General features: G+C 61.5%; 207 protein-coding genes, 1 tRNA gene, 1 other RNA gene and 5 pseudogenes (2 of these 214 only partly in view). 119 read left to right on the forward strand and 95 right to left on the reverse strand.

Annotated elements, in window-relative coordinates:
• The 5 genes from algK to yaaA all read right to left on the reverse strand — a co-directional run.
• Positions 1–890 carry the 5' portion of an alginate biosynthesis TPR repeat lipoprotein AlgK gene (gene algK / locus ACVI9W_RS16715; protein WP_461530574.1) on the reverse strand. It extends 520 nt beyond the left edge of the window, so 890 of the gene's 1410 nt are visible here — the first part of the coding sequence; the start codon lies at positions 888–890; the stop codon falls past the left edge of the window.
• Between the two features lie 12 nt (positions 891–902).
• Positions 903–2069, reverse strand: coding sequence for an alginate biosynthesis protein Alg44 (locus tag ACVI9W_RS16720; protein ID WP_461530575.1), 1167 nt, complete (start codon positions 2067–2069; stop codon positions 903–905).
• 37 nt (positions 2070–2106) lie between these two features.
• Positions 2107–3597 carry a mannuronan synthase gene (gene alg8 / locus ACVI9W_RS16725; RefSeq protein ID WP_191831060.1) on the reverse strand — a complete coding sequence of 497 codons (1491 nt, stop codon included), beginning with the start codon at positions 3595–3597 and terminating at the stop codon, positions 2107–2109.
• A gap of 63 nt (positions 3598–3660) precedes the next feature.
• Complete coding sequence (algD, locus tag ACVI9W_RS16730; protein WP_461530576.1) at positions 3661–4977, reverse strand: GDP-mannose 6-dehydrogenase; 1317 nt, start codon at positions 4975–4977, stop codon at positions 3661–3663.
• 763 nt (positions 4978–5740) lie between these two features.
• On the reverse strand, positions 5741–6520 hold the full coding sequence (yaaA, locus tag ACVI9W_RS16735; RefSeq protein WP_461530577.1) for a peroxide stress protein YaaA: 780 nt from the start codon (positions 6518–6520) through the stop codon (positions 5741–5743).
• A gap of 134 nt (positions 6521–6654) precedes the next feature.
• On the opposite strand from yaaA, the pseudogene ACVI9W_RS16740 reads away from it, so the two are divergent.
• From ACVI9W_RS16740 to ACVI9W_RS16765, 6 genes and pseudogenes are all read left to right on the forward strand, one after another.
• A pseudogene (locus ACVI9W_RS16740) lies at positions 6655–7783 on the forward strand (polysaccharide deacetylase family protein).
• Positions 7784–8126: 343 nt separating this feature from the next.
• Positions 8127–9521 carry a PhoH family protein gene (locus ACVI9W_RS16745; RefSeq protein ID WP_038607114.1) on the forward strand — a complete coding sequence of 465 codons (1395 nt, stop codon included), beginning with the start codon at positions 8127–8129 and terminating at the stop codon, positions 9519–9521.
• Between the two features lie 96 nt (positions 9522–9617).
• A complete protein-coding gene (gene moaC / locus ACVI9W_RS16750) occupies positions 9618–10094 on the forward strand; it encodes a cyclic pyranopterin monophosphate synthase MoaC (protein WP_038607116.1) in 477 nt (158 codons plus the stop codon).
• The gene (moaD, locus tag ACVI9W_RS16755; RefSeq protein WP_461530578.1) at positions 10091–10336 is read left to right on the forward strand and encodes a molybdopterin converting factor subunit 1; all 246 of its coding nucleotides are present in this window, start codon (positions 10091–10093) and stop codon (positions 10334–10336) included. The genes moaC and moaD overlap by 4 nt, the downstream gene beginning before the upstream one ends.
• A gap of 1 nt (position 10337) precedes the next feature.
• Positions 10338–10784 carry a molybdopterin synthase catalytic subunit MoaE gene (gene moaE / locus ACVI9W_RS16760; RefSeq protein WP_461530579.1) on the forward strand — a complete coding sequence of 149 codons (447 nt, stop codon included), beginning with the start codon at positions 10338–10340 and terminating at the stop codon, positions 10782–10784.
• A 275-nt stretch (positions 10785–11059) separates the two neighbouring features.
• Positions 11060–11833, forward strand: coding sequence for an ABC transporter substrate-binding protein (locus ACVI9W_RS16765; RefSeq protein ID WP_157191211.1), 774 nt, complete (start codon positions 11060–11062; stop codon positions 11831–11833).
• 25 nt (positions 11834–11858) lie between these two features.
• Here the strand turns inward: ACVI9W_RS16765 and ACVI9W_RS16770 are convergent, their stop codons facing one another.
• The 5 genes from ACVI9W_RS16770 to ACVI9W_RS16790 all read right to left on the reverse strand — a co-directional run bounded on the left by ACVI9W_RS16770 (position 11859) and on the right by ACVI9W_RS16790 (position 16957).
• Positions 11859–12485, reverse strand: coding sequence for a helix-turn-helix transcriptional regulator (locus ACVI9W_RS16770; RefSeq protein ID WP_038607127.1), 627 nt, complete (start codon positions 12483–12485; stop codon positions 11859–11861).
• A 74-nt stretch (positions 12486–12559) separates the two neighbouring features.
• Complete coding sequence (locus ACVI9W_RS16775) at positions 12560–13690, reverse strand: NAD(P)/FAD-dependent oxidoreductase (protein WP_461530580.1); 1131 nt, start codon at positions 13688–13690, stop codon at positions 12560–12562.
• A 10-nt stretch (positions 13691–13700) separates the two neighbouring features.
• Entirely contained in the window at positions 13701–14651 is a 951-nt protein-coding gene (locus tag ACVI9W_RS16780; protein ID WP_461530581.1) for an ornithine cyclodeaminase family protein, read from the reverse strand.
• 112 nt (positions 14652–14763) lie between these two features.
• A complete protein-coding gene (gene rhlB / locus ACVI9W_RS16785) occupies positions 14764–16197 on the reverse strand; it encodes an ATP-dependent RNA helicase RhlB (protein WP_461530582.1) in 1434 nt (477 codons plus the stop codon).
• Positions 16198–16300: 103 nt separating this feature from the next.
• The gene (locus ACVI9W_RS16790) at positions 16301–16957 is read right to left on the reverse strand and encodes an alpha/beta hydrolase (protein ID WP_461530583.1); all 657 of its coding nucleotides are present in this window, start codon (positions 16955–16957) and stop codon (positions 16301–16303) included.
• 336 nt (positions 16958–17293) lie between these two features.
• Here ACVI9W_RS16790 and ACVI9W_RS16795 point away from each other — a divergent pair, with 336 nt between their 5' ends.
• From ACVI9W_RS16795 to ACVI9W_RS16810, 4 genes are all read left to right on the forward strand, one after another.
• A complete protein-coding gene (locus ACVI9W_RS16795; protein ID WP_038607138.1) occupies positions 17294–18322 on the forward strand; it encodes an amino acid ABC transporter substrate-binding protein in 1029 nt (342 codons plus the stop codon).
• A 66-nt stretch (positions 18323–18388) separates the two neighbouring features.
• Complete coding sequence (locus ACVI9W_RS16800) at positions 18389–19567, forward strand: amino acid ABC transporter permease (protein WP_038607142.1); 1179 nt, start codon at positions 18389–18391, stop codon at positions 19565–19567.
• Positions 19568–19577: 10 nt separating this feature from the next.
• Positions 19578–20675, forward strand: coding sequence for an amino acid ABC transporter permease (locus tag ACVI9W_RS16805; RefSeq protein WP_461530584.1), 1098 nt, complete (start codon positions 19578–19580; stop codon positions 20673–20675).
• A gap of 10 nt (positions 20676–20685) precedes the next feature.
• Positions 20686–21450: an amino acid ABC transporter ATP-binding protein gene (locus ACVI9W_RS16810; RefSeq protein ID WP_038607148.1), complete on the forward strand. Its 765-nt coding sequence runs from the start codon at positions 20686–20688 to the stop codon at positions 21448–21450.
• Positions 21451–21532: 82 nt separating this feature from the next.
• Here ACVI9W_RS16810 and algW read toward each other — a convergent pair whose 3' ends face one another.
• Entirely contained in the window at positions 21533–22690 is a 1158-nt protein-coding gene (gene algW / locus ACVI9W_RS16815; protein ID WP_038607151.1) for a Do family serine endopeptidase AlgW, read from the reverse strand.
• A gap of 235 nt (positions 22691–22925) precedes the next feature.
• Here algW and ACVI9W_RS16820 point away from each other — a divergent pair, with 235 nt between their 5' ends.
• From ACVI9W_RS16820 to cysN, 3 genes are all read left to right on the forward strand, one after another.
• Positions 22926–23684: a Nif3-like dinuclear metal center hexameric protein gene (locus ACVI9W_RS16820; protein ID WP_038607153.1), complete on the forward strand. Its 759-nt coding sequence runs from the start codon at positions 22926–22928 to the stop codon at positions 23682–23684.
• A 136-nt stretch (positions 23685–23820) separates the two neighbouring features.
• Complete coding sequence (gene cysD, locus ACVI9W_RS16825) at positions 23821–24738, forward strand: sulfate adenylyltransferase subunit CysD (RefSeq protein WP_191831053.1); 918 nt, start codon at positions 23821–23823, stop codon at positions 24736–24738.
• Positions 24739–24752: 14 nt separating this feature from the next.
• Positions 24753–26654 (forward strand): sulfate adenylyltransferase subunit CysN, encoded by a 1902-nt coding sequence (gene cysN, locus ACVI9W_RS16830; RefSeq protein ID WP_461530585.1) that lies wholly within the window; start codon positions 24753–24755, stop codon positions 26652–26654.
• 434 nt (positions 26655–27088) lie between these two features.
• Here the strand turns inward: cysN and ACVI9W_RS16835 are convergent, their stop codons facing one another.
• Positions 27089–27568, reverse strand: coding sequence for an Lrp/AsnC family transcriptional regulator (locus tag ACVI9W_RS16835; protein ID WP_157191219.1), 480 nt, complete (start codon positions 27566–27568; stop codon positions 27089–27091).
• A 127-nt stretch (positions 27569–27695) separates the two neighbouring features.
• Here ACVI9W_RS16835 and ACVI9W_RS16840 point away from each other — a divergent pair, with 127 nt between their 5' ends.
• On the forward strand, positions 27696–28892 hold the full coding sequence (locus ACVI9W_RS16840) for a methionine gamma-lyase (protein ID WP_461530586.1): 1197 nt from the start codon (positions 27696–27698) through the stop codon (positions 28890–28892).
• A 37-nt stretch (positions 28893–28929) separates the two neighbouring features.
• Positions 28930–31629, forward strand: coding sequence for an alpha-ketoglutarate dehydrogenase (gene mdeB / locus ACVI9W_RS16845; RefSeq protein WP_461530587.1), 2700 nt, complete (start codon positions 28930–28932; stop codon positions 31627–31629).
• 48 nt (positions 31630–31677) lie between these two features.
• Here mdeB and ACVI9W_RS16850 read toward each other — a convergent pair whose 3' ends face one another.
• Entirely contained in the window at positions 31678–32115 is a 438-nt protein-coding gene (locus tag ACVI9W_RS16850) for a Z-ring associated ZapG family protein (RefSeq protein ID WP_038607167.1), read from the reverse strand.
• A 138-nt stretch (positions 32116–32253) separates the two neighbouring features.
• Here ACVI9W_RS16850 and ACVI9W_RS16855 point away from each other — a divergent pair, with 138 nt between their 5' ends.
• The 3 genes from ACVI9W_RS16855 to zapE all read left to right on the forward strand — a co-directional run bounded on the left by ACVI9W_RS16855 (position 32254) and on the right by zapE (position 35440).
• A complete protein-coding gene (locus tag ACVI9W_RS16855) occupies positions 32254–32889 on the forward strand; it encodes an alpha/beta hydrolase (RefSeq protein ID WP_461530588.1) in 636 nt (211 codons plus the stop codon).
• 24 nt (positions 32890–32913) lie between these two features.
• Positions 32914–34263 (forward strand): tryptophan--tRNA ligase, encoded by a 1350-nt coding sequence (locus ACVI9W_RS16860; RefSeq protein ID WP_461530589.1) that lies wholly within the window; start codon positions 32914–32916, stop codon positions 34261–34263.
• An 82-nt stretch (positions 34264–34345) separates the two neighbouring features.
• Positions 34346–35440, forward strand: coding sequence for a cell division protein ZapE (gene zapE, locus ACVI9W_RS16865; RefSeq protein WP_461530590.1), 1095 nt, complete (start codon positions 34346–34348; stop codon positions 35438–35440).
• Positions 35441–35506: 66 nt separating this feature from the next.
• Here zapE and ACVI9W_RS16870 read toward each other — a convergent pair whose 3' ends face one another.
• Entirely contained in the window at positions 35507–36403 is an 897-nt protein-coding gene (locus tag ACVI9W_RS16870) for a GlxA family transcriptional regulator (RefSeq protein WP_167335136.1), read from the reverse strand.
• A 274-nt stretch (positions 36404–36677) separates the two neighbouring features.
• Positions 36678–37718, reverse strand: coding sequence for an NADP(H)-dependent aldo-keto reductase (locus ACVI9W_RS16875; RefSeq protein WP_461530591.1), 1041 nt, complete (start codon positions 37716–37718; stop codon positions 36678–36680).
• Positions 37719–37966: 248 nt separating this feature from the next.
• Here ACVI9W_RS16875 and rplM point away from each other — a divergent pair, with 248 nt between their 5' ends.
• The 7 genes from rplM (at position 37967) to ACVI9W_RS16910 (ending at position 42854) form a co-directional block, all read left to right on the forward strand.
• On the forward strand, positions 37967–38395 hold the full coding sequence (rplM, locus tag ACVI9W_RS16880) for a 50S ribosomal protein L13 (protein WP_203479503.1): 429 nt from the start codon (positions 37967–37969) through the stop codon (positions 38393–38395).
• A gap of 14 nt (positions 38396–38409) precedes the next feature.
• The gene (rpsI, locus tag ACVI9W_RS16885; protein WP_038607185.1) at positions 38410–38802 is read left to right on the forward strand and encodes a 30S ribosomal protein S9; all 393 of its coding nucleotides are present in this window, start codon (positions 38410–38412) and stop codon (positions 38800–38802) included.
• 284 nt (positions 38803–39086) lie between these two features.
• A complete protein-coding gene (gene petA, locus ACVI9W_RS16890) occupies positions 39087–39680 on the forward strand; it encodes a ubiquinol-cytochrome c reductase iron-sulfur subunit (protein WP_028943272.1) in 594 nt (197 codons plus the stop codon).
• Positions 39680–40891 (forward strand): cytochrome b, encoded by a 1212-nt coding sequence (locus ACVI9W_RS16895; protein WP_274295886.1) that lies wholly within the window; start codon positions 39680–39682, stop codon positions 40889–40891. Before petA ends, ACVI9W_RS16895 begins: the two co-directional genes overlap by 1 nt.
• Positions 40891–41670 (forward strand): cytochrome c1, encoded by a 780-nt coding sequence (locus ACVI9W_RS16900; protein WP_461530592.1) that lies wholly within the window; start codon positions 40891–40893, stop codon positions 41668–41670. The genes ACVI9W_RS16895 and ACVI9W_RS16900 overlap by 1 nt, the downstream gene beginning before the upstream one ends.
• A 117-nt stretch (positions 41671–41787) precedes the next feature.
• Positions 41788–42405 (forward strand): glutathione S-transferase N-terminal domain-containing protein, encoded by a 618-nt coding sequence (locus ACVI9W_RS16905; protein WP_038607195.1) that lies wholly within the window; start codon positions 41788–41790, stop codon positions 42403–42405.
• Between the two features lie 17 nt (positions 42406–42422).
• Positions 42423–42854: a ClpXP protease specificity-enhancing factor gene (locus ACVI9W_RS16910; RefSeq protein WP_038607198.1), complete on the forward strand. Its 432-nt coding sequence runs from the start codon at positions 42423–42425 to the stop codon at positions 42852–42854.
• 49 nt (positions 42855–42903) lie between these two features.
• Here ACVI9W_RS16910 and ACVI9W_RS16915 read toward each other — a convergent pair whose 3' ends face one another.
• The 5 genes and pseudogenes from ACVI9W_RS16915 to ACVI9W_RS16935 form a co-directional block, all read right to left on the reverse strand.
• Complete coding sequence (locus ACVI9W_RS16915; RefSeq protein WP_461530593.1) at positions 42904–43122, reverse strand: YgdI/YgdR family lipoprotein; 219 nt, start codon at positions 43120–43122, stop codon at positions 42904–42906.
• Positions 43123–43199: 77 nt separating this feature from the next.
• Positions 43200–43778, reverse strand: coding sequence for a BON domain-containing protein (locus ACVI9W_RS16920; protein WP_038607203.1), 579 nt, complete (start codon positions 43776–43778; stop codon positions 43200–43202).
• Positions 43775–44368 (reverse strand): phosphoheptose isomerase, encoded by a 594-nt coding sequence (locus tag ACVI9W_RS16925; protein WP_461530594.1) that lies wholly within the window; start codon positions 44366–44368, stop codon positions 43775–43777. Before ACVI9W_RS16925 ends, ACVI9W_RS16920 begins: the two co-directional genes overlap by 4 nt.
• Positions 44369–44502: 134 nt before the next feature.
• On the reverse strand, positions 44503–44874 hold the full coding sequence (locus ACVI9W_RS16930; protein ID WP_157191229.1) for a YraN family protein: 372 nt from the start codon (positions 44872–44874) through the stop codon (positions 44503–44505).
• Positions 44874–46695, reverse strand: a pseudogene (locus tag ACVI9W_RS16935) (penicillin-binding protein activator). Before ACVI9W_RS16935 ends, ACVI9W_RS16930 begins: the two are co-directional and overlap by 1 nt.
• Positions 46696–46881: 186 nt before the next feature.
• Here ACVI9W_RS16935 and rsmI point away from each other — a divergent pair.
• The 18 genes and pseudogenes from rsmI to lpxC all read left to right on the forward strand — a co-directional run bounded on the left by rsmI (position 46882) and on the right by lpxC (position 66279).
• Entirely contained in the window at positions 46882–47757 is an 876-nt protein-coding gene (gene rsmI / locus ACVI9W_RS16940; protein WP_038607214.1) for a 16S rRNA (cytidine(1402)-2'-O)-methyltransferase, read from the forward strand.
• A gap of 67 nt (positions 47758–47824) precedes the next feature.
• Positions 47825–48184: RNase P RNA component class A (rnpB, locus tag ACVI9W_RS16945), an RNA gene on the forward strand.
• 310 nt (positions 48185–48494) lie between these two features.
• A complete protein-coding gene (gene mraZ, locus ACVI9W_RS16950) occupies positions 48495–48950 on the forward strand; it encodes a division/cell wall cluster transcriptional repressor MraZ (RefSeq protein WP_010220775.1) in 456 nt (151 codons plus the stop codon).
• Positions 48947–49894 (forward strand): 16S rRNA (cytosine(1402)-N(4))-methyltransferase RsmH, encoded by a 948-nt coding sequence (gene rsmH, locus ACVI9W_RS16955; RefSeq protein ID WP_461530595.1) that lies wholly within the window; start codon positions 48947–48949, stop codon positions 49892–49894. Before mraZ ends, rsmH begins: the two co-directional genes overlap by 4 nt.
• A complete protein-coding gene (gene ftsL, locus ACVI9W_RS16960; RefSeq protein ID WP_028943284.1) occupies positions 49891–50184 on the forward strand; it encodes a cell division protein FtsL in 294 nt (97 codons plus the stop codon). The genes rsmH and ftsL overlap by 4 nt, the downstream gene beginning before the upstream one ends.
• Positions 50184–51918: pseudogene (locus tag ACVI9W_RS16965) on the forward strand (peptidoglycan D,D-transpeptidase FtsI family protein). The gene ftsL and the pseudogene ACVI9W_RS16965 overlap by 1 nt, the downstream one beginning before the upstream one ends.
• Positions 51918–53381 (forward strand): UDP-N-acetylmuramoyl-L-alanyl-D-glutamate--2,6-diaminopimelate ligase, encoded by a 1464-nt coding sequence (locus ACVI9W_RS16970; protein WP_461530596.1) that lies wholly within the window; start codon positions 51918–51920, stop codon positions 53379–53381. The pseudogene ACVI9W_RS16965 and the gene ACVI9W_RS16970 overlap by 1 nt, the downstream one beginning before the upstream one ends.
• Positions 53374–54741 (forward strand): UDP-N-acetylmuramoyl-tripeptide--D-alanyl-D-alanine ligase, encoded by a 1368-nt coding sequence (locus tag ACVI9W_RS16975; RefSeq protein ID WP_191831039.1) that lies wholly within the window; start codon positions 53374–53376, stop codon positions 54739–54741. Before ACVI9W_RS16970 ends, ACVI9W_RS16975 begins: the two co-directional genes overlap by 8 nt.
• Complete coding sequence (mraY, locus tag ACVI9W_RS16980) at positions 54741–55823, forward strand: phospho-N-acetylmuramoyl-pentapeptide-transferase (RefSeq protein WP_157191235.1); 1083 nt, start codon at positions 54741–54743, stop codon at positions 55821–55823. Before ACVI9W_RS16975 ends, mraY begins: the two co-directional genes overlap by 1 nt.
• A gap of 6 nt (positions 55824–55829) precedes the next feature.
• A complete protein-coding gene (murD, locus tag ACVI9W_RS16985; protein ID WP_461530597.1) occupies positions 55830–57176 on the forward strand; it encodes a UDP-N-acetylmuramoyl-L-alanine--D-glutamate ligase in 1347 nt (448 codons plus the stop codon).
• Positions 57173–58387, forward strand: a complete 1215-nt coding sequence (gene ftsW / locus ACVI9W_RS16990; RefSeq protein ID WP_038607232.1) for a putative lipid II flippase FtsW — start codon at positions 57173–57175, stop codon at positions 58385–58387. The genes murD and ftsW overlap by 4 nt, the downstream gene beginning before the upstream one ends.
• Positions 58377–59456: an undecaprenyldiphospho-muramoylpentapeptide beta-N-acetylglucosaminyltransferase gene (gene murG / locus ACVI9W_RS16995; protein ID WP_461530598.1), complete on the forward strand. Its 1080-nt coding sequence runs from the start codon at positions 58377–58379 to the stop codon at positions 59454–59456. The genes ftsW and murG overlap by 11 nt, the downstream gene beginning before the upstream one ends.
• A complete protein-coding gene (murC, locus tag ACVI9W_RS17000; RefSeq protein ID WP_038607236.1) occupies positions 59449–60903 on the forward strand; it encodes a UDP-N-acetylmuramate--L-alanine ligase in 1455 nt (484 codons plus the stop codon). Before murG ends, murC begins: the two co-directional genes overlap by 8 nt.
• Positions 60900–61859: a D-alanine--D-alanine ligase gene (locus ACVI9W_RS17005; RefSeq protein WP_038607240.1), complete on the forward strand. Its 960-nt coding sequence runs from the start codon at positions 60900–60902 to the stop codon at positions 61857–61859. The genes murC and ACVI9W_RS17005 overlap by 4 nt, the downstream gene beginning before the upstream one ends.
• 4 nt (positions 61860–61863) lie before the next feature.
• Positions 61864–62733, forward strand: a complete 870-nt coding sequence (locus ACVI9W_RS17010; RefSeq protein WP_038607243.1) for a cell division protein FtsQ/DivIB — start codon at positions 61864–61866, stop codon at positions 62731–62733.
• Between the two features lie 14 nt (positions 62734–62747).
• Positions 62748–64001: a cell division protein FtsA gene (gene ftsA / locus ACVI9W_RS17015; RefSeq protein WP_038607245.1), complete on the forward strand. Its 1254-nt coding sequence runs from the start codon at positions 62748–62750 to the stop codon at positions 63999–64001.
• A gap of 57 nt (positions 64002–64058) precedes the next feature.
• The gene (gene ftsZ / locus ACVI9W_RS17020) at positions 64059–65255 is read left to right on the forward strand and encodes a cell division protein FtsZ (protein WP_038607246.1); all 1197 of its coding nucleotides are present in this window, start codon (positions 64059–64061) and stop codon (positions 65253–65255) included.
• 112 nt (positions 65256–65367) lie between these two features.
• Positions 65368–66279: a UDP-3-O-acyl-N-acetylglucosamine deacetylase gene (lpxC, locus tag ACVI9W_RS17025; RefSeq protein WP_010220795.1), complete on the forward strand. Its 912-nt coding sequence runs from the start codon at positions 65368–65370 to the stop codon at positions 66277–66279.
• 162 nt (positions 66280–66441) lie between these two features.
• Here the strand turns inward: lpxC and ACVI9W_RS17030 are convergent, their stop codons facing one another.
• Positions 66442–66909, reverse strand: coding sequence for a DUF721 domain-containing protein (locus ACVI9W_RS17030; RefSeq protein ID WP_461530599.1), 468 nt, complete (start codon positions 66907–66909; stop codon positions 66442–66444).
• 284 nt (positions 66910–67193) lie between these two features.
• On the opposite strand from ACVI9W_RS17030, the gene secA reads away from it, so the two are divergent.
• The 4 genes from secA (at position 67194) to ACVI9W_RS17050 (ending at position 72956) form a co-directional block, all read left to right on the forward strand.
• Positions 67194–69929, forward strand: a complete 2736-nt coding sequence (gene secA / locus ACVI9W_RS17035) for a preprotein translocase subunit SecA (RefSeq protein WP_461530600.1) — start codon at positions 67194–67196, stop codon at positions 69927–69929.
• A gap of 126 nt (positions 69930–70055) precedes the next feature.
• Complete coding sequence (gene argJ, locus ACVI9W_RS17040) at positions 70056–71273, forward strand: bifunctional glutamate N-acetyltransferase/amino-acid acetyltransferase ArgJ (protein ID WP_191831035.1); 1218 nt, start codon at positions 70056–70058, stop codon at positions 71271–71273.
• Between the two features lie 109 nt (positions 71274–71382).
• Positions 71383–72015, forward strand: a complete 633-nt coding sequence (locus ACVI9W_RS17045) for a glutathione S-transferase (RefSeq protein WP_461530601.1) — start codon at positions 71383–71385, stop codon at positions 72013–72015.
• Positions 72012–72956: a Nudix family hydrolase gene (locus tag ACVI9W_RS17050; RefSeq protein WP_461530602.1), complete on the forward strand. Its 945-nt coding sequence runs from the start codon at positions 72012–72014 to the stop codon at positions 72954–72956. The genes ACVI9W_RS17045 and ACVI9W_RS17050 overlap by 4 nt, the downstream gene beginning before the upstream one ends.
• Positions 72957–73024: 68 nt before the next feature.
• Here ACVI9W_RS17050 and ACVI9W_RS17055 read toward each other — a convergent pair whose 3' ends face one another.
• From ACVI9W_RS17055 to ACVI9W_RS17065, 3 genes are read right to left on the reverse strand one after another with little or no spacing between them, the layout of a single operon-like run.
• Entirely contained in the window at positions 73025–73585 is a 561-nt protein-coding gene (locus tag ACVI9W_RS17055; RefSeq protein ID WP_461530603.1) for a cob(I)yrinic acid a,c-diamide adenosyltransferase, read from the reverse strand.
• A gap of 2 nt (positions 73586–73587) precedes the next feature.
• On the reverse strand, positions 73588–75624 hold the full coding sequence (locus ACVI9W_RS17060; protein WP_461530604.1) for a sensor histidine kinase: 2037 nt from the start codon (positions 75622–75624) through the stop codon (positions 73588–73590).
• A gap of 50 nt (positions 75625–75674) precedes the next feature.
• Positions 75675–76592, reverse strand: coding sequence for a putative 2-dehydropantoate 2-reductase (locus ACVI9W_RS17065; RefSeq protein ID WP_461530605.1), 918 nt, complete (start codon positions 76590–76592; stop codon positions 75675–75677).
• A gap of 113 nt (positions 76593–76705) precedes the next feature.
• On the opposite strand from ACVI9W_RS17065, the gene ACVI9W_RS17070 reads away from it, so the two are divergent.
• The 3 genes from ACVI9W_RS17070 (at position 76706) to ACVI9W_RS17080 (ending at position 79595) form a co-directional block, all read left to right on the forward strand.
• Complete coding sequence (locus ACVI9W_RS17070; protein ID WP_157191247.1) at positions 76706–77191, forward strand: YajQ family cyclic di-GMP-binding protein; 486 nt, start codon at positions 76706–76708, stop codon at positions 77189–77191.
• A gap of 111 nt (positions 77192–77302) precedes the next feature.
• The gene (locus tag ACVI9W_RS17075; RefSeq protein ID WP_157191248.1) at positions 77303–78145 is read left to right on the forward strand and encodes a mechanosensitive ion channel family protein; all 843 of its coding nucleotides are present in this window, start codon (positions 77303–77305) and stop codon (positions 78143–78145) included.
• A gap of 199 nt (positions 78146–78344) precedes the next feature.
• On the forward strand, positions 78345–79595 hold the full coding sequence (locus ACVI9W_RS17080) for an MFS transporter (protein ID WP_461530606.1): 1251 nt from the start codon (positions 78345–78347) through the stop codon (positions 79593–79595).
• Between the two features lie 24 nt (positions 79596–79619).
• On the opposite strand, the gene ACVI9W_RS17085 is transcribed toward ACVI9W_RS17080, so the two are convergent.
• Positions 79620–81173, reverse strand: a complete 1554-nt coding sequence (locus ACVI9W_RS17085; RefSeq protein ID WP_461530607.1) for an AmpG family muropeptide MFS transporter — start codon at positions 81171–81173, stop codon at positions 79620–79622.
• A gap of 43 nt (positions 81174–81216) precedes the next feature.
• Positions 81217–81570 carry an MGMT family protein gene (locus ACVI9W_RS17090; protein ID WP_038607282.1) on the reverse strand — a complete coding sequence of 118 codons (354 nt, stop codon included), beginning with the start codon at positions 81568–81570 and terminating at the stop codon, positions 81217–81219.
• 151 nt (positions 81571–81721) lie between these two features.
• Between ACVI9W_RS17090 and ACVI9W_RS17095 the strand changes: the two genes are divergently transcribed.
• The 5 genes from ACVI9W_RS17095 to groL all read left to right on the forward strand — a co-directional run bounded on the left by ACVI9W_RS17095 (position 81722) and on the right by groL (position 86376).
• Positions 81722–82729: a DUF481 domain-containing protein gene (locus ACVI9W_RS17095; protein ID WP_461530608.1), complete on the forward strand. Its 1008-nt coding sequence runs from the start codon at positions 81722–81724 to the stop codon at positions 82727–82729.
• A gap of 106 nt (positions 82730–82835) precedes the next feature.
• Entirely contained in the window at positions 82836–83567 is a 732-nt protein-coding gene (locus ACVI9W_RS17100; RefSeq protein WP_461530609.1) for a HugZ family pyridoxamine 5'-phosphate oxidase, read from the forward strand.
• Between the two features lie 64 nt (positions 83568–83631).
• Entirely contained in the window at positions 83632–84129 is a 498-nt protein-coding gene (locus ACVI9W_RS17105; protein WP_038607289.1) for an FxsA family protein, read from the forward strand.
• A 256-nt stretch (positions 84130–84385) separates the two neighbouring features.
• On the forward strand, positions 84386–84679 hold the full coding sequence (locus ACVI9W_RS17110; protein WP_422418644.1) for a co-chaperone GroES: 294 nt from the start codon (positions 84386–84388) through the stop codon (positions 84677–84679).
• A gap of 47 nt (positions 84680–84726) precedes the next feature.
• Entirely contained in the window at positions 84727–86376 is a 1650-nt protein-coding gene (gene groL / locus ACVI9W_RS17115; protein ID WP_038607294.1) for a chaperonin GroEL, read from the forward strand.
• Positions 86377–86479: 103 nt separating this feature from the next.
• On the opposite strand, the gene ACVI9W_RS17120 is transcribed toward groL, so the two are convergent.
• Complete coding sequence (locus tag ACVI9W_RS17120; protein WP_461530610.1) at positions 86480–87223, reverse strand: phosphatase PAP2 family protein; 744 nt, start codon at positions 87221–87223, stop codon at positions 86480–86482.
• Between the two features lie 188 nt (positions 87224–87411).
• On the opposite strand from ACVI9W_RS17120, the gene colR reads away from it, so the two are divergent.
• From colR to ACVI9W_RS17145, 5 genes are all read left to right on the forward strand, one after another.
• Positions 87412–88095 carry a two-component system response regulator ColR gene (gene colR, locus ACVI9W_RS17125; protein ID WP_038607297.1) on the forward strand — a complete coding sequence of 228 codons (684 nt, stop codon included), beginning with the start codon at positions 87412–87414 and terminating at the stop codon, positions 88093–88095.
• The gene (locus ACVI9W_RS17130; protein WP_038607299.1) at positions 88085–89377 is read left to right on the forward strand and encodes a sensor histidine kinase; all 1293 of its coding nucleotides are present in this window, start codon (positions 88085–88087) and stop codon (positions 89375–89377) included. The genes colR and ACVI9W_RS17130 overlap by 11 nt, the downstream gene beginning before the upstream one ends.
• 115 nt (positions 89378–89492) lie before the next feature.
• Positions 89493–90173 carry a class I SAM-dependent methyltransferase gene (locus ACVI9W_RS17135; RefSeq protein WP_038607302.1) on the forward strand — a complete coding sequence of 227 codons (681 nt, stop codon included), beginning with the start codon at positions 89493–89495 and terminating at the stop codon, positions 90171–90173.
• Between the two features lie 6 nt (positions 90174–90179).
• On the forward strand, positions 90180–90893 hold the full coding sequence (locus ACVI9W_RS17140; RefSeq protein ID WP_461530611.1) for a lipopolysaccharide kinase InaA family protein: 714 nt from the start codon (positions 90180–90182) through the stop codon (positions 90891–90893).
• The gene (locus ACVI9W_RS17145; RefSeq protein ID WP_461530612.1) at positions 90890–91117 is read left to right on the forward strand and encodes a hypothetical protein; all 228 of its coding nucleotides are present in this window, start codon (positions 90890–90892) and stop codon (positions 91115–91117) included. Before ACVI9W_RS17140 ends, ACVI9W_RS17145 begins: the two co-directional genes overlap by 4 nt.
• Positions 91118–91179: 62 nt before the next feature.
• On the opposite strand, the gene ACVI9W_RS17150 is transcribed toward ACVI9W_RS17145, so the two are convergent.
• The 11 genes and pseudogenes from ACVI9W_RS17150 to ACVI9W_RS17200 all read right to left on the reverse strand — a co-directional run bounded on the left by ACVI9W_RS17150 (position 91180) and on the right by ACVI9W_RS17200 (position 105466).
• Positions 91180–94227, reverse strand: a complete 3048-nt coding sequence (locus tag ACVI9W_RS17150) for a multidrug efflux RND transporter permease subunit (protein ID WP_461530613.1) — start codon at positions 94225–94227, stop codon at positions 91180–91182.
• A 13-nt stretch (positions 94228–94240) separates the two neighbouring features.
• Complete coding sequence (locus ACVI9W_RS17155) at positions 94241–95395, reverse strand: efflux RND transporter periplasmic adaptor subunit (protein ID WP_461530614.1); 1155 nt, start codon at positions 95393–95395, stop codon at positions 94241–94243.
• A gap of 139 nt (positions 95396–95534) precedes the next feature.
• Positions 95535–96632 carry a DUF1513 domain-containing protein gene (locus tag ACVI9W_RS17160; RefSeq protein ID WP_038607316.1) on the reverse strand — a complete coding sequence of 366 codons (1098 nt, stop codon included), beginning with the start codon at positions 96630–96632 and terminating at the stop codon, positions 95535–95537.
• Positions 96633–96634: 2 nt separating this feature from the next.
• Positions 96635–97699, reverse strand: coding sequence for an imelysin family protein (locus tag ACVI9W_RS17165; RefSeq protein ID WP_461530615.1), 1065 nt, complete (start codon positions 97697–97699; stop codon positions 96635–96637).
• Positions 97700–97715: 16 nt separating this feature from the next.
• Positions 97716–99143 (reverse strand): di-heme oxidoreductase family protein, encoded by a 1428-nt coding sequence (locus tag ACVI9W_RS17170; RefSeq protein ID WP_461530616.1) that lies wholly within the window; start codon positions 99141–99143, stop codon positions 97716–97718.
• A gap of 112 nt (positions 99144–99255) precedes the next feature.
• Positions 99256–99642 carry a hypothetical protein gene (locus ACVI9W_RS17175; protein ID WP_461530617.1) on the reverse strand — a complete coding sequence of 129 codons (387 nt, stop codon included), beginning with the start codon at positions 99640–99642 and terminating at the stop codon, positions 99256–99258.
• A 5-nt stretch (positions 99643–99647) separates the two neighbouring features.
• Positions 99648–100139, reverse strand: a complete 492-nt coding sequence (locus ACVI9W_RS17180) for a hypothetical protein (protein ID WP_461530618.1) — start codon at positions 100137–100139, stop codon at positions 99648–99650.
• A gap of 138 nt (positions 100140–100277) precedes the next feature.
• A pseudogene (locus ACVI9W_RS17185) lies at positions 100278–101613 on the reverse strand (imelysin family protein).
• Between the two features lie 149 nt (positions 101614–101762).
• Positions 101763–103814, reverse strand: coding sequence for a putative bifunctional diguanylate cyclase/phosphodiesterase (locus tag ACVI9W_RS17190; RefSeq protein WP_038607324.1), 2052 nt, complete (start codon positions 103812–103814; stop codon positions 101763–101765).
• Between the two features lie 267 nt (positions 103815–104081).
• On the reverse strand, positions 104082–104678 hold the full coding sequence (locus tag ACVI9W_RS17195; protein WP_038607326.1) for a superoxide dismutase: 597 nt from the start codon (positions 104676–104678) through the stop codon (positions 104082–104084).
• A gap of 188 nt (positions 104679–104866) precedes the next feature.
• Complete coding sequence (locus ACVI9W_RS17200; protein WP_038607328.1) at positions 104867–105466, reverse strand: LysE/ArgO family amino acid transporter; 600 nt, start codon at positions 105464–105466, stop codon at positions 104867–104869.
• Positions 105467–105589: 123 nt separating this feature from the next.
• On the opposite strand from ACVI9W_RS17200, the gene ACVI9W_RS17205 reads away from it, so the two are divergent.
• The 3 genes from ACVI9W_RS17205 to ACVI9W_RS17215 all read left to right on the forward strand — a co-directional run bounded on the left by ACVI9W_RS17205 (position 105590) and on the right by ACVI9W_RS17215 (position 108456).
• Positions 105590–106480 carry a LysR family transcriptional regulator ArgP gene (locus tag ACVI9W_RS17205; RefSeq protein WP_157191264.1) on the forward strand — a complete coding sequence of 297 codons (891 nt, stop codon included), beginning with the start codon at positions 105590–105592 and terminating at the stop codon, positions 106478–106480.
• A 49-nt stretch (positions 106481–106529) separates the two neighbouring features.
• A complete protein-coding gene (locus ACVI9W_RS17210) occupies positions 106530–107525 on the forward strand; it encodes an NAD-dependent epimerase/dehydratase family protein (RefSeq protein ID WP_157191265.1) in 996 nt (331 codons plus the stop codon).
• 88 nt (positions 107526–107613) lie between these two features.
• The gene (locus ACVI9W_RS17215) at positions 107614–108456 is read left to right on the forward strand and encodes an ATPase (RefSeq protein ID WP_461530619.1); all 843 of its coding nucleotides are present in this window, start codon (positions 107614–107616) and stop codon (positions 108454–108456) included.
• Positions 108457–108569: 113 nt separating this feature from the next.
• Here the strand turns inward: ACVI9W_RS17215 and ACVI9W_RS17220 are convergent, their stop codons facing one another.
• The 3 genes from ACVI9W_RS17220 to ACVI9W_RS17230 are packed head-to-tail and all read right to left on the reverse strand — an operon-like array spanning position 108570 to position 111122.
• Positions 108570–109619 carry an alkene reductase gene (locus ACVI9W_RS17220; protein WP_461530620.1) on the reverse strand — a complete coding sequence of 350 codons (1050 nt, stop codon included), beginning with the start codon at positions 109617–109619 and terminating at the stop codon, positions 108570–108572.
• 17 nt (positions 109620–109636) lie between these two features.
• On the reverse strand, positions 109637–110806 hold the full coding sequence (locus ACVI9W_RS17225; RefSeq protein ID WP_157191268.1) for an MFS transporter: 1170 nt from the start codon (positions 110804–110806) through the stop codon (positions 109637–109639).
• Between the two features lie 13 nt (positions 110807–110819).
• The gene (locus tag ACVI9W_RS17230) at positions 110820–111122 is read right to left on the reverse strand and encodes an ArsR/SmtB family transcription factor (RefSeq protein WP_038607345.1); all 303 of its coding nucleotides are present in this window, start codon (positions 111120–111122) and stop codon (positions 110820–110822) included.
• A 153-nt stretch (positions 111123–111275) separates the two neighbouring features.
• On the opposite strand from ACVI9W_RS17230, the gene ACVI9W_RS17235 reads away from it, so the two are divergent.
• Positions 111276–111857: an acyl carrier protein phosphodiesterase gene (locus tag ACVI9W_RS17235; protein WP_461530621.1), complete on the forward strand. Its 582-nt coding sequence runs from the start codon at positions 111276–111278 to the stop codon at positions 111855–111857.
• On the opposite strand, the gene ACVI9W_RS17240 is transcribed toward ACVI9W_RS17235, so the two are convergent.
• Both ACVI9W_RS17240 and olsB read right to left on the reverse strand, forming a co-directional pair.
• Positions 111854–112642 (reverse strand): lysophospholipid acyltransferase family protein, encoded by a 789-nt coding sequence (locus ACVI9W_RS17240; RefSeq protein WP_461530622.1) that lies wholly within the window; start codon positions 112640–112642, stop codon positions 111854–111856. The two genes, ACVI9W_RS17235 and ACVI9W_RS17240, sit on opposite strands and share 4 nt — an antisense overlap.
• The gene (gene olsB, locus ACVI9W_RS17245) at positions 112642–113397 is read right to left on the reverse strand and encodes an L-ornithine N(alpha)-acyltransferase (protein WP_038607354.1); all 756 of its coding nucleotides are present in this window, start codon (positions 113395–113397) and stop codon (positions 112642–112644) included. The genes ACVI9W_RS17240 and olsB overlap by 1 nt, the downstream gene beginning before the upstream one ends.
• A 133-nt stretch (positions 113398–113530) precedes the next feature.
• On the opposite strand from olsB, the gene ACVI9W_RS17250 reads away from it, so the two are divergent.
• The 5 genes from ACVI9W_RS17250 to ACVI9W_RS17270 are packed head-to-tail and all read left to right on the forward strand — an operon-like array spanning position 113531 to position 117641.
• On the forward strand, positions 113531–114418 hold the full coding sequence (locus ACVI9W_RS17250; protein WP_461530623.1) for an acyl-CoA dehydrogenase middle domain-containing protein: 888 nt from the start codon (positions 113531–113533) through the stop codon (positions 114416–114418).
• 43 nt (positions 114419–114461) lie between these two features.
• On the forward strand, positions 114462–115562 hold the full coding sequence (locus tag ACVI9W_RS17255) for a serine hydrolase domain-containing protein (protein ID WP_461530624.1): 1101 nt from the start codon (positions 114462–114464) through the stop codon (positions 115560–115562).
• The gene (locus ACVI9W_RS17260) at positions 115559–115855 is read left to right on the forward strand and encodes an amidase (protein ID WP_461530625.1); all 297 of its coding nucleotides are present in this window, start codon (positions 115559–115561) and stop codon (positions 115853–115855) included. The genes ACVI9W_RS17255 and ACVI9W_RS17260 overlap by 4 nt, the downstream gene beginning before the upstream one ends.
• 45 nt (positions 115856–115900) lie before the next feature.
• Entirely contained in the window at positions 115901–116482 is a 582-nt protein-coding gene (locus ACVI9W_RS17265; RefSeq protein WP_038607365.1) for a YceI family protein, read from the forward strand.
• Position 116483: 1 nt separating this feature from the next.
• Positions 116484–117641 (forward strand): phospholipase D-like domain-containing protein, encoded by a 1158-nt coding sequence (locus ACVI9W_RS17270; protein ID WP_038607367.1) that lies wholly within the window; start codon positions 116484–116486, stop codon positions 117639–117641.
• 114 nt (positions 117642–117755) lie between these two features.
• Here the strand turns inward: ACVI9W_RS17270 and ACVI9W_RS17275 are convergent, their stop codons facing one another.
• Positions 117756–119279 (reverse strand): fumarate hydratase, encoded by a 1524-nt coding sequence (locus tag ACVI9W_RS17275; protein ID WP_422417728.1) that lies wholly within the window; start codon positions 119277–119279, stop codon positions 117756–117758.
• A gap of 251 nt (positions 119280–119530) precedes the next feature.
• Here ACVI9W_RS17275 and ACVI9W_RS17280 point away from each other — a divergent pair, with 251 nt between their 5' ends.
• The gene (locus tag ACVI9W_RS17280; protein WP_461530626.1) at positions 119531–120475 is read left to right on the forward strand and encodes an iron-sulfur-binding ferredoxin reductase; all 945 of its coding nucleotides are present in this window, start codon (positions 119531–119533) and stop codon (positions 120473–120475) included.
• A 44-nt stretch (positions 120476–120519) separates the two neighbouring features.
• Here ACVI9W_RS17280 and pyk read toward each other — a convergent pair whose 3' ends face one another.
• Positions 120520–121971, reverse strand: coding sequence for a pyruvate kinase (gene pyk, locus ACVI9W_RS17285; RefSeq protein ID WP_461530627.1), 1452 nt, complete (start codon positions 121969–121971; stop codon positions 120520–120522).
• A gap of 171 nt (positions 121972–122142) precedes the next feature.
• Between pyk and ACVI9W_RS17290 the strand changes: the two genes are divergently transcribed.
• From ACVI9W_RS17290 to sbcB, 3 genes are all read left to right on the forward strand, one after another.
• Positions 122143–122529: a tetratricopeptide repeat protein gene (locus ACVI9W_RS17290; RefSeq protein WP_157191280.1), complete on the forward strand. Its 387-nt coding sequence runs from the start codon at positions 122143–122145 to the stop codon at positions 122527–122529.
• Between the two features lie 125 nt (positions 122530–122654).
• Positions 122655–123014, forward strand: a complete 360-nt coding sequence (locus ACVI9W_RS17295) for a PilZ domain-containing protein (protein WP_038607377.1) — start codon at positions 122655–122657, stop codon at positions 123012–123014.
• Positions 123015–123075: 61 nt separating this feature from the next.
• The gene (sbcB, locus tag ACVI9W_RS17300; protein WP_038607380.1) at positions 123076–124506 is read left to right on the forward strand and encodes an exodeoxyribonuclease I; all 1431 of its coding nucleotides are present in this window, start codon (positions 123076–123078) and stop codon (positions 124504–124506) included.
• A gap of 86 nt (positions 124507–124592) precedes the next feature.
• Here sbcB and mvaT read toward each other — a convergent pair whose 3' ends face one another.
• Complete coding sequence (gene mvaT / locus ACVI9W_RS17305; RefSeq protein ID WP_038607383.1) at positions 124593–124970, reverse strand: histone-like nucleoid-structuring protein MvaT; 378 nt, start codon at positions 124968–124970, stop codon at positions 124593–124595.
• A 312-nt stretch (positions 124971–125282) separates the two neighbouring features.
• On the opposite strand from mvaT, the gene purU reads away from it, so the two are divergent.
• Positions 125283–126134, forward strand: a complete 852-nt coding sequence (gene purU, locus ACVI9W_RS17310; protein WP_157191284.1) for a formyltetrahydrofolate deformylase — start codon at positions 125283–125285, stop codon at positions 126132–126134.
• A gap of 26 nt (positions 126135–126160) precedes the next feature.
• On the forward strand, positions 126161–126334 hold the full coding sequence (locus tag ACVI9W_RS17315; protein ID WP_167335109.1) for a hypothetical protein: 174 nt from the start codon (positions 126161–126163) through the stop codon (positions 126332–126334).
• Here ACVI9W_RS17315 and ACVI9W_RS17320 read toward each other — a convergent pair.
• From ACVI9W_RS17320 to ACVI9W_RS17340, 5 genes and pseudogenes are all read right to left on the reverse strand, one after another.
• Positions 126309–127307: a lysylphosphatidylglycerol synthase transmembrane domain-containing protein gene (locus ACVI9W_RS17320; RefSeq protein ID WP_461530628.1), complete on the reverse strand. Its 999-nt coding sequence runs from the start codon at positions 127305–127307 to the stop codon at positions 126309–126311. The two genes, ACVI9W_RS17315 and ACVI9W_RS17320, sit on opposite strands and share 26 nt — an antisense overlap.
• The gene (locus ACVI9W_RS17325) at positions 127304–128077 is read right to left on the reverse strand and encodes a DUF2334 domain-containing protein (RefSeq protein WP_461530629.1); all 774 of its coding nucleotides are present in this window, start codon (positions 128075–128077) and stop codon (positions 127304–127306) included. Before ACVI9W_RS17325 ends, ACVI9W_RS17320 begins: the two co-directional genes overlap by 4 nt.
• The gene (locus ACVI9W_RS17330) at positions 128070–129191 is read right to left on the reverse strand and encodes a glycosyltransferase family 4 protein (RefSeq protein WP_461531842.1); all 1122 of its coding nucleotides are present in this window, start codon (positions 129189–129191) and stop codon (positions 128070–128072) included. Before ACVI9W_RS17330 ends, ACVI9W_RS17325 begins: the two co-directional genes overlap by 8 nt.
• Positions 129192–129335: 144 nt before the next feature.
• Positions 129336–130100 (reverse strand): methyl-accepting chemotaxis protein, encoded by a 765-nt coding sequence (locus ACVI9W_RS17335; protein WP_371919649.1) that lies wholly within the window; start codon positions 130098–130100, stop codon positions 129336–129338.
• Between the two features lie 93 nt (positions 130101–130193).
• Positions 130194–131450, reverse strand: a pseudogene (locus ACVI9W_RS17340) (HAMP domain-containing protein); the annotation flags it as partial.
• Here ACVI9W_RS17340 and ACVI9W_RS17345 point away from each other — a divergent pair.
• A complete protein-coding gene (locus tag ACVI9W_RS17345; protein ID WP_461530630.1) occupies positions 131386–132864 on the forward strand; it encodes a helicase HerA-like domain-containing protein in 1479 nt (492 codons plus the stop codon). The pseudogene ACVI9W_RS17340 and the gene ACVI9W_RS17345 overlap by 65 nt on opposite strands.
• A gap of 55 nt (positions 132865–132919) precedes the next feature.
• On the opposite strand, the gene ACVI9W_RS17350 is transcribed toward ACVI9W_RS17345, so the two are convergent.
• Together ACVI9W_RS17350 and ACVI9W_RS17355 are read right to left on the reverse strand one after the other, a co-directional pair.
• Positions 132920–134392 carry an inorganic phosphate transporter gene (locus tag ACVI9W_RS17350; protein WP_157191290.1) on the reverse strand — a complete coding sequence of 491 codons (1473 nt, stop codon included), beginning with the start codon at positions 134390–134392 and terminating at the stop codon, positions 132920–132922.
• A gap of 332 nt (positions 134393–134724) precedes the next feature.
• Positions 134725–134925 (reverse strand): hypothetical protein, encoded by a 201-nt coding sequence (locus ACVI9W_RS17355; RefSeq protein WP_038607407.1) that lies wholly within the window; start codon positions 134923–134925, stop codon positions 134725–134727.
• Between the two features lie 608 nt (positions 134926–135533).
• Here ACVI9W_RS17355 and pcaR point away from each other — a divergent pair.
• The 9 genes from pcaR (at position 135534) to pcaC (ending at position 144976) form a co-directional block, all read left to right on the forward strand.
• Entirely contained in the window at positions 135534–136409 is an 876-nt protein-coding gene (gene pcaR / locus ACVI9W_RS17360; protein ID WP_274294894.1) for a pca regulon transcriptional regulator PcaR, read from the forward strand.
• A gap of 160 nt (positions 136410–136569) precedes the next feature.
• Complete coding sequence (locus ACVI9W_RS17365; protein WP_461530631.1) at positions 136570–137916, forward strand: aromatic acid/H+ symport family MFS transporter; 1347 nt, start codon at positions 136570–136572, stop codon at positions 137914–137916.
• Between the two features lie 222 nt (positions 137917–138138).
• Positions 138139–138999 (forward strand): CoA transferase subunit A, encoded by an 861-nt coding sequence (locus ACVI9W_RS17370; RefSeq protein ID WP_038607417.1) that lies wholly within the window; start codon positions 138139–138141, stop codon positions 138997–138999.
• Complete coding sequence (locus tag ACVI9W_RS17375) at positions 138996–139775, forward strand: CoA-transferase subunit beta (protein WP_157191292.1); 780 nt, start codon at positions 138996–138998, stop codon at positions 139773–139775. Before ACVI9W_RS17370 ends, ACVI9W_RS17375 begins: the two co-directional genes overlap by 4 nt.
• On the forward strand, positions 139772–140977 hold the full coding sequence (pcaF, locus tag ACVI9W_RS17380) for a 3-oxoadipyl-CoA thiolase (RefSeq protein ID WP_342625595.1): 1206 nt from the start codon (positions 139772–139774) through the stop codon (positions 140975–140977). The genes ACVI9W_RS17375 and pcaF overlap by 4 nt, the downstream gene beginning before the upstream one ends.
• Positions 140978–141096: 119 nt before the next feature.
• Positions 141097–142386: an MFS family transporter gene (locus tag ACVI9W_RS17385; protein ID WP_038607426.1), complete on the forward strand. Its 1290-nt coding sequence runs from the start codon at positions 141097–141099 to the stop codon at positions 142384–142386.
• Between the two features lie 19 nt (positions 142387–142405).
• Positions 142406–143770 (forward strand): 3-carboxy-cis,cis-muconate cycloisomerase, encoded by a 1365-nt coding sequence (locus ACVI9W_RS17390; protein WP_461530632.1) that lies wholly within the window; start codon positions 142406–142408, stop codon positions 143768–143770.
• An 11-nt stretch (positions 143771–143781) separates the two neighbouring features.
• A complete protein-coding gene (pcaD, locus tag ACVI9W_RS17395) occupies positions 143782–144573 on the forward strand; it encodes a 3-oxoadipate enol-lactonase (protein WP_461530633.1) in 792 nt (263 codons plus the stop codon).
• 10 nt (positions 144574–144583) lie between these two features.
• Positions 144584–144976, forward strand: coding sequence for a 4-carboxymuconolactone decarboxylase (pcaC, locus tag ACVI9W_RS17400; RefSeq protein WP_461530634.1), 393 nt, complete (start codon positions 144584–144586; stop codon positions 144974–144976).
• A 79-nt stretch (positions 144977–145055) separates the two neighbouring features.
• Here the strand turns inward: pcaC and ACVI9W_RS17405 are convergent, their stop codons facing one another.
• The gene (locus tag ACVI9W_RS17405; RefSeq protein WP_461530635.1) at positions 145056–145562 is read right to left on the reverse strand and encodes an Mpo1 family 2-hydroxy fatty acid dioxygenase; all 507 of its coding nucleotides are present in this window, start codon (positions 145560–145562) and stop codon (positions 145056–145058) included.
• A 90-nt stretch (positions 145563–145652) separates the two neighbouring features.
• On the opposite strand from ACVI9W_RS17405, the gene ACVI9W_RS17410 reads away from it, so the two are divergent.
• Positions 145653–146360, forward strand: coding sequence for a Crp/Fnr family transcriptional regulator (locus ACVI9W_RS17410; protein ID WP_461530636.1), 708 nt, complete (start codon positions 145653–145655; stop codon positions 146358–146360).
• Here the strand turns inward: ACVI9W_RS17410 and ACVI9W_RS17415 are convergent.
• Genes ACVI9W_RS17415 through ACVI9W_RS17425 form a run of 3 tightly spaced genes read right to left on the reverse strand, consistent with a single transcriptional unit; the run spans position 146332 to position 150359 of the window.
• Positions 146332–147933, reverse strand: a complete 1602-nt coding sequence (locus ACVI9W_RS17415; RefSeq protein ID WP_461530637.1) for an arylsulfatase — start codon at positions 147931–147933, stop codon at positions 146332–146334. The genes ACVI9W_RS17410 and ACVI9W_RS17415 overlap by 29 nt on opposite strands.
• Before the next feature lie 9 nt (positions 147934–147942).
• Positions 147943–148767, reverse strand: a complete 825-nt coding sequence (locus ACVI9W_RS17420; protein WP_038607455.1) for an ABC transporter ATP-binding protein — start codon at positions 148765–148767, stop codon at positions 147943–147945.
• Positions 148764–150359 (reverse strand): ABC transporter permease, encoded by a 1596-nt coding sequence (locus ACVI9W_RS17425; protein ID WP_461530638.1) that lies wholly within the window; start codon positions 150357–150359, stop codon positions 148764–148766. The genes ACVI9W_RS17420 and ACVI9W_RS17425 overlap by 4 nt, the downstream gene beginning before the upstream one ends.
• 279 nt (positions 150360–150638) lie before the next feature.
• Between ACVI9W_RS17425 and ACVI9W_RS17430 the strand changes: the two genes are divergently transcribed.
• A complete protein-coding gene (locus ACVI9W_RS17430) occupies positions 150639–151685 on the forward strand; it encodes an ABC transporter substrate-binding protein (RefSeq protein ID WP_461530639.1) in 1047 nt (348 codons plus the stop codon).
• Here ACVI9W_RS17430 and ACVI9W_RS17435 read toward each other — a convergent pair.
• Positions 151642–152568: a LysR family transcriptional regulator gene (locus ACVI9W_RS17435; RefSeq protein WP_461530640.1), complete on the reverse strand. Its 927-nt coding sequence runs from the start codon at positions 152566–152568 to the stop codon at positions 151642–151644. The two genes, ACVI9W_RS17430 and ACVI9W_RS17435, sit on opposite strands and share 44 nt — an antisense overlap.
• Before the next feature lie 182 nt (positions 152569–152750).
• On the opposite strand from ACVI9W_RS17435, the gene ACVI9W_RS17440 reads away from it, so the two are divergent.
• Entirely contained in the window at positions 152751–153650 is a 900-nt protein-coding gene (locus ACVI9W_RS17440) for a TauD/TfdA dioxygenase family protein (protein ID WP_461530641.1), read from the forward strand.
• Between the two features lie 89 nt (positions 153651–153739).
• Here the strand turns inward: ACVI9W_RS17440 and ACVI9W_RS17445 are convergent, their stop codons facing one another.
• The 4 genes from ACVI9W_RS17445 to ACVI9W_RS17460 all read right to left on the reverse strand — a co-directional run bounded on the left by ACVI9W_RS17445 (position 153740) and on the right by ACVI9W_RS17460 (position 161032).
• On the reverse strand, positions 153740–154993 hold the full coding sequence (locus ACVI9W_RS17445; RefSeq protein WP_038607468.1) for an OprD family porin: 1254 nt from the start codon (positions 154991–154993) through the stop codon (positions 153740–153742).
• 277 nt (positions 154994–155270) lie between these two features.
• Positions 155271–156725: an AdeC/AdeK/OprM family multidrug efflux complex outer membrane factor gene (locus ACVI9W_RS17450; protein ID WP_461530642.1), complete on the reverse strand. Its 1455-nt coding sequence runs from the start codon at positions 156723–156725 to the stop codon at positions 155271–155273.
• Positions 156722–159877 (reverse strand): efflux RND transporter permease subunit, encoded by a 3156-nt coding sequence (locus ACVI9W_RS17455; protein ID WP_461530643.1) that lies wholly within the window; start codon positions 159875–159877, stop codon positions 156722–156724. The genes ACVI9W_RS17450 and ACVI9W_RS17455 overlap by 4 nt, the downstream gene beginning before the upstream one ends.
• 3 nt (positions 159878–159880) lie before the next feature.
• Positions 159881–161032 (reverse strand): efflux RND transporter periplasmic adaptor subunit, encoded by a 1152-nt coding sequence (locus tag ACVI9W_RS17460; RefSeq protein ID WP_461530644.1) that lies wholly within the window; start codon positions 161030–161032, stop codon positions 159881–159883.
• Between the two features lie 261 nt (positions 161033–161293).
• On the opposite strand from ACVI9W_RS17460, the gene ACVI9W_RS17465 reads away from it, so the two are divergent.
• Entirely contained in the window at positions 161294–161926 is a 633-nt protein-coding gene (locus ACVI9W_RS17465) for a TetR family transcriptional regulator (protein WP_038607479.1), read from the forward strand.
• Between the two features lie 50 nt (positions 161927–161976).
• Here the strand turns inward: ACVI9W_RS17465 and ACVI9W_RS17470 are convergent, their stop codons facing one another.
• The 3 genes from ACVI9W_RS17470 to ACVI9W_RS17480 all read right to left on the reverse strand — a co-directional run bounded on the left by ACVI9W_RS17470 (position 161977) and on the right by ACVI9W_RS17480 (position 164720).
• Positions 161977–163389 (reverse strand): MDR family MFS transporter, encoded by a 1413-nt coding sequence (locus ACVI9W_RS17470; RefSeq protein ID WP_461531843.1) that lies wholly within the window; start codon positions 163387–163389, stop codon positions 161977–161979.
• 176 nt (positions 163390–163565) lie between these two features.
• Complete coding sequence (locus tag ACVI9W_RS17475; protein WP_167335110.1) at positions 163566–163739, reverse strand: hypothetical protein; 174 nt, start codon at positions 163737–163739, stop codon at positions 163566–163568.
• Positions 163740–163811: 72 nt separating this feature from the next.
• Positions 163812–164720 carry a LysR family transcriptional regulator gene (locus tag ACVI9W_RS17480; RefSeq protein ID WP_461530645.1) on the reverse strand — a complete coding sequence of 303 codons (909 nt, stop codon included), beginning with the start codon at positions 164718–164720 and terminating at the stop codon, positions 163812–163814.
• Positions 164721–164825: 105 nt separating this feature from the next.
• On the opposite strand from ACVI9W_RS17480, the gene ACVI9W_RS17485 reads away from it, so the two are divergent.
• Positions 164826–165710, forward strand: coding sequence for an MBL fold metallo-hydrolase (locus ACVI9W_RS17485; RefSeq protein ID WP_461530646.1), 885 nt, complete (start codon positions 164826–164828; stop codon positions 165708–165710).
• Positions 165711–165740: 30 nt separating this feature from the next.
• Positions 165741–166355 (forward strand): NAD(P)-dependent oxidoreductase, encoded by a 615-nt coding sequence (locus ACVI9W_RS17490; protein WP_461530647.1) that lies wholly within the window; start codon positions 165741–165743, stop codon positions 166353–166355.
• A 36-nt stretch (positions 166356–166391) separates the two neighbouring features.
• On the opposite strand, the gene ACVI9W_RS17495 is transcribed toward ACVI9W_RS17490, so the two are convergent.
• Positions 166392–167282: a LysR substrate-binding domain-containing protein gene (locus ACVI9W_RS17495; RefSeq protein WP_461530648.1), complete on the reverse strand. Its 891-nt coding sequence runs from the start codon at positions 167280–167282 to the stop codon at positions 166392–166394.
• A 114-nt stretch (positions 167283–167396) separates the two neighbouring features.
• Between ACVI9W_RS17495 and ACVI9W_RS17500 the strand changes: the two genes are divergently transcribed.
• Together ACVI9W_RS17500 and ACVI9W_RS17505 are read left to right on the forward strand one after the other, a co-directional pair.
• Positions 167397–169034, forward strand: a complete 1638-nt coding sequence (locus ACVI9W_RS17500; protein ID WP_461530649.1) for a 5-guanidino-2-oxopentanoate decarboxylase — start codon at positions 167397–167399, stop codon at positions 169032–169034.
• Positions 169031–170470, forward strand: coding sequence for an aldehyde dehydrogenase family protein (locus tag ACVI9W_RS17505; RefSeq protein ID WP_461530650.1), 1440 nt, complete (start codon positions 169031–169033; stop codon positions 170468–170470). Before ACVI9W_RS17500 ends, ACVI9W_RS17505 begins: the two co-directional genes overlap by 4 nt.
• A gap of 80 nt (positions 170471–170550) precedes the next feature.
• Here the strand turns inward: ACVI9W_RS17505 and ACVI9W_RS17510 are convergent, their stop codons facing one another.
• Positions 170551–171459, reverse strand: a complete 909-nt coding sequence (locus ACVI9W_RS17510; protein ID WP_461530651.1) for an AraC family transcriptional regulator — start codon at positions 171457–171459, stop codon at positions 170551–170553.
• A gap of 202 nt (positions 171460–171661) precedes the next feature.
• On the opposite strand from ACVI9W_RS17510, the gene ACVI9W_RS17515 reads away from it, so the two are divergent.
• A complete protein-coding gene (locus ACVI9W_RS17515) occupies positions 171662–171970 on the forward strand; it encodes an antibiotic biosynthesis monooxygenase family protein (protein ID WP_461530652.1) in 309 nt (102 codons plus the stop codon).
• A 38-nt stretch (positions 171971–172008) separates the two neighbouring features.
• Complete coding sequence (locus tag ACVI9W_RS17520) at positions 172009–172239, forward strand: hypothetical protein (RefSeq protein WP_461530653.1); 231 nt, start codon at positions 172009–172011, stop codon at positions 172237–172239.
• 1 nt (position 172240) lies between these two features.
• Here ACVI9W_RS17520 and ACVI9W_RS17525 read toward each other — a convergent pair whose 3' ends face one another.
• The 6 genes from ACVI9W_RS17525 to bglX form a co-directional block, all read right to left on the reverse strand.
• The gene (locus ACVI9W_RS17525; RefSeq protein ID WP_461530654.1) at positions 172241–172852 is read right to left on the reverse strand and encodes a flavin reductase family protein; all 612 of its coding nucleotides are present in this window, start codon (positions 172850–172852) and stop codon (positions 172241–172243) included.
• 113 nt (positions 172853–172965) lie between these two features.
• Complete coding sequence (locus tag ACVI9W_RS17530) at positions 172966–173292, reverse strand: hypothetical protein (protein ID WP_191830963.1); 327 nt, start codon at positions 173290–173292, stop codon at positions 172966–172968.
• Between the two features lie 330 nt (positions 173293–173622).
• Positions 173623–174942: an MFS transporter gene (locus ACVI9W_RS17535; protein WP_400174090.1), complete on the reverse strand. Its 1320-nt coding sequence runs from the start codon at positions 174940–174942 to the stop codon at positions 173623–173625.
• Positions 174943–175106: 164 nt separating this feature from the next.
• Positions 175107–176450, reverse strand: coding sequence for a sigma-54-dependent transcriptional regulator (locus ACVI9W_RS17540; protein ID WP_461530655.1), 1344 nt, complete (start codon positions 176448–176450; stop codon positions 175107–175109).
• Complete coding sequence (locus ACVI9W_RS17545) at positions 176450–178201, reverse strand: ATP-binding protein (RefSeq protein ID WP_461530656.1); 1752 nt, start codon at positions 178199–178201, stop codon at positions 176450–176452. Before ACVI9W_RS17545 ends, ACVI9W_RS17540 begins: the two co-directional genes overlap by 1 nt.
• A gap of 60 nt (positions 178202–178261) precedes the next feature.
• Positions 178262–180553 carry a beta-glucosidase BglX gene (gene bglX / locus ACVI9W_RS17550; RefSeq protein WP_461530657.1) on the reverse strand — a complete coding sequence of 764 codons (2292 nt, stop codon included), beginning with the start codon at positions 180551–180553 and terminating at the stop codon, positions 178262–178264.
• A gap of 183 nt (positions 180554–180736) precedes the next feature.
• On the opposite strand from bglX, the gene ACVI9W_RS17555 reads away from it, so the two are divergent.
• From ACVI9W_RS17555 to ACVI9W_RS17570, 4 genes are all read left to right on the forward strand, one after another.
• A complete protein-coding gene (locus ACVI9W_RS17555; RefSeq protein WP_461530658.1) occupies positions 180737–181339 on the forward strand; it encodes a LemA family protein in 603 nt (200 codons plus the stop codon).
• Complete coding sequence (locus ACVI9W_RS17560; RefSeq protein WP_461530659.1) at positions 181339–182079, forward strand: TPM domain-containing protein; 741 nt, start codon at positions 181339–181341, stop codon at positions 182077–182079. Before ACVI9W_RS17555 ends, ACVI9W_RS17560 begins: the two co-directional genes overlap by 1 nt.
• A 27-nt stretch (positions 182080–182106) precedes the next feature.
• Complete coding sequence (locus ACVI9W_RS17565) at positions 182107–182724, forward strand: TPM domain-containing protein (protein WP_038607539.1); 618 nt, start codon at positions 182107–182109, stop codon at positions 182722–182724.
• 106 nt (positions 182725–182830) lie between these two features.
• Positions 182831–184048, forward strand: a complete 1218-nt coding sequence (locus tag ACVI9W_RS17570) for a class I SAM-dependent methyltransferase (protein WP_461530660.1) — start codon at positions 182831–182833, stop codon at positions 184046–184048.
• 99 nt (positions 184049–184147) lie between these two features.
• Here ACVI9W_RS17570 and ACVI9W_RS17575 read toward each other — a convergent pair whose 3' ends face one another.
• The 5 genes from ACVI9W_RS17575 to ACVI9W_RS17595 form a co-directional block, all read right to left on the reverse strand.
• Positions 184148–185035, reverse strand: coding sequence for a DMT family transporter (locus ACVI9W_RS17575; RefSeq protein ID WP_157191324.1), 888 nt, complete (start codon positions 185033–185035; stop codon positions 184148–184150).
• A gap of 102 nt (positions 185036–185137) precedes the next feature.
• On the reverse strand, positions 185138–187690 hold the full coding sequence (locus ACVI9W_RS17580; RefSeq protein WP_461530661.1) for a TonB-dependent receptor: 2553 nt from the start codon (positions 187688–187690) through the stop codon (positions 185138–185140).
• A 116-nt stretch (positions 187691–187806) separates the two neighbouring features.
• The gene (locus ACVI9W_RS17585; RefSeq protein ID WP_461530662.1) at positions 187807–188757 is read right to left on the reverse strand and encodes a FecR family protein; all 951 of its coding nucleotides are present in this window, start codon (positions 188755–188757) and stop codon (positions 187807–187809) included.
• Positions 188754–189293, reverse strand: a complete 540-nt coding sequence (locus ACVI9W_RS17590) for an RNA polymerase sigma factor (RefSeq protein WP_461530663.1) — start codon at positions 189291–189293, stop codon at positions 188754–188756. The genes ACVI9W_RS17585 and ACVI9W_RS17590 overlap by 4 nt, the downstream gene beginning before the upstream one ends.
• An 86-nt stretch (positions 189294–189379) precedes the next feature.
• Positions 189380–190402: a DUF4917 family protein gene (locus tag ACVI9W_RS17595; protein WP_461530664.1), complete on the reverse strand. Its 1023-nt coding sequence runs from the start codon at positions 190400–190402 to the stop codon at positions 189380–189382.
• Between the two features lie 111 nt (positions 190403–190513).
• On the opposite strand from ACVI9W_RS17595, the gene ACVI9W_RS17600 reads away from it, so the two are divergent.
• A complete protein-coding gene (locus ACVI9W_RS17600) occupies positions 190514–191587 on the forward strand; it encodes a glycerophosphodiester phosphodiesterase (protein WP_461530665.1) in 1074 nt (357 codons plus the stop codon).
• Between the two features lie 70 nt (positions 191588–191657).
• Positions 191658–192293, forward strand: coding sequence for a LysE family translocator (locus ACVI9W_RS17605; protein ID WP_038607552.1), 636 nt, complete (start codon positions 191658–191660; stop codon positions 192291–192293).
• 28 nt (positions 192294–192321) lie between these two features.
• On the opposite strand, the gene ACVI9W_RS17610 is transcribed toward ACVI9W_RS17605, so the two are convergent.
• A complete protein-coding gene (locus tag ACVI9W_RS17610) occupies positions 192322–194022 on the reverse strand; it encodes a SulP family inorganic anion transporter (RefSeq protein WP_461530666.1) in 1701 nt (566 codons plus the stop codon).
• A gap of 93 nt (positions 194023–194115) precedes the next feature.
• On the reverse strand, positions 194116–195021 hold the full coding sequence (locus ACVI9W_RS17615; protein ID WP_461530667.1) for a LysR substrate-binding domain-containing protein: 906 nt from the start codon (positions 195019–195021) through the stop codon (positions 194116–194118).
• A 136-nt stretch (positions 195022–195157) separates the two neighbouring features.
• Between ACVI9W_RS17615 and ACVI9W_RS17620 the strand changes: the two genes are divergently transcribed.
• Both ACVI9W_RS17620 and ACVI9W_RS17625 read left to right on the forward strand, forming a co-directional pair.
• A complete protein-coding gene (locus tag ACVI9W_RS17620; RefSeq protein WP_461530668.1) occupies positions 195158–196459 on the forward strand; it encodes an NAD(P)/FAD-dependent oxidoreductase in 1302 nt (433 codons plus the stop codon).
• Between the two features lie 44 nt (positions 196460–196503).
• The gene (locus tag ACVI9W_RS17625) at positions 196504–197592 is read left to right on the forward strand and encodes a polyamine ABC transporter substrate-binding protein (protein WP_461530669.1); all 1089 of its coding nucleotides are present in this window, start codon (positions 196504–196506) and stop codon (positions 197590–197592) included.
• On the opposite strand, the gene ACVI9W_RS17630 is transcribed toward ACVI9W_RS17625, so the two are convergent.
• The 6 genes from ACVI9W_RS17630 to ACVI9W_RS17655 all read right to left on the reverse strand — a co-directional run bounded on the left by ACVI9W_RS17630 (position 197579) and on the right by ACVI9W_RS17655 (position 202360).
• Positions 197579–198220 (reverse strand): CatB-related O-acetyltransferase, encoded by a 642-nt coding sequence (locus ACVI9W_RS17630; protein ID WP_461531844.1) that lies wholly within the window; start codon positions 198218–198220, stop codon positions 197579–197581. The genes ACVI9W_RS17625 and ACVI9W_RS17630 overlap by 14 nt on opposite strands.
• Before the next feature lie 282 nt (positions 198221–198502).
• Positions 198503–198576 (reverse strand) — tRNA-Gly (locus tag ACVI9W_RS17635).
• 155 nt (positions 198577–198731) lie between these two features.
• Positions 198732–199616, reverse strand: coding sequence for an alpha/beta fold hydrolase (locus ACVI9W_RS17640; protein ID WP_461530670.1), 885 nt, complete (start codon positions 199614–199616; stop codon positions 198732–198734).
• A 319-nt stretch (positions 199617–199935) separates the two neighbouring features.
• Positions 199936–200628: a pseudouridine synthase gene (locus tag ACVI9W_RS17645; protein WP_342624383.1), complete on the reverse strand. Its 693-nt coding sequence runs from the start codon at positions 200626–200628 to the stop codon at positions 199936–199938.
• A gap of 27 nt (positions 200629–200655) precedes the next feature.
• Positions 200656–200877, reverse strand: a complete 222-nt coding sequence (locus tag ACVI9W_RS17650) for a cysteine-rich CWC family protein (protein ID WP_461530671.1) — start codon at positions 200875–200877, stop codon at positions 200656–200658.
• The gene (locus ACVI9W_RS17655; RefSeq protein ID WP_461530672.1) at positions 200870–202360 is read right to left on the reverse strand and encodes a sensor domain-containing diguanylate cyclase; all 1491 of its coding nucleotides are present in this window, start codon (positions 202358–202360) and stop codon (positions 200870–200872) included. The genes ACVI9W_RS17650 and ACVI9W_RS17655 overlap by 8 nt, the downstream gene beginning before the upstream one ends.
• Positions 202361–202576: 216 nt before the next feature.
• On the opposite strand from ACVI9W_RS17655, the gene ACVI9W_RS17660 reads away from it, so the two are divergent.
• Positions 202577–202975, forward strand: coding sequence for a hypothetical protein (locus tag ACVI9W_RS17660; protein WP_461530673.1), 399 nt, complete (start codon positions 202577–202579; stop codon positions 202973–202975).
• A gap of 5 nt (positions 202976–202980) precedes the next feature.
• Here the strand turns inward: ACVI9W_RS17660 and ACVI9W_RS17665 are convergent, their stop codons facing one another.
• Positions 202981–204090: an enoyl-CoA hydratase/isomerase family protein gene (locus ACVI9W_RS17665; protein WP_461530674.1), complete on the reverse strand. Its 1110-nt coding sequence runs from the start codon at positions 204088–204090 to the stop codon at positions 202981–202983.
• A gap of 127 nt (positions 204091–204217) precedes the next feature.
• Here ACVI9W_RS17665 and ung point away from each other — a divergent pair, with 127 nt between their 5' ends.
• The gene (gene ung, locus ACVI9W_RS17670; RefSeq protein WP_461530675.1) at positions 204218–204910 is read left to right on the forward strand and encodes a uracil-DNA glycosylase; all 693 of its coding nucleotides are present in this window, start codon (positions 204218–204220) and stop codon (positions 204908–204910) included.
• Positions 204911–204928: 18 nt separating this feature from the next.
• Here ung and ACVI9W_RS17675 read toward each other — a convergent pair whose 3' ends face one another.
• The 5 genes from ACVI9W_RS17675 to ACVI9W_RS17695 form a co-directional block, all read right to left on the reverse strand.
• Positions 204929–205990, reverse strand: a complete 1062-nt coding sequence (locus ACVI9W_RS17675; protein ID WP_461530676.1) for an AbrB family transcriptional regulator — start codon at positions 205988–205990, stop codon at positions 204929–204931.
• Complete coding sequence (locus tag ACVI9W_RS17680; protein ID WP_038607585.1) at positions 205983–207497, reverse strand: tripartite tricarboxylate transporter permease; 1515 nt, start codon at positions 207495–207497, stop codon at positions 205983–205985. Before ACVI9W_RS17680 ends, ACVI9W_RS17675 begins: the two co-directional genes overlap by 8 nt.
• 1 nt (position 207498) lies before the next feature.
• Positions 207499–207957 carry a tripartite tricarboxylate transporter TctB family protein gene (locus tag ACVI9W_RS17685; RefSeq protein ID WP_461530677.1) on the reverse strand — a complete coding sequence of 153 codons (459 nt, stop codon included), beginning with the start codon at positions 207955–207957 and terminating at the stop codon, positions 207499–207501.
• Positions 207958–208052: 95 nt separating this feature from the next.
• Positions 208053–209033 carry a Bug family tripartite tricarboxylate transporter substrate binding protein gene (locus ACVI9W_RS17690; protein ID WP_038607590.1) on the reverse strand — a complete coding sequence of 327 codons (981 nt, stop codon included), beginning with the start codon at positions 209031–209033 and terminating at the stop codon, positions 208053–208055.
• A gap of 34 nt (positions 209034–209067) precedes the next feature.
• Positions 209068–210357 carry an OprD family porin gene (locus ACVI9W_RS17695; protein ID WP_461530678.1) on the reverse strand — a complete coding sequence of 430 codons (1290 nt, stop codon included), beginning with the start codon at positions 210355–210357 and terminating at the stop codon, positions 209068–209070.
• Positions 210358–210560: 203 nt separating this feature from the next.
• Between ACVI9W_RS17695 and ACVI9W_RS17700 the strand changes: the two genes are divergently transcribed.
• A complete protein-coding gene (locus ACVI9W_RS17700) occupies positions 210561–211232 on the forward strand; it encodes a response regulator (RefSeq protein ID WP_038607596.1) in 672 nt (223 codons plus the stop codon).
• Positions 211225–212604, forward strand: a complete 1380-nt coding sequence (locus ACVI9W_RS17705) for a sensor histidine kinase (RefSeq protein ID WP_038607600.1) — start codon at positions 211225–211227, stop codon at positions 212602–212604. Before ACVI9W_RS17700 ends, ACVI9W_RS17705 begins: the two co-directional genes overlap by 8 nt.
• Here ACVI9W_RS17705 and ACVI9W_RS17710 read toward each other — a convergent pair.
• Entirely contained in the window at positions 212601–213410 is an 810-nt protein-coding gene (locus tag ACVI9W_RS17710; protein WP_038607602.1) for an HDOD domain-containing protein, read from the reverse strand. The two genes, ACVI9W_RS17705 and ACVI9W_RS17710, sit on opposite strands and share 4 nt — an antisense overlap.
• Before the next feature lie 61 nt (positions 213411–213471).
• Positions 213472–214413 carry a CAF17-like 4Fe-4S cluster assembly/insertion protein YgfZ gene (gene ygfZ / locus ACVI9W_RS17715; protein WP_461530679.1) on the reverse strand — a complete coding sequence of 314 codons (942 nt, stop codon included), beginning with the start codon at positions 214411–214413 and terminating at the stop codon, positions 213472–213474.
• 165 nt (positions 214414–214578) lie between these two features.
• Here ygfZ and ACVI9W_RS17720 point away from each other — a divergent pair, with 165 nt between their 5' ends.
• Both ACVI9W_RS17720 and ACVI9W_RS17725 read left to right on the forward strand, forming a co-directional pair.
• On the forward strand, positions 214579–214833 hold the full coding sequence (locus tag ACVI9W_RS17720) for an FAD assembly factor SdhE (protein ID WP_038607607.1): 255 nt from the start codon (positions 214579–214581) through the stop codon (positions 214831–214833).
• Positions 214817–215269: a protein YgfX gene (locus tag ACVI9W_RS17725; RefSeq protein ID WP_461530680.1), complete on the forward strand. Its 453-nt coding sequence runs from the start codon at positions 214817–214819 to the stop codon at positions 215267–215269. The genes ACVI9W_RS17720 and ACVI9W_RS17725 overlap by 17 nt, the downstream gene beginning before the upstream one ends.
• On the opposite strand, the gene nadB is transcribed toward ACVI9W_RS17725, so the two are convergent.
• Complete coding sequence (gene nadB, locus ACVI9W_RS17730) at positions 215238–216854, reverse strand: L-aspartate oxidase (protein WP_461530681.1); 1617 nt, start codon at positions 216852–216854, stop codon at positions 215238–215240. The two genes, ACVI9W_RS17725 and nadB, sit on opposite strands and share 32 nt — an antisense overlap.
• 433 nt (positions 216855–217287) lie before the next feature.
• Here nadB and rpoE point away from each other — a divergent pair, with 433 nt between their 5' ends.
• From rpoE to pdxJ, 10 genes are all read left to right on the forward strand, one after another.
• Positions 217288–217869 (forward strand): RNA polymerase sigma factor RpoE, encoded by a 582-nt coding sequence (gene rpoE, locus ACVI9W_RS17735; protein WP_010220971.1) that lies wholly within the window; start codon positions 217288–217290, stop codon positions 217867–217869.
• 31 nt (positions 217870–217900) lie between these two features.
• Positions 217901–218491, forward strand: coding sequence for a sigma-E factor negative regulatory protein (locus ACVI9W_RS17740; RefSeq protein WP_157191354.1), 591 nt, complete (start codon positions 217901–217903; stop codon positions 218489–218491).
• A 12-nt stretch (positions 218492–218503) separates the two neighbouring features.
• Positions 218504–219469: a MucB/RseB C-terminal domain-containing protein gene (locus tag ACVI9W_RS17745; protein WP_038607634.1), complete on the forward strand. Its 966-nt coding sequence runs from the start codon at positions 218504–218506 to the stop codon at positions 219467–219469.
• Between the two features lie 221 nt (positions 219470–219690).
• The gene (locus ACVI9W_RS17750) at positions 219691–221073 is read left to right on the forward strand and encodes a DegQ family serine endoprotease (protein WP_371261990.1); all 1383 of its coding nucleotides are present in this window, start codon (positions 219691–219693) and stop codon (positions 221071–221073) included.
• A 214-nt stretch (positions 221074–221287) separates the two neighbouring features.
• Complete coding sequence (lepA, locus tag ACVI9W_RS17755) at positions 221288–223084, forward strand: translation elongation factor 4 (protein WP_038607640.1); 1797 nt, start codon at positions 221288–221290, stop codon at positions 223082–223084.
• Positions 223085–223093: 9 nt separating this feature from the next.
• Positions 223094–223948 (forward strand): signal peptidase I, encoded by an 855-nt coding sequence (lepB, locus tag ACVI9W_RS17760; protein ID WP_461530682.1) that lies wholly within the window; start codon positions 223094–223096, stop codon positions 223946–223948.
• A gap of 179 nt (positions 223949–224127) precedes the next feature.
• Positions 224128–224817: a ribonuclease III gene (gene rnc, locus ACVI9W_RS17765; RefSeq protein WP_028943430.1), complete on the forward strand. Its 690-nt coding sequence runs from the start codon at positions 224128–224130 to the stop codon at positions 224815–224817.
• On the forward strand, positions 224810–225712 hold the full coding sequence (gene era, locus ACVI9W_RS17770) for a GTPase Era (protein WP_038607646.1): 903 nt from the start codon (positions 224810–224812) through the stop codon (positions 225710–225712). The genes rnc and era overlap by 8 nt, the downstream gene beginning before the upstream one ends.
• 57 nt (positions 225713–225769) lie before the next feature.
• Positions 225770–226453 (forward strand): DNA repair protein RecO, encoded by a 684-nt coding sequence (gene recO / locus ACVI9W_RS17775; protein ID WP_038607648.1) that lies wholly within the window; start codon positions 225770–225772, stop codon positions 226451–226453.
• A 62-nt stretch (positions 226454–226515) separates the two neighbouring features.
• Positions 226516–227083 carry the 5' portion of a pyridoxine 5'-phosphate synthase gene (gene pdxJ / locus ACVI9W_RS17780; protein WP_422417467.1) on the forward strand. The gene runs 158 nt beyond the window's last position, so the window shows 568 of its 726 coding nt (coding positions 1–568); the start codon lies at positions 226516–226518; its stop codon lies beyond the right edge, outside the window.

Raw genomic sequence — 227083 nt, forward strand, 5'->3', positions numbered from 1 at the left:
TTGTCGATGTATTCCATCAACTTGTCGGTGTCGCCAAGCTCAGGGAAGTCGTAGAGCAGTTGCGCCAGGCTGACCCAGGAACCGGAATTGACCGGCGCGACCTGTTCGAGCAGGGCCTGTGCGGTTTTCTCGTCGGTCTGGCCGAGGCTGCGGTCGGCCAGTACGCGGGCAACGCTGTCGACCCGGGTGGCCGGAATCGCGCCGCGCTGGTAGGCGCTTTTAACCTGCTCGATCAACGCCGCCTGTTGCTCGGGCTGAGCGCGCTTCTGGTACACGGTGGCCAGCTCGACGTAGCAGATGTCGGTGGTCGTCAGCGCGGCTTTGCAGATTCGCTCGACCTCGGCCAGGTGCTGGTCATAGGTGTTCTGAGTGCGGTACAGCAGAATCTGGGCCAGGCCCGCTTCCGGGTAACCAGCGGCGCGCCACTGATCGATCTGCTGTTGCGCATGGGTGCCGGGGAAACTCTGCGGGTATTGCAGGTAGAGCATCGCCAGCGGGATCAGGGTGTTGCCCTCACCATTGGCGAAGGCCTTCTTGAGCAGGGTTTCGGCCTCCTGGCGTTCGGCTTCGGTGGCGTCCGGCTTGGCCGCCAGCAGGCGACCGAGGCGAGCCTGGGCTCGCGGCGAGATATCGGCGGCGGCGCGGTAGGTCGCTTCGGCTTGCTTGAGCTTGGCCGGGTCGCGGGTTTCCACCTGGATATCGGCCAGGCCTACCTGGGCCTCGCTGTAACCGAGGTCGGCCAGTTGCCGATAGTTCTGTTCGGCCAGGGCGGTGTCGCCACGCTTGAGCGCTTCGTTGGCCAGGCGCTGGTCGGGCAGGCCGGCGCAACCAGCCAGGTTGATGGCCAGGGCCAGGCCTAGAGCTCCCACAGGGTGGATGGTGAGATTCATGGGCAGATCCTCTTACAGCCCACGGGCCATGGCTTTGTCGATCAGCCAGTCCAGCGACGGGCCACGGTTGCTGTCCACCGCCACCGGGCGGCCAGCCAGTTCGCTGGGCAGTGCGCCTTCGGGTTTGATCTGCACGCGAATGTCCGAAGACAGGTCTTCGCTGTTCAGGCTGGTGCTGCTGACGATCTGGCCCGTACGCCATTGGTCTTCGCCAGCGATCTGGAAGTTGACCCGGGTGCCCGGCTGGACGTCGTCAAACTGGCGATAGCTGAAGCGCGCCTCGATGCTCGGATTAACCGTGCGCGGGATCAGTTGGAAGATCACCTGGCCCTTGCTCGCGTACTGGCCGTTGTCCACCAGTTGGCGGGCGACTACGCAATCGCAAGGGCTGGTCAGGGTGCCGCTCATCTGTTTGCCGAACAGCTCTTCGACCTTGCTCGGTTCAAGCTGCTGGTCGTCCAGGTGGCCCTTGAGCATGTCCAGCATGCTGGTGCTGAACGACGCCAGCGGCGCGCCCTTGACGATCTGCCCACCACTCTCGACCAGGCCTTGCACGGTACCGTCGCGAGGCATGGTGACGTTGGTGGTTGGCACGCTGACCACAGCGGCCTGGGCGTGGCTGACGAAGTACAGGCCGTACACCGACTTGGCGATGAAGCCGAACGCCGCCACGCCAACCACGAACACGCCGAGGCTGAAGGTCACTGCGCGCAGGCGGCCGAAGGCGCTCATGCCACCGCTGGCGTCTTTCTGTTTACGCGCCTTGGTGAAGTTGTCGCGTTGCAAGGTGCTCAGCACATCGCCAACGGTGATCAGCTCGCCCGACAAGTGCGAAGTGATGATGTGGCGCAGGGTGGCGATGTCGCGCGGCTCAAGGTTCTGGAACTGCACGCCGGTACGGCCGCTGGACGGGTCGAAGGAGCGCACCTGGAACTCGATGTCCATGGCCAGACCGAGCTTGTCGACGGTGAACTGCAAGCGCCCGCGTGACACCTCGCCGACTTTCAGCGGCTGCTTGGCATGGAAGCTCAGGCCCCCGGCAGACAGGTCGTCGACCTTCACTTCCAGGGTTTCGCGGCTGCTTCCCAGGTAGCGCAGCTTGGCCGGGATGCGCACCCGGGCGTGCTGGCGCTGGGCTTCGGACTCATGCACGACATTGACGTTCACGGCGGTATTCATGGCAATTTGTTCCTGTTTAATCCAATCGGTTTCCGGCTCACACGACCATGAACAGCACAGCAATGAAGATGCTGGCCGCCGAGAAGGTCATGGTCCGGGAGGACCAGGTGTTGAACCATTGTTGAAAGCTCGCGAGGTCGCGTTTGAGGGCAGTCGGCTGGCGCGTCCAGGACTGCTTGTCGAGGCGGAAGAACACGTAGATCTTCATGATCGCGCCGACGATCTGGTTGTAATAAAGGATCAGCGGGTAGGCCGGACCGATGTTGTGGCCCGAGCACAGCAGCATGAACGTCAGGATCAGGCGGGTGATGCCGATCCACAGCAGGTACACCAGGAGGAACGCCGGGCCGAACTTCAGGCTGGCAATCAGCGCAACGGTCAGGCCGAGCAAACTGGTCCACATCGACACGCGCTGGTCGAACAGCACCACGCTGGTGAACAGGCCCAGGCGACGGATCCCCAGGCCCAGGGCCCGCGAGTTCTGGCGCAGGTTGTTGCCGTACCAGCGGTACATCAGCTTGCGGCTGGCCTTGATGAAACTCTTTTCCGGCGGGTGCTCGACCGTGTTGATCGCGGCGTCTGGCACGTAGAAGGTGTCGTAGCCCAGGCGCATGAGGCTGAACCAGCTGGACTTGTCGTCACCGGTGAGGAATTTGAAGCGGCCAAGACGCCAGTGCTGCAGCGAGTCGTTCTCGACGTCGGCGATGAATTCGGGGTTGGTCACTACCGCGGCGCGGAACACCGACATACGCCCGGTCATGGTCAGCACGCGCTTGGACAGGGCCATCGAACACATGTTGATGTGGCGCTGGGCGAAGCGCAGTTTGTGCCACTCGCTCATGATGTAGCCACCGCGCACTTCGCAGAATTCGTTGGTGGTCAGGCCGCCGACATTGCCGAACAACTTGAACCACGGCACGGTCTTGCGCACCACGCCTTCACCGAGCACGGTATCGCCGTCGATCACCGCGACCACGGCATTCTCGTCCGGCAAGTGGCGAGAGATGGCACGAAAACCATAGGCCAGGCCGTCACGTTTACCGGTCCCGGCGATACGCACGAAGTCCAGGGTGACACGGTCAGGCGGATTGAATTTTTCCCAGAGGCTTTTCACCAGCAGCTCGTCGGACATTTCCACCAGCGAGCAGACCACCGTGGTCGGGTAGCCGCAGTCGATCGCCTCGCGGATCACCGAGCTGTAGACCTGGGCGGTGGTCAGCGCGTCGATGCGAAAGCTGGTGACCATCAGGTAGACATGCGATGGATCAGCGGCGCTGCCCAGCTTGCGCACCTTGCGCCGCAGCAGCGGATAGACCACATAGAGAAACAGCATGCCGCGCACAAAGTGCGTGGCACCCATGGAGTAGCGCCAGATACCGACGGCACCGACGAGGAAAATGAAGTCCTTCGAGTCAGGGTCGAAAATGGAGTTGGGCAAGGCCAGGGCGATCAACATGAGCAGGCTCACGTAGAACAGCCAACCGGCGACCTGTAGCAGGCCGTGCTTGAGCCTTTGCATGTTCTGCATCCGTATCCAGAGAGGGGAATAGGGTGGTGCGCAGGGCCCGCAGGCCCTGCGCAGCCTGCCGGGTTACCAGCAGATACCTTCGGTGCGGGTGGCTGGCGAGCTGGCCTTGTTCATGAACCCGACCAGGTCGATGACCTGTTTGCCTTCCGGCGCTTGTTGGGCGAGGGCGCGGAACTTCTCGTCGCGGTTGCCCAGGACGATCACGTCGGCATGCTTGATGACCTGGTCGAAGTCGGCGTTGAGCAAGGAGGAAACGTGCGGGATCTTCGACTCGATATAGTCCTTGTTCGCCCCGTGGACGCGGGCGTACTCGACATTGCTGTCGTAGATGTTCAGCTCGTAGCCCTTGCCGATCAGGCGCTCGGCCAGTTCCACCAGCGGACTTTCGCGCAGGTCGTCGGTGCCGGCCTTGAAGCTCAGGCCGAGCAGGGCGACCTTGCGCTTGTCGTGGCTTTCGATGATGTCGAAGGCGTTCTGCACCTGGGACTCGTTGCTGGTCATCAGCGAGTTGAGCAGCGGCGCCTTCACATCCAGGCTGTTGGCCCGGTAGGTCAGGGCGCGCACGTCTTTAGGCAGGCACGAGCCGCCAAAGGCAAAGCCCGGGCGCATGTAGTACTGCGACAGGTTCAGGGTCTTGTCCTGGCAGACCACGTCCATCACTTCGCGGCCATCGACACCGACCGCTTTGGCGATGTTGCCGATCTCGTTGGCGAAGGTCACTTTCGCGGCGTGCCAGACGTTGCAGGTGTACTTGATCATCTCGGCTACTTCGATGTCCTTGCGGATGATCGGTGCGTCGAGCTCTTCATACAGCGACTGCAGGACGTCGCCACTGGCCTTGTCCAGTTCGCCGATGACCGTCATCGGTGGCTGGTCGTAATCCTTGATCGCGGTGCTTTCACGCAGGAACTCAGGGTTGACTGCCACGCCGAAATCGACGCCGGCTTTTTTCCCGGAGCAGTCTTCAAGAATCGGGATCACCACGTTCTTCACCGTGCCCGGCAGCACGGTGCTGCGTACCACGATGGTGTGGCGGCTGGCTTTTTCGCGCAGCACGAAACCGATTTCGCGGCACACCGACTCGATGTATTCCAGGCCCAGATCGCCGTTCTTCTTGCTCGGCGTACCGACGCAGATCATCGACAGGTCGCTGTCGCGGATCGCCGCGGCAAAGTCGGTGGTGCCACGCAGGCGGCCGGTGTCGATGCCCTGTTGCAAGAGTGCTTCAAGCCCGGGTTCGACAATTGGCGATTTGCCCTGGTTGATCAGGTCGATCTTGGTCTTGGAAACATCCACGCCAATCACTTCATGACCCCGTGCGGACAGGCAGCCAGCACAGACTGCACCCACATAACCCAAACCAAAGATACTGATACGCATCGCTATCACCTCATGTGTTTATCATGCCGGCTCAACTTTCGGAGCCAGACCGGGTTGATTAACCAGCAATGTCCGGGCGAACGGAGTTGTGGCAAAAAGATGTCACTTCACCGTGCGCAGGCATATAAATGTGGAGTGCAAAATAATCTGCACTCAAAGTTGGCAGCCAATGGCCAATAATTATGGACGTGCCCTTACATGCAGCCGTCTTTATTGCAGTTCCGTGTCCGGATACTGCAGTGCTTGCTCTTTCAAGCGGATAAAATCCTTTGAAATCAACCACTGGGACGATTTTTGTCGGGCGCGGATCTCCTGGGTTCGCTGTAGGTCATCTCTTACACGATGCTCGAGAATCGTTACCGGTGCTATGAGCGATGGGTGAGGGGATAAGTTCCGAGGGCAGTTCGGTGAACGTGAAGGATTTTTAAATAATTATTGAAGTGCCATTACTTTCAATTTGATAGCACTGGGCAGTTTCGTCCCTGTATATAAAGGGCGAACTCGGGGAGGGATGTTTTATTGCCAGTATCGGGAATTATTTTTTGAATTTCGTCAAAAAAATACGAATGGGCTTGATGGCAGTTTGAAATAAAACTGGGAGGCTGGTTTTTTTGCGCAAAACTCATGTCGATCGTGGAGTGAAGAACTGTAGGAGCGGATTTATCCGCGAAGGGCCGCAACGCGGCCCAAAAAATCGGGACTGCTCTGCAGTCTATCGCGGCGGTCCGGCGTCCCGGTAAATCCGCTCCTACATCGGTTCGACTCACTCGTCCGGATGATCGCGCAGGAACACCAGGTTGTCCGGCTTCGACTGCTCGGCACTGTAGTAGTAACCCTGCACATCGAACTGCTTGAGCTGCTCGGGATCGTTGATGCGTTCCTGGATCACGAAGCGGCTCATCATCCCGCGGGCTTTCTTGGCGTAGAAGCTGATGATCTTGTACTGGCCGTTCTTGAAGTCGCGGAACTCGGTGTTGATGATCCGGGCCTTGAGCGCATTGCGTTTGACCGCGCTGAAGTACTCGTTGCTGGCAAGGTTGAGCAGCAGGTCGTCGCCTTGCTCGGCCAGGGCCTGGTTCAGCCATTCGCTGATGCGCGTGCCCCAGAAGGCATACAGGTCCTTGCCGCGGGCGTTGGCCAGCTTGGTGCCCATTTCCAGGCGGTAAGGTTGCATCAGGTCCAGCGGCCGCAGCAGCCCGTACAGCCCCGAGAGCATGCGCAGGTGATCCTGGGCGTAGCTGAAGTCGTCTTCGCTCAGGCTTTCGGCGTCCAGCCCGGTGTACACGTCACCCTTGAAGGCCAGCAGCGCCTGCTTGGCGTTTTCCGGGGTGAAGGCCGGGGTCCAGCTGCCGAAGCGCGCGGAATTGAGGCCTGCGAGCTTGTCGGAGAGGTGCATCAGCTCGCTGATCTGCGCCGGCGACAGCTCGCGCAGCTGCACGATCAGCTCCTGGGAATCATCCAGGTACTGCGGCTGGGTGTAGCGCTGGGTCACCGGCGGGGTGTCGTAGTCGAGGGTCTTGGCGGGGGAAATCACCGTCAGCATCGGTCGGGCTCCTGAAATCGTGGCGCCGATTCTACGGGGCGGGGGCGCTGATCTCCAGCTATGACGTTGATAGCCACAGACCATCCCGACGCTTGACGCTATAGTGCGCGGCGAGGAAATCGGGGAGCTCGATCGTGCGCATTGCTTTTCTACTACTGACCGGACTGTTGAGTGCTGCGGTGCAAGCCGCGCCTGTGCCGCCGACAACCTTCGACCGCAGCTACTGGCCAGAGCAACTCGACAGCCCGGCGCTGTTCGATGTCGCCTCGCGGGCCGAGATTCTTGGTTTTTCCCAGGCCCTTGCGGCCAGCGAAGCGCTCGACGAACCGGCGCTGGCAGCACGCCTGGGCCTCAAGCAGATCAATCTGCTGTCGATCAACCAGGTGCGCGCGCGTCTGTGGCAGCAATTGTGGCGCAACTATGACCTGGCCCAGCAAAGTTGCGAACAGGATGCCTCGTTCTGTTATGCCATCGACGGGCAGGCCGAGCTGCGCCAGCAAGCGGCGAAGTTCGCAGTGGCCAGCGATTCCTTCTATGCCGGCTGGGCTGAACCGAGCCGCGAGTTCCATCAGCGCTACCTCGACGAGCTGTTGCGCAAAGCCGCGTTGTTTCCGCAGAACGCCAGCGAAATCGAGCGTTATTCGGACCTTGAGCGTAACGGCGATGAACTCAATGACCGCTTGTTCATGCTGACCTTCGACTCAGGCCCCAGCCCCCTCGGCGGTGGCACCGACAGCCTGACCGAGTACCTGCGCCGGCAGAAACTCGGCGCAACCTTCTTTGTGCTCGGCAACAGCCTGAAAAATACGCCGCGACAAGACCTCGCTGACCGACCTGCGCGCCCTCTACAAAGGCCAGTGTGTGGGGATTCAAGGCTGGCAGTACCGCTCCCACGGGCAATGGCAGGACTGGCAGCAATCGGTGCTGCGCAGTCAGGCCCGGGTGCAGGCGGACCTGCCCGATCAGTATGTACCGCTGTTCAGGCCACCCTATGGCCAGCGCCGGGCCGACAGCCAGGACTTCTTCGCCAGCCAGGGGTTACAGGTGGTGTTGTGGAATATCGATGCCCAGGACCAGAGCACCTTGAGCGGCGAACAATCGGCGCAACGGGTGCTGACCCTGATGCTGCTCTGGCGCCACGGACTGATCCAGTTTCACGACGCCCAACCCAAAGCGCAGGAGGCCGTGGCCTGGCTGCTCAAGCAGACGGCACAAAGCGGTATTGGTTGGGAAGATTGCCGGCATTTTGCCGGAAAAAGCTGAAATCAGGATGAGAACTGTGCGTCCAGCAAGAAAATGTTACGCGCAATTTACTGGGCCTGATTTATGACTGTAGCGGTGCTTTGACCCCGCGCCAAGGGCTAAGTGTCATCACGAAAAATAAACTTCAAAAATACGTAAAAATGCTTTTTCCGGTCATGGGTTTTGCGGTATCAAGAAGACAGACCGCCGAACCCTGCATCACAGGTGGCGTCATTGGGCACCATTTTCTGTGAGGGCAGCTTCCCACCCGTAACGACGCGGACCAGGGGAGAACCGGCGGCCACTTCACGGCGCAGCACCGTTCAGGTATTGCGTTGTATGGCTTCCACAAAGGTGACCGAGTATGGATGATCAAGGACGCACCACTTCCTCCAACCAGCCAATCCTTTATGTGCTCGATACCAATGTACTGATCCACGATCCAAACGCATTGCTCAATTTCGAGGAGCACCACGTCGCCATACCGATGACGGTGCTGGAGGAGCTCGACAAACTCAAGACCGGAAAGCACACCATCGCCGCTGAATGTCGCCAGGCCATCCGCCTGATCGACCAGACCCTGGGCGATGCCACGCCAGCTGACGTTGAACAGGGCGTGCCGATCCAGCGTGGCAAGAGCGGGCCCAAGGGCTTTCTTTCCATCCTGATGAGCCCGCGCAACGAGCCCAATCGCCTGCTGCCGGAAACCCTCAACGACAACATCATCATCAACCAGTTGCTTGAGCTGCGTAGCCGGCGCAAGGACATGGATGTGGTGCTGGTGACCAAAGACATCAACATGCGCCTCAAGGCCCGCGCCTGTGGGATCGCGGCCGAGGACTACAGCACCGACCAGCTGGTTGACGACGTTTCCCTGTTGTCCAAGGGCTATCACAGTGTCACCGGGTCGTTCTGGGACCGGGTCAGCAAGGTCGAGACCCGCCAGGAGCGTGGCCGCACCTGGCACCGGGTGCAAATGATCGACAACCTGCCGGCGGTGCACATCAACGAGTTCATCATTGACGAGCAGGGTTTCGTTGGCTGGATCAAGGGCATCAAGGACGACGAGCTGCTGTTGCTCGACCTGCACCAGGAGCCTCTGTTGCACCAGGAAGCCTGGGGCCTGAAACCGCGTGACATCCATCAGAGCCTGGCCTTGTTCGCGCTGCTTGATCCGGACATTCACCTGGTCAACCTGACCGGCGCCGCCGGTTCCGGTAAAACCATCCTCGCCCTGGCCGCCGCCATCGAGCAGACCATGGTCAGCAAGCGGTACCGGCGCATCATCGCTACCCGTAGCGTACAGGGGCTGGACCAGGAGATCGGCTTTTTGCCGGGCACCGAAGCCGAGAAAATGGAGCCCTGGCTCGGGGCGATCACCGACAACCTCGAAGCGCTGCACATGGATGATGAAAACACCCATGGCAGTGTCGACTACATCCTTGAACGGGTGCCGCTGCAGTTCAAATCGCTGAACTACATTCGTGGCCGCAGCTTCCAGCAGAGCCTGATCCTGATTGACGAATGCCAGAACCTTACCCCGCACCAGATGAAAACCATCATCACCCGTGCCGGTACCGGTTCGAAGGTGATCTGCCTGGGTAACCTGGCGCAGATCGACACCCCTTACCTGTCCGCTACCAGCTCGGGCCTGACCTACCTGACCGAGCGTTTCAAAGACTTCCCCAACGGCGTGCACATCACCCTGCAGGGCGTACCGCGTTCGATTCTGGCCGAATACGCCGAAACGCACCTGTAACCGGCAACCACCGGGCGGCCTTGTCGCCCGGTTTTTTTCGCTGCGATATCCACACCCTTGGGTTTACACTCTTTACTCCTGAACAGGAGGAAGGCTGTGCTGACTCATCTCGATTCCCAAGGTCGGGCCACTATGGTCGACGTTACCGATAAAGCCGTGACCTCGCGTGAGGCTGTGGCCGAAGCGCGGGTACGCATGCTCCCGCAAACCCTGCAGATGATTGTCGATGGCGAGCACCCCAAGGGTGATGTCTTCGCCGTGGCCCGCATTGCCGGTATCCAGGCGGCGAAGAAGACCAGCGACCTGATCCCGTTGTGCCATCCGCTGATGCTGACCAGCGTCAAGGTCGAGCTCAGCGCCGAAGGCAACGACACTGTCTATATCGTCGCGCGCTGCAAACTGGCCGGGCAGACCGGCGTGGAAATGGAAGCCCTGACCGCCGCCAGCGTCGCCGCGCTGACCATCTACGATATGTGCAAAGCGGTTGACCGCGGCATGATCATCGACGGTGTGCGGGTGCTGGAAAAGCTCGGTGGCAAGAGCGGCCATTACCAGGCGGATGACGTGAAATGAGCATCAAGGTGATGTATTTCGCTCGTTACCGCGAAGCGCTTGGCGTCGATAGCGAGAAGCTCGAAGGCGCGTTCGCTACCCTGAACGACGTGCGCAAGGCGTTGGTCGCCAAGGGTGGCAAGCATGAAGTTCTGGGCGAACAGAACCTGATGTGCGCGCGTAACGAAGAGCTCTGCAAGCTCGATGAGCCTGTGGAAGACGGCGACGAAGTGGCGTTCTTCCCCCCCGTGACCGGAGGCTGAGATGAGCATTCGTGTCCAGACCGCAGCCTTTGATCCGGGCGTCGAAGTCAACGCCATGCATGCCGCCAATGTTGGTGTTGGCGCGGTGGTCGGCTTTGTTGGTTACGTACGTGACTTCAATGACGGCCAGGAAGTGGCGGGCATGTTCCTGGAGCACTATCCGGGCATGACCGAAAAGGCCTTGGCCAAGATCGTCGTTGAGGCCGAACAGCGCTGGCCGCTGCTCAAGGTCGAGGTTCTGCACCGTATCGGCGCGCTCGAGCCGGGCGAACCGATCGTCTTCGTTGGCGTGGCCAGTGCTCATCGTCAGGCTGCGTTTGATGCGTGCAATTTCATCATGGACTACCTCAAGACCCGTGCACCGTTCTGGAAGAAAGAACAGACCGGTGACGGCCCGCGTTGGGTCGAGGGCAAGCAGAGTGATGAAGACGCGGCGGGGCGTTGGTAGCCTGCGGCATTGCAGGTCTTGGTGGAGTCTCTGTGGGAGCTGGCGTAGCCTGCGATCGAGCGCGAAGCGGTCGCAGAACCTGCTTACCGTTTGTTGTTGGTAGTACTGGCCCCTCGCCGGCATTGCCGGCTCCCACATGCTTTTTGTCTGTTGAATTTTTATACAATAAAGTCCAGTATGGAATTATAAGTACAAAATAATTCCAGGCCGTCGCGTGCCTGCCCATTTCCCTCTGTCTTGCAACACACCTCCAATAACGAGCGAGAGAGACCCGCATGAAGAACTTCACCCTGATCAGTGGTCTGGCCCTGAGCCTGATGGCCGGCAGCCTGTTCGCCGCCGAAGACACCTTGCGCATCGGCATCGAAGCCGCTTACCCACCCTTTGCCTCGAAGAACGACAAAGGCGAGATCGTCGGCTTTGACTACGACATCGGCAATGCCTTGTGCGCGCAGATGCAGGTCAAATGCGTGTGGAACGAGGTGGAGTTCGACGGCCTGATTCCTTCGCTGAAAGTGAAGAAGATCGACGCCGCGCTGTCTTCGATGACCATCACCGACGAGCGCAAGAAGTCGGTCGACTTTACCCACAAGTACTACTTCACCTCATCGCGGCTGGTGATGAAGAAGGGGGCAACGGTCGATGACCAGTACGCCAGCCTCAAGGGCAAGACCGTGGGTGTGCAGCGCGCCACCACCACCGATCGCTACGCCACCGAAGTGCTGGAGCCTAAGGGCATCATCATCAAGCGCTACAGCAACAACGAAGAGATCTACATGGACCTGGCATCCGGGCGTGTCGATGCGATTTTCGCCGACACCATCCCTCTGGATGATTTCCTGTCGATGCCGCGCGGTGCTGACTATGCCTTCGTCGGTCCAGAGCTGAAGGACCCGAAATACGTCGGTGAAGGTGCCGGGATCGCGGTGCGCAAGGGTAACGAGGCGCTGGTGAGCAAACTCAACAAAGCCATCGACGACATCCGCGCCAACGGCGAGTACCAGAAAATCCAGTCGAAGTACTTCAAGACCGACATCTACGGCGATTGATCGCCGCGCTCAGGGCCTGAAGCTTTCAGGCCTTGAGTTCCTTCAGGTGCTTGTACACCGTCGCCCGTCCCATCCCCAGCACATTGGCCACGTAGTTGGCTGCACTCTTGCCCTTGAACGCGCCTTCGGCGTGCAGGGCCAGGACCAGCTCGCGTTTATGCTCGCGGGTCAGTACGTTCAGGCTCAACTGGCGCTGGCGTAGCCAGCTGTTGAGGAAGGTATTGATACGCTCCTGCCAGTCGTCGCGAAACAGCGCATCGGGCTGGGGAATCAGCTTGCTTGGCGACAGGAACAGGTCCAGCGCGGCCCTGGCATTTTCGAACAGGGAAATGTTCAGGTTGATGCACAGCACCGCCAGCGGTGTGCCCGCCTCATTGCGCAACACGGTGCTCAACGAGCGGATCTTCTGCCCGTCCCAGTTGAGCTTCTCGTAGGGACCGATATTGGTTTCATCGGTGCCGGTCTCGAGCAGGTCTTCCAGCGCGGCATCATCACCGATCTCGCGTTTCGACAGGTTGTTGGCGATGTAGTCGATTTTCTGGTTGCGCAGGTCGTGCAGCACCACCTCGGCGTGGGGGAAAAACAGCGTAGCAATGGCATCGGCGATGGCCCGGTAGTTGTCCAGGACAGGGTCGGGGCGAGGGGTCGACATTCAGGCAGGCTCCAGGCGGTGTCAGCGCCCTTGGCACAAGGGCGCTGCGAGTGTGCCGCAATCGCGGCGGCGCGTCATCCCTGCAGGCGGCGCGGGGAAAGCATCGCGGCGTTCAGGCCAAAGCCCTTGAGGGCCTCGGGCAGGTCTTCGCCACGCACCAGGGCGGCGCTGGCCTGGCCCATGGCGGGCGAGGTCTGGATGCCATAACCACCTTGTGCCGCTACCCAGAACAGGCCGGGCACCTGTGGGTCGAAACCGGCCACCAGATCACCGTCGGTAACGAAGCTGCGCAGGCCGGCCCAGGTGCGGGTGGGCCGGCGAATGCTCAGAGTGGTGGCTTCTTCGATCTGGTAGATGCCCATGGCAATGTCCAGCTCTTCGGCCTGCACGTCATGGGGTTCGACCGGGTCGGCATTGGCGGGCGAGCCGAGCAGCATGCCGGCGTCGGGCTTCATGTAGAACGATTCGTCGAGACTGACCAGCATCGGCCAGGCGTGGCTGTCGATGCCCTCGGGGCCGGCGAAGATGAAGGCCGCGCGACGTTTGGGCTGCAGGCCAAGCGCTTGCGCACCGGCCAGTACAGCGATGTGGTCGGCCCAGGCGCCAGCGGCGTTGATCAGCACCGGTGCGCTGAAGGTGCCACGGCTGGTCTGCACCTGCCAGAGCCCCTTGTCATCGCGGCTCAGTTGCTGGACCTCGCAATCGCTGTGCACTTCACCCTGCTGACGGCGGATACCGCGCAGGTAGCCCTGGTGCAGGGCATCGGTGTCGATGTCGCTGGCGCTCGGGTCGTACAGGGCGCCATGGACTTTGTCGCGGCGCAGCACCGGCAGACGGGCGCAGGCCTGGTCGGCGCTGAGCAGTTCGACTTCCGGCACACAGGCCTTGGCACTTTGATACTGACGCTGCAGTTCTTCAGGATCGCCAGTGAGGTCGACGGTCATTTCCCCGCGCGGACTGAGCAGCGGATGCTCGGCAAAGCCTGCCGGCGGATGATCGAAAAACTCCCGGCTGGCGAGGGTCAGGGCACGCACCTGCGGCGTTCCATAAGCAGCGGTATACAGCGCGGCCGAACGCCCGGTGGAGTGATAGCCCGGCTGCGACTCGCGTTCGAGCAGCAACACCCGGCCGTGAGCGGCCAGCCAGTAGCCGGTGGAAGCGCCCGCGATACCGGCGCCAATGATGATGTAGTCAGCCTGTTGCATGGATATCTCCTCAGTCGGCGCGCTGCAGGCGGTACAGGGCGTTGGCCAGGGCGATGTCTTCCAGGCCCAGACCGATGGAACGGAAGAACGCGTGGCGCTGGTAAGTCGGGGCAGGGGCCTGGTTGCTCAACAACTGCGCCAGATCACCGACGATGGCTTCCGGTTGCCAACCATGTTGCTCCGCCGCGATACGCATTTCGCCAGCGCTGCCCGGGGTGGTTACCCGGTAGTCGCAATACACATCCATGGCGCCGAGGCTGGCGGGCGGTACTTCATGGGCGCGCACGGCATTGGTGCTGATCGAGGTGATCAGGGCCGGTTTGCTCAAGCTGCCCGGGTCGATAACCGGGCTGGCCGAGGAGGTGCACAGCATGATCACATCGGCATCCTCCAGCGCCTGGTCGAGGCTGTCGCTGAGCGTCAGGCGTGGATCGAGGTCAAGCAGCGCCTGGCGCTGTTCGGCGCTTTGCCCGGCCAGGCTGGGCGAGAACAGGCGAATGTCCTGCCACTCGCGCAGGCCGCGAACATAGTGCAGGTGGGCGCGGGCGATCGGGCCGCTGCCGATCACTGTCAGGCGCCGGGCACTGGCGGCGGCCAGGGCATCGACCGCGACAGCGGTGGTGGCGGCGGTACGCGCGGTGGTCAGTTCGCCAGCATCACACAGCAGCAGCGGCTGGCCGCTGTCCATGGACATCAGCAGGGTCCAGGCGGTGACCAGCGGACCTTGCTCGCGAACGATGTAGGGCGAGGTTTTCACACCGTAGACACGTTCCTGCGCCAGTACCCCGCCGTAGTTGATGAAGTCACCCTGGCCGGCAGGGAACTCCACCAGCTGTTGCGGCGGCTGCACGGCTTGCCCGGCCGCCAGGTCACGGAACAGGCTGCGCAGGATCTGCGGGACATCCACCTGGGTCAGCAGTTGGCGAGCGAGCTGTTGATCGATGACGAGAGGCGTGGACATACGAGTCTCCAATTAAACTATTTTGTCCATTATGGACTCTTTGTTTATTTGGACAATATCAGCGGCATAAAAAAACGCAGCCAGGGCTGCGTTTTCAGACGACTGTCAGTACTCAGTGATGCTTGCGCGGCACTGGCTTGAGCAGTTCGGTCGGCGGCATCTCGCAGCTGATCTTGCGACCCAGCAGCTCTTCGATGGCCGGCAACTGGTAGGAGTCATCCTCGCCGGCGAAGCTGATCGACACACCGCTGGTGCCAGCACGACCGGTACGGCCGATACGGTGTACGTAATCGTCCGGATCTTCCGGCAAGGTGAAGTTGATCACATGGCTGATGCCGTCGATGTGGATACCGCGACCGGCGACGTCGGTCGCGACCAGCACGGTAATGCGGCCTTCACGGAAGTTTTCCAGGGTCTTGATGCGCTTGTGCTGGGGCACGTCACCCGACAACTGGGCAGCGTTGACGCCATCGCGTACCAGGCGTTCTTCGATGCGCCGCACTTCATCCTTGCGGTTGGCGAAGACCATCACCCGTTCCCACTTGTTCTCGGTCACCAGGTTGTACAGCAGCTTGTACTTGTCGCTGCCGGCAACGGCATAAACGTGCTGTTCGACGGTTTCGCTGGCAACGTTCTCCGGCTCGATCTCGACGATGGATGGATCGGTGGTCCACTGCTTGGCCAGGTTCATCACGTCTTCGGTGAAGGTCGCGGAGAACAGCAGGGTCTGACGTTCGCTCTTCGGCGGAGTCTGGCGGATGATCTGCCGTACCTGCGGGATGAAGCCCATGTCGAGCATGCGGTCGGCTTCGTCCAGTACCAGCACTTCGACCATGTCCAGGTGGGCTTCACCGCGTTGGTTGAAGTCCAGCAGACGGCCGGGAGTAGCCACGAGAATGTCGCAGTGGCGCGCTTCGAGGGCCTTGAGCTGCTTGTCGAAGTCCATGCCGCCAACGAAAGTCATCACGTTCAGGCCGGTGTACTTGGTCAGCGCCGCGGCGTCCTTGGCGATCTGCACCACCAGTTCACGGGTCGGGGCGATGATCAGTGCCCGTGGCTCGCCCATGTAGCGCTCTTTCGGCGGCGGGGTCTGCTGCAGCTGGGAAATGATCGAGATCAGGAAGGCTGCAGTCTTGCCGGTGCCGGTCTGGGCGCGGCCAATGGCATCCTTGCCGCGCAGGGTATGACCCAGCACTTGTGCCTGGATCGGCGTGCAATAAGGAAAGCCCAGGTCGTGGATCGCATGCATCAGCTCGGGCGAGAGCTTGAAATCATGGAACCGGGTCTTGCCTTCTTGCGGCTCGACCACGAAATCTTCCAGCTTCCAGGTGGAGGCTGCAGGTTTTGGCTTGCGCTCACGGCGCGGTTTGGGCTCGGCCGGCTTTTCGGCGCGTGCCGGTTGGGCAGCCTCGGCTTCGGTCTTGAGCGGGGCGGCCGGGGCAGGGGGCTTGGGTGCTGCGGGCGGCTGCATCACGGGGGCAGCGCTTTCGGGGGCGAGTTGCTCAACCTCGCTCTTGCCGAACATCTTCTTGAGTGCTTTGAGCACGGTCATCTCATCAATTGGTTAAGGAATGTACGCCGGCCAGTGTAATGCAAGAATCGGGCGCGGCGTAGTGGATTGCACTGACAACTACAGGGAAGTGTTCTTTTTAGCGCAGGCGCTTGATCAGCCATTCGCCGATATCGCGAATCTCCTCGGGCAGCACTTCGTGCTCCATGGGGTATTCCTTCCACTCAACGTTGATGCCCCAGTGCTTGAGGTGCTCATAAGCGCTGCGGCCCATGGCCGGTAGCACCACCGGGTCGTAGATACCGTGCAGGCACAGGGCCGGGGTGCGTTGCTGGCAAGCGCTCAGTTCACGCTCCTGGGCAAAGGTCGGCGCATAGGTCGACAGGGCGATCACACCGCCCAGGGCTTCTTGCCACTTTATATAAGCAGTGTGCAGCACCACCGCGCCGCCCTGGGAGAAACCGGCAAGAACGATACGGGCCAGGTCGATGCCTTTGGCCTGTTCGGCCTTGATCAGCTCGATCACCTGCTCGGCCGAAGCCTTCAGTTGATCTTCATCGATCGCCCGCGCCGGGGTCATGGCCTTGATGTCGTACCAGCTGGGCATTTCATAGCCACCGTTGATGGTCACCGGACGGGTGGGCGCCTGGGGCATGACGAAGCGGGTGGTCAGCAGAACTTCCTGCAAGGCTTCGGCCACCGGCATGAAGTCGTAACGATCGGCCCCCAGGCCGTGCAACCAGATCACACAGGCGTCTGCGGTTTTTTGTGGTTCGAGAATCAACGGGTGGCTCATGACTGCTCCGAAAGTGTGCGCGCGCTCTTGTTTGCGTGCATGAAATGAAGGCGCGTCGGGTAAATCCGGGAAAAACCTGTCGCAACGTTGCAAGTTTTCCTATTGACGTTAACTGAAACGCTTTAGCCGCTCAGTGTGGTACGCGCTTTGCTATGAAACTCCTGATGCGAGGTTACACGTTTTGGACGGTAACACCCGTTAGCGGTCCCCAAGGCTGTCACAGAACAGCGCATTGCGCCAATTGACCCAAAAACAAGCCAACACGGGTCGGATGCGCCTCATAAGGGTGCGGTGCAATCCCGGCTCAACACAATAAGAGCAAAACTGGAGGTTTGAATGAAGATGTTGAAATCCACCCTGGCAGTGGTTACCGCTGCTACCGTGCTCGGTATCAGTGGTATCGCACAGGCAGGTGCGACCCTGGACGCCGTGCAGAAGAAGGGCTTCGTTCAGTGTGGTGTCAGTGACGGCTTGCCGGGCTTCTCGGTTCCGGATGCCAAGGGCAACATCGTCGGTATCGACGCAGACGTCTGCCGCGCAGTGGCCGCAGCGGTGTTCGGCGATGCCAAGAAGGTCAAGTTCAGCCAGCTCAACGCCAAGGAGCGCTTCACCGCGCTGCAGTCCGGCGAAGTCGACGTGCTGTCGCGTAACACCACCTGGACCAGCTCGCGTGACGCCGGCATGGGCCTGGTGTTCGCCGGTGTTACCTATTACGACGGCATCGGTTTCCTGGTCAACAAGAAGCTCGGCGTTTCCAGCGCCAAGGAACTGGACGGTGCAACCATCTGCATCCAGGCCGGTACCACCACCGAACTCAACGTCTCCGACTACTTCCGCGCCAATGGCCTGAAGTACACCCCGATCACCTTCGACACCTCCGACGAAAGCGCCAAATCGCTGGAATCCGGCCGTTGCGACGTGCTGACCTCGGACAAGTCGCAGCTCTACGCACAGCGCTCCAAGCTGGCCGCCCCGGCCGATTACGTAGTACTGCCGGAAACCATTTCCAAGGAACCGCTGGGCCCGGTGGTACGTAAAGGCGATGAAGAGTGGTTCAGCATCGTCAAGTGGACCCTGTTCGCCATGCTCAATGCCGAAGAAATGGGCATCAACTCGAAGAACGTCGAAGCTGAAGCCAAAGCCACCAAGAACCCTGACGTGGCCCGTATGCTCGGCGCCGACGGCGAATACGGCAAGGACCTGAAACTGCCGAAGGACTGGGTGGTGCAGATCGTCAAACAGGTCGGCAACTACGGTGAAGTGTTCGAGAAGAACCTGGGCAAGGAAACCCCACTGCAAATCGACCGCGGCCTGAACGCCCTGTGGAACAACGGCGGCATCCAGTACGCGCCACCAGTGCGCTGACGGTTGCGGCCTGCGGCGGCCCATGCCGCCGCAGGCTGTTCGCATCCCTTCCTTGCGGGGCATTACATGCAAAATCAAATCGGCGCACCTAAGGGGCTATCCCTTAACGATCCACGTGTGCGTGCGTGGCTGTTCCAGATCATCACCGTGGTCGCGGTGCTGGCTCTGGGCTGGTACCTGTTTCACAACACCCAGACCAACCTGCAACATCGCGGGATCACTTCGGGCTTTGACTTTCTCGAGCGCAGTGCCGGTTTCGGCATCGCCCAGCACCTGATTCCCTACACCGAGCAGGACAGTTATGCCCGGGTTTTCGTCATCGGCTTGCTCAATACGCTGCTGGTGACTTTTATCGGCATCATTCTGGCAACCCTGCTGGGGTTCATCATCGGTGTGGCGCGGTTGTCACCGAACTGGATGATCAACAAGCTGGCCACCGTGTATGTCGAGACTTTCCGTAACATCCCACCGCTGTTGCAGATCCTGTTCTGGTACTTCGCGGTGTTTCTGACCCTGCCGGGACCGCGGGGCAGTATCAACATCAACGACGCCTTCTTTATCAGCAACCGGGGCCTGAACATGCCCGGTGCTTCTGTGGCCGAAGGATTCTGGCCATTCGTCGTCAGCCTGGTGCTGGCCATTGTTGCCATTGTGGTGATGGTGCGCCTGGCCAACCGGCGCTTCGAAGCCACCGGCGAGCCGTTTCACAAGTTCTGGGTCGGTCTGTTCCTGTTCTTCGGCATTCCGGCGCTCAGCGTGTTGCTGGCGGGCAGCCCGCTGCACTGGGAAATGCCGCAGCTCAAGGGCTTCAACTTCGTCGGCGGCTGGGTGCTGATCCCCGAACTGCTGGCCCTGACCCTGGCATTGACCATCTACACCGCGGCGTTCATCGCCGAAATCGTGCGTTCGGGTATTCGCTCGGTCAGCTACGGCCAGACCGAAGCAGCCCGCTCCCTGGGGCTGCGCGAAGGCCCGACCCTGCGCAAGGTGATCATTCCCCAGGCGTTGCGGGTGATCATTCCACCGCTGACCAGCCAGTACCTGAACCTGGCGAAGAACTCTTCGCTGGCGGCCGGTATCGGCTATCCGGAAATGGTCTCGTTGTTCGCCGGCACCGTGCTCAACCAGACCGGCCAGGCCATCGAGGTGATCGCCATCACCATGAGCGTCTATCTGGCCATCAGCATCAGCATTTCCCTGCTGATGAACTGGTACAACAAGCGCATTGCGCTGATCGAGCGGTGAGGATACGCGCATGACTACCCATGTTTTCAAACCTGATATGCCGCCGCCGGTGAAAACCGTCGGCGTGCTGGCCTGGATGCGCGCCAACCTGTTCTCCAGCTGGCTCAACACCCTGCTTACGCTGTTTGCCCTGTACCTGGTGTGGCTGATCGTGCCGCCGCTGCTGCAGTGGTCGATCTTCGACGCCAACTGGGTTGGCACCACACGCGCCGACTGCACCAAGGATGGCGCCTGCTGGGTGTTCATCCAGCAGCGTTTTGGCCAGTTCATGTACGGCTACTACCCGACCGAACTGCGTTGGCGCGTTGACCTGACCGTCTGGCTGGCGGTGATCGGCGCGGCGCCGCTGTTTATTGCGCGCTTCCCGCGCAAAGCGATCTACGGCCTGAGCTTTTTGGTGCTGTACCCGCTTGTTGCCTTCACCTTGTTGCACGGCGGCTACCTGGGCCTTAGCACAGTACCGACCAACCAATGGGGCGGGCTGATGCTGACCTTGGTAATCGCCACTGTCGGCATCGTCGGCGCCTTGCCGCTGGGCATCCTGCTGGCGCTGGGACGGCGCTCCAACATGCCGGCGGTGAAGGTGGTCTGCGTGACCTTCATCGAGTTCTGGCGCGGCGTGCCGTTGATCACCGTGCTGTTCATGTCGTCGGTGATGCTGCCGCTGTTCCTGCCCGAGGGCATGAGCTTCGACAAGCTGCTGCGGGCGATGATCGGGGTCATCCTGTTCCAGTCGGCGTATATCGCCGAAGTGGTGCGCGGCGGTTTGCAGGCCATTCCCAAAGGCCAGTACGAAGCCGCCGCGGCGATGGGCCTGGGTTACTGGCGCGCAATGGGCCTGGTGATCCTGCCGCAAGCCCTGAAGCTGGTGATTCCCGGCATCGTCAATACCTTCATTGCCCTGTTCAAGGACACCAGCCTGGTGATCATCATCGGCCTGTTCGACCTGCTCAACAGCGTCAAGCAGGCCGCTGCCGACCCGACCTGGCTGGGCATGGCGACCGAGGGCTATGTGTTCGCCGCCCTGGTTTTCTGGATTTTCTGTTTCGGTATGTCCCGCTACTCCATGCATCTGGAGCGCAAGCTGGATACAGGCCACAAGCGTTAGGAGTGTTCCCATGAGTGAAGCGATCAAACAGCCTGTGAGCCCTGAAGGCATTATTCAGATGCAGGGCGTGAACAAGTGGTACGGCCAGTTCCACGTGCTCAAGGACATCAACCTGAATGTGCGCCAGGGCGAGCGTATCGTCCTGTGCGGGCCGTCGGGCTCGGGCAAGTCGACCACCATCCGCTGCCTCAACCGTCTGGAAGAGCACCAGCAGGGCCGCATCGTGGTCGATGGCGTGGAACTGACCAACGACCTCAAGCAGATCGAAGCGATCCGCCGTGAAGTCGGCATGGTGTTCCAGCATTTCAACCTGTTCCCGCACCTGACCATCCTGCAGAACTGCACCCTGGCGCCGATGTGGGTGCGCAAGCTGCCCAAGCGCAAGGCCGAGGAAATCGCCATGCACTACCTGGAGCGGGTGCGGATTCCGGAGCAGGCCAACAAGTATCCGGGGCAATTGTCCGGTGGTCAGCAGCAGCGGGTGGCGATTGCCCGTGCGCTGTGCATGAAGCCGAAGATCATGCTGTTCGACGAACCGACCTCGGCGCTCGATCCGGAGATGGTCAAGGAAGTGCTCGACACCATGGTCAGCCTGGCGGAAGACGGCATGACCATGCTCTGCGTGACCCACGAGATGGGCTTTGCCCGGACGGTGGCGAACCGGGTGATCTTCATGGACAAGGGGGAGATTGTCGAGCAGGCGGCGCCGGACGACTTCTTCGACCGGCCGCAGAATGAGCGGACAAAGCTGTTCCTGAGTCAGATTCTGCACTGACCCCATCGCGGGGCAAGCCCGCTCCCACAGGTAAACCACAAAACCTGTGGGAGCGGGCTTGCCCCGCGATGCTGTTAGCCCATCAGTTTTCTTCTTTGGCTGCCGGTGCCGGCGGTGGACGCAGGCCGATTTCGGCAGTCAGCTTCAATTCCTTGCCGTTACGCATCACCTGGATCGCCACCTTGTCGTTGGGCTTGATCCGCGCCACCTGGTTCATCGAGCGACGACCGTCACCCGCTGGCTCGCCATTGATGCTGAGAATCACGTCACCCAGTTGCAGGCCGGCCTTTTGCGCCGGACCGTCGCGGAAGATCCCTGCCACCACGATCCCCGGACGCCCCTGCATGCCGAACGACTCTGCCAGCTCCTGACTCAGCGGCTGCACTTCGATACCCAGCCAGCCACGAATCACCTGACCGTGCTCGATGATCGCCTTCATCACCTCCAGCGCCAGCTTGGTCGGGATAGCGAAGCCGATGCCTTGGGAACCACCGGATTTGGAGAAGATCGCCGTGTTGATGCCGGTCAGGTTGCCGTTGGCGTCGACCAGGGCGCCACCGGAGTTGCCCGGGTTGATCGCCGCGTCAGTCTGGATGAAGTCTTCGTAGTTGTTCAGGCCCAGCTGGTTGCGGCCGGTGGCACTGATGATACCCATGGTGACGGTCTGGCCGACGCCGAAGGGGTTGCCGATGGCCAGGGCGACGTCGCCGATGTGAATGCTGTCGGAGCGGCCGATGGTGATCGACGGCAGGTTCTTCAGGTCGATCTTGAGCACCGCCAGATCGGTTTCCGGGTCGCTGCCGATGACCCGCGCCAGGGTTTCGCGGCCGTCCTTGAGGGCCACCACGATCTGGTCGGCACCGGAGGTCACGTGGTTGTTGGTCAGCAGGTAGCCTTCCGGGCTCATGATCACCGCCGAGCCCAGGCTCGACTCCCAACGCCGCTGCTTGGGCAGGTTGTCGCCGAAGAAACGGCGGAACTGCGGGTCTTCAAACAGCGGGTGCGCGGTCTTGTTGACCACTTTTGTGGTGTACAGGTTGGCCACCGCCGGTGCGGCAATGCTCACGGCGTCGGCGTAGGACACCGGCCCCTGCATGATCCGCGTGGTTTGCGGGGCCTGCTGCAGGTTGACGTCCTGGCTGGGCAGACCGACCCATTGTGGAAAGCGCTGGATGATCAGCAGGGCGATCAGCACGCCGACCAGCAGCGGCCAGGCAAAGTAACGCAAAGCCTTGAACATTGAACGAATCCTGGGAGTGGGCAGAGGGCCGCTTAACTGCGTGGGAGCGAGCGCGCGCGATCATACTGCCACCGAAGCGGTGCAGGAACTGTTAAATCGCAGCCGAGCCGTGGATACAGCGTGCAGGCCCCCAGGCAACCGCCGTCGGTTTCCCCAAACCCGGCGACGGCCCATAATGGCGGTCATTATACGGGGCCTTGCGCCGCGCTGAACTGCTGAATTGAGGAGTCTTTTCATGGCTGTTGCCCTGAGTACCCTGGTCGAGGAAGCCGAACGCTACCTTGGCAGCGCAAAAATCCAGGATTACTGCCCCAACGGCCTGCAGGTTGAAGGGCGTCCGCAGGTGACCCGCATCGTCAGCGGCGTCACCGCCAGCCAGGCGTTGCTGGACGCGGCAGTCGAGGCCGAAGCCGATCTGGTGCTGGTGCACCACGGTTATTTCTGGAAAGGCGAGAACCCGTGCATCACCGGGATGAAGCAGCGCCGGCTGAAAACCTTGCTGAAGAATGACCTGAGCTTGCTCGCCTACCATCTGCCACTGGACCTGCATCCTGAAGTCGGCAACAACGTGCAGTTGGCCCGTCAGCTCGACATTACCGTCGAAGGTCCGCTGGACCCGGACAACCCGCGGGTGGTCGGCCTGGTCGGTTCGCTGGCCGAGCCCATGTCGGCGCGCGACTTTGCCCGCAAGGTGCAGGAGGTCATGGGCCGCGAGCCACTGGTGATCGAGGGTGAGCAGATCATTCGCCGGGTCGGCTGGTGTACCGGCGGTGGCCAGGGTTACATCGACCAGGCGATTGCCGCAGGTGTCGACCTGTTCCTCAGTGGTGAGGCGTCTGAGCAGACCTTCCACAGCGCCCGCGAGAACGGCATCAGTTTCATCGCCGCCGGCCACCATGCCACCGAGCGTTACGGCGTGCAGGCGCTGGGTGATTACCTGGCGCGGCGCTTCGCCCTGGAGCACCTGTTCATCGACTGTCCGAACCCGATCTGAGACTAAAACGGCAGGGCATATTCTTATACTGTTTCGATCTAGTCGGGCGCCTAAATAGAATCGAGTGCTGTGATAAAGTGGCCCGCTCGAACACGGCCCGCTGGCCGTCCATAAGATCGTATTTCCGTGAGTAGCCATGGTCGACAAACTGACGCATTTGAAACAGTTGGAGGCGGAAAGCATCCACATCATTCGTGAGGTGGCCGCCGAGTTCGATAACCCGGTGATGCTGTACTCGATCGGCAAGGATTCGGCCGTGATGCTGCATCTGGCGCGCAAAGCCTTCTTCCCGGGCAAATTGCCGTTCCCGGTGATGCATGTCGACACCCAGTGGAAATTCCAGGAGATGTACAGCTTCCGCGACAAGATGGTCGAGGAAATGGGCCTGGAGCTGATCACTCACGTGAACCCGGACGGCGTCGCCCAGGGCATCAACCCGTTCACCCACGGCAGTGCCAAGCACACCGACATCATGAAGACCGAGGGCCTAAAACAGGCGCTCGACAAGCATGGCTTCGATGCCGCCTTCGGTGGCGCACGCCGCGACGAAGAGAAGTCGCGGGCCAAGGAACGTGTCTACTCGTTCCGTGACAGCAAGCACCGCTGGGACCCGAAGAACCAGCGTCCGGAGCTGTGGAACGTCTATAACGGCAAGGTCAACAAAGGCGAATCGATTCGCGTGTTCCCGCTGTCGAACTGGACCGAGCTGGACATCTGGCAGTACATCTATCTTGAAGGCATCCCGATCGTGCCGCTGTACTTCGCTGCCGAGCGCGATGTGATCGAGAAGAACGGCACCCTGATCATGATCGATGACGAGCGCATCCTCGAGCACCTCTCGGATGAAGAAAAGGCTCGCATCGTCAAAAAGAAAGTACGTTTCCGTACCCTTGGCTGCTACCCGCTGACGGGCGCTGTCGAGTCTGAGGCCGAAACCCTGACCGACATCATTCAGGAAATGCTCCTGACGCGCACTTCCGAGCGCCAGGGCCGCGTCATCGACCACGATGGTGCAGGCTCGATGGAAGACAAGAAACGTCAAGGCTATTTCTAAGTTAGGGTCAGACCATGTCGCACCAATCCGAATTGATCAGCGAGGACATCCTCGCTTACCTGGCCCAGCACGAACGTAAAGAACTGCTGCGCTTTTTGACCTGCGGTAACGTCGATGACGGCAAGAGCACCCTGATCGGGCGCCTGCTGCACGACTCGAAGATGATCTACGAAGACCATCTGGAAGCCATCACCCGCGATTCGAAGAAAGTCGGCACCACTGGCGACGACATCGACCTGGCGTTGCTGGTCGACGGCCTGCAGGCCGAGCGCGAGCAGGGCATCACCATCGATGTCGCCTACCGCTACTTCTCCACCGCCAAGCGCAAGTTCATCATCGCCGACACCCCGGGCCACGAGCAGTACACCCGCAACATGGCCACCGGTGCGTCCACCTGCGACCTGGCGATCATCCTCGTCGATGCCCGTTACGGCGTGCAGACCCAGACCCGTCGCCACAGCTACATCGCGTCCCTGTTGGGCATCAAGCACATCGTCGTCGCCGTGAACAAGATGGACCTCAAAGGCTTCGATGAGGACGTGTTCGAGAGCATCAAGGCCGACTACCTGCAGTTTGCCGAAGCCATCAACATGGCCCCGAGCAGCCTGCACTTCGTGCCGATGTCGGCGCTCAAGGGCGACAACGTGGTCAACCGCAGCGAGCGTTCGCCGTGGTACACCGGCCCTGCGCTGATGGAAATCCTTGAAACCGTGGAAGTGGCGGCCGACCGCAACTTCACCGACCTGCGCTTCCCGGTGCAGTACGTCAACCGGCCGAACCTGAACTTCCGTGGCTTTGCCGGTACCCTGGCCAGCGGCGTGGTGCACAAGGGCGATGAAATCGTCGTGCTGCCGTCGGGCAAGAGCAGCCGGGTCAAGTCCATCGTCACCTTCGAAGGTGAGCTGGAGAACGCCGGCCCGGGCCAGGCTGTGACCCTGACCATGGAAGACGAGATCGACATCTCCCGTGGCGACCTGCTGGTGCATGCCGACAACGTCCCGCCGGTGACCGACCAGTTCGACGCCATGCTCGTGTGGATGGCCGAAGAGCCAATGCTGCCGGGCAAGAAATACGACATCAAGCGCGCCACCAGCTACGTGCCGGGCTCGATTGCCAGCATCGCCCACAAGGTCGATGTCAACACCCTCGAGCAGGGCGCCGCGAGTGCCTTGCAGCTCAATGAAATCGGCAAGGTCAAGGTCAGCCTCGACGCGCCGATCGCCCTCGACGGCTATGACAGCAACCGCACCACCGGTGCATTTATCGTCATCGACCGCCTGACCAACGGCACTGTTGGTGCCGGCATGATCATCGCGCCGCCGGTCGTGCCGCACGGCACCATCGGTCAGCATGGGAAACTGGCTCACGTCGACACTGCAGAGCGTGCCCTGCGTTTCGGCCAGCAGCCGGCCACCGTGTTGTTCAGCGGCCTGTCGGGCGCGGGCAAGAGCACGCTGGCCTACGCCGTGGAGCGCAAGCTGTTCGACATGGGCCGTGCGGTTTATGTGCTCGATGGCCAGAACCTGCGTCATGACCTGAACAAAGGTCTGCCGCAAGACCGCGCCGGACGTACCGAGAACTGGCGTCGTGCCGCGCACGTGGCGCGTCAGTTCAACGAAGCCGGCCTGCTGACCCTGGCTGCATTCGTTGCTCCGGACGCTGAAGGCCGTGAACAGGCCAAGGCGTTGATCGGCAAGGAGCGTCTGATCACCGTTTACGTTCAGGCCTCGCCAATGGCTTGCCGCGAGCGCGACCCGCAAGGCCTGTACGCTGCCGCTGGCGACAACATCCCGGGCGAAAGCTTCCCGTATGACGTACCGCTGGATGCCGACCTGGTGGTCGATACCCAGAACGTCAGTCTGGAAGAGGGCGTCAAGCAGGTGCTGGAGCTGCTGCGCAAGCGTGGTGCGATCTAAGCGTTGCGGATAAAAAAGAAACCCCACCTCGGTGGGGTTTTTTGTTGTCCGCAAAACAGCATCGCGGGGCAAGCCCGCTCCCACCGGGATCTTCGGTGGGAGCGGGCTTGCCCCGCGAAAAAATTCAGGCGTACATATTTTTCTAAGTTTTAGTTGGCCCCTCTGTTGCACATTTGCATATTAGGATCCATGTCGCATTTGAACTGTCGTTCATAAAGTGGCTTCGTTAGCGTGAACTTTCCATTGGTGCATGCGGATAACGTCACTGCGCAAAGGACTAATATGAATTTCATGGGACGCCACTACCTCGTGTCGGAATGAGCCAATAATCTCCTCTCACGGGTAGTGAGAACATACCAACGCTTCCCATTGTCCAGTAGGCCAAAAACTGTTCGGCGGTAGGGTTTCGGTCTCCATGTGAGTAGGAATACTATTCAAATATGCTTCTCCGAAACCGGAATCACCCGCTTCTCCTTCACCGCCTTGAAGGAAAAACTCGAGTAAATCTCCTTCACCCCCGGCAATCGTTGCAGCACCTCTCGGGCGAACTCGCCGAACGACTCCAGGTCCCGCGCCAGAATCTCCAGCAGGAAGTCATAGCGCCCGGAGATGTTGTGACAGGCAACGATCTCGGGGATCTCCATCAAGCGTTGCTCAAAAGCCCGGGCCATTTCCTTGGAGTGCGAGTCCATCATGATGCTGACAAAAGCAGTCACGCCAAAGCCCAGGGCCTTGGGGGAAAGGATGGCCTGGTAGCCGGTGATGTAGCCGTTCTCTTCGAGCAGTTTGACCCGCCGCCAGCATGGCGAGGTGGTCAGGGCGACGTTGTCGGCCAGTTCGGAAATGGTCAGTCGCGCGTTGTCCTGCAGGGCGGCCAGCAGGGCGCGGTCGGTACGGTCGATGGCGGTAGGCATGATTTGCCCTCCGTGGCCTGAATTCATTGTTTTTTTGTTAATAACCACAGTGAACAGTGGTCATATTTGGAAAAAAATCAGCACCTCAGTGGCATAAGCTTATAACAAACCACAAGAGGCTGTTGTCATGAGCGGCTCTACCAAGGATTCAGGTTTCGCTACCCGTGCCATCCACCACGGCTACGACCCATTGGCCCACCAGGGTTCTCTGGTTCCACCGGTCTACCAGACCGCCACGTTTGCGTTTCCGACGGTTGAGTACGGCGCAGCCTGCTTTGCCGGGGAAGAGGGCGGCCATTTCTATACGCGCATTTCCAATCCCACCCTGGCCCTGCTGGAAGAGCGCATGGCCTCGCTTGAAGGCGGTGAGGCCGGGTTGGCCCTGGCCTCGGGAATGGGTGCAATCACTGCGACCTTGTGGACCCTGCTGCGGCCAGGTGATGAGGTGTTGGTAGGGCGTACTTTGTACGGCTGCACCTTTGCCTTTCTGCACCACGGCATCGGTGAGTTCGGGGTCAAGGTGCGTCATGTCGACATGACTGACCTGCAGGCGCTTGAAGCGGCGATCAGCGGGCAAACCAAGGTGATCTACTTCGAAACACCGGCCAACCCGAACATGCAGATGGCCGATATCGCTGCCGTGGCAACGCTTGCGCACAAGCACGCAATCACCGTGGTGGTCGATAACACCTACTGCACACCGTACCTGCAACGACCGCTGGAGCTGGGGGCGGACCTGGTGGTGCATTCGGCGACCAAGTACCTGAGCGGCCATGGCGATATCACTGCCGGCCTGGTGGTCGGGCGCAAGGCACTGGTGAGCCGGGTTCGGCTTGAAGGCCTCAAGGACATGACCGGTGCGGTAATGTCGCCCCAGGATGCCGCCTTACTGATGCGCGGTATGAAGACCCTGAACCTGCGCATGGAGCGCCATTGCAGCAGTGCCCAGACCATCGCCGAGTACCTGCAGCAGCATCCGGCCGTGGAGTTGATCAACTATCCCGGTCTGCCTGGGTTCCCACAATACCAACTGGCCCTGCAGCAGATGCGCTTGCCCGGCGGCATGATCGCCTTTGAACTCAAGGGCGGGATCAGTGCCGGACGTCGCTTCATGAATGCCCTGCAACTGTTCAGTCGCGCCGTCAGTCTGGGGGATGCCGAATCCCTGGCCCAGCACCCGGCAAGCATGACCCATTCCAGCTATACCCCTGAGGAGCGTGCCCGGTACGGCATCTCGGAAGGGTTGGTGCGGCTGTCGGTCGGTCTTGAAGATATCGACGACTTGCTCGCCGATATCGAACAGGCACTGAAGGCCTGCGCCTGAAACCATCAAGGATGAGGCCAATGCAATGGTGGCAATGATGAGCCTTGTGCCCGGTGAAGGTGTGCCGCGTCGCCTGGGTGATGATCCGCAAGCCGACAGCGATCCGGGTGAAACCGCCGAGTGGCTCGACGCGCTGGATTCGACCCTGCAGCACTGTGGTCCGCAGCGTGCGCGATTTCTCCTTGAGCAACTGCAGGCGCATGCCCGTGAGCTGGGCCTGGAGCAAGGCGTCCAGGCCTTCTCGGCCTACCGCAATACCTTGTCGGTAGAGCAGCAGGGGACCTATCCGGGGGATCTGGAGCTGGAAGAGCGAATTACCAGTCTCCTGCGCTGGAACGCGCTGGCCATGGTGGTGCGGGCCAATCATGCCTATGGCGACCTGGGCGGGCATATCGCCAGTTACGCCTCGGCAGCGGAAATCTTCGAAGTCGGTTTCCAGCACTTCTTTCGTGGCGAGTCCGGCGCTGAGCAACGCAGCGCCGACCTGGTGTTTTTCCAGCCGCATTCAGCGCCTGGCATCTATGCCCGGGCGTTTCTCGAAGGGCGACTGAGTGAGGAGCAACTGGCCAGCTACCGCCAGGAAGTCGCTGGCAATGGTCTGTGCTCCTATCCACACCCCTGGCTGATGCCCGACTTCTGGCAGTTCCCCACCGGTTCCATGGGCATCGGCCCGCTCAATGCGATCTACCAGGCCCGGTTCATGCGCTACCTGCACAACCGTCAGCTGCTCGACACCAGCGCCCGGCATGTCTGGGGTGTGTTCGGCGATGGCGAGATGGACGAGCCGGAATCCATCGCCGGTCTGACCCTGGCCGCGCGCGAGCAACTGGATAACCTCACCTTTGTAGTCAACTGCAACCTGCAGCGCCTGGACGGGCCGGTACGTGGTAATGGCCAGATCATCCAGGAGCTGGAAGCGCTGTTTCGTGGTGCCGGCTGGAACGTGATCAAGGTGCTCTGGGGCTCGGAGTGGGACGCGCTGTTTGCGCGGGACAGCGAGCACGTTCTGCTGCGTCAGCTGGCGGCTACCCCGGATGGTCAGTTCCAGAACCTGGGGGCCAAAGACGGCACCTACAACCTTGAGCACTTCTTCAACCAGCAACCGGCCCTGCAGAAACTGGTCGAGCACATGAGCTCCGAGGAGATCAACGCGCTCAAGCGTGGCGGCCACGATTTTCGTAAGTTGTACGCTGCCTTTGCCGCGGCCAGGGCCTGCAAAGGGCGGCCGAGCGTGATCCTGGCCAAAACCAAGAAAGGCTACGGGATGAGTGCAGCGGGTGAGTCACGCATGACTGCGCATCAAGCGAAGAAGCTCGATGTCCAGGCCTTGCTGGCTTTCCGCGATCGCTTTCACCTGCCGCTCAGCGACAGTCAGGTCGAGCAGTTGCAGTTCTATCGCCCGGCAGAGGACAGCGCCGAGCTGCGCTACCTGCGTGAGCGCCGCGCCGCGCTCGGCGGACCATTACCCGCACGGCGTAGTGACGTGCGCCCGATAACGGTGCCCGCGCTGGAAGCCATGGGTGGTTTTGCCTTGCAGGCCGACGGCAAGGAAATGTCTACCACCATGGCGGCAGTACGCATGCTCAGTGCCTGGCTCAAAGCCCCCGAGCTGGGGCCACGTGTGGTGCCGATCGTCGCCGATGAGGCGCGTACCTTCGGCATGGCCAGCCTGTTCCGCCAGATCGGCATCTATTCACCCCAGGGGCAGTGCTACGAGCCCGAGGATGCCGGCTCATTGCTGTCCTACAAGGAAGCCCGTGACGGTCAGTTGCTGGAGGAGGGGATCACCGAAGCGGGGGCGATTTCCTCCTGGGTGGCGGCGGCAACGTCTTATGCGGTGCATGGCGAGCCGATGCTGCCGGTGTACATCTACTACTCGATGTTCGGTTTCCAGCGTGTCGGTGATCTGATCTGGGCTGCCGCCGACCAGCGTGCCCGTGGTCTGTTGCTGGGAGCTACTGCCGGTCGCACGACCCTGGGAGGAGAAGGTTTGCAGCACCAGGACGGTTCGAGTCTGGTGATGGCCTCGATGGTGCCCAACTGCCGGGCCTGGGAGCCGTGCTTTGCCGGTGAACTGGCGGTGATTCTCGAGTATGCGGCGCGGCGCATGCTCAGCGAACAACGCGACGAGTTCCATTACGTGGCGGTGATGAACGAAAACTATCCACAACCTTCGCTGCCAGCGCAGGTGCATGAAGAGGTTTTGCGCGGCATGTACCGCTATGTCGAACAGCGCGTAGCCGCGGCGCAGGGGCGCGTGCGCCTGCTGGGTTCCGGGGCGATCCTGCGTGAGGTCATTGCTGCCAGCGAACTGTTGGCCCGCGATTGGCAGATTGCGAGCGAGGTGTTCAGCGTCACCAGCTTCAGCGAGCTGGCACGCGAGGCGCGGGATATGGATCGCGCCAGTCGCCTGGGGCAGGACGGTGCGGGTGTCAGTCACCTGCAGCGTTGCCTGCAAGGCAGTGAGCCGGTGATCGCTGCCAGCGATTATGTGCGTGCCTGGCCGCAGCTGATTGCCGAGTATGTGCAGGCACCCTACGTGACCTTGGGCACTGATGGCTTTGGCCGCAGCGACACACGGCAGCAGCTAAGGCGGTTTTTCGAAGTTGATCGCTTCAGTATCGTGCTGGCCAGTCTGCACAGTCTGGTGCGCCAGGGCAGTATCGAGCGGCAGGTGCTGGACCAGGCACTGGAACGCTATGGGCACGGCTCGGAGACTGCGCCCTGGTACTGCTGAAAAACAGGCAGGACGAAAAAAAGCCCCGCCAATCGGCGGGGCTTTTTGTCAGTTACGCTTGAGCCCGTAATGCTCATCGAGCATGCCCGGTGCGTTCGGCGCTTTCGGCGCGTAGTCACGCGGTACTTCGGTATCCTTTGGTGGTGTCAGGCGATCACGCGGGGCCTGTACGGCTTCCGAGTGCAGGGAGGCCAGCAGGCGCTGGCGGGTCAGTTCGTCCAGGGCCAGGCGGTTGGCGCCATCGGCCAGGTGGTCCTGAACTTCCTGGTAACTTTGGGTCAGTTTCTTGACCAGCGCAGCCGTACTGTTGAAGTGAGTAACCACCTCGTTCTGGTAGCTGTCGAAACGTTCCTGGATATCATCCAGCTGGCGCTGAGTGCTGCTCGGGGCGGCATTGGGCAGCAGGCGGGCGACCAGGAAACCAACGACAACGCCCACGACGAGGGCCAGGGTCGGCAACAACCAAACTAAGAGCGAGAGTTCCACGAGTCCTTCCTCTATAAACGGCTTTGCTTTACGTTAACGGCTCGGACCTGCGCTGTATACCGCGAACGATCGCAAATATCTCAGACAGAATCATTCAGCTAGACGAGTCGACCCTTTCCGAGGTCACGGAGTTTATCCTTGCTTATCCGCGAAACCCCCGTATTCATCGATGGCCCGGTCGGCCAACTGGAAGCCTTGTACCTTGATGTTGCCGACGCCCGTGGCGTGGTGTTGCTGTGTCACCCTAACCCGGTGCAGGGCGGGACCATGACCAACAAGGTGGTGTCGATGCTGCAACGTACCGCCCGCGATGCCGGTTACATTACCTTGCGTTTCAACTACCGTGGCGTCGGCGCCAGCGCTGGCAGCCATGACATGGGCAGCGGTGAAGTGGACGATGCCCAGGCGGCAGCGACCTGGCTGCTGGAAAAACATCCACAGCTGCCCCTGACCCTGATGGGTTTTTCATTCGGCGGCTTCGTTGCGGCCAGTCTCGGCGGGCGTCTGGAAGCACAGGGCATCAAGCTCAAGCACCTGTTCATGGTTGCGCCAGCGGTCATGCGCTTGCAGGGGCACGACACCTTGCCACAAGCCTGCGCGCTGAGCGTGATCCAGCCGGAAACCGACGAAGTGATCGATCCGCAGCTGGTCTACGACTGGTCCGACGCACTCACACGCCCCCATGAGCTGCTGAAAGTGGCAGAATGCGGACACTTTTTCCATGGCAAGCTCACCGACCTCAAGGAACTGGTGCTGCCGCGCCTTTCGAATTGATACAAGCCTGATAAGCGATTACCCATGACTACGCGCATCCTTACCGGTATCACCACCACGGGCACGCCTCACCTGGGCAACTATGCCGGTGCCATCCGCCCGGCGATCCTCGCCAGCCGTGAGCCAGGTGTCGACTCGTTCTACTTCCTCGCCGACTACCACGCCCTGATCAAGTGCGATGACCCGCAGCGCATCCAGCGCTCGCGTCTGGAAATCGCCGCGACCTGGCTGGCCGGTGGCCTGGACCCGGAACGCGTGACCTTCTACCGCCAGTCCGACATCCCGGAAATCCCCGAGCTGACCTGGCTGCTGACCTGCGTGGCGGCCAAGGGCCTGCTCAACCGTGCGCACGCCTACAAGGCCTCGGTGGACAAAAACGTCGAGAGCGGTGAAGACCCGGATGCCGGCATCAGCATGGGCCTGTACAGCTACCCGGTATTGATGGCCGCCGACATCCTGATGTTCAACGCCAACAAGGTGCCGGTCGGCCGCGACCAGATCCAGCACGTGGAAATGGCCCGTGATATCGGCCAGCGTTTCAACCACCTGTTCGGTCAGGGCAAGGAATTCTTTGCCATGCCCGAAGCGCTGATCGAAGAAAGCGTGGCGACTTTGCCGGGCCTGGATGGCCGCAAGATGTCCAAGAGCTATGACAACACCATTCCGTTGTTCACCAGCGCCAAGGACATGAAGGACGCGATCTCGCGCATCGTCACCGACTCCCGCGCTCCGGGCGAAGCCAAGGATCCGGACAATTCGCACCTGTTCACCCTGTTCCAGGCTTTCGCCACCCCGGCACAAGCCGACGAGTTCCGCAGCGAGCTGCTGCAGGGGCTGGGTTGGGGCGAAGCCAAGCAGCGTCTGTTCCAGCTGCTCGATGGCCAGCTGAGCGAGCCGCGCGAGCGCTATCACCAGCTGATCAGCCGCCCGGCAGACCTGGAAGACATCCTCCTGGCCGGTGCCCAGAAAGCCCGCAAAGTGGCCACTCCGTTCCTCGAGCAACTGCGTGAAGCGGTTGGCCTGCGCTCGTTCCGCAGCATCGAGCAGGGCACTGCCCAGGTCAAAAAGAAGGCCGCCAAGGCCGCACGCTTTGTCAGCTTCCGTGAAGACGACGGCAGCTTCCGCTTCCGCCTGCTCGCGGCCGACGGTGAGCAACTGCTGCTGTCGCGCAACTTCGCTGACGGCAAGACCGCAGGTGCGGTAAGCAAGCAACTGCAGCAAGGCGGCGAGCTGGACGTACGCCCTGAAGGCCTGGGCTTCAGCCTGTGGCTGGAAGGCGAGTGCGTTGCCGACGGGCCACAGCTGGCCGACGAAGCGGCGCGCGATGCCGCGATCGAGAGCCTGCGCGCTGCCTTGCAACCACAGCAGGACTGAACGGTCTGACGCAAGTCTGATTGCCATTATCCAGGGCCGTCGCTACAGTGACGGCCCGTTTTTGTTACCTTGCTAACGAATTATGACGCCCCTAGAACGATATCAAGCAGATCTGAAACGTCCCGAATTCTTCCATGATGCGGCGCAGGAAACTGCGGTGCGTCATCTGCAGCGCCTGTACGACGATCTGATCGCGGCGCAGAACAGCAAGCCGGGTGTGTTCGGCAAGCTGTTCGGCAAGAAGGAGCAGGCACCGGTCAAGGGCTTGTACTTCTGGGGTGGGGTAGGGCGCGGCAAGACCTACCTGGTCGATACGTTCTTCGAAGCACTGCCGTTCAAGCAGAAGGTGCGTACGCACTTTCACCGCTTCATGAAGCGCGTGCACGAAGAAATGAAAACCCTCAAGGGTGAGAAGAACCCGCTGACCATCATCGCCAAGCGTTTTTCCGAAGAAGCGCGGGTGATCTGCTTCGACGAGTTCTTCGTTTCCGATATTACCGACGCGATGATTCTTGGCACCCTGATGGAGGAACTGTTCAAGAACGGTGTGACCCTGGTGGCCACCTCCAACATCGTCCCGGATGGTCTGTACAAGGACGGCCTGCAGCGTGCGCGTTTCCTGCCGGCCATCGCCCTGATCAAGCAGAACACCGAGATCGTCAACGTCGACAGCGGCGTCGACTATCGCTTGCGTCATCTGGAGCAAGCCGAGCTGTTCCACTTCCCGCTGGACGAAGCGGCTCACGAAAGTCTACGCAAGAGCTTCCGCGCGCTGACGCCGGAGTGCACCCAGGCGGTGGAAAACGATGTGCTGGTCGTCGAGAACCGCGAGATTCGTGCCTTGCGCACCTGTGACGACGTGGCCTGGTTTGACTTCCGTGAACTGTGCGACGGCCCACGCAGCCAGAACGATTACATCGAACTGGGCAAGATTTTCCATGCCGTGCTGCTCAGCGACGTCGAGCAGATGAGTGTGGCTACTGACGACATCGCCCGGCGCTTCATCAACATGGTCGACGAGTTCTATGACCGCAACGTCAAGCTGATCATCTCGGCCGAGGTTGAGCTCAAGGACCTGTACACCGGTGGTCGTCTGACCTTCGAGTTCCAGCGCACCCTCAGCCGTTTGCTGGAAATGCAGTCCCACGAATTCCTGGCGCGCGCGCACAAGCCTTGATCGATCGCGGGGCAAGCCCGCTCCTACCTATTCCGGTGGGAGCGGGCTTGCCCCGCGATAAGGCCCTCAAGCCTCCTGCATGAACTGCTGCCGATACTGGTTCGGCGACAACTCCGTGTGCTGCCTGAACAGCCGCGCAAAGAAACTCGCATCGTCATAGCCGACCTCATAACTGATGGTCTTGATGCTCTTGCGCGTGCCCGACAACAAGCCTTTGGCCGTCTCGATCCGTAGCCGTTGCAGATAGTGCAGCGGCTTGTCGCCGGTCGCCGTCTGAAAGCGGCGCATGAAGTTGCGGATGCTCATGCCATGGTTGCGTGCCACGTCTTCGAAGCGGAACTTGTCGGCAAAGTGCTCTTCGAGCCACTGCTGGATCTGCAGGATGATCAGGTCCTGGTGCAGCTTCTGTCCGCCAAAGCCCATGCGCCCCGGGGTGTAGTTGCGCTGCACCTCGTAAAGGATGTCGCGGGCGACCGCCTGGGCGACGTTGGCGCCGCAGAAACGTTCGATCAGATAGATGTACAGGTCGCAGGCTGAGGTAGTGCCGCCGGCGCAGTAGAGGTTGTCGGCGTCGGTCAGGTGCTTGTCCTGATTCAGGCTGACCTTGGGGAAGCGTTCGGCGAACTGGTTGAAGAAGCGCCAGTAAGTGGTCGCCTCCTTGCCATCGAGCAAGCCGGACTCGGCCAGCCAGAACACGCCACTGGCCTCGCCACAGAGCACGGCGCCGCGCGCATGCTGTTCACGCAGCCAGGGCAGGACCTGGGGGTAGCGCTGGCAGAGGGCGTCGAAATCGTCCCAGAAGGCCGGCAGGATGATCACATCGGCCTGTTCCAGGCCACTGTCCACCGGTAGCAGGACATCGCTGAACGTGCGCACAGGCTGCCCGTCAGGGCTGACCAGGCGGGTCTCGAACATCGGTTGCAAGCCCAGGCCCAGTTGCTTGCCATAGCGCAGGCTGGCCAGGTGGAAGAAGTCTTTGGCCTGCATCACTGTCGAAGCAAAGACGTTATCGATGGCCAGGATACTGACGCGCCGCAAGGACGCGGTGGGTTGGGTAAACATCATTTTCGTTATTCTTATAGGGTAGAGTGGTCAATCACCGGCTGGATCGTCTTATTTTTTGGCCGTTGTGTCTACCCTCGGTTCTTGTGGGAGCCGGCATTGCCGGCGATGCGGCGCATAGCGCCCCTGGCCCGGCTATGCCGGGCATCGCCAGCAAGGCTGGCTCCCACAAGGCTTATGGCGCCGGGTTGGGCTGGTCCTGGTGGATGGCTTCGATAGCTGCCAGCAGTTCGTCAGAGAGCTTGAGGTCGAGGCTGGCGAGGTTGCTGTCGAGTTGCTCCAGAGTGGTTGCGCCGATGATGTTGCTGGTCACGAATGGCTGGCGGGTGACAAACGCCAGGGCCATCTGTGCCGGGTCCAGGCCGTGCTCGCGGGCCAACTGCACGTAGCGGCTGCAGGCGGCGACGGTCTGCGGGTTGGAGTAGCGCGAGAAGCGGCTGAACAGGGTCAGGCGACCTTTGGCGGGGCGCGCACCGTTCTCGTACTTGCCCGAGAGCATACCGAAGGCCAGCGGCGAGTAGGCCAGCAAGCCGCACTGCTCGCGAATGGCAATTTCCGCCAGGCCCACTTCGAAACTGCGATTGAGCAGGTTGTAAGGGTTCTGGATCGACACGGCGCGGCTCCAGCCCCGGCTTTCGGCGAGCTGCAGGAACTTCATGGTGCCCCAGGGCGTTTCGTTGGACAGGCCGATATGACGGATCTTGCCGGCCTTGACCTGCTCGTCGAGCACTTCCAGGGTTTCTTCCAGCGGCGTGAAGTGATCCTGGGGCAGGTGCTGGTAACCCAGCTTGCCGAAGAAGTTGGTGCTGCGTTCGGGCCAGTGCAACTGGTAGAGGTCGATCCAGTCGGTCTGCAGGCGCTTGAGGCTGGCGTCCAGGGCGGCGACGATGTGCTGGCGGTTGTGCTTGAGCTGGCCGTCGCGAATGTGGCTGATGCCATTGCCCGGGCCGGCCACCTTGCTGGCCAGGATCCACTCGGCACGATCACCGCGGGCCTTGAACCAGTTGCCGATGATGCGCTCGGTGGCGGCATAGGTTTCCGGGCGCGGCGGCACCGGATACATCTCGGCGGTATCGATGCAATTGATCCCGGCAGCCTTGGCGCGTTCGATCTGGGTGAACGCCTCGGCCTGGTCATTCTGCTCGCCCCAGGTCATGGTGCCCAGGCATAAGGTGCTGACGTTGAGGTCGGTGCGGCCCAGCTGGCGGTAGTCCATCGGCGTCTCCCTGGCAAAAGAAGCATAAAAGCAGGTTGAATTTTTTTTCGCAATCTGGATAATTCAGCCCCTCTCTGCGTGAGGGAGTGATGCCCCGCTCACAGAAGAACCCTGCCGAATATTGGACGCGCTGACCCGAGCCCCCGATAGCGTCCGTGTGCGGCTGTGTCCTTGACTTGTCAAGGTACGCACTATCCAGTAAGATCTGCCGTCTTATTTTCGCTGGGCGGCCCCTGAGGCTATAAAGAATGAAAACTTTTACTGCTAAACCGGAAACAGTAAAGCGCGACTGGTTCGTAGTTGACGCCGCTGGTCAGACCCTGGGTCGTCTGGCTACCGAAATCGCTAGCCGTCTGCGTGGCAAGCACAAGCCAGAGTACACTCCTCACGTTGACACCGGTGACTACATCGTCGTCATCAACGCCGAGCAGATCCGTGTGACTGGTGCCAAAGCTTCGGACAAAATGTACTACTCCCACTCCGGCTTCCCGGGCGGTATCAAGGAAATCAACTTCGAGAAGTTGATCGCCAAGGCCCCAGAGCGCGTGATCGAGACCGCGGTTAAAGGCATGCTGCCGAAAAACCCGCTGGGTCGCGACATGTACCGTAAGCTGAAAGTCTATGCGGGCGCTGCTCACCCTCATACTGCTCAGCAGCCCCAAGAACTGAAGATTTAACGGAATAGTTCATTATGTCGGCGACTCAAAATTACGGCACTGGCCGTCGCAAGACCGCAACCGCTCGCGTTTTCCTGCGTCCAGGTACCGGTAACATCTCCATCAACAACCGTTCTCTGGACGTGTTCTTCGGTCGTGAAACCGCGCGCATGGTAGTACGCCAGCCGCTGGAACTGACCGAGACCACCGAGAAGTTCGACATCTACGTCACCGTTATCGGTGGTGGTGTCAGCGGCCAGGCCGGTGCAATCCGTCACGGTATCACCCGTGCACTGATGGACTACGACGAAACCCTGCGTAGCGCTCTGCGCAAAGCTGGCTTCGTTACCCGCGACGCTCGTGAAGTTGAGCGTAAGAAAGTGGGTCTGCGTAAAGCACGTAAGCGTCCTCAGTACTCCAAGCGTTAATTTCGCTTCGGCGTTCAAAAAAAGCCCGGTTCCTGGTGGAACCGGGCTTTTTTTATGTCTTGAATAACTATGCTGTTCTTTACTGTGACAACTTGCCGCATAGACGCAGGTCAAGAGGTACAAGGGATTGCGCGGTGGCAGAAGGCTAATCACCTTGTCAGAGAAGGGTCTTTTCATTACCATGCGGCAAATTTTTAGCAGTTCAGCAAATATTTTTAGCAGGTCAGAAATTACATAGTAGATGCCTGTTGTAACAGGCCATAAAGCTGATGGGAGAGGACTGAATGAGCAATGACGGCGTCAATGCAGGCCGGCGTCGCTTCCTCGTAGCAGCCACATCTGTTGTGGGTGCTGCAGGAGCGGTGGGGGCTGCGGTCCCGTTTGTGGGGTCATGGTTCCCCAGTGCCAAGGCGAAAGCCGCAGGTGCACCGGTGAAGGTCAATATCGCCAAGGTAGAGCCAGGTCAGCAGATGATTGCTGAGTGGCGTGGCCAGCCGGTCTTCATCGTCCGCCGCACCGAGGAGATCCTTGGTAACCTCAAGAAGATCACCGGCGACCTCTCCGACCCTGAGTCCAAGGCATCGGTTCAACCCACCTACGTCAACCCGGAAAACCGTGCGATCAAGCCGGAGATCCTGGTGCTGGTCGGTCTGTGCACCCACTTGGGCTGCTCGCCAACCTTCCGTCCTGAAGTCGCCCCGGTCGACCTGGGTCCCAAGTGGGTCGGCGGTTATTTCTGCCCGTGCCACGGTTCCCACTACGACCTGGCTGGCCGCGTCTACAAGTCCCAGCCGGCGCCGCTCAATCTGCCAGTGCCGCCGCACTCTTATGAGTCGGACGACATCATTGTCGTCGGCGTCGATCAGGAGAACGCGTGATGAGTAAGTTCATGGATTGGGTTGACGCCCGCTTCCCAGCGACCAAGATGTGGGAAGACCATCTCAGCAAGTATTACGCACCGAAGAACTTCAACTTCTTCTACTTTTTCGGCTCCCTGGCACTGCTGGTGCTGGTCAACCAGATCGTCACTGGCGTCTGGCTGACCATGAGCTTCACGCCGTCGGCCGAAGAGGCATTCGCCTCGGTCGAGTACATCATGCGTGACGTCGAGTACGGCTGGATCCTGCGTTATCTGCACTCCACCGGCGCTTCGGCGTTCTTCATCGTCGTCTACCTGCACATGTTCCGCGGTCTGCTGTACGGCTCGTACCAGAAGCCACGTGAGCTGGTCTGGGTGTTCGGCATGCTGATCTACCTGGCGCTGATGGCCGAAGCCTTCATGGGCTACCTGCTGCCATGGGGCCAGATGTCGTACTGGGGTGCCCAGGTGATCATCTCGCTGTTCGGTGCCATTCCGGTGATCGGCGATGACCTGACCCAATGGATCCGTGGTGACTACCTGATCTCCGGCATCACCCTGAACCGCTTCTTCGCCCTGCACGTTGTGGCCCTGCCGATCGTGATTCTCGGTCTGGTGGTGCTGCACATCCTGGCGCTGCACGAAGTGGGTTCGAACAACCCGGATGGCGTCGATATCAAGAAGCACAAGGACGAGAACGGTGTGCCGCTCGATGGCATCGCCTTCCACCCTTACTACACCGTCAAGGATATCGTCGGCGTCGTCGTGTTCCTCTTCGTGTTCTGTGCAGTGGTGTTCTTCTTCCCGGAAATGGGCGGTTACTTCCTGGAAAAACCGAACTTCGAGCAGGCTAACGCCTTCAAGACCCCTGAGCACATTGCCCCGGTCTGGTACTTCACTCCGTTCTACGCGATCCTGCGGGCGGTTCCGGACAAGCTCCTCGGCGTTATCGCCATGGGCGCCGCGATTGCCGTGCTGTTCGTCCTGCCGTGGCTCGACCGCAGTCCGGTCAAGTCCATGCGCTACAAGGGCTGGATGAGCAAGATCTGGCTGCTGGTGTTCTGCATCTCGTTCGTGATCCTCGGTGTGCTCGGCGTACTGGCTCCGACCCCGGGCCGCACGCTGCTGTCGCAGGTATGCACCTTCCTGTATTTCGCCTACTTCCTTCTGATGCCGTTCTACACCCGGCTCGAGAAGACCAAACCGGTTCCGGAAAGGGTGACTGGCTGATGAAAAAGCTATTTGCAGTATTGATTCTGGCAGTGATGCCCTCGTTGACCTTCGCGGCCGAAACCGGCGTGGTGCTGGACAAGGTTGATATCGATCTGACCGACAAGGCCGCCATGCAGGACGGCGCGCGCACCTTTGCCAACTATTGCATGGGTTGCCACAGCGCCAAGTTCCAGCGTTATGAGCGGGTGGCTGACGACCTGGGTATCCCTCACGAGCTGATGCTCGAGAAGCTGGTGTTCACCGGTGCCAAGATTGGTGACCACATGAAGATCGGCATGAAGCCTGAAGACGCCAAGACCTGGTTTGGCGCCGCGCCGCCTGACCTGACCCTGGTTGCCCGGGTGCGTGGCACCGACTGGCTGTACAGCTACCTGCGCAGCTTCTACGAAGACAAGTCGCGTCCGTACGGGGTGAACAACAAGATTTTCCCGAACGTCGGCATGCCTAACGTGCTGGTCGGCCTGCAAGGCAACCAGGTCATTGGCTGCAAACAGGTGCAGACTGTCGTCGACGGCAAGAAGCAATTCGACCCGCTGACAGGGTCGCCATTGACCCATGAAGCATGTGACCAGCTGACCGTGGAGCCGAAATCCGGTACCCTGACCGCAGAGCAGTTCGACGAGAAGGTCAAGAACCTGGTGACCTTCCTGGCCTATTCGGCCAACCCGGTCAAACTGGAAAGTCAGCGCATCGGTACTTACGTGCTGCTGTACCTGGCCTTCTTCTTCATATTCGCTTATCTGCTCAAGCGCGAATACTGGAAGGACGTGCACTGATCACGCAGTAGTTTCTGGTAGTTGAACGCGCCCTGGGGGGCCTCTGGATAACGGAGGTTCCCGCAGGGCGCGTTTGCATTTGCAGCTTCTATAATTTCATCTGCGAGGAGGACCACTATGGGCGTGACCAACCGGTTAGCCTGCTACTCCGACCCCGCTGACCATTATTCTCATCGGGTGCGCATCGTTCTCGCCGAGAAGGGTGTCAGCGTCGAGATCATCAATGTCGATCCCGGACGCTTGCCGCCCAAGCTGGTCGAAGTGAACCCCTATGGCGGCGTGCCGACCCTGGTCGATCGTGACCTGGCGCTGTACGAGTCGACGGTGGTGATGGAATACCTCGACGAACGTTACCCGCACCCGCCGTTGTTGCCGGTTTATCCGGTGGCCCGGGCCAACAGCCGGCTGTTGATTCATCGTATCCAGCGCGACTGGTGTGCGCTGGTTGACCTGATCCTCGATCCGCGCAGCAAGGAAGCCGCTCGCGTCCAGGCCCGTAAAGAATTGCGTGAAAGCCTGACCGGCGTGTCGCCATTGTTTGCCGACAAGCCGTGTTTCCTCAGTGAGGAGCAAAGTCTGGTTGATTGTTGTCTACTGCCCATACTCTGGCGCTTGCCAGTGTTGGGTATTGAACTGCCGCGGCCGGCCAAGCCGTTGCTCGATTACATGGAGCGACAGTTTGCCCGCGAAGCTTTCCAGGCAAGCCTGTCCGCTGCTGAACGTGAAATGCGCTAGGTTTTAAGGAGCTGTCGATGAACTCCAGTCGCCCCTATTTGGTACGTGCACTCTATGAGTGGATCGTGGATAACGACTGCACCCCGCACATGCTGGTCAACGCCGAGTACCCAAAGGTGCAGGTGCCCCAGGGCTTCGCCAGTGATGGTCAGATCGTCCTGAACATCTCACCCAGTGCCGTACGTCACCTGCACATGGATAACGACGCTGTGAGCTTCGAGGGGCGCTTTGGTGGCGTTGCCCATACCCTGTTCGTGCCTGCGGGTGCGATTCTCGGTATTTATGCCCGGGAAAATGGTCAGGGCATGGTCTTCGAGCTTGAACCGCCGGTGTTTGACGACGAAGAAGAGGAAGACGACGACATCGTTGAGCCGGATGACGATGGCCCGCCTACTGGCGGCCAGCCGCCACGGCCAAGCGGGCGTCCGAGCCTGAAGGTGGTGAAGTAACAAAAAAGGCGATCCTGGTGGATCGCCTTTTTTGTATGCGTAATTCGCGTTACAGCTCGGTGATGGTGCGAACCTGGTCCTTGTTGACGCGGGTTACTTTGCCATCCAGCTGTTCGAACTCGTAGAAGCCGGAGCTGCGTTCAAAGCGAGGAGCATCGACTGCCTGGAACTCGCGGCCGTCGTTGAGGGTGATCAGGCTAGGGCTGGAGCAGCCGGCCAGGGTGGCGAAGGCGCCGATCAGAAGGGTCGACAGCAGGCCGTTTTTCATGGGGATTTCCTTGGGAGTTATCGCGGGGCAAGCCCGCTCCCACTGTAGGAGCGGGCTTGCCCCGCGATGGATTTAAATCAGTCGATGTACTCGAACAGCTTGACGATCTTCTGCACGCCCGACACGCCCTGCACCAGATTGGTGGCGCGGGTGGCTTCCTGTTGGGTCAGCAGGCCGAGCATGTAAACAATGCCGTTCTCGGTGATCACCTTGATGCGCGAACCGGGAATGCTGCTGTCGGTGAGCATCTGCGCCTTGATCTTGGTGGTCAGCCAGGCGTCGTTGTTGCGCGCCAGGATCGAGGAGGGCGGCAGTACCTGCAGTTCGTTATGCACCTTTTTCACCCGCTGGACCTGGCCTGCGGCCTGTTCGGCCATGCTCTTGAGGTCGGCGCGCGGGGTTTGCCCGGCGAGCAGGACGATACCGTTGAAGCTGCTGACAACGATGTGCGAGTTCTTGTCCAGATCAGGACTTGCCTTGGCAACGTTGACCGCTACCTTGGTCTCGATCAGCGAGTCATCGATCTTGCTGCCGAAGGTGCGGGTGCCGCGGTCATCTTCGATCGGCTTGTCGCGGGTGGCGGTGAGAACCGAGCTGCAGCCGCTAAGGCTCAGGCACAGGGTCAGGGCCATCAGGCCGATGCGTTTAGGGGTCATTCTTCACTCCCGAACAATTGGCTGTCGATCAGATCGCAGAGGCAGTGGATCGCCAGCAGGTGGACTTCCTGGATACGTGCGGTGACGTTGGCCGGAACGCGAATCTCGACGTCTTCAGGCAGCAACAGCGAGGCCATGCCGCCGCCGTCGCGTCCGGTCAGAGCTACGACAATCATTTCGCGATCATGTGCGGCCTGGATCGCCTGAATTATGTTTGCCGAGTTACCGCTGGTCGAAATTGCCAGCAGAACGTCACCGGGTTGACCCAGGGCGCGGATCTGCTTGGAGAAAATTTCGTTGTAGCTGTAGTCGTTGGCAATCGAGGTGATGGTCGAGGTGTCAGTGGTCAGGGCGATGGCTGGCAGGCTCGGGCGTTCACGCTCGAAGCGGTTGAGCAGTTCGGAGGAGAAGTGCTGGGCATCGCCGGCCGAGCCGCCGTTGCCGCAAGCGAGCATCTTGCCCTCGTTGAGCAGCGCGTTGACCATGACCTGACTGGCTTGCTCGATGTGCGGTGCAAGGACTTCCATCGCCTGTTGCTTGGTGTTGATGCTGGCCTGGAAAAGCTGGCGAATTCGGGATTGCATGTCCATCAGTGAGACCTTAAGTAGGGCGGCTGGCCGGGCGTGTCGGGAGTGTACAGAAAAGGTCCCGGCACATGACTGTGCAGCCCGCGAAGCAAAGAGCAAAAAAGTTGTAAGGGTAAACGTGCAGGGGCAGGGCGGGCTCAGCATCCAAAGGCGTTTTTCAGCCATTGCAGCGCTTGGCCCGAGTGGCCTCTGCCTTGCACAGCGATCACATCGAAACGGCAGGGATGGTTGGCCCAGCGTGTTTCCTTGTGCAGAAAAGACTCGGCGGCTAGCACCAGTTTGTCCTGCTTGCGCCCGTCGATACTGCCGAGCGCGCCGCCAAAGTCCGCATGCAACCGATAGCGAACTTCGACGAATACTACTGTATCGCTGTCGAGCATGACCAGATCAAGCTCGCCACGTTTGCATCTCCAGTTCTGCGCCAACAGGCGCAGGCCTTGCCCTTGAAGGTACTCAAGGGCGTGCCGCTCGGCGGCCTGGCCTGCGTGTTGGCGTGAACTGTCGGGCATCAGCGTGGGGTATCAGGCAGGCGTACGATCTGTCCGCCAGAGAACTCGGCCCACGGCAGCTGACGCTCGATGCGCTGGTTCGGGTTCATGCTCAGGCTGCCGGAGAAGCCTTCGATACGGTTGTCCGGCAGAGCCTTGAGCTGGCCCAGGCGTGGCGCCAGGCTGTAGGCGTCGATACCCATGGCGTACAGGCGGCCGAGGCTGCCGTTGGCTTGTGGCCACTGGCTGACGACCTGCTGGCGCAGGGCGTTGTTGGTGTCGAGCAGCCACGGGGTTTCGCAGAAGCGGATGCCGTTCATGTCGTTGTACTGGTTGACGTCACCGCTGGCGCTGTACAAGTGCGAAGTGGCATAGACCGGCACGTCACCCGCGTACTGGAAGTTCAGGGTCGGCTTGATCTGCTGGCCTTGCTGCGGAGTGGCGGCGAGGAAGATGAAGTCGATGTCCTGACGACGCGACGGCTGCGCCGAGACGTTGCCGCCGACGGTGTTCTGCAGACTCTTGGCGCGGCCTTCGCTCTGGCGCAGTTGGAACAGATCGGCGATCTGCTGGGCCAGTGCTACCGGTTGGTCTACGTGTTCGGCGGCAAGCAGGGTGCCGCCCTTGGCTTCCCAGTCCTGGCGGAATGCCTTGAGGACGCGATCGCCCCATTCGCCGCGAGGGACCAGGGCTACGGCGCGAACCATGCCGTCGGCGTGGGCGCGGCGCGAGACTTCGCGGGCTTCGTCTTCGGCAGCCAGGCCGAACTGGAACAGTTGCGCCGGGCCGCTCTGGCCGGCATCGCTGTAATTCAGGGCCAGGGTGGTGATTGGCAGTTGCGGGCGTGCGGCCAGTTGCTTGACCAGTGGTTTTTCCAGCGGGCCAACAACCAGTTGCACGCCGGCGGCCTGGGCCTGGCGGTAGAAATCATCCAGTGAGGTTATGCGCGAGCTGTCGAATACTTCGACGCGCAGGTGGCTTCTGTCCGGCTTGCTGGGCCTGGAAGTGCGCAGCCATGAAGCCGTCGCGCAAGGCGCGGGCAACACCGGCCAGCTGACCTTCTTGTGGCAGCAGCAGGGCGATTTTGGTCAGTGGCTGGCTGGCCATTTCCTTGAGCTTGACCAGCGCCAGTGGCAATTGCAGGGCGGCCGGGTGCTCAGGGTGCTGGCTGCGCCAGGTCTCGATGGCGGCCTGTTGCTGTTCCAGGGTGCCGGCGCTTTTTACTGCCAGGGCCAGGCTGGCCCAGCCGGCGAGGGTGCTATCGCCAGTGCTGGCGCTTTGCAGTTGATCGCTGGGCAGCGCTGCAACCAGGTTCCAGATGGCATTCTGGTTGTCGCTGGCGGCGTTGCCGCTGAGCAGCGGCGCCAGGTCGACACGGGCTTGCGCCGCGGCCAGGCTCTGGCCATTGGCTTCCAGCACCTTGGCCTGAACGCTGCGAGTGCGGCGCTGCTGTTCGTCCGGCAGTTCACCCAGACGTGCCAGGCTTGGATGGCTCAGGGCGGTCAGCGCGGCTTTGGGCTGGTTGCGGCTCATGGCCAGTTCCGCGCTCAGTGTGCTGGCGAAGATCTGTTGGGCTGGTTTGAGTTGCTCGACCGGTACCTGCTCGAGAATGCGTGCGGCGCGCACGTTGTCTTTTTGCTGGTAAGCCAGGTTGGCCGCGCTCAGGCGTAGCAGGGCGGCCTCTTCTGGTGTCTTGCTGGTGGTGGCCTGTTCAAGCAGTTGCTCGATGCTGGCGTCCGGGGTGCGCGGCAGTTCGCCGAGGCTCGACGAAGGCGAGCTGGCGCAGGCTGCCAGCAGGGCGGCGAGGCAAAGGGCTGTGAACAGCCGCAGGCAAGCGATCATGTAAGGGTCCTGTTACTCGATCAAATTAACTGGCAATTGTACCCAAGCACTGGCCGGGGCGCGATGTTGCTGGCGTTAATCCTTCAATATAGGTGCTGGAACGTGCCTTGCAGGCTGCGCAGGTTACGCATTGTTGCCGTCAGTCGGGCTACAATGGCGCTTTGTTCAACACGACAGGTGTGTGCTGTGACTGATGTTCCAGGGGCTTCCCATTCCACTGCTGGCACGCTTTACGTGGTGGCCACGCCCATCGGCAACCTGGATGACATGAGCGCGCGGGCGCTGAAAGTACTCAGTGATGTGGCCCTGATCGCCGCGGAAGACACGCGTCATTCCATTCGTTTGTTGCAACACTTCGGTATCAATACCCCCTTGGCGGCCTGTCACGAGCACAACGAGCGGGAGGAGGGCAGTCGCTTTCTTACGCGCCTGCTGGCTGGCGATAACGTCGCGCTGATCTCCGATGCCGGTACGCCGTTGATCTCGGACCCTGGTTACCACCTGGTGCGCCAGGCGCGCGCCGCTGGGGTCGCAGTAGTACCGGTGCCCGGTGCCTGTGCCTTGATTGCAGCCCTGTCGGCTGCGGGTCTGCCGTCTGACCGCTTCATCTTTGAAGGCTTTCTGCCGGCCAAGGCGGTCGGACGCAAGGCGCGCCTGAGTCAGGTCAAGGAAGAGCCGCGTACCCTGATCTTCTACGAGGCGCCGCACCGGATTCTCGAATGCCTGCAGGATATGGAGGCAGTGTTTGGTGCCGAGCGTCCTGCATTGCTTGCGCGCGAACTGACCAAGACCTTTGAAACCCTCAAAGGGTTGCCGCTGGGCGAGCTGCGTGCTTTTGTCGAGGCTGACAGTAATCAGCAGCGCGGTGAATGTGTGGTGCTGGTGGCCGGCTGGACTGCGCCGGAAGATGAGCAGGCCGTGAGCAGCGAGGCCATGCGCGTGCTCGACCTGCTGCTGGCAGAGATGCCGCTCAAGCGGGCCGCAGCCCTGGCGGCGGAAATTACCGGCGTGCGCAAGAATGTGTTGTATCAGGCGGCTCTGGAAAAACAGAAAGACAAATAGTGGCTTGGTGCTACGATTTGTTTTATCGCTTGTTCTTGAGCGTCTCTGCCGTTAACCTTTGCGGCGGAGAGTCGATCGGACAGTCGCTGCCTTCTTTTGTTCCGCAAAAGAGGGGGGAGGAAAGTCCGGGCTCCATAGGGCAGAGTGCCAGGTAACGCCTGGGAGGCGCGAGCCTACGGAAAGTGCCACAGAAAACAACCGCCTAAGCACTTCGGTGCCGGTAAGGGTGAAAAGGTGCGGTAAGAGCGCACCGCACGACTGGCAACAGTTCGTGGCTAGGTAAACCCCACTCGGAGCAAGACCAAATAGGGTTCCATATGGCGCGGCCCGCGTTGGAACCGGGTAGGTTGCTAGAGGCGTCCAGTGATGGCCGTCGTAGAGGAATGACTGTCCTCGACAAAACCCGGCTTACAGATCGACTCTCCACCTCTTCCCCCTCCTGCTTGAATCGATAGCAGATGTGTCTTGGTAATACCAAAAAAATCTTACTCTTAATAAATCACTTTAACTTCGGGCTCTATTTGCCTGAGTGAGTTTGATTTTTTTTGTCAAAAACCTCTCCGATTTGTCCTTTCATCTTCCTTCCATGCGCTAAATCTCCGATCTGTAAGGGATTTCCTTATAAGCGTGCCTTGACGGTGTGGTAGGCGGATTCCTATAGTGTGCGCAAGTGGCAGAAAGTGGCATGAAGTGGGTTTTCTGATCACAAAAAAGCTAACAAGTGGGGAATCGCAGCCGTGTTCCGCGGAGCCAACGCTATCAACCTCGACGCAAAGGGCCGTCTCGCAATGCCGAGCCGGTACCGTGACGAGCTCGATTCGCGTAGTTCCGGGCAGTTGATCGTGACTATCGATGCAGTAGACCCCTGCTTGTGTGTATACCCGCTCGATGAGTGGGAACTGATTGAAGCCAAGTTACGCGCCTTGCCGTCATTGCGTGAAGAGAACCGTCGCCTCCAGCGTTTGCTGATCGGCAATGCGGTGGATCTGGAGCTTGATGGCAGTGGTCGTTTCCTGGTGCCTCCACGTTTGCGCGAATACGCCAAGCTCGACAAGAAGGCGATGCTGGTGGGGCAACTGAACAAATTTCAGCTGTGGGACGAGGACGCCTGGAACGCAGTTTCGGCAGCCGACCTTGCAGCTATCCAACAACCGGGCGCCATGCCTGATGAACTGCGTGATTTGATCCTGTGACTATAGATAGCGGCTTTAACCACATCACCGTACTGCTTGACGAAGCCGTCGAGGCTCTCGCCGTACGCGCCGATGGCTGCTATCTGGATGGCACTTTCGGGCGCGGCGGGCACAGCCGCTTGATACTCAGCAAGCTCGGGCCGCAAGGACGGTTGCTGGGTTTTGACAAAGATCCTCAAGCGATTGCCACCGGGCAAGCGCTGGCGGCCGAAGACGGCCGCTTTGTCATTGTGCAGCGCAGTTTTGCCGAGCTGGGTGATGAAGTCGCGCAGCGTGGGCTGGCCGGTAAAGTCAGCGGCATTTTGATGGATCTCGGCGTTTCTTCGCCACAGCTCGATGACCCGGAGCGCGGTTTCAGCTTTCTCAACGACGGTCCGCTGGATATGCGCATGGACCCGTCGCGCGGCATCAGCGCTGCCGAGTTTATCGCCACCGCCCCGGCCGAAGAGATCGCCCGGGTGTTCAAGGAATATGGCGAAGAGCGTTTTGCCAAGCGCATGGCCAATGCTGTCGTCGCGCGCCGCGAAATCCAGCCTTTTGAACGCACTGCCGACCTGGCTGAAGTGCTCAAGGTTGCCAACCCTGCCTGGGAAAAGGGCAAGAACCCGGCAACCCGTGCCTTCCAGGGGCTGCGCATTCACGTCAATAACGAACTGGGTGACCTGGAAGCCGGTCTGGAAGCCGCGCTCGAGGCCCTGGACGTCGGCGGCCGTCTGGTGGTGATCAGCTTCCACTCCCTGGAAGACCGCATCGTCAAACTGTTCATGCGCAAGCTGGTCAAGGGTGAAGCCGACAACCTGCCACGCAACCTGCCTGTGCAGCACAAGCATTTCGAGCCGAAGATCAAGCTGATCGGCAAGGCGCAATTCGCCTCCGAAGCCGAGCTCAAGGCCAACCCACGTTCGCGCAGTGCCGTTATGCGCGTTGCCGAGAAACTGCGGTGAGCCGCTTGTTCGCCAAGCCTTTGCCAGGCGGAAGCTTCCTGATGCTTCTGCTGTTCATTGCCGTGCTCGTTTCTTCGGTGGCGGTGTCGTACAGCGCGCACTGGAACCGTCAGTTGCTCAACACCCTTTACGGTGAACTCAGCGAGCGTGACAAGGCCCAGGCCGAGTGGGGCCGGTTGATCCTTGAGCAAAGCACCTGGACCGCGCACAGTCGTATCGAGAACCTGGCCAGCGAACAACTGAAGATGCGCATTCCGGCCGCCGACGAAGTACGGATGGTGGCGCCATGATGAAACTCGAAGGCGCACTCTACCCGTGGCGGTTTCGCGTGGTCATCGCCTTGCTGGCCGTCATGGTCGGTGCGATTGCATGGCGCATCATCGACCTGCAGGTGGTTGACCGTGACTTCCTTAAAGGTCAAGGCGATGCCCGCAGCTTGCGCCATATCCCGATTCCTGCACACCGCGGGCTCATTACCGACCGCAACGGTGAACCGCTGGCGGTCAGTACCCCGGTCACCACCCTGTGGGCCAACCCCAAGGAAATGCAGGCTTACAAGGAACGCTGGCCGGCCCTGGCCGTTGCGCTCAAGCAAAATCCACAGCAGCTGACCCAGCGTCTGGAACAACAGGCCAACAAAGAATTCATTTATCTGGTCCGCGGCCTGACCCCGGAACAGGGGCAGGTGGTACTTGATCTGAAGGTTCCTGGTGTCTACGGCATCGAGGAATTTCGTCGTTTCTACCCGGCCGGCGATGTCGCCGCGCACATGGTCGGCTTTACCGATCTCGATGACCACGGTCGCGAAGGGGTGGAGCTGGCCTACGATGAGTGGCTGGCCGGCGTGCCCGGCAAGCGCCAGGTCATCAAGGACCGGCGTGGCCGGCTGATCAAAGACATCCAGGTAACCAAAAACGCCAAGGCCGGAAAAGACCTTGGCGTTGTCCATCGACCTGCGCCTGCAATATCTGGCGACCCGTGAGCTGCGCAACGCGATTGCCGAGCAGGAAGCCAAGGCCGGTAGCCTGGTGATTCTCGATGTGAAAACCGGTGAAGTGCTGGCCATGGTCAACCAGCCCACCTACAACCCCAACAACCGCCGCAGTATGTTCCCGGCCGCCATGCGTAACCGCGCGATCATCGACGTGTTCGAGCCAGGTTCCACGGTCAAGCCGCTGTCGATGAGTGCTGCGCTGCAGAGCGGGCGCTGGAAGCCGACCGACAAGGTCGAGGTTTATCCAGGCACCTTGCAGCTGGGGCGTTACACCATTCGTGACGTGTCCAAGAGCGAAGGCCCGATCCTCGACCTGACCGGCATTCTGATCAACTCCAGTAACGTCGGCATGAGCAAGATCGCCTTCGATATCGGCGGCGAATCCATTTACCGGGTGATGTCCCAGCTCGGTCTGGGCCAGTACACCGGCCTGGGCTTCCCAGGTGAGCGGGTCGGTAACCTGCCGAACCATCGTGAGTGGCGCAAGGCGGAAACCGCGACCCTGTCCTACGGCTACGGCCTGTCGGTGACCGCGCTGCAGCTGGTGCATGCCTACGCTGCGCTGGCCAACGACGGCAAGATGGTGCCGTTGAGCATCCTCAAGGTCGACAAAACCCCGGAATCCACCCAGGTGGTGCCGGTAGAAGTCGCCAAGACCATCCAGGGCATGGTCCAGCAGGTTATTGAAGCGCCGCGCGGCGTGTTCCGTGCCCAGGTGCCGTTCTATCACGTCGGTGGCAAAAGTGGTACGGCGCGTAAAGCCACGATCGGCTCCAAGGGTTACACCGAGAATTCCTACCGCTCACTGTTTGCCGGTTTCGGTCCGATGAGCGACCCGCGTTATGCCGTGGTGGTGGTCATCGACGAGCCGAGCAAAGGCGGCTACTTCGGTGGTCTGGTTTCGGCGCCGGTATTCAGCAAGGTCATGTCCGGCACGTTGCGCCTGATGAACATTCCGCCGGATAACCTTCCGCCGCCGGTTCCACAGCAGCAGGTTGATGCTGCGACCGCCAAAGGAGGGCGCGGTTGATGACAATGCCATTGAGTAAGCTTTTCGCCCAGGCCAGCCGCGATCCGTTGATCCGCGAGCTGACTCTGGACAGCCGTAAAGTCCGTCCGGGTGACCTGTTCCTGGCGGTGCCCGGTGCGCAGGTCGATGGTCGCGATCACATTGCCGATGCGCTCAAGCGCGGGGCGGCAGCTGTGGCCTATGAGGCGCAAGGCGCGACCGTGTTGCCGATTACCGAAGTGCCGCTGATTCCGGTCAAGGGCCTGATTGCCCAGCTGTCGGATATTGCCGGGCGCTTTTATGGCGAGCCGAGCCGTCAACTGGATCTGGTCGGTGTCACCGGTACCAACGGCAAGACCAGCGTCACTCAGCTGGTGGCCCAGGCCCTGGACAAACTCGGCCAGCGCTGTGGCCTGATCGGCACTCTGGGCACGGGTTTCTATGGCGAGCTGCAAAGCGGTCGCCTGACCACGCCGGATCCGATTGCCGTGCAGGCGACCTTGAATGATCTGAAGAAGGGCGGGGCGAAAGCCGTCGCCATGGAAGTTTCTTCCCACGCCCTGGATCAGGGCCGGGTTGCAGCGCTGGAATTCGACATCGCGGTAATGACCAACCTGTCGCGCGATCACCTGGACTATCACGGCAGCATGCAGGCCTACGAAGACGCCAAGGCACGTCTGTTCGCTTGGCCGAACCTGTGTTGCCGGGTGGTCAATCTGGATGATGACTTCGGTCGTCGGCTGGCGGCCGAGAAGGGCGAGTCGCGACTGATTAGCTACAGCCTCAAGGACAGCGCCGCTTCGCTGTACTGCCGCGAAGCGCATTTTGACGATGATGGTGTGCGTGCAGTGATCGTCACTGCCCAAGGCGAGCATTCCTTGCGCAGCCGCCTGCTTGGCCGCTTCAACCTGAGCAACATGCTGGCGGCGGTCGGTACCCTGATGGCGCTGGACTATGCGCTGGATGAAATTCTCGCCGTCACCCCTGCGCTGGAGGGCCCGATCGGCCGTATGCAGCGCCTGGGCGGTGGCAGCAAACCGCTGGTGGTGGTCGATTACGCCCACACTCCTGATGCCCTGGAGCAAGTGCTGCAGGCCTTGCGCCCGCACGCCAAAGGACAGCTCCTGTGCCTGTTCGGCTGCGGTGGCGATCGTGATCGTGGCAAGCGTCCGTTGATGGCCGAAGTGGCCGAGCGCCTTGCCGACCGTGTGCTGGTCACCGACGACAACCCACGTAGCGAAGACCCGCAGCAGATCTTTGCTGATATCCGTCCAGGTTTCGCCAAGGCCGATGCGGTCGAGTTCGTCGCCGGGCGTGGTACTGCCATTGCCCAGTTGATTGCCAGCGCCGGTGTTGATGATGTCATCGTCCTGGCTGGCAAAGGCCACGAGGACTATCAGGAAATCAACGGTCAGCGTCACGACTTTTCCGACCTGGTTGAAGCCGAGAAAGCACTCGCAGTCTGGGAGGCCCCTCATGCTTAAACCATTGACCCTCAGCCAGTTGACCGCGCCGCTGCAAGGCCGTCTGCTGGGAGCTGATGCCAGCTTCAGTGGCGTCAGCATCGACAGTCGCGCAATCGTTGCCGGGCAACTGTTTGTCGCCTTGGCCGGTCCGCGCTTTGACGGTCACGACTACCTCAATGAAGTACAGGCCAAGGGCGCTGTTGCTGCCTTGGTCGAACGAGAAGTGCCTGGTACCAGCCTGCCGCAGTTGCTGGTTGCCGATTGCCGCCAGGCTTTGGGCCAGCTGGGTGCGCTGAACCGTGCCGCGTTCGACAAGCCTGTCGCCGCCATCACCGGCTCCAGCGGCAAGACCACGGTCAAGGAAATGCTCGCCAGCATCCTGCGCACCCGCGGTCCGGTCCTGGCCACGCGTGGCAACCTGAACAACGACCTCGGCGCTCCGCTGACGCTGCTCGAAATTGCCCCGGAACACACCGCGGCGGTCATCGAGCTGGGTGCCTCGCGCATTGGCGAGATTGCCTACACCGTTGCTCTGACCAAGCCACAAGTGGCGTTGATCAACAATGCCGGCACTGCGCATGTCGGCGAGTTCGGCGGCCCGGAGAAGATTGTCGAAGCCAAGGGCGAGATCCTCGAAGGTTTGGGTCAGGATGGCGTGGCAGTATTGAACCTTGATGACAAGGCCTTCGGCATCTGGAAACAGCGCGCCGGTAATCGCCAAGTGCTGACTTTCGCGTTGAACAACGCTGGCGCAGATTTCCATGCCGCTGATCTCGCTCAGGATGAGCGCGGTTGCCCGTCTTTCGACCTGCACAGTCCATTGGGTGTGGCGCGGGTCCAGCTCAATCTGCTCGGTACCCATAACGTCAGCAACGCGCTGGCCGCCGCTGCTGCCGCACATGCCTTTGGTCTGACGCTGGACGGAATCGTCCAGGGCTTGAATACCGTGCAACCGGTCAAGGGCCGCACTGTCGTACAGATGGCGCCGAACGGCGTACGGGTGATTGACGACACTTACAATGCAAACCCCACCTCCATGTGCGCTGCCGTTGATATACTCGCCGGCTTTTCCGGACGCACCGTCCTGGTGCTCGGGGATATCGGCGAATTGGGCCAGTGGGCTGAGGAAGGGCATCGGCAGGTAGGCGACTACGCCAAAGATAAAGTATCGGCGCTGTATGCGGTGGGGCCGAACATGGCTCACGCAGTGGCAGCGTTTGGCGCCAATGCCCGACATTTCGCTAATCAAGCTGACCTGATCGACGCCGTTCGCGGCGAGCAGGCCACCAACACCACTATTTTGATCAAGGGTTCGCGCAGCGCTGCGATGGAAAACGTCGTGGCGGCTTTGTGCGGTTCCAGCGGGGAGAAACATTAATGCTGCTGCTGCTGGCTGAGTATCTGCAACAGTTCTACAAAGGCTTCGCGGTCTTTCAGTACCTGTCCCTGCGCGGGATTCTGGGTGTACTGACCGCGTTGTCGCTGGCCCTGTGGTTGGGCCCCTGGATGATTCGTACCCTGCAGATTCGCCAGATCGGTCAAGCGGTTCGTAACGACGGCCCGCAATCGCACCTGTCCAAATCCGGCACCCCGACCATGGGCGGCGCCCTGATTCTTTCGGCTATCGGTATCAGCACCTTGCTGTGGGCCGACCTGAGCAACCGTTATGTCTGGGTAGTGCTGATCGTTACCTTGCTGTTCGGCGCCATCGGCTGGGTCGATGACTACCGCAAGGTGATCGAGAAGAACTCGCGTGGCCTGCCAAGCCGCTGGAAGTATTTCTGGCAGTCGGTGTTCGGCCTGGGCGCGGCGATCTTCCTGTACATGACTGCTCCGAGCAGCGTCGAGACCACGCTGATCGTGCCGATGCTCAAGGATGTCACCATTCCGCTGGGTATCGGCTTTGTGGTGCTGACCTACTTCGTCATCGTCGGTTCGAGCAACGCGGTGAACCTGACCGACGGCCTCGATGGTCTGGCAATCATGCCAACGGTCATGGTCGGCGGCGCCCTGGGTATCTTCTGCTACCTGTCGGGCAACGTGAAATTCGCCGAATACCTGCTGATTCCTTACGTGCCGGGCGCCGGTGAGCTGATCGTATTCTGCGGCGCGCTGATCGGCGCCGGACTGGGCTTCCTCTGGTTCAACACCTATCCGGCCCAGGTGTTCATGGGCGACGTCGGTGCCCTGGCACTGGGTGCGGCGCTGGGCACCATCGCGGTCATCGTGCGTCAGGAAATCGTCCTGTTCATCATGGGCGGCGTGTTCGTCATGGAGACCCTGTCGGTGGTGATCCAGGTGGCTTCGTTCAAGCTGACCGGCAAGCGTGTGTTCCGCATGGCCCCGATCCACCACCACTTTGAACTCAAGGGTTGGCCCGAGCCGCGGGTGATCGTCCGTTTCTGGATTATCACCGTGATTCTGGTGCTGATCGGCCTTGCCACCCTGAAACTGAGGTAGAAACGCGTGTCACTGATCGCTTCTGACCACTTCCGCATCGTTGTCGGCCTCGGCAAGAGCGGCATGTCCCTGGTTCGCTTCCTGGCGAGCCGGGGCGTTGCCTTTGCGGTCGCCGACACCCGTGAACAACCACCGGAACTGGAAACCCTGCGCCGCGATTACCCGCAGGTGGAAGTGCGCTGTGGCGAGCTGGATGTAGAGTTTCTCTGCCGCGCCGACGAACTGTATGTCAGCCCTGGCCTGGCCCTGGCCACACCGGCGCTGCAGCAGGCCGCTGCTCGTGGCGTGAAGCTGTCCGGTGATATCGAGCTGTTTGCCCGTAATGCCAAGGCGCCGATCATCGCCATCAGCGGTTCCAACGCGAAAAGCACGGTGACCACGCTGGTCGGCGAAATGGCGGCAGCGGCCGGTAAGCGCGTGGCTGTCGGCGGCAACCTCGGTACCCCGGCGCTGGATCTGCTCAGTGACGACGTTGAGCTGTATGTGATGGAGCTGTCGAGTTTCCAGCTGGAAACCACCGACCAGCTCAATGCTGAAGTCGCCACCGTGCTCAATGTCAGCGAAGACCATATGGACCGCTACAGCGGCCTGCCGGCCTATCACCTGGCCAAGCACCGGATCTTCCGTGGCGCGCGGCAAGTGGTGGTCAACCGTCAGGACGCCCTGAGCCGCCCGTTGCTGGCCGAGAACCAGCCGGTGTGGACCTTCGGTCTGAACACGCCTGACTTCAAGGCCTTTGGCCTGCGCGAAGAGAATGGCGAAAAGTACCTGGCGTTCGAGTTCCAGAACCTGATGCCAGTGCGCGAGCTGAAAATCCGTGGTTCGCACAACCAGTCCAACGCCTTGGCGGCATTGGCCCTGGGGCATGCGGTCGGCTTGCCGATGGATGCCATGCTGTCCAGCCTGCGCACCTTCGCCGGTCTGGCGCACCGTTGCCAGTGGCTTCGTGAACGCGACGGCGTGAACTGGTACGACGACTCCAAGGCCACCAACGTCGGTGCCGCTCTAGCCGCCATTGAAGGCCTGGGCGCCGATATCGACGGCAAGCTGGTACTGGTTGCTGGCGGCGATGGCAAAGGTGCGGATTTCAGCGCTCTGCGTGCGCCGGTAGCGGCGCACTGCCGCGCTGTCGTGCTGCTGGGTCGCGATGCCGAGCGCCTGGCCGAAGCGCTGGGTGACAGCGTACCGCTGGTCCGGGTGAAAACCCTTGAAGAAGCTGTGCAGCAATGTGCCGAACTGGCCCAGCCTGGCGATGCCGTGCTGCTGTCGCCGGCCTGCGCCAGTCTCGACATGTTCAAGAACTTTGAAGAGCGTGGGCGCCTGTTCGCCCAGGCCGTAGGAGGGCTGGCATGATCTTCGGCATCATCAAGCCCTATCCGTCGCCGCTGATCAGCGGTCGCGGCATCGACCTCGATTTCGCCATGCTCGCCGGTTGTCTGGCGTTGCTCGGCCTTGGCCTGGTGATGATCACCTCGGCGTCCTCGGAAGTGGCCGCTGCGCAGTCGGGCAATCCGCTGTATCACATGTTCCGTCATCTGGTGTACGTGGCCATTGGTGTGTTCGCCTGCATTGTCACCATGATGGTGCCGATCGCCACCTGGCAGAAAATGGGCTTCACCATGCTGGTCGGCGCCTTTGGCTTGCTGGTGCTGGTACTGGTGCCGGGCATCGGCCGCGAAGTGAACGGTTCGATGCGCTGGATCGGTTTCAGCTTCTTCAACGTCCAGCCTTCGGAAATCGCCAAGGTCTTCGTGGTCATTTACCTGGCCGGCTACCTGGTGCGTCGCCAGAAGGAAGTACGCGAAAGCTGGATGGGTTTCTTCAAGCCGTTCATCGTGCTGTTGCCTATGGCCGGCCTATTGCTGATGGAGCCTGACTTCGGTGCCACCGTGGTCATGATGGGCGCGGCGGCGGCGATGCTTTTCCTCGGTGGGGTGGGGTTGTTTCGTTTCAGCCTGATGGTGCTGCTGGCGGTGGGCGCGGTGTTCGTCCTGGTCCAGGCCCAGCCCTACCGGATGGCGCGGCTTGTTACCTTTACCGACCCCTGGTCCGACCAGTTCGGCTCCGGCTACCAGCTGACCCAGGCACTGATCGCCTTCGGGCGCGGCGAGTGGCTGGGTGTCGGCCTTGGCAACAGCGTGCAAAAGCAGTTTTACCTGCCTGAAGCGCACACCGACTTCGTATTTTCGGTGCTGGCCGAAGAGTTGGGTGTAGTTGGTTCGCTGCTTACCGTGGCGCTGTTCGTATTTGTCACCGTACGCGCCTTGTACATCGGTTTGTGGGCCGAGAAAGCCAAGCAGTTCTTTGCCGCCTATGTGGCCTTTGGCCTGGCGTTCCTGTGGATTGGCCAGTTCCTGATCAACATCGGCGTGAACGTCGGTCTGCTGCCAACCAAGGGTCTGACCTTGCCGTTCCTCAGCTACGGCGGTAGCTCGCTGGTGATCTGCTGCGCCTGTGTCGGGCTGTTGCTGCGGATCGAGTGGGAGAGTCGCACCCATCTGGGTAGCGAAGAGCACGAATTCAATGAAAGCGATTTTGCCGAGGAGCCGAATCATGGCCGCTGACGGCAAGAATGTACTGATCATGGCAGGCGGTACCGGGGGCCACGTGTTCCCGGCACTGGCCTGTGCCCGTGAGTTCCAGGCGCGTGGTTACACCGTGCACTGGTTGGGCACTCCGCGTGGCATCGAGAACGAACTGGTACCTCAGGCGGGCCTGCAGCTGCACCTGATTCAAGTCACCGGTCTGCGCGGCAAGGGCAAGCTGTCGCTGCTCAAGGCGCCATTTACCCTGGTCAAGGCGGTACTGCAGGCGCGGCGCATCATTCGCCAGCTCAAGCCGGTCTGCGTGATCGGTTTCGGTGGTTACGTGACCGGCCCGGGAGGCGTTGCCGCCCGGCTCTGTGGTGTACCTGTAGTGGTCCACGAGCAGAATGCCCGCGCCGGAACCGCCAATCGGCTGCTGGTGCCGTTGGCCGGCCGAGTCTGCGAAGCTTTCCCCGGGACCTTCACGGCTTCCGAGAAGTTGCGCACCACCGGCAATCCGGTGCGCAGTGAGCTGTTCCTGGACACCCCGCGCGAGCCCCTGGGCGCGCGTCGGACACGCTTGCTGGTGCTGGGCGGAAGCCTGGGCGCCGAACCGTTGAACAAATTGCTGCCCCAAGCCCTGGCCCAGGTGCCTGCGGACATTCGTCCCGAGGTATTCCACCAGGCGGGTAAACAGCACGACCAGATTACCGCCGAGCGCTATCGCGAGGCTGGAGTCGAGGCTCAGGTAGAGCCCTTTATCAAGGACATGGCCAAGGCATACGCCTGGGCCGATCTGGTGGTCTGCCGCGCAGGCGCGCTGACCGTCAGTGAGCTGGCTGCGGCCGGCTTGCCATCGATGCTGGTGCCGTTGCCCCATGCCATCGACGATCACCAGACCCACAACGCCCATTATCTGGCCCGCGAAGGCGCTGCCTTCCTGATGCCACAAGCGACAACTGGCGCAGCGCAACTCGCTGAACGCCTGAACGAGGTGCTGATGCAACCGGAAAAACTCTCCGCCATGGCCGCCACTGCCCGGCGCCTGGCTAAACCTGCGGCCACCCGCACCGTGGTCGATATCTGCCTGGAGGTGGCCCATGGTTGAAAGCAAGAAAGCCATGCCACAGCCAGAAATGCGCCGTATCCGCCGCATCCACTTCGTCGGTATAGGCGGCGTGGGCATGTGCGGAATCGCCGAAGTGCTGCTGAACCTGGGTTACCAGGTATCGGGCTCGGACCTCAAGACTTCGGCGGTTACCCAGCGCCTGGAGTCCTTCGGGGCGCAGATCTTCATCGGTCACCGTGCCGAGAACGCTGCCAGCGCCGATGTGCTGGTGGTTTCCAGCGCCATCAACCCGGCCAACCCGGAAGTCGCCACCGCCCTTGAACGGCGTATTCCGGTAGTGCCGCGCGCCGAAATGCTCGCCGAACTGATGCGCTACCGCCACGGCATCGCCGTCGCCGGTACCCATGGCAAGACCACCACCACCAGCCTGCTGGCCTCGGTGTTTGCCGCGGGTGGCCTGGACCCGACCTTCGTCATCGGTGGCCGTCTGAATGCAGCGGGTACCAATGCCCAGCTCGGCACCAGCCGCTACCTGATCGCCGAAGCCGACGAAAGCGACGCCAGCTTCCTGCACCTGCAGCCGCTGGTGGCCGTGGTCACCAATATCGACGCCGACCACATGGCGACCTACGAAGGCGACTTCAACAAGCTGAAGAAAACCTTCGTCGAGTTCCTGCACAACCTGCCGTTCTACGGCCTGGCCGTGATGTGCCTGGATGACCCGGTGGTGCGCGAGATCCTGCCGCAGGTCAAGCGCCCGGCGGTCACCTACGGCTTCAGCGAAGAAGCCGACGTGCGTGCGATCAATGTTCGTCAGTCGGGCATGCAGACCCACTTCACCGTGCTGCGCCGCGACCGCGAGCCGCTGGACGTGTCGGTCAACATGCCGGGCAATCACAATGTGCTCAATGCCCTGGCAACCATCGCCATCGCTACCGACGAAGGCATCAGCGACGAAGCCATCGTCCAGGGCCTGTCGGGGTTCCAGGGGGTAGGGCGCCGCTTCCAGGTCTACGGCGAACTGCCGGTAGACGGTGGCAGCGTCATGCTGGTCGACGACTACGGTCACCACCCGACCGAAGTGGCTGCGGTCATCAAGGCCGTGCGCGGTGGCTGGCCGGAGCGCCGTCTGGTGATGGTCTACCAGCCGCACCGTTACAGCCGCACCCGTGACCTGTACGACGATTTCGTCCAGGTCCTGGCTGACGCCAACGTCCTGCTGCTGATGGAGGTCTACCCGGCCGGCGAAGAGCCGATCCCTGGTGCCGACAGCCGTCAGCTGTGCCACAGCATTCGTCAGCGCGGCCAGCTTGATCCGATCTACATCGAGCGCGGCATCGAACTGGCGCCGCTGGTCAAGCCGTTGCTGCGCGCCGGCGACATTCTGCTGTGCCAGGGTGCCGGTGATATCGGTGGCCTGGCCCCGCAATTACTCAAGAGTCCGTTGTTCGCTGGTGCTGTTGCCAGTCAGGGGAAGTCGAAATGACTGATAACGCTTACGCCACATTGCACTCGACCATTGCTGCGAAAGACTTCGGCCGCGTCGCCGTGCTTTACGGCGGCAAGAGCGCCGAACGCGAAGTTTCGCTGAAGTCCGGGGCAGCAGTCATCGAAGCGCTGACCAGCGCCGGTGTCGACGTGGTCGCCATCGATGTGGGCGATGACCTGCTCGATCGCCTGCAAAGCGAGAAGATCGACCGTGCCTTCATCATCCTTCACGGCCGTGGCGGTGAAGACGGCAGCATGCAGGGCCTGCTGGAGTGTCTGGGCATCCCTTACACCGGCAGTGGCATCCTCGCTTCGGCGCTGGCCATGGACAAGCTGCGGACCAAACAGGTCTGGCACAGCCTGGGTATTCCGACCCCGCGTCATGCCGTGCTGACCAGCGAAGCCGACTGTATTTCTGCAGGTGCGGAACTGGGCTTCCCTTTGATCGTCAAACCGGCCCATGAAGGCTCCAGTATCGGTATGGCGAAAGTGAACGGTGTCGACGAATTGATCGCCGCCTGGAAGGACGCCGCTACCTACGATTCGCAAGTGTTGGTCGAGCAATGGATTCACGGTCCGGAGTTCACCGTCGCGACCCTGCGTGGCCAGGTATTGCCACCGATCGCGCTGGGCACGCCGCACACTTTCTACGACTACGACGCCAAGTACCTGGCTTCCGATACCCAGTACCGGATCCCGTGTGGCTTGAGCGCGGAGAAGGAAAACGAACTGATCGACCTGACCGCCCGTGCCTGCGACGCCATCGGCATCGCTGGCTGGGGGCGGCTGGACGTCATGCAGGACGAGCAGGGGCGTTTCTGGCTGCTCGAAGTCAACACCGCACCAGGCATGACGGATCACAGCCTGGTCCCTATGGCGGCACGCGCGGCCGGTCTGGACTTCCAGCAATTGGTGCTGGCAATCCTGGCGGCCAGCGTCGAGGCGCGAGGTTAAGCCCATGCAAGGCGCGATGTTACGTCATCAGCAACCCGCCACCGGCCGCAACAAGCCGGTGCCGCGTGGTGCCAGCCGGATGGTGGCCAAGGAGCCACTGTCGGCGCGCCTGCCCAAGGCCAATTTCAGCGTTTTCAAGCGCCTGCTCTGGCCGGTGCTGCTGGTCGCCGCAGGTTTCGCTGCCTATGAAGGTGCGCAACGGCTGATGCCGTACGCTGACCGGCCGATCACCAAGATCGCCGTGCAGGGCGACCTCAGCTACATCAGCCAGCAAGCGGTGCAGCAGCGGATCGCCCCTTATGTGGCGGCCAGCTTCTTCACCGTTGACCTGGCGAGCATGCGCGCCGAGCTTGAGCAGATGCCCTGGATCGCCCATGCCGAAGTACGCCGGGTGTGGCCGGACGAAGTGGTGATCCGCCTGGAAGAACAGTTGCCGGTGGCGCGTTGGGGCGAAGAGGCCTTGCTCAATAACCAGGGCCAGGCCTTCACCCCGCGCGAACTGGCCAACTACGAGCACCTGCCGCAGCTGTTCGGGCCGCAGCGGGCGCAGCAACAAGTGATGCAGCAATATCAGGTACTGAGCCAGATGTTGCGGCCAATGGGCTTTTCGATTGCCCGGCTGGAAGTGCGCGAGCGCGGCAGCTGGTTCCTGACCACTGGCGCCGGCAGCGCCGGGCCAGGTGTTGAACTGCTGCTGGGGCGCGACCATCTGGTGGAAAAAATGCGCCGTTTCATTGCCATTTACGACAAGACACTCAAAGAACAGATCACGAACATCGCCCGCATCGATCTGCGTTATGCCAATGGCCTGGCCGTTGGCTGGCGGGAACCGATTGCACCGACGACGGCCCAACCCGCCGTTGCGAAGAATTAGAGAGAGGCAGGACCATGGCAAATGCGCATAGCGGCAAAATGATCGTCGGGCTCGATATCGGCACCTCCAAGGTAGTAGCGCTGGTAGGCGAAGTCGCGGCCGACGGTACCCTGGAAATCGTCGGTATCGGCACCCATCCTTCGCGCGGGTTGAAGAAGGGCGTGGTGGTCAATATCGAATCGACCGTGCAGTCGATCCAGCGTGCGGTGGAAGAAGCCCAGCTGATGGCCGGCTGCCGGATCCACTCGGCGTTCGTTGGCGTCGCCGGCAATCACATCCGCAGCCTGAACTCCCACGGCATCGTCGCGATCCGCGACCGTGAAGTCAGTGCGGCTGACCTCGAGCGCGTCCTCGACGCCGCTCAAGCAGTTGCCATTCCGGCTGACCAGCGGGTCCTGCACACCCTGCCGCAGGATTACGTGATCGACAACCAGGAAGGCGTGCGCGAGCCGCTGGGCATGTCCGGTGTGCGTCTGGAAGCCAAGGTCCACGTGGTCACCTGCGCCGTCAATGCCGCACAGAATATCGAGAAGTGCGTGCGCCGCTGTGGCCTGGAAATCGACGACATCATCCTCGAGCAACTGGCTTCGGCCTACTCGGTGCTGACCGATGACGAGAAAGAGCTGGGCGTGTGCCTGGTGGACATCGGTGGCGGTACCACTGACATCGCCATCTTCACCGAAGGCGCGATTCGTCACACCGCGGTGATCCCGATTGCCGGCGATCAGGTGACCAACGACATCGCCATGGCCCTGCGCACCCCGACCCAGTACGCCGAAGAGATCAAGATCCGTTACGCCTGCGCCCTGGCCAAGCTGGCCGGTGCCGGCGAAACCATCAAGGTGCCGAGCGTCGGTGATCGTCCGCCGCGCGAGCTGTCGCGCCAGGCCCTGGCCGAAGTGGTCGAGCCGCGTTACGACGAGCTGTTCACCCTGATCCAGGCCGAGCTGCGCCGCAGCGGCTACGAGGACCTGGTGCCAGCAGGCATCGTCCTGACCGGCGGCACCGCGAAGATGGAAGGTGCGGTAGAGCTGGCCGAAGAGATTTTCCACATGCCGGTACGCCTGGGCGTGCCGCATAGCGTTCGGGGCCTGAGCGACGTGGTGCGCAACCCGATTTATTCCACCGGTGTGGGCTTGCTGACCTACGGTCTGCAAAAACAGTCCGACGGCGTCAGCCTCACCGGTACCAGCAGCAACAACTATGGCGATGAACCCAAAGCACCGGCGTTCGAGCGTTTCACACGCTGGGTCAAAGGCAACTTTTAAAAGTTTCAAAGCAGTAGTAGTAGGCGCAAAAACTAGAGAACTGTAAGGAGAGGGAAAATGTTCGAGCTCGTAGACAACGTCCCGCAAAGTCCGGTCATCAAAGTGATCGGCGTCGGTGGCGGCGGTGGCAACGCCGTCAATCACATGGTCAAGAGCAACATCGAGGGCGTTGAGTTCATCTGCGCCAACACTGATGCTCAAGCGCTGAAAAACATCGGCGCGCGTACCATTCTGCAACTGGGTACTGGTGTCACCAAGGGACTGGGTGCCGGTGCCAATCCGGAAGTCGGCCGTCAGGCCGCGCTGGAAGACCGTGAGCGCATCGCCGAAGTACTGCAGGGCACCAACATGGTGTTCATCACCACCGGCATGGGCGGCGGTACCGGTACCGGTGCTGCGCCGATCATCGCCGAAGTGGCCAAGGAGCTGGGTATCCTCACCGTTGCGGTGGTGACCCGTCCGTTCCCGTTCGAAGGCCGCAAGCGCATGCAGATCGCCGATGAAGGCATCCGTGCACTGGCAGACAGCGTCGACTCGCTGATCACCATCCCGAACGAAAAACTGCTGACCATCCTCGGTAAAGACGCCAGCCTGCTGTCCGCCTTCGCCAAGGCTGACGACGTTCTGGCCGGTGCCGTTCGCGGTATTTCCGACATCATCAAGCGTCCAGGCATGATCAACGTCGACTTTGCCGACGTACGGACCGTGATGAGCGAAATGGGCATGGCGATGATGGGCACTGGCTGCGCCAGCGGTCCGAACCGTGCGCGTGAAGCGACTGAAGCAGCAATCCGCAACCCGCTGCTCGAAGACGTCAACCTGCAGGGCGCTCGCGGCATCCTGGTCAACATCACCGCAGGTCCTGACCTGTCGCTGGGTGAGTACTCGGACGTTGGTAGCATCATCGAAGCCTTCGCTTCCGATCACGCCATGGTCAAGGTCGGTACCGTTATCGATCCGGACATGCGTGACGAGCTGCACGTGACCGTAGTTGCCACGGGCCTGGGCGCGAAGATCGAGAAGCCGGTCAAGGTCATCGACAACACCCTGCAGAGCGCTTCGATGCAGCAGCAGACGCCGGCTCCGGCCCCTGTGCGCAACGAACAGTCGTCGGTGAACTACCGTGATCTGGAGCGTCCGACCGTAATGCGCAATCAGGCGCATGCCGGTGCAGCCGCTGCTGCCAAGCTCAATCCGCAAGACGATCTGGACTACCTGGACATCCCGGCTTTCCTGCGTCGTCAGGCCGATTGATGAAATTTATCAGGGGTATAAGGGTGATTGGTGTTCAGCAAAGGCCGGGTCTGGTATTATCCTCAGCCTTTGTTGATACCAGTTCGCAATTTGCGCTGAAGCGGCCAATGCCATGATTAAACAACGCACCCTGAAGAATATTATCCGTGCCACAGGTGTCGGCCTGCACTCCGGGGAAAAGGTTTACCTGACCCTCAAACCTGCACCTGTGGATACCGGCATCGTATTTCGCCGTGCCGACCTCGACCCCGTGGTGGAAATTCCCGCCCGCGCGGCAAATGTCGGCGAGACCACCATGTCGACGACACTGGTCAATGGCGATACCAAGGTAGACACGGTTGAGCACTTGCTCTCGGCCATGGCTGGCCTGGGCATCGATAACGCCTACGTCGAGCTCTCCGCGTCCGAAGTGCCGATCATGGACGGTAGCGCAGGACCCTTCGTATTCCTGATTCAATCTGCCGGCCTGGAAGAACAGGACGCAGCCAAGAAATTCATCCGCATCCTGCGCGAAGTGACAGTGGAAGACGGCGACAAGCGCGCCACTTTCCTGCCGTTCGACGGATTCAAGGTGAGTTTCGAGATCGATTTCGATCACCCGGTGTTCCGTAACCGGACCCAAAGTGCCAGCGTGGACTTTTCCAGCACCTCGTTCGTGAAGGAAGTCAGCCGCGCCCGGACCTTCGGGTTCATGAGCGATATCGAGTACCTGCGCAAGCACAACCTCGCGCTCGGCGGCAGCGTGGAAAACGCCATCGTGGTCGACAAGGACGGCGTGCTCAATGAAGACGGCCTTCGTTACGAAGACGAATTCGTCAAGCACAAGATCCTCGACGCCATCGGCGACCTCTACCTGCTGGGCAACAGCCTGATCGGCGAGTTCAAGGGCTACAAGTCCGGACACGCGCTGAACAACCAGCTGCTGCGCAAGCTGATCGAGGAAAAAGATGCCTGGGAAGTGGTGACTTTCGAAGATGCCAGTACGGCACCGATCTCTTACATGCGTCCAGTTGCGGCAGTGTAAGTTCGAACACTCTCTCTAGTGATTAAGGCCACCTTCGGGTGGCCTTTTTTATGCGTGTAGGAGCGGATTTACCGGGACGCCGGACCGCCGCGATGGGCTGCGTAGCAGCCCCATTTTTGGGGCCGCGTTGCGCCCCATCGCGGATGAATCCGCTCCTACAATCTAGCTCTCAGGGGTTTCCTTGTCCCGTGCATGGCTGGCCAGGCGCTCCAGCGCCGCACGCAGTTTCGGATCGCTGATGCCGTCGGCGGTCGCCTGAATGCTCTCGGCGGCACGCGTGGACAGATCGGCAGTATGCGGGGCCGCCCGGCTCTGGGTGGTGGGGGGTTGCACCTTGAAGAGTATCCGGGTCAGGCTGGCAAAGGCTTCCAGGGTCTGCAGCTGGCGTTGCAGGCGCTTTTGCTGGTAGCGCAGGCGGGTCGCCCAGTGGCCATCGGTGACGATCAGCAGCAGGGTACCTTCGCGCCAGGAGGCAATATGGCAATGTTCACGTGCAGCTGGCTGCAGCTGGCTGTCGAGCAGTTTTTGCAGTTGTGCCAGGCGCTGGGCCTGGCTGAACAGGGCTTTGAGCGGCCGGGCTTCGCGCAACAGTACAGCGGGCGCGCGGGCTGGCAAGGGGCGAAAAGCCATGAGGGGACACCTGAAGTTACAGTAGCGGCATCTTAGCAGATCCCCCGACGCGCGCCTTGTCCGGGTGTCTTTGGAAAAACTTCATGTTGCCAATGGGTTGAAGTTGTGAAAAAAGCCCTTATTGTAAAAAAGCCCCGTTTAAGCGCTGTGCCAGCATCGTGGACATCCGCCACTTTCCTCACCGTCGTTTCCGGGTAGAATGCTCGTTCGCATGCGGCCATAAGGGCTGCACGGGCGACTCACGGGGCCGCCCTCCATCCCTATGTGTGGAAGATCCTGTCGATATGTTTGCGCCTTTGTTAAAAAAACTTTTTGGAAGCAAGAACGAGCGTGAGGTAAAACGCCTGCTCAAGGCGGTGCAGTCCGTCAATGCCTTCGAAGAGAAGATGGTGGCCCTCTCGGACGAACAGCTGCGTGCCAAGACCGCAGAGTTCAAAGAGCGCCTGGCCAAAGGCGAGACCCTCGACCAGCTGCTGCCGGAGGCCTTCGCCGTCGCGCGTGAGGCCGGCAAGCGGGTCATGGGCATGCGCCACTTCGATGTCCAGCTGATCGGCGGCATGGCCTTGCACGAAGGCACTATCGCAGAAATGCGCACCGGTGAAGGCAAGACCTTGGTCGCAACCCTGGGCGTGTACCTCAATGCACTGTCCGGCAAGGGCGTGCACGTGGTCACGGTCAACGACTACCTGGCCCGCCGTGACGCCAACTGGATGCGTCCGCTGTACGAGTTCCTCGGTCTGAGCGTCGGCGTCGTCACGCCGTTCCAGCCGCCGGAAGAAAAGCGCGCTGCCTATGCTGCCGACATCACCTACGGCACCAACAACGAATTCGGTTTCGACTACCTGCGCGACAACATGGCGTTCAGCATGGACGAGAAATTCCAGCGCGAGCTGAATTTCGCCGTGATCGACGAAGTCGACTCCATCCTGATCGACGAAGCGCGGACCCCGCTGATCATCTCCGGCCAGGCCGAAGACAGCTCCAAGCTGTACATCGAGATCAACAAGCTGATCCCGCGCCTCAAGCAGCACATCGAGGAAGTCGAAGGCGAAGTCACCCAGGAAGGTCACTTCAAGATCGACGAGAAGAGCCGCCAGGTCGAGCTCAACGAAGCCGGTCACCAGTTCATCGAAGAGATGCTTGCCCAGGTCGGCTTGCTGGCCGAGGGCGAGAGCCTCTATTCGGCGCATAACCTGGGCCTGCTGACCCACGTCTATGCTGGCCTGCGCGCGCACAAACTGTTCCATCGCAACGTCGAGTACATCGTCCAGGATGGTCAGATCCTGCTGATCGACGAGCACACCGGCCGTACCATGCCGGGCCGCCGTCTGTCCGAAGGCCTGCACCAGGCCATCGAAGCGAAGGAAAACCTGAATATCCAGGCCGAAAGCCAGACCCTGGCATCGACCACCTTCCAGAACTACTTCCGCCTGTACAACAAGCTGTCCGGCATGACCGGTACCGCTGACACCGAAGCGTTCGAGTTCCAGTCGATCTACGGGCTCAACGTGATGGTGATCCCGCCGAACAAGCCGTTGGCCCGTAAGGACTTCAACGACCTGGTGTACTTGACTGCCGAAGAGAAGTACCAGGCGATCATCGCCGACATCAAGGAAAGCATGACCCAGGGCCGCCCCGTCCTGGTGGGTACGGCGACCATCGAAACCTCCGAGCACATGTCCAACCTGCTGCAGAAGGAAGGCATCGATCACAAGGTTCTGAACGCCAAGTACCACGAGAAAGAAGCCGAAATCATTGCTCAGGCCGGTCGTCCGGGTGCGCTGACCATTGCTACCAACATGGCTGGTCGCGGTACCGATATCCTGCTTGGCGGTAACTGGGAAGTCGAAGTGGCTTCCATGGAAAACCCGACCCCCGAGCAGATCGCCCAGATCAAGGCCGACTGGCAGAAGCGTCACCAGCAGGTGATCGAGTCCGGTGGCCTGCATGTGATCGCCTCCGAGCGCCATGAATCCCGCCGTATCGACAACCAGCTGCGCGGCCGTGCCGGTCGTCAGGGTGACCCGGGTTCCAGCCGTTTCTACCTGTCGCTGGAAGACAGCCTGATGCGCATCTTCGCCTCCGATCGGGTGAAGAACTTCATGAAGGCGCTGGGCATGCAGTCCGGCGAGGCCATCGAGCACCGCATGGTCACCAACGCCATCGAGAAAGCCCAGCGCAAGGTCGAAGGTCGCAACTTCGACATCCGCAAACAGCTGCTCGAATTCGACGACGTGGCCAACGAACAGCGTAAAGTCATCTACCACATGCGTAACAGCCTGCTGGCAGCCGACAACATTGGCGACACCATCGCCGACTTCCGTGAGGAAGTGCTCGACGCCACCGTAGCCCAGCACATCCCGCCGCAATCGCTGCCTGAGCAGTGGGACGTGGCAGGCCTGGAAGCGGCACTGGCCAGCGATTTCGGCGTGAAACTGCCAATCCAGCAGTGGCTCGACGAAGACGATCACCTGTACGAAGAAACCCTGCGCGAGAAGCTCATGACCGAGCTGATGGCGGCCTACAACGAGAAGGAAGAGCAGGCCAGCGCCGAAGCCCTGCGTACCTTTGAGAAGCAGATTCTGCTGCGTGTACTGGACGACCTGTGGAAAGACCACCTGTCGACCATGGACCACCTGCGTCACGGTATTCACCTGCGTGGCTACGCCCAGAAAAACCCGAAGCAGGAGTACAAGCGCGAGTCGTTCAGCCTGTTCCAGGAACTGCTCGACTCGATCAAACGCGACACCATCCGTGTGCTCTCGCACGTACAGGTTCGCCGCGAAGATCCTGCCGAAGAAGAAGCTCGCCTGCGCCGCGAGGCAGAGGAACTGGCTGCTCGCATGCAGTTCCAACATGCCGAGGCCCCCGGTCTGGAAGCCGTTCAGGCACAGGAAGAGGGCGCTGACGTTGCCGTCGCCACCGCGCCGGTACGCAACGAGCAGAAGCTGGGCCGCAACGAGCCATGCTGGTGCGGTTCGGGCAAGAAGTTCAAGCAGTGCCACGGCAAGATCGACTGATCAAACCGTTGATGCACCCCGCTGAAATCTGAACACCGCGCCGCGACTGGTTTCCACCGTCGCGGCGTTGTTCCATCTCAAGCACCGGCCTATTCGACACGGTGTATTTTTTCTAGGAGCGCTTACATGGCTGTTGGTCTTGGTCCTTTGCCAACGTTGCACCCGGTTCCAGGTTTTGAACTCGGCATCGCCTCTGCGGGTATCAAGCGCCCGGGGCGCAAGGACGTGGTCGTCATGCGCTGCGCCGAAGGCTCCAGCGTCGCCGGAGTGTTCACCCTCAATGCCTTTTGCGCAGCACCGGTGATCCTTGCCAAACAGCGCGTACAGGGCACTGTGCGCTACCTGCTGACCAACACCGGCAATGCCAACGCCGGTACCGGCGCTCCGGGCCTGGCTGCCGCTGAGCGCACCTGCGCCAGGCTGGCCGAGCTGACCGGCGTCGATGCCAGTGCCGTACTGCCATTCTCCACCGGTGTCATCGGCGAGCCGCTGCCCGTCGAGAAGATCGAAGGTGCACTGCAGGCTGCGCTGGACGATCTGTCGGAAAACAACTGGGCTGCCGCCGCTACCGGCATCATGACCACCGACACCCTGCCAAAAGGCGCCAGCCGTCAGTTCCAGCATGACGGCGTGACCATCACCGTCACCGGTATCAGCAAGGGCGCCGGGATGATCCGGCCGAACATGGCGACCATGCTCGGTTACATCGCCACCGACGCCAAGGTTGCACCAGCAGTCCTCAAGGACCTGATGCTCGATGGCGCCAACAAGTCGTTCAACCGCATCACCATCGATGGCGATACCTCGACCAACGATTGCTGCATGCTGATCGCCACCGGCAAAGCGGATGTCGCGGAAGTTACCGAGGCCAGCGGTCCACTGTTCGAAGCACTGAAAAAAGCGGTGTTCGAGGTGTGCATGGAAGTGGCTCAGGCCATCGTTCGTGACGGTGAAGGCGCGACCAAATTCGTTACCGTTGAAGTCAATGGTGGCGGCAACCACCAGGAATGCCTGGACGTCGGTTACGCCGTGGCTCACTCGCCATTGATCAAGACCGCGCTGTTCGCTTCCGACCCGAACTGGGGCCGCATCCTGGCGGCTGTTGGCCGTGCCGGCGTGCCTGAGCTGGACGTCAGCCTGATCGACGTTTACCTGGGTGATGTCTGCATCGCCAGTAAAGGCGGCCGCAGTGCCACCTACACTGAGGCGCAGGGCGCGGCGGTGATGGCCGAAGAGGAAATCACCATCCGTATCGAGCTGGGCCGTGGCCAGTGCAGCGAAACCATCTGGACCACCGACCTGTCCCACGAGTACGTGAAGATCAACGCCGAATACCGTACCTGACCTTATCGCGGGGCAAGCCCGCTCCCACAGGTGGGAGCAACTGTCTTGACAGCAGCCTCTCCGGTGGGAGCGGGCTTGCCCCGCGATAGTCCCCTGATGGAGCCGAACCATGAGTTACCACCTGATCATCGGCGACAAGCTGTACTCCTCCTGGTCGCTGCGCGCCGCCCTGGCCCTTGAGCTGGCAGGCGCTACCTATGAAGAAACCCTGATCAAGCTCAACCAGCCCGACACCCGTGCACGGCTGCTGGAGCACTCCCCGACGGCCAAAGTGCCATTGCTCAAGTGCGAGCACGGCATCATCGCCGACTCCCTGGCCATCGCCGAATACCTGGCCGAGCGTCATCCACAAGCCAACCTGTGGCCAACCGACGTTGCCGCCCGTGCCCAGGCACGCTCTGCCTGCGCGCAGATGCACAGCGGTTTCTTCGCCTTGCGCGGCAATATGCCGTTCGACCTGTCTCGTGATGAAGCGCTGGAGAACATGCCGCTGGACGTGCAGGTCGATATCGACCGCATCGTCGCGCTATGGTCCGAATGCCGTCTGGCCGCCAAAGAAGCCGGTCCGTTCCTGTTCGGCACGCCGAGCCTGGCGGATGCTTTCTTCGCCCCTGTCGCGGTACGCCTGCGTACCTACCGGGTGGAAGTGCCTGCGCAAGCGGCAGCCTATATCGAGACCATCTACCAGTGGCCGGCCTTTCAGGCCTGGCAAAAAGCTGGCCTGGCGGAGCGTGAAGGGTGAAACGCATACATGTAGCCGCAGCGGTCATTCGCGGTGCGGATGGCCGAATCCTGATTGCCCGTCGCGCCGATACCCAGCATCAAGGTGGTCTGTGGGAGTTTCCGGGCGGCAAGGTCGAGGATGGCGAGGCGGTTGATATCGCCTTGGCCCGCGAGTTGAACGAAGAGCTGGGCATTGTCGTCACTGCCGCGCGGCCGTTGATCAAGATCCACCACGACTATCCGGACAAGCAGGTGTTGCTGGATGTCTGGGAAGTCAGCGGTTTTACCGGTGAGCCGCATGGCGCCGAAGGCCAGCCGCTGGCCTGGGTGACGGCGCGTGAACTGCCGCAGTATGACTTCCCCGAGGCCAATCGGCCGATCGTCGCCGCGGCACGCTTGCCGGGTGAATACCTGATTACCCCGGAAGGCCTGGAAGTCCCGCAGATGTTGCGCGGAATCCAGAAGGCCATTGCCGGCGGGATCAAGCTGGTGCAACTGCGCGCCCCGAACATGTACGACCCCAAGTACCGTGACGTGGCGGTGGACGCTGCAGGCCTGTGCGCTGGCAAGGCACAGTTGATGCTCAAGGGGCCGCTGGAGTGGCTGGGTGATTTCCCCTCTGCGGGCTGGCACCTGACCTCGGAACAATTGCGCAAGTACGCCAGCAAAGGCCGGCCGTTTCCGGCGGAGCGCTGGTTGGCGGCGTCGTGCCATAACGCTGACGAGCTGGCGCTGGCCGAACAGATGGGGGTGGATTTCGTCACCTTGTCGCCGGTGCAGGCGACCCAGACCCATCCTGAGGCGCAGCCGCTTGGCTGGGAGCAGGCACAGCAGTTGATCGAAGGCTTCAGCAAGCCGGTGTATCTGCTGGGTGGTGTGGGTGCTGCCGAGCGCGAGAAGGCCTGGCAGCATGGCGCTCAGGGTGTGGCGGGGATTCGCGCATTCTGGCCTGAGGTCTGAACCCATCGCGGGGCAAGCCCGCTCCCACAGTTCCAAGCAGTGGGAGCGGGCTTGCCCCGCGATGGCCCTTACGGTTTCGCCGCTGCCTGCCAAAGCACTTCAGCTACTCCCTGGCGCCGGCCAATCAAGCGCGCCGCCACAAACAGCAGATCAGACAAACGGTTGATGTACGCCAGGCCAACTCCAGCCAACGGCTCGACACTGTTCAACTGCTGGCAGCGCCGTTCGGCACTACGCGCCAGGCTGCGGCACACATGGGCTTGAGCAATCAGAGCCGAGCCACTGGGCAGGATGAAGTTTTCCAGCGGCCCCAGCTCCTCGTTCCAGCGGTCGATAGCCGCTTCCAAACGCTCCACTTCGGCGCCGTTCAGCGCCTGATAACTGGGCATCGCCAGCTCGCCACCGAGATCGAACAAGCGGTGCTGGCAAGGCGCCAGAACCTCGATCACTTCTTCCAGCTTGTGCTCGGCCAACCCGGCCAGCAGCAGCCCCAACTGGCTGTTAAGGCTATCGACCTCACCTATGGCCTCGATCCGCGGATGATCCTTGGGCACCCGACGGCCGTCACCCAGGCCGGTTTCGCCTTTGTCGCCGGTACGGGTGTAGATCTTCGACAAGCGAAAGCCCATGTTCATGACTCCATTTTGTGGGGCTCGACCGCGGTCGGCGAGCTGTTGGCCAGTGGCAGGCGCAAGGTAAAGCAGGTGCCTTGCCCCGGTGCCGATTGCACCTCCATCTGGCCCTTGTGGTTGTTGGTGATGATGAAGTACGACACCGACAGGCCCAGGCCCGTGCCCTGGCCGATTTCCTTGGTGGTGAAGAACGGCTCGAAGGTGCGTTTACGCACCGCTTCCGGCATACCGACACCGTTGTCTTCCACCTGAATCTCTGCCCAAGGCGGATTGAGCCGGGTGCGCAGGATGATGCGCCCCGGCTCGCTGTCGTCTTCACGCAGGTGGATGGCCTGGGCGGCGTTTTTCAGCAGGTTGAGCAGCACTTGCTCGAGTTCGTTCGCGGTGCATGGCACCGGTCCCAGGTTGGGATCGAACTGACGGATGATGGCCTGACCTTTGAAGTCGAAGCCGATGGTCAGGTCGAAGTCGTTGCCGGCAATCTCCACCGCCTGGTCGATCAGTGCCGGCAAGTCGCAGGGGGCCAGCTGGCGGTTGCTGCGCCGGCTGAAACTGAGCATATGGGTGACGATCTTGGCGGCGCGGGCCCCGGCCTGCTGGATGCCGTCCAGCAGTTGCGGAACTTCGCGGCTTTCCAGGTAGCGGTTGACGATGGGCAGGTCGATGCCAAGTTCGCTGGCCTGCTCCTGGTTCTTCGCCAGGTCCGGTGACAGGCGCCGGCGAATGTTCTGCACGTTGTGCAGGATCGCTCCCAGCGGGTTGTTGATTTCATGGGCCATACCAGCGGCCAGGCCGCCTACCGAGAGCATCTTCTCCGACTGCACCATCATTTCTTCCAGGGACAGGCGCTGGGTGATGTCGTCGATACGGATAACCACGCCGCGTCCGCCGCCGCCCATCAATGGATAGAACGTCAGGGCGTAATGCCGGGCATCGTCGTCTTTGGTCCAGGTCACCCGCTCGATCTTCGCCACCCGGTGTTTCTCGACACTCTCCTTGAGCTGCGGCAGGAACGGCTTGAGCGGCTCAAAGGCGAGGAAGATCGGCTGGTTCAGTGCTTCGTCGAGCGGCGTGCCGGACAGGGCGCTGGCTTCCTGGTTCCACTGGGTCACGTAGAGTTGTTCGTCGAGGGCGATCAATGCCGAGGGCATGGAGTCGATGATGCTGTTGAGGTAGTTCTGAAAGCCGGTGAGCTTCTTCTCGATCTTGCTACGAACCTGGACTTCCAGTTCGAGCTTGCGGTTGGTATGGCGGGTTTCCTCGGCCAGGCCCTGAGCCTGGTCATAGGCATCCTGAAACTCGTCACGGGCGCGCTTGAGCTGCTGTTCACGCGCTTCGATGCGCGTGAGCATGGTATTGAAGGCTTCGGCCAGGCTGCCGATTTCATCGTCGTTGCCGCGTTGGGCGCGCAGGGAGTAGTTTTCCTCGCGGGTAACCTGGCGTGACAGTTGTTCGAGCTGGTTGATCGGCTGGGTAATCAGGCGCTTGATCTGCCGGGCGATGATCATCCATAACAGGATACTGAACACCAGGATGCCCAGACTGGCGGTGAGAATACCGGTGTAGAAGGCCATCGGCAGTTCACTGCTGGCCACCATCAACAGGTAGCCGGGCGGGCTGCCCGGGCGGGGCAGTTTGGTCAACTGGGTACTGCGAAACTCGGTCAGGCGCCAGTTCTCGATATGGCGGTAACGGGTAGGCAAGGGCAGTTGCTCACCATGCTGCAACTGCGCGAGCAGTTTGCCATCGCCGCCGTACACCGCGGCCGCCCGCAACGGGGTGTAGCTGTCGAGCTCTTTGAGCAGGGCCTTGGCGGTCTCGGGTGAGTCGGCTGCCTGTGAGGCAAGCTGTGGATTGGCCACCAGTCGACCAATGGTCTGCAATGCCTGCGGCGCCATGCTCTCCTGGGAGATCCAGTAAGCGGCGCTGATGAAAGTCAGGTTGGCCACCAACAAAATGGTGATCAACAGCACCAGCAGGGCGGCCAGCAATTTCTGGCCGACCGGCAGGTTTTCCAGGCGTTCGCGCAGCGTCATGTGAAAGCGGGATCCCGGTCTGTGGGTGAAAGGGCAGGGTAACGCTGCGTTCAGTCGCAGGGCAATCCGCGTGCACTCAGGTGTTCGAGCAGACGCCGGTAGAGTCGTTCCAGGTGCGGCAGCTCAAGGCTGTGGCGGCTGGCGACGCGGCAGGCGTGGCCAAGCAGGTAGTGGATTTCGGTGCGTCGGCCCTGACGAACATCCTGGTACATGGAAGAGTAGTTGGCGGCGGTGGCCTTGATCACCCGTTCAACTTCTTCGCTCAAGCCATTGGCAGCTTCGGGCTGGCCGCAGCATTGCAGCAGCTCGGTGAGTTCGGCGCAGAGCGTGGCCACTTCACAGTGGTGCTCCGCGAGGCCGCCGTTACGGCAGTCGTGCAGCACGGTCAGCGGGTTGATTGCGCAGTTGAGCGCCAGCTTGCGCCACAGCCGGGTGAGGATGTCAGGCGTCCACTCATGGGGGATACCGGCATCGCTCAGGTCATCGAGCCACTCCGGGGCCAGCGGGTTGGCCTGGTCACCCAGCCAGTTGAAGCCGTGTCCGGCGAAATTGACCTGCCAGTCGGCCTGGCGAAACGCGCCTTCGGTGCTGGAGGCGAAGATGCAGCGGGCGTGAGGGACCTGATTGGCGACCGCGTCCTGGCTACCCAAGCCGTTCTGCAGCAGGATCAGTTCGGCGCCGTGGGCCAGGCGTGGCGCCAGTTGCGCCACGGCGTGCTCGGCATCATAGGCCTTGCAGGCGACCAGCAGGCGATGAATGGGCGTGGTGTCATGTGCGGTTTGCGCCGGAATTGCGTGCAGTTGGGCCTGGTCTTTTTCGATCAGGGTCAGGCCGCCCACCGCTTCATAGGCTTTGAGGCGCTCTGCATCGCGCAGGATCAGCCGGACCGCTTTGCCCGCACGGGCCAGACGGCAAGCCCAGAGGCTGCCCAGACTGCCGGCGCCGAGAATATGCCAGGTGCTGCTCATCAGCGTTTCGCAACCGTTATAATGAGCCGGTATTTTAACCGTCAAACCCTGCGCGCTCCATCGCGCTCTTTCACCAGAGCCGCGAGCGTGCGTTTATTTTATGGAGAGAAGGTATGCCGTCGTTCGACGTGGTATCGGAACTGGACAAGCACGAAGTCACCAACGCCGTGGAAAACGCGGTCAAGGATCTGGACCGTCGCTATGACCTCAAGGGCAAGGGCAGCTTCGAGTTCAAGGAAAAGGACCTGACCGTCACCCTGACTGCCGAAGCCGAATTCCAGCTCGAAGCGATGATCGAGATCCTCAAGCTGGCCCTGGTCAAGCGCAAGATCGACGTGCAGTGCCTGGAAGTGAAGGACGCCTACGCTTCGGGCAAAGTGATGAAGCAGGACGCCACCCTCAAGGAAGGCATCGACAAGGAGCTGGCGAAGAAGATCGTCGCTCACATCAAAGATGCCAAGCTCAAGGTCCAGGCCGCCATCCAGGGCGAGCAGGTACGCGTCACCGGCAAGAAGCGTGACGACCTGCAGGAAGCCATTGCCGCACTGCGTGGCAAAGAGTTCGGCATGCCGCTGCAGTTCAACAACTTCCGCGACTGATCGAAGCATTTCGGGAACCTTGGCGCCGTTTTGGCGTCCGAGGTTTCTATGGCCGCTGAAACGATTGCGGCGTGATCTTTACAGTTTTTGCTTCGGCATCAGGAGAACATTATGGATTTGAGTGCTGAAGTCGATCAGCTGGTTAAAACGTCGCAAAGCTGGATCCCCTTGATCATGGAATACGGCAGCCGCCTGTTGCTGGCGCTGCTGACCCTGGCCATTGGCTGGTGGGTGATCAACAAAGTGACCTACCGTCTGGGCAAGTTGCTTGCCTTGCGTAATGCCGACCTGGCGCTGCAAGGCTTTATCAGCAGCCTGGCGAACATCATTCTGAAGATTCTGCTGGTGGTCAGTGTTGCCTCGATGATCGGTATCGAGACCACCTCGTTTGTCGCCGCCATCGGTGCTGCCGGCCTGGCCATCGGTCTGGCCCTGCAAGGCAGCCTGGCGAACTTCGCCGGTGGTGTGCTGATCCTGCTGTTTCGTCCGTTCCGCCTGGGTGACTGGATCGAAGCCCAGGGTGTAGCGGGTACTGTGGACAGCATCCAGATCTTCCACACGGTGCTGCGTACCGGTGACAACAAGACAGTGATACTGCCCAACGGCAGCCTGTCCAACGGCATCATTACCAACACCAACCGTCAGCCGACCCGCAAAGTGGTGTTCGATGTCGGCGTCAATTACGAGGCCGATCTGCAGAAGGCCCGTCAGGTGTTGCTGGAGCTGGCCAAAGATCCGCGCGTTCACCAGGACCCGGCGCCACAGGCCGTGGTCTCGCTGTTGGGTGACAGCTCGATCACGCTGTCTTTGCGGATCTGGGTGAACACGGCTGACTACTGGGATGTGCTGTTCATGCTCAACGAGCATGCGCGCGATCGTCTGAAGGAAGAGGGTATCGATATTCCGTTTCCGCAGCGGGTGATCCGCGTAGTGCAGGAAGCGGCGGTGCAGTAACCCTTTGTAGGAGCGGATTCACCGGGACGCCGGACCGCCGCGATGGCCTGCGCAGCAGGCCCATCTGTTGGGGCCGCGTTGCGACCCATCGCGGATGAATCCGCTCCTACGGCATTACACTTGTTCACGTCTTCGCGCTACCTGCGCCCCGGTGTTTCTGGCATATAGGCTGGCTTACTTCTGTTTGCCCGGCCTTATCATGCTTACCCCCCTGATCAACATCACACCATTGCGAGCCTTCTGCTTCGCCATGACCCTGGCGCTTTTCGAGCTGCTGACCTACCTCGCCAGCGATGTGGTGATGCCTGCCATGCCCGTAGTGGTCGCCGATCTCGATGCCAGTCCTGCGTACATTCCCCACGCCCTCAACTTGTACCTGCTTGGCGGTGTGCTGCTGCAATGGCTGATCGGTCCGCTGGCTGATCGCTATGGCCGCAGGCCGCTGTTGCTGGTGGGCTGTGCGATTTTCTGTGTGACCTGCCTGGCGGCTTTCTGGGTTCGGGGCATCGAACTGTTCAACCTGTTGCGGCTGTTGCAGGGCATCGGCCTGGGCTTTGTGGTGACAGTCAGCTACCCGGCATTGAACGAGGCCTTCAGCGAAGCCGACGCGGTGCGCATGATGGCGCTACTGGCCAATATCGCACTGCTTTCGCCACTGCTCGGGCCGCTGGTTGGCACTTTGTTGCTGGAGTGGGTGTCGTGGCGCTGGCTGTTCGTGATCTTCGGCGCTTGCGCAGTGCTGTCGTGGCTGGCGTTGTACCGCTTCATGCCGGAGACGCTGGGCGTCGAGCGTCGCGATGGTTCGCGCCTGGCGTTTCAGCCGATCCACCTCAAATCATTGTTGGCCGGCTATGTGCAATTGCTCGGCAACCGCCAGTTTGTGGCGGGAAGTGCGGCACTCGGCCTGGTGGGCCTGCCATTGATCGGCTGGATCGGGCTGTCGCCGGTGCTGCTGATTCACGATGAGGGCTTGAGTACCCTGGACTATGCCCTGTGGCAATTGCCGGTGTTCGGTGGCCTGATCCTGGGTAATCTGATCATCAACCGCATAGCCGATCGTTACCCGCTCAAGAGCCTGGTGCGGCGAGCGCTCTGGCCTTTCCTGGCGGGACTGCTGGGCATGATGCTGGCCACCTGGCTGGTGCCCGGCGTACCCAGCCTGGTGGCGGGGCTGTCGGTCTACGCTCTGGGCCTGGGCATTGCCAACGCCGTGCTGTACCGCATGACGCTGTTCTCCAGCGAGCAGAGCAAGGGGCTGGTTTCGGCCATGCTGGGGATGATTACCATCGCCCTGCTGGGGCTGGGCGGCGCTTTGCTGGCGATGCTCGGTGCCGGTGCCAGCCTGTTGAGTTTCGCCTTGGCGGCGGGGCTGGCGGGTATCCTGGCGCTATGGCCGTTGAGGATCGTTCTGGGGTCTTGCGCCGAGCAAGCCGAAGCGATGCCGGAATAACACCGGCAGTCGCCTCAGAAAGGCTCAGGGGCGCTGCTGCTCGGCGATCGGGTTGTCGTCCGGTATCTGTTTGCCCTTGCCGGCTTCCTGGTGCCAGTGCAGGGCAATCAGGATCAGGGTCGGCACGCCGAGCAGGGCAGTGATCAGGAAGAAGTCGTGATAGCCGAACTTCTCCACCATGACCCCGGAGTAGCCGCCGATCAGGCGCGGCAGGAGCAGCATGATCGAGCTCAGCAGCGCGTATTGGGTGGCGGAGAACTTCAGGTTGGTCAGGCTCGACAGGTAGGCGACGAATGCCGAGGTGGCCAGGCCCGAGCTGAAGTTGTCGAGGGAAATGGTCACCACCAGCATCTGCAGGTTCGGGCCCATGTCCGCCAGCATCAGGAACAGGATATTGGTGGCCGCCGAGGCCGCGCCGCCGATGAACAGAATCGGCAAAATGCCGAAGCGTACGATCAGCAAACCGCCCATGCCGGCGCCGACGAGGGTCATGATCAGGCCGAAGATCTTGCTGACACTGGCGATCTGATCCTTGGTGAATCCCTGGTCGATATAGAACACGTTGGCCATCACGCCCATGACCGTATCGGACATCCGGTAGGTGGCGATCAGCCCAAGCAGCAACAGGGCCTGCCAACGGTAGCGCAGGATGAAGTCGTTGACCGGCGTCAGCACCGGCGCCAGGCCGCGGCGGCCCATGGACGACAGGCACAGAGCCGTCAGGATGATGTAAAGGATCGCGCGCAGGAAGGCGCGGTCTTCGAGCAGCAGGTCGAGCAGGCTTGTGCCGTCGAACAGCACGCTGGCGAAATCGGTGTTGTACAGCTGGGTGAAGGTCGCCGGTACCGACACCAGCAGAATGATCAGCACGAACACCGAGACCAGCTGATGGACCAGGCCATAACGGGCAGCCGACAACTGCGTGCGCAGCGGGACCGGCGGCTCGCGCATCATCAGGGTGGTGATCACCGCAGGCAGCATCAGCACGCCGAACAGCACGTAGGTGCCGGTCCAGGCGCTATGCAGGTAACTGAAGCCGGTAGAGCCGAAGCCTTCGGCAAAGAACAGCGCGCCGGCGGTGGCCAGCAGTGCGGCGACCCGATAACCGGCCATGTAGCTGGCGGCAAGTGCGGCCTGGCGCTGATCGTCAGCGATTTCCAGGCGGTAGGCGTCGACGGCGATATCCTGGGTGGCCGAGGCGAAGGCGACCAGCACGGCCAGGGCAATCAGCCAGGACAGGTGTTTTTGCGGATCGCAAAAGCCCATGCCGACGAGTCCCACTACCACCAGAACCTGCGACAGCACCAGCCAGGAGCGGCGTCGACCGAGCTTGCCGAGCAACGGCAGGCGCCATTGGTCGAGCAGTGGCGACCAGACCCATTTAAAGGCATAGGCCAGGCCGATCAGGCTGGCATAACCGATGGTTTCGCGGGCCACCCCGGCCTCACGCAACCACACCGACAGGGTCGAAAACACCAGCATGTAGGGCAAGCCGGTGGCAAAGCCAAGCAGCAACAGCACCAAGGTAGACGGGCTGGCATAGGCAGCGAGCGCAGCGCGCCAGGTTTTACGGGGCATGGGCCAACATCTGCCTCAAGTTTACGAAAACAAAGCGCGCACTCTAACCGCTGTGCTCCATCGGGCGCCAGCCATGGCGCAACATATCCACACGATTATTGTGCAGGGTGACACCTTCTGCGCGCAGGCGTGCACGCTGTTCGTCGCCTGAGGGCGTGCCCAGTGCCAGGCTCAAACGTCCACCGGCGCCCAGGACCCGGTGCCAGGGCAATTGGGTGTCGGCCGGCAACTGACTGAGGGTACGTCCGACCCAGCGCGCTGCGCGTCCCAGCCCGGCCAGTTCGGCAAGCTGGCCGTAGCTGACGACCTTGCCCGCTGGCACTTGGCCAAGCACCAGATAGAGTGCCATTCGTCGGGCTTGGGCGTTTTCTGTCGGATCACCAGGCGTCGGCTTCATCGCAGCCTCGCAGGCGTTAGCGCTGAAACGGGGGCGTTTACCGGACAAACAGGAATTGAACTCATTGGCATGGGGTGGGTCAGTCCTTGCTCTACGGGCGGGTATCTGGATAATGCCCGACTTTTTTGCAAACCAGAGTCCGTCCTTGCTTATGTTTTCTAGAGTCTTGTTGAGCCTTGTCGCCGTTTTTGCCTGTTCTACTGCCGTTGCCGATACGGTGTGGATGAAAAATGGTGACCGGCTCAGCGGCAAAATCACCGTTTTTGATGGTGGCAAGTTGTTGCTCAAGACTCAGTACGCTGGCTCGATCGCGCTGGATTGGAAAGAGGTCAAGACGCTGGAAAGCGACCAGGAATTGCTGGTCAAGCAGGACGCCTACACCGGCGAGAAAGCCAAATCGCTGAGTGCTGCCGAAGATGGCAAGGTCACCTTGGCCAATGGCGAGGCTCCCAAGACTGTCGAGCTGGCCAGCATCCAGCAGATCATGAAGCCCAAACCGGTGATCGAAGACCTGTCGTGGAAGGGCAATGTCGACCTGGCCATGGACTACAAGCGCGCCGAGTCCGACAGCGATGACTATGACATCGACTTCAAGACCACCGCCCGCCATGGCCGCTGGCGCCACCAGGCAGAAGGCGAATACAACCGCGAGAGCAAGGACGACGTCACCACCACCAACAACTGGAGCGCCGAATACGCGCTGGACCGCTTCCTCACCGAAAAATGGTTCTGGCAAGGGCGTCTCGAGTATAAGCGCGATCATATCGAAGACCTGGCCCGCCAGCGCACTGTAGGTACCGGCCCCGGTTACCAGTTCTGGGATGATGAGCTGGGCGCCTTCTCCCTGGGCTCACTGGTCAACCGTACCGACTATGAATATGCCGATGGTGGCAAGGACAACTTCTATTCCCTGGCCATGAAGTGGGACTACAACCGCTATCTGATCGGCAAGCGGGTCGAATTCTTCACCAACGGTGAAGTCGGTAAACCGCTGGACGGCGTGGCCAACTATGCCCTGGATGCCGAAGTCGGCCTGCGCTACAAGGTCACCGAATGGGCTTCGCTCAACCTCAAGGCCGAGAAGGATGTCATCAGTGGCACCCGCGACAGCGACCTGGACAAGACCCGTTACACCGCAGGCTTTGGTGTGACCTGGTAAGTCTGCTGGCAACCACTGGCGATAATGATTATTTTGACGGTTACCTTCATGGCCGCGCTTCACCTGCGGCCAGCCTTCAAAACGATCTCGCGTCGGGAGTCACACAGTGAGCGCTAAAGTCGCACAACAGGCCCGGGAGCTGCTGCTCAAGGAATACCGTGGAGTCCTGTCGACCCATTCCAAGTCGATGCCGGGCTTTCCCTTCGGTTCAGTGGTGCCGTACTGCCTGGATACCGACGGCAACCCGCTGATCCTGATCAGCCGCATCGCCCAGCACACCCACAACCTGCAAAAAGATCCCAAGTGCTCGCTGCTGGTCGGTGAGCGTGACGCTGAAGATGTGCAGGCCGTTGGTCGCCTGACCGTACTGGCCCATGCCCACAAGCTTGAGGACCCGGCGCAGGTCGAAGCCGCTGCCGAGCGCTATTACCGCTATTTCCCCGATTCGAGCAATTATCACAAGGCGCATGATTTCGACTTCTGGGTACTCAAGCCGGTACGTCACCGCTATATTGGGGGCTTTGGCGCGATCCATTGGGTCGACCACCTGAGCCTGGCCAATCCGTTTGCCGGCAAGACCGAGCTGAGCATGATCGAGCACATGAACAGCGACCATGCCAACGCCATCGAACATTATGTCCAGCTCGGCGGCTTGCCGCAGGGAACTGCGGCGCAGATGGTCGGTATCGACAGCGAGGGCATGCACCTGCGCATCGGCCAGGGGCTGTACTGGCTGCCGTTCGCAGTGCCTTGCAATACGCCGATACAAGTGCGCGAAGCCCTGGTTTTTCTGGCTCGCGCCGATCAATGGCCGGTGCGTGAAAGCGCTCAGGGTTGAAATAGCGATTGAGCGCATCCATTAAAGGTGTACTGCAAGGACTTCTTGCGCAGAGGAACCATTGATGCGTGCTTTTCTATTGCTGTTTCTGATTTTTCCGGTGCTGGAACTGTATGTGTTCTTCAAGGTCAGCACCGCGATCGGCTTCTTCCCAGCGCTGCTGCTGATCATAGCGGGCTCCGCCCTGGGTGTGCTGGTGGTGCGGGTGGCCGGTCTGGCCACCGCCCTGCGTGCCCGCGAGAGCCTGCAGCGTGGCGAACTGCCCGCTGAGGACATGTTCCAGGGCCTGATGCTGGCCCTCGGTGGCGGCCTGCTGCTGTTGCCAGGCTTTATCAGTGACGTGATCGGCCTGATCTGCCTGCTGCCGTTCACCCGCCGCCTGCTCGGGCGCAAGATGCGTGAGCGTGCCGAAGCCCAGGCCATGCGTCAGCGGGCGTTTGGCGATGACCCGTTCATGACCCGCCCGGGCAGCCCTGGCGGCCAACCGCGGCAGCCGAACGTGATCGAGGGTGAGTACGAGCATCACGATCCCCGCGAACCACGCGACCCCCGCAATCTGTAACCCTGCAAGCGCTAGGCTGAACGGTCCCTGATGGGGCCGTTCAGCCTAGCGCGGGCGGATCGCTAAAAAATTTCATCAGCAAGCCTTGTAATTGATCTTGGCGACCTCATGTAGGGGTTACCGCAAGGTTTCCGGGGAAATGCCCCGGACATTACATGCGTGGTTCGCACTGCGAGCTACGAGCGGCTACGCCGCAAGCATCAACCCGCCGGTGTCGATACCGGCCGATGAAAACCACAATTAGGAGAGATCGACAATGAAGCTTCGTCCTCTGCATGACCGCGTCGTTATCCGTCGCAGCGAAGAAGAAAAGAAAACCGCTGGCGGTATCGTCCTGCCAGGTTCGGCTGCTGAAAAAGCCAACAGCGGCGAGATCCTGGCTGTTGGTACCGGCCGCGTCCTGGACAACGGCGAAGTGCGCGCACTGTCCGTGAAAGTGGGCGACAAGGTTGTGTTCGGTCCTTACTCCGGCAGCAACACTGTGAAAGTTGACGGCGAAGACCTGCTGGTAATGGCTGAGAACGAAATTCTCGCTGTCATCGAAGGCTGATTCTGCTGGTTTCCCGTTACTCCAAAGTATTCAAGGATTAAACGATCATGGCTGCTAAAGACGTAAAATTCGGCGACTCCGCCCGTAAGAAAATGCTCGTTGGTGTCAACGTTCTGGCTGACGCTGTAAAAGCCACCCTGGGCCCGAAAGGCCGTAACGTTGTTCTGGCCAAGAGCTTCGGCGCTCCGACCATCACCAAAGACGGTGTGTCGGTTGCCAAAGAAATCGAACTCAAAGACGCCTTCGAAAACATGGGCGCCCAGCTGCTCAAAGACGTTGCCTCCAAGGCCAACGACGAAGCGGGTGACGGCACCACCACCGCCACCGTTCTGGCTCAGGCCATCGTCAGCGAAGGCCTGAAAGCCGTTGCTGCCGGCATGAACCCGATGGACCTCAAGCGTGGTATCGACAAAGCCACCATCGCCATCGTCAAAGAGCTGAAGTCCCTGTCCAAGCCATGCGCCGATTCCAAGGCCATCGCTCAGGTAGGCACCATCTCCGCCAACTCCGACAACTCCATCGGTGACATCATCGCCGAAGCCATGGAAAAAGTCGGTAAAGAAGGCGTGATCACCGTTGAAGAAGGCTCGGGCCTGGAAAACGAACTGTCGGTCGTAGAAGGCATGCAGTTCGACCGTGGCTACCTGTCGCCTTACTTCGTCAACAAGCCAGACACCATGGTTGCCGAGCTGGATGGCCCGCTGCTGCTGCTGGTTGACAAGAAGATCTCCAACATCCGCGAACTGCTGCCAGTTCTGGAAGCCGTTGCCAAGGCCGGCCGTCCGCTGCTGATCGTCGCTGAAGACGTTGAAGGCGAAGCGCTGGCTACCCTGGTGGTCAACAACATGCGCGGCATCGTCAAGGTTGCTGCGGTCAAGGCACCTGGCTTCGGCGACCGCCGCAAGGCCATGCTGCAGGACATCGCCGTCCTGACCGGCGGTACCGTGATCTCCGAAGAAATCGGCCTGAGCCTGGAGTCCGCTACCCTGGAGCACCTGGGTAACGCCAAGCGCGTGACCCTGTCCAAGGAAAACACCATCATCGTCGACGGCGCTGGTGTACAAGGTGACATCGAAGCGCGTATCGCCCAGATCCGCACTCAGGTTGCCGAGACTTCCTCGGACTACGACCGTGAAAAACTGCAAGAGCGTCTGGCCAAGCTGGCTGGCGGTGTTGCCGTGATCAAGGTCGGTGCTGGCACCGAAGTCGAAATGAAAGAGAAGAAAGCCCGCGTTGAAGACGCCCTGCACGCTACCCGTGCAGCCGTTGAAGAAGGCGTGGTGCCTGGCGGTGGTGTTGCGCTGGTTCGCTCGCTGCAGGCCATCTCCGAGCTCAAAGGCGACAACGAAGACCAGAACGTTGGTATCCAGCTGCTGCGTCGCGCTGTTGAAGCTCCGCTGCGCCAGATCGTTGCCAACGCCGGCGACGAGCCAAGCGTAGTGGTCGACAAGGTCAAGCAAGGTTCGGGCAACTTCGGTTACAACGCTGCTACCGGTGAGTACGGCGACATGATCGAAATGGGCATCCTGGACCCAGCCAAGGTCACCCGTTCGGCACTGCAAGCTGCTGCTTCGATCGGTGGTCTGATGATCACTACCGAAGCCATGGTTGCTGATGCTCCGCAAGAAGGTGCTGCCGGTGGCATGCCTGATATGGGCGGCATGGGTGGTATGGGCGGCATGGGCGGCATGATGTAAGCCAGCCTTACCGCTTAAGAAAAAGCCCCGCTAAATGCGGGGCTTTTTTGTGCCTGTTGTCCGGAGCATCCCCGGTGCTGCGGCGGTGCAGTTTACCCCGCGATTACGGGCTTTCAGTCAATAGCGCATTGCGGGGCAAACCCGCTCCCACCGCCACAGGTTTGCGATACAGCACCCAGTAATAGCAGCCCAGACTGATCAACCAGCAGAACACCGCGGTCCACACGTTGTGCGAGAAAAAGTGTGCGCCTTGCAGCATGCGTCCTATCGAAAACACGGTGCCCAGGCCAAACGCGAACAGCAGGGTGGCGCGGGCCAGGCGTGGGCGGCGGTCACGCAGGGCGAAGAACAACGCAAACAGGGTGAAGCCGGTGGCTGCATGGCCGCCAGGCCAGCAACGACCCGGTTTGTCGGTGGCCGGGCGAGGGCTGAGCAGTTCGCTGTAGGTTTCCTTGCCGCCGAACTCCTTCAGGCTCCAGGGACACTGCACGGCGGTAACCGCTTTGACCGGGGTTACGAAACTGGTCGACAGGCCCATGGCCAGGACCAGATAGCCCAGCTCCCGACGCCAGCCTTTGAGGCGTTGCCAGAAGAAACTGCTGATGAAGGCGACAATTGCCCCCAGACTGAGGGCGATCACTACTTGTTTGGCGCGATCATGCAGGATGTCTTCGAGGAAGTAGCTGTGCCGACCGATGAACTGGCCGGCAACCGGGTCGAACGCCAGTTTGGCCAGGTCCATGTCCAGTGAGGTCAGTTCCAGCAGGATGAGTGTCAGTGCGGCGGCTGCGGGGATGCCGAGGGCAATCCACAGGTTGAGCGGGCGAGAAGGGGCAGGTAGCGGCATGGTAGGTCCAGGCAGGTCGAAGGAACAGTCCCAACCGGCAATTATCGGGTAGCCGCTATAACCTGTCCGTGAAGACTGAGTGAAAAAAACGTTAGCCTGCAATAAAGTCGCGCCGACCTAGCCGCGCGTGACCGATGGCCGTAAGCTGCGCCTGCCAAGCAGGCAAATGCCCCGGACGGGAGAACCCCATGCGTATTCTACTGGTTGAAGACAACCGCGATATCCTCGCCAATCTGGCCGACTACCTGGGCCTTAAAGGCTACACGGTCGATTGTGCCCAGGACGGACTGTCGGGTTTGCACCTGGCCGCCACTGAACACTATGACTTGATCGTGCTCGACATCATGCTGCCGGGGATCGATGGCTACACCCTGTGCAAGCGTCTGCGTGAAGACGCCCGACGAGACACCCCGGTGATCATGCTCACCGCCCGCGATCAGCTCGATGACCGGCTGCAAGGCTTTCGTTCGGGCGCCGACGACTACCTGCTCAAGCCATTTGCCCTGTCGGAGCTGGCCGCGCGTATCGAGGCGGTACTGCGCCGGGCTCAGGGTGGTGGACGGCGCACCTTGCAGGTCAGCGACCTGGTGTATGACCTCGATACCCTGGAAGTCACCCGCGACGGCAAACTGCTAAAACTCAACCCTGTGGGGTTGAAACTGCTGGCGGTGCTGATGCAGAAGAGCCCCCATGTACTGCGTCGTGAAGTGCTGGAAGAGGCGCTCTGGGGGGATGACTGCCCGGACAGTGACAGCCTGCGCAGCCACGTCCATCAGTTGCGCCAGGTGATCGACAAGCCGTTCGAAAAGGCCCTGCTACATACCGTCCACGGTGTCGGCTACCGCCTTGCCGAGGGCCGTGATGGAGTTTAAGCAAAGCCTTGCCCAGCGGATCATCATCGCCTTTGCCTTGATGAGTGCGCTGGTGGCCGGCGCCTTCGCCTTTGGCATCGTGGCCACCGTGCATCTGGTTGAAGAGCGCTTGATCTCGGCTGTACTGGGAGGAGACCTGCAGCGCCTGCTGCGCATGGACAGCGTCAATGACTGGAGCCACCGTCCGCGGCCGGACCAGCTGTTCTACTACAGCGGTGGACGTGACGAATTCGAACTGCCCAAGGACCTGCGTCACCTTAATCCGGGTTTTCACGAAGTATTCCGCGAGCAACTGTCCTATCACGCCATGGTCGAAGTGGTGGACGGGCGGCGCTATGTGCTGTTGCAAGACCAGAGTGATTTCGAAGAACGTGAGCGAGTGCTGTTTGCCATTGTCGTGGTGGGCTTTGTGCTCAGTCTGGCCCTGGCCGTGTTCCTCGGCTGGGTGCTGGCGCGACGGGTGATGGCGCCGGTGATCCGCTTGGCGCAACAGGTGCGCCATCGTGACCAGTTGCTGGGGCTGGCGCCGCCACTGGCACCGGATTACGCCGCCGACGAAGTGGGTCAGCTGGCCATGGCCTTTGACGATACCCTGGGGCGTTTGCGCGATGCCTTGACGCGTGAGCGCCTGTTCACCAGCGATGTCAGCCACGAGCTGCGAACGCCCTTGATGGTACTGGCCAGCTCCTGCGAGTTGTTGCTGGTCAACCCGAATATCGATCCGCGTACACGTTCGCAGGTCGAGCGGATCGCCAGGGCCACGGAAGAGATGCAGGAACTGGTGAAAACCTTCCTGATGCTGGCCAGGGCCCAGCGCGATGAAGGCGCGGTGGCCTCGCAGGCGAGCCTCAAGGAGGTGGCCGATGATCTGGTCGGTGTCTGGCGCGACACCATCGAGCAGAAAGGTCTGACGTTGCTTTATGACGCCAAGGGGGGATTGCCGACGTTGTACAACGCCACCTTCCTGCAGGCGGTAATGGGCAATCTGCTGCGCAATGCCGCGCATTACACGGACTATGGCTTTATCCGCCTGACCCTGGAGCCTGCAGGTTTTACGGTCGAGGACAGTGGCGTGGGTATTCCCGAGGAGCAGCGTGAAGCCATGTTCCGGCCGTTTGTTCGCGGCGATGAGCGGCGCGGGGAAGGTCTTGGTCTGGGGCTTTCGCTAGTACAACGGATTTGCGATGACCAGAACTGGACCGTCAGCTTGACCGCGATGGTGCCCCACGGCTGCCGCTTTCGTGTCGACTTGACCCGTGCTCCGGGACGTCCGATCGAGTAATTGTGAAATGTTCTGTAACTTTTAACGGGGCGACTAACGAAATTTTCACATGCGCATGACCTGACGCCAACGATTGCCTGCTTATGGTGGGCAGATTGGAGTCAGGAGATGCACCATGCGTAGCCCCATCAAACTCGAGTTTTCCGAGAAGTACGACCAGCAACATGCCCAGGAGTACTTTCTCAAGCATCAAGACGGCCTGGCTCGGCGCTTGTCTCATCAACGTGATGAACAACTGGCCCGCCGTGCCCTGGCGTTGGCCGGTGAGCCTGGTCTGGTGCTCGACTTGCCGTGTGGTGCCGGTCGCTTCTGGCCGATGCTGGCGGAGAAGCCCAATCGAGTGATCATTGGTGCGGACAACTCCGAGGCCATGCTGGAGACTGCCACCAAGTCTCAACCTGCGCATATCGTCGAGCGGGTACGGACCTTGCAAACCTCAGCCTTCGCTATCGACTTGCCGGATAACTCGGTCGATAGCATTTTCTGTATGCGACTGATGCACCACATTGGTGAGGCCGCCCACCGCAAAGAAATTCTCTCTGAATTTCAACGAGTTACCCGTGACAGTGTGATTCTGTCATTGTGGGTCGACGGCAACTTCAAAGCCTGGCGCCGGAAAAAGCTGGAACAGCGTCGTTACGCTGAGACCGGAAAGGGCAGTTACCAAAACCGCTTTGTGTTACCGGTTGCTACGGTTGAAGAAGAATTTCAGGCCGCCGGTTTCCGCATTCAGGAACGATTGGACTTTTTACCGTTCTATGCCATGTGGCGAGTATACGTATTGCGTAAGGGGTAGCAGGGCATGGCGGTAGAGCACTCAGGGACAACGACGGGGAACAACCGGTTCGATCACTTCTGGCAACAGCAGGGCGAGTGGGTCGAGGCTCCCAACCAGCGCCGGGGTGGGGAAAGTGGGGTACAGCGGCTGAGTGGTGAAAATGGTCAGGTGCTGTATTCCAAACGTCAGATTGGCCATATCTACCGCAGTTTGATGCACCCGTTCGGCCGCCCGACGGTGTTGCGTGAATATGATGCGCTCAACAGCTTCGAGCAATTGGGTGTGCGGGTGCCGCACATCGTTTATTGCGGGGTCGAGCGTGATGCCGACCATCAGTGGCGCGCCCTGCTGGTCAGCGAGGCCCTGGACGGCTTCGAGGATTGCGACAACTGGTACGCCAACGGTGCGCGCGAGCGTTACAGCCCGGCCCTGCATGAGCGCATGCTGCAGGACCTGGCCGAGAATCTGGCACGTATGCACCGTGGCCATTGGCAGCATGGCTGCCTGTACGGCAAGCATGTGTTCATCAAGGTGATCGGTGAAGGCGACGAAGCGCGAGCCGAAGTAGCGCTGCTGGACCTGGAAAAGTGCCGCCGCCGCATCAGTTGCCAACGCGCTGCAGCCAATGACCTGAAGCAATTGCGCCGCCATTCGTCATTCAATGACGCAGAGTGGCAAAAGCTGCTCTATTTTTATCAGATGGCGTTTGGCAGCGCTGTCAAAGGTTTAGAGCAATGAAACTAGAAATCGCTCGAGGTTTGTTTCTCGTGGCTGCCCTGGCGGCGGCCACTGCTGCTGTGGCGGCGTGGGAGGAACCCGGGCCAGAGGTGTTGAGCCATGCCGCCAATGGCGCGCAGTGCCCGCTGCCTCGGCTGATCAAACCGCAGGTGGAGGCCAAGCCGGACCATGACCTGCTGTTGCTGCTGTTCGGTCTCAGTCAGGGTGGGCGTGCGCCGGGCTGATGCATCAACGGTATGAATGGAAAAGGCCTCGTCAGTGACGAGGCCTTTTTGTTTTTTTGCGATCAGATCGTTTGTGTTTGCACCTGTGGCACATCAGCCCGCGCCAGCAGGGTATAGACACACGGCAGAACGAACAGGGTGAACAGGGTGCCCACCGACATGCCGGTGGCAATCACCGTACCGATGTCAAAGCGACTCACCGCCCCGGCGCCGCTGGCCAGAATCAGCGGTACCATGCCGAACACCATCGCCGCCGTGGTCATCAACACCGGCCGTAGGCGGATCGCTGCGGCTTCCTCCACCGCCTCGCGGGCGCTCAATCCCTTTTGCAGGCGCAACTGATTGGCGAATTCGACAACAAGAATGCCGTGCTTGCTGATCAGGCCAATCAGCGTCACCAGGCCGACCTGGGTGTAGATGTTCATGCTCGAAATACCGAGGAACAGCGGAATCAGCGCCCCGCAGATCGACAGCGGCACGGTCACCAGGATCACCAGTGGATCGCGAAAGCTCTCGAACTGCGCTGCCAGCACCAGGAAGATGATCGCCAGGGCCAGGCCGAAGGTCACCCATAGTGCACTGCCTTCCTGGACAAACTGCCGTGCGACACCGGCATAGTCGAAGGCGTAGCCTTGTGGCGCTTCCTCGCGGGCAATGGTGCGTACGGTCTCCAGCGCCTCGCCCATGCTGACCATCGGCACACCCTGGATCATGGCGGCGTTCAGTTGCTGGAACTGGTTGAGCTGACGCGGCCTGGCGCGGTCACTGATGGTGATCAGGGTCGCCAGCGGCAGCATCTGCCCTTGCTGGTTTTTCACGTAGTAATTGCTCAGCCAGTCGGGGTTGTCGCGATACGGTCGTTCGACCTGGGCAATGACTTTGTAACTGCGGCCTTCGATAGTGAAACGGTTGATTTCCGCTTCGCCGAGCAGTGTCGCCAGGGTGCCACCGAGGGCATCCATGGACACCCCCATCTGTGCAGCCTTGGCCCGATCGATATCGACCACCACTTCGGGTTTGTCGAAGGCCAGGTCAATGTCGAGGAAGGCAAACTTGCCTGAGGCCTGGGCGCGTTCCTTGACCCGTTCGGCCACTTCCAGCAGGGACGCGTAATCGTTGGCGGTGTTGATCACGAACTGGAACGGCAGGCCCTCACCGGTGCCCGGCAATGAGGGCAGGTTGAAGCCGAAGATCTGCAGGCCGGCGATGCCTTCGAGCTTGCTTTGCACCAGCGGCAGCAGTTCCATCTGGGTGCGCTTACGCTCGTCCCAGGGTTTGAGCAGGAAACCGCCGATACCCGACTGCACGCCGTTGAAACCGTTGATCTGGAACGAGGAGTAGTACTCGGGAAACGCCTTGAAGATGTCAACGAACTCGTCGGTGTAGGCGCTCAGGTAGTCAAGGTTGGTCGGCTGTGGCGCCGTGGCCATCATGAAAATCACCCCCTGATCTTCATCCGGAGCCAGTTCGCTCTTGGTGAACATCAGGAACACCGGGATCAGGCACAGCACGATCACCGCGAACACCAGCACCACCGGCCGGGTGTTGAGGGTGCCATGCAAGAGCCTCTGGTAGCGCACCTTGAGGCCTTCGAACAGCATGTCGAGGCGGTGGGCCAGGCCGCTGGGGTTCGGGTCATGGCGCAGCAGCAGGGCGCACATCATCGGTGACAGGGTCAGGGCGACGATGCCGGAAATGATCACCGCCCCGGCCAAGGTCAGGGCGAACTCCTTGAACAGCGCGCCGGTCAGGCCCTCGAGAAAGCCGATGGGGGCATATACCGCGGCCAGGGTGATGGTCATCGACACCACCGGCATGGCGATCTCCCTGGCGCCTTCCAGCGCCGCTTCGAACGGCGTCTTGCCTTCTTCGATATGGCGGTGGATGTTTTCCACCACCACGATGGCATCGTCCACCACCAGGCCGATGGCCAGGACCATCGCCAGCAAGGTCAGCAGGTTGAGCGAGTAGCCCATCAGTTGCATGAAGAACAATACGCCGATCATCGACAGCGGAATGGTGATCACCGGGATCAGTACTGAGCGCAAGGCACCGAGGAACAGGAAGACCACGACAATGACGATCAACACCGCTTCGACCAGGGTCTTGACCACCTCATCGATCGACGCCTGGATAAACAGGGTGGCGTCGTAGGCGATCGAAGCCTTGAGGTTGGGCGGCAACTGGCTTCGCAGGTCGGGCAGCAGTTTGCGCACCTCCTTGATCACATCCAGCGGGTTGGCGCCGGGCGTGGCCTTGATACCGATGTAGACCGAAGGGGTGCCATCGAAAGAACTGACTGTGTCGTAGTTTTCCGCGCCCATCTCGACCCGTGCCACGTCGCCGAGCAGCACCCGGCTGTCGCCGCTGGTCTTGAGCGGGATGTTGGCGAAGGCCTCGGCGGATTTCAGTTCGGTGCTGGCGTTGATGCTGGTGACGATGTACTCGCCCTTGACCTCGCCGGCTGCCGACAGGAAGTTGTAGCGGCGTACCGCGTCGGTTACCTCATTGGCGCTCAGACCGTAGCCTGCGAGCTTCACCGGGTCGATCCACAGGCGCATGGCAAACAGCTGGTTGCCGAGGATCTCCGCTTCGGCCATGCCGGGCAGGGTGGCCAGTTTGGGCTGGATCACCCGCGACAGGTAGTCGGTGATCTGCGGGTTGCTCAATTCACTGCTGTAGAAGCTGATGTACATCAGCGCCGAAGCGTCGGCGGCTTCCTTGCTCAGCACTGGGTCTTCGGCGTCCTGTGGCAGCTTGTTCTTGACCTCGTTGGCCTTGGCCAGCAGCTCGGTGAACAGCCGGTCGCTGTCGGCGCCGATCCGCGCATAGATCGAGATCACGGAAAAATTCTGCCGGCTCACCGAGGTCATGTAGTCGATGCCTTCGGCACTCGCCAGACTCTGCTGCATGGGTTGGGTGATGTAGCCCTGGATGGTTTCGGCGTTGGCCCCGGGGTAGGCAGTGGTTACCGTGATCAGGGCGTTTTCCATCTGTGGGTACTGACGGATCGGCAGTTTGCTCCAGGCCTGAAAGCCCAGCAGCACGATCAACAGGCTGACCACGCTGGCCAGCACCGGACGGCGGATGAACGGATCGGTAAAAGCCATGACGCATCCTCGATCAGTTGGCGCGCGACTGGTGGTTGTTCTCTGGGGCTTGCAGGGTCTTGTCCGGGCTGATGCTGATTGACGCACCCTGGGTCAGTTTCAGCTGCCCTGCGGTCACCACCTGCTCACCGGCCTTGAGCCCCTTGCTGATTACCACCAGGCCATCGCGGCGCTCCCCGGTGTCGACAAAACGGCGCTCGGCGATCAGCTCCGGCTGACCCTCGGCGTTTTTCAGCACCTGACCGTCTTCGGTCTTTTTCGGCACGGCGACGTACACCGAGTTGCCGTAAAGGGTGTAGGTCACCGCACTTTCCGGCACCACCACCTGGGGTTGCGGGCTTGGCAGCAGGATCTGCAAGCTGCTGAACATCCCCGGCAACAGCTTGCCATCAGGATTGGCCAGGGTGGCGCGTACCTGTACGTTGCGGGTGCTGTCTTCGACTTTGGGGTTGATGGCGCTGATGGTGCCGGGGAAGGTCTGTTGCGGATAGGCGGCGACACTGACCAGCACCTGCTGGCCGATGCTCAGCTTGGGCACTGCCTGTTCGGCGACAAAGAAGTCGACATACAGGCTGCTCAGGTCCTGCAGGGTGGCGATCACCGTGCCGCTGGCCAGGTAGTCGCCGACGTCCACCTGGCGGATGCCGATGGTGCCGCTGAAGGGCGCGCTGATACTTTTCTTGGCCAGGGCGGCCTTGAGCTGATCAACCACTGCCTTGTTGCGCTTGTATTGCGCGCTCAGACGGTCGAACTCACCACGGGAAATCGCCTGGCTGCCGACCAGCTGGCTGCCGCGATTGAAGTCCACCTGGGCAAGGCCGAGGTCGGCCAGGGCGGTACCGAGCAACGCGGTCTCGACATCGCTGTCCAGTTGCAGCAGGGGTTGGCCCTTGCTGACTTTCTGCCCGGACTCGAACTGCAGGGTTTTCACCGTACCGTCGGTTTCCAGCCGCAGGTCGACGCCCTGCAAGGCTGTGAGACTGCCGACTGCGGGCAGGCGATTTTGCCAGGCGCGCTCGCTGGACTCGGCCGCCGCCACGCTGATCGGTGGTTTGGGGGCCGAGAACATCTGGACCTGCTGATAGATGGAGAACGCCTTGTAGCCCCCCAGAACCAGCACGAGCAGCAAAACAACACCTAACATGATGAGCATGCGGCGGCGCAGCATAGTCCAGTTCCTTGGATACGATTTATTGTTCGTTTGGCACGACTGCGGGCGATCCTGCCCACGTGCGCTGTAGCCGAATATTACTCGTTTGACCGGGTCAGGGAAGCCTGTGTTCCCGGCTATTTATCAGGTGAGGCCGTCAGGCCAGGTGCAGGTGGTTGTCCCACAGCCCGGAGGGCAGTTGCAGGGGCTGGCCGATCAATTCGCTGTTGCGGCAATCATAGAGACGGCAACGACCCTGGCCGGAGGTGACGACAAAACCATCGGCCACCGCACCGACGCCGGCGCAGTCCGGCATCGGCGCATCCAGGCGCACTTGCGCGCTATCCAGATCCCAGATGAACAGCCGATTGGCCCGTGGCGCGGTCAGGGCGACCAGGCGCAATTCACTATGAATGGCCACGCTGGCGGTGTAGTTGGCCATCGACTGCAATTGCTGTTCGGGCACAGGGAAGGCCTGGAAGGCCTGGCCGGGCCGCTTGATCGCCAGCAGTTCGGCGGTTTCATCACCGCTGCCCATGAACTGTTGCCCGGCGACGATGGTGCCATCGCTGGCAATCGCCAGGTGGCGCACGCTGTTCATCTGCTGCGGCAACACCTCTTTGCTCAGCAGGGTGCCGTCGCGCTGCATCAGCACCAGGCTTGGTTGCATCGCGTCGAGGTTCATCTCGACACGACTCTCGGCCTCGGTGCGAATGCCGCCATTGGCAACCACCAGGGTTTCGCCATCAGGCATCCACGACACCTGATGCGGGCCGATGCCGTGGGTGGAAATCTCGCCGCTATGAACCAGGCGCTCGCCATCGAAGCGGTACACACCGAGTACGCCACGGCCGGGATCGGTGGTGTCGTTCTCGGTGGCATACAACCATTCGCCGCTCTTGTGGATCACCGCGTGACCATAGAAGTGCCGGTTCGGCTGCGAGGCGATGGTCTGCAGCAAACGACCATCGCGCAGGTCGATCAGGTAACTCTCGGTGCCGGGACGCCGGGCGACGAACAGGGCAAGCGGCTGCTCGGGGTGGTTGATGATGTCGTGGCAACGCTGGGCCACTTCGGTGGCGAACACCTGGGTGCCGTCCAGGCGATAGCCGACGGCGTAGTGTTTACCATCGCTGTCGTCGCGCGCCGAAAGCAGCAGGGGGCCGCTGTCTTTGCCGCGGAACAGGGTCCAGCCGCCCAGGGTCAGGGCGCTAAGCAGGACACTACCGAGTTTGAGAGCCTGGCGTCGCAACATGATCAGTCACCGTCGTTGGCATTGAAGCCCAGTTGAATGCCCAGCGCCTTGGCCAGCTCGCCTTCGTGCAGGCGGTGGACAGCGTTGAGGCTTTCGTAGATGTCGTTGAGCTGCTGGCGTCCGGCTTCGTCATCGAGCAGTTCGCCCAGCGACTTCTGATTGGCGCTGAGCAGCTTGAGGGCATTGGCGTAGGCCGAGTCGATCTTGTCGGCCAGGGCTTTCTGATCTTTGCCCAGCAGGCCGCGCAGGCCCTGGTTGTCGACACCGACCCAGACGGTTTGCGCAGCGGTCAGGCTGGCTTCCAGGCTTTTCAGCGAGGAATGGCTACGCCAGGCTTCGGCCTGCAGCGGCTGCGGGATACCTTTGCTCAGACGGCCCATTGGGGCGCCGAGTTTTTTCTTCAGGGTATCGAGGGCAGTGACCTGGGCCCGCAACAAGTCGGCAATCGCCTCGTGGGAGTCGGCGTAGCGCTGGTTGGGGAACTTGGTCAGCTGCGCGAGCATGCCGTCGGTGTTGTTCCAGCTCTTGAGGATCTCTTCGGCGAGGGCTTTCTGGTGCTCGCCGATGGCCACCAGCAGTGGGCAATAGCGGGCTTTCTGCTCGGCGCTGGCGACGTCTGGCTTGCTGTCGAAGAGGATGTACTCGTAGGCGGACAGGCCACGCACCACCACACTGGATTTGGCCAGGCTGGCGGTATCGATCGGCTTGTCGGCGCTGACCAGTTGCTCGACCTGACGGCCGACCAGGTTTTTCTTGTCTGGCCAGAACTGTACCTGCCAGGCGCGGTTGCCTTCAGCCAGCGGGCCGATCAGCAGCGGTTGCAGTTCGGCCCAGGCTTTTTGTGCATGCAGGAAGTCGGCACGGGCGGTTGCCAGATCGGCCTTGCCTTCGCAGTAGGCCAGGGCGCTGACGGCCAGCTGGCGGTCGGCTTCGACCCAGCGGCTGTAGGTCGGCAGGATCACCTGCTTGGCAATGGCGGCGGAGGTCACTGCCTGCGGGTCCTGCGGCGAGCAGGCACCTAGGGCGAGGGCGGCAAGGCTGGTGAACAACAGTTTAGGACGGAACATGCCCGGCTTCTCTCTCTTAAAGTGAATTCAGGAACGCCAGCAACGCGGCGCGTTGCTCGGCATTGAAGGTCAAAACGTGCTGCCTGGCCGCTTCGGCTTCGCCACCGTGCCAGAGCACGGCTTCAAGCAGGTTGCGGGCGCGGCCATCGTGAAGAAATCCGGCCTGGGCGCTGACGGTCTGGGTCAGGCCTATGCCCCACAGCGGTGGCGTGCGCCAGTCCTGGCCGCTGGCGGCGAACTCGCTGCGGTTGTCGGCAAGGCCCGGGCCCATGTCGTGCAACAGCAAGTCGCTGTACGGGCGGATCAGCTGGTTGGCCAGCTCCGGCTCGGCAGCGTCGGCGGCCGTGGTGAAACTTGGGGTATGGCAGCTCTGGCAGCCGGCCTGGTGGAACAGGTTCTTGCCGGCCAGCACCTGGGGCGAGTCGACGTCCTGGCGGATCGGTACCGCCAGGTTGCGGGCGTAGAACAGCACCAGGCGGGCAATGTTGTCGCTGACTTCCTGCTCGCCATTGGCACCGTTGCCATTGGGGGCTTTCAGACAGTCGACCTGTGCCGGGGTGCAGTCGTCCAGCGGCCGCAGGCTGCTGGTCAGGCCCATGTCGCCGGAAAACGCATGCACGTTCTGCTGGTTGATGTTCGGTTGCCCGGCCTTCCAGCCGAAACGGCCAAGGACGGTCTTGCCCAGGGCATCGTCCCAGACCTGGTTGGGCCGGCCACGGATGCCGTCGCCGTTGCGGTCGTCGGGATCGGCATTGGCCAGAATCGCCGCTTCGGGGATGGCTTCAAGCAGGCCCAGGCCGATCATCGGCGGGGCAACGCGGGCGGAAAAGCGCGTATCGGGGTGCATCGGACCGTAACCGAGCTGGCTGATCTGCAGCGTTGGCTGGCGCAGCTCGACCTGGGTGCCGTCCTTGAAGGTCACCGGCACCGGTGTGTACTCGACACGTACTTTGCCTTCGGGGGTGACGCCGGGCACGGCCATGTCCTGGAACTGACCGCCATAGACCGGCTCGGGCACGATGCCCAGTTGCTCGATGACTTTGGCGTAGTGCGGTTGGTCAGGAATCGACAGGCGCACGATCATCGACACGGCATGTTTGGCGCTGGGGCCGGGCGGATGGCCACGGCCATCCTTGATATGGCAGTTCTGGCAGGCATTGGCGTTGAACAGCGGTCCCAGGCCATCGCGGGCGGTGGTGGTCGCGGGGGCAATCACCCAAGGATTGCGAAAGAAACTGTTGCCGACACTGAAGTCCAGGCGACGGCTCGGCGCGAGGTTGGCCGAGGGCATGGAATAGGCGTTCTGGTCGCGCTTGTTGACCGTCGTCTTGCCACCGGCAAAGGCCTCGCCAGGTTCCGCCTGGGTGAAACGCGGGGCGTCGTCACAGGCGACCAGGGTCATGGCCAGAAGCAAGGGGCTGAGACGGAGCAGCAACGAAGACATCAAGAATCCTGAGCTTGAGCAAAAAACCGGCGTGCAAGCTTAGCAGGCTCAGGATCATGGAATAAGAGGGATTTGCGTTTGCTTGATGAAATCGTTGCTGTTCCACAGCCCCTCAGGCAATGAACAAGGTGAAGTCGCGGTTGACCAGGTTGACGATCAGGTTTTTGTCGCCTCCTTTACGATTGTCCCCTGGCACCTCCTGAACCTCTTCGCTTGCGTATTCCATGCTGGAGGCGGTGAGGTACTTGATGGCGTCCTCGTGTGCTGGCTGCCAATAGTCTTGGAACAGCCAGATATTGGTCGCTGAGCGCGGCCCAAGAATCAGTCGCAAGGCTTTGTGGTTCTCTCCGGAGTTGCCAATCCAGGGTATGGCCAATGAGCCGGCCCAGGCCTGCTGGGCACCGATGGCGAGGCTCTGACTTCGGTTTTCGCCGTCGATCAGAGTGAGGGTGTAGGGGGTGTTGTTGGCGATGGATCTAAGGTAGGTGAGACTGGCCATGGTTTTTATCCTTGGGCGGTTTGGTGTTCGGGACGTGGCAGTGGCGCGGCTGGGGAGCGGTAGACGTAGGCTGCCAGGAGTGTGATTTCGTTGAAGGGCGGCGCGAGCTCGGCAGGGTCGAAACGCCCTTCGAGGTGAAAGCCGTGATCGAAGGCAATCGCTTCGAACATGCGCCGGTCGGTCTCATTGGGGTCGTACAGGTAGATCTTTCCCGGCAGGCTGACCACCCGGCACATCTCCCGGGCAACGCCAGGAGTGATTGGTGCACCCATCAGGGTCACATGGGGGACCGAGCGATCGTCTACCGGGAAGGTTGGGGCGGTGTAGTCGTAGACCACTAGCAGGTGCGGGATCGCTTCGCCGGTGAACGGGCCGTTGGAGATCTTCTGGCCATTTTTGTTCAGGTTATAGGCGTTGACGAAGCCGGTGATGAGCGCGCTGCCGGCTGAGTGGTCGACGATCCGCCCTTCACCCCATACATCCAGAATCTGGAACATTGATCCTCCTGTTCGTTCTTGCGTGGGTGCTGAGCACACGGTGATCGAACAGAAGGGGGTTATGCAGACGGAAACGTACCAGCGGAAACGAAAACGCCCGGTACGATGACCGGGCGTTCTCTCACTCAGGACAACGGATCAGAATTCGTGATCGGCGGTGTCCGGGTTGAGGTTGGCGATACCCAGCTTGCCGGCAGCCTGTTCGATTGCACCGGTCTGCTTGACCAGCGAAGCGATGGCGTCACGCACGATCTGGTTGCCGGCGGTGTTGTCGGCAGCGATCAGTTGGTCGTAGTGCTCGCCCTTGAGCGCGTGGTCGACAATGACCTGGATCTTCGCTTCAGTGGCTTCAAGGTCGGCCTTGAGGGTTGCGTCGGTGGCCGGATCGATCTTGGCCACCAGCGACGACAGGCTCGGGCCGGTCAGCTTGGTACCGTCAGGGCGGGTGTACTCGCCGAGGTAGACGTTGCGGATGCCCTTGGCGTCGTAGAAGTGCGAGTAGTGGGTGTTGTCGCTGAAGCAGTCGTGCTCGTCTTCAGGCGAGTTGGCTTCCAGGGAAACCTTCATGCGCTCGCCCGCCAGTTCACCCAGCGACAGGCTGCCCATGCCGAACAGCATCTTGCGCAGGCCATCGGTCACAGGCTCGGCTTCAAGCGTGGCGCGATAGTTGGTGGCGACGTTTGGCCGCCCAGTTGCCGACCATTTCTTCCAGGTCTTTGACCAGCAGTTGGGTCACGGCCTTGAGATACGCGCGGCGACGTTCGTTGTGACCGCCAGTGGCGCCTTTGCCTTCCAGGTAGTCGGAGGCCGGACGGGCGCCAGCGCCTGGGCCGGTGCCGTTGAGGTCCTGGCCCCAGAGCAGGAATTCGATGGCGTGGTAGCCGGTGGCGACGTTGGCTTCGGAACCGCCCAGCTCATTCAGGCTGGCGAGTTTTTCCGGGGTGATTTGCTTGACGTCGATCTTGTCTTCGCCGACCTGGATCTCGGTGTTGGCGATGATGTTGGCCGCAGCACCCGGGTTGCCCAGGGCGTGCTCGTAGCTGGCGTCGACGTAGTCGATCAGGCCTTCGTCCAGCGGCCAGGCGTTCACCTGACCTTCCCAGTCGTCGACGATGGTATTGCCAAAGCGGAACACTTCGCTCTGCAGGTAAGGCACGCGAGAGGCAACCCAGGCAGCCTTGGCGGCTTTCAGGGTTTCGTCGTTGGGTTTGGCGAGGAACGCGTCGATAGCGGTCTGCAGGGTCTTGGCGGTGCTCAGCGAGTCGCTGTAGACGGCGTGAACCATGTCGGCGTAATGCTTGACCACCGCCTTGGCAGCGGCCTCGTCGACGGCGCCTGCCGCAGCCGGTGCTGCTGCGCTGGTAGCCGGGGCCTGGGCTTGCGGTGCGGCGGCCTTGTCCTTGTCGTCGCCGCAACCGGCGAGAGAGATGGCAATGGCCAACAGACTGGCGGTGGCCAGAGGCATACGAATCATGGTGAATTCCTGCGTCGAGAGGTTGGACAGGCGTACCGGGGTACGCAAAGCTGCAACATAATGCGAAAGATTTGCATTTTGTGTAAAGAGGCAGTCACGTAAATATTCAAATGCGTGTTTTCGCCGCTTCGTTCAATGTCTTCAGGGGTTTAGAGAATCGAAACCTGATTGCGTTGCGCTTGCTTGAGGAACACTGTCAGCTCGCGCGCCGGTAGCGGTTTGCTGTAGTGGTAACCCTGACCTTCATGGCAGCCTTGGGCGATGATGTAGGCCTCCTGCTCTGCGGTTTCCACGCCTTCGGCGATCACCTGCATGCCCAGGCTCTTGCCCAGCTGGATGATGGCGCGAACGATGGTTGCATCGTCGTCGTCGTCGAGCAGGTCCTGGACAAAGCTCTTGTCGATCTTGATCTTGTCCAGCGGTAGCGATTTCAGGTAACTGAGCGAGGAATAGCCGGTACCGAAGTCGTCAATGGCGATCATTGCGCCGGACCGGCGCAGGCTCAGCAGGTGCTGGGCGGCGGTGCTGATGTCTTCCATCAGGCCGGTTTCGGTCACCTCCAGCTCCAGGCTGCGCGGCGGCAGACGGTAGATCTGCAGCAGGTTGTTGACCACCCGCGGCAGTTCATTGTGGTGCAGCTGCACGGTCGACAGGTTGACCGCCATGCGCAATTCGCTGAAACCCTGGTCGTGCCATTCGCGCAGTTGCCGGCAGGCCTGGTCGAGCACCCATTCGCCGATGGCAATGATGTTGCCATTCTGTTCGGCCAGGGGGATGAACTGGTCCGGCGGGACCATGCCCAGTTCCGGATGCTGCCAGCGCAGCAACGCTTCGACACCGACCACACGGTGGTCGCGGTAGCTGATCTGTGGCTGGTAGACCAGGTACAGCTGATTGCGCGGCAGGGCTTCGCGCAGGTCTTTTTCCAGCTCGCGGCGGCGGCGCATTTCGCTGTCGACGCTGGCGATGTAGAACTGGTAGCGGTTGCGCGAGCGGGTCTTGGCCAGGGTCATGGTCTGCTCGGCTTTTTGCAGCAGCTTTTCGGTGCTGTCGCCGTCTTCCGGGAACAAGGTGATGCCGATGGTGGCGCGCAGACGGATTTCCTGGTGGTCGAGGGCGAAGGGGGCTTCCAGGTCGTCGAGAATGCTCTGGGCCAGTTCCGCTGCTTCGTACGGTTGCTCGATATCGGCCTGGACCAGGGCGAACTGATCGCCGCCCAGGCGCGCCAGGGCACCGAGCCGTCCACTGTGAGCGCGCAGGCGATCGGCCAGGGCCAGCAGCAATTGATCGCCGGCCTGGTAACTGAATTGCTCGTTGATACCCTTGAAGTCGTCAAGGCCGACGCACAGCACCGCGACCCGGCGCTGCAGGCGACCGGCATCGACCAGGATCTTGTCCAGTTGCTGTTGCAGTTGCTGGCGATTGGGCAGGCCGGTCAGGAAGTCGTACTGGGCCATGCGCTGCAGGCTGTTTTCGGCTTCGTGACGCAAGTGTGTATTGCGCTCGATCGATGCCAGCAACTGGTTGGCGGTATTGACCCACACGCCCAGTTCGTTGCGCTCGTGGCCCTTGATCAACGGCAACTGGTGCTGGCTGGGGCGGTCGGGATTGATCTGGGTAAGGTGTTCAATGATCTTCGACAGCGGCTTGGTCAGCATCCAGTGATAGACCAGGTACAGCACCAGGCCCATGGCCAGGGCGCGCAGAACCCCGGAAATAAAGATGATCACCGAATTGACCAGAAAACCTGCGCCGTAGGACGCCGTGTCGAGGGTGATGCTCAGGTCGCCGTAATATTCGCTGTAGGGACCACGGCCGACCAGTTGTGTGTTGAAGGTGCGCTCCTGGCCGAGGATCAGGTCGGTCAACCAGCGCGTGCTCGACTCCTGCAAAGGCCGGGATTTTTCGGCGAGCATGGTTTCGTTGGGATGGCCGATGGAGGCCATGCGCACCGATTCGTCCTGGAACAACCCTTCCATGACCTGCATGCCCATTTCCTTGTCCAGGCTGTAGACCGCCTGGGTGGAAGGGTCGCGGAACATGTCGAGGATTCGCTGGGCGTCATTGGCCACTGCCTGGCGAGTCTTGTAGGCATCAAAGACGATCTGCGCACAACTGAGAACGACACCAACCACCAGTGCCGAGAGCAGTACGACCCTGAGCAACTTGACCGATAAGCTGTTCTTGAGTTCCAGCTTCAATGGGGTTTCCTTAATCCATGCGCATGGCATCATTTTGCCATCATTCTTGGCAATCCACTATCGGCCGTTGACAGAACATACCCCACCCGCGAGGTGATGGTATTGCTGCTATCACTGTATCGGTTGCCCGGCCTTGCGACTTTAATCCTGGAAGCAAACTTCCCAAGGTTTGATGTTAGCGCGGTATCAGTTTCGGGCAAGAGCCGGACCGCGTGAGACAGGCGAAAAAAAACCCGGACAAGCCGGGTTTTTTCTGCCGCAGTTTGCTTAAGCGGTGAAGGTCTTGCCTTCGAACTGCTCGGCAACGAACTTCCAGTTGACCAGGTTCCAGAACGCCTCGACGTATTTTGGACGCAGGTTGCGGTAGTCGATGTAGTAGGCGTGTTCCCAGACGTCGCAGGTCAGCAGCGGGGTGTCGCCGCTGGTCAGCGGGCAGCCGGCGCCGATGGTGCTGGCCAGGGCCAGGGAACCGTCAGCCTTTTTCACCAGCCAGCCCCAGCCGGAACCGAAGGTGCCGACGGAAGTCTTGGTGAACTCTTCCTTGAACTTGTCGAAGGAGCCGAACGCAGCGTTGATGGCATCAGCCAGGGCGCCGGTAGGCTGGCCACCGGCGTTTGGCGCCAGGCAGTTCCAGTAGAAGGTGTGGTTCCAGACCTGAGCGGCGTTGTTGAAGATACCGCCCGAAGAGGACTTGACGATCTCTTCCAGGGTTTTGCCTTCAAACTCGGTGCCTGGCACCAGGTTGTTCAGGTTCACGACATAGGTGTTGTGGTGCTTGTCGTGGTGGTACTCCAAGGTTTCCTTGGAAATGTGCGGCTGCAGGGCGTCGTGTGGGTAAGGCAGCGGCGGCAATTCAAAAGCCATGGTGATTCTCCTAATCAGGTCTGTTGCGGTGAGCGCAAGGCCGATCACGGGCGGCCGGTGTGCGTCGGGGAGTTTGTACTCTTTGCGACGCAAGGGCTGGATCATAGCACCCGGCCCTGTGCTTAACCACGCAACAAGTGTACGGGAAAGAGGTTCCAGAGCCTTTGCCAGCGCCAGACCGGCGGTGCTCAGGTGAAGATCAGCTGCGCCGCCACGGCGAACATCATTACCGCCACCATCAGGTCGAGCAGACGCCAGGTGCCGGGGCGTGCCAGCCAGGGCGCAAGCCAGGCGGCGCCGAGGGCGAGGGTGAAGAACCACAGCAGCGAGGCGCTGGCCGCACCGGCCACGTAGGCACCGGGCTCGGTCTGCTGGGCACCCAGCGAGCCGATCAGCAACACCGTGTCCAGATACACATGGGGATTGAGCAGGGTCACCGCGAGGGCGCTGAGCAGCACCGCCCGGCGCGAGCGCAGGCCTTGGCCTTCACCCTGTTGCAGGCTCTGTTGCGAACAGGCGCGCAGTAACGCCTTGCTGCCGTACCAGATCAGGAACACCGCGCCGCCCCAGCGTGCCACCGCCAGTAAGGTCGGATTTTGCGCGAGCACCGAGGCCAGGCCGAATACCCCGGCCGCCACCAGAATGGCATCGCAGAACACACAAAGTGCGGCTACCGGCAAATGATGTTCACGGCGCAGGCTTTGCGCCAGGACGAATGCGTTCTGGGTGCCGATCGCCATGATCAGGCCGAAGGCGACCAGCAGGCCGTTCAGGTAGCTTTGCCACATAGGAGACGCTCCACAGACACCAGCAGGACGCTGGCGGATAAAACCAAAAAAGATGCTGGCGATTCTGGGGGGTGAATCTGTATAAGAAAAACAAATAAACCTGATCTGGCATTAGGAAAAATAATGTTCGACTACAAACTGCTTGCCGCCCTCGCTGCGGTCATCGAACAGGCCGGTTTCGAACGTGCGGCGCAGGTGCTGGGGTTGTCGCAATCGGCGATTTCCCAGCGCATCAAGCTGCTCGAGGCGCGGGTCGGGCAACCGGTACTGATACGCGCCAATCCGCCCAGCCCGACGGATGTCGGCCGGCGCCTGCTCAACCATGTGCAGCAGGTGCGGCTGCTGGAGCGCGATCTGCAAAGCCAGGTGCCGGCGCTGGACGAGGAGGGCATGCCCGAACGGTTGCGCATCGCCCTCAACGCCGACAGCCTCGCCACCTGGTGGGCAGGGGCGGTCGGTAGGTTTTGCGCCGACCAACAGGTTTTGCTGGACCTGGTGGTCGAGGATCAGGAGGTCGGTCTCAAGCGTATGCGGGCGGGTGAGGTGGCGGCGTGCCTGTGTGGTAGCGAACGTCCGGTCGCCGGTGCACGCAGCATACTGTTGGGGGCCATGCGTTACCGTGCCCTGGCCAGCCCGGCGTTCATGGCCCGTTACTTTGCCGAAGGCTTTGATGCCAGGCGTTTGCCACGCACGCCGGCACTGGTGTTCGGCCCGGATGATTTTCTCCAGCATCGCTACCTGGCATCGCTGGGTATCGAAGACGGTTTCCTGCATCACCTGTGCCCTTCTTCCGAGGGCTTTTTGCGTATGACCGAGGCCGGTCTGGGCTGGGGACTGGTGCCGGAGTTGCAGGTGCGTGAGCAACTGGCCAGCGGGCGTCTGGTAGAAATTTCAGCGGATAAACCCATCGATGTGCCTTTGTACTGGCATCATTGGCGTAATGGCGGACAACTGCTCGGGCAATTGACCGAACACCTGCATCAGACCGCCCGGCAGTGGCTAGTGCCGTTGTAAGGTCTGGCAGCGTCAGCAGCATCTGAAAATTGGTAAGGCGGAGTGGTACATGCGAATTCTGGTCACCGGCGCGAGCGGCTTCATTGGCGGGCGCTTTGCGCGCTTTGCCCTGGAGCAGGGCCTTGAGGTTCGGGTCAACGGCCGGCGCGCCGAAGGGGTCGAGCACCTGGTGCGGCGCGGGGCCCAGTTCATCCCCGGCGACCTTGGCGACGCGGAACTGGCCAGACGCCTGTGCCAGGGCGTCGATGCCGTGGTGCACTGCGCCGGGGCCGTGGGTAACTGGGGGCGCTACCAGGACTTCTACCAGGGCAATGTGGTGGTCACTGAAAATGTGGTCGAGGCGTGCCTTAAAGAGCATGTACGGCGCCTGGTGCACCTGTCGTCGCCGTCGATCTACTTCAACGGGCGTTCACAGCAGAACATCCATGAAGAGCAGGTGCCGCGGCGCTTTTATGATCACTACGGGGCCACCAAGTACCTGGCCGAACAGAAAGTCTTCGGTGCTCAGGAGTTCGGCCTCGAAGTTCTGGCCTTGCGCCCGCGCTTTGTCACCGGGGCCGGTGACGTCAGTATTTTCCCGCGTTTGTTGCAGATGCAACGCAAGCGCCGCCTGGCCATTATCGGCAACGGTCTGAACAAGGTCGATTTCACCAGTGTGCAGAATCTCAACGAGGCGCTGCTGAGCGCGTTGTTCGCCGATGAGCAGGCGCTGGGCCAGGCCTACAACATCAGTAACGGGCATCCGCTGCCGTTGTGGGATGTGGTCAACTATGTGATGCGCCAGATGCAGTTGCCGCAAGTCACCCGTTACCGTTCCTTTGGCCTGGCCTACAGCCTGGCGGCACTCAACGAGGGCGCCTGCATGCTTTGGCCTGGGCGCCCACAGCCGACCTTGTCGCGCCTGGGTATGCAGGTGATGAGCAAGGATTTCACCCTGGACATCAACCGTGCCCGGCAGCTATTGGACTACCGGCCCACGGTCAGCCTGTGGACCGCGCTGGACGAGTTCTGTGGCTGGTGGAAGGCTCAAGACCTGCAACAGTGAACCGGCAAGCGGGTTTGCGGTCGATCAGTGCGCGGTGTAAGCGGTTTATACTAGTGCCCATTTGCTATTACTGCGGTTGAAGGCTCTCATGCGTAACGATGCTCAAGACGATTTCGACAATGTCCCGACTCTGCGTGCCGGTACCCGGGATGACGATGACTTTGACCCCTTGCCGCCAGGCGCAGGCCTGACTGCCGGTGGCGCGCGCAAGGCCCCGCGAGCGGCCAGCACCGGGCCATTGTGGGCGCTGTTGGGGGCGTCCTTCATTGCCCTGGCCGGGCTTGGCTGGTGGAGCTTCCAGCAGGTGTCGTTGATGGAGCAGCAGCTGGTAGCGACCCAGGAGAGTTTTGCCCGGATCAGCGAAGAAGCCGCGGGGCGCCTGCAGGCCATCAGTGGTAAGGTCGATGCCAGCGAGTCCAGCGTCAACAGCGGCAGCGAAGCCTTGAAACTGCAGATCAAACAGCTACAGGCCAACCTTGTCGAGCAGAGCAAGCAGCAACAGGGTGTTGCCGGGCAGGCGGGGGATCTGGGCAAGCGTCTGGAGCAAGTGTTGGCGCAGGCCACCGAGCAGCAGGCAGCGACTGCCAAGCTGCAGGCTGAATTGCAGACCCAACTGAAAGCGGTGAATAGCGAACTGGCGGCCTTGAAGGCGGCTCAGGTGGACGGCGGCAAGCTCGACACCCAGATCAACAGCCTTACTGGTGAGGTTGCGGCACTGAAGAAGCAGGGTAATCCCAGCGCGGCTATCGAGCGTCTGGAGCAGGACCTGCTGGTGCTCAAGAGCGAGCAGGAGAATCGTCCGGCGACGCCGACGGCCAGTGGTGCCTCGGTTGCCGAGTTCGATGCGTTTCGCCGGCAGATGACGCGCAGTCTCAATACCTTGCAAAGCCAGGTACAGAATCTGCAACAGCAGATCAATGCGCGGCCTTGATTGAGTTTGAATAGGGCCGCTTAGCGCCCCATCGCCGGCAAGGCCGGCTCCCACAACACAATCTGTGGGAGCCGGCCTTGCCGGCGATGGGGTGCGTAGCAGCCCCAGGATTCCTACATCCGCGGGTAGTCGATGTAACCGACCGGCCCTTTGCTATAGAAGGTTTCAGGATGTGCCTGGTTCAACGGCGCATCCGCTGCCAGGCGGGCCGGCAGGTCCGGGTTGGCGATGAACGGTACACCGAAGGCCACCGCGTCCGCCCGGCCGCTGGCCAGCGAAGCATTGGCACTGGCCTTGGTGAAGCGTTCGTTGACGATGTAAGGGCCACCGAAGGCTTCCTTGATCAACGGCCCGATGCTGTCGTCAGCTTCCTTCTCCCGCGAGCAGATAAAGGCAATCCCGCGCTTGCCCAGTTCACGGGCCACATAAGTAAAGGTTTCGGCGCGATTGGCGTCACCCATGTCATGGGAATCGGCACGTGGCGCCAGATGCACGCCCACGCGTTGCGCACCCCACACGTCGATCACCGCATCGGTCACTTCCAGCAGCAGTCGCGCACGGTTTTCCAGCGAACCACCGTACTGGTCGCTGCGCTGGTTGGTGCTGCTCTGCAGGAACTGATCGAGCAGGTAGCCGTTCGCGGCATGCACTTCGACACCGTCAAAACCGGCAGCCTTGGCGTTCTCGGCACCGGTGCGGTAGGCCTCGACGATATCGGCGATTTCTTCCGTTTCCAGGGCCCGTGGCGTCGGGTAGTCGGACAGCGGACGCACCAGGCTGACGTGGCCTTTAGGCTGGATCGCGCTCGGTGCCACCGGGGTTTCACCGTTGAGGTAGAGCGGATGCGAGATGCGCCCGACATGCCACAGCTGCAGGAAGATCCGCCCACCGGCGCCATGGATGGCCTTGGTGACGTTGGTCCAGCCACGCACCTGGCCATCGGACCAGATACCTGGGGTGTCCGGATAACCGACGCCCATTGGCGTCACCGAAGTGGCCTCGCTGAGGATCAGGCCGGCGCTGGCACGTTGCACGTAGTACTCGGCCATCAACGCGTTGGGTACCCGGCCTTCATCGGCACGGCAGCGGGTCAGTGGAGCCATGATGATGCGGTTCGGCAGTTCGAGGTCGCCGAGGGTGATCGGATCGAAAATAGTCGTCATATAAACCTCAAGGCTGATCAGTGAGTGGCAGGTGCCAGTTCGGCGTTGTTGCCGCGCTGGCTGAAGGTAATCAGGGTGACGATCAGGGCCAGCACGGCCAGTGCGGCGGCGGCCAGTGGAACGCGGGTCAGGCCCAGTCCTTGCGCGATGACCGTACCGCCGACCCAGGCGCCGAGGGCGTTACCCAGGTTGAAAGCGCCGATGTTCAGGGTCGACACCAAGTTCGGAGCGGCCTTGCCGAAGGTCACCACGTTGACTTGCAGGGCCGGTACCGCGGCGAAGGCGGCCGTGGCCCAGAGGAACAGGGTGATCTCGGCGGGGATCAGGGCAGCGCTGGTCCAGCTCAGTACGGTGGAGACCACCGCCATGCTGGCGAACACACCCACCAGGGTGGCGCCCAGGCGCTTGTCGGCCAGCTTGCCGCCAACGATGTTGCCCAGGGTCAGGCCTACGCCGATCAACAGCAGGGTCCAGGTCACGCCTCGCGGCGAAACGCCGGTGACATCGCCGAGCAGCGGTGCGACGTAGGTGAACAGGGCAAACATCGAGGCCGAGAACAGCACGGTCATCGACAGCGACAGCCAGATTCCAGCGCCCTTGAGCGCCGCCAGTTCGGCGCGCATGTCGAGTTTCTCCTCGTCATGGCGAAACGGCAGGAAACGGATCAGGCCGATCAGGGCGATGACACCGATCACCGTCACTGCCCAGAAGGTCGAGCGCCAGCCGTACTCCTGACCCAGCGCAGTGCCCAGCGGTACACCGAGCACGTTGGCCAGGGTCAGGCCGGTGAACATCAGGGCCACCGCCGAGGCACGGCGATTGGCCGGCACCAGGCTGGCGGCAACCACCGAGCCGATGCCGAAGAAGGCGCCGTGACACAGAGCGGTGACCACCCGGGCGAACATCAGCAGGTTGTAGTCGCTGGCCACCGCACACAGCAGGTTGCCGACGATGAACACGCCCATCAGCGCAATCAGGGCTGCTTTTCGCGGCAGCTTTGAGGTGGCCAGGGCCATGAACGGCGCACCGATGGCCACGCCCAGGGCGTAGCCGGTGACCAGCCAGCCAGCGCCGGGGATCGACACACCGAGGTCCGCCGCGACATCGGGCAGCAGGCCCATGATGACGAACTCGGTGGTGCCGATGGCGAAGGCGCTGAGCGCCAAAATTATCAGTGAAAGGGGCATTGCAAGGTCCTTGTCAGAGCTCTTGGCTCATCTGCTTGAGGAAGGCCTGGATGGTTTCCTCATTGCGTTTGAAAAAATGCCACTGTCCGATCTTCTGGCTGCTGATCAGCCCCGCGCGTTGCAAGGTGGCCAGGTGGGCCGAGACCGTGGACTGCGACAGGCCGCAGCGTTGGTCGATCTGCCCCGCGCAGACACCGTGTTCGGTGCTGTGGTGCTGGTCAGGGAATTGCACGTCCGGGTCTTTCAGCCAGTTGAGGATTTCTCGCCGTACTGGGTGGGCCAGGGCTTTTATTATTTCGTCGAGATCGAGAGGCATGGTTGGGCTCATGGTTGTGTAGCGGTATATCGCGATGGAGCGAAATATAAATCGGTATTTCGCGATATACAAATATGAAGATGTTCTTGGATCAGCGTAAATCGCTATATCGGGTTATAACGATATGGGCGGGGCCAGTGCTAGACTGCACGAATGAACTACCTTGCACACCTTCACCTGGGCGGCCAACAACCCGAGCAACTGCTCGGCAGCCTTTATGGGGATTTCGTCAAAGGGCCGTTGGCCGGGCGTTTTCCCCTGCCGCTGGAAGCGGCGATCCGCCTGCACCGGCAGATCGATGTATTCACCGACAGCCATCCACTGGTATTGCAGTCTCTCGGGCGTTTCCCCCGGGAGCGGCGGCGCTATGCCGGGATCATCCTCGATGTGTTCTTCGACCATTGCCTGGCGGCCCATTGGCAGGACTATGCCGAACAGCCCCTGGAGCAGTTCACCGGTCGGGTCTATCAGGTGCTGGCGGCGCAGCCGGACCTGCCTGGCCGGCTGGCGCAGATCGCGCCGTCTATGGCGGCAGATGACTGGTTGGCTTCGTACCGTGATTTTGCGGTGCTGGAGCAGGTGTTCCGTGGGATCGCCAGGCGCTTGTCACGCCCAGAAGGGATGGACGGCGCCCTCGAGCTGGTCGATGCGCTGTATGCGCCGTTGATGGATGACTTTCGCCGCTTTTATCCCGAGCTGCAGGCCTTCGCCGGCAAGGCCCTGGCTCGGGATTAGGCGGCTTTGGCCCGGCGTTGTGGCTGAGCAACCGGCTGCTCGGCGCCAAACAGGGCCACCTGAATGGCTTGCAGGGCCTTGAACGCCAGCGCAGCACGTTCTTCGCCAGCACTTGGGATCGGCTGCAACAGCTTGATTTCCACTTCAGCACACTCATTGGCAAACAGCCGCATCAAGTGCGAGAGCAGGTCGTCGTCACCAATGAACGGCGCGATTGCATCGACCTGGCCATCGCGCAGGTAACGCACGGCCACCGGTTGCAGCGGCACCTGGGTATCGATGGCGCTGGCCAGCAGGCGGCCGTGGAAAGTGCGCAGGCTGCGGCCATCAGTGGTGGTGCCTTCCGGAAAGATCAACAACGCGCCGGCCTGTTGCAGGTGCTGGCTGATCTGTTTACGCAGTAACTGACTGTCGTTGCCGCCACGGCGGATGAACAGGGTGCCGGCCTTGAGTGCCAGCCAGCCGGCCACCGGCCAGCTGCGCACTTCGGCCTTGGACAGGAACGACAAGGGGGTGAGCATGCCCAGCAGCGGAATGTCGGTCCAGGACACATGGTTGCTGACCCACAGCATCGGCTGTTGCGGCACCTGGCCAAGCACCCGGACCTTGAAGGGCAGGGCGTTGCTCAGCTGACGCATGAACAGTTGCGACCAGCGCTGACGGCGCTCGGCCGAGGCTGGAATGTGCAGACGCTCGTAAAGGCTGAACAGTGCCGCCATGCCCAAGCCGAACAGCACCACCAGCACTACCCGCAGGACGCGTGCGAAGACGCGCAGGCCCCGCATCAGACCGCCGCCTTGAAGTGGCGGGCGTAGCGCGGGCAGAGTTCGTCGCGCTTGAGCAGGATGAAGACGTCGGCGACCTGGAAGTCTTCATCCCAGCACGGCTCGCCGCAGATCTTCGCGCCCAGGCGCATATAGGCCTTGAGCAGCGGCGGCATTTCGGCGATGACGTTGCCGGGCAGGGCCAGGCTCGGCAGCGGCTTTTTCGGTTCGGCACGCAGGTGTTCGGTGCACAGGTAGCGTTCGCGCAGACGTTGCATGATCGCATGGGCCTGGACGCCGCCGTCCTGCATGGGAATGCTGGCGCAGCCCATCAGGTAGCTGTAGCGCCCTTCATTGAGCACTTCGGCCAATTCCGCCCAGAGCACGGCGATGGTGCCGCCATTGCGGTAGGCCGGGTCGACACAGGTGCGCCCCAGTTCGAGGATCGGCCCCTGCAGATGGCCAAGGCCATGCAGGCTGAACTCTTCTTCACTGTAGAAACGCCCCAGGCTGCTGGCAGCCTGGTGGTCGAGCAGGCGTGTGGTGGCGACCAGACGACCGCTATTGAGGTCGCGCACGCCGATGTGACGGCAGTGAATGTCGTAGTCATCCATGTCCAGGCCCAGCTCGGCACCCTTGAGCTTGGCCTTGAATTCACCGCTGAAGACGCTGAAACGAAGGGCCTGTGCTTCCTGCAGGGCGCTTGGCCCGACCAGGCGTTCGGCTTGCAGACGGCGTTCAGTGCTGTTGTCGCTAGAGCGAGCGATCCGAGTCATTACGAGTCTCCATAAGCCAGCCATGGGGTTGCGGCCGGTCGACTTTGTTGTGCAAGCTCAGCCTAGGTAGACGCGGTGTCACCCCCATGAATCTTTGGTGATGCTTGTATGACAGCCCTCAAGGAGCACGGCGATGGTCTGGCTGCAACGACTCAACGACCCACAGCGGCATCCCCTCTCAGATGATCTGGGCGAGACCTACAGCAGCCTGCTGGCGTGTCTGGGCCCGATCAGCCCGTTCGAGCTGGCGGTACTCGGCGGGCGCGCCATGCCGACCCCGGGGCTGGCGTTTCTGGTTGGCTACCAGGCGGCCTTGCGCATGCTCTGGCCAAGCGCTCCGGCCAGTATTGGCGCCTTGTGCGCCAGTGAGCGGCGTAGCGTGCGCCCGGCCGACATGCAGGTGCGCCTGGATGACCTGCGCCTGACCGGCAGCAAGGATTTCGTCACCGCCGGGCTGGATGCCGACTGGTTGTTGGTGGCGGCGCGCAGTGAGCCTGCGGGTGAGGCGCCGCAAGTGAGTCTGGCGGTGGTCTATCCCGGTGAACCCGGCGTGCGGCTGGAGCCATTGCCGGCCTTGCCGCTGATGCCGGAAGTCGCTCATGCCCGCCTGCACCTGGACCAGGCACTGTGCGAGCGTTTGGCCGGCGACGGCTGGGATGCCTACGTTAAACCGTTCCGCACCCTTGAAGACCTTTATGTGCTCAGCGCCCTGTGTGCCTGGTTGTATGGCGTCGGTCAGGACAACGCCTGGCCCCAGGGCTTGCAGTTGCGCCTGATCGGATTGCTCGGAGGCTGCGCCGAAGGCAGTCGGCAATGTGCCGACTCCACGGCGTGTCATTTGCTGCTCGGCGGCCTGTTTGCCCAGTTCAACGCGCTCAAGGACGAAATCAACCAGGCATTGAGCAACAGTTCCGGCGAGTGGGCGACGCTGTGGCAGCGTGACCAGGGATTGCTGGAGATCGCCAGCGCCGCCAGGGCCAAGCGCCTGGCCAAGGCCTGGGCCAGCGCCGGATTGTCATGAAACGCAGCTAGTCTGGGCAGAGGTTGGCCTTGTGAGACGCCGGATGAACAAAGTGCTGCTGGGGGTGTTGGTCAGCCTGGTTTTCACCAGTGCCCCGGCGCTTGGTCAGGAGACCTGGCCAGATCCAGACTGGCCGCAGGCAGCTGATGCCAACAGCTCGGCCTGGCGCCAGGTGCAGGCCTACGCCTTTGCTCCGCGTGACGACAGCAGCCGTGAAGGCGTGCGCACCGACGCCCTGGTGGTGATCAAGGCAGGACGTATTGTGTATGAGCACTACGCCGCCCCGACGACCGCACAGACGCCACATCTGACCTGGTCCATCAGCAAGAGCGTGCTGGCCACGCTATTGGGTGTGGCTCATGGTGAGGCGCGCTTTGCCCTCAATGACCCGGTCGCGCGCTATTACCCGCCCATGCAGGCCCATCCCCAGGTTCGCCTGCAAGACCTGCTGCACTGGGCCAGCGGTCTGGACTGGCAGGAAGACTACGAATACGCGCCGCTGCATTCCTCGGTGGTGGCCATGCTCTACACCCGGGGCCGCGCGGATATGGCCGCATACACCGCTGCCCGGCCGGCAGCGGCTGAGCCGGGCCAGCGCTTTCTCTATTCCAGTGGCGACAGCAATGTCCTGGCGGCAGCGTTGCGAACGATAGTCGGGCCTGAGCGGTACCGGCAGTATCCCTGGGATGCGCTGTTCACGCCGTTGGGCATCACTTCGGCGGTCTGGGAGCGGGATGCCAGCGGTACACTGGTCGGCTCCTCCTATCTCTACATGAGCGCCCGGGACCTGGCGCGCATCGGCTTGCTGATGCTGCGCGACGGTCGCTGGCAGGCTCGGCAACTGCTGCCCAGGGACTGGGTGGCGTTCAACCGCAGCCTGTTTGCCAAGGCTGCCGCGCAACCTGGTGAGGCCAATCCCGGCGGGCATTGGTGGCTCAACCAGCCGTTGTCCGGCACAGCGCGGCCCTGGCCTGATGTGCCGGCCGACACCTTTGCGGCCTTGGGGCATTGGGGCCAGGCCTTGTACGTGCTGCCCGATGAACAGCTGGTAGTGGTGCGCTATGCCGATGATCGCGATGGCCGGTTTCAGCACAACGAACTGCTCAAGCGGGTACTTGCGGCGCAGGCCGGGGGACGACCATGAAGCGTTTGCTGCTGGGGCTGCTGTTGCTGGCGGGCGCCTGGAGCTGGTACGAGCGTCAGGCCCTGGCGGACTTTACCGGCATTCTTAGCGCTTATTCGGCCAAGGAGTATTGCTCCTGCCGTTTTGTCATGGGCTTCGACGCGCCTTACTGCCAGGCCTATGTACGCCAATACCTGCCCCTGAGCCGGCTTGAGGAAAATGCCCAATCCCGCCAGGTCACCGCCGTGGGGCTGGGCGTTGAGCGTCGAGCGCGCTGGCAGGGTGCACGTGAGGGCTGCGGCTTGCTGCCGTGAAGGCAGCCGGGTAAGGTTGACGGCTTCTGTGTTACAGGATTTCTCATGTTCTCTCTGCCCCGTCTTCTCCTGGCCTTGCTCGTGCTGCTGAGCTTTTCCGCCCAGGCCAACTGGCACCTTGATGGCGAATCGTCACGACTGTCGTTCATCTCCAGCAAAAATGGCGATACCGCCGAAGTCCATCGTTTTCTGGTGCTGCACGGCAAGGTCGACCGCAAGGGCGCGGCCGAGCTGATGATCGAGATGGATTCGAACAACAGCAGCGTGCCACTGCGCGATGAGCGCATGCGCAAGGAGCTGTTTGATTTTGCCGGCTATCCGGAGGCCAAGGTTCGTGCCCAGATCGATCTGCGGCCGATCAATGATCTGGCTAACGGTGCACAGGTCGAATTGCGCTTGCCAGTGACGGTTGAGCTGCGTGGCAAGGAACATAGCTACAGCGCCTTGCTGTTGGCCACGCGTCTGGACGAGCGACGCTTCCAGGTGGTGACCCTGGAGCCATTGATGTTGCGGGCCGAAGACTTTGATCTACTGCCGGGCCTGGAGACTTTGCGCAAGCTGGCCGGGCTCAAGTCCATCAGCCCGTCGGTGCCGGTGTCTGCGGTATTGATCTTCACGGCGCGCTGATATGGCCGGACCGGTCTTTCCCTGGCGAGATGGCAACCGGTTCGAGTTATTGATCGACGGCCCCGAATTTTTTCCGCGCATGCTCTCCGCCATTGTGCGGGCCGAACAGCAGGTCGACCTGGAGCTGTATCTGGTGGAGGCCGGCGCCTGCGCCGAAGCCATGGTCCAGGCGCTGGTGCAAGCTGCCGGGCGCGGTGTGCAGGTACGCTGCCTGTTCGATGACTACGGTTCGCTGGCGTTCACCCTGAACCTGCGCCAGCGCCTGATCGCCGCTGGCGTCGAACTGCGCTGGTACAACCGTCTGCGCTGGCGCCGGGGATTTCGCAACCTGTACCGTGACCACCGCAAATTGCTGGTGGTCGACCAGAGCTGGGCGGTGGTCGGCGGTACCGGCGTTACCGACCAGTTCTGGGTGCCTGACGAAGCAATCAGCGAATGGCACGAGGTGATGGTGCAGATGCAAGGGCCGCTGGTGGCCGACTGGCAGATGCTTTTCGATCGCCAGTGGCGCGCCAACCTGCGGCGCACGGCCTGGCGGCCACCGACGCATTTTGGCCTGCCGCGCCTGCCTCATGTACCCGATAGCGGCGAGGGCATGGGCCGGGTGGCGTATGCCGATGCCCGCCAGCACCGGGATATCCTGCAATCGCTGGTGCGCGCGTTGAACAGCGGGCAACGGCGGATCTGGCTGGCCACACCGTACTTTTTACCGACCTGGAAAGTCCGCCGCTCCCTGCGCCGGGCTGCTGCCAACGGTGTTGATGTACGCCTGCTGCTGACTGGCCCGCGTACCGATCATCCTTCGGTGCGCTATGCCGGGCATCGCTATTACCCGAGGCTGATGCGTGCAGGAGTGCAAATTTTCGAATATCAGCCGTGCTTCCTGCACCTGAAGATGGTGCTGGTCGACGACTGGGTGAGCATCGGCTCATGCAATTTCGACCACTGGAACCTGCGTTTCAACCTTGAAGCCAACGTTGAAGCGCTCGATCCGCCGCTGACGGCGGCGGTGGCTGCGAGTTTCGAGCGCGATTTCGCCCAGAGCCTGTGCATCGACTTGGCCCATTGGCATGCGCGGCCGTTGTGGAAGCGTCTGCAACAGCGTTTGTGGGGCTGGCTGGATCGGCTGGTGGTCAATATGCTGGACCGGCGCGATTGATCGCGGGGCAAGCCCGCTCCCACAGCTTTCGGTGGGAGCGGGCTTGCCCCGCGAAAAAAAAAGCGGCAGGGGGAGTGATCCCCCTGCCGCTTTTTTGTCAGCAAACCCTGAGGTTTACTTCACTTCCACCGCCAGACTTTCAGCGATCTTGCTCTGCCACAGTGCGGGACCTGTGATGTGCACCGACTCGCCATTGCTGTCGACCGCGACGGTGACCGGCATGTCTTTTACGTCGAACTCGTAGATCGCTTCCATGCCCAGTTCGGCAAAGGCCAGGACCTTGGACTTCTTGATCGCCTGGGCCACCAGGTAGGCGGCACCACCGACAGCCATCAGGTACACGGCTTTGTTGTCCTTGATCGCGTCGATTGCGGTCGGGCCGCGCTCGGATTTGCCGATCATGCCCAGCAGACCGGTCTGCTCGAGGATCTGACGGGTGAACTTGTCCATCCGCGTCGCGGTGGTCGGGCCGGCAGGGCCAACCACTTCTTCGCGTACCGGATCAACCGGGCCGACGTAGTAGATGAAGCGGCCTTTCAGATCGACCGGCAGCTCTTCGCCACGGTTGAGCATTTCGACCATGCGCTTGTGCGCGGCGTCGCGGCCGGTGAGCATCTTGCCGTTGAGCAGGATGGTCTCACCCGGCTTCCAGCTCTGCACGTCTTCCGGGGTCAGGGTGTCGAGGTCGACACGGCGGGCCGATGGGCCGGCTTCCCAGACGATTTCCGGGTAGGCGTCGAGCGATGGCGCTTCGAGGTCGGCCGGGCCGGAACCGTCGAGCACGAAGTGCGCGTGACGGGTGGCGGCGCAGTTCGGGATCATGCACACCGGCAGGGACGCGGCATGGGTCGGGTAGTCCATGATCTTGACGTCGAGCACGGTGGTCAGACCGCCCAGACCCTGAGCACCGATGCCCAGCTGGTTGACCTTCTCGAACAGCTCCAGACGGATCTCTTCGATACGGTTCTGCGGGCCACGGGCTTTGAGCTCGTGAATGTCGATGGATTCCATCAACACTTCCTTGGCCATTACTGCGGCTTTTTCGGCAGTACCGCCGATGCCGATGCCGAGCATGCCAGGCGGGCACCAGCCAGCGCCCATGGTCGGAACGGTCTTCAGCACCCAGTCAACGATCGAGTCGGACGGGTTGAGCATGGCCATCTTCGACTTGTTCTCGGAACCGCCGCCTTTGGCTGCCACGTCCACTTCCACGGTGTTACCCGGGACGATGGAGTAGTGGATGACCGCCGGGGTGTTGTCCTTGGTGTTTTTACGAGCGCCTGCCGGGTCGGCCAGGATCGAGGCACGCAGGACGTTTTCCGGCAGGTTGTAGGCGCGGCGCACGCCTTCGTTGATCATGTCGTCCAGGCTCATGGTCGCGCCATCCCAGCGCACATCCATACCGACGCGCACGAACACGGTAACGATACCGGTGTCCTGGCAGATCGGGCGGTGGCCAGTGGCGCACATGCGCGAGTTGATCAGGATCTGGGCGATGGAGTCGCGCGCGGCGGGCGACTCTTCACGCAGATAGGCCTCGTGCATGGCCTGGATGAAGTCAACGGGGTGGTAGTACGAAATGAACTGCAGGGCGTCGGCAACGCTCTGAATCAGGTCGTCTTGCTTGATCACGGTCATGCAGCGCGCTCCTCTTAAAGACGGGAACATTCAATAAGGTATTCCGACGCGGACAGGCCGAGGTGTCGAAACGACCTTTCACGGCGCGCCGACGGTCAGGCTGGCGGCGCAAAAAGGCGCGGCAGTATAGCGTGCATCGGCCTTGGGTACACGTATCAGTGGTCTGACGAAGGTCGGTAAGCGCCAGGCATTGTTTTTGCGTAGCGGTGGTTTGTGCAAAACTGACTGCCTGAAGGCCTGGGAGACCATTGATGCCTGAATTGCGGGTAGGTGAGCAGCAGTGGACGGTGGCGCCGGGCAGCAATTTGCTTGATGTGCTCAATGACGCGGGTTTTTCGGTGCCGTACAGCTGCCGCGCCGGCAGTTGTCATGCCTGTCTGGTGCGCTGTCTGCACGGGCAACCGCTGGATGCCCGGCCGGATGCCCTGAGCGAGGAACAGCGCCAGTCGGGCTGGCGATTGTCCTGCCAGTGTCAGGTCGAGGAGGACTTGCAGGTTGCCCTGTTCGACCCGCAGCAGGACGGTATCGGGGCAACTGTGCTCGGGCTCGACTGGCTGAGCCCGACGGTGCTGCGCTTGCGCTTGCGCTTGCACGCCGAGCGCAGGCTGCGTTACCGGGTAGGCCAGCACCTGGTGTTGTGGAGCAACAGCGGTGTGGCACGCCCTTATTCGTTGGCCAGCTTGCCCGACGAGGAGCGGTTTCTCGAGTTTCACCTCGACTGTCGCCAGGCGGGCGCCTTCTGCGATGCGGCACGCCAGCTGCAATTGGGCGATGCCCTGCGTTTGGGCGAGTTGCGTGGCGGGGCGCTGCACTATGATGCCGACTGGCAGGAGCGCCCGTTGTGGTTGCTGGCGGCAGGTACGGGGCTGGCGCCCTTATGGGGCATTCTGCGTGAAGCCTTGCGTCAGGAGCACCAGGGCCCGATTCGTGTGCTGCACCTGGCCCATGACAGTCAGGAGCACTATCTGGCCAGCGAACTGGCCGCGCTTGCCGAGCGTCATCCGCACCTTCAGGTCGAGCTGCTGACCCCGCAGGCATTGCCCCAGGCACTGGCTGCGCTGCGTGTGCAATCACGCCAGACGATTGCCCTGGCCTGCGGTTCACCGGCCAGCGTCGAGCAGTTTTCCCGCCGACTGTTTCTGGCCGGATTACCGCGCAATCAGCTGTTTGCCGATATTTTTACCGGGCACGCATAAAAAAACCGCAGCACAGGCTGCGGTTTTTTCATTGCAGGTCAGGATCAGACCTGCGAATCACCGACATGCAGGATCTTCATGCCGTTGGTGCCACCGATGGTGTGGTAGCTGTCGCCTTTGGTCAGGATTGCCCAGTCGCCTGGTTCGACCACTTCGCGTTTGAGCAACTCGTCGACTGCCGCCTCGCTGACTTTTTCCGCCGGCAGGGCTGCCGGATCGAAAGCCACCGGGTAGACGCCACGGAACATCGCGGCGCGGGCCAGGGTGGCGCGGTGCGGCGAAAAGGCGTAGATCGGCACCGAAGAACGCAGGCGCGACATGATCAGCGGGGTGTAGCCACTCTCGGTGAGGGCGATGATCGCCTTGACGCCTGGGAAGTGGTTGGCGGTGTACATGGCCGCCAGGGCGATGCTTTCGTCGCAGCGCTCGAAGGTGGTGTGCAGACGGTGGCTGGACTTCTGGCTGGTCGGATGCTTTTCCGCACCCAGGCAGATGCGCGCCATGGCCTGGACCGCTTCGATCGGGTAGGCACCCGCGGCGCTCTCGGCCGACAGCATGACCGCGTCGGTGTTGTCGAGCACGGCGTTGGCCACGTCGGACACTTCGGCACGGGTCGGCATCGGGTTCTGGATCATCGACTCCATCATCTGGGTGGCGACGATCACGGCCTTGTTGTTGCGACGGGCGTGCTGGATGATCTTTTTCTGGATCGCGATCAGCTCGGCATCGCCGATTTCCACACCCAGGTCACCACGGGCAACCATCACCGCGTCACTGGCGGCGATCAGGCCGTCGAGGGTTTCGTCGTCGGCCACGGCTTCGGCGCGTTCGATCTTGGCCACCAGCCAGGCGCTGCCGCCGGCTTCATCACGCAGGCGACGGGCGTATTCCATGTCGCTGGCATCACGCGGGAACGATACGGCCAGGTAGTCCAGGTCCATCTCGGCAGCCAGCTTGATGTCAGCCTTGTCTTTTTCGGTCAGGGCCGGGGCGGTCAGGCCACCGCCTTTGCGGTTGATGCCCTTGTGGTCGGACAGCGGGCCGCCGATCAGTACCGAGCAGTGCAGCGAATCGCTGGTGGCGGTTTCGACGCGCATTACCACGCGGCCGTCATCGAGCAGCAGCTCGTCACCGACGCCGCAATCCTTGACCAGGTCCGGGTAGTCGATACCGACGATGTCCTGGGTGCCTTCGGTCAGCGGGTGGGCGGTGGAGAAGGTGAAGCGGTCACCGACTTTCAGTTCGATGCGCTTGTTGGCGAATTTGGCGATACGAATCTTCGGACCTTGCAGGTCGCCGAGCAGCGCTACATGGCGACCCAGCTTTGCCGCGATCTCACGGATCAGGCGCGCGCGGGCTTTATGCTCATCGGGCGTGCCGTGGGAGAAGTTCAGGCGAGCGACATCCAGGCCGGCAAGAATCAGTTGTTCGATAACTTCCGGCGAGTTGCTGGCGGGGCCAAGGGTGGCGACGATTTTGGTACGGCGGATGGTCATGCACAGACTCCTATAGTGAAGCGCAGCGAAAGGCTACTCTGGAATTTCGCTGTAGTCATTGTTCCTTTGCACTACCTAGCCCGTTGGGCGGGTGGCGTTTGAACGGGGAGAGGCCCTGTCTACAGATTTCCCCGACAATGCCGATAAGCTGCGCAATACAGGAGATTCCCCATGCGAGCCTTGATCGTTCTAGCCCTGGCGACCAGTGTCGTCGGCTGCACCCGTTGGTCGATGGACCATCATCTGAACAATGCCTACCGTGCCTATGACCGCGGCGATTGTGAGAAGGTCATGCTCGAGCTGTCGCAGGTCGACCGGACCAGCCGCGCGCGGCCATTCATCCATCCCGAGGTGTCGATGCTGCGCGGTCAGTGTCTGGAGCGGCAGAAGCTCTACGTCGATGCCGCGCAGACCTATCAGTACCTGATTGAGCGCTACCCGCAGAACGAATACGCCTACCGCGCCCGTGCCCGCCTGCAGACCCTGGAACAACTGGGTCACTACCGCAGCGGCGGGACGGCCATTGCCCGCCCGGCCACCACCACGCCTTGGCGTTAATACTAAAGTGTTCGGGTCTGATTGTGACGCGAGGGTCAGGCTGCGCTAATCTTGTTGCTGAGGCATACGTAATTCAGCAGCACTAGCGCGGCCCTGCTCAAGGGTCTCCGACAGCGATTCCGATCATGTTTGACGAGCGCCGCATCGAGCGTCATCAGCTCCCTTACTTCCTCAAGGTCTTCAACCGCCATACCGATCAGCCGATCGGCTACCTGGGTAATGTGTCCGAAGACGGCCTGATGCTGATCAGCCAGCTGCCGATGCTGGTCGGCCCGGATTTCGAGTTGCAATTGAAAATCGTCGGTCGCAGTGGCGGCATGCACCTGATCAACCTGACCGCCAGTTGCCTGTGGTGCCATGAAGATCAGACGCCGGGGCACTACGACTCCGGGTTCATGCTGTTGCAGGCGCCACCGGAATACGCGCAACTGGTGCGTGCCCTGCGCAACTATTTCAGCTTCCATCCGCTGGAGGCCTCGGTCTGAGGCTGGTCGTAGTGGACGAGTAGCCCTAGACTCTGGTCGATCTTATGTTCAGGACGACCCCGTGAGCACCAGCATTTTCTGGCACGACTACGAAACCACCGGTATTAATCCGCGCAATGACCGGCCCTTGCAGGTAGCGGGCGTGCGCACCGATCTCGAGCTCAACGAGATCGAGGAGCCGATCAATTTCTACTGCCAACCCAGTGATGACATCCTGCCGCACCCGGCGGCTTGCCTGGTCACCGGCATCACCCCGGCGCAGTTGGCCAGCAAGGGCCTGCTCGAAGCCGAATTCATGACCCGTGTACACGCCGAGCTGGCCCGTCCGGGCACCTGTGGTGCGGGCTATAACAGCCTGCGCTTTGACGATGAAGTCACCCGCTACAGCCTGTATCGCAATTTCTTCGATCCGTACGCCCGCGAGTGGCAAGGTGGCAACAGTCGCTGGGACCTGATCGACGTAGTGCGCGCTGCTTATGCGCTGCGTCCGGATGGCATTGTCTGGCCGCAGCAGGAGGGGCGTGTCAGCTTGCGTCTGGAACTGCTGACGGCGGCCAATGGTATTGATCATGGTCAGGCCCATGAGGCACTCAGTGATGTGCGGGCCACTATTGCGCTTGCACGATTGATTCGAGAGAAACAACCGAAGCTTTATGACTGGTTGTTTCAATTACGTAATAAACACAAAGTGCTGGATCAAATCCGTTTGCTGCAGCCCTTGGTACATATTTCCGGACGCTTCTCGGCGGCGCGCAATTATCTGGGCGTGGTCCTGCCACTTGCCTGGCACCCGCGTAACCGTAATGCCTTGATTGTCTGTGACTTGGGCATGGATCCCCAACCTTTGCTGCAAGAGGAAGGTGAGTCGTTACGCCAACGTTTATACACGCGGCGCGAAGACATGCCTGAAGGGCAATTACCGGTTCCCTTGAAGTTGGTGCATATCAATCGTTGCCCGGTGGTTGCTCCGCTCAATGTATTACGTGTGCAGGATCAGCAACGCCTGGGGCTGGATATGTCCTTGTTGCAAGCGCGGGCATCAAGCCTGATAGCCGCTCAGGCGAGTTGGCAGGATAAATTGCAAACCCTCTACAGCGAGGAAGAGTTTGCCCCTTGTGACGATCCGGAGCAGCAATTGTATGACGGCTTTATCGGTGATCGAGACAGGCGCCTGTGCGAGCAAGTACGCAGTGTCGAGCCCCGGCAATTGGGACAGGGACACTGGATGTTTGACGATGAACGTTTACCTGAATTGCTGTTTCGCTATCGCGCCCGTAATTTCATCGAAACCTTGAATGAGCAGGAGCTGCAGCGCTGGCAGCTGTTCTGTCAGCAGCGTCTTAGCGATCCACACATGGGGGCGCCGAATACCGTTGGCGATTTCGAGCAGGCGCTGCAGGACTGTTGGGCCCGGGCCGACGCCACCCAGCGGGAATTGCTCGGGCAGTGGCAAGCGCATGTCCAGGCGTTGAAGTTGCAGTTTGGACTATAAGCGGCGCTAAACCCGGGTCGAAAAAAAAACGCCAGCAAGCTGGCGTTTTTTTTTCATCAGTGCAAACGCGTTGCAGTGACTGGCAATTAACCCAGCAGGGTTGCCCAGCCTTCAACCACATCGCCACCCCACTTGGCTTTCCACTCTTTCAGAGTTTTGTGGTTGCCGCCTTTGGTTTCGATGACTTCACCGTTGTGCGGGTTCTTGTATTGCTTGACCTTGCGCGCGCGCTTGGTGCCGGTGGTTTTAACAGCACCACGTGGGGTTTTGCTCGATTTTGCTTCAGGGTCGAGCAGTGCAATGATATCGCGCAGCGACTTCTGATATTCGCCCATCAGGGTGCGCAGTTTGCCTTCGAACTCCAGCTCTTTCTTCAGCTTGTCGTCATTCGACAGGTTGGCCAGGCGAGCCTGCAGTTCTTTGATGGCTTCTTCGGTGGCGCGGTATTCGTTAATCAGGGACATTGGGTGATCCTTGGAAATGGGGGAATCAGGTAGACAGTGGGGCAATAATAGTCAGAGCTTACTGCCAAGTAAACATTAAACTTGGCAATAAATGCGGACGTGGTTAAATCGAACCGTTAAATTTTATTAAAAATATTTTACAAACTAAGACTGGCAGAACAGGTTAATTGGGCGCCACGCCGTGTGTCGCGTGGCGTTGTCCTGTTCTCAGGTACTGCAGGTCCGGGTGACAGGATGTGTGCATTGCCTACTGCAGTTTTTCCGGGCACTCGTTAGAATAAGCGCCTTTGCGAAGTATCTGGAGTCCCTTTCATGCGCACCTACCGGCTGGTGATTGCTTGCCCCGACCGCGTTGGCATCGTCGCCAAAGTCAGTAATTTCCTGGCGTCCCATAACGGCTGGATCAACGAAGCGAGCCATCATTCCGATGAGCAGAGCGGTTGGTTCTTCATGCGTCACGAAATCCGCGCAGAAACCCTGCCATTTGGCATTGAGGCTTTCCGCGAAGCGTTCGCACCGATTGCTGAAGAATTTTCCATGGTCTGGCGTATTACCGACACCGACCAGAAAAAACGCGTCGTGCTGATGGCCAGCCGTGAGTCCCACTGCCTGGCCGACCTGCTGCACCGCTGGCACGCCAAGGAACTCGACTGCGATATTCCCTGCGTGATTTCCAACCACAACGATCTGCGCAGCATGGTCGAGTGGCATGGCATTCCGTTCTTCCATGTACCGGTCGATCCGCAGGACAAGCAACCGGCGTTTGCCGAGGTTTCGCGCCTGGTCAAGGAGCACGGTGCCGATGTCGTGGTACTGGCGCGTTACATGCAGATCCTGCCACCGCAGCTGTGCCAGGAATATGCCCAGCAGGTGATCAACATTCACCACAGCTTCCTGCCTTCGTTCGTCGGTGCCAAGCCTTATCACCAGGCCTCGTTGCGCGGTGTGAAGCTGATCGGCGCGACCTGCCACTATGTAACCGAAGAGCTGGATGCCGGCCCGATCATCGAGCAGGACGTGGTGCGGGTCAGCCACAGTGACAGTATCGAAGACATGGTGCGATTCGGCCGTGACGTCGAAAAGATGGTGCTGGCGCGTGGCTTGCGCTATCACCTGGAAGACCGTGTGCTGGTGCACGGCAACAAGACCGTGGTGTTCAACTAACCACGTTCAAGGCAGGAGGTTGCAGCATGGCCGATCCCCTCGACAAGGCAACCTCCAAAGCCCCGCCAACCCTCGGTGAAGGCTGTTTGAGCCGTTACGACCCGGACGCGCTGGACAGTGAGGATGGTACCGATTTCCCCGGTGCCGCCGAACTTTGGGAGCAGTTGCAGCATTCTAGCGACGTGCCCGCGCCTGATTGAGGCGCTCCAGTAGCGGTCGTCCCAGCAAGCACAGGAACACCGGGCCACCGGCAATCAGGTAAAAGTAATAAGTCACCAGCCGCCAGATCAGAATGGCTGCGGCGGCCGTGGTGCTGCCCACCAGCGGCGTCAGCAGCGCGGCCGAGGTCAGCTCGGCGGCACCGGCGCCACCGGGCAGCAGGCTGAATTGCCCGGCGCTGAGCGAGAGCATCTGCACCAGAAAACTGAGCATCCACTGCACATCCACGCCGAGTCCGCGCAGGGCCAGGTACAGCACGCTGTAGCGCAGCCCCCAATGTAGGCAGGTCAAGGCAAACACCAGGGCCAGCGTGCGCTTGGGCAGTTTCCAGGTCTCGCCCAGGGCGCGAAAAAAGTGCAGTGTCTTGTGTGTCCAGCGTCGGCGCCGCGAGGTGGAGATCCTCAGCCTGCGTAGCAGTCGACCACTGAGCCTGAGCAACAGGCGCCGATAAACCAGCAGCGCGACAACCCCGGCGACTATCCCGAACATTAGCGCGGCGCTGCTCAGCAGCATGCCTTCCAGGTTGCGGTTGAGGCTGTGCAGCAGGGCGTAGCCAGCGATGCCGAGCATGGCACAGAGGAAAAACAGCAGGTCATTGAGCTGGTCGGCGGCGAACACCGCGCTACTGCGTGCCGGTCCGATGCGGTGGCGTGCCAGCAATGCCATCAAGGCCAAGGGGCCGCCGCTGCCGCCGGGCGTGGTGCAGATGGCGAATTCGGTGGCGATGATCACGCCGAGGCTGCGCATGCGCCCGAGGTGTTCGCCCTGACTGCCCAGCAGCAGACGCAGACGCAGGGCATTGATGATCCAGCACAGCAGGATCATCCCCAGCAGACCCAGCATCAGGCCGGGAGCGAAGGCGCGCAGGCGCTCCAGCAGCTCACTGCCACCGAGCAGGGTTGGCACCAGCAGCGCCACGACCAGGGTCAGGAGCAGCCAGAGCAGGCGATTCACCGCCGTTGCCTGTCGGTCAGCCAAGCAGATTTGGTCAGGGGTGTGCGGCCCTGGCGCAGCAGCTGTTGCAAGGTTTGCATCCAGTAGTTGCGGGCAAAATCATGGCGCATATCCACCGGATGCAAGCCCAGGCGTATTACCGGCGCCTGTTGCAGACGGGCAGCCAGCAGCTCGCAAACGATCTTCGACAGACCCCGGCGCCAGGCACTGCGTGCGCTCCAGACCAGGCTGGGGGCGGCGGCCGGGGTAAAGTCGGGCAGCCGATAGAAGTGTCGCGGATCGCTGGTGTACTGCAAGGGCAGGGTGCTCAACGCCTGACGGGTGCCTTCGCTCATCAGCCAGGCCGGAGCGACGAAGCCCGCCAGCGGCCAGTCGAAGCGCCGGAACAATGCCATACCCGCCTCCAGGCGCTCCAGCGCGCAGGCTCGGTCAAGGCTGCAGAACTCGCCTTCGAAGGTGTAGACGCGGCGGAGAAAGTAATCCCGCGCCGAGTGTGGCGGCGGGCTGTCATCGACATGGTAATAGCCGTGCAGAACCAATTCGTCGCCACGGCGCAGGCGCTGGTCAAGCATGTGCCGAAAGCCCGTTGCCGAAGCCAGCGGATGCTGCTTGTGAAAATCCGGTACCACCAGCCAGGTCATGGGGATCTCGCCCAGGGCATCGACTGCCTCGACGAACGGTTGGTAGTCCGGCCAGGTGTGCGGGGCTACGTCATGCAATACCAGCAGCAGACTCTGCCCGCTGCATGGGGTGACGCCGGGCTCAGGCATGAGCCCGTACCGGCAGCTCATGGCCAAGCACTGCCTGGTAGTGGGTCAGCAGGCCATTGACCACGCTGTCCCAGGCGTAGCGCTGCTCGACATGCCGGCGCGCCTGCGAACCAAGCTGTGCTGCACCTTCTTCGAACACTTCGCGCACCGCCCTGGCCATTGCCGGGCCGTCATTGGGTGGACACAGACGGCCAAAGCGCTGGTCGAGGATTTCCTCGAAAGCACCTGCGGCGACGGCAACGACCGGGATTGCACTGGCCATGGCTTCAAGGACGACCAGGCCAAAGGTTTCCTGATCACCCGCGTGCACCAGGGCATCGGCGCTGGCCAGCAGGCGCGCGACCTCGTGGGGCGGGCAGAAGTGATCAATCACCGTGACATTGGCCGGTACATTGCCGGGCATGTGCGAGCCCACCAGCAACAAGTGATAATGCCTGCCCAGGCGCTGCATGCAGTCGAGCAGCACCGGCAGGTTTTTCTCCCGCGAGCCACGGCCGGCAAACACCAGCAAGTGAGTGTTGTCGGCGATGTGCAATTGCCGGCGCAACGCCGGGTCACGATGTTGTGGATGAAAGGTGCTCAGATCGACGCCAAGACGCTGAACATGCACATTGCCGATACCCAGACGGCGCAGTTTGTTGGCCATCACCAGGCTTGGCGCCAGGACCCGGTCGAAATTGCCGTACAACCTGCTGACATAGGCCTCGACATTAGGGGTGAACCAGTTGCCCATGCGATTGCTGACCAGCAACGGTAGGTCCGAGTGATAGAAACCGATGACCGGCACATCGAGCTGGCGGCGTGCTTCCAGGGCTGCCCAGGCGGTCAGGTAAGGGTCGCCGACCTCGATCAGGTCCGGTTGCAGGTCCTCCAGCACATTGCGCCAGGGGGCCAGGCGTAACGGAAAGCGATAACCATTGCCGAACGGCAGGGCCGGTGCCGGCACCTGGTAGATGCCGTTGGCGTGCTGGCGGCTGGCGCCGGGGATCAACAGACTGTGGCGGACACCGGGGGTGTGTCCCAGGCGGCGGTGTTTGGCATCAAGATAGGTACGCACTCCGCCACTGGCGGGGGCGTAGAACATGGTGATGTCGGCAATGTGCACGATCAGCATCCCTCCGAGATCGTCTTGCGAGTGTGTCATCCGGTATGCGTTAGCAGCGGATGACGCGCCCTAAGGTTGACCTCTATGAAGGATAGTTTGTTCGATCGCGTTACGAGGGGAGGGGCAGCGGCGCATACCGCTGCCCGTTGCCGGTCAGATACGGAAGCTGCCGACCAGGTGTTTCAGGCGGCTGGCCTGTTGTTCCAGGTCGGCGCAGGCGCGCAGGGTCGATTGCAGGTTCTCGACCCCTTCCTGGTTGAGCATGTTGATTTCGTTGATGTCCATGTTGATCGAGTCAACCACGGCGGTCTGCTCCTCGGTAGCGGTGGCCACCGACTGGTTCATGCCGTCGATCTCGCCGATGCGCAGGGTCACGCTGCCCAGGCGCTCGCCGGCCTGGTTGGCGATCTCGACGCTGTCCTGGCTGTGGCGCTGGCTCTGGCCCATGGTGTCGACCGACTCGCGGGCGCCGACCTGCAGCTCCTCAATCATGTTCTGCACCTGCTGTGCCGACTCCTGGGTACGGTGCGCGAGGTTACGCACCTCATCGGCGACCACGGCGAAACCGCGCCCGGCTTCACCGGCCCGGGCCGCTTCGATGGCGGCATTGAGCGCCAGCAGGTTGGTCTGCTGCGAGATGCTGGTGATCACTTCGAGGATCTGGCCGATGTTTACGGTCTTGCTGTTGAGCGTCTCGATGTGCGAGCTGGAGGTGCAGATCAGATCCGACAGACGGTTCATCGCGGCGATGCTGCGATCGACTACTTGCTGGCCTTCTTCGGCCAGATGGCGTGCCGAGCTTGCCTGCTGCGAGGCCTGGGCGGCGTTATGGGCGATTTCCTGGGCAGCGGCGCCGAGCTGGTTGATGGCCGCTGCAACGCTGTTGGTGCGGTTGGACTGCTCGTCGGAATTGACCATCGACGAGTTGGAAGCGCTGACCACCCGCAATGCCACTTCGTTGACCTGCTCGGTGGCCGACGACACCTCGCGGATCGAGGTATGAATACGTTCGACGAAACGGTTGAACGCGGTGCCGAGGATGCCGAATTCGTCCTGGCTGTGCAGAGTCAGGCGCTTGGTCAGGTCACCTTCGCCTTCGGCGATGTCTTCCATGGCCCGGGTCATGGTGTGCAGCGGCTGCAGCAGAACACGGATCAACAGGCCCAACAGGGCGATGATTATAACCACGGCAACCAGGGTGGCGATCACCGCCGAGGTGCGGAACTTGCTGAGCATCGAGAAGGCTTTGTCCTTGTCGACGGACAGGCCGATGTACCAGTTGGCCGAAGGCAGGCCCTTGACCGGGGCGAAGGTCAGCAGGCGGGTCTGGCCGTCAACCTGGACTTCACTCAGGTCTTTGCTCAGGCGCGGGGTATTTTGTGGGTACAGGTCCGACAGCGACTTCATCACCAGGTTTTTGTCCGGGTGTACCAGAATCTTGCCTTGGTCGTTGACCAGGAAGGCATAGCCCATGCCGCCGAAGTTCAGTGAGTTGATGATCTCGGTCAGGCCGTCCAGTGCCAGATCGCCGCCGACCACGCCGATATTGCGTGCGGCGGTGACCACCACCGAAATCACCATTTTGCCGGTGCTGACGTCAATATAGGGTTCGGTCAGGATCGGACCGTTGGCGGCCATCCCGTCTTTGTACCAAGGCCGCACGCGCGGGTCATAACCGTCAGGCATCTTGGTTTGCGGGCGAATGGTAAAACCACCGTTGACGTCACCCAGGTAAATAGTCAGGAAACTTGAGACCAGGGCTTGTTGCCCGAGCAAGGTGCCGATGTTTTCAGCGGCGGGAAACGCGGCAATGTTCTGTGCGACGTTTTGCACCAACAAGATGCGTCCATCAAACAGGTTTTTAATATTGGTTGATGTGGTATCGCCCATCTCGGCGAGATAACGTTCCAGATCTTCACGAATCGCATTGCGCTGCAGGAAATCGTTGTACAAAGTGAACAATGTGAAGGCGATCATGACGATCAGAGAAGCGGCCAGAAGGATCTTGTGGCTGAATCGGAGGCTTTTGTTCATAACGTGTCGGTCCGCTAAGGTTTTGTTATCCGGGTCGTTCGCACAAAGAACAGTTTGAAAGCAGTGCAGGTCCCCTTTCCTTGTCGGGCTTTTCCTGTCTTTCTGGTGGTCTATCGCTAATGAGATATCGGCCGATTCGAGCCAAAGCTTAAACAGAGGGTGAAAAAACATGCCTGACTCTTCGCAGTTCATTCTCGGTGCCGATCCGGCCGGACAAGCGGTTGTCCAGGCCATGCGCCTGGCCAACCGTCACGGCCTGGTCGCCGGTGCTACCGGTACCGGCAAGACCGTAACCCTGCAGCACATGGCTGAGGCGTTCAGCGATGCCGGAGTGGCAGTATTCGCCGCCGACGTCAAAGGCGACCTGTGTGGCCTCGGCGCGGTGGGCAAGCCTCAGGGCAAAGTCGCCGAACGCATCGCCGGGATGCCCTGGCTTGAGCATCGGCCGCAGGCTTATCCAGTCAGCCTGTGGGATGTCCATGGGCAATCCGGTCATCCATTGCGCACCACCCTCAGTGAAATGGGCCCGTTGTTGCTGGGCAACCTGCTGGAGCTGACCGACAGTCAGCAGGCCGCGCTGTACGCCGCGTTCAAGGTGGCCGATCGCGAAGGCCTGTTGCTGCTCGATATCAAGGACCTCAAGGCGCTGCTGGCGCACCTCAAAGACAACCCGCAATTGCTCGGTGAAGACAGTGCGCTGATGACCACCGGCTCCAGCCAGGCCCTGCTACGGCGCCTGGCCACCCTGGAGCAGCAGGGGGCCGAGGCGTTGTTCGGCGAGCCGGCGTTGCAGCTGGAAGATCTGCTGCGTGCGGATGCCGATGGCCGCGGGCGAATCCATCTGCTGGATGCCAGCCGTCTGGTGCACGAGGCGCCGAAGGTCTACGCGACTTTCCTGTTGTGGTTGCTGGCCGAGTTGTTCGAGCAGTTGCCCGAGCGCGGCGATGCCGACAAGCCCTTGCTGGCACTGTTCTTCGACGAAGCGCACCTGCTGTTCAACGGCACGCCGAAGGCATTGCAGGATCGTCTGGAGCAGGTTGTCCGGTTGATTCGTTCCAAGGGTGTCGGGGTGTATTTCGTCACCCAGTCGCCGGGCGATTTGCCGGATGATGTCCTGGCGCAACTGGGCTTGCGTATCCAGCACGGCCTGCGTGCCTTCACGGCCAAAGAGCAGAAGTCGTTGAAGGCAGTGGCCGACGGTTTCCGCCCCAACCCTGACATTGACACCCTGAGCGTACTGACCGAGCTTGGCATCGGTGAGGCGTTGGTCGGTACCCTGCAGGACAAGGGTACGCCGGGCATGGTCCAGCGGGTGCTGATCGCACCGCCGCAGTCACGCATCGGGCCGTTGAGCGGCGCTGAGCGGGCTGCCCTGATTGCCGCCTCACCGTTGGCCGGGCGCTACGACAAGCCGGTGGATCGCGAGTCGGCCTATGAGATGCTCAACGCCCGCAAAGGCGGGGTAGCGCAGCCCGAACAGGCGCCCGCAGCTACCGAGCCAAGCTTTGCTGACCAGGCCGGCGAATTCCTCCAGAGCGCTGCCGGGCAGGCGATCAAGTCGGCGGTGCGTCAGGCGGCCAACCAGTTCGGGCGTCAGTTGGTGCGTGGCTTGATGGGCTCGTTGCTCGGCGGTAGCAAGCGCCGATAGTGGAGGGCGGATACGAAAAAGGCGCCCGAAGGCGCCTTTTTCAATGCAGCATGGATCAACCGATGAACCTGGTCGCCAGCCAGAACAACCCGGCCGACAGGCCCACAGTTGCCGGCAGGGTCAGGACCCAGGCCAGCAGGATGGTCTTGACGGTGCCGCCTTGCAGGCCGCTCTTGTTCGCCACCATGGTACCGGCCACACCCGACGACAGTACGTGGGTGGTCGATACCGGCAGGCTGAAGATGTTGGCCATGCCGATGGCGCAGGCTGCGGTGATCTGCGCCGACATGCCCTGGGCATAAGTCATGCCCTGCTTGCCGATTTTCTCACCGATGGTCAGGACCACACGCTTCCAGCCAACCATGGTACCCAGGCCCAATGCCAGGGCAACCGCGAGGATCACCCAGAACGGTGCGTACTCGGTTGTGGCGGTCAGGTCTTTGCGCAGTTTGTCCAGGTCAGCCTTCTCGCGGGGCTGCAGGCCTGGAAGCTTGCCGACTTTCTTCGCGGTGTCGTCCAGGCAGAGCAGGTAACGACGTACTTCAACGCGTTTTTCCGGGGTCAGCGAGCGGTACTCGGTTACACCCTTGAGCGAGTCAAGCAAGGCATTGATGGTCGGCTCGGTCTGCTGCGGGTTGCAGCTGAACTGTTCCGGCAGGTCGCCGTTCTTGGCTTTGCCCAGGGCCAGGAATTCGCCCAGGGTAGCCTGGTTGCGCTGGTAGAACTGGCTCAGGTGCAGGGTGGCGTCGCGGGTACGCTCGATCTGATAGGTGGTGCTGTTCAGGTCGAGTACGAACTGTGCCGGGACGATACCGATCAACACCAGCATGATCAGGCCGATGCCTTTCTGACCATCGTTGGAACCGTGCACGAAGCTCACGCCCATGGCCGACATTACCAGTACCAGGCGGTTCCAGAACGGCGGGTGCTTCTTGTCGTCGAGCTTGCGACGCTGTTCCGGCGTCTTGTGCATCTTCGACAGCGGGCGCCACCATTTCAGGCCCAGCAGCACCAGTGCAGCGACGGCAAAGCCAGCCATCGGCGAGAGCACCAGGGACATGCCGATGTCGATTGCCTTCTGCCAGTTGACCCCTTCACCCAGTGGAATGTCGCTGATCAGGGCGTTGGCCAGGCCAACCCCGAGGATCGAACCGATCAGGGTGTGGGAGCTGGACGCCGGAATACCGAAGTACCAGGTGCCCAGGTTCCAGGCAATGGCGGCGGCGAGCAAGGAGAAGACCATGGCCAATCCATGACCGGTGTTCACATTGATCAGCATCTCCACCGGCAACAGGTGAACGATGGCATATGCCACGCCGACACCGCCGAGCAGCACGCCAAGGAAGTTGAACACCCCGGAGAAGAACACCGCCAGGTGCGGGGGCATGGCTTTGGTATAAATGACTGTAGCAACCGCGTTAGCGGTGTCATGAAAGCCATTGATGAACTCGAAGGCGAGTACGAAGGTCAAAGCGAGCAACAGGCTCACCAGTACCCAGGCATCAAGTCCGCTGAATAAATCGATCATGAAGGTTTTCTGACCCGGTCATAAGGGGGCGCGATTATGCCAGAAATCCCTGTTAATCGATGCACCTGCCGCTGACCGGTTCTGGCCGCGGGGGTGCTTTCCCGGGGTGGCATGTGTCGGGAATGATTAAACAAATGTCGGCTAAAATCGGTAAAAATCGAGAAAATATAAAGGTTTACGACAATCGGCAGCTCACATTAAAAATTCAAACGATTGTATGAAATTTGTGAGAAACCGTTACGACATGCGTTAGGAGCTGTAACGATCAGCCCCCCGGACTTTTCTCAAGTACCGGTCATCCGACCGCCACAAGCTGGCGCCATGCCCGTAGCCTAGGGCTCGTCGCTCTTGAGTTCTTTCTCGATTTTTTGCAGTTCCTGGGCAAATGCCTGATCAAGAATGCTTGCCCGTTTGCGCCAGGGCTTACGCTCCGGGTCGGGCTGGGCGGCGTAGGTGGTGACTTCCCCGCCGTAAACTTCCTTGTAACGTTGCTCCTGACGCTCAAGTTCCGCGCGCAGTTCGTCTTTCGTCACAGTGCTACCTGTTGGTTTGAATAAACTCTGGCGTTAACGCGTGGGGTTGCGCAATCGCACAACGTGCACGTGGCTACGCTGCCAGAGCATGATTACTGTCGCAGCAACAGTAAATTCTGATTAGACAAGTCGATACGAACAACAGGGTGTTCAATCTTGTGTCACTTGCTTCAGGCTCGTTCCCTACGACTTCTGGCAAGTGCGGATTGGATCCGGCAAAGGCCTGCTGGGTCGCGGCAACGGAACTTGATTATAGCAAGCAAGTTTCATCAGCGTACCACTCTGTTGTTTCTCTAATGACAACAAAGATGGGCTTTTGTTACCAGTTTGTTAAGTTCGTCTGGCGTTTCGCTTAAGCACCCGCTTGAAACGGAAAGTTCTTCAGCAAAATGGGTAGCTGATGTTGATCAGGCAAGGAGGGAGAAAAAACGGCCTCGCTTCGTGGGCAAGGCCGTGCCTGGGACTTCTACGGTGGGTACCTGACCAGTCTCTCCAAGAAGCCACATAGTGGCGGTCGAAAGGTATAAGCAATTGAGGGTAGCGGTCAATTGCGATTATCGGTCGTTGGTTCGATAATCGCCCCAGTGACCGTGTTGTCGAGGTGAGCCATGACAGAAGAAACAACGCCCAAAGGGCCCGGATTGAACGATCAGGTGCGCAGTTCGTTTGCGTCGCTGGCACCGCCCATCGTCGCGTCACCGGCCAGGCGAATCCAGGCCTTCACCGGTGATCCCGACTTCATGACCTCGCTGGCCCGCGGCCTGGCGGTGGTCCAGGCGTTCCAGGAGCGCAAGCGTCACCTGACCATTGCGCAGATCAGCCACCGCACGGAAATTCCCCGGGCTGCGGTGCGTCGTTGCCTGCATACCCTGATCAAGCTGGGTTACGCCACCACCGACGGGCGGACCTATTCACTGTTGCCCAAGGTGCTGACGCTGGGGCACGCCTACCTGTCATCCACACCATTGGCAGTGTCAGCCCAGCCCTACCTGGACCGCATGAGTGATCAGTTGCACGAGGCCTGCAACATGGCCACCCTCGAAGGCGACGACATCCTTTATATAGCCCGCTCGGCCACGGTGCAGCGGCTGATCTCGGTGGACCTTTCGGTAGGTGGCCGGTTGCCGGCCTATTGCACTTCCATGGGGCGGATACTTTTGGCGGCGCTGGACGACGCGACCCTGCATGAATACCTGGAGCATGCCGACCTGCAGGCCAAGACCAGTCGCACCATTCACGACCCGGTGGCGTTGCTCGAATGCCTGCAACAGGTTCGCCAGCAGGGTTGGTGCGTGGTCGATCAGGAGCTGGAGCAGGGTCTGCGCTCGATTGCCGTGCCGGTCTACGATGCCTCCGGCCAGGTGCTGGCAGCGCTGAACGTCAGTACCCATGCCGGCCGGGTCAGCCGCACCGAGCTTGAGCAACGCTTTTTGCCGATCATGCTGGCGGCCAGCCGCGACCTCAGTACCCAGCTGTTTGCCTGAGCCTGCACGTTCCTGTTCGATAAACGCACAGTGTTGCGTTTATCGAATTGCGCAGTTTTCGACCTGTTATTAATGTCCTTCGCACCGATCGATCTGCCTGGATCGATTGTGTTGCTCACGCGCGCCCCGCACATAAGCGCGCTCCAACTGGATAAAAATAATGAACAGTCCGCAAGCTGCTGTCGGGAACTGCCTTGATGTGCAGTCCTTTATCAATTCGCAACCGCTGTCGCGCTATCAATGGCGCGTAGTGATCCTGTGTTTCCTGATTGTCTTTCTTGATGGCCTGGATACCGCTGCCATGGGCTTTATCGCCCCGGCGCTGTCCCAGGACTGGGGGATCGACCGCGCCAGCCTCGGCCCGGTGATGAGCGCGGCGCTGATCGGTATGGTCTTCGGCGCTCTGGGTTCGGGACCCTTGGCCGACCGTTTCGGGCGCAAGGTGGTGCTGGTGGGGGCGGTGGTGGTGTTTGGCGCCTTCAGCCTGGCTTCGGCCTACAGCAGTAACGTCGATCAGTTGCTGGTGCTGCGTTTTCTGACCGGTCTGGGTCTTGGCGCCGGTATGCCCAACGCCACCACGCTGCTCTCTGAGTACACCCCTGAGCGGCTCAAGTCGTTGCTGGTCACCAGCATGTTCTGTGGCTTCAACCTGGGCATGGCCGGTGGTGGTTTCATTTCCGCCAAGCTGATCCCGGCGTTCGGCTGGCACAGCCTGCTGTTGATCGGTGGCGTATTACCGTTGGTGCTGGCCGTGGTGCTGCTGTTGTGGTTGCCGGAGTCGGCGCGTTTTCTGGTGGTGCGCAATCGCGGCACAGACAAAGTGCGCCAGGCTCTGGCGCCGATCGATCCTGCCATTGTCGGCCAGGCCTCGAGTTTCAGCGTGCCGGAGCAAAAAACGGTGAAGGCGCGCAATGTCTTTGCGGTGATCTTTTCCGGTACCTATAGCGCCGGTACCTTGTTGCTGTGGCTGACCTATTTCATGGGCCTGGTAATTGTCTACCTGCTGACCAGCTGGCTGCCAACGCTGATGCGTGACAGTGGCGCGAGCATGGAGCAGGCCGCCTTTATCGGTGCCTTGTTCCAGTTTGGCGGGGTACTCAGCGCAGTGGCGGTGGGCTGGGCCATGGACCGCTACAACCCGCACAAGGTAATCGGCACCTTCTATCTGCTTGCCGGGGTGTTTGCCTATGCGGTGGGTCAGAGCCTGGGCAACATCACCGTGCTGGCGACCCTGGTACTGATTGCCGGTATGTGCGTCAACGGTGCGCAGTCGGCCATGCCTTCTCTGGCGGCGCGTTTCTATCCGACTCAGGGCCGTGCCACGGGCGTGTCGTGGATGCTTGGTATTGGCCGCTTCGGCGCCATTCTCGGTGCCTGGATGGGCGCGACCCTGTTGGGCCTGGGCTGGAACTTCGAGCAGGTGCTGACGGCGCTGGTGATCCCGGCCGGGCTGGCTACGGTGGCGGTGGTGATCAAAGGTATGGTCAGTCACGCAGACGCGACCTGAGTGATCTATCGCGGGGCAAGCCCGCTCCCACTGACCCTGTGGGAGCGGGCTTGCCCCGCGATCGTTTCACACCATTAGCACAACAACAATTTGTTCGATAATCGAACAGATAGTCGATTATCGGATTGTACCGCCCTCAGCCCCGCCTTAATCTGAAGTCCTACCGGCGCCACCCAAGGCGCCATGCAACCGACCTCGACTCAGCATATCCAGGAGTCTGCAATGGCTGAAATCCTCTCGCTCCACGATGCCGTGAAGCAGTTCGTCCACGACGGTGACAGCGTCGCCCTCGAAGGCTTCACGCACTTGATTCCGACTGCCGCCGGGCATGAAATCATTCGTCAGGGCAAGAAAGAGCTGACCCTGGTACGTATGACTCCTGACCTGATCTACGATCAGCTGATCGGTGCCGGTTGTGCCCGCAAACTGATTTTCTCCTGGGGCGGTAACCCCGGTGTAGGCTCGCTGCACCGCCTGCGGGATGCCGTGGAAAAGCAATGGCCGCAGGCCATGGAGATCGAAGAGCACAGCCACGCCGACCTTGCCAACGCCTATGTTGCCGGCGCCTCGGGCCTGCCTTTTGCGGTGCTGCGCGCCTACGCCGGTTCCGACCTGCCCAAGGTCAACCCGCTGATCAAGAGCGTCACTTGCCCGTTCACCGGTGAAGTGCTCGCCGCCGTGCCTTCGGTACGCCCGGATGTCACCGTGATTCACGCACAGAAGGCCGACCGCAAGGGCAACGTGCTGCTCTGGGGCATTCTCGGTGTGCAGAAAGAAGCGGCCCTGGCGGCCAAGCGTTGCATCGTCACCGTCGAAGAAATCGTCGATGACCTCAATGCTCCGATGAACGCCTGCGTGCTGCCTACCTGGGCACTGTCGGCGGTGTGCCTGGTGCCGGGCGGTGCGCATCCGTCCTACGCCCATGGCTACTACGAGCGTGACAACCGTTTCTACCAGGCCTGGGACCCGATTGCCCGCAATCGCGAAGCCTTCACTGCCTGGATCGACGAGTACATTCGCGGCACCGCCGACTTCAATGAATTCAAGGCAAAACTGGCCAGCGCTTCGGAGGCTGCACAATGAGCTACTCCACCAATGAAATGATGACCGTCGCCGCAGCCCGTCGTCTGCGCAACGGTGCAGTGTGCTTCGTCGGCATCGGCCTGCCTTCCAAGGCCGCCAACCTGGCGCGTCTGACGTCCTCGCCCGACGTGGTGCTGATCTACGAATCCGGCCCGATCGGCGCCAAACCGAGCGTGCTGCCGCTGTCGATCGGTGACGGTGAACTGGCGGAAACCGCCGACACCGTGGTGCCGACCGGCGAGATTTTCCGCTACTGGCTGCAAGGCGGGCGTATCGACGTCGGCTTCCTCGGCGCTGCCCAGGTCGACCGTTTCGGCAACATCAACACCACCGTGGTGGGTGACTACCACAACCCGAAAGTACGCCTGCCCGGTGCCGGTGGCGCGCCGGAGATTGCCGGTTCGGCCAAGCAGGTGCTGATCATCCTCAAGCAGTCGAACCGCGCCTTCGTCGACAAACTCGACTTCATCACCTCGGTCGGCCACGGCGAGGGCGGTGATTCGCGCAAACGTCTGGGCCTGCCAGGCGAAGGGCCGGTGGGGATCATCACCGACCTGTGCATCATGGAGCCGGAAGCTGGCACTCACGAGTTTGTCGTGACCTCGATCCATCCGGGTGTGACCCGCGAGCAGATCATTGCCGCGACGGGCTGGGCGATTCGCTTTGCCGACAGCGTGCAGACCACCGCCGAGCCAAGCGAAGTCGAGCTCAGCGCCCTGCGTGACCTGGAAGCACGCACCGCCGCCGCCCACGGCCAAGCGCCAGGAGAAGCCTGATGCGTGACGTATTTATCTGCGATGCGATTCGTACCCCCATCGGCCGCTTCGGCGGCGCCCTGGCCGGTGTACGTGCCGATGACCTGGCAGCCGTACCGATCAAGGCGCTGATCGAGCGCAACCCGCAGGTGCAATGGGATCTGCTGGACGAGGTGTTCCTCGGCTGCGCCAACCAGGCCGGCGAAGACAACCGCAACGTCGCGCGCATGGCGCTGCTGTTGGCAGGCCTGCCGGACAGCGTGCCGGGTGTGACCTTGAACCGCCTCTGTGCCTCGGGCATGGACGCGGTCGGCACCGCCTTTCGTGCCATTGCCAGCGGCGAGATGGAGCTGGCGATTGCCGGCGGCGTCGAGTCGATGTCGCGTGCGCCGTTCGTCATGGGCAAGGCCGACAACGCCTATTCGCGCAACATGAAACTGGAAGACACCACCATCGGCTGGCGCTTCATCAACCCGTTGATGAAAGCCCAGTACGGCGTCGATGCCATGCCGCAGACCGCCGACAACGTCGCCGACGATTACCAGGTCTCGCGTGCCGATCAGGACGCCTTCGCCCTGCGTAGCCAGCAACGTACCGCAGCCGCCCAGGCCGCAGGTTTCTTCGCTGAAGAGATCGTGCCGGTGCGCATCGCCCACAAAAAAGGCGAAACCGTTGTCGAGCACGACGAACACCCACGGGCCGATACCACTCTTGAAGCCCTGGCACGACTGAAACCAGTCAATGGCCCGGACAAGACCGTCACCGCAGGCAACGCCTCGGGCGTCAACGACGGTGCCGCGGCATTGATCCTGGCCTCGGCTGAAGCAGTGAAAAAACACGGCCTGACGCCACGTGCCCGGGTCCTAGGCATGGCCAGCGCCGGTGTTGCGCCGCGAGTCATGGGCATCGGTCCGGTGCCGGCGGTACGCAAGCTGACCGAGCGCCTCGGTGTGGCGGTGAGTGATTTCGATGTCATCGAGCTCAACGAAGCCTTCGCCAGCCAGGGCTTGGCGGTGCTACGCGAACTCGGCCTGGCCGACGACGCGCCGCAGGTCAACCCCAATGGTGGCGCCATCGCGCTGGGCCATCCGCTAGGCATGAGCGGTGCGCGGCTGATCCTCACCGCCTTGCATCAGTTGGAGAAATCCGGTGGTCGCAAGGGCCTGGCGACCATGTGTGTCGGGGTAGGGCAGGGCTTGGCCCTGGCCATCGAGCGGGTGTAAGCCAATACCCCCGGACACGCGGCTCCCACGCAGGGTTGCGGGGCCGGGGGGATTGTTTGTGGAACGAGAGTGTTACTGATTGTGTCTAGACTCCAGTAACCCTCCTAGAGTGAATTGCCATGACAACTGCCTATTACACCGGTGAGGAACGCAGTAAGCGCATCTTCGCCATCGTCGGTGCCTCCTCGGGTAATCTGGTGGAATGGTTCGACTTCTATGTCTATGCCTTCTGCGCCATTTACTTTGCCCCGGCGTTTTTCCCTTCTGACGATCCGACGGTGCAGTTGCTCAATACCGCCGGGGTGTTTGCCGCTGGTTTTCTGATGCGCCCGATTGGTGGTTGGCTGTTTGGCCGGGTGGCCGATCGGCATGGCCGCAAGAATTCGATGATGATCTCGGTGCTGATGATGTGTGCCGGCTCCCTGGTCATCGCCTGTCTGCCGACTTACGCCTCGATCGGCGCCTGGGCGCCGGCGCTGCTGTTGCTGGCGCGGCTGTTCCAGGGCCTGTCGGTGGGCGGTGAATACGGCACCACCGCGACCTACATGAGTGAAGTGGCCCTGCGCGGTCAGCGCGGTTTCTTTGCCTCGTTCCAGTACGTGACGCTGATTGGCGGGCAACTGCTGGCGGTGCTGGTGGTGGTGATTCTCCAGCAACTGCTCAGCGAGGATGAACTGCGCGCCTGGGGCTGGCGGATTCCGTTCGTGGTGGGTGCGGTTGCGGCGGTGATTTCGCTGTTCCTGCGCCGCTCGCTGGAAGAGACCAGCAGCGCCGAAACCCGTAACGACAAAGAGGCCGGCAGTGTCGCCGGGCTGTTCCGCCACCACACTGCAGCCTTCATCACCGTGCTGGGTTACACCGCGGGTGGCTCGCTGATTTTCTACACCTTCACCACCTACATGCAGAAGTACCTGGTGAACACCGCCGGCATGAGTGCCAAGACCGCCAGTTTCATCATGACCGGCGCGCTGTTTCTGTACATGTGCATGCAGCCGTTCTTCGGCATGCTTTCCGACCGTATCGGCCGGCGTAATTCGATGCTGCTGTTCGGCGCCTTGGGCACCGTGTTCACCGTGCCGATCCTGATGGCGCTGAAAACCGTCACCAGCCCGTTCCTGGCTTTCGTGCTGATCACCCTGGCGCTGTGTATCGTCAGTTTCTATACCTCGATCAGTGGCCTGGTCAAAGCCGAGATGTTCCCGCCGCAGGTGCGCGCTCTGGGTGTGGGGCTGGCCTATGCAGTGGCCAACGCGATATTTGGCGGTTCGGCCGAATATGTGGCCCTGGGGCTGAAGTCGATGGGCATGGAGAACACCTTTTACTGGTACGTTACCGCCATGATGGCGATCGCCTTCCTGTTCAGCCTGCGCTTGCCTAAACAGGCGGCGTACCTGCACCACGATCATTGACCTGTTGAAGGACTAGGAAATGAACCCGCGACCGGGCAATCAGCTGTTCGATGCCTACTTCACTGCACCCGCAATGCGCGAGGTGTTTTCCGATCGTGGCCGGGTGCAGGGCATGCTTGATTTCGAAGCGGCCCTGGCGCGCGCCGAAGCGGCCGTGGGGGTGATTCCGCAGGTGGCGGTGGCGCCTATTGTCGCCGCCTGTCAGGCCGAGCGTTACGACTTTGCCGCGCTGGCCGAAGCCATCGGCATTGCTGGTAATTCGGCGATTCCGCTGGTCAAGGCGCTGGGCAAGGTGATCGCCAGTGGCGTGCCGGAAGCCGAGCGTTTTGTGCATCTGGGCGCCACCAGCCAGGATGCGATGGACACCGGCCTGGTCCTGCAACTGTGTGCAGCCTTGGGCCTGATCGAGAGCGACCTGCAACATCTGGCCGAATCACTGGCGCGTCAGGCCGAGGCGCATGCCGATACGCCGTTGGCCGGGCGCACCTGGTTGCAACATGCAACGCCGGTCACTCTGGGCATGAAAATCGCTGGCTGGCTGGGCGCTTTGACCCGCCACCGTCAGCGCCTGCAGGAACTCAAGCCACGCTTGCTCACCCTGCAGTTCGGCGGTGCCTCCGGGACCCTGGCGGCGCTCGGTGAGCAGGCCCTGCCGGTAGCCGAAGCCCTGGCGGTGCAGCTCGACCTGCAACTGCCGGAGCAACCCTGGCACACCCAGCGCGACCGCCTGGTGGAATTCGCCTCGGTGCTCGCTCTGGTCGCTGGCAGCCTGGGCAAGATGGGGCGTGATATCAGCCTGTTGATGCAGACCGAAGCGGCGGAAGTATTCGAACCCGCAGCACCGGGCAAAGGTGGTTCATCGACGATGCCGCACAAACGCAACCCGGTCGGTGCTGCGGTGCTGATCGGGGCGGCGACGCGGGTACCGGGGCTGCTGTCGACCCTGTTTGCCGCCATGCCGCAGGAGCATGAACGTAGCCTGGGGCTGTGGCACGCCGAGTGGGAGACCCTGCCGGAAATCTGCTGTCTGGTCTCCGGTGCGTTGCGCCAGGCGCAGATCATCGCCGACGGCCTGCAGGTCGATGCCGCGCGTATGCGCGATAACCTCGACCTGACCCAGGGCCTGGTGCTGGCCGAAGCGGTCAGTATCGTCCTGGCCCAGCGCCTGGGTCGCGACACCGCGCATCATTTGCTGGAAACCTGCTGCAAGCGTGCAGTAGCCGAACAACGCCATCTGCGTGCCGTGCTCGGCGACGATCCGCAGGTGAGCGGCGAACTCTCGGCAGACGAACTCGATCGTCTGCTCGACCCGGCCCATTACCTCGGTCAGGCCCGTGTCTGGGTCGAGCGGGCGCTGGCCGAACATCACCGTTTCAATGCCTGAAGGAGGCTGCAGTGGCACAGGTACAACTCGCCGATGGCGCACTCAATTATCAACTCGACGGCCCTGAAGGCGCGCCGGTGTTGGTGCTGTCCAACTCCCTGGGTACTGACCTGCACATGTGGGACACCCAGGTGCCGGCCTTCGCTGCGCACTTTCGCGTGCTGCGCTACGACACCCGTGGTCATGGCGCTTCGCTGGTAACCGAGGGGCCTTACAGCATCGAGCAGTTGGGCCAGGACGTGCTGGCGTTGCTCGATGCCCTGAAGATCGAGCGTGCCCACTTCTGTGGCCTGTCCATGGGCGGCCTGATCGGCCAGTGGCTGGGGATCAATGCGGGCGAACGCTTGAACCGCCTGATCGTCTGCAACACCGCCGCCAAGATCGGCTCGCCGGACACCTGGAACCCGCGCATCGAAATGGTCTTGCGCGATGGCAAAGCCGCGATGGTCGGCCTGCGCGATGCGTCGATCGAGCGCTGGTTCACTCCGGGGTATTCCTCGACCAACCCCGGCCAGGCCAAGCGCATCACCGACATGCTTGCCGCCACCTCGCCGCAAGGCTATGCGGCCAACTGCGGTGCGGTACGCGATGCCGATTTCCGTGATCAACTGGGTGAGATCAAGGCGCCGTTGCTGGTCATCTCCGGCAGTCACGACGCGGTGACCCCACCTGCAGGCGGCCTGTTCATCCAGGAAAACGTGGAGGGCGCCGAATACGCCGAGTTCCATGCTGCGCACCTGTCCAACGTCGAAGTCGGCGAGCCGTTCAGTCGCCGGGTGATCGACTTTCTGCTGGCCCGCTGAGGAGCGACTTGTGGACGAGAAGCAACGTTACGAAGAAGGCATGAAGGTTCGTCGCGCAGTGCTTGGCGACGCCCACGTCGACCGCAGCCTGAACAACCTGACGGACTTCAACAGCGAATTCCAGGAAATGATCACCCGCCATGCCTGGGGTGATATCTGGACGCGTCCGGGCTTGCCACGGCATACCCGCAGCCTGATCACCATCGCCATGCTGATCGGCATGAACCGCAACGAAGAGCTGAAGTTGCACCTGCGTGCCGCCGCCAACAATGGCGTGACCCGTGAGGAAATCAAGGAAGTGCTGATGCAGAGCGCGATCTACTGCGGCATTCCGGCAGCCAATGCGACCTTCCACCTGGCCGAGTCGGTGTGGGATGAGTTGGGGGTTGAGTCCAGAGGTTGAGCCAGATCGCGGGGCAAGCCCGCTCCCACAGAGTCTCCACCCGGCCTGTGGGAGCGGGCTTGCCCCGCGAAAAGGCCCATCAACGAATCGCCACCGGCCCCACATTGCCCTCGATAGCCTGCTTCAGCTCCGGCCGCATGCCTAGCAGAAACCCCAGTTCCGCCACCACGAACAACGGCCCGATGATCAACCCGCTCAGGTCATCGACAAAGGCCGGCTTGCGCCCTTCATAGTGGTGCCCGACAAACTGGATCACCCAGCCGACCACGAACAACCCCAGCCCAGCGCTCAACCACACCAGCGTACTTTGCACGGCCAGCACCTGGCCGGCCCACAGGCACAGGCCGAGCAACAGGGCCATGATCAATCCGAACTGCTGGTCCAGGCGTAGATAAAACCAGGCCGTCACCATCGCCACCAACAAGGCCGGCGACAGCCACACCCCGGCCAGATCCAGCCCCGGACGCGATAACAACACCGTCACCGCAACCACGATCATCGGAATACCGACGAAGTGCGTGGCGATATTGCGCGGGTCACGGTGGTAGGCCGCATATTGACTGAGGTGTTCGACGAGGTTTTTCATTATTGTTCCTCCTGAAGGGTGACGTGAGCTTGCCCTGCAGACATTCCGGCTGTCTGTCGGCTAGCCGACAGAGTTGACCTTCGAGGCGTTATGACCAGCGATCCCGCCTGGCGCCAGACCCTGCTCCAGGGCCACTGGTTCAAGCATCTGCCCCTGTCCCTTCAGGATAGCCTGCCGGGCCTGGCACGCCTTCGTGAGCTGGCACCGGGGCAGTACCTGTTCCAGCGCGGCGATGCGCCTTGCGGTTTGTACGCGGTGCTGTCGGGCAGCATGCGCGTCGGGGCGGTCAGCAGCGAAGGCAAGGAGGCGTTGCTGACGCTGGTCGAAGCGCCACACTGGTTCGGTGAAATCAGCCTGTTCGACGGCCAGCCGCGCACCCATGATGCCCAGGCTGAAGGGGCGGTGCGCCTGTTGTGGATACCGCAGGCCGCGCTGCTGTCATTGTTGGCGCAGCAACCTGAGTATTGGCGCGACTTCGCCTTGCTGATGAGCCAGAAACTGCGCTGGGTATTCGTCGCCCTGGAACAGCAGAGCCTGCTGGCCGCCGCGCCGCGGGTCGCTCACCGGCTGCTGCAGATCGCCGCCGGTTATGGCGAGATGGACGGCACCCGGCGTGTGTTGCAACTGTCCCAGGAGCAACTGGCACTGATGCTGTCGCTGTCGCGCCAGACCACCAACCAGATTCTCAAGTCGCTGCAACAGGAAGGCGCGCTACGCCTGGGCTATGGCGAGATCGAGATTCTCGACCTCGCCCGTCTGCAAGCCGTGGCTAGTCCGGCTGGAACGGCGACTCGCTGAGGATTACCCCGGTTTCCTCGACATACTTCTGCCATTCACCCAGCAACGCCTGGAGCCTGGCCGGTTGCGTCTGGGCCAGGTCATCGATTTCGCCCGGATCGCTGGCCAGGTCATACAGTTGCCAGGTCGCCGGGCCCACCGGTCCAGGAATGTACACGGCCTTCCACTGCCCCTGGCGAATCGCCCGCCGCCCGAACAGTTCCCAGCCCGTGACGGTGTTGTCGTCATGCACCTGTTCAGTCTCGCCGGACAGGTAACCCAGCCACGACTTGCCACGTAGCGCCGCGACATCGCGTCCGCGCCAGCGCGTGCCGGGATGCCGGACCCCGGCGAGGTCGAGCAGGGTCGGGGTGATGTCCATCACCGTGCTGAACTGATGGCTGATCTGCCCCTGACGGGCCAGGGCCGGGTAGTGCACCAGCGCCGGCACGCGAATGCCGCCTTCGCTGGTAAAGGCTTTGTACAGCCGCGATGGCGCGGTGGCGGCCTGCGCCCACTGTGGGCCATACCAGACGTAGGAGTTGGCCCGGCCGATATTTTCCAGGCCGTTGTCGTAATGCTGGTCGAGGTAGCTGGCCAGGTGCGGGCCGAACTTGGGGAAGGCTTCGAGCAGTGCGCCTTCGGCACCGTTGTCGGACATGAACAGCACCAGGGTGTTGTCCAGCTGGCCCTGGTTGCGCAGGTAGTCGAGGACCCGGCCGATGTTCCAGTCCATGCGCTCGACCATCGCCGCGTAAACCTCCATCGACCGCGCCGAACGCTGACGCTGTTCATCGCTGAGGCTGTCCCAGTGATTGTCCACCGGGTGAGCACGCGTCTCGGCCTTGATCAGGCCAAGCTCGCGCAATTTTTCCAGGCGCTCCTGGCGCAGCACCTCAGGCCCGGCGTCGTAGCGGCCCTTGTAGCGGGCGACCACGTCGGCCGGTGCCTGCAGCGGCCAGTGCGGGGCGGAGAAGGGCAGGTAGGCGAAGAACGGCCGGCTCTGGTCACGTTCCTTGAGGTATTGCAGGAGTTTGTCGCCAAAGGCGTCGGAGGAGTAAAAGCCCTCAGGCAATTGCTCGACGAAGGTCTGGTCTTCGATGTACAGCGCCGGGGTCGACTTGAGCAGGCGCGGGGTCTGCTCGTCATAGGTCGGCTCGAAACCGTAGTGGTTGGCCGCGCCGGGCAGCAGGGCGAAGGAGCGTTCGAAACCACGGGCGTGGGGTGCCAGTTCGGCTTTCAGGCCCAGGTGCCACTTGCCGCTCATCAGCGTCTGGTAGCCGGCGTCGCGCAGCAGCTCCGGCAGCGCCACCACCCGGTCGTTGAGGTAACCCTCATAGCCGGGCTTGCCGATCAGCTCCGGAGTCAGCGCTTCGGCCATGGTGCCGATGCCGGCGATGTGGTGGTCGGTGCCGGTCAGCAGCATCGAGCGGGTTGGCGAGCAGGTCGGCGCGGTGTGGAAGTCGGTCAGGCGCAGGCCGGCAGTGGCCAGGGCATCCAGGTTCGGCGTGGCGATTTCGCCACCGAAAGCACCGAGGTCGGAGAATCCCAGGTCATCGGCAACGATGACCAGAAAGTTGGGGCGTTGGCTCATGGTCGGTTCTCAATAGGCAAGGTAGGACAAGGGCAGGTTGTGGATCTGTGCCGGCGCGGCTGGCAGGTAGCGGTCGTCGGCGGTCAGTTCGTGCAACAGCGCTTCGCGCAGACGGTGGAAGTCGTAGCTGGAGCGCTGGCGTGGGTGCGCCAGGTCGATACTGTTAATGCGCTTGATACGTCCCGGCCGTGGCTCCAGTACCACCACACGGTCAGCCAGGAACAGCGCTTCCTCGACATCGTGGGTCACCAGCAGCGTGGTGATCCGCGCCCGTTCGCGGATCGCCAGCAGTTCTTCCTGCATCTGCTGGCGGGTCAGCGCATCGAGGGCACCGAAGGGTTCGTCGAGCAGTAGAATCCGCGGGCTGGCCACCAGGCCGCGGGCAATCGCTACGCGCTGGGCCATGCCGCCGGAGAGCTGATGCGGGTAGGCCTGGCTGAAGTCCTGCAGGCCGACCAGGGCGATGTACTCGGCAATCCGCTGCTCGCGTTCGCTGCCAGTCAAGGTGCTGTTGACCAGGCCCAGGGCGATGTTTTCGTGCACGCTCAGCCAGGGGAACAGGCGGTGTTCCTGGAACACGATGCCGCGCTCGCTACCGATGCCGGTGAGCGGCTGGCCGTCGATCAGGATCTGGCCCTGGTAGTCGTTATCGAGGCCGATCAACAGGCGCAGCAGAGTGGACTTGCCACAGCCGCTGGCACCGACAATGGCGACGAACTCGCCATCGGCGATCTGCAGGTTGAAGTCGCGGATGGCCTCCAGCTCACCGCCAGCTACGGCGAAGTGTTTGCCGACCTGATTGAAACTGACCAACGGATGGGCAATGGCGTTCATGCTCGTCTCCAGCGCGTGGCGCGCGATTCGATGTGTTGTCCGAGGGCGCCCAACAACGCGCCGGTGAGGCCGACCAGGAGCATCCCGGCCATGATCAGGTCCATGCGCAGCAGTTGCTGGGCGCCGATCATCAGGCTGCCGATACCGCCGCCGGAGGGCATGAAGTACTCGGCACCGATGGTGCCCAGCCAGGCGTAGATCAAGCCCACGCGCAGACCGGCAAAGATGCCCGGGGCTGCGCCGGGCAACACCAGGCGCAACAGGCGCTGACGCAGGTTCAGGTGCAGCACCCGCGCGGCTTCTTCCAGCTGTGGTGAGCGGTTGGCGACGCTGCGCTGGGTGGCGATGAACAGCGGAAAGAACGCTGCCAGGCCGACAAATACCCATTTGGCCAGCTCACCGAGGCCGAACCAGGCCGTGAGCAATGGCACCCAGGCGAATATGGCGATCTGCCGCAGACCGGCCAGGCTCGGCCCAAGCAGGCGCTCGGCAGGCCGGGACAAACCCAGCCACAACCCCAACGCAAAGCCCAGGCCACCACCCAGCAGCAAACCCGCCAGGGCGCGACCGACACTGACCGCCAGGGCCGCCGTCAGCGAACCGTTGAGCACCCCGTTCCAGGCGGTGCTCAGCACCTGAACGGGCGCCACGAGGATGTTGTTATCGACCCACTGCAACTGATTTGCCAGCTGCCAGACCAGCAGCAACGCCAGCGGCAACAACAAGGCCTGCAGGCGTTCGCGGCCGTGCAGACGTTGCACCCGCAGTTCAGCGCCGGGCGGATGCGGCCAGTGCACCAGCCGTCGATCCAGCCAGCCGAGGCCACGGTCCATGGCAAAACCGAGCAGGCCGATAACCGCGATGCAGACGAAGACGATGTCGAGCATGAACAACTGCCGGGCCCAGACCATCAGGTAGCCGATACCCTCACTGGAGGCGAGCAGCTCGACCGCCAGTAATGATGACCAGCCGGTGGCCAGGGCCAGGCGCACGCCGGCGAGAAAGGCCGGCAGTGCTGCGGGCAGGATCAGCCGGGTGATCAGCAAGCGGCGCGGCAGCTTGAGCACGGCGGCTGCTTCGCGCAGACGCGGCTGTGCGTCACGCACGCCGACCAGGGTGTGCAGGGTCACCGGCACGATGATCGCCTTGACCAGCACCACCAGCTTGAGCAACTCGCCAATGCCGAACAGCACCATGAACAACGGCACCCAGGCCAGTGTGGGGATTTGCGCCAGGGCGTTGAAGGTGGGCAGCACCAGGCGTTCGGCACGGCGGCTGCAACCCAGCCAGGCTCCAAGCAGGGCACCGCTGCTGACTCCCACTGACAAACCGATCAGCAAGCGTTGCAGACTGATTGCCAGATGCGACCACAACTCACCGTGGGCCAGCTCCTGCGCGCTCTGCCAGACCAGGCTGGGTGCTGGCAGTATCTGTTCGCTCATCCACTGGTTGCGGCTGGCCAGCCACCACAGCAGGGCCAGGGCCAGCGGCAGGTACCAGGCCTGGAGGCGTGCCTGCAACGGTGTGCCGACTGTGTGCAGGCGTCTTGCAGGTACGGCCAGGGGCAGGCTGGGGAGTGATGCTCGGGCCATGGCGGACCTCCGTGGATTGGCTATTTCTATATTCCATTCGAGTATATTTTTCTAAAAATAAATTCGAATAGGTGATAAGAGACAGCATTTAAAGCAGGCCCTTAAAGCTGTATCCAATGCATTCGAGGCATATTTTCCTTGTGCCTGATGCATAGCCCGTCGCAGCCCCCATGGTTGCCTATTTATGTGTTTTAGTTATTAAAATGTAATTTATTAGTATTTATTTGTTGATCGATGATCTGGTTAGCGTGGCCGCATCACTACAAGGAGTCGCGTGCCATGAACCTGTCGATCAACCGTGTTTTCAGTCTGTTTGCCGCTCCCGCCCTGGCCGCTGTGGTCGGCTGGTTACCGCCGCTGGCCCAGGCCGCTGCGGTCCGCGAGATTCGCATTGCCGTCCCCGATCTGAGCGCTGGCACCCAGCACTCCGGAGGCGGGGTTACGGATGTGCTGCGCAATCAGCAATTGCTGGAAAAAGCCTTCGCCGCCGACGGCATTACGATCCAGTGGAATTACTTCAAAGGGGCGGGGCCGGTGATCAACGAAGCCTTTGCCAACGGCCAGGTCGACTTTGCCTATCTGGGCGATCTGGCGGCCATCATCGGCAAGGCCAATGGCGTCGACACACGCCTGCTGGCCGCTACCGGACGCGGCATCAAGCATTACCTGGGCGTGTCGCCGGGCAGTGGCATCAAGACCTTGCAGGACCTGAAGGGCAAGCGTGTGGCGATCTTTCGCGGTACCGCCAGCCAGTTGTCATTTGATGCCGCACTCGCCAGCCAGGGCCTGAGCGAGAAGGACTTCAAGGTCATCAACCTCGATTTCAATGCCTCGGTCGCCGCCTTGGCCGCCCGGCAGATTGACGCTACCTGGGGCCTGTCGGGCTTGACCGCGCTGCAGGAGCGCGGCCTTGCCGAGCTGCCGTTGAATACCAAAGACCTGGGGGGCGCCGGCAGTATCCAGGCCGTGCTGGTGGGCTCCGGGGCCTTTGTCGATGCCCATCCCGAACTGGTCCAGCGCCTGCTGGAAGCCCAGCAGCAAGCGGTGCAATGGCTCAGTGACGAGAACAACAAGCAGGCTTACATCCAGCTGGTTTCAGGACTGGCCAGCTACCCGCCGGTGATCCTTGAGCGCGACCTGCAGGACGAGGTCCTCGGCCAGACCTTCCGTTCCAGCCTCGACCAGCCGTTCCTCGACCAGTTGCAGGCCTCGGTCGACCTGGCCGCCGAACAGCGGCTGATCCGCAAACCGTTCAAGGTCAGCCAGTGGCTGGCGCCCCAGGCTACCCGGCCAGCACCTGCAGCGCTGGCTGCTGATCGAGGCTGATCAAGGTATCGATCATCGCCCGCGCCGCCGGCGACAGGCGATAACCGCTGCGGCTGACAATGCCGCAGCGGGCATTGAGGCTGTCGAGATTGGCCGGCAGGTTGCGCCAGTGCAGGCGCACCAGACGGCCCTGCTGGATATCGTTGGCAAAGGCTTCTTCGGTCCCGATCCCGATGGCATCGCTGCCCTGCACCAGGCTGACCAGGGTCGGCAAGTGTTCGGTGAGCAGCTGCGGGGTGAAATCGGTCTTGCCGCTGAGGTTGGCCAGCAGCTTGCGCACCCCCGGCGGAATCAGCGTGGTGGCCAGCGGATAGTCGAACATGTCGTTGGTCGACAGGCTGTCCTTGGCCAACAAGGGATGCCCGGGACGGCAAAAGAACAGGCCGCGGCGCGGACTCAAAGGCAGCGTCTGATAGTTGGGATCCGCCTCGAACTGGCGGATATCGGCGATGAAAAACTCGATCTCCTCGCGGTTCAGTGCGCGGCTGAGTTTCTCCCAGTTATCCACCTCAAGGCGGGTCTGCACTTTCGGGTGGGCCTGAAGAAACCGCGCCAGCGCCCGCGGCACCAATTGCACAGCCGCTGCCGGCCCGCAGCCGAAGTGCAGCTCGCCAGCATCGAGCTTGGTCATCTGCAGCACTTCGCAACTCAACTGTGCCGCCCCCTGGACCAGACGCAAGGCGTGCTGCAGTACCACCTGACCTTCGGGCGTCGGGCGCAGGTCCTTGTTGCCACGGTCCACCAGAACACAACCGAACTCCTGTTCCAGGCCCTGGATGCTGCGGCTGAAGGCCGGCTGGGTGATGCCCATGGCATCCGCGGCGCGAACGAAACTGCGGTGTTCAGTGAGGGCGATGAAGTAACGCAGTTGGCGAAGATCCATATGCTTTCCCGGCATTCCAAAAATACGGCGAAGGTATTTGCCGTCACGAAGGCTCAGGTTTTAAATGCAAGCTCTTATTCCGTCAATGAAGCATTTGAATATCTGTTAGAGCTTATTTGCATATAGATAGCGCAAGTGATTCATCGGCAATTTTCCTAGAGCAGCCAGATGAGGGTCATACCATGAGCAGTGCCGCACACGCCGTAGCGCCCGTCAGCCACGTGCTGGACATCCACCCGGTGGCCGGACGCATCGGTGCCGAGATTCGCGGGGTGCAACTGAGCGCCGACCTTGAGCCCGCCGTGATCGAGGCCATCCAGGCCGCCCTGGTGGAGCACAAGGTGATCTTTTTCCGTGCTCAGCATCACCTTGACGATCAGGGCCAGGAAGCCTTCGCGCACTTGCTGGGTGAACCGATTGCCCACCCCACGGTGCCAGTACGTGAGGGCACGCGCTTCCTGCTGGAGCTGGACGGCGAGCGCCGGGCCAACTCCTGGCACACCGATGTGACCTTCGTCGATGCTTACCCCAAGGCCTCGATCCTGCGCTCGGTGGTCGCTCCGGCGTCGGGTGGCGACACGGTCTGGGCCAACACGGCGACGGCCTACCAGGACCTTTCGGCCGAACTGCAGGCCCTGGCTGACCAGCTCTGGGCGGTGCACAGCAACGAGTACGACTATGCGGCGGCCAAGCCGAATGTCACGGCCGAGCAGCAGGAAAACTACCGCCGCATCTTCACCTCGACGGTGTACGAAACCGAGCATCCGCTGGTACGTGTGCACCCGGTCAGCGGTGAGAAGACCTTGCTCCTCGGACACTTCGTCAAACGCTTGAAGGGCTATTCGCTGTTTGATTCCACGCACCTGTTCAACTTGCTGCAGAGCCATGTCACGCGCCTGGAAAACACCGTGCGCTGGCGCTGGCAGGCGGGCGATGTGGCGATCTGGGATAACCGTGCGACCCAGCATTATGCGGTGGACGACTACGGCACCCAGGAGCGCGTGGTGCGTCGGGTGACCTTGCAAGGGGATGTGCCGGTTGGTGTGCTCGGGCAGCGCAGCCGGACTGTTCGTGGGGTGTGAATCCTATCGCGGGGCAAGCCCGCTCCCACAGGCATTGCATTGAACCTGTGGGAGCGGCGGTGCGACGATTCGACTTGCCCCGCGATGTTTCAAAGAATACTGATCGGGTAGCTGATGATCAGGCGGTTCTCGTCAAAGGCATTGGTGCTGTAGTCGCGACGCATGGTCGAGTTACGCCATTTGAACGACAGGTTCTTCAGGCTGCCCGACTGGATCACATAGGCCAGTTCCGATTCCCGCGCCCATTCCTTGCCGTCGCTGACGGTTGCGGTGTGGACGTTGTCACCGCTGATGTAGCGGTTCATCAGGGTCAGGCCAGGAATGCCGACACCAGCAAAGTTGAAGTCGTGACGCAGCTGCCAGGAGCGCTCTTTGGCGTTGTCGAAGCTGGAGTTGTAGCTGTCGTTGGCCAGGGTGCCGCCGCTGGTGCCGTTGACCCGCATCCAGCCATCGTCGCCGCTGACTTTCTGCAAACCGACATAGAACGTGCTGCTGCCGTACCTGGCCGAGAGCAGGGCCGAGGCGGTGCGGTTGTCCAGCTCGCCGGCCCGCTCAGCGCCGTCTTCCTTGCCGATGAAATAACCAAGGTTGGCGCCGAGGGTCCAGTCGCCCAAAGGCTGACTGTGGACCAGGTTGATGTACTGCTGGTTGTAGATGTCCTTGAGTTCGGCATTCCACAGGCCGATCAGGGTGCGCTTGTCGTTGAAGCTGTATTCGCCACCGGCAAAGTTGAAACGGTCGGAAGTGAAGGCCGCTTTGCCGTTCATCGACATGTCGTCCATGCTCGCGTCATTGCGCGGGCTGTTGGCGCGGAACTGGCCGCCATACAGGGTCAGACCGGCGATTTCCTGGGAGGTGATCTGCCCGCCGCGAAAGGTCTGCGGCAGTGAGCGGCCATCGTCCGAACGCAGGATCGGCAATACCGGCATCCATTCGCCGACTTTCAGTTCGGTGTTCGACACCTTGGCCTTGAGCGCCACGCCCAGGCGGCCGAAGTCGTCGGCCGGGCGTCCATCGTCATGCACCGGCAACAGGTGCGTACCGGTCGTGCCCTTGCCGCCATCGAGCTTGACCGAATACAGGCCGAGCACATCGACACCGAAGCCGACGATGCCTTGAGTGAACCCGGAGCGGGCGTCGAGGATGAAACTCTGGGTCCATTCCTCGGCCTTGCCTTGCGGGTTGGCCGGGTCGACGAAGTTGCGGTTGATGTAGAAGTTGCGCAGGTTGAGGTTGACCTTGGCATCTTCGGCAAAGCCGCTTTCGGCCGCCAGGGCCGGGAGTGCGCAAGTCATGGCCAGCAGGCCGGGTAGCAGGTGTCGTGCGGGTGCGGGTGTGCTCATGTGATGTGTCTCTTGTTTTTATTCAAGCCGAAGCCATCCGCTGCGAGGTTTTTGAGTCGCAGGCCGGGCAACAGTCTTTGGGGTGTGCTTTGGAAAAGCTGCGAAGGGATGGTGCGGCGGCGGGAGGGGGTGAATCAATTCGTTACAGGCGGTATTGGGCGGTAATCGAACGTTAACTGATTGGTTAAATAATTATCGCGGGGCAAGCCCGCTCCCACAGCTGTGCGTGCAAAAAAAAGCCCACCGCAAGGGTGGGCTTCTGAAGCACAAATCAGACTCAGCCTTTCGACGACTCGGCCGCCGTCTGCTGCTGCGCCTGACCGGTCTGCTCGTACCAGCCGCCACCGAGGGCCTTGTACAGGTTGACCTCGCTGACCAGCTGCGACAGGCGGTCAGTGATCAACGACTGCTGGCTGTTGAACAACTGACGCTGGGCGTCGAGGAAGGTCAGGTTGCTGTCGACACCGATACGGTAGCGACGCTCGGCCAGACGGTAGTAGTCCTGGTTGGCAGACACCAGATCACGCTGGGCTTGCAACTGCTCGTTGAAGGTCTTGCGCGCGGCGAGGCCATCGGAGACTTCCTGGAAGGCGGTCTGGATGGTTTTCTCGTACTTGGCGACGTTGATGTCCTTCTGGATCTTCGAGTAGTCGAGGCTGGCACGCAGGGCACCGGCGTTGAAGATCGGCAGGCTGATCTGTGGCTGGAACAGCCAGGTGCCCGAGCCGCCCTTGAACAGTCCACCCATGTCCGGGCTGATCGTACCGGCGTTGGCGGTCAGGCTGATGCTCGGGAAGAACGCTGCCCGGGCGGCGCCGATGTTGGCGTTGGCGGCCTTGAGCAGGTGTTCGGCTTCCTGGATGTCCGGACGCCGGTGCAGCACGTCGGACGGCAGGCCGGCAGGTACTTCGGCCAGCAAGTCGCTGTCGAGGTCCTTGGCCGCTGGCAGGTTGTCCGGCACACCGGTGCCGAGCAGTACCGCCAGGCTGTTCTGGTCCTGGGCAACCAGGCGCTGGTACTGGGCCAGCTTGACCCGGGCACCTTCTACCGAGGTCCGTGCCTGGCTCAGGTCCAGAGCCGATGCCACACCCACTTCGTTGCTGCGCAAGGTCAATGCGTAGCTTTGCTCGTAGGTCTTGAGGGTGTCTTCGGTCAGCTTGAGCAGGTCCTGGTCGGCCTGCCAGGTGAAGTAGGCGTTGGCCACACTCGCCACCAGGGCGATCTGGGTCGAGCGCCGGGCTTCTTCGCTGGACAGGTAGATTTCCAGTTGCTGCTCGGTGAGGCTGCGCACGCGACCGAACAGGTCGAGTTCATAGGCGCTCACCCCGAGGGTTGCCGAGTACTGGCTGGTGATCTCGGAATCGCCGGTCTGCGACAGGTTACCTGGCAGCCGTTGGCGGCTGCCATTGCCATTGGCGCTGACTGCCGGGAACAGATCGGCCCGCTGGATGCGGTACTGCGCCCGGTAGGCATCGATGTTCAAGGCCGCGACCTTGAGGTCGCGGTTGTTGACCAGCGCGGTCTGGATCAGTTGCTGCAGCGCCGGGTCCTGGAAAAACTGACGCCAGCCTTGCTCGGCGGCGGCCACATTCGCCGACTCGGTCGGCGAATAGGCAGGGCCTTGCGGCCACTGCGCGGCCACCGGTGCGTCCGGGGTCTGGTAGTCAGGGATCAGCGAGCAGCCGCCAAGAATGAAAGCGGTGACCGCCAGGGACAACAGGGACTTACTCATTGCCCGCCCTCATAGCGTGGAGTTTCAGGAGTGGCGTCTTCTTCTTCAGTTTTCTTGCTACTGAACAGCGACGACACGCTAACGAAGAACAGTGGTACCCAGAAGATCGCCAGCACGGTGGCCGTCAACATCCCGCCGATTACCCCGGTACCGATGGCGTGCTGGCTGCCCGAGCCCGCACCGGTGGAAGTAGCCAACGGTACCACGCCGAGAATGAACGCCAGCGAGGTCATGATGATTGGCCGTAGACGCATGCGGCAAGCCTCGATGGAGGCATCGACCAGGCTGCGGCCCTGCTCGTGCAGTTCCTTGGCGAATTCGACGATCAGGATCGCGTTCTTCGCCGCCAGGCCGATGGTGGTCAACAGACCCACCTGGAAGTACACGTCGTTGGACAGGCCGCGCAGGCTGGTGGCCAGCAGTGCACCGATGATCCCCAACGGCACCACGAGCATGACCGCGATCGGGATCGACCAGCTTTCATACAGGGCCGCCAGACACAGGAACACCATCAGCAGCGACAGGGCGTACAGCGCAGGCGCCTGGGAGCCCGAGAGGCGCTCCTCGTACGACAGGCCGGTCCAGGAGTAGCCAATACCTTTAGGCAACTGTGCGGCAATGCGCTCGACTTCGAGCATGGCTTCACCGGTACTGTAGCCAGGGGCTGGCGCACCGAGAATTTCCATGGCTTCGACACCGTTGTAACGCGCCAGCTTCGGTGCACCGTAGATCCACTCGCCTTTGGCGAAGGAGGAGAACGGCACCATCTCGCCCACGGCGTTGCGCACGTACCACTTCTGCAGGTCTTCCGGGCTCATGCGCGAAGCGGATTCGCCCTGGATATACACCTTTTTGACCCGACCGCGGTCGATGAAGTCGTTGACGTAGCTGGCACCCAGGGCAATCGACAGGGTGTTGTTGATTTCGGCGATGGTCACGCCCAAGGCACTGGCGCGCTCGTCGTCGACGGTCAGCTGGTACTGCGGCTCATCGTTCAGACCGTTCGGACGCACAGCCGAGAGAATCTTGCTCTGCGCGGCCATACCGAGGAACTGGTTACGTGCTTCCATCAGCTTCTCGTGACCGACACCGGCACGGTCTTGCAGGAACACGTCGAAACCGGTGGCGTTACCCAGTTCCAGTACCGCAGGCGGGGCAAAGGCGAACACCATCGCATCACGGAAGGTGAAGAAGTGCTGCTGGGCGCGAGCCGCCAGGTTGAACACGTTGTTCTCGGCGGAGCGCTCTTCCCATGGCTTGAGCATGATGAAGGCCATACCCGAGCTCTGGCCGCGACCGGCGAAGTTGAAGCCGTTGACGGTGAACACCGAGGCAACGGTATCGGCTTCCTTGTCCAGCAGGTAGCTGCGCATTTCGTCGATCACCACCTGGGTCCGTTCGGCACTGGAGCCGGCCGGGGTCTGCACCTGGGCGAAGAGTACGCCCTGGTCTTCCTCAGGAAGGAAGGCGGTGGGGATGCGCATGAACAGCCAGATCATGCCGACCATGATCAACAGGTAGGCCAGCAGGTACGGCGCCTTGTTGCGCAGGATGTTGCCCACGCCACGTTCGTAGCTCTGCACGCTGCGGTCGAAGTTGCGGTTGAACCAGCCGAAGAAGCCGCGCTTGGCAACGTGATGTTCACCCTTGGCAACCGGCTTGAGCATGGTCGCGCACAGCGCCGGGGTGAAGATCAGGGCAACCAGTACCGACAGCGCCATGGCCGAAACGATGGTGATCGAGAACTGCTTGTAGATCACCCCGGTGGAGCCACCGAAGAACGCCATTGGCAGCAGTACCGCCGAGAGCACCATGGCGATACCGACCAGCGCGCCCTGGATCTGGCCCATGGACTTCTTGGTGGCTTCCTTGGGCGACAGGCCCTCTTCGGACATCACCCGCTCGACGTTTTCCACCACAACGATGGCATCGTCCACCAATAGACCGATGGCCAGTACCATACCGAACATGGTCAGGGTGTTGATGCTGAAGCCCGCTGCGGCGAGGATGCCGAAGGTGCCGAGCAATACCACCGGAACAGTCATGGTGGTGATGATGGTGGCGCGGAAGTTCTGCAGGAACAGGTACATCACCAGGAACACCAGCACGATCGCTTCGATCAGGGTGTGGATTACCCCACTGATCGATTCGGTCACTACTGGCGTGGTGTCATACGGGAATACCGCCTTCATGCCTTCCGGGAAGAATGGCTCAAGCTCGGTGATGGTCTTGCGCAGCGCCTTGGCGGTATCCAGGGCGTTGGCCCCGGTCGCCAGTTTGACCGCCAGACCGGAAGCCGGTTTGCCGTTGAACTGGGCGCTGACGGCATAGTTCTCGCCGCCAAGGCCGACGGTGGCAACATCGCTCAGACGGACTTGCGAGCCGTCACGGTTGACCTTGAGCAGGATCTTCTCGAATTGCTCGGCGGTCTGCAGACGGGTCTTGCCGATGATCGTGGCATTGAGCTGGGTACCGGGCAGGGCCGGCAGGCCGCCGAGCTGACCGGAGGAAACCTGGACGTTCTGCGCCGCGACTGCAGTGCGCACATCGACCGGGGTCAACTGGTACTTGTTCAGCTTGGCCGGATCCAGCCAGATACGCATCGCATACTGGGCACCGAACACCTGGAAGTCACCGACACCGGCGGTCCGCGAGATCGGATCCTGCATGTTGGAGACGATGTAGTTGGCCAAGTCATCCTTGGACATGCTGCCATCTTCCGATACCAGGCCGATCACCAACAGGAAGTTTTTCACCGCCTTGGTCACACGGATACCCTGTTGCTGCACTTCTTGCGGCAGCAGCGGGGTGGCCAGGTTGAGCTTGTTCTGCACCTGGACCTGGGCGGTGTCGGAGTTGGTCCCCTGCTCGAAGGTCGCGGTGATGGTCATGGTGCCGTCGGAGTTACTTTCCGACGAGACATAACGCAGGTTGTCGATACCGTTGAGCTGCTGCTCGATAACCTGGACCACGGTGTCCTGCACGGTTTGCGCCGAGGCGCCCGGGTAGGTCACAGAGATCGCAACGGCCGGTGGCGCGATGCTCGGGTACTGGTTGATCGGCAATTTGAGGATCGACAAAGCGCCGACCAACATGATCACCAAGGCGATCACCCAGGCAAAGATCGGGCGATCGATAAAGAATCTCGACATGGTTTACTCCCCTTTGGCCCCTGCAGTCGTTGCATTGGCCTGGGTTGGCTGAGCAGGCTTGACGTTGGTGGCTTCGCTGACCTTGACCTCGATGCCCGGCTGGACGAACTGCAGGCCCTCGGTGATCACGCGGTCGCCGGCGTTCAGGCCTTCTTCGATCAGCCATTCACTACCGACGGTACGGCTGGCCTTGAGCTGGCGCAGTTCGACCTTGTTGTCCTTGTTGACCACCAGCGCTGTTGGCTGGCCTTTGAGGTCGCGGGTAACCCCTTGCTGCGGCGCGAGGATCGCCTGGGCGTTGACCCCGGCTTTCAGGCGCGCATGGACGAACATGCCCGGCAGCAGGTTGTGGTCAGGGTTCGGGAATACCGCGCGCAGGGTTACCGAGCCGGTAGTCGGGTCAACCGAGACTTCGGAGAACTCCAGGCGGCCTTCCTGGCGATAGATGCTGCCGTCTTCCAGGGTCAGGGTGACCTTGGCGGCATTTTCGCCGACCTTCTGCAGCTGGCCGCTTTCCAGTTCGCGGCGCAGCTTGAGCAGCTCGGCCGAAGACTGGGTGACGTCGACGTAGATCGGGTCAAGCTGCTGGATCACCGCCATGGCGTCGGCCTGGCCATTGTTGACCAGGGCGCCCTCGGTGACCGAAGAACGACCGATACGGCCGCTCAGCGGGGCAAGGACCTTGGTGTAACGCAGGTCGATCTGGGCGCTGCGCAGTGCCGCTTCAGCCTGCAAACGTTTGGCTTGCGCGTCGTCGTATTCCTGGCGGCTGACCGCTTGCTCGGCGACCAGCTGCTTGTAGCGCTCGGACAGCGAACGGGTCGACTGCAGGTTGGCCTGAGCGCTGGCCAGGGTCGCTTCGTATACCGAAGGATCGATCTGGTACAGCTGCTGACCTTCCTTGACCTCAGTGCCTTCTTTGAACAGGCGCTTGAGAATGATGCCATTGACCTGTGGGCGGACCTCGGCGATGCGGTAGGCGGTGGTGCGCCCCGGCAGGTCGGAGGTCAGGGTATAGGCCTGGGTTTGCAGGGTAACGACGCCGACCTGAGGAACGTGCGCAACAGGCGCAGCCTCTTCCTTTTTACAGCCGCTGAGCAGTGTTGCCAGGGCGACGGCGGATACCAGAGCGGTAACAGCTGGCTTGAATTGCATGAAGATCCTCGGGTCGCAAGAGCTGAAGACGCTCAAGAATAAATGGAAAGGGTGCGAATAGAAAAAATGTTGTCGAGTGGATAAATAGCTTGCTAAGGAATATACTTACATTCATGGTTGTTTGTAAATAGTTTGCAGACGAAGCCCCAAGCCGCCGCAAGCCTTGAATTTAATCATCCGGTAACAACCTGTCAGAGGTTGATCCGGCCCAGCCCCCAGGTGCCTGAACGTGCACCCGGGTTTTGATGAGGTCGTACTGCCATGGTCCGTCGAACCAAAGAAGAAGCCCAGGAAACCCGCGCACAGATTCTCGAAGCTGCGGAAAAGGCCTTCTACAAGCGCGGGGTTGCGCGTACCACCCTGGCGGATATCGCCAAGCTGGCGGGGGTTACCCGCGGCGCCATCTATTGGCACTTCAACGACAAGGCCGAGCTGGTCGAGGCCATGCTGGAAAGCTTGCACGAGCCGCTGGATGCCCTGGCCCGCGCCAGTGAAAGCGAAGATGAGCTTGATCCGCTCGGCTGCATGCGCAAGCTGCTGGTCCAGTTGATGCACCAGATGGTGCTTGACCCGAAAACCCGGCGAATCAACGAAATTCTGCATCACAAGTGTGAGTTCACCGATGACATGTGCGAGATCCGCCAACAGCGGCAAACCTCGACGTTTGAGTGTCATGCCCATATTGCGTTGTCGTTGGGCAATGCAGTCAGGCGCGGGCAACTGCCCGCCGATGTAGATCCCGAGCGTGCGGCGCTGGCGATCTATGCCTATATAGACGGCCTGATCCGCCGCTGGCTGCTGCTACCGGAGAGCTTCGATCTGTTGGCTGAAGCCGAACTGTGGATCGATACCGGGCTGGATATGCTGCGCTTGAGCCCAGCCTTGCGCAAATGAGACTTTGTGAAGGTTTGTGATGAATTGTTTCCGCAGCCTTCGTAAACGTCCTACATACGGCCGCGCAGTTGCCTATCCGGTAAGGCCAGCGCGGCTGTCAGTCCGAACAGTGACACCATAGCACTGCCAAGCAACAGATGGCGGAAGGTCTTCAGCAATTCGGCCTGTGCCTGCGCACTCGGCTCCCCGGCCTGAAGGCTGCCCAGCAAGGCATCGCCCGCCAGACTCAGGCCACCGTCCTGCAACATCGCCAGCAATAGCGCCGACATACAGGCGACGCCCATGGCGCCGCCGAGGGAGCGGAACAGGTTGCTGGTGCTGGTGGCCACGCCGATATCGCGCGGCTCGACCGCGCTCTGGCTGGCGACCAGCGAAGTGGGAAACTGCAGGCCCGAGGCAATCCCGGTCAACACCATGAACAGGCCACTGAGCCAGACTGACTGCGGCGCGCTGAAGGCCATGCCGACGATGGCAAACGGCATCAGCAGCGCACCGCCGAGGATCTGCGGTTTATAGCGGCCGGTGAAACTGGTCAGGCGGCCACCGCAGTAGGCACCGATCGGCAGGCCGATGGCCAGCGGCAGCAAGTGCAGGGCAGCGCTGTCAGCACCTGCGCCGGTAATGCTCTGGTAGCGCAGTGGCATCAGCATGGTCAGGGAGATGGCCTGGAAGCTGGTAAAGAACAGGGTGCACCAGCACAGCGTGGCTATCCGGTTGTTGAACAGCTTGAGGGGCAGCAACGGCTCCGCCACACGGCGTTCATGGACAACGAAAACCAGCAATCCAGCCAGCGCGCAAAGCAGCAGGGCAGCAACCTCGGAAGCGTACCAGGCGTGGCCCTGGCCGATCAGGGTGATGCCCAGCAACAGGCTGCTCAGACCGAAAATCAACAGCGCGGCGCCAATGTAGTCGACCTGGGCCTGACGTTGCGGCACCACCAGGGTTCGCAGGGCGCGCCGGGTCACCCACCAGGCGGTCAGCCCCAGCGGCAGGTTCAGCCAGAACACCCAGCGCCACGACAGGTACTCGGTGAGGTAGCCGCCGAGCACCGGGCCGATCACGCTGGCCAGGGCGTACATGCTGCTGAAGTAGCCCTGATAGCGCCCACGTTCGCGTGGCGGTACGAAGTCACCGATGATCGCCTGGCTGACCGACACCATGCCGCCCGCGCCGATACCCTGCAGCACCCGGGCCAGGACCAGTTGTTCCATGTTCTGTGCCAGGGCGCAGAAAAGCGAGGCCAGGGTGAACAGCGCGGTGCCGGTGAGGATCATCCGGCGCCTGCCGTACAGGTCGCCCAGTTTGCCGTAGATCGGCACGGCCACGGTCATTGCCACCATGTAGCCGGAGATCACCCAGGCCAGCAGGCCAACATCATTGAATTGGGCGGAAATCGCCGGCATCGACACGGCGACGATGGTCTGGTCCAGAGCACCGAGGAAGATCGCCAGCATCAGCGCCATCAGTACGCTGCGCAGAACCGGTTGCGGAGTGTTGAGTTGGGTCACGGGCCAGCTCGAAGGGCAGGGTTATTCCGCAGGCATGTGCTGCGAAAACAGGTGCTGGCCAGTGTACTCGATAGCTTGCTAAGCGTCTGCTCCAATCCGCGCGCCAGCGGGATTGGGTGCTTGGCTGAAGCTTATTTAAGGGCGCTCAGGGTGGCGGTGTGCGGGACGCAACTGGCCAGGCTGCAACTGGCTGCCGAATACGGTTGATTGCGGATCTGTTCGACCCGGTAGGCGGCTGCGGCATAAAGCCCGACGACAGCGGCGATGGCACAGACAACGGCGCATTTTCTGGATTTGAGGCCCATGGTGCTCACCTCTTTCTAGCTGCACACAAGTGCTATTTAAAGCATAGGTCAGCTCTGCCCGGGTTGCCCGCGCTAGCGCAGGTCGCGGTCCCATTCCGGCTCGGCAGTAAAGCGTTCGGCGAGGAAGTCGAGCATGCTGCGCAAGGTCGCCGGCATGTGCTTGCGCGAGGTATAGACAGCATTGAGGTTGAGTTCGCGAGGTTTGGCCTGCGGCAACAGGCGCAGCAGTTCGCCGCTGTGCAGCGCAGGGGCCGCCTGGTAGGTGGGCAGCATGGCGATCCCGGCACCGGCCAGCGCTGCACGTTGCAGGGTCATCGCTTCATTGGCGCTGATATTGCCCTGCACCGGCACCGAAACGCTTTCACCCTCGACCTCGAAGTGCCAGAGGCTGCGGCCGAAATAGGAGTGGGTCAGGCAGTTGTGCCGCGCCAGGTCCTGGACCTGCAACGGTGCCGGGTGTTCGCGCAGGTAAGCGGGGGAGGCGCAGATCACCGAGCGGCACACGCTCAGGCGGCGGGCGATGAGGTTGGGGTCCAGATCGTTGCTGGTGCGGATGGCCAGGTCGATGCGTTCATCCACCAGGTTGACGGTGCGATCGAGCATCTGCAGATCGATCTTCACTCCCGGGTAGCGTTTGACATAGTCGGCCATGGCATCCATCAGCTGGGCCTGGCCGAACGAGGTGCTGACGCTGATCCGCAGCTCGCCCCGTGGCGCGTCATCTGGGGCACTGACGGCCGCCTGCAGGTCACCGGCCAGCTCCAGCATCTGCCGACAGCGTGGCAGGGTTTCCTGGCCGGCGGCGGTCAGGCTCAGACGCCGCGTGGTGCGCTGCATCAAGCGCGCACCTACCCAGTCTTCCAGTTCAGCCAGATAGCGGGACACCACCGGGCGCGAGAGGTCCAGGTGATCGGCGGCGGCCGACTGGCTGCCCAGGTCGACCACACTGACGAAGACCCGCATTGCTGTCAGACGATCCATGATTTGCCCGCTTTTAGAAACAAACTATGTTCAAGCATCGCATTTTTTGCATTGGTTCGTGCAACTAAGCTGTTGCTCATTGCCACCCTCACAGGAATTGCCTTGATGCGTCGTTCTTTCTCCTTGCGCGGTTTGTTGCTGGCCGTTGCCACTCTCGGTGTCCTGGCGCAGGTGCAGGCCGCCGAGCAGCCGTTGCAGCTGGATGTCTATAACCCGGGTACCGAAGCCCTGTTTCCGGTCAGTTCGGTGATCGTCAGCGGCAAGCACGACGCCATTCTGGTCGATGCCCAGTTCGGCAAAGCCCAGGCCGAGCAGGTGCTGGCGAAACTGCGTGCCAGCGGTAAGAAGCTGACCACTATCTATATCAGTCATGGTGACCCGGATTACTACTTTGGCCTGCAGACCCTGATCGACGCCTATCCACAGGCCAAGGTGCTCGCTTCCGCGGCGACGGTTGCTCATATCAAGCAGACCATGGACGCCAAGCTGGCGTACTGGGGGCCGCAGATGGGCGCCGACAAGCCGGGCAAACTGGTGGTCCCGCAGGTGCTCGAAGGCAATCAGCTGACCCTCGAAGGCCAGCGCCTGGAAGTCCTTGGTCTTGATGGCCCGCAGGCGGATCGCAGTTTTGTCTGGATTCCCTCGATCAAGGCGGTGGTCGGCGGTGTGGTGGTCGCGGACAACCTGCATGTATGGATGGCCGACACCCAGACGGCGCAATCACACAAGGACTGGCTTACTACCCTCAAGCGCATCGAACTGCTCAAGCCGCAGGTCGTGGTGCCGGGTCATTACCTGGGCCAGCCCGGCGAGTCGCTGGCAGCGGTGCGCTTTACTGCTGACTATATCCGCGTCTTCGACGAGGAAACCGCCAAGGCCGGTAATGCCGCCGAATTGATCGCGGCGATGAAAAAGCGCTACCCGGACCTGGGCGAAGAGAGCTCGCTGGAGCTCAGTGCCAAGGTCGCCAAGGGCGAGATGAAGTGGTAAGTGACATTCAATCCTGACTGGAGGTTTTTCATGAGCAAGATCGCAATCATCGGGGCAACCGGGCGTGCCGGTAGCCAGTTGCTGGAAGAAGCACTGCGTCGTGGCCACAGCGTTACCGCTATCGCCCGCAACCCGGCCAAGCTGCAGGGGCGCGAAGGCGTGACAAGCGTGGCACTGGATGTCACTGATGCTGCTGCTCTGGAGCATGCGCTGAAGGGGCATGACGTGGTGCTCAGCGCGGCGCATTTTTCCAGCATCAAGCCGCAGGCCATCATCGAGCCGGTGAAGAAAGCCGGGGTCAAGCGTCTGCTGGTGGTGGGCGGGGCGGGCAGCCTGCTGCTGCCGTCGGGGCACAAGGTAATCGACAGTCCGGACTTCCCCGAAGCGTACAAGGCCGAGGCCACTGCCGGCGGGCATTACCTCGATACCCTGCGTCAGGAAAAGGAGCTGGACTGGACCTTCCTGTCACCCTCGGCCGAGTTCGTTGAAGGGGCACGCACCGGTAGCTACAAGACCGGCAAGGATCACCTGCTGATCGGTGCCGATGGCAAGAGCTGGATCAGCTTTGCCGACTACGCCATTGCCATGCTCGATGAAGTGGAAAAGCCTGCCCACTCGCGTCAGCGTTTTACCGTCGGTTACTGAGCGGTGGGAGCGGGCTTGCCCCGCGATTGGGCCTGTTCAGTCACATCGCCTCGCGGGGCAAGCCCGCTCCCACAGCCAGTTGAGCAGTTCCTGCAAAGTCGATGAATCTGAACCCTGCGGCCAGACCAGGTAATACGCCTGACCGGTGCTGACCTTGAGCGGGAAGGGTGTTACCAGCCGTCCGCAGCTGAGGTCATCACCGATCAGCGACCAGTCGCCGATGGCTACCCCGGTACCCTGGGAGGCCATCGACATGGCCATGTCCAGGGTTTCGAAATGCTGGCCTTTGCCTTGCCGGGGAAGGCTGGCACCCGCTGCACTGAGCCAGGTGTTCCAGTCGTGCTGGTCGCGGGTCGGGTGCAGCAGCATGTGTTGCTCCAGATCCGCCAACTGCTGCAAGGGCAGCGGGCCCGCCAGTAATTGTGGCGCGCACACCGGTGTCAGCTGTTCATCGAACAGCTTGAGTTTCTGCAGACCATGATTGGGGGCGGCGCCATATACCACTGCCGCATCAAACACTTCGCGACGAAAATCCACCCCGTGCTGCACCGTAGTGGTCAGCTCCACTGGCACATCCGGGCGCAACGCCTGCCACTCCATCAGCCGCGGCAGCAGCCAGCGCATCACGCAGGTGGGCGCCTTGAGTTGCAATGTGGCGCTACGCGCACCGACTTGCTGCACACCTTCCTCGATCAGGGCGAACACCTGCTGCACCCGTGGCAGCCAGTCCTGGCCTTCGCGGGTCAGGCTCAAACCACGGGCCTGGCGCAGGAACAGCGGATAACCGAGATGATCCTCGAGGCCGGCAATCTGCCGACTGACCGCACCCTGGGTAATGTGCAGCAGCTGCGCCGCACGGGTGAAGTTGCAGCACTGGGCGGTGACCAGAAAAGTATGCAGGGCGGGCAGCGGCGGCAGGCGTTTCATCGGGCGTCAGCCATGATCTGTGGACATGGCTAGTATGAGCTTTTTTGCATTGTGCCGGTAGCGGGGCGGCGGTCCAATAAAGCCTGTTTTCAGCACAATAACAGGCAGACGAACATGGCAACTTGCGGTGAAGTACTGGTCAAACTCCTTGAAGGCTACGGCGTCGATCATGTCTTCGGGATTCCCGGCGTGCATACCGTCGAGCTCTACCGCGGGCTGGCGCGTTCCTCTATCCGGCATATCACCCCACGTCACGAGCAGGGCGCAGGCTTCATGGCTGATGGCTATGCGCGTACCCGTGGCAAGCCGGGCGTCTGCTTCATCATCACCGGCCCGGGGATGACCAACATCACCACAGCGATGGGCCAGGCCTATGCCGACTCGATCCCGATGCTGGTGATCTCCAGTGTACAGTCGCGCAATCAGCTCGGTGGCGGGCGCGGCAAGCTGCATGAACTGCCGGCCCAGGGCAGCCTGGTGGCCGGGGTGGCGGCGTTCTCTCATACCCTGATGAGTGCCGATGACTTGCCGATGGTCCTGGCCCGCGCCTTCGCCGTATTCGACGGCGCGCGTCCACGTCCGGTGCACATCGAGATTCCGCTGGATGTATTGGTTGAAGACGCCGATCACCTGCTGGCCAGTGCCCCTGTACGCATTGCCCGTGCTGGCGCTGCCCCGGCAGCCGTGGCGCAAATGGCCGCGTTGCTGGCCAGCGCCCCGCGTCCGCTGATTCTCGCCGGTGGTGGAGCGATTGATGCCAGTGCCGTGCTGACTCGCCTGGCCGAATACCTGCAGGCCCCGGTGGCGCTGACCATCAACGCCAAAGGCGTGCTGCCTGCCAGTCATGCGTTGCAGATCGGTTCGACCCAGTCGCTGGTGGCGACCCGTGAGCTGGTCGCCGAAGCCGACGTGGTGCTGGCGATCGGTACCGAGCTTGCCGAAACCGACTATGACGTAACCTTCAAAGGTGGCTTCGAGATTCCAGGGCGCTTGCTGCGCATCGACATCGACCCGGACCAGACTGTGCGCAACTATCCGCCAGAGATCGCCCTGGTGGCCGACGCCACGGTGGCGACCGAAGCCCTGCTGGTGGCCCTGGCCGAACAGCCTGCACCGGTACGTGCTGCCGAATGGGGCGCCAGCCGCGCCGCACGCTTGCGTGAGCGGCTGCTGGCCGACTGGGATCTGCCGATGCACAGCCAGACGCGTATGCTCCAGACCCTGCTCGAGACCTTGCCGAATGCGGTATTGGTCGGCGACTCGACGCAACCGGTATACACCGGCAACCTGACCCTGGACATGGATCAGCCGCGGCGCTGGTTCAACGCCTCCACCGGTTACGGCACCCTCGGGTACGCCTTGCCTGCGGCCATGGGCGCCTGGTTGGGCAGCGCCGAAGCGATTGAAGACCGCGCACCGGTGATCTGCCTGATCGGTGACGGTGGCCTGCAGTTCACCCTGCCGGAACTGGCCAGCGCTACCGAGGCGCAGGTGCCGCTGATCGTCCTGTTGTGGAACAACCAGGGTTACGAAGAAATCAAGAAGTACATGGTCAACCGTGCCATCGAGCCGGTGGGCGTGGACATTCACACCCCGGACTTCATCGGCGTGGCCAAGGCCCTGGGTTGTGCAGCCCAGGCTGTAGGTGATGTCGAGCAATTGCGTGAGGCGCTGCGCCAGGCGTGTGATCGCAAGGGGCCGAGCCTGATCGAAATCGATCAGACTCACTGGATGCAGGCGGTGCCAGCATGATGAAACTTCCTGGTGTCTACATTGCTGGTGTCTGGCAGCACGGTCCGCAAGCGCTGACGGTGATCAACCCGAGCAACGAGCAGCATTTGGCGGAAGTGGCCGGTGGCGACGGGGCGGCGGTAGAGCGCGCCACCCAGGCGGCGCGGGCTGCATTCGCGGGCTGGTCAAGCAGCACCGGTGCCGAGCGTGCATCCGTACTGCGGACGATTGCCGAAGGGGTCGAGGCGCGTCGCGAGCGCCTGGTCTTCCTGCAGGCCAGCAACAACGGCAAGCCGCTCGCCGAAGCACAAATGGATGTGGACGATGTCATCGCCACCTTCCGCTATTACGCCGAGCTTGCCGATCAGCTGGATGCCGGGCAGGACTGCCCGGTGGCACTGCCCAGTGACGATTTCGTCGCGCGGCTGCGGCGTGAGCCGTGTGGCGTGGTCGGGCTGATCGTGCCGTGGAATTTCCCCATGGTCACCACCGCGTGGAAACTGGCGCCAGCATTGGCCGCCGGCTGCTGTGTGGTGCTCAAACCTTCGGAAGTGACGCCGCTGGCGGAGCTGGAGCTGGCCTGCGTGATTGCCGAGGCCGGATTGCCGGAGGGTGTATTCAATCTGGTCTGCGGGACCGGGATTGCGGTGGGCGCCGCCCTGGCGGCCGATCCACGCATCGCCAAGGTGTCCTTCACCGGCAGCAATGCGGTGGGCGTGCAGGTCATGCAGCGGGCGGCGGAAACCGTCAAAGGCGTGAGCCTGGAGCTGGGCGGCAAATCATCTTTGCTGGTACTGGAAGCGGCAGACCTGGAACTGGCTGTGGAACTGGCCTGCATGGGCGGCTTCTTCAATGCTGGGCAGATGTGTTCGGCTACCAGCCGGGTGCTGGTAGCCGAAGCCTTGTATCCGGATTTTATCGCGCGGTTGAAAACCCGGGCCGAGGCGATCCGCGTCGGCGATCCGTTTGCCGGCGACAATGAAATGGGCGCACTGGTCAACCAGGCGCAGTACCAGCGTGTACGCAAGCACATCGCTGCGGGCCTGGAGGCTGGCGCGCGACTGTTGTGTGGTGGTACGCGGCCAGCGCAGCTGCCATGCGGGTATTTCATCAGCCCCACGGTATTCACCGACGTACCGCTGGACAGTGCGCTGTGGCGTGAGGAGATCTTTGGCCCGGTGCTTTGCGTGCGGCCGGTGGCCAGCGAAGCGCAAGCCGTGGCGCTGGCCAATGACAGTGAGTTCGGCCTGGTGGCCAGTGTGGTCAGTAGCGACCTGAGCGCCGCCGAGCGTGTGGCCAACGCCCTTGAAGCCGGGCTGGTGTGGATCAATGCACCGCAGGTGATCTTCCCGCAGACGGCCTGGGGTGGTTACAAGCAGAGCAGTATCGGGCGCGAGCTTGGGCCTTGGGGGTTGAGTGCCTTTCAAGAGGTCAAGCATGTGGTGAGGGCGGTGTAGGCCCAATCGCGGGACAAGCCCGCTCCCACAGGGTACTGATGAACTTGTGTGTGGGAGCGGGCTTGCCCCGCGATAGCGTTTTAAAGCGCACTACGCAACCGCGCCAGATCCCGCACCGGCGGCGCGCCATACAGCCGGCTGTACTCCCGGCTGAACTGCGATGGGCTTTCATACCCCACCCGATACCCGGCCACCGCCGCTTCCAGCCCGTCATTGAGCATCAGCCGCCGCGCTTCCTGCAGGCGCAGCTGCTTTTGATACTGCAGCGGACTCATGGACGTCACGGCTTTGAACCGATGGTGCAGGGTCGAACTGCTGAGGTTCACTTCCCGAGCCAGATCCTCAATGCGCAGCGGACGGTGGAAGTGCTGGTTGAGCCATTCAATGGCCTGGCAAACCCGGTGGGTCTGGCTGCTGGACATGGCTATTTCATACAGACGATAACCCTGCGGGCCGCGCAGCAAGCGGTACAGAATCTCACGCCGAATCAACGGTGCCAGTACGGCGATGTCCTTGGGTGTATCCAGCAGGCGGATCAGGCGCAGCAAGGCATCGAGCAGTAACGGATCGGTGCGTTCGACATACAACCCGCGCCCCGAAGGCAGCGCCGGCACGCCCATGGGCCCGGCCTCGGCGATCAGGTTGTTGATCTGCGCCGGGTCGATGTTCATCCGTACCCCAAGGCTGGGGTTCTCCGGGCTGGCCTCCAGCAGCACTCCACTGATCGGCAATGCCACCGAGAGCACCATGTAGTGCAGCGGGTCATACACGTAGCGTTCATCGCCCAGGCAGATTTCCTTGCTGCCGTGGGCAAGGATGCACAACGCCGGCTGCGCCAGCGCTGGCATGGAACGCACGCTTTCTTCGTATTGCACCAGGTACAGGTCTTCGATGGCCGATTCGACGCTGATGCTGCGCGGGGCGTGACGGCGCACCAGATCAGCCAGCTCCTGGCGCTGTTGTTCCAGGGCGGGGTCGAGGGTAGTCATTGCAGCGCTTCCAGATAGGGACCTGAGCAGCATAGGTTTGTGCAAGCAGCGGCGCTAGCCGGATGCTGTCGTCCGCTTGCCTGATCCTGCCGCGCGCAGGATCAGGCAAGCGTGTGACAGGAATGGCCTAACGGCGCGCGCGAGACGTCGCCTAACCTGTGCAACCTGGCAATAACAACTGGCTGCTCTAGGAGAGATGCTCATGACCTCGCCACACTCGGTCACCCACCTTGCTTTTATCCGGGCCAGCAGCGGTCGCTCAGTGGAGCTGGGCGAGCGCTTGCGCCAATTGCTCGAACCGTCGCGGAAGACGCCGGGCTGCCTGCACTTCAACCTGCAGCAGTCCCAAGCCGATGCCGATCTGTGGCTGCTGAGTGGTTTCTGGCGTGATCAGCAGGCGATGAGCGGCTACTTTGCTTCACCTACCCTGGACCTGTTCGGCGAGCTGGTTCAGGCCCAGGTGGTCGCCAGCCTGGACCTGCATACCTTCGGCGAGCCGTCTGCGGGTTAGAATGGCGCTTTCAGGCAATCGATGTGGATTTGAGGCACATGGCACGTAAAGAGTTTTCGCAGTTCGAAGCAGTATCGGCCGCTGTGCGCGGCGAAGAAGGCTACTGCGCGGCGATCGCCGTCAAAGGCTTGGGCGCCGGCGGCGCACCGCGGTTTCACAAAGTGCTCGACGGGCAGACGTTCAAGACCGCCATGGCCGCTGACGAGGCGGCGTGTGCCGAGCTTGAACGCCTGCAGGACGTCAACGACGACGCCGAGCTGGTCTGGTAACTCAGCCGTTGACCTGCGGGCGGGCCATCTTGAACAGATTGCCCAGCTCGAAATAATCCGCAGGTCCACCCCCGCGCAGGATCGGCTGTGCGGCAGCGGTGTCGTAGATGCCATCCTTGAGCAGATGCTCGGCGATATGCACCGCCACCACTTCCCCGAGGATCAACCAGCTCGGTACCAGTTCTTGATCGGCGCGCTGCAGCTGGATGATCTGGGTCACCTTGCATTCGAATGACACCGGGCTTTCCTGCACTCGCGGCACGGCGATGACTTTGGACGCTACCGGGGTCAGGCCACTCAAGGCAAACTCATCGACTTCTGGCGAGACCGCTGCGCAGCTCTGGTTCATCGCCTCGGCCAGTGGCCGGGTCGCCAGGTTCCAGGCGAACTCGCCGGTTTTCTCGATGTTGTTCAGGCTGTCTTTGCGCCCGACGCTGGAGAAACCGATGATCGGCGGAATGTAGTTGAAGGCATTGAAGAAGCTGTAGGGCGCAAGGTTCAAGCGGCCCTCGGTGTCCTGGGATGAAATCCAGCCGATGGGGCGCGGGCCGACGATGGCGTTGAAGGGGTCGTGAGGCAGGCCGTGGCCTTTGGCGGGTTCGTAGTAGTACATCTGCGCTGGCCTTGCGGCCTTCCCTGTGAGTAAGCGCCTAGTGTGCCAAGGCTTTGCCTGGCTGAAAACGATTAAGCCCGGCCGAAGCCGGGCTGACTGCATCGCATCAGGGATTAGCTGATGCGGTGGGCCTGGGTGCGATCGAAGCCGTCTTCGGCGAATTTGGCGCCGCCAGTGCGATCGAAACCGTCTTCGGCGAATTTGGCGCCGCCGGTGCGATCAAAACCGTCTTCGGCAAATTTGGCGCCGCCGGTGCGATCAAAACCGTCTTCGGCAAATTTGGCGCCGCCAGTGCGATCAAAACCATCTTCTGCATAAGTCGCCGACTGGGTTTGTACGGCACCGAAGTTGTGGCTGTTGGTACGGTCGAAGCCGTCTTCGGCGAAAGCGTTGGCAGCCAGTACCGAGAAGGCCAGGGTCAGGATCAGTTTGCTTTTCATGGTCGTTGCTCCGGGGTGGTGAGGGGTTGTTTGTTTCTATGGGTTTAATCCTACGCCGATTAAATTGATTAAAAAGCGCAAAAAATAGCGTATATGAATCGAATAAATCGATTTATATGGCGACAGTAAGGGCCTCATCGCCGGCAAGGCCGGCTCCCACGGGGTTGAAGTTGAACAGCAGAATTGTGGGCGCTGGCCTTGCCGGCGATGCAGGCGACTCGGTCTGGCGATGGTTGAAGTGTGCGGGGCCGGGATTAATCGCGCGTTAAGAAACAAAAAAGGGGCAATCCGCTGGCGGATGCCCCTTTTTTACAGCCTGAGAACTTATCTTCAGTCAGTGGTGATCCGCGAATGCTTGCGGGTGTCTTTCATGAACACATACACCAGCAACGAGCAGGCAATACAGGCGGTCACGTACCAGTAGTAGCCGGTTTCCATGCCGATGCTCTTGAACCACAGTGCCACGTATTCAGCGGTACCGCCGAAGATCGACACGGTCAGGGCGTAGGGCAGGCCGACACCCAGGGCGCGGATTTCGGTCGGGAACAGTTCGGCTTTGACCACGGCGTTGATCGAGGTGTAGCCGCTGACGATGATCAGCGCCGCCATGATCAGGAAGAACGCGCCCCACCAGGTCTGGATGGTGTGCAGGGTGGTCAGGATCGGCACCGTGCACAGGGTGCCCAGGACACCGAAGGCGATCAGGATCGGACGGCGGCCGATCTTGTCGGACAGGCTGCCGATCACCGGTTGCAGGCACATGAACAGGAACAGGGTCGCCGCCGAGATGGTGGTCGAGTCGCTGATGCTCATGCCCACCGTGTTCACCAGGTACTTCTGCATGTAGGTGGTGTAGGTGTAGAAGGCCAGGGTGCCGCCCATGGTCAGGCCGACCACGGTTGCCAGTTCCTTGGGATGGCGCATCAGGGTGCGCATCAGGCTTTCCTTGGACTTTTCCTTCTTGGTGAAGGAGGCGGTTTCTTCCATGCCGCGACGCAGGTACAGGGCCACGACCGCGCACAGGGCACCGATCACGAACGGTACGCGCCAGCCCCACGAGTACAGCTGCTCGGTAGTCAGGGTCTGCTGAAGGATGATCAGCACCGCCAGGGCGATGAGCTGGCCGGAGATCAGGGTCACGTACTGGAAGCTGGAGAAGAAGCCACGACGCTCCTTGGTCGCCATCTCACTCAGGTAGGTGGCCGAGGTGCCGTATTCGCCGCCAACCGACAGGCCTTGCATCAGGCGGGCGATCACCAGCAGGACGGGAGCGGCAACACCGATGGTTTCATAGCCCGGGGTCAGGGCGATGACCAGCGAGCCTGCGCACATCAGCAGTACCGAGGCCATCAGGGCGGCCTTGCGGCCCTTGCGGTCGGCATAGATACCCATCAGCCAGCCACCGATCGGGCGCATCAGGAAGCCCACGGCGAAGATCGCGGCAGTGTTGAGCAGTTGGGCGGTGGTGTCGCCGGCCGGGAAGAAGGCTTTGGCGAAGTACAGGGAAAACGCGGCGTAAACGTACCAGTCGTACCATTCGACCATGTTGCCGATCGAACCGCTGAAAATCGACTTGAGTCGGCTTCGGGTGGTTTTTTCCGCGGCGGGCGCAATGGCCGCCCCGGCGGGCAGGGTGCTGGAGTTATCCATCGAAGGGACCTTCATAGTTGTTTTTGTGGAGCGCGTCGAAACGCAACCTGACAGGGCTATAGCAGGAGCTGTGCCAGGTGCGGAAGGCCCGGATTAGAAGGGTTTCGGTAAGCTGGTGAGCGGAAATCCGCTTATCTTTCGATGGCTGATCGGCAAGATTCCGCTTATTGCGGGCGGTCCGCGTCGAGGAAGTCTTCGCGCAGCAGGCCATGGCGCTGCATCTTCTCGTTGAGTGTGCGCCGGGGCAGTTGCAGTTCTTCCATGACCGCTTTGATCTCACCTTTGTGGCGGCTCAGGGCGGCCCGCAGGCACTGGGCTTCGAAGGCTTCCTGCTGGGCGGCCAGCGACTGTCCGGGCTCGACCTGGGCAATGCTTGGCTCTCCGAGGCCGAGGGCGTGACGCTCGGCGGCGTTGGCCAGTTCGCGGACGTTGCCGGGCCAGTCGTGGCTGAGCAGACGTCCCAGGTGCGCGCCGCTGAGCCGAGGTGCGCTGCGGCCGACGCGCTCGGCCGCCAGGCGGGCAAAGTGTTCGAACAGCAAGGGGATGTCTTCACGCCGCTCGCGCAACGGCGCCAGGCGCAGTTCGGCGACGTTCAGGCGGTATGCCAGGTCTTCGCGAAAACGTCCGGCGCGGGCTTCTTCGAGCAGGTCAGGTTTGGTCGCGGCGATGATGCGCAAATCGACGCTGATGCTCTGGTTGGCGCCAAGACGTTCGAGTTTCTGCTCCTGCAGCACGCGCAACAGCTTGGCTTGCTGGGCCAGCGGCATGCTCTCGATTTCATCAAGGAACACCGTGCCACCATTGGCGTATTCCAGCTTGCCGATGCGCTTGCCCTGGGCTCCGGTGAAGGCGCCGCTTTCATGGCCGAACAACTCGGCTTCGAACAGGGTTTCGGGAATCGCCGCGCAGTTGAGCGCAACGAAGGGTTTGTCGGCGCGCGGGCCGAAGTCGTGCAGGCAGCGCGCGACCTGTTCCTTACCACTGCCGGTCTCGCCGCGGATCAGCACGTTGACCGGCAGGCTGGCGAGGTCCAGCACCTGTCTGCGCAATTGCTGCATGCCCTGCGACATGCCCAGCAGGTTCAGCTCCAGGCGCGCCTTGAGGTCGGCCTGTTCATGCAGGCGGTGGTTTTCCAGCACCAGCTGGCGCTTCTCCAGGGCACGGCGCAGGCTGCCCAGCAGGCTTTCCGGGCTGAAGGGCTTTTCCAGAAAGTCATAGGCGCCGTTACGCATGGCTTCGACCGCCATGGGGACATCGCCATGACCGGTCAGGAGAATCACCGGCAGGTCGGTATCGCGGGCCTGGAGCTGTTCGAGTAACTGCAGGCCATCCATGCCGGGCATCCGTACATCACTGAGGATGACCCCGGGAAAGTGCGCGGGCAGCTGGTTCAGGCAGTCTTCGGCGCGGCTGAACAGCTGCACGCTGAAGCCGGACAGGCTCAGCCATTGCTCGACCGCAGTGCGGATGCTGGCTTCATCGTCGACGACCATTACCGAATTGAACATCAAGGCTCCAGATCACAGGGCAGGGTAAGGCTGAAGCGCGCGCCGCCAGGTTGATTGTCGACCGCAAGGCGCCCGCCGGCTTCATGAATGATGCCATAGGAAATCGCCAGGCCAAGGCCCAGGCCTTCACCCACAGGCTTGGTGGTGAAGAACGGGTCGAAAACGTTGGCCAGGTGTTCGGCGGCGATACCGCCGCCGCTGTCGAGGACGCTCAGGCGCCACTGCTCGGCCTCGATTTCGATACGGATTTCCAGACGTTTGTAGCTTTTCCCGGCCATGGCGTCGAGGGCGTTGCGCAACAGGTTGATCAGCACCTGCTCCAGGCGGATCGCATCGCCGCGCACCCAGGCCGGCCGGGCCAGGTACAGGGAGACTTTCACCTGTTCGGCGCGAATCCGCGTATCGAGCAGTTGCAAGGCCTGATCGACCACGGTGGCCAGGTCCAGACGCTCGCGCAGGCCGCTGGGGCTGTTGCGGGCGAAGGTTTTCAGGTGGCCGGTGAGCGCTGCCATGCGCGTCAGCATCTGTTCCAGCGGTTCCAGCGCCTGGCGGGCTTCATCGTAACGCTGGTTGTCGAGCAACAGGCGCAAAGTTGCCAGTTGCATGCGCTGGGTGGTCAGCGGTTGATTGATTTCATGGGCCAGGGCTGCCGACATCTGCCCCAGGGCCGCCAGCTTGGCCGATTGCACCAGGCCCTCCTGGGCGGTGCGCAGGTCGCGGGTGCGCTCTTCGACCAGGCGCTTGAGTTCTTCCCGGCTGCGCTGGCGCAAACGCGCCAGGCGCAGGCGCTGGCTGATGAACAGCAAGGCAAAGACCAGGCTCAGCCATACGGCCGCAGCGGAGAGGGCGGCATTGCGCCCGTCGTCACTGACCTGCGGCTTGCGCAGCAGGTGCAGGGTCCAGCCCTCGGCTTCCAGCGGCAGGCTTTCCCACAGGTATTCAGTGCTGCCTTCAGGGCCCTGCACGCGCATCAGGTGACTGTCGTCATCGAAACGGCTGAGCACCTGGTGCTGCAACGGCACCAGCTGTTGCTTGTCGTACTGGCGGGTGGCGGCCAGTTCGGCGTGGTCGGCGCTGCTCAAAGGCTTGAGCTGGCGGTAGCGCCAACCGTCCTGGTTGGCGATGAAGATGATCCCGCGGGCATCGCTGACCAGCAGGATGTCGTTGCCCTGGCGCCATTCACGCTCCAGTTCGGGGAACTCCAGCTTGACCACCATGGCCCCGAGGAAGCGGCCATGTTCGTCCTGCACGGCGCTGGAGAGGAAGTAGCCCGGCACGCCGCTGGTCACACCGACTGCGTAGAAGCGCCCGCTGCCCTGGCTGCGGGTCTGCTTGAAGTAGGGGCGAAAGCCGTAGTTGGAACCGACATAGGTGCTGGGCAGGCGCCAGTTGCTGGCGGCCACGGCCAGGCCGGTGCGGTCGAGCAGTTCCAGGGTCGAGGAGTTGGCCGCGCCATTGATGCGTTCGAGCTTACGGTTCAGGGCGTCCTGGACCTGCTCGGTGACCGGGCCACTGAGCGCGCTGATCAGCTCCGGGTCCAGGGCCAGGACGGCGGGCAGAGCGCGGTAGCGTTCGATCAGGGTGTGCAGCGAGGTGGCGTACAAGCCCAGTTGCTGGCTGGCCCGGCCGGCATCCTCGACCATCGACTGGCGTTTGGCGTGGTGCATCGCCCAGCCAGCAGTGAACAGCGTGCCGGCCAGGATGAAGAAAATGATCAGCCCCAGTCGCAGGGCACGAAACGAGTAAGGCATGGTGCAGATCCCGGCAGAGGGGGAAGGCCTCCTGGCCTTCCCTTGGCGCTTGGCAACGGATTACAGCAGTTCGAAACGTTGTTGCTGCACCGCCTGGGAGTCAAGCCCGATCTGGACATTGAACTCGCCGGGCTCGGCCGCCCATTGCAGTTGGGTGTTGTAGAACTTCAGGTCTTCTTCACTGATCTGGAAGCGTACGGTGCGCTCTTCACCGGCCTTGAGCATGACCTTCTGGAAGTTCTTCAACTCCTTGATCGGGCGGCTCATGGACGCGGCAATGTCTTGCACGTACAGCTGTACCACGGTTTCGCCATCGCGTTTGCCGGTGTTTTTCACGCGGATACTGGCTTCGAGGGTCTGGCCCTTTTTCAGGGTCTTGCTCGACAGGGTCAGTGGCGACAGGCTGAACTCGCTGTAGCTCAGGCCGTAGCCGAAAGGATAGAGCGGGCCGTTGGGCTCCTCGAAGTACTGCGAGGTGTAGTTGCCAGGCTTGCCCGGGGTGAAAGGCCGACCGATGCTCAGGTGGTTGTAGTACATCGGGATCTGCCCGACCGAGCGCGGGAAGGTGATTGGCAGTTTGCCCGAGGGGTTGTAATCACCGAACAGCACATCGGCAATGGCATTGCCGCCTTCGGTACCGGTGAACCAGGTTTCCAGGATCGCATCGGCCTGCTCGCGTTCCCAGCTCAGCGACAGTGGCCGGCCGTTCATCAGCACCAGTACCAGCGGCTTGCCGGTGGCTTTCAGGGCCTTGATCAGCTCGCGCTGGGCGGCCGGGATTTCCAGGGTGGTGCGGCTCGACGATTCGTGCGACATGCCACGTGACTCACCGACCACGGCCACGATCACATCGGACTGTTTGGCCGCTTTGACCGCTTCGTCGATCAGCAGCGCAGCCGGACGTGGGTCGTCGACGATTTCCGGTGCATCGAAGTTGAGGAAGTTCAGGTAATCGAGGATGGCCTTGTCGTGGGTGACGTTGGAGCCTTTGGCATAGATCACCTTGGCCTGGTCACCGAGCACCTGGCGCATGCCTTCGCGCACGGTCACCGACTGGTGTGGACGGCCGGCGGCGGCCCAGCTGCCCATCATGTCGATCGGTGCGTCGGCCAGCGGGCCGACCAGGGCGATGGTGCCGGCCTTTTTCAGTGGCAGGGTCTGCTCGCGGTTTTCCAGCAGCACCATGCTGCGGCGCGCCACGTCACGCGCTTCGGCACGGTGCAGGCGGCTTTCGGCGTAGGTATCGGCCGGGTCGTCGCTGGCCTTGCCGATGCGTCGGTACGGGTCGGCGAACAGGCCCATGTCGTACTTGGCGCCAAGCACTTCACGCACGGCGTTGTCGATGTCGGCCTGGTTGATTTCGCCGGCCTTGAGCAGGCTGGCCAGTTCTGAATCGTACAGCGAGTCGTTCATGCTCAGGTCGATGCCGGCCTTGATCGCCAGCTTCGCCGCTTCGCGGCCATCGCGGGCGACACCATGGCGCACCAGTTCGGTGATTGCCCCGTGGTCGCTGACGGTCACGCCCTTGAAGCCCCAGTCCTTGCGCAGCAGATCGTGCATCAGCCAGGTGTTGGAGGTGGCCGGCACGCCGTTGATCGAGTTCAGCGCAACCATTACCCCACCGGCGCCTGCATCGATGGCAGCGCGGTAGGGAGGCAGGTAGTCGTTGAACATCTTGGTCGGGCTCATGTCGACCGTGTTGTAGTCGCGGCCGCCTTCCACCGCGCCGTACAGGGCGAAGTGCTTGACGCTGGCCATCAGGCTGGTTGCCTCGGCCGGGCTCTTGCCCTGGAAGGACTCGACCATGACTTTGGAAATCCGCGAGACCAGGTAGGTGTCTTCACCAAAGCCTTCACTGGTTCGGCCCCAGCGTGGGTCGCGGGCGATATCGACCATTGGCGCGAAGGTCATGTCGATACCGTCGGCGGAGGCCTCGAGGGCGGATACCCGTCCGACCTTGGCGATGGCGTCCATGTCCCAGCTCGAGGCCAGGGCCAGGCTGATCGGGAAAATCGTGCGGTGGCCGTGGATCACGTCGTAGGCGAAGAACATCGGGATCTTCAGGCGGCTGCGACCTGCCGCGTCCTGCATCGGACGGTTTTCGGCACGGGTGATCGAGTTGAAGGTACCGCCGATGCGGCCGGCGGCAATTTCCTTGCGGATCTGCTCGCGGGGCATTTCCGGGCCGATGCTGATCAGGCGCAACTGGCCGATTTTCTCGTCCAGGGTCATCTGGCCCATGAGGTCGGCGATAAAGGCCTGTTTGTTCTTCAATGGCTCTGCAGGGGTATCGGCAAAGGCCGACTGACTGGCCAGGCTGACGACAAGGCCCAGCAAACACAGCTTGTTCATTAATTCTGTTCTCAAGGCCCGGGGCAGTATTCACGGTGATACTGCCCAGCCGAAGTTGGGGAAGCGGCTATTGTTGTAGTTTGCTGGGGCATCTTTTAGCCGATTGGGCCATCGCGATCCAGCGGCGGTGACGGATTATGCCTCAAGTACACGGGTTCACGCTGATCAAGGAGTAGGGCAACTATGCAGGTAATCCAGTTCAAGGGCGTTAGGCTGTGGCTGCTGCTGATGTTGGGCAGCCTGCTGGCCGGCTGCGGGATCAACAACATTCCCGACTACGATGAGCAGGTCAAGGCCGCCTGGGCCCAGGTGCAGAACCAGTACCAGCGCCGCGCCGACCTGATCCCCAACCTGGTGGAAACGGTCAAAGGTTATGCCAAGCAGGAACAGGAAACCCTGACCGCGGTCATCGAAGCGCGAGCCAAGGCCACGTCGATCCAGGTGGATGCCAGCACCCTGGATGATCCAAAGAAGCTACAGCAATTCCAGGAAGCGCAATCGCAACTGACCGGGGCGCTCAGCCGCCTGATGGTGGTATCGGAGCGTTATCCGGACTTGAAGTCGAACCAGAACTTCCTTGCCTTGCAATCCCAGCTTGAAGGCACGGAAAACCGCATTGCCGTGGCCCGCAAGGATTTCATCGCCGCGGTTCAGCGCTATAACACCGAAATTCGCACCTTCCCCGGGCGTATCTGGCACACCGTGATGTACAGCAGCCTGCCGCTGCGTGAGACCTTCGAGGCCACGGCCAGCGATGCCGACAAAGCCCCTGAAGTGAAATTCTGATGCGTCTGTTGCACTGGACGCTGCTGCTGGCGCTACTGATCGTCACGCCGCTGCGTGCCGAGCCGAGCTTCCCGGCCCTGACCGGCCGGGTGGTGGACAATGCCGGACTGCTCGACGCCGGCAGCCGCGATCAGCTCGAGCGCATGCTCACGGCCCATGAACAGGCCACTGGCGAGCAGATCGTGGTGGTCACGGTAAATGATCTGCAAGGGCTGCCCATCGAGGACTTCGGCTACCAGCTTGGCCGCCACTGGGGCATTGGCCAGAAGGGCAAGGACAACGGCGCGCTGTTGATCGTCGCGCCGCAGTCGCGCAAGCTGCGCATCGAAGTCGGCTATGGCCTGGAAGAGCGGCTGACCGATGCCCAGGCGTCAGTGATCATCAATGGCATCATCAGCCCGGCGTTTCGCCGCGGTGAGTTCAGCCAGGGCATCGTCCAGGGCACGGCGGCAATCCTCCAGGTATTGGGCGGTAACCCCTTGGCCGAGCCGTCGCGGGCTCAAGGCGGCGGTGAAGAGGGTGCGCCGGCCTGGGCCGTGGGTCTGTTCGTATTGCTGATTATCGTGGTCTTCGCTGCGCAATCCATGGGGATCGGTGGCGGCCGTGGTGGCCGTGGCGGCATGGGCGGTTTGGGCGGTGGTTTCGGCGGCTATGGCGGTTTTGGTGGCGGCGGCGGCGGTGGCGGTTTCAGCGGCGGTGGTGGCGGCTTCGGCGGTGGTGGATCCTCCGGTGGCTGGTAGAACAATAATCAACGAGATACCCAGTGCATGACATTGCTCAGTGAATTTGAACAGCGCCAAGTCGCCGAGGCCATCGCCCGGGTCGAGCGGCGCACCGATGCGGAACTGGTCACGGTACTGGCGACCCGTGCCGACGACTACGCCTATATCCCCTTGCTCTGGGCCAGCCTGCTGGCCTTGCTGGTGCCGGGCGCTGTTTACTACCTGGGTGGCTGGTTGAGCGTAAACGGCTTGCTGATCGCCCAGTGGCTGACCTTCATCGTCTTGAGCCTGGTGTTTCGTCTACCCAGCCTGACTACCCGCCTGATCCCGCGTACGGTGCGCCACTGGCGCGCCTCGAACCTGGCCCGGCGGCAGTTCCTGGAGCAGAACCTGCACCATACGGCCGGTAGTACCGGGGTGCTGATTTTCGTCAGCGAGGCTGAGCGTTACGTTGAAATCCTGGTTGATGAAGGGATCTCCCGGCATCTGGATAACCAGGTGTGGGACGGCATTGTCCAGCGCTTTACCGAACAGGTGCGCCAGGGCCAGACCCTGCAGGGTTTTGTCACCTGTATCGAGGCCTGTGGCGAACTGCTGAGCCAGCACGTGCCCTTGACCCATGAGCGCAACGAGCTGCCCAACCGACTGGTGGTCCTGGCTTGAGCGGGGAACGCTGATCGACAAAAGCTGTGCGCAGGCCGGTCATCCACGTAAAATACCCGGCATTGCGCCTAGCCGCTCCCTCCGCAACCCGAGGCACCCACTCCCGATGTCCGATTCCCCAACCGCCCAGGCCGCGCCGGATGCGCGTGCGCAGTTTCTGAGCCTGCTCGCCACCAGCCTGCAACAAAATGCCCTGATCAAGCTGGTGCTGGCGCGCCATGTCGGCACTGAAGAAGCCTTGCAGCGGATCATCGCCAAACCCTTGACCGTCAAGGGCCAGGCTTGCCTGTCACTGGTCTACCGCTACCAGACCCGCGACATCACCCGCAACCTGCCTAATGACGAGGCCCTGGCGCTGGTCGCCGAGTTGCTGCCGGGTTCGTTCCGCAATGCCCACCTGCTGAGCCTGAGCGACGAAGCGCAATTGGAGTTCAGCAAGAAAGGCAAGCCGATGCTGCATCGCAGCGCCGTGCAGCAGGAGCGTCAGGCGCCTGCCGGCGAACATGACCGGGAGAAAAAGCGTTATCTGGAGCTGAGCCGTCCGTTCCTGCATGACCTGGGCGTCACCGACAAGCAGCAAGCGTTGATCCCGGCGATGTCGCGCAAGTGGAAACAGATCAACAAGTTCATCGAAGTGTTTTCCCATGCCTTGAACTCGGCGCCGCTGGCCGCCGATCAACCCCTGCGGGTGGCCGACTTCGGTTCGGGCAAGGGCTACCTGACCTTCGCCATCCACGATTACCTGCGCAACACCCTGCAGCGCGAGGCGCAGGTGACGGGGGTCGAGTTGCGTCAGGACATGGTTGAGCTGTGTAACGCGGCGGCCAAGCGCCTGGAGCATCCGGGGCTGGTGTTCGAGTGTGGCGATGTACGCAGCGTGGTGCCCAGCGCCATCGAGGTGATGATCGCCCTGCATGCCTGCGACATCGCCACCGACTACGCGATTCATACCGGTATCCGCTGTGGTGCGGCGATCATCATGTGCTCGCCGTGCTGCCATAAACAGATTCGTCCGCAGTTGCACAGCCCGGGCTTGCTCAAGCCGATGCTGCAGTATGGGCTGCACCTGGGGCAGCAGGCCGAAATGCTCACCGACAGCTTGCGTGCCTTGTACCTGGAAGCCTGTGGTTATGAGACCAAGGTGTTCGAGTTCATCTCGCTGGAGCACACCAACAAGAACAAGATGATCCTCGCGGTGAAACGCCAGACGCCGGGGGATTCAACGGCGCTGCTGGAGAAGATTCAGCAGTTGAAGGAGTTTTACGGGGTCAAGGAGCATTGCCTGGAAACCCTGTTGCGCGCGGATGGCTTGATCGCATTGTAGGAGCGGATTTATCCGCGATGGACTGCGTAGCGGTCCCATCTTCTGGGGCCGCGCTGCGCCCCATCGCGGATAAAATCCGCTCCTACAAAAACAGACCGCTCAAGCCCTGACCGGTGCCGGGTGTACGCGGGTCTTGCGCCCCAACACCACGGTACCGATCACCCCCGCGGCAAATACCCAGGTAATCGGCTCGACCTGCTCACCAAAGAACAGCGCGGAAAAGGCGATGGTGAAGAAAATCTGCAGCAACTGGATCTGGCTGACCCGGGCGATGCCACCCAGGGCCAACCCGGCATACCAGGCAAAGAAGCCGATGAACTGCGAGAACAGCGACACATAGCCAAAAGCCCACCAGGCCTGTGCACTGACCGGCCCCTGATGTTGCAGGGCCAGGTACACCACCGGGCCGATCAACAGCGGGCTGGCCAGCACCAGGGCCCAGCAGATCACCTGCCAGCCGCCCATCTCGCGCGCCAGTCGTCCACCTTCGGCATAACCCAGGCCGCCGACGGCAATGGCCGCCAGCATCAACAAGTCACCGGCCTGAATCTGCCCGGCACCCATGATCATCGCGTACACCAGCACCAATGCACTGCCCAGCGCGGCGCAGGCCCAGAAGGCTTTCGACGGCCGTTCGTGCGATAGCCAGGCCGCATAGAAGGCGACGCACAAAGGCTGCAGACCGTTGACCAGGGCACCGTGAGACGCAGGCACCGTCTGCATGGCCCAGGCGGAAAACACCGGAAAGCCAAGGATCACCCCCAGCGCCACCAGGCTCAGGCCTTTGATCTGTTGCCAGGTCGGCCATTTCTCCCGACGCCAGAGCAGCAATGCCGCCGCCGGGATTGCCGCCAGCAGGGCGCGGCCGAGGCCGTTGAGCAACGGATGCAGCTCCTGTACGACGATACGGGTCATAGGCAGGGTCAGGCTGAAGATGATGACACCGAGCAGGCCAAGGGCCATTCCGGTGTTTTCGCGGCTGGACATAGCAAAAGCCTGTGGCAGATAAGTCCAGTCATTGAGCCACAGCCGACACGGATGATCTTGTTACAGTTGCTCACAAGTTCATCCGTACAGTTTGCCGCCGCTTCAGAAGAAGCGGGTAATGCTCACCTTGGCATTGCGGCCCTGGCTATAGGCATAGGCGCCACTGAGTTCGGAGCGGTAGTCGTTGTTGAACAGGTTGTCGACGGTCAGGTTGACCTCGGTGCCTTTGAGGTACGGCTGTTGCGGCTTCCAGTTGGCGAACAGGCCGTGGATCTGATAGTCCTCGTTGGCGTAGTGATCGTAGTAGCGGTCACCCAGTGAACTGGCCGGTCCTTCGCGGTAGTTGTCGCTGGGCAGGCGGTCGGTCTTGCGCACGAACTGTGCCTGCCAGCCGACCTTGGCGTCCCAGCTGGGGATTTTCACCCCGAGCGTGGTGATCCATTTCGGCGCCGGAATGTCCTTGGCCCAGACGTCCGGCCCCCAGGGGTTGGTGTAGGCACCCTCATGGCGGCCAGTGATCCACGAGTACGACACCGCACCGAACAGGTAGGTGGAGTCGTAGAAGCTTTCGACCTCGAAGCCCTTGATGGTGACACTCTTGATATTGCGGTAATTGGACATCAAGCCTTTGCCGCAGGCCTTGGCGATGCTCTGGCCGCTGACCAGTTGCTCAGGGCAGCCGATGCCGGTGGCTTTGAAAATTTCGTCTTCGATTTCGTTGCGAAACAGGGTGGTGCGGATCAGCACATTGTCGTGGTCGGTGAATACATCCGAGAGGGTGGTGATGTTACCGGCGCGCAAAGCGGTGATGCGCTCCGGGTCGAGGTTGCGGCTGGATGCAGTGCGGCTGCCGAGGCCCTGGATTTCGTATTGCTCGTCGAGCACCGGGGCGCGCCAGGTTTTGCTGTAGTCGGCGAAGAACGCCGTCTGTTCGTTGGTCTTCCAGAAAATCGACAGGCGTGGCGACCAGCCGCTGTAGGTCTTCTCGCTGTAGTCGTGCCCAAGCTTCGGATCGTTGTAGAACGGTGCATCGTTTTCCTTGCCCTTGTTGGCGACGTGGTCGTAGCGCAGGGAAGGGGTCACGGTCACCTCTCCGAGGGTGACGGCATCCTGGATGAAGTAACCCTGGCTGTCGACGCTACCGCTGGGCATGAAGCTCGGCTGGTAGTGGCCGTAGTTGTACAGGGGCGTGTCGTATTTGCTGCCCGGCATCCACATCTGCGTGTCGCGCTCGTGGCGGCGCACCTGGAAGCCTGTGGTGAAGGCATGTTCCAGCGGTCCGGTGGCAAACAGGCTGGTGTTGCGCACATCGAGCATCTGGTCGGTGTATTCGGTGTCCATCTTGCGTCCGCCGGTGGCCGGCTGGAAGTACGCGGTGGCATCGCGTTCGTCGGTCTGCTCGGTATCCGACACCGAGTACTTCACCTGCAGGTCCACCAGCGGGTTGTTGATCGGCTGGTATTTGTAGGTGGTCGACCAGGTGGTATCGGTGGTGGTGCGATGGGCCAGGTAACGCCGGACGGCGTTGTCGTAGCCCCACTTGTTGATATCGGACTGGGTCGGTGGTGTCGGGTAAGCGGTGGAGGAGAACGGCGCCCAGCGCTCGCTTTGCGAACGCGACCAGGAAAAGCCCAGGCTGTGCTCGTCGGTCAGGTGCAGGTTGAACTTGAGCAGCGTACCGTCCAGGTCCAGGGCGCTGTTGGGCAGGCGCTGGGGGTTGATCGGGTAATCGTTGTCCGGGTCGGGCAGGGTACCGGCCAGTTTCATGTCGTCGCCGTCACGCTTGGTCAGGTACACCAGGGCGTCCATGCGGCCATCATCGGTGCGGCCAAACAGTGCCGAACTGTAGACCTGCTGATGGTCGTTGCTGGCATAACCGTACTTGAGCATGGCGCCGCTGTTGCGGCCTTCCTGCAGCAGGTCCGGGGCATCCTTGGTGGTCATGTTGACGCTGCCGCCGAAGCCGCCGTTGCCGGTGTAGATCGAGTGCGGACCTTTCTCCACTTCGATGTTCTTGATCAGCTCCGGCTCGATGAAGATGGTGCCCTGCTGATAACGCTCGAAGCCGCTTTTGGTCGCGCCATCGACGGTCATCGGCACATCTTCGGCGTCGCCCAGGCCCCAGATGTTGATGGTCTGGCCACCGGGCTTGACCGAACCGCCCATGTTCACCCCGGGCAGGGTCGACAGCACGCTGGGAATGTTGCTGGGCTGGTAGCGGTCGATGTCTTCCTGGGTCAGGGTCGAGCGGCCGACGGTGCTCGGATCGACCTGCTGACCGTCGCCAACGATGCTCACCGCGCTCAACTGGATACCGTTGTCGGCGGTCGGGTCATCTTCGCGCAGGCGCACCACGTAGGTGCTACCAACCGTGACCACGGCGAAGCGGCTGTTGCGCAGCAGTTGGTCGATGGCCTCCAGAGCTTCGTAAGAACCGTTCAGGGCCGGAGCTTGCACACTACGCAGCAAGGTTTCGTCGAACAGCAATTGCACCTTGGCCTGTTGGGCCAGCTGGCTCAGCGACACCGCCAGCGATTGCGCTGGCAGGTTCAGCGCCACCGGCGCCGCCTCGACTTGCAGGCTCAGGGCCAGGCAAGCCGCCAGCAGCGATGGACGGGCAGACAAAGGTGTGAATGGACGAAACGCACGCAACATGAAATCCCCCAGTACGGCAACAAAGGCCAAAAAGGCCTGCAATGAATACGCAGACGGGAGGAAGACGCGGTGCTGCTGAAAACCCTCATATGCGAATGAAAAATATTCTCAGATTTTTACTCGCGCTCGATCCGCAGGCGGCCGTCGGCCAGGGTCACGGTCTTCACCGGCAGCAGTGCGGGCAAGGCATTGAGCAGGGCATCGGGGTCGTTGACATCGAGGTTGCCCGAGACCCTGTAGCGGCCCAGGGCCGGATCGGCAAGGAGGATGTCCGCACGGCGATAGAGTGAAATTTCATCGACCAGGCTGCTCAGCTCGCGGTCGCGAAAGGCCACATGACCGCCACGCCAGTCGGCCACTTGCTGATCGTTCAAGGTCAGTCTGTCGAGGCTGCCACGGGCGAAATCGTAGGTGGCGCGCTGGCGGGCGCCGAGCAACGCCGGGGCCCGCTGTTCGCCCGGCGTCTCCAGCGCTACCTGACCGTGAGCGACGCTCAGCACCAGCTCCTGGCGGCTGCGGCGCAGGTCGAACGCGGTACCGACCACCCGCACGCGGGCGCTACCGGCAACCACGAACAACGGGCGCTCCTTGTCGGCGGCAACCTCGATGTACAGCTGGCCCTTGTCCAGGTAAATCAGGCGGCGTTCGGCGTCGAAGTCCAGACGCAGATGGGTGTGGGCATTGACGTTCAACCGGCTGCCATCAGGCAACTGCAGGGTTTGCGGCTGCTCGTTGTTGGCTGCCACGGTGTGCAGGTAGTGAGTGGCGGGCAGTCCCAGGTTGCCCGCCAGCAGGGCGCAGACCAGTGCGGCGGCGATGGCCAGCGCCGGCTTCCAGTTGCGGGCTTTGCGCGTGGGCAAGGGCACTGGCCGGTTGATGCTTTTGAGTGCGGCCAGGTCATCCCAGAGTTGTTCGAACTGCCTGTAGGCGCGGGCGTGTTCCGGCGTCTGCATCCACAAGGCAAAGTCCTTGCGCGAGGCGCGCGCAGGGTTGTTGCGATTGTGGGTAAACCAGCTGGCCGCCTGGGCATCGACCAAAGACTTATCGATTTCGCGGGGGGTGGTCATTCTGGCTGCTCCATGCCGTTGTCACTGTCCAGGCGTTGTTTGCAATGCAGCAGGGCGGCGGCAATGTGTTTTTCCACCATGCTCACGGAGATCCCCATGCGCTCACCGATCTGGGCCTGCGTCAAACCTTCGAAACGGTGCAGCATAAGGGCTTCGCGCCGGCGCGGCGAGAGTTCGGCGAGGACTGTTTTCAACTGCTCCAGGCGTTGTTGCTGCTGGGCATGGTTCAGCGGGTCGGCAGCGTTGTCGATGCTCGCGTCTTCATCGGCCTGGGTCTGTTCGTCGAGCACGGCGTGACGAACACGCTGGCGGCGCCAGTGATCGCTGAGCAGATTACGTGCGACCTGGAACAGAAACGCCCGTGGTTGCTCCACCTGGGAACGGTCGCGATAGCCCAGCCACTGGGTGAATACGTCCTGGGTCATGTCGGCGGCATCACTGGCATTGTCCATGCGCTTGCGCAGGAAGTGCAGGATGTCGGCATAAAACCCGCGGCAGCTGTCATGCGCAAGCGGGTCGGATTTGGGGCGTTGCATGCAAGCTTTCCAGGACGTACCGGCAAAGAAAGTTGCGAATACTATCGATAATGATTGTTATTTGCTATGAAGAAATTGCCGCGCTGTCAGCGTCGCTTGCGAACCGGCACGGGTACCTGGACTTCCAGGCCGGGTGCGCCCAAGGGGTGGCTGCTGGCGTCGAAGAAGTACAGCGGCAGGTCTGCAGTGTCGGCAAAACGTTGGGCGTAATGCTGCTTCTGGCTGATGATCGAGGCCTCGCTCAACGGCCGGATGGCAATCGCCAGGTGTGCCGGGCGGGCCCGCTTGAGCGCTTGCAGCAGGTGGCGATCGCTGCTGTCCAGGTGCTGACCGAACAGGCACAGCCCGCCTTGATGCCCCGCCAGTTCGCCGAGACACCAGCTCAGGTAGTCGGAACTGCGGATCGCCTTGAGCTTGTCGTCGCTGCTGCTTTCGTTGACGAACAGCGGTACATCGCCGGGCGTGTTCACGGCAAAACCATCAAGCAACTGGCTGTCGCTGGCACTGCGCTGGCGGGTACTGCCGTCCTGTTGCTTGAGCAGGTGCAGGCCACCGTGCAAGTACAGCAAGCGGGTGCCGGGGTTGCGCGTGTGGCGGATATCGAAGAGGCCTTCCTCATCGAACAACGACTGGAAACCCTCCGTGGACTGACTGGCGGCCCAGTGGCAGAGCAGGTCGTAGTTGCTTGAGTAAACGCTGTGGTAATTGCGCAGTTCGCTGTTGATCAGTTGCAGGGTCGACTTGGGCAGCAGGCGCCAGGGGATGTGCACGCTGCGCACGGCATGAATCAACGCTTCCTTGATCGCGTAGTAGCGGTTCAGCGGTGCGGACGAGCTGATTGCCAGGGCGGCGTTGATGCGTACCGTTGTGTTCAGGGCGCTGAGCACCGGCTCGAACAGCTCGCTGCCGAGGGATTTGAACAACGCCTGGTCGGTCAGGCTCAAGGGCTTGTGACGCACCCGCTGGGCTTCTTCGAACAGCGAAAAATAGGTGAACGGGCGCCACAACGCTCGACTGGCGCCATTGCCCAACAGCAGGCCGCTGCACGGGTGCTTGGCGATCAGTTCAGGCCAGAGGTGGAGGCTGGCGTCGAGGTCGGTGTGAGGCATGGGTTCATTGTTCCAGGTGGGTCGCGTGATCGGCGCGACTTTAACATGCCACCGGGTTGTCATCAGTGTCGGTGACTATGCTGGTTTTGCTAGCGATGAAGAGGAAGCGTCATGACGTTGCAAGGAATCCGCACATTTGCCTGTTTGCTGATGCTGCCCCTGGCCGGGCTGGCTGCGGCCGATCAGGGCCGCGATCTGGCGACCCGCCAGGGCATCCCGCACCCAGCAGTGATCGCCCATCGCGGTGCATCGTTCGATGCGCCGGAGTCCACCGCCCCGGCTTATCTGCTGGCCCGGGAGCTGGGCACGGATTATCTCGAACTGGACCTGCAACGCAGCAAAGACGGCGTGCTGGTGGCGGTACACGACGACAACCTGCAGCGCACCAGCGATGTCGCCGAGCGCTTTCCCGAGCGCAAGGACAGCCCGGTCAGTGCCTTCACCCTGGCTGAGCTCAAGTCGCTGGATGCCGGCAGCTGGTTCAATCAGGCCAATCCCGAACGGGCGCGGCAGCGCTTCAAGGGCCTGCAGATCCTCACCCTGGATGAGGTCATGGACATCGCCGAAGGCCAACCGGACAAGCGCCCCGGGTTGTATATAGAAACCAAGGTGCCGACCTTGTTCCCGGGCATCGAGGCCGACCTGAAGGCGCGTCTGCAGGCCCGTGGCTGGCTCGACACACCTGGTCGGGTGGTGCTGCAGAGCTTTGATCGCAACAGCCTGGCGATGCTGCACAAGGAAATGCCACAAGTGCCCAAGGTCCTGCTGTTGTGGATCGGCAAGGGCAGCATCGAGCCTGCGTCCGGGCAGAGCTTTGCTGAATCCGGCGAAACCGACAAGGCGGCGTTCTATGCCCGCCAGCAACCCCGGGACAAGGCCGAGTTTGCACGCTGGCTTGATTACGCCAAGGACGCCGGGGCCATCGGCACCGGACCTTCGGCAGCGCTGACAGCGGGTGGGGCGCAAAGCTATGCCGACCTGGTGCAACCCTGGATGAACCAGCTGACCCATGACAAAGGCCTGCTGGTGCATGTGTACACCGTCGATGAAGACGTGGACTTCGCCAAGGTCATGGCGGCCGGTGTCGATGGCATTTTCACCAATCGCAGCGGCCAGCTCCTACGTTACCTGGCCAAACCGCCGGCGCTGAACGAAGTGCAGATCCTCGAGGCGCAGGGCTATTGAGCATCTGGCCTGACGCCAGCGGCTGCCGTAGACTTCGGCCTTTGCGCCCTCGCTCAGGATCCAATCGCCGATGACTTTCTCGCTGCTGTTTGCCGTGCTGGCTTCCGGATTTATCTATGGCATCACCCCGGGGCCGGGCGTGCTCGCGGTGCTGGGCATTGGCGCGTCGCGCGGGCGCAAGGCTGGGGCCGGTTTCCTCTGCGGTCATCTGCTGGGCGACGTGCTGTGGTGCAGCACGGCACTGGTGGCGATTGTCGGTGCCCGCCAGATCGGCAGTTCGGTATTCGACATTCTTGGTCTGCTCAGCGGCCTGTACCTGTTCTGGCTGGGCTTGCGCGCGCTGCGCAGCCGTCCGGGTAATGGCCAGGGCGAGCAGGGCCCGGTACGCCAGCCGTTCTGGCACGGCATCGTGTTTGGCTTGACCAATCCCAAGGCCTACCCGGTGGCAGTGGCGACTTTTACCGCGCTGATCTCCAGCCGCGCCGAAACCCTGGAATGGTCGATGCTGCCAGCGCTGATTGCCCTGAGTTTTGTTGGCGGCCTGTTGGCCTACGTGATTCTCATCGCCATTGTCGGCGCCCGTCATGTGCGCACGCTCTACACCCGCTATGAACTGTGGATCACCCGCGCTTGCGGGGTGATGTTCATCGGCTTCGCGGTCAATGCCCTGATGCATGCCTTGCCGGGGCTGATGCCGCAGCGTTAATGCCAGCTTCATCGCGGGGCAAGTCGGATCATTCAGCCACCGTCTCCCTGCGCATGCGGTTACGCCACAACCGATATGCCCGAATCCCCGAACGTACCGAGCCGAACAGCATCCCGTTCTCCATTTCCCGGGCGATCCCCGAACGCACCAGCATGCGCAGAAAGCGCCCGCGCGCCCGCGCAATGCCGAAGCGGATGCCACGTGCCTCAAGGGTTTCACGCACTTCCCGTAGCGCCGCAATGCCGCTGACGTCGATGGAACTGACCGCCTCGGCATCGAACAACACCGCACGCGGCTCAAGCTCGCGTTGCACTGCTTCCAGCAGACGCATCTTGAAGTAGTCGGCATTGAAGAACAGGATTGCGTCGTCGAAGCGATACACCACCAGGCCTTTGACCGTACGCGCGTCCTTGTGCCCTTCGATATCGACCTGGCCTTCAATGCCCGGCACCCAGCCGAGCACTGCGTCGGTGGGCTGGTAGATGCTGTAGAGCAGGCGCAGGATGGCCAGGGTCACGGCGATGATGATGCCCGGCAACACCCCGACGCCGAGCACGCCAACGGTGGTCAGCACACACAGCCAGAATTCGAAACGGCTGAGCTTGTAGATCTTGCCCAGGGATTTCACGTCGATCAGGCCCCAGCCGGCCATCAGCAGTACCGCGCCCAGCGCCGCCTGGGGAATCCAGGCCATGGGGGCGGTGAAGAACAACAGGATCATCGCGATTACCAGAGCGGCGATGATGCCCACCAGCTGGCTCTTGCCACCGACCATGTCGTTGACCGCCGTACGCGAGTCGGCGCCGCTGACGGCGAAGCCCTGGGAAACCCCGGCGGCGATGTTGGTCACCCCCAGAGCGAGGAACTCGTGGTTGGCATTGATCGCATAGCCATGCCGGGCGGCAAAGCTGCGGGCGGTCAGCATCGCGCTGCAGAAACTCACGGTGGCGATACCCAAGGCGTCACGCAGCAGGCTTTTCATTTCCTCGAGGTTGGTTTGCGGCCAGGCCAGTTCCGGCATGCCGGCTGGCACCGGGCCGAGAATCGCTACGCCGAAGCGGTCCAGGCCGAACACGCCGACCACCAGTGTCGCCAGCACCACCGTCACCAGCGCGGCGGGTAGCCGGGGGAATCGGCGCGGCAACCAGATCAGCAACGCCAGGCCGACCAGTCCGATACTCAGCGTCACCCAGTGGATTTCCTCCAGGCGCTGCAGCAGGTTGATCAGGCTGAGGATGAAACCGTTGCCTTCGATCTGAAAGCCCAGCACCTTGCCCAGTTGGCCCGCCAGCAGGCTCAGGCCGATGCCGTTGAGGTAACCGATCAGAATCGGGCGTGAGAAGAAACTGGCGATAAAGCCGGCGCGCGCCAGCCCGGCCCCGATCAGCATCAGGCCGACCAGTATGGTGACAATCACCGATAACTGCGCCAATCGGGTGGGGTCACCCAGCGCCAGCGGCGCAATGGCCCCGGCGACCATGGCACAGGTCGCCGCATCCGGGCCGACCATCAACTGCCGCGAGCTGCCGACCAGGGCATAGACCATCATCGGCAAAATGCAGGCGTAGAGCCCGTACTGTGGCGGCAGGCCGACGATCTGCGCATAGGCGATGGCGATCGGGATCTGGATCGCCGCCACCGACAACCCGGCCTGCAGGTCGGCATGGAACCATTCACGGCGATAGTGCAAGAGATTGGCCAGGCCCGGAAGCCAGCGAGAGAGCAACATGAACGGGTCCTTTCGAGTGTTTCGCAACAAGGCTGAGGAATACGCAATAGCGTTAATTAAAGCGCATTGCGTGCTCCGGGGAAGAGCGCCAGATCAAAAGGTCGAGGTTTGTTCAATCTGCTCTTCGAACCAACTGAGGACGGCGCGGCAGGCAGGGTGGGTCATGCCGCTGTCGCGCAGCCATAACGCATAGACCGCGCCGGTTTTCAGCGCCTCGCCGAAGGGGACTATCAGGTCGCCGCGTATCAGCGCGTCGTGGGCCAGCATCCGGTCCGTCATGGCGACACCCAGGCCGCGGCTCGCGGCATCCAGGGCCAGGTCGTCGAGGTTGAACATTATATGTTTGAAGCTGCGCTCGGACGGGTCCTGCTGTGCCTGCAGCCATACCGTCCACTCATGCCGGCGGGTGGAACCGTGGATCAGGGCATGCTGTTCAAGGTCGTCGAGCGCACGCGGGGGTGTCCGGCCATCGCTGAAGGCCGGCGCGCAGACCGGAATCAGGTACTCCTCGAACAACAACGTCAGTGGACGCTCGTCCAGCCCGTCGGGCAGATACAGCACATAGGCATCGCAGTCGCCTCCGGTGTCGACCAGCTCGCCGCTGACGGTCTCGATCGACAGACAGAGACCGGGATTGACGGTGTAGAACGAGCTCAACCTGGGCAGCAGCCAGCGCACCGCCAGCGACACGAAAACGCGAATGCGAAAAGGGCGGTCAAGCGGCGCCGGTGCCAGGCGCTGTTCCAGGGCTCGCAACGATTTCAGCATCTCCCGGGCGACCTCGTACACCTCGCGCCCCTGCGCGGTCAGCGCCACCTTGCGACTGGTGCGCTCGAACAGCACGGTCTGGTAGTGCTCTTCGAGCTGCTGAACCTGTCGGCTGATAGCACTCTGGGTCAGGTGCAACTGCCGGGCAGCTTCGGTGAAGCTGCTGGTATCGGCCACTTTGACCAGGGTTTGCAATGCCTGCAAAGAGGGCACGCGAAGCATTTTATCCATGCTGAATCCGAATGGATGGATGAATTTTTAACGTTAGAGTCAATGCCCATATGCCCTTAAATTAAAGGTGTAGACGGCGCATCAGCGGGTTATTGCCAATAACTCCTGCGCATTGATTGTGGAGGAGTGACAGACAATGAACAACCACTGTGGCTGGATCGCCCTGGCTGGCGAATCTGCTGTGCGGCCGCGGCTCGAAGGCCGACAACAGGTCGACTGGCTGATCATCGGCGGCGGCATCACCGGCCTTTCGGCAGCGCATACTCTGGCCAGCCGTTTTCCGTCCCAGCGCATTGCCTTGCTTGACCGCCAGCGGGTTGCCCAGGGTGCTTCTGCGCGCAACTCGGGCTTTGTGGTCAGCCATGAGTTGCCTGGTGCCAGCGAGCTGGTCGGCACCCCGGGATTTTCGGCCTATCAGGTTGCTTCGCGGATTGGCGTTGCGGCCGGCCTTGAGGTCCGTCAGCGCATCGCCGAACTGGGTATCGACTGCGAACTCAGCAATGACGGCTACCACTTTGCCGTGCACGAGCCAGCGCACCTCGACGCTGTCGAGCAGACTCTGGAGACGTTGAAGGCGGTTGGCGCCCAGGCTCGCTTCCTCGACGCGGGCGACCTCAAACCACGGTTGGGTACAGCGTTTTATAGTCGAGCCATTCACTGTGGTGGCGGTAACGGGCTGCTGCAACCCGCGCGCTATGTCAAAGGCCTGGCCGACAGTCTGCCAGCGCAAGTAGAAGTGTACGAACACACTGCGGTCAGCGATCTGCAGCGTGCGCCGGGCAAGGGCTGGACAGCCCGTACTGCGGGCGGCGAGGTGCAGGCAAAACAGGTATTGATTTGTGTGGGCGCGTTCTTGCCAAGGGTCGGGGTGAAGCGCAGCGGCACGTTCCCGCTGGAGCTGAGCGCCAGCATCACCCGCCCGTTGACGCAAGACTACTGGCAGAGCCTGTTCGACGAGCAGGGCTGGGGTGTGCTCTCCACCTTGCCAGGCGGATGCACGCTGCGCTTGCTGCCGGGACGTCGCCTGTTGATTCGCAACACGGTCGAGTACCGCCAGCACGACATTGACGCCCGAGGACTGGCGGTGCGCCAACGCGAGCACCTGCTGGGGCTGCAAAAGCGCTTCCCCGGCATCAACGCACAAGATCTCGAATACACCTGGACCGGCCACCTGAGCGGCACCCGATCTGGTGAGCCGTACTTCGCCAGGGTCGATGACGGCCTGCATACGGTCGCCGGTTGCAACGGCTCCGGCGTTGCCCGCGGCACCTTGTGGGGACGCTTGCTGGTCGAGATGGCGATTGGCGCCGACTCTTCCTTGCTCAGCGATGTCCTCGGTCAGGCCACGCCGGGCTATCTGCCACCCAGGCCGTTCTTCGATATGGGCGCCAAAGCCCGCATGGCCTGGGAAGTCTGGCGGGCCCGCAACGAACGTTGAAACCTTCGGCGCACACGCCGCAACAAAAACAAGAGAGGCACCCCATGATCAAGCGCACCTGCATGACCCTGTTGTCGATGGCGTTGCTGACCGCGACGGCCCAGGCGGCTGAAACCGTCAACATTGCCAACTGGAGTGGTTACATCGCTGACGACACCCTGAGCGAGTTCACTCGTCGCACCCAGATCCAGACCACCTACGACCTGATCGACAGCAACGAGACCACCGAGGCCAAGTTGATGACCGGCAGCAGTGGCTATGACCTGGCCAGCCCGTCCAACCACTTCCTGCCGCGCCTGATCAAGGCCGGGGCCATTCAGGAGCTGGATCGCAGCAAGCTGCCGAACTGGAACAACCTCGATCCCAAGCTGATGAAAATCCTCGAAGCCAGCGATCCGGGCAACCGTTACGCGATTCCCTACATGTGGGTGACAACCGGCATCGGCTACAACGTTGACAAGATCAAGGCGATCTTTGGCAGCACCGAGGTGACCCAGTCCTGGGACATGCTGTTCAAGCCGGAGAACATCGAGAAGCTCAGCCAGTGCGGCGTGGCGTTTCTCGACAATCCGACCCAGATCGTTTCCATCACCCTCAAGACCCTGGGGCTGGACCCACATAGTCAGGACCCGGCAGAGCTGAAAAAGGCCGAAGCCGCCTTGATGACGATTCGTCCCTACATCAGCTACTTCCACCAGTCGAAGTACGTCAGTGACCTGGCCAACGGCAACATCTGCGTGGCCATCGGCTTCAGCGGCGACGTACTGCAGGCCATGAGCAGCGCGCAGCAGGCCGGCAACGGCGTGAACATCGGCTACAGCATCCCGCGCGAAGGCTCCACGGTGGCGGTCGACATGGTGGTGATCCCCAAGGGCGCGCCGCACCTGGAAAACGCCTATGCCTACCTCAATTACCTGCTTGAGCCGAAGGTGATCGCCAACATCAGCAACGCGGTGAAGTACCCCAACGGCAATGCCGCCGCGCTGGAGTACATCACACCTGAACTGCGTGACAACCCGGCGATCTATCCACCGTCTTCGGTGCTCGATTCGCTGTTTCCGATCAAGACCCTGTCACCGGCGGGCATGCGCCTGAGCACCCGGTTGTGGACGCGGGTGATCAGTGGGAAATAGCAGGGTTGGCATTGCGTTCGCGGGCATAGGCCAGAAAGCGCTCGATGTTGTCGTTGCAAAGCAGATCGACAACCTTGACCACTTCCTCTTTCGGCCAGGCCCACCATTGCGACGCCAGTAGCTGCGTTCGAGTCTGCTCATCGAATCGCCAGCCGACCACGCGGGCAGGATTGCCGGCAACGATGGAGTAAGGGGCGACGTCGCGGGTGACCACCGCGTCTGCCGCAACCACTGCGCCTGTCCCGACGGTAACGCCAGAGAGGATTGTGCACTGTGAACAGAGCCATACATCGTTGCCGATGATCACATCCCCACGCGATCCGCCGTAGTCGCGAATATGAGCAGCTTGCGCCAGTTTGGCGGGGAAAGGGTAGGTCGTCACCCAGTCCGTCCGGTGATGGCCACCGATGATAATCAGGACCCCTTCAGCGATGGAGCAATAGGCGCCGATGTCGAGGTGTTTTCCGTCCCCGTAATCCTTGACCGTCGGGAGGCCATAGGAACCTGTGCCGTATCCGTATTGGGGGTATTTCTTTTTGAATACATACGCCCCTCGGTCAAATTCCGGCACCTGCTTGAGGCGTGCCTTGCGCCGGCGACTCTTCGCCTCGGGGTTGCCCCACTTCATATAGAAAATGACAGTGAGCAACGAGCATAGGGAAATCGCCAGGGCGATCCATTCGATCATTTCTTCTCCTAACGTAAGGCGTGTACAGGCTCTGGGCAGTATCGCATTGTCTGGTGTCAGTGGCGCGCTGCAAAGATTTACACGACAACGCTCAACCTGCACACACATGGGCAGAGGCGCGAACTGCGGGGGTAAGGCGAGGAGGGAGTTGACTCAAAAGGCCAGACGGCACCTTGAGGTGCTGGGCCGAAATCTCAGAAGCGCTGAGACCGATGAAAGCAGTGGAGCGGGTGAAGGGAATCGAACCCTCGTTATCAGCTTGGGAAGCTGGAGTAATGCCATTATACGACACCCGCTTGCAGGGCTGACGTTGTACCAGAAGTGCTCTGCGATTTGAAGCCTTGCTGTGCAAAAAGCCTGGATCGGTGGCCGGTAGCGCGAGGTCGTGCATCTTCCTTCTGCCCGTTCGGGCCGTTGATGCAGGAGGCTGCGCTACCGCCAACCAGGGTATTCAGATCGCCAGTGCATGATGCTCCTGGACGTACTGACTACGGATGCGGGACTCCCGGACGGCGGGTTTAAGGAAACCCAGCAAGGCGTCACGCGTGGCATTGCTGGCCGCCTTGTGCTCCATGTCGAGGAAGTGGCCGGTGGCGCGGATCTCACTGAAGTGGCTGTTGCGCACATGCTGGCTGAACTGCCGGGCGTCATCCATGGTGGTGTATTCGTCCCACTCGCCATTCATGAACAGCACCGGAATGTCGATCACCCGGGCCGAGCGCAGGGCGTTGTCGAGGTCGTGGTCGAGCACCTGGTTGATGTGAAAGTGCATTTGCGCGTATTCGTGGTTGTCCAGGCTGCTGACATGCCGGTAGTTGAAGCGCTTGAACAACGATGGCAGGTGTTTGCCGATGGTGTCATTGACCAGGTTGCCGACCTGGTAGCGGTCACAGGCACTGAGGTACTGGCAGCCGCGTTCGAGGTAGTCGCGCATCGGCTCGTTGATCACCGGCGAGAACGAACTGACCACCGCCTTTTCGATGCGCCGCGGCTTGTGCGCCAGGGCCAGCAGGGTGCAGGCGCCGCCCCAGGAGAACGACATCACATGGTCGGCGGCGAAGTGGTCGATCAGCTCGAGGAGGATCTGCCCTTCGGTTTCCTTGGTCAGCAGCCGTTCGTGGCGGTTGTGCGCCTTGGACTTGCCGGCATAGGGCTGATCATAGAGCACCACGTTGAATTGTGGATGCAGACTCCGCACTGTCTGGGCAAACGAGGCCGTCGTGGCCAGCGAGCCATTGATCAGGATGATCGTCTTCTCAGCGGCGTCTGCGCGATAGAACTCCGTGTAAACCCGATACTGACCTTGTATATCAAGCACAGCAATTTCTGGCCTCATGTCGTCGACTCCTGGCGCAAAAAGGGTGTTCGCACATGCAAGGATGCGCGTTCTTTATGACAGGTAGGCATACGCCTTGAAGAGAAGCTGAGGGCCCTTGTCGATCCTCTAACGCCGGTCGACGGGTATTGTTCTAGGTGGGCAATCTGCTGGACTCCGGTGCTTCAAGGCACGGGTAGCCAGCAAAAAGGTGTCTTGGACTACGGGCGTGACTGATGAGTCACATGCAGACCGACGATTGGATTCAAGCAGGCAGCGGAGTAACCCGCAAGTGCCTTTGGGGAAATTGACGAAACTTTTCTGCCCGGCGGTCGTGACCTCAGATCGCCAGGATTTCCTCGGGATAGAGCGCGCGGTACTCGCCGGGACGCAAGCCCGGGTCCAGTTGCAGCGGGCCCATGGCTTCGCGGTGCAGGCGCAGCACCTTGTTGTCGAAGTGACCGAACATGCGCTTGACCTGATGGTAGCGGCCTTCAACGATGCTCAGGCGCGCGCTGCGCGGGCCGAGCAGGGTCAGTTCGGCGGGCAGGGTGGTGAGGTCTTCGAAGGCGAAGTAGAAGCCCTGCTGAAATTTTTCGATGTAATGGGCTTCGATGACCTGCTCGGTTTCGACGTAGTAGATCTTCGGCAGTTTGGTTTGCGGCTGGGTCAGGCGTCGTGACCACTGGCCGTCGTTGGTCAGCAGCATCAGGCCGGTGGTGTTGAAGTCCAGGCGTCCGGCAATGTGCAGCTCGTGCTTGTCCGCCTCATCGATCAGGTCGAGCACGGTGCGGTGCTCCGGGTCCTGGGTGGCGCTGACGCAGCCCTGGGGTTTGTGCAGCATCAGGTAGCGCGCCGCACGCCCGGCCTGCAGCAACTGTTCATCGACCTCGATGCGGCTGAATTCACGCACTTCCAGGCGTGGGTCGCTGACGCAATAACCGTCCACGCGCACCCGCCGCTCCGCCAGCAGCAGGCGTACTTGCTGACGGTTGAAGCAGGGCAGGTTGCTGAGGAATCGATCGAGACGCATACAAGGCCAGGTGCAGGGCGCTGCAGTTTAACGCTTGCCGGCGGGTTTTGCCGCTTCCAGTTGTTCCAGCACCTGGGCGCAGGCGGGGCACAGGCAAGCCTTGTTGCGCTGTTCGACAGGCAACGCCTCAAGCACTTCGGCGGCGATGCTGACGCTGTAGCACCAGCACGCCTGGGCCGCTGTGCGTGGGTCGGCGAGGCTGCAGCGGTTGCTGGCGCCACAGGCGGGGCAGCGTTGGGTGTCATTCATAGTCGGACCTGGGCATTTCTACGCAGACACGGTTGCGTCCACTTTGCTTGGCGCGGTACAGCGCATGATCGGCGCGGGCGATCAGGCTGTGCAGGGTATCCTCAGGCTGCAGGCTGCTCAAGCCGATGCTGGTGGTCAAGCGGATCACTTTGTCGGCGAAGCTGAAATCCCGTTGTTCGGTGTGCAGGCGGAGCTTTTCCGCTACCTCCTGGGCATGTGCGCCGTCGGTGTCCTTGAGCAGCACGATGAACTCCTCACCACCCCAGCGACAGATAATATCCGCCTGGCGCAGGCAGTTTTCCAGTACGTCGGCGAACTGACGCAGGACTTCGTCTCCGGCCAGGTGGCCATGGGTGTCGTTGAGCTGCTTGAAGTGATCGAGGTCGATCAGCAAGGCGACCAGTGGCTTGGGCTCGCGCTGGGATTCTTGTAGCGCCTGGGCTGCCAGCAGGTCGAAGCCGCGGCGGTTGGGCAGGCCGGTGAGGCTGTCACGGGTGGCCAGGGTTTCGATATTGTCCTGATGGCGCTTGACCATGGCGTTGAGCAGCGACAGCACCACCAGGCCGATGATGGTGCAGATCACCAGGTTCAGGTACAGCGACTGGCGGATGTTATCCAGGGCGCCGTCTTCGCGTTTGTCGACGAACAGGTACCAGTTCAGCTCTGGCACAAGACGCACGTTGAGAAAGTGACTGTGACCGTCGCTGCTCAGGTATTCATGGCTGCCGCTGACAGGTTGTGGCATCTGCCTGAGCAATTCCCGCAAACCGTCCAGTTCGCGCAGCGACTGGCCCGTGCGGGCACCATGGGCACCGCCTTTTGAGCCGGTCAATACCACATTGCCTTGCGGGTCGACGAAGTACACCTGACGCTGGTAGCGCTGCTGGTAGTCATCGATCAGGCGCACCACGGCTTCGACCGTAAGACCGATGCCGGCGACACCGATGAAGTTGCCGCTGTAGTCGAGCACGCGGTAGTTGATGAACACCGTCAGCTTGTCCTGGTTGGCCATGTCCAGGTCGACGTTGATTTCATAGGGCGCGTCCAGTTTCAGCACCCGGTAGTACCAGGCGTCACGCGGCTCCTGCGGGTCGATTTGCTTCATTACGCCTTTTTGCGCCTGGTAGTAGTTGCCGGTGGCGCTGGAAACGAAAAACGCGGTGTAGGCACGGTACTGGCCCATGACTTCGTTCAGGTAGCGGGAGATTTGCGTCGGGTCGCGTTCGCCGCCCAGTGCCCAGTCACGCAGGAAGGTGTCGTGGGCCATCATCGAGGAGATCAGGATCGGTCGCACCAGGTCCTTCTGGATTTCCGAATAGACCGTGTCGGAGGTCAGTGGCAACTCGGTGTTGACGATGCTTTCGCGGATCGAACTGCGCGAGGCGTAATAGCTCAGCAGCGACGTGGCCAGGAAGCCGCAGCCGAGCAACAACAGCAAGGTCAGGATCAGCGAACGCTGCGAAAACAGGGCGGAGCGAGGCAATATGGCATTCCCTTGATATAGGCCAATGCCGTTCATTCTAGTGTTACGGCCGGAAAATAACTGGATAAATATCAAGGGTATTGCCCTTGTTGCAAATTATTGCGGCAAGGGCACCGGATCGGCTTTATGTGGTCTTAATCTGTGTCGGTCAGCGCTTGCCGATCGACGCCGACCAGCGCCGCTGGGATGGGCAGTTTCGCGGTCCAGGAGGCCGCCATGTATCGCCGACTTTTGCTTGTTGCAGTGCTGAGTTTGCTGACCGCCGGCTGTGTTCCTTACGGAGGTAACGGTTACTACCATCGCACCGAAGTCTATACCGCTGATCGCTATGGCTATCCGGGCTATTACCAGCCTGGTTATCAATATAACCGTGGTTACTATGTGGTGCCGCAGCCGCGCTACTACTCGCCACCGCCGCAGTATTACCGTTCAACGCCGCACTACTATTACCGCTCGACGCCTCATTACAACCGCGCGACGCCGCACTATTACCGCTCGGCACCGGATCATTACTACAAGCCCTACCCAGGTCGTGGCTATGACCGTTATCGCCAGGGCAATTCACGCCACGACCGCAATGGCGATGGCCGGCGCGACGGCAACTGGCATCGTTAGGCCGTTCAGGCCAGGTCCGCCAACGGATGGCGGCCTTCCCAGGCCTTGCGAAAGTGCGCCTGGATTACCGCTGTTGGCACCTGGGCGATGTCTGCCCAGTGCCAGCGCGGTTTCTGGTCCTTGTCGATCAAACGTGCTCGAACACCTTCACTGAACTCTGGATGCCGACAGCAATTGAGGCTGATGGCGTATTCCATCTGGAACACCTGGGCCAGTGACAGGTACCGTGCCCGTTGGATCTGCTCCCAGACCAGGTGAGCGGTGAGCGGACAGCCTTCAAGCATGGTTTGCGCGGCTTTGGCCAGCAGCAGGTCGGGGTTATTGCGCAGTTGTGCGATGGCGCGCCAGGCACACACCGGATCGGCGACATCGAGCAGTGCGTCAATCTGTTTGCGCCGTGGCAGCCACTGAGCTTCGGGCAGTTGACTCTGCCCCCCGTTCTGCTGGGCTTTGAGCAGACTGTTGAGTTGCAGGGCGGTTTGTTCCTGCCAGTTCAGCTGCAGCAGGTCGTCGAGCAGTTCCGCTTGCTGGCTTTCCCCGAGCAGACGGTCGGCCAGGCCCAGGTCCAGGGCATCCCTGGCGTTGATCGGCACGCCGGTAAGGCCGAGAAACAAGCCGAGCTTGCCTGGCAAGCGCGCGAGGAACCAGCTGGCGCCGACATCGGGGTACAGGCCGATACTGATTTCCGGCATGGCCAGGCGGCTGCTTGGCGTGACGATGCGCACGCTGGCGCCCTGCAGCAGGCCCATGCCACCACCGAGCACATGCCCATGGCCCCAGCACAGCAAGGGTTTGGGGTAGGTATGCAGGCGGTAATCCAGGCGATATTCCGCGGCGAAGAAGTGCGCGGCCAATGGCGGCACCTCCCCCGGGTGATGGCGGCAAGCCTCGGCCAGGCTGCGCACCTCACCGCCGGCACAGAAGGCCTTGGGGCCGGTACCGCGCAGCAATACGCAGACGATGTCCGGGTCATTGGCCCAGATCTTGAGTTGCTCGTCGAGCACCTCGATCATAGGCAGTGATAAGGCATTGAGTGTCTGAGGCGCATTCAGTGTGGCGATGCCGATACGGGCACCATCGACGCCGGTGAGTTCTTCGCACTGTACGGCAGCCATGGCGGACCTCTTTGCTTTGATCCGGACAAGTATGGCCGCTGTTGGCGATTATGGCGGTCGCCGGTCGGATCGATTGACAAGCACCGGCAGCTTTCCTAGTGTCGCGCCATTGTTTACGGATGGCCCCATGACAGACGACGATCGCATCAAACTTGAACCGAGCTGGAAAGAAGCGCTGCGCGCCGAGTTCGACCAGCCCTACATGCAGCAGCTGCGGGAATTTCTGCGCCAGGAATATGCGGCGGGCAAAGAGATTTATCCACCGGGCCCGTTGATTTTCAACGCGCTCAATTCCACGCCGCTGGATCAGGTGAAAGTGGTGATTCTCGGCCAGGATCCGTACCACGGCCCTGGCCAGGCCCATGGTCTGTGTTTTTCGGTGCAGCCGGGGACCCCCACGCCGCCGTCGCTGGTCAACATTTACAAGGAATTGCACCGCGACCTGAACATCGAGATTCCCCAGCATGGCTGCCTGCAGCACTGGGCGGATCAAGGCGTGTTGCTGCTCAATACCACCATGACCGTGGAACGGGCCAATGCCGCCTCGCACGCCAAGAAGGGCTGGGAGTTCTTCACCGATCGCATCATCGAACTGGTCAGCGAGCATCAGCCCAATACGGTGTTCCTGCTCTGGGGCGCCCATGCGCAGAGCAAGCAGAAGTTGATCGATGGCACCAAACATCTGGTGCTCAAGTCGGTGCACCCGTCGCCGTTGTCCGCCTACCGCGGGTTCCTCGGCTGTGGGCATTTCAGCCGGACCAACAAGTTCCTCGAACAACACGGCCTGGCGCCAGTCGAGTGGGCGTTGCCGCCGCTGTAAGCGAAAAAAAAGGAAGCCTCAGCTTCCTTTTTTGCTGTCTGGCCCGGTGGTCGAGCGTTCGCCAACCCAGTGCCGGAACAACGGCTCGGCGAGAAACAGCACGAACAGCAAACGCATCACCTGCAATGCCGTCACCAGCGGGACCGATAACTGCAGGGTCTCGGCGGTCAGGCTCATTTCCGCGATACCGCCGGGCATCATGCCCAGGGTCAAGGAACGCAGGTCCAGCTGGGTCAGATGGCTCAAGGTCCAGGCAGCAACGGCTGCGATCAGCATGCTTAACGCAGTGGCGATCAAGGTGCGCCCGAGGAAGGAGGGCGCCCGGCGGAAGAATGCCCGGTTGAAGTGACAGCCCAGATCACTGCCGATCAGCCATTGGCCGATCTGGCTGGCGCCATCGGGCAGGGCAATTTGCAGATCGAAGCCGACACTGGCGACGGCCGCGACCAGCAGCGGGCCGAACAGCCAGGGATTGGGCTGCTTCAGGCGCTGCCACAGGCAGGCCATGACGATACCCAATGGGCAGATCAACGCCAGCCAGCCCCAGCTGACACTACCGTTGTGGGTGATGGCAACGCCATCGCCCAGCAGGTATTTGAACAGCGCCGGTACGCACAGCACCACCGCCAGTACCCTCAGGCTCTGTGCGGCAGCGACCTGACTGAGCACCGCACCGTTGCGGGCACCGAGATTGACCATCTCCCCGGAGCCGCCAGGCATGCTGGAAAAAAACGCCGTAGCGCGGTCTTCACCGGTACGGCGCAGCAGCCAGATGCCAACGACGCTGGAGACACTGGTGATCAACGCACCGCAGAAGATCAGACCGAAATTGCTCGCCACCTGCTCGACCACCGCCGGGGTGAAGTGCAGGCCGATGCCGATGCCGATGATCCACTGCCCGCATTTACGCCCGCCGGGAATTTCGCTCAATTGCCAGGGCGTCAGGCAGCGCACCAGGATGATCGCCAGCAGCGAGCCGACCATCCATGGCAGCGGCCAGCCGACCTGGCTGGCGAGATACCCGCCTGCCAGACCGACCAGCCCTGTGGCCCAGAACAGTTGCGAAGGCCGATCAGACATCGGCCAGGGCACGACGCTGGAGGCTGCGCTTGCGCCAGATGCGCAGCAGTGGAAATGCCAGCATCACCGCAGTCAGCGTCCAGACCGTCATGCTGATCGGGCTCGACCAGAGAATATCCAGGCCGCCGTTGGAGATTGACAGGGCGCGGCGCAGGTTCTGCTCCATCAGGCCGCCAAGGATAAAGCCGAGCAGCAACGGCGACAGCGGGAAATCGAGCTTGCGCAGGATATAACCGAAGATGCCAATACCGATCATCAGGAACAGGTCAAAGGTCGTGGCGTGCACGGCATACACACCGATGGCGGTAATGATTGCAATCACCGGCACCAGTGCCCAGTTCGGTACGGCAAGGATGCGGGTGAACAGACGCACCATTGGAACGTTCAGTATGAGCAGCATGACGTTGGCAATGAACAGCGAAGCAATCAAGCCCCAGACAATGTCCGGCTGCTGTTGGAACAGCAGGGGGCCGGGGGTGATGTTGTACAGGGTCAAGGCGCCGATCATGACCGCGGTCGTACCCGACCCGGGTACACCCAGGGTCAGCATCGGTACCAGAGCACCGCAGCATGCAGCACCGATGGCGGTTTCCGGCGCCGCCAGGCCACGCTTGTCGCCCTGGCCGAATTTACCGCTGGCACCCGCCACGCGTTTTTCCGTCATGTAGGCAACCGCACTGGCCAGGGTTGCCCCGGCACCGGGTAACACCCCCATGATGAAACCCAGCACGCCACAGCGGATGTTCACCCAGAATACCGAGGCCGCTTCCTTGAGGTTGAAGAGCATGCGCCCGGTGGCCTTGACCGCTTGATGGCCATGATGGGTTTTTTCCAGAAGCAGCAGAATCTCGCTGATCGAGAACAGACCCAGCACCAGTACCACGAACTGAATGCCGTCGGCCAGGTTCACGCTGTCGCCGGTAAAACGGTATACGCCGCTGTTGGCATCGATGCCGACGCAGGACAGAAACAGGCCAATCAGTGCCGCGATGAAGGTTTTCAGTGGTTTGTCACCTGCCATGCCGCCCAGGCAGACAATGGCAAAGACCATCAGCACAAAGTACTCCGCCGGGCCAAAGGCAATGGCCCACTTGGCCAGCAAGGGCGCGAACAGGACCATACCGCAGGTGGCGATGAATGCGCCGATGAACGAGCTCCACGCCGACAACGAAAGGGCGACACCGGCAAGACCTTTGCGGGCCATCGGGTAGCCATCGAGGGTGGTCATCACCGTTGCGGCTTCGCCGGGAATGTTAAGCAGGATCGAGCTGATGCGCCCACCATACTCGCAACCCAGGTACACCGCAGCCAGCAGGATCAGCGCCGACTCCGGAGGCAGGCCGAGGGCGAAAGCAATCGGAATCAGCAGCGCTACACCGTTAATCGGGCCCAGGCCCGGCAGCAGGCCAACGACAGTACCGATCAGGCTGCCGCACAGCGCAGTGACCAGGTTGTAAGGGCTCAGGGCAACGCCGAAGCCCTGGCCGAGATAACCAAGCGTATCCATGTCAGTTCTCCAGAACGTCGAGCAGGCCCAGGGGCAGTGGAACATCCATTACACGGTCAAACAGCCAATACAGCGCGATGCTCATCAGCGTGATGATGACGACGCTGGGCAGCCAGCGCCCGTCGTAAAGACGTGCCATGGGGACGCCGACCAGGATGCTGCTCAGTACAAATCCCAGGGGTTCGAAAGTGCTGGCAAAGAGCAGAAGCAAGGCCACACAGATGCCGATCTTGTTCAGGGATTCGCGGTCCAGTTCAGGCTCATCGTCCTTGCGCACGATCGGGGTGGGACGAAAGGCCAGGTACAACAGGCCGCAGCCCATCAGGCCGATAATCAGCAATGGGAAGGCACGAGGGCCGACAGGCTCGTAGGAGAACGCAGCCTGATAGGGCCAGGCCATTACTGCCAGAGCGGTACAGACCGCTAGCAGCAACAAGGCAAAAACGCGTTGCAGGATCATTGGGGAATCCTCTTTTCGCGGGGCAAGCCCGCTCCCACAGAGGGAACTGTGTAGGAGCGGGCTTGCCCCGCGATGCTTCTAGAAAGGTTGGGAGATTACTGAATCAGCCCGAATTCCTTGGCCAGGGCCTTGTAGTCAGCCACCTGTTTCTTCACGTAGGTGTCCAGCTCCGCACCGGTCATGGCAAAGGGGAACAGTTCGCGCTGGTCACGCAGCTTGGCGAACTCTTCCGAGGTCAGCAGCTTGTCGAACGAGGTCTTCCACCAGTCGTACTCTTCATCCGTTACCTTCGGTCCCAGATAGAAACCGCGCACCACCGGCCAGACGATGTCGTAGCCCTGTTCCTTGGCGGTCGGAATATCCTTCATTTTCGGCTCGTCCAGACGCTTTTCGGCAAACACCGCCAGCAGGCGCATGTCACCGCTCTGGATGTGTGGCATGGAGTCGGAGATGTCGGTACTGCCTACCTGGATATGCCCACCGAGCAGTGCCGTGGCGATTTCACCTCCGCCTTCAAGGGCGACATAGCGCAGGTCGCGCGGGTCGATGCCGGCGGCCTTGGCGATCAGTGCAGTCTGCATCCAGTCCTGGCTGCCGACGGTACCGCCGGAGCCGATGACTACTTTGCTCGGGTCTTTCTTCAGCGCGGCAACCAGGTCGTCGAGGGTCTTGTAGGGCGAGTCGTTTTTCACTGCGATGGCACCATAGCTGGTGCCAACGGCTGCCAGCCAGCGCACGGCGTTCTCGTCGAAGCGGCCGAACTTGCCCTGAGCGAGGTTGAGCAGCGAGCCGCTGGACCAGGCTACCAGGGTCCCGGCATCGGCCGGGCGCTGGGCGACCACGGCGTTGTAGGCAACCGCGCCGACGCCGCCAGGCATATAGGTCACGCGCATGGGTTTGGTAAGGATCTTCTCGTTGACCAGGGCGCTTTGCACCAGTTTGCAGGTCAGGTCGAAGCCGCCGCCGGGGGAGGCGGGGGCGATGCATTCAGGACGTTTGGGTTCGCCAGCCATGGCTTGGCCGGCAAGCATCAGACAGGCAGTGGCAAGGGCAATGCGGCGCAGTGAAAAGGTCATCGTCTATCTCCGTGAGCATTATTGTTATCGGGGATTACCACAATGCAAGGCTGTAACTCACCAGCAGCCGCACCTCGTCCGCATCGCGGGCGAAGTTCGAACGGAAGGTGGCGTTGCGCAGGCGCACGGCGACGTTTTTCAGGGCGCCACTTTGCACCACATACTTGAACTCGGTATTGCGTTCCCACTCCTTGCCTTCACCGCCATCGGCCAGGCTGACATTATCGCCGCTGATGTAACGGGTCATGAAGGTCAGGCCGGGAACTCCCAGTTTGGCGAAGTCATAGTCGTAGCGGGCCTGCCAGGAGCGCTCGTCGGCACCGGCGAAGTCGTTGATCTGCACGAAGTTGACCAGGTACGGGTCGGCACCGTCGACGTAAGGAAAGGCGGTGTCGCCCGACAGGTGCTGGTAACCGGCACTGAACTTGTGGCCGATGATGGCGTAGCTGAGCATGCCGTTGAGGGCGGTGTTGTCGATATTGCCGCCACGGGCCTGGCCCTGGTCGTCGCTGAACGCCATGCGCAGGTCGGCGCCGAAGGTACCGGGGCCCCAGGGCTGGGTGGCGAGCATGCCGACAAAGTGCTGGCGATAGACATCATCGAGCTGCGCCCAGTGGTAGCTGCCGGTGATCCTGTCGGTGAACTTGTAGTCCAGGCCAGCCATGTCGAAATGGTTGCCGGCCACGGTGCCGAGAAAACGGCTGTTCTTGTTGTTGAGGGCGATGTCTTGATTGTCGGTACTGTCGCGATCCTTGGCTTTTTCCAGGCGCCCGCCGGTGAACGTCAGGTTCTTGATTTCGCCGGACGTCAGCAGGCCGCCTTCAAAGGTCTGCGGCAGGATGCGACCGTCGTTGGGCTGCAGGGTCGGCAGTTCCGGCATCAGCGTGCCGACTTTCAGTTCGGTGGCCGAGATCTTTACCTTGCCGGTCAGGCCGAGCTTGGAATACTCGTCGGCGGCGCGGCCATTATCGTGGGTAGGCAGCAGGCCGCTGCCGGTACGATCAGGGCTGGAGTCGAGCTTGATGCCGAGCATCCCCAAAGCATCGAGGCCAAAGCCTACGGTACCGTCGGTATAGCCGGACTCGAAGTTGAGCATGAAACCCTGAGCCCACTCGTCACGCTTGGACTGCTGGGCGCTGGTGCCATCGCGAAAGTCGCGGTTGAAGTACATGTTGCGGGTTTCGAAGGTCGCCTTGCTGTCATCGAAGAAGGCGGCCTGGCTCAGCGGTGCGACGCCGGCAAGGGCGAGGGCGCTGGCAACTGCGGACTGGCGAGAAGGTAAACGGCGGATAGGCGCGTGCGCCTGTGGCTGCATGGACAGCATGGTGAAGTAACTCCGTTTTTGTTCTTATTAATTCGAACGTCAATGTTCGGTTATACGGCAAGCAGAGTGAGCCGTGAGGGGATGCTAGGGGCTGAACCTTTCGCTAACCTTTCAACTGTTTTTCATTGTTGCGAAGGCTCCACAGGTGCGCTGTCGGCTGTACACTCCGCGCCATTGACCGCGACGCGAACGGGGAGAAAACGATGCGTGTGCTGCTCGTCGAAGACCATCTGCAGCTGGCCGAAAGCGTGGCCCAGGCCCTGAAAAGTACCGGCCTGACCGTGGATGTGCTGCACGATGGCGTGGCCGCCGACCTGGCCCTGGCCAGTGAGGAATATGCCGTGGCGGTGCTCGATGTCGGCCTGCCGCGCATGGACGGCTTCGAAGTACTGGCGCGCCTGCGCGCCCGTGGCAAAACCGTGCCGGTGCTGATGCTGACTGCGCGCAGTGACGTCAAGGACCGGGTTCACGGGTTGAACCTGGGAGCCGATGACTACCTGGCCAAGCCCTTCGAACTGACCGAGCTTGAGGCGCGGGTCAAGGCCCTGTTGCGCCGCAGCGTGCTTGGCGGCGAGCGGCAACAGCGCTGTGGTCCGCTGGTATATGACCTCGATACCCGGCGTTTCACCCTCGGTGACGAATTGCTGACCCTGACCTCCCGCGAACAGGCCGTGCTTGAAGCGCTGATCGCCCGTCCGGGGCGGGTGATGAGCAAGGAGCAACTGGCCGCCCAGGTCTTCGGTCTGGATGAAGAAGCCAGCGCCGATGCCATCGAAATCTATATCCATCGCCTGCGCAAGAAGCTCGATGGTCATGCCGTGGCCATCGTCACCTTCAGGGGGCTCGGCTACCTGCTCGAGCATCGCGATGCGTGACAGCGTCAGCCTGCGCGGGCGGCTGCTGTGGAACCTGGCCTTGCTGCTGGTGGTGCTGATGCTGGCCAGCGGACTGAGTGCCTACTGGAATGGTCGCGAAGCGGCCGACACCGCTTACGATCGCACCCTGCTGGCTTCCGCGCGAACCATTGCCGCGGGCTTGTCCCAGCGTGACGGCACCCTCAGCGCCGACGTGCCCTATGTGGCCCTGGATACCTTTGCCTACGACAGCGCCGGACGTATCTACTACCAGGTCAATGACATTCATCAGCGTCTGATCTCCGGTTACGAAAACCTCCCCGCACCACCACCGGGTACGCCGCGCACCGATGATTACCCGGCCCTGGCGCGCTTCTACAACGCGCGCTACCTGGGGCAGGACGTGCGTGTAGTGAGCTTGCTCAAGGCCGTTACCGAACCGAACATGAACGGCATGGCCGAGATCCGTGTGGCCGAAACCGAAGAGGCGCGGGTGCGCATGGCCCGCAGCCTGATGGCCGATACCCTGTTGCGTCTGGGGATGCTGGCGCTCGGCGCGTTGATGCTGGTGTGGTTTGCGGTCAGTGCTGCGCTGCGGCCGCTGGAGCGCCTGCGCAGTGCGGTGGAAGAGCGTCAACCCGACGACCTGCGCGCGTTACCGCTGGTCGAAGTGCAGCGTGAATTGAGCCCGTTGGTGCGTGCCTTGAATCATTTCACCGAACGCCTGCGCGGTCAGTTCGAGCGCCAGGCGCAGTTCATCGCCGAGGCCGCCCATGAGCTGCGCACACCGCTGGCAGCGCTCAAGGCCAGGGTCGAACTGGGCTTGCGCTCGAATGAACCCCAGGTCTGGCGCGAGACCCTGGAATCAGCGGCCCAGGGTACCGACCGCCTGACCCACCTGGCCAACCAGCTGCTCTCCCTGGCACGGGTGGAAAACGGTGCGCGGGCCATTGCCGAAGGCGGCGCGCAGTTGCTTGACCTCAGCCAGCTGGCGCGTGAACTGGGCATGGCCATGGCGCCGCTGGCCTATGCCCGCGGAGTGGCGCTGGCGCTGGAGGCCGAAGCGCCTGTGCATGTGCGTGGCGAACCGACGTTGCTCAACGAGCTGCTCAGTAACCTGGTGGACAACGCCTTGGCCCATACCCCCGAAGGCGGCAATGTGATCTTGCGGGTCTACGCGCCAGGGGTGCTGGAAGTCGAAGACGATGGCCCGGGGATTCCTGAAAACGAGCGTGAACGGGTGTTCGAGCGTTTCTATCGACGTAGTGCGCAAGGCACCGGCCTGGGCCTGGCGATCGTCGGCGAGATCTGCCGCGCCCATCTGGCGCAGATCAGTCTTCACGACGGAGAGGGTGGCGGCCTGAAAGTGCGGGTCAGTTTTACCGTCGATTAACGGAACATTGAGCGGGCATAGAGCAGATCGCTGGCCACCAGTTCGGTACCGGTCGGCAGTCCCAGGTGGCGATAGGCGGGCAGCGCCGCCAAGGGCCGCGATTTGCCGATGGCCGGGCTCAGGGCCCTGGCGATCTGGACGATGTCGACGTAATCGACCCGATCGCTGCCGCGGTCCAGATCCAGAACCTGTCCAGGCAGCTTGACCAACTGCTCGGGAAATTCCCAGCTGCTGAGGATCTTGTCACCCAGTACCGGATGGATCTGGTCGATCACATAGTTCAGGCACACCGGATCGGAAAGCAGCTCGTTGTGCTCCTCTGCATAGATCAGGATCGGCAACACGCCAATCTGGTGAACCAGGCCGGCGAGGGCGGCCTGATCAGGCTTGAGCTGGGTGTAGCGCAAGCAAAGTTCGTAGCTGATGCCGGCTACTTCCAGGCTGGTTGCCCAGATTTCGCGCATTTTCTTTTCCACCACCTCGGAGCGGGCGTGGAAGATCTGCTCGATCACCAGGCCGACGGCCAGGTTGCAGCTGTAGTTGATGCCAAGGCGGGTGATCGCGGTCTGCAGGTCGGTGACCTCGACCGTGGCACGCAGCAACGGGCTGTTCACCACCTTGATCAGGCGTGCCGACAGGGCGGCGTCGCGGCCGATGACCTTGCTCAGGGCGCTGACGCTGATCTCGGTGTCTTCAGCGGCCTCGCGAATGCTCAAGGCGACCTCCGGCAGGGTCGGCAGCACCAGGTCATCATTTTTGATGGCGGCCAGTAACTGGGCCTGGACCATCTCGGCCAGCTTGTTCATCGCGGTTCTCTACAGCAATTCAAAAGGGCCCCGGCGTTCGATATGCCGGGGCAGGGCTGGCTCAGCGCTGGATTTCGCGGTCGCGGTCCAGTTCATAAGGCAGCGACAGCAGTTCCAGGCGCGGGCCGTCGGGGCTTCCCAGGTGCAGGTTGTTGTCTTCCACGGCATCGGCGGTCAGTACTGCCAGCAGTTCGCTGCCGGTTGCGCTGCGGGCCGCCAGCACCACTTCACCCACCGACGAGTTATGGGTCGGCGAGAAGATCTCGGTACCCGGCTCGGGCAGGGTTTCGCTCGTCAGGGCCGCGCGGTACTGGCGGCGCTTGAGCTTGCCCAGGTACTGCATGCGGGCGACGATCTCCTGGCCGGTGTAGCAGCCTTTCTTGAAGCTGACGCCGCCTACGGCCTGCAGGTTGATCATCTGCGGGATGAACAGCTCACGGGTCTGGGCCATGACCTGACCGATGCCAGCGCGGATTTGCCCGAGCAGCCAGTCGTTAAGCCCGGCTTTTGGCAGCTTCCCGGCTAACTGTGCCTGCACACGCTCTGCCTGTTCGGCGGGCACCCACAGTTCGATGCGACCGGGCGAGACGGCAACGGCAATCAGCCCGTCGTGGCGCGTTACAGCGTCAATCTGACCCGGCACCTCAAGGCCCAGCGCCTGCAGCGCTTCGTCACCTGCTTGCAAGCCAAAGCGGACCCAGGCATCGCTTTCATCAGTCAGCTTGGCCTTGGAGAACACCGCGTATTTCTTCAGGTCGGCCAGTTGCGCTTCAAGCAACTCGCGGGTCATGGCCAGGAGAAAACCATCACCCTCAGGCAGGATGCGAAAGCTCGACTGCATACGGCCCTTGACCATGCAGCGCGCGCCGAGGCTGCTGGTGCTGTCGCTCAGGTAGTTGATGTTGCAGGTCAGTTGGCCTTGCAGGAACTTGCCGGCGTCCGAGCCGCGGACGGCGAGGACGCCTTCGTGGGATAGGGTGCAGAAAAAAGCGGAATCGGCCATGGGATATCGCAGGGTAGTAAGACTGGGGCCCATGATAGAGCGCCGTTGGCAAAATAGGTAGTTGAGCGCGCCCCTCTGTCATTATTTGCTCACATGTCCGGACCAACGTCTCGTGTCCCCCGGGCGCTGGCTCTGTATACTGGCGGCCTATTTTAGGAGGGCTCCATGGTCGAACAAACTGAACTCAATCGGCTCTTTTGGCACAGCCGCCGTGGCATGCTTGAGCTCGATGTACTGCTGGTCCCGTTCAGCGCGGAGGTCTACCCAACCCTGAGCGAGGCCGATCGCGAGCTGTACAAGCGCCTGCTGAGCTGCGAAGACCAGGACATGTTCGGCTGGTTCATGGAACGCAGCGAGTCCGAAGACCCGGAGCTGCAGCGTATGGTTCGCATCATTCTGGACCGTGTCCAGCCCAAGTGAGCGGTTCGAGTGCCGCTGGCAGGGCTCGAAAAGCCTGCTGGTGGCCTATCTGCTCAGCTTGCTGCTGGCCTTGCTGGCGCTGAGCCTGCTGCAACTTCCCTGGTGGTTGCGGCTGTCTGGCGTGGTCCTGTGCCTGCTGCATGCGGGCTGGATGATTCCCCGGCGCATTCTGCTCAGCCATCCCCGGGCTGTCAGCGGTTTGCGTCGTGATCGTGAAGGCTGGCAGCTGTTCAGCCATGCCCAGGGCTGGCAGCCGGTGCAGCTACGCCCGGACAGCCTGGCCTTGCCAGGCCTGATCGTGCTGCGTTACCGCAGGCCGGGGCGCTACTGGAGTGAAGGTTTGTGTATCGCCCATGACGCGCTGGAACCGGTGCAGCACCGGCGCCTGCGCGTGCGCCTGAAGTTCAGTCGGCGTAGGTGGGCGGCTGCAGAATAGTGTCGTGGGCTTCGGCAAGCATGCCTGGGTAGTCCAGGGTGTAGTGCAGGCCCCGGCTTTCCTTGCGCTGCATGGCGCAGCGGATCATCAGCTCGGCCACCTGGGCCAGGTTGCGCAGTTCGATCAAGTCGCGGCTGACCTTGTAGTTGCTGTAGAACTCGTCGATCTCGTCGAGCAGCAAACGCACCCGGTGTTCGGCGCGTTGCAGGCGCTTGCTGGTACGCACGATGCCCACGTAGTCCCACATGAATCGCCGCAGTTCGTCCCAGTTGTGCGCAATGATCACGTCTTCGTCCGAATCGGTAACCTGGCTGGCATCCCAGCAGGGCAGGGCGCGCGGCATTTGCACCTGGTCCAGCTGCGTTTCGATGTCGGTGGCGGCGGCGCGGCCATAGACGAAGCATTCGAGCAGCGAGTTGCTGGCCATGCGGTTGGCGCCATGCAGGCCGGTGAAGCTGGTTTCGCCAATCGCGTAGAGGCCGGGCACATCAGTGTGGCCGCAGTCATCGACCATGACGCCACCACAGGTGTAGTGAGCGGCAGGCACCACCGGGATCGGCTGGCGGGTGATGTCGATGCCGAACGTCAGGCAGCGTTCATACATGGTGGGAAAGTGGGTCTTGATGAATTCTTCGGATTTGTGGCTGATGTCCAGGTACACGCAGTCCACGCCCAGGCGTTTCATCTCGTGGTCGATGGCGCGGGCGACGATATCGCGCGGCGCCAGCTCTTCGCGCGGGTCAAAGCGCGGCATGAAGCGCTCGCCGTTGGGCAGCCGCAGCAATGCCCCTTCACCGCGCAGCGCTTCGGTAATCAGGAAACTCTTGGCTTGCGGGTGGTACAGGCAGGTGGGGTGGAACTGGTTGAACTCAAGGTTGGCCACCCGGCAGCCGGCGCGCCAGGCCATGGCAATACCGTCGCCGCAGGCACCGTCGGGGTTGCTGGTGTACAGGTAGACCTTGGCGGCGCCGCCAGTGGCGAGCACAGTGAAGCGCGCACCATAGGTGTCGACTTCGCCGGTATTGCGGTTGAGCACGTAGGCGCCCAGACAGCGGTCGCCCTCCAGGCCCAGGCGTCGCTCGGTGATCAGGTCAACGGCAACTCGCTGTTCCAGCAGCTCGATGTTCGGGCGTTGGCGGGCCTGGGCGAGCAGCGTGGTGAAAATCGCTGCGCCAGTGGCGTCGGCGGCATGGATGATGCGTCGATGGCTATGGCCGCCTTCACGGGTCAGATGGAACTCGAAACCGCCGTCGTCGACACTGGCGTGTTCGTCGCGGGTGAAGGGTACGCCCTGGTCGATCAGCCACTGGATCGACTCACGGCTGTGTTCGACGGTGAAACGCACGGCGTCTTCATGGCACAGGCCGCCACCGGCGTTGAGGGTGTCCTCAACGTGGGACTGCACCGTGTCGGTGTCATCCAGTACTGCGGCGACCCCGCCCTGGGCCCAGTAGGTCGAACCGTTGGCGAGGTCTCCCTTGCTGAGCACGGCAATGCGCAGGTGGCCGGGGAGGTTCAGCGCCAGGCTCAGACCGGCGGCGCCGCTGCCGATCACGAGGACATCATGTTGGAGTTGTTGGCTCATGTCAGGACACTAGTATCTGAAGGGGGGGATCGGCACAATAGTCAGGCGCTTATGGCATTGTGAAACTATCGTGAATCTGGACCGGTTGCCTTTATAGCAGCCCCAAGGCCTTGATTTCCAATGGCACATGCAGGGTCCTGGTGCTTGCTGTGGGAACTTTCCATGCTGTGTGGATATCCATAGAAGGTTGCCTGCACACCACAATGCCGCAGCGACGCCTGGCAATAGCCCATAATAAGGGTACTGTCGGCGTATTCGAGACCCGATTATCGACGCAGCCGGCGGTGACCGCGCTGCGTTTTTCGTGCGAGCCGACCAAGGGCCGCAGGAAACTTGCTTGGAGGGGAGAACTTTTGCGAAAAGCCCGAGTCTATGGTTGCAAGCCTGAACGATGCTTCTCGCAACGCTCCTTCACGTTCACTGAGGAGTGTTCATGCTAACCCAGGAAGAGGATCAGCAGCTTGTCGAGCGCGTGCAGCGTGGCGACAGGCGAGCGTTCGATCTGTTGGTGCTGAAGTATCAGCACAAGATTCTCGGGTTGATCGTGCGTTTTGTACACGACACCCATGAGGCCCAGGATGTGGCGCAGGAAGCTTTCATCAAGGCTTACCGCGCGCTTGGTAATTTTCGCGGAGACAGTGCTTTCTACACCTGGCTGTACCGCATTGCCATCAACACGGCAAAGAACTATCTGGTGTCCCGCGGTCGGCGGCCACCGGACAGCGATGTGAGTTCCGAGGATGCGGAATTTTACGACGGCGATCATGGCCTCAAGGATCTGGAGTCCCCCGAGCGTGCGTTGTTGCGAGATGAGATCGAAGGCACCGTCCATCGGACCATTCAGCAACTGCCAGAAGATTTACGTACGGCGTTAACTTTACGTGAATTCGATGGTCTGAGTTACGAGGACATTGCGAGTGTCATGCAGTGTCCGGTGGGTACCGTGCGCTCTCGAATCTTCCGCGCTCGGGAGGCCATAGACAAAGCCCTGCAGCCGTTGTTGCAGGAAACCTGAGACAGCGGCGACAGCCAAGAGAGGAACCGCCATGAGTCGTGAAGCTTTGCAGGAATCGCTGTCCGCGGTGATGGATAACGAAGCGGACGAACTGGAATTACGACGGGTGTTGAACGCCGTCGATGATGCCGAAACCCGTGCCACCTGGTCGCGTTATCAGGTTGCCCGTGCGGCTATGCACAAGGAACTGGTGCTGCCACAACTGGATATCGCCTCCGCTGTATCTGCCGCGCTGGCCGACGAAGCCGCGCCGGTCAAGGTCAACCGTGGACCATGGCGCAGCCTGGGTCGTCTGGCCGTGGCTGCATCGGTGACTGTCGCTGTGCTGGCCGGTGTACGCCTGTACAACCAGGACGATATCAGTGGTGCCCAGCTGGCTGCCCAGCAACCGGTCCAGCAAGGCGTGATTGTGCCTCAAGTTCAGGGCCCGGCCGTGCTGGCAGGCTATAGTGAGAATGCAGAACAGCCAGGCCCGATGGCCAATGGCGTGCTGCAAGGGCAATCCGGCTGGCACGACCAGCGTCTGCCCGGCTATCTGCGCCAGCATGCTCAGGAAGCAGCCCTCAAAGGTACCGAGAGCGCTCTGCCTTATGCCCGCGCGGCCAGCCTGGAAAACCGTTAAGTAAGGAGGATCATGCGCGCGCTACCTCTCATTCCGCTGTTGCTGGGTGGCTGGCTGACACTGCCGGCCCATGCTGCCAACTCTTCACCGGAGGCGGGCGACTGGCTCAAGAAGCTGGCTCAGGCCGAGCAGCAGCAGAGTTATCAGGGTACTTTCGTTTACGAGCGTAACGGCAGCTTCTCCACCCACGATATCTGGCATCGCGTCCAGGACGGCAAGGTCAGCGAGCGGCTTCTGCAACTCGATGGCTCGGCCCAGGAAGTCGTGCGTGTCGACGGGCATACCCAGTGCGTAAGCGGGGCCTTGGTGTCTGGTGTGAGCGGCACGCCGGAATCCACAGCGCGAGTGCTTGATCCTCTGAAGTTGATGAGCTGGTACGACCTTGGGGTCGCCGGCAAATCCCGGGTGGCGGACCGTGCCGCGGTTATCGTTACCCTGACCCCGCGTGACCAGCATCGTTATGCCTTTGAACTGCACCTGGATCGCGAGACCGGCCTGCCGCTGAAGTCGTTGATGCTCGATGACAAGGGGCGGTTGCTCGAACGCTTCCAGTTCACCCGCCTGGATACCCGGGATGCGCCGAGTGACGACGATCTGCAGGCTGGCGAGCAGTGCAAGCCGGTAACCCAGGTCACTGCCCGTGCTGCACAGCCCGTCACTGGCTGGCGTTCGGACTGGTTGCCGCCAGGTTTTGAGCTGGTCGACAGCTCGATTGGCAAAGACCCGCAGGGCAAGAATACGGTCAGTCGGTTGATGTTCGATGACGGCCTGGCGCGTTTTTCGGTTTTCGTTGAAGCCTTGGACAGCGGCTCGGCGGCGGATATCCGCACGCAACTGGGGCCTACTGTGGCAGTCTCGCGACGCTTGACTACGCCCAAAGGCGAAATGATGGTCACCGTGGTCGGCGAAATTCCGATTGGCACCGCTGAGCGGATTGCCTTGTCGATGCGGTCTCAGGATGCCCAGGCGCAAAAATGAACAGCAAGCACAGCGCTGAACGGTCGAGGATGACTTGACTGACATGATTGGCAAGCTTTGCAGTTTGCAAAAATCCCAGAATTTTTCTATAGGTCAGTCCTTTCGGGGTCTGGCCTTTCCTGCTTCTGCAGGGCCCTACTGCTAACCACGCTCGATGTGACGGGAGCCGTATGTCAATACCACGCTTGAAAACCTACCTATCGTTGTTCGCCGCCGTGCTCATGCTCGGGCAGGTGGCCACCGCTGCCCAGGCCGAAGCCCTGCCGGATTTCACCACGCTGGTCGAGCAGGCCTCGCCTGCGGTGGTGAACATCAGTACCAAGCAGAAGCTGCCGGATCGCCGCTATGCGACCGGCCAGATGCCTGATCTCGAAGGCCTGCCACCGATGTTTCGCGAGTTCTTCGAGCGCAACATGCCCCAGCAGCCGCGCTCGCCGCGTGGCGACCGCCAGCGTGAAGCGCAGTCGCTGGGTTCGGGCTTCATCATTTCCAGCGACGGTTATGTGCTGACCAACAACCATGTGGTCGCTGACGCTGACGAAATCATCGTCCGTCTGTCCGATCGCAGCGAGCTGCAGGCCAAGCTGGTCGGCACCGACCCGCGCACCGACGTGGCGCTGCTCAAGGTCGACGGCAAGAACTTGCCGACCGTCAAGCTGGGCGACTCTGAAAAGCTCAAGGTCGGCGAGTGGGTGCTGGCTATCGGTTCGCCATTCGGGTTCGACCATTCGGTAACCAAAGGTATCGTCAGCGCCAAGGGGCGTACCCTGCCGAACGATACCTATGTGCCGTTCATCCAGACCGACGTGGCGATCAACCCGGGTAACTCCGGTGGCCCGCTGTTCAACATGAATGGTGAGGTCGTGGGGATCAACTCGCAGATCTTCACCCGCTCTGGCGGCTTCATGGGCCTGTCGTTCGCGATCCCGATCGATGTGGCACTGGATGTCTCCAATCAACTGAAGAAAGACGGCAAGGTCAGCCGCGGCTGGCTGGGTGTGGTGATTCAGGAGGTCAACAAGGACCTGGCTGAATCCTTTGGCCTGGACAAACCGGCCGGTGCCCTGGTGGCCCAGGTCCTGGAAGACGGCCCGGCAGCCAAGGGTGGCCTGCAGGTGGGTGACGTGATCCTGAGCATGAATGGTCAGCCGATCGTCATGTCCGCCGACCTGCCGCACCTGGTCGGTAGCCTGAAAGACGGTGCTACCGCCAAACTGGACATCATTCGCAACGGCAAGCGCCAGAGCCTGGATGTCACCGTCGGTGCACTGCCTGACGACGATGCTGAAATCGTCGCCAATGCCAACGGCGGTGCCGAGCGCAGCAGCAATCGCCTCGGTGTTTCGGTGGCCGACCTGAGCGCTGAGCAGAAGAAGACTCTGGAACTCAAAGGCGGTGTGGTCATCAAGGAAGTCCAGGACGGCCCGGCTGCGCTGATCGGCCTGCGTCCGGGTGACGTCATCAGCCACCTGAACAACCAGGCGATCCTTTCGGCCAAGCAGTTCACCGAAATTGCCAAGGAACTGCCGAAGAACCGTTCGGTGTCGATGCGCGTGCTGCGTCAGGGGCGCGCCAGCTTCATCACCTTCAAGCTGGCTGAGTAAGCTGGGTTGAGCACAAGAGGGCGGCCTGGGTCGCCCTTTTTTGTCTCTATTTGCGGAGCAAGCCCGCTCTCACAGGGGTGTCATTGAGCCGGTGGGAGCGGGTTTGCCCCGCGAATAGGCGATATGGAATCTCCCATAACCTTTCAGCTTCAGGTACAATTCCCGGCTATTTTTCGGTGGGCGTCCGGCCCGCAGCCTTTTTGAGTGTTGACCCGTGAGTGATTTGAGTCATATCCGCAATTTCTCCATCATCGCCCACATTGACCATGGCAAGTCGACTCTGGCGGACCGTTTCATCCAGATGTGCGGTGGCCTGACTGCGCGTGAGATGGAGGCCCAGGTACTCGATTCCATGGACCTGGAGCGTGAGCGCGGTATCACCATCAAGGCCCACAGCGTCACCCTGCATTACAAGGCGCAGGACGGCAAAACCTACCAGCTGAACTTCATTGACACCCCCGGCCACGTCGACTTCACCTATGAAGTCAGCCGTTCCCTGGCGGCGTGCGAGGGTGCGTTGCTGGTGGTTGACGCCGGCCAGGGCGTCGAGGCCCAGTCGGTCGCCAACTGCTACACCGCCATCGAGCAGGGCCTTGAGGTCATGCCGGTGCTGAACAAGATGGACCTGCCCCAGGCCGACCCGGACAAGGTCAAGGACGAGATCGAGAAGATCATCGGCATCGATGCCACCGACGCCGTGGCCTGCAGCGCCAAGAGCGGCATGGGCGTGGACGAGGTGCTCGAGCGCCTGGTGCACACCATCCCGGCGCCGACCGGTGACATTGAAGCGCCTCTGCAGGCGCTGATCATCGACTCCTGGTTCGACAACTACCTGGGCGTTGTCTCTCTGGTGCGCGTGCGTCATGGCCGCGTGAAGAAGGGCGACAAGATCCTGGTCAAGTCCACCGGCAAAGTACATCTGGTCGACAGCGTCGGTGTATTCACCCCGAAACACACCCAGACTGCTGACCTCAAAGCCGGTGAAGTAGGCTTCATCATCGCCAGCATCAAGGACATTCATGGTGCGCCGGTGGGTGATACCCTGACCCTGAGCAGCACCCCTGAAGTCGATGTGCTGCCAGGTTTCAAACGTATCCAGCCACAGGTTTATGCCGGTCTGTTCCCCGTCAGTTCCGATGATTTCGAAGATTTTCGTGATGCATTGCAGAAACTGACCCTGAACGACTCGTCGCTGCAGTACCTGCCGGAAAGCTCTGACGCACTGGGCTTCGGCTTCCGTTGCGGCTTCCTCGGCATGCTGCACATGGAAATCATCCAGGAGCGCCTGGAGCGCGAATACGACCTGGACCTGATCACCACGGCGCCAAGTGTAATCTTCGAGGTCAAGCTCAAGACCGGCGAGACCATCTACGTCGACAACCCGTCGAAGCTGCCGGATGTGTCCTCGGTAGAGGACTTCCGCGAGCCGATCGTCGCCGCGACCATCCTTGTGCCTCAAGAGCACCTGGGCAACGTCATTACCCTGTGCATCGAGAAGCGTGGCGTACAGCGTGACATGCAGTTCCTCGGTTCGCAGGTGCAAGTGCGCTACGACTTGCCGATGAACGAAGTGGTACTGGACTTCTTCGACCGCTTGAAGTCCACCAGCCGCGGCTATGCTTCGCTGGACTACCATTTCGATCGCTACCAGTCGGCCAACCTGGTCAAGCTCGATGTACTGATCAACGGTGACAAGGTCGACGCCCTGGCGCTGATCGTGCACCGCGATAACGCGCACTATAAGGGCCGCGCGTTGACTGAGAAGATGAAGGAACTGATTCCTCGGCAGATGTTCGACGTGGCAATCCAGGCCGCCATTGGCGGGCAGATTGTGGCGCGAACCACTGTCAAGGCGCTCAGAAAGAACGTACTGGCCAAATGCTACGGTGGTGACGTAAGCCGTAAGCGCAAGCTGTTGGAGAAGCAGAAGGCCGGTAAGAAACGCATGAAACAGGTCGGCAACGTGGAAATTCCACAAGAAGCCTTCCTCGCCGTGCTCAGGTTGGAATAATTAGGTCCTATGTCGCTAAATTTCCCGCTTTTGCTAGTCATCGCCGTTGCCGTCTGCGGTCTGTTGGCCCTGGTCGATCTGCTGTTCCTGGCGCCACGCCGGCGTTCGGCAATCGCCAACTATCAGGGCAGCGTCAGCCAGCCCGAGATGGCCGTGGTCGAACAGTTGAACAAGGAGCCGTTGCTGGTTGAGTACGGCAAGTCGTTCTTCCCGGTGTTGTTCATCGTCCTGGTGTTGCGTTCGTTCCTGGTCGAGCCTTTCCAGATCCCTTCGGGATCGATGAAGCCGACCCTGGAAGTGGGCGATTTCATCCTTGTGAACAAGTTCTCCTACGGCATTCGCCTGCCGGTGATTGACAAAAAAGTCATCGAAGTCGGTGATCCGCAGCGCGGCGACGTGATGGTGTTCCGCTATCCGAGCGACCCGAACGTCAACTACATCAAGCGTGTAGTTGGCTTGCCGGGCGACCAGATCGCCTACACCAGCGACAAGAAGCTGTTCGTCAACGGCAAGCCGATTGCCGAGCAACTGATGGGTACCGAACCGGGTACCTTGGGCAGCGCCGAGCTGTACAAGGAAAAACTGGGCGAGGCCGAACACCTGATCCGCAAGGAAATGAGCCGTTATCGCATGCCGCCTGACCAGCAATGGACAGTCCCGGCCGGCCATTACTTCATGATGGGCGACAACCGCGACAACTCCAACGACAGCCGTTACTGGGATGATCCCGCTATTCCCAAGGCGCTGCACGGCATGGTCCCGGACCAGAACATCGTCGGCAAGGCCTTCGCGGTCTGGATGAGCTGGCCAGAGCCCAAGCTCAGCCACTTCCCGAACCTGTCGCGGGTTGGTCTGATCCAGTAACACCACAACGGCGCTGTCCTGGGACAGCGCCGAATGCATTTCTGGCATAGGCTGTGTTCAGAGGGATCTGCGGATCCACCTGTACCGCCGACGCCGATGGGCGTGAGCCAAATAGTCTTTCAGGATGTTGATTTGAACAAAGCGTTGAATATCGACCACGAACTGCGCGTGGGTACACTGTGAGCGTTTCTTTGAGCCGCCTCGAGCGCCAGCTCGGATACACCTTCAAGAACCAGGAGCTGATGCTGCTGGCCCTGACGCACCGCAGTTTTGCCGGGCGCAACAACGAACGCCTCGAGTTTCTCGGCGATGCGATCCTTAATTTCGTCGCTGGCGAAGCACTGTTCGAGCGCTTTCCCCAGGCTCGCGAAGGCCAGCTGTCGCGCTTGCGCGCACGGCTGGTCAAGGGCGAGACCCTGGCCGTGCTGGCCCGTGGTTTCGACCTCGGTGAGTACCTGCGCCTGGGCTCCGGTGAGCTGAAAAGCGGTGGTTTTCGCCGCGAATCGATCCTGGCTGACGCCCTTGAGGCGCTGATCGGTGCAATCTACCTCGATTCGGACATGCAGACCGCCCGCGAACGCGTGCTGGCCTGGCTGACCGGCGAGTTCGAAAGCCTGACCCTGGTCGATACCAACAAGGACCCGAAAACCCGTCTGCAAGAGTTTTTGCAGTCGCGGGCCTGCGAGCTGCCGCGTTACGAAGTGGTGGATATTCAAGGTGAGCCCCATTGCCGGACGTTTTTCGTCGAATGCGAAGTGACCCTTTTGACTGAAAAAAGCCGAGGGCAGGGCGTCAGCCGGCGTATCGCCGAGCAAGTAGCGGCCGCCGCAGCACTGATCGCCCTGGGCGTGGAGAATGGCAATGACTGATACGAATACTACCCGCTGCGGCTATGTTGCCATTGTCGGCCGCCCGAACGTCGGCAAGTCGACCCTGCTCAACCACATCCTCGGCCAGAAGCTGGCGATCACCTCGCGCAAGCCGCAGACCACCCGGCACAACATGCTGGGGATCAAGACCGAGGGTGATATCCAGGCGATCTACGTCGATACCCCGGGTATGCACAAGAGCAACGAAAAGGCGCTCAACCGCTACATGAACAAGACTGCCTCGGCCGCCCTCAAGGACGTCGACGTGGTGATCTTCGTGGTCGACCGTACCAAGTGGACCGACGAAGACCAGCTGGTGCTGGAGCGCGTGCAGTACGTGCAGGGCCCGGTGATCCTGGCGATCAACAAGACCGACCGGATCGAAGAGAAGGCCGAGCTGATCCCGCACCTGCAGTGGCTGCAGGAGCAACTGCCGAACGCCGAGATCGTGCCGATCTCCGCGCAGCAGGGGCACAACCTCGAAGCGCTGGAAGGCCTGATCGCCAAGCACCTGCCGGAAAACGATCACTTCTTCCCGGAAGACCAGATCACCGACCGCAGCAGCCGCTTCCTGGCCGCTGAGCTGGTGCGCGAAAAGATCATGCGTCAGCTCGGTGCAGAGCTGCCATACCAGATCACCGTGGAAATCGAAGAGTTCAAGCAGCAGGGCAAGATCCTGCACATCCATGCACTGATCCTGGTCGAGCGTGACGGCCAGAAGAAGATCATCATTGGCGACAAGGGCGAGCGCATCAAGCGTATCGGCTCCGAGGCGCGCAAGGACATGGAAGTGCTGTTTGACGCCAAGGTCATGCTCAACCTCTGGGTCAAGGTCAAAGGCGGCTGGTCCGACGACGAACGCGCCCTGCGTTCGCTGGGCTACGGCGACCTCTGATCGCATCAGGCCCGGCAGCGTCCGCTGTCGGGTCGAACCTTTTCTGAAGCGCTGCTCATGGAATTGCCAGTTGGCCAACCGGCCTACGTGCTGCACAGCCGGGCCTACCGTGAAACCAGTGCGCTGGTGGACTTCCTCACCCCGCAAGGGCGCCTGCGCGCGGTGTTACGCCGTGCGCGTGGCAAGGGCGGCAGCCAGGCCCGACCTTTCGTACCCCTTGAAGTCGAGTTTCGTGGCCGTGGCGAGCTGAAGACGGTCGGCCGCCTGGACAGTGTCGGCGTGGCCGCCTGGCTCAATGGCGATGCCTTGTTCAGTGGCCTGTACCTCAATGAACTGCTGATTCGCCTGTTGCCCGCCGAGGATCCGCATCCGGTGGTGTTCGAGCACTACGCGGCAACCCTGCAGGCGTTGGCTGCCGGGCGGCCGCTGGAACCGCTACTGCGGGCCTTCGAGTGGCGCTTGCTGGATGAACTGGGCTACGGCTTTGCCCTCGATCAGGACATCAATGGCGAGCCTCTGGTCGTCGATGGTCTGTACCGTCTGCAGGTGGACGCCGGGCTTGAGCGGGTCTACCTGCTGCAGCCCGGTTTGTTCCGTGGTGACGAGCTGGCGGCCATGGCCGAAGCCGACTGGAATGTCCCCGGTGCCTTGGGTGCGGCCAAGCGCCTGATGCGTCAGGCGCTGGCCGTGCACCTGGGTGGACGGCCACTGGTCAGTCGGGAACTGTTTCGCAAGCGCTGAGCACGTCGTATGCTGTCAGGCTCAATCTTCAGGAGAGCCTCTTCGTGACTCAAAGCAACCGCATGCTCCTCGGCGTGAACATCGACCACGTGGCGACCCTGCGCCAGGCGCGTGGCACGCGCTACCCCGACCCGGTCAAGGCCGCGCTGGACGCCGAAGAGGCGGGCGCCGACGGCATCACTGTGCACCTGCGCGAAGACCGCCGGCATATCCAGGAGCGCGACGTGCTGGTGCTCAAGGACGTGCTGCAGACGCGCATGAACTTTGAAATGGGTGTGACCGAAGAGATGATGCTGTTTGCCGAGCGTATTCGCCCGGCGCACATCTGCCTGGTCCCGGAAACCCGCCAGGAGCTGACCACCGAAGGTGGCCTGGACGTAGCCGGTCAGGAGGCGCGGATCAAGGCCGCCGTCGAACGCCTGTCGCGCATGGGTTCGGAAGTGTCGCTGTTCATCGATGCCGATGAACGCCAGATCGAAGCGTCGCGTCGTGTGGGTGCGCCGGCGATCGAGCTGCACACCGGCCGCTATGCCGATGCCGAAACCCCGACGGAGGTGGCTGAAGAGCTCAAGCGCGTTGCCGACGGCGTGGCTTTTGGTTTGGCCCAGGGGCTGATCGTCAATGCCGGTC

The organism is Pseudomonas sp. 210_17 TE3656 (genome assembly GCF_054821965.1).

Coding starts and splice junctions, on each gene's coding strand:
- ACVI9W_RS16720 (WP_461530575.1), bottom strand. CDS start 2,069: ATGAATACCGCCGTGAACGTCAATGTCGTGCATGAGTCCGAAGCCCAG.
- alg8 (WP_191831060.1), bottom strand. CDS start 3,597: ATGCAGAACATGCAAAGGCTCAAGCACGGCCTGCTACAGGTCGCCGGT.
- algD (WP_461530576.1), bottom strand. CDS start 4,977: ATGCGTATCAGTATCTTTGGTTTGGGTTATGTGGGTGCAGTCTGTGCT.
- yaaA (WP_461530577.1), bottom strand. CDS start 6,520: ATGCTGACGGTGATTTCCCCCGCCAAGACCCTCGACTACGACACCCCG.
- ACVI9W_RS16745 (WP_038607114.1), top strand. CDS start 8,127: ATGGATGATCAAGGACGCACCACTTCCTCCAACCAGCCAATCCTTTAT.
- moaD (WP_461530578.1), top strand. CDS start 10,091: ATGAGCATCAAGGTGATGTATTTCGCTCGTTACCGCGAAGCGCTTGGC.
- moaE (WP_461530579.1), top strand. CDS start 10,338: ATGAGCATTCGTGTCCAGACCGCAGCCTTTGATCCGGGCGTCGAAGTC.
- ACVI9W_RS16765 (WP_157191211.1), top strand. CDS start 11,060: ATGAAGAACTTCACCCTGATCAGTGGTCTGGCCCTGAGCCTGATGGCC.
- ACVI9W_RS16770 (WP_038607127.1), bottom strand. CDS start 12,485: ATGTCGACCCCTCGCCCCGACCCTGTCCTGGACAACTACCGGGCCATC.
- ACVI9W_RS16775 (WP_461530580.1), bottom strand. CDS start 13,690: ATGCAACAGGCTGACTACATCATCATTGGCGCCGGTATCGCGGGCGCT.
- ACVI9W_RS16780 (WP_461530581.1), bottom strand. CDS start 14,651: ATGTCCACGCCTCTCGTCATCGATCAACAGCTCGCTCGCCAACTGCTG.
- ACVI9W_RS16790 (WP_461530583.1), bottom strand. CDS start 16,957: ATGAGCCACCCGTTGATTCTCGAACCACAAAAAACCGCAGACGCCTGT.
- ACVI9W_RS16795 (WP_038607138.1), top strand. CDS start 17,294: ATGAAGATGTTGAAATCCACCCTGGCAGTGGTTACCGCTGCTACCGTG.
- ACVI9W_RS16800 (WP_038607142.1), top strand. CDS start 18,389: ATGCAAAATCAAATCGGCGCACCTAAGGGGCTATCCCTTAACGATCCA.
- ACVI9W_RS16805 (WP_461530584.1), top strand. CDS start 19,578: ATGACTACCCATGTTTTCAAACCTGATATGCCGCCGCCGGTGAAAACC.
- ACVI9W_RS16810 (WP_038607148.1), top strand. CDS start 20,686: ATGAGTGAAGCGATCAAACAGCCTGTGAGCCCTGAAGGCATTATTCAG.
- algW (WP_038607151.1), bottom strand. CDS start 22,690: ATGTTCAAGGCTTTGCGTTACTTTGCCTGGCCGCTGCTGGTCGGCGTG.
- ACVI9W_RS16820 (WP_038607153.1), top strand. CDS start 22,926: ATGGCTGTTGCCCTGAGTACCCTGGTCGAGGAAGCCGAACGCTACCTT.
- cysD (WP_191831053.1), top strand. CDS start 23,821: ATGGTCGACAAACTGACGCATTTGAAACAGTTGGAGGCGGAAAGCATC.
- cysN (WP_461530585.1), top strand. CDS start 24,753: ATGTCGCACCAATCCGAATTGATCAGCGAGGACATCCTCGCTTACCTG.
- ACVI9W_RS16835 (WP_157191219.1), bottom strand. CDS start 27,568: ATGCCTACCGCCATCGACCGTACCGACCGCGCCCTGCTGGCCGCCCTG.
- ACVI9W_RS16840 (WP_461530586.1), top strand. CDS start 27,696: ATGAGCGGCTCTACCAAGGATTCAGGTTTCGCTACCCGTGCCATCCAC.
- mdeB (WP_461530587.1), top strand. CDS start 28,930: ATGAGCCTTGTGCCCGGTGAAGGTGTGCCGCGTCGCCTGGGTGATGAT.
- ACVI9W_RS16860 (WP_461530589.1), top strand. CDS start 32,914: ATGACTACGCGCATCCTTACCGGTATCACCACCACGGGCACGCCTCAC.
- zapE (WP_461530590.1), top strand. CDS start 34,346: ATGACGCCCCTAGAACGATATCAAGCAGATCTGAAACGTCCCGAATTC.
- ACVI9W_RS16875 (WP_461530591.1), bottom strand. CDS start 37,718: ATGGACTACCGCCAGCTGGGCCGCACCGACCTCAACGTCAGCACCTTA.
- rplM (WP_203479503.1), top strand. CDS start 37,967: ATGAAAACTTTTACTGCTAAACCGGAAACAGTAAAGCGCGACTGGTTC.
- rpsI (WP_038607185.1), top strand. CDS start 38,410: ATGTCGGCGACTCAAAATTACGGCACTGGCCGTCGCAAGACCGCAACC.
- petA (WP_028943272.1), top strand. CDS start 39,087: ATGAGCAATGACGGCGTCAATGCAGGCCGGCGTCGCTTCCTCGTAGCA.
- ACVI9W_RS16895 (WP_274295886.1), top strand. CDS start 39,680: ATGAGTAAGTTCATGGATTGGGTTGACGCCCGCTTCCCAGCGACCAAG.
- ACVI9W_RS16900 (WP_461530592.1), top strand. CDS start 40,891: ATGAAAAAGCTATTTGCAGTATTGATTCTGGCAGTGATGCCCTCGTTG.
- ACVI9W_RS16905 (WP_038607195.1), top strand. CDS start 41,788: ATGGGCGTGACCAACCGGTTAGCCTGCTACTCCGACCCCGCTGACCAT.
- ACVI9W_RS16910 (WP_038607198.1), top strand. CDS start 42,423: ATGAACTCCAGTCGCCCCTATTTGGTACGTGCACTCTATGAGTGGATC.
- ACVI9W_RS16915 (WP_461530593.1), bottom strand. CDS start 43,122: ATGAAAAACGGCCTGCTGTCGACCCTTCTGATCGGCGCCTTCGCCACC.
- ACVI9W_RS16920 (WP_038607203.1), bottom strand. CDS start 43,778: ATGACCCCTAAACGCATCGGCCTGATGGCCCTGACCCTGTGCCTGAGC.
- ACVI9W_RS16925 (WP_461530594.1), bottom strand. CDS start 44,368: ATGGACATGCAATCCCGAATTCGCCAGCTTTTCCAGGCCAGCATCAAC.
- ACVI9W_RS16930 (WP_157191229.1), bottom strand. CDS start 44,874: ATGCCCGACAGTTCACGCCAACACGCAGGCCAGGCCGCCGAGCGGCAC.
- ACVI9W_RS16970 (WP_461530596.1), top strand. CDS start 51,918: ATGACAATGCCATTGAGTAAGCTTTTCGCCCAGGCCAGCCGCGATCCG.
- ACVI9W_RS16975 (WP_191831039.1), top strand. CDS start 53,374: ATGCTTAAACCATTGACCCTCAGCCAGTTGACCGCGCCGCTGCAAGGC.
- mraY (WP_157191235.1), top strand. CDS start 54,741: ATGCTGCTGCTGCTGGCTGAGTATCTGCAACAGTTCTACAAAGGCTTC.
- ftsW (WP_038607232.1), top strand. CDS start 57,173: ATGATCTTCGGCATCATCAAGCCCTATCCGTCGCCGCTGATCAGCGGT.
- murG (WP_461530598.1), top strand. CDS start 58,377: ATGGCCGCTGACGGCAAGAATGTACTGATCATGGCAGGCGGTACCGGG.
- murC (WP_038607236.1), top strand. CDS start 59,449: ATGGTTGAAAGCAAGAAAGCCATGCCACAGCCAGAAATGCGCCGTATC.
- ACVI9W_RS17005 (WP_038607240.1), top strand. CDS start 60,900: ATGACTGATAACGCTTACGCCACATTGCACTCGACCATTGCTGCGAAA.
- ACVI9W_RS17010 (WP_038607243.1), top strand. CDS start 61,864: ATGCAAGGCGCGATGTTACGTCATCAGCAACCCGCCACCGGCCGCAAC.
- ftsA (WP_038607245.1), top strand. CDS start 62,748: ATGGCAAATGCGCATAGCGGCAAAATGATCGTCGGGCTCGATATCGGC.
- ftsZ (WP_038607246.1), top strand. CDS start 64,059: ATGTTCGAGCTCGTAGACAACGTCCCGCAAAGTCCGGTCATCAAAGTG.
- lpxC (WP_010220795.1), top strand. CDS start 65,368: ATGATTAAACAACGCACCCTGAAGAATATTATCCGTGCCACAGGTGTC.
- ACVI9W_RS17030 (WP_461530599.1), bottom strand. CDS start 66,909: ATGGCTTTTCGCCCCTTGCCAGCCCGCGCGCCCGCTGTACTGTTGCGC.
- secA (WP_461530600.1), top strand. CDS start 67,194: ATGTTTGCGCCTTTGTTAAAAAAACTTTTTGGAAGCAAGAACGAGCGT.
- argJ (WP_191831035.1), top strand. CDS start 70,056: ATGGCTGTTGGTCTTGGTCCTTTGCCAACGTTGCACCCGGTTCCAGGT.
- ACVI9W_RS17045 (WP_461530601.1), top strand. CDS start 71,383: ATGAGTTACCACCTGATCATCGGCGACAAGCTGTACTCCTCCTGGTCG.
- ACVI9W_RS17055 (WP_461530603.1), bottom strand. CDS start 73,585: ATGGGCTTTCGCTTGTCGAAGATCTACACCCGTACCGGCGACAAAGGC.
- ACVI9W_RS17060 (WP_461530604.1), bottom strand. CDS start 75,624: ATGACGCTGCGCGAACGCCTGGAAAACCTGCCGGTCGGCCAGAAATTG.
- ACVI9W_RS17065 (WP_461530605.1), bottom strand. CDS start 76,592: ATGAGCAGCACCTGGCATATTCTCGGCGCCGGCAGTCTGGGCAGCCTC.
- ACVI9W_RS17070 (WP_157191247.1), top strand. CDS start 76,706: ATGCCGTCGTTCGACGTGGTATCGGAACTGGACAAGCACGAAGTCACC.
- ACVI9W_RS17075 (WP_157191248.1), top strand. CDS start 77,303: ATGGATTTGAGTGCTGAAGTCGATCAGCTGGTTAAAACGTCGCAAAGC.
- ACVI9W_RS17080 (WP_461530606.1), top strand. CDS start 78,345: ATGCTTACCCCCCTGATCAACATCACACCATTGCGAGCCTTCTGCTTC.
- ACVI9W_RS17085 (WP_461530607.1), bottom strand. CDS start 81,173: ATGCCCCGTAAAACCTGGCGCGCTGCGCTCGCTGCCTATGCCAGCCCG.
- ACVI9W_RS17090 (WP_038607282.1), bottom strand. CDS start 81,570: ATGAAGCCGACGCCTGGTGATCCGACAGAAAACGCCCAAGCCCGACGA.
- ACVI9W_RS17095 (WP_461530608.1), top strand. CDS start 81,722: ATGTTTTCTAGAGTCTTGTTGAGCCTTGTCGCCGTTTTTGCCTGTTCT.
- ACVI9W_RS17105 (WP_038607289.1), top strand. CDS start 83,632: ATGCGTGCTTTTCTATTGCTGTTTCTGATTTTTCCGGTGCTGGAACTG.
- ACVI9W_RS17110 (WP_422418644.1), top strand. CDS start 84,386: ATGAAGCTTCGTCCTCTGCATGACCGCGTCGTTATCCGTCGCAGCGAA.
- groL (WP_038607294.1), top strand. CDS start 84,727: ATGGCTGCTAAAGACGTAAAATTCGGCGACTCCGCCCGTAAGAAAATG.
- ACVI9W_RS17120 (WP_461530610.1), bottom strand. CDS start 87,223: ATGCCGCTACCTGCCCCTTCTCGCCCGCTCAACCTGTGGATTGCCCTC.
- colR (WP_038607297.1), top strand. CDS start 87,412: ATGCGTATTCTACTGGTTGAAGACAACCGCGATATCCTCGCCAATCTG.
- ACVI9W_RS17130 (WP_038607299.1), top strand. CDS start 88,085: ATGGAGTTTAAGCAAAGCCTTGCCCAGCGGATCATCATCGCCTTTGCC.
- ACVI9W_RS17135 (WP_038607302.1), top strand. CDS start 89,493: ATGCGTAGCCCCATCAAACTCGAGTTTTCCGAGAAGTACGACCAGCAA.
- ACVI9W_RS17140 (WP_461530611.1), top strand. CDS start 90,180: ATGGCGGTAGAGCACTCAGGGACAACGACGGGGAACAACCGGTTCGAT.
- ACVI9W_RS17145 (WP_461530612.1), top strand. CDS start 90,890: ATGAAACTAGAAATCGCTCGAGGTTTGTTTCTCGTGGCTGCCCTGGCG.
- ACVI9W_RS17150 (WP_461530613.1), bottom strand. CDS start 94,227: ATGGCTTTTACCGATCCGTTCATCCGCCGTCCGGTGCTGGCCAGCGTG.
- ACVI9W_RS17155 (WP_461530614.1), bottom strand. CDS start 95,395: ATGCTGCGCCGCCGCATGCTCATCATGTTAGGTGTTGTTTTGCTGCTC.
- ACVI9W_RS17160 (WP_038607316.1), bottom strand. CDS start 96,632: ATGTTGCGACGCCAGGCTCTCAAACTCGGTAGTGTCCTGCTTAGCGCC.
- ACVI9W_RS17165 (WP_461530615.1), bottom strand. CDS start 97,699: ATGTTCCGTCCTAAACTGTTGTTCACCAGCCTTGCCGCCCTCGCCCTA.
- ACVI9W_RS17170 (WP_461530616.1), bottom strand. CDS start 99,143: ATGTCTTCGTTGCTGCTCCGTCTCAGCCCCTTGCTTCTGGCCATGACC.
- ACVI9W_RS17175 (WP_461530617.1), bottom strand. CDS start 99,642: ATGGCCAGTCTCACCTACCTTAGATCCATCGCCAACAACACCCCCTAC.
- ACVI9W_RS17180 (WP_461530618.1), bottom strand. CDS start 100,139: ATGTTCCAGATTCTGGATGTATGGGGTGAAGGGCGGATCGTCGACCAC.
- ACVI9W_RS17195 (WP_038607326.1), bottom strand. CDS start 104,678: ATGGCTTTTGAATTGCCGCCGCTGCCTTACCCACACGACGCCCTGCAG.
- ACVI9W_RS17200 (WP_038607328.1), bottom strand. CDS start 105,466: ATGTGGCAAAGCTACCTGAACGGCCTGCTGGTCGCCTTCGGCCTGATC.
- ACVI9W_RS17205 (WP_157191264.1), top strand. CDS start 105,590: ATGTTCGACTACAAACTGCTTGCCGCCCTCGCTGCGGTCATCGAACAG.
- ACVI9W_RS17210 (WP_157191265.1), top strand. CDS start 106,530: ATGCGAATTCTGGTCACCGGCGCGAGCGGCTTCATTGGCGGGCGCTTT.
- ACVI9W_RS17215 (WP_461530619.1), top strand. CDS start 107,614: ATGCGTAACGATGCTCAAGACGATTTCGACAATGTCCCGACTCTGCGT.
- ACVI9W_RS17220 (WP_461530620.1), bottom strand. CDS start 109,619: ATGACGACTATTTTCGATCCGATCACCCTCGGCGACCTCGAACTGCCG.
- ACVI9W_RS17225 (WP_157191268.1), bottom strand. CDS start 110,806: ATGCCCCTTTCACTGATAATTTTGGCGCTCAGCGCCTTCGCCATCGGC.
- ACVI9W_RS17230 (WP_038607345.1), bottom strand. CDS start 111,122: ATGCCTCTCGATCTCGACGAAATAATAAAAGCCCTGGCCCACCCAGTA.
- ACVI9W_RS17235 (WP_461530621.1), top strand. CDS start 111,276: ATGAACTACCTTGCACACCTTCACCTGGGCGGCCAACAACCCGAGCAA.
- ACVI9W_RS17240 (WP_461530622.1), bottom strand. CDS start 112,642: ATGCGGGGCCTGCGCGTCTTCGCACGCGTCCTGCGGGTAGTGCTGGTG.
- olsB (WP_038607354.1), bottom strand. CDS start 113,397: ATGACTCGGATCGCTCGCTCTAGCGACAACAGCACTGAACGCCGTCTG.
- ACVI9W_RS17250 (WP_461530623.1), top strand. CDS start 113,531: ATGGTCTGGCTGCAACGACTCAACGACCCACAGCGGCATCCCCTCTCA.
- ACVI9W_RS17255 (WP_461530624.1), top strand. CDS start 114,462: ATGAACAAAGTGCTGCTGGGGGTGTTGGTCAGCCTGGTTTTCACCAGT.
- ACVI9W_RS17260 (WP_461530625.1), top strand. CDS start 115,559: ATGAAGCGTTTGCTGCTGGGGCTGCTGTTGCTGGCGGGCGCCTGGAGC.
- ACVI9W_RS17265 (WP_038607365.1), top strand. CDS start 115,901: ATGTTCTCTCTGCCCCGTCTTCTCCTGGCCTTGCTCGTGCTGCTGAGC.
- ACVI9W_RS17270 (WP_038607367.1), top strand. CDS start 116,484: ATGGCCGGACCGGTCTTTCCCTGGCGAGATGGCAACCGGTTCGAGTTA.
- ACVI9W_RS17275 (WP_422417728.1), bottom strand. CDS start 119,279: ATGACCGTGATCAAGCAAGACGACCTGATTCAGAGCGTTGCCGACGCC.
- ACVI9W_RS17280 (WP_461530626.1), top strand. CDS start 119,531: ATGCCTGAATTGCGGGTAGGTGAGCAGCAGTGGACGGTGGCGCCGGGC.
- pyk (WP_461530627.1), bottom strand. CDS start 121,971: ATGACCATCCGCCGTACCAAAATCGTCGCCACCCTTGGCCCCGCCAGC.
- ACVI9W_RS17290 (WP_157191280.1), top strand. CDS start 122,143: ATGCGAGCCTTGATCGTTCTAGCCCTGGCGACCAGTGTCGTCGGCTGC.
- ACVI9W_RS17295 (WP_038607377.1), top strand. CDS start 122,655: ATGTTTGACGAGCGCCGCATCGAGCGTCATCAGCTCCCTTACTTCCTC.
- mvaT (WP_038607383.1), bottom strand. CDS start 124,970: ATGTCCCTGATTAACGAATACCGCGCCACCGAAGAAGCCATCAAAGAA.
- purU (WP_157191284.1), top strand. CDS start 125,283: ATGCGCACCTACCGGCTGGTGATTGCTTGCCCCGACCGCGTTGGCATC.
- ACVI9W_RS17315 (WP_167335109.1), top strand. CDS start 126,161: ATGGCCGATCCCCTCGACAAGGCAACCTCCAAAGCCCCGCCAACCCTC.
- ACVI9W_RS17325 (WP_461530629.1), bottom strand. CDS start 128,077: ATGCCTGAGCCCGGCGTCACCCCATGCAGCGGGCAGAGTCTGCTGCTG.
- ACVI9W_RS17330 (WP_461531842.1), bottom strand. CDS start 129,191: ATGCTGATCGTGCACATTGCCGACATCACCATGTTCTACGCCCCCGCC.
- ACVI9W_RS17335 (WP_371919649.1), bottom strand. CDS start 130,100: ATGGTCAATTCCGACGAGCAGTCCAACCGCACCAACAGCGTTGCAGCG.
- ACVI9W_RS17345 (WP_461530630.1), top strand. CDS start 131,386: ATGCCTGACTCTTCGCAGTTCATTCTCGGTGCCGATCCGGCCGGACAA.
- ACVI9W_RS17350 (WP_157191290.1), bottom strand. CDS start 134,392: ATGATCGATTTATTCAGCGGACTTGATGCCTGGGTACTGGTGAGCCTG.
- pcaR (WP_274294894.1), top strand. CDS start 135,534: ATGACAGAAGAAACAACGCCCAAAGGGCCCGGATTGAACGATCAGGTG.
- ACVI9W_RS17365 (WP_461530631.1), top strand. CDS start 136,570: ATGAACAGTCCGCAAGCTGCTGTCGGGAACTGCCTTGATGTGCAGTCC.
- ACVI9W_RS17370 (WP_038607417.1), top strand. CDS start 138,139: ATGGCTGAAATCCTCTCGCTCCACGATGCCGTGAAGCAGTTCGTCCAC.
- ACVI9W_RS17375 (WP_157191292.1), top strand. CDS start 138,996: ATGAGCTACTCCACCAATGAAATGATGACCGTCGCCGCAGCCCGTCGT.
- ACVI9W_RS17385 (WP_038607426.1), top strand. CDS start 141,097: ATGACAACTGCCTATTACACCGGTGAGGAACGCAGTAAGCGCATCTTC.
- ACVI9W_RS17390 (WP_461530632.1), top strand. CDS start 142,406: ATGAACCCGCGACCGGGCAATCAGCTGTTCGATGCCTACTTCACTGCA.
- ACVI9W_RS17405 (WP_461530635.1), bottom strand. CDS start 145,562: ATGAAAAACCTCGTCGAACACCTCAGTCAATATGCGGCCTACCACCGT.
- ACVI9W_RS17410 (WP_461530636.1), top strand. CDS start 145,653: ATGACCAGCGATCCCGCCTGGCGCCAGACCCTGCTCCAGGGCCACTGG.
- ACVI9W_RS17415 (WP_461530637.1), bottom strand. CDS start 147,933: ATGAGCCAACGCCCCAACTTTCTGGTCATCGTTGCCGATGACCTGGGA.
- ACVI9W_RS17420 (WP_038607455.1), bottom strand. CDS start 148,767: ATGAACGCCATTGCCCATCCGTTGGTCAGTTTCAATCAGGTCGGCAAA.
- ACVI9W_RS17425 (WP_461530638.1), bottom strand. CDS start 150,359: ATGGCCCGAGCATCACTCCCCAGCCTGCCCCTGGCCGTACCTGCAAGA.
- ACVI9W_RS17430 (WP_461530639.1), top strand. CDS start 150,639: ATGAACCTGTCGATCAACCGTGTTTTCAGTCTGTTTGCCGCTCCCGCC.
- ACVI9W_RS17435 (WP_461530640.1), bottom strand. CDS start 152,568: ATGGATCTTCGCCAACTGCGTTACTTCATCGCCCTCACTGAACACCGC.
- ACVI9W_RS17440 (WP_461530641.1), top strand. CDS start 152,751: ATGAGCAGTGCCGCACACGCCGTAGCGCCCGTCAGCCACGTGCTGGAC.
- ACVI9W_RS17445 (WP_038607468.1), bottom strand. CDS start 154,993: ATGAGCACACCCGCACCCGCACGACACCTGCTACCCGGCCTGCTGGCC.
- ACVI9W_RS17450 (WP_461530642.1), bottom strand. CDS start 156,725: ATGAGTAAGTCCCTGTTGTCCCTGGCGGTCACCGCTTTCATTCTTGGC.
- ACVI9W_RS17455 (WP_461530643.1), bottom strand. CDS start 159,877: ATGTCGAGATTCTTTATCGATCGCCCGATCTTTGCCTGGGTGATCGCC.
- ACVI9W_RS17460 (WP_461530644.1), bottom strand. CDS start 161,032: ATGCAATTCAAGCCAGCTGTTACCGCTCTGGTATCCGCCGTCGCCCTG.
- ACVI9W_RS17465 (WP_038607479.1), top strand. CDS start 161,294: ATGGTCCGTCGAACCAAAGAAGAAGCCCAGGAAACCCGCGCACAGATT.
- ACVI9W_RS17470 (WP_461531843.1), bottom strand. CDS start 163,389: ATGGCGCTGATGCTGGCGATCTTCCTCGGTGCTCTGGACCAGACCATC.
- ACVI9W_RS17475 (WP_167335110.1), bottom strand. CDS start 163,739: ATGGGCCTCAAATCCAGAAAATGCGCCGTTGTCTGTGCCATCGCCGCT.
- ACVI9W_RS17480 (WP_461530645.1), bottom strand. CDS start 164,720: ATGGATCGTCTGACAGCAATGCGGGTCTTCGTCAGTGTGGTCGACCTG.
- ACVI9W_RS17485 (WP_461530646.1), top strand. CDS start 164,826: ATGCGTCGTTCTTTCTCCTTGCGCGGTTTGTTGCTGGCCGTTGCCACT.
- ACVI9W_RS17490 (WP_461530647.1), top strand. CDS start 165,741: ATGAGCAAGATCGCAATCATCGGGGCAACCGGGCGTGCCGGTAGCCAG.
- ACVI9W_RS17495 (WP_461530648.1), bottom strand. CDS start 167,282: ATGAAACGCCTGCCGCCGCTGCCCGCCCTGCATACTTTTCTGGTCACC.
- ACVI9W_RS17500 (WP_461530649.1), top strand. CDS start 167,397: ATGGCAACTTGCGGTGAAGTACTGGTCAAACTCCTTGAAGGCTACGGC.
- ACVI9W_RS17505 (WP_461530650.1), top strand. CDS start 169,031: ATGATGAAACTTCCTGGTGTCTACATTGCTGGTGTCTGGCAGCACGGT.
- ACVI9W_RS17510 (WP_461530651.1), bottom strand. CDS start 171,459: ATGACTACCCTCGACCCCGCCCTGGAACAACAGCGCCAGGAGCTGGCT.
- ACVI9W_RS17515 (WP_461530652.1), top strand. CDS start 171,662: ATGACCTCGCCACACTCGGTCACCCACCTTGCTTTTATCCGGGCCAGC.
- ACVI9W_RS17520 (WP_461530653.1), top strand. CDS start 172,009: ATGGCACGTAAAGAGTTTTCGCAGTTCGAAGCAGTATCGGCCGCTGTG.
- ACVI9W_RS17525 (WP_461530654.1), bottom strand. CDS start 172,852: ATGTACTACTACGAACCCGCCAAAGGCCACGGCCTGCCTCACGACCCC.
- ACVI9W_RS17530 (WP_191830963.1), bottom strand. CDS start 173,292: ATGAAAAGCAAACTGATCCTGACCCTGGCCTTCTCGGTACTGGCTGCC.
- ACVI9W_RS17535 (WP_400174090.1), bottom strand. CDS start 174,942: ATGGATAACTCCAGCACCCTGCCCGCCGGGGCGGCCATTGCGCCCGCC.
- ACVI9W_RS17540 (WP_461530655.1), bottom strand. CDS start 176,450: ATGTTCAATTCGGTAATGGTCGTCGACGATGAAGCCAGCATCCGCACT.
- ACVI9W_RS17545 (WP_461530656.1), bottom strand. CDS start 178,201: ATGCCTTACTCGTTTCGTGCCCTGCGACTGGGGCTGATCATTTTCTTC.
- bglX (WP_461530657.1), bottom strand. CDS start 180,553: ATGAACAAGCTGTGTTTGCTGGGCCTTGTCGTCAGCCTGGCCAGTCAG.
- ACVI9W_RS17555 (WP_461530658.1), top strand. CDS start 180,737: ATGCAGGTAATCCAGTTCAAGGGCGTTAGGCTGTGGCTGCTGCTGATG.
- ACVI9W_RS17560 (WP_461530659.1), top strand. CDS start 181,339: ATGCGTCTGTTGCACTGGACGCTGCTGCTGGCGCTACTGATCGTCACG.
- ACVI9W_RS17565 (WP_038607539.1), top strand. CDS start 182,107: ATGACATTGCTCAGTGAATTTGAACAGCGCCAAGTCGCCGAGGCCATC.
- ACVI9W_RS17570 (WP_461530660.1), top strand. CDS start 182,831: ATGTCCGATTCCCCAACCGCCCAGGCCGCGCCGGATGCGCGTGCGCAG.
- ACVI9W_RS17575 (WP_157191324.1), bottom strand. CDS start 185,035: ATGTCCAGCCGCGAAAACACCGGAATGGCCCTTGGCCTGCTCGGTGTC.
- ACVI9W_RS17580 (WP_461530661.1), bottom strand. CDS start 187,690: ATGTTGCGTGCGTTTCGTCCATTCACACCTTTGTCTGCCCGTCCATCG.
- ACVI9W_RS17585 (WP_461530662.1), bottom strand. CDS start 188,757: ATGACCACCCCCCGCGAAATCGATAAGTCTTTGGTCGATGCCCAGGCG.
- ACVI9W_RS17590 (WP_461530663.1), bottom strand. CDS start 189,293: ATGCAACGCCCCAAATCCGACCCGCTTGCGCATGACAGCTGCCGCGGG.
- ACVI9W_RS17595 (WP_461530664.1), bottom strand. CDS start 190,402: ATGCCTCACACCGACCTCGACGCCAGCCTCCACCTCTGGCCTGAACTG.
- ACVI9W_RS17600 (WP_461530665.1), top strand. CDS start 190,514: ATGACGTTGCAAGGAATCCGCACATTTGCCTGTTTGCTGATGCTGCCC.
- ACVI9W_RS17605 (WP_038607552.1), top strand. CDS start 191,658: ATGACTTTCTCGCTGCTGTTTGCCGTGCTGGCTTCCGGATTTATCTAT.
- ACVI9W_RS17610 (WP_461530666.1), bottom strand. CDS start 194,022: ATGTTGCTCTCTCGCTGGCTTCCGGGCCTGGCCAATCTCTTGCACTAT.
- ACVI9W_RS17615 (WP_461530667.1), bottom strand. CDS start 195,021: ATGGATAAAATGCTTCGCGTGCCCTCTTTGCAGGCATTGCAAACCCTG.
- ACVI9W_RS17620 (WP_461530668.1), top strand. CDS start 195,158: ATGAACAACCACTGTGGCTGGATCGCCCTGGCTGGCGAATCTGCTGTG.
- ACVI9W_RS17625 (WP_461530669.1), top strand. CDS start 196,504: ATGATCAAGCGCACCTGCATGACCCTGTTGTCGATGGCGTTGCTGACC.
- ACVI9W_RS17630 (WP_461531844.1), bottom strand. CDS start 198,220: ATGAAGTGGGGCAACCCCGAGGCGAAGAGTCGCCGGCGCAAGGCACGC.
- ACVI9W_RS17640 (WP_461530670.1), bottom strand. CDS start 199,616: ATGAGGCCAGAAATTGCTGTGCTTGATATACAAGGTCAGTATCGGGTT.
- ACVI9W_RS17645 (WP_342624383.1), bottom strand. CDS start 200,628: ATGCGTCTCGATCGATTCCTCAGCAACCTGCCCTGCTTCAACCGTCAG.
- ACVI9W_RS17650 (WP_461530671.1), bottom strand. CDS start 200,877: ATGAATGACACCCAACGCTGCCCCGCCTGTGGCGCCAGCAACCGCTGC.
- ACVI9W_RS17660 (WP_461530673.1), top strand. CDS start 202,577: ATGTATCGCCGACTTTTGCTTGTTGCAGTGCTGAGTTTGCTGACCGCC.
- ACVI9W_RS17665 (WP_461530674.1), bottom strand. CDS start 204,090: ATGGCTGCCGTACAGTGCGAAGAACTCACCGGCGTCGATGGTGCCCGT.
- ung (WP_461530675.1), top strand. CDS start 204,218: ATGACAGACGACGATCGCATCAAACTTGAACCGAGCTGGAAAGAAGCG.
- ACVI9W_RS17675 (WP_461530676.1), bottom strand. CDS start 205,990: ATGTCTGATCGGCCTTCGCAACTGTTCTGGGCCACAGGGCTGGTCGGT.
- ACVI9W_RS17680 (WP_038607585.1), bottom strand. CDS start 207,497: ATGGATACGCTTGGTTATCTCGGCCAGGGCTTCGGCGTTGCCCTGAGC.
- ACVI9W_RS17685 (WP_461530677.1), bottom strand. CDS start 207,957: ATGATCCTGCAACGCGTTTTTGCCTTGTTGCTGCTAGCGGTCTGTACC.
- ACVI9W_RS17690 (WP_038607590.1), bottom strand. CDS start 209,033: ATGACCTTTTCACTGCGCCGCATTGCCCTTGCCACTGCCTGTCTGATG.
- ACVI9W_RS17695 (WP_461530678.1), bottom strand. CDS start 210,357: ATGCTGTCCATGCAGCCACAGGCGCACGCGCCTATCCGCCGTTTACCT.
- ACVI9W_RS17700 (WP_038607596.1), top strand. CDS start 210,561: ATGCGTGTGCTGCTCGTCGAAGACCATCTGCAGCTGGCCGAAAGCGTG.
- ACVI9W_RS17705 (WP_038607600.1), top strand. CDS start 211,225: ATGCGTGACAGCGTCAGCCTGCGCGGGCGGCTGCTGTGGAACCTGGCC.
- ACVI9W_RS17710 (WP_038607602.1), bottom strand. CDS start 213,410: ATGAACAAGCTGGCCGAGATGGTCCAGGCCCAGTTACTGGCCGCCATC.
- ygfZ (WP_461530679.1), bottom strand. CDS start 214,413: ATGGCCGATTCCGCTTTTTTCTGCACCCTATCCCACGAAGGCGTCCTC.
- ACVI9W_RS17720 (WP_038607607.1), top strand. CDS start 214,579: ATGGTCGAACAAACTGAACTCAATCGGCTCTTTTGGCACAGCCGCCGT.
- nadB (WP_461530681.1), bottom strand. CDS start 216,854: ATGAGCCAACAACTCCAACATGATGTCCTCGTGATCGGCAGCGGCGCC.
- rpoE (WP_010220971.1), top strand. CDS start 217,288: ATGCTAACCCAGGAAGAGGATCAGCAGCTTGTCGAGCGCGTGCAGCGT.
- ACVI9W_RS17740 (WP_157191354.1), top strand. CDS start 217,901: ATGAGTCGTGAAGCTTTGCAGGAATCGCTGTCCGCGGTGATGGATAAC.
- ACVI9W_RS17745 (WP_038607634.1), top strand. CDS start 218,504: ATGCGCGCGCTACCTCTCATTCCGCTGTTGCTGGGTGGCTGGCTGACA.
- ACVI9W_RS17750 (WP_371261990.1), top strand. CDS start 219,691: ATGCTCGGGCAGGTGGCCACCGCTGCCCAGGCCGAAGCCCTGCCGGAT.
- lepB (WP_461530682.1), top strand. CDS start 223,094: ATGTCGCTAAATTTCCCGCTTTTGCTAGTCATCGCCGTTGCCGTCTGC.
- era (WP_038607646.1), top strand. CDS start 224,810: ATGACTGATACGAATACTACCCGCTGCGGCTATGTTGCCATTGTCGGC.
- recO (WP_038607648.1), top strand. CDS start 225,770: ATGGAATTGCCAGTTGGCCAACCGGCCTACGTGCTGCACAGCCGGGCC.